Annotated in this window: 204 protein-coding genes, 3 tRNA genes and 1 pseudogene (1 of these 208 only partly in view); 137 read left to right on the plus strand and 71 right to left on the minus strand. The window is 74.5% G+C overall.

The features are described from left to right. Window positions 1-391: 391 nt before the first annotated feature. From gatC to pucL, 7 genes are all read left to right on the plus strand, one after another. On the plus strand, window positions 392-688 hold the full coding sequence (gene gatC / locus E1O70_RS10730) for an Asp-tRNA(Asn)/Glu-tRNA(Gln) amidotransferase subunit GatC (protein ID WP_021480419.1): 297 nt from the start codon (window positions 392-394) through the stop codon (window positions 686-688). A 1-nt stretch (window position 689) separates the two neighbouring features. Then, window positions 690-2,228: an Asp-tRNA(Asn)/Glu-tRNA(Gln) amidotransferase subunit GatA gene (gatA, locus tag E1O70_RS10735; RefSeq protein ID WP_061268763.1), complete on the plus strand. Its 1,539-nt coding sequence runs from the start codon at window positions 690-692 to the stop codon at window positions 2,226-2,228. Further along, entirely contained in the window at window positions 2,225-3,730 is a 1,506-nt protein-coding gene (gatB, locus tag E1O70_RS10740; protein ID WP_061268762.1) for an Asp-tRNA(Asn)/Glu-tRNA(Gln) amidotransferase subunit GatB, read from the plus strand. The genes gatA and gatB overlap by 4 nt, the downstream gene beginning before the upstream one ends. A 5-nt stretch (window positions 3,731-3,735) precedes the next feature. Next, on the plus strand, window positions 3,736-4,341 hold the full coding sequence (locus tag E1O70_RS10745; protein WP_043654210.1) for a GNAT family N-acetyltransferase: 606 nt from the start codon (window positions 3,736-3,738) through the stop codon (window positions 4,339-4,341). 272 nt (window positions 4,342-4,613) lie between these two features. Next, complete coding sequence (gene uraD / locus E1O70_RS10750; RefSeq protein WP_021480423.1) at window positions 4,614-5,111, plus strand: 2-oxo-4-hydroxy-4-carboxy-5-ureidoimidazoline decarboxylase; 498 nt, start codon at window positions 4,614-4,616, stop codon at window positions 5,109-5,111. Then, the gene (gene uraH / locus E1O70_RS10755) at window positions 5,108-5,476 is read left to right on the plus strand and encodes a hydroxyisourate hydrolase (protein ID WP_021480424.1); all 369 of its coding nucleotides are present in this window, start codon (window positions 5,108-5,110) and stop codon (window positions 5,474-5,476) included. The genes uraD and uraH overlap by 4 nt, the downstream gene beginning before the upstream one ends. A gap of 1 nt (window position 5,477) precedes the next feature. Further along, window positions 5,478-6,416: a factor-independent urate hydroxylase gene (gene pucL / locus E1O70_RS10760; RefSeq protein WP_021480425.1), complete on the plus strand. Its 939-nt coding sequence runs from the start codon at window positions 5,478-5,480 to the stop codon at window positions 6,414-6,416. 69 nt (window positions 6,417-6,485) lie between these two features. On the opposite strand, the gene E1O70_RS10765 is transcribed toward pucL, so the two are convergent. Further along, window positions 6,486-7,298: an IclR family transcriptional regulator gene (locus tag E1O70_RS10765; protein WP_061268761.1), complete on the minus strand. Its 813-nt coding sequence runs from the start codon at window positions 7,296-7,298 to the stop codon at window positions 6,486-6,488. 129 nt (window positions 7,299-7,427) lie between these two features. Here E1O70_RS10765 and E1O70_RS10770 point away from each other — a divergent pair, with 129 nt between their 5' ends. The 9 genes from E1O70_RS10770 to allB all read left to right on the plus strand — a co-directional run bounded on the left by E1O70_RS10770 (window position 7,428) and on the right by allB (window position 19,462). Then, complete coding sequence (locus tag E1O70_RS10770; RefSeq protein ID WP_061268760.1) at window positions 7,428-8,924, plus strand: NAD-dependent malic enzyme; 1,497 nt, start codon at window positions 7,428-7,430, stop codon at window positions 8,922-8,924. A gap of 44 nt (window positions 8,925-8,968) precedes the next feature. After that, window positions 8,969-10,615 (plus strand): malate synthase A, encoded by a 1,647-nt coding sequence (aceB, locus tag E1O70_RS10775; protein WP_061268759.1) that lies wholly within the window; start codon window positions 8,969-8,971, stop codon window positions 10,613-10,615. Next, complete coding sequence (locus E1O70_RS10780) at window positions 10,615-11,964, plus strand: DUF6986 family protein (protein ID WP_082774703.1); 1,350 nt, start codon at window positions 10,615-10,617, stop codon at window positions 11,962-11,964. Before aceB ends, E1O70_RS10780 begins: the two co-directional genes overlap by 1 nt. A gap of 78 nt (window positions 11,965-12,042) precedes the next feature. After that, complete coding sequence (locus tag E1O70_RS10785; RefSeq protein WP_021481128.1) at window positions 12,043-12,873, plus strand: bifunctional allantoicase/(S)-ureidoglycine aminohydrolase; 831 nt, start codon at window positions 12,043-12,045, stop codon at window positions 12,871-12,873. Window positions 12,874-13,309: 436 nt separating this feature from the next. Next, window positions 13,310-13,885 carry an Ltp family lipoprotein gene (locus E1O70_RS10790; RefSeq protein WP_061268758.1) on the plus strand — a complete coding sequence of 192 codons (576 nt, stop codon included), beginning with the start codon at window positions 13,310-13,312 and terminating at the stop codon, window positions 13,883-13,885. A 621-nt stretch (window positions 13,886-14,506) separates the two neighbouring features. Continuing rightward, the gene (locus E1O70_RS10795; protein WP_061268757.1) at window positions 14,507-15,313 is read left to right on the plus strand and encodes a hydroxypyruvate isomerase family protein; all 807 of its coding nucleotides are present in this window, start codon (window positions 14,507-14,509) and stop codon (window positions 15,311-15,313) included. Window positions 15,314-15,351: 38 nt separating this feature from the next. Beyond that, complete coding sequence (locus E1O70_RS10800) at window positions 15,352-16,236, plus strand: 2-hydroxy-3-oxopropionate reductase (protein WP_061268756.1); 885 nt, start codon at window positions 15,352-15,354, stop codon at window positions 16,234-16,236. Between the two features lie 43 nt (window positions 16,237-16,279). Further along, window positions 16,280-18,055 (plus strand): glyoxylate carboligase, encoded by a 1,776-nt coding sequence (gcl, locus tag E1O70_RS10805; RefSeq protein WP_021481125.1) that lies wholly within the window; start codon window positions 16,280-16,282, stop codon window positions 18,053-18,055. A 27-nt stretch (window positions 18,056-18,082) separates the two neighbouring features. Then, on the plus strand, window positions 18,083-19,462 hold the full coding sequence (gene allB / locus E1O70_RS10810) for an allantoinase AllB (RefSeq protein WP_082774702.1): 1,380 nt from the start codon (window positions 18,083-18,085) through the stop codon (window positions 19,460-19,462). A gap of 208 nt (window positions 19,463-19,670) precedes the next feature. Here allB and E1O70_RS10815 read toward each other — a convergent pair whose 3' ends face one another. The 3 genes from E1O70_RS10815 to E1O70_RS10825 form a co-directional block, all read right to left on the minus strand. After that, window positions 19,671-20,159: an SRPBCC family protein gene (locus E1O70_RS10815; protein WP_061268755.1), complete on the minus strand. Its 489-nt coding sequence runs from the start codon at window positions 20,157-20,159 to the stop codon at window positions 19,671-19,673. After that, window positions 20,156-20,524 carry an ArsR/SmtB family transcription factor gene (locus E1O70_RS10820; RefSeq protein WP_043654229.1) on the minus strand — a complete coding sequence of 123 codons (369 nt, stop codon included), beginning with the start codon at window positions 20,522-20,524 and terminating at the stop codon, window positions 20,156-20,158. The genes E1O70_RS10815 and E1O70_RS10820 overlap by 4 nt, the downstream gene beginning before the upstream one ends. Window positions 20,525-20,637: 113 nt before the next feature. Beyond that, window positions 20,638-22,017 (minus strand): cryptochrome/photolyase family protein, encoded by a 1,380-nt coding sequence (locus E1O70_RS10825; RefSeq protein WP_061268754.1) that lies wholly within the window; start codon window positions 22,015-22,017, stop codon window positions 20,638-20,640. 51 nt (window positions 22,018-22,068) lie between these two features. Here E1O70_RS10825 and E1O70_RS10830 point away from each other — a divergent pair, with 51 nt between their 5' ends. After that, window positions 22,069-23,700, plus strand: coding sequence for a peptide MFS transporter (locus E1O70_RS10830; RefSeq protein ID WP_082774701.1), 1,632 nt, complete (start codon window positions 22,069-22,071; stop codon window positions 23,698-23,700). 86 nt (window positions 23,701-23,786) lie between these two features. Here E1O70_RS10830 and E1O70_RS10835 read toward each other — a convergent pair whose 3' ends face one another. Next, window positions 23,787-24,371: a DoxX family protein gene (locus tag E1O70_RS10835; protein WP_061268753.1), complete on the minus strand. Its 585-nt coding sequence runs from the start codon at window positions 24,369-24,371 to the stop codon at window positions 23,787-23,789. Between the two features lie 320 nt (window positions 24,372-24,691). On the opposite strand from E1O70_RS10835, the gene ilvD (E1O70_RS10840) reads away from it, so the two are divergent. Next, window positions 24,692-26,554: a dihydroxy-acid dehydratase gene (ilvD, locus tag E1O70_RS10840; protein WP_021482360.1), complete on the plus strand. Its 1,863-nt coding sequence runs from the start codon at window positions 24,692-24,694 to the stop codon at window positions 26,552-26,554. 78 nt (window positions 26,555-26,632) lie between these two features. Here the strand turns inward: ilvD (E1O70_RS10840) and E1O70_RS10845 are convergent, their stop codons facing one another. Beyond that, window positions 26,633-27,193: a hypothetical protein gene (locus E1O70_RS10845; RefSeq protein ID WP_051028306.1), complete on the minus strand. Its 561-nt coding sequence runs from the start codon at window positions 27,191-27,193 to the stop codon at window positions 26,633-26,635. A gap of 126 nt (window positions 27,194-27,319) precedes the next feature. Here E1O70_RS10845 and ilvD (E1O70_RS10850) point away from each other — a divergent pair, with 126 nt between their 5' ends. The 3 genes from ilvD (E1O70_RS10850) to E1O70_RS10860 all read left to right on the plus strand — a co-directional run bounded on the left by ilvD (E1O70_RS10850) (window position 27,320) and on the right by E1O70_RS10860 (window position 30,674). Further along, the gene (gene ilvD / locus E1O70_RS10850; RefSeq protein WP_021482630.1) at window positions 27,320-29,038 is read left to right on the plus strand and encodes a dihydroxy-acid dehydratase; all 1,719 of its coding nucleotides are present in this window, start codon (window positions 27,320-27,322) and stop codon (window positions 29,036-29,038) included. Window positions 29,039-29,118: 80 nt separating this feature from the next. Beyond that, the gene (locus tag E1O70_RS10855; protein WP_021482629.1) at window positions 29,119-29,793 is read left to right on the plus strand and encodes a 4a-hydroxytetrahydrobiopterin dehydratase; all 675 of its coding nucleotides are present in this window, start codon (window positions 29,119-29,121) and stop codon (window positions 29,791-29,793) included. A gap of 68 nt (window positions 29,794-29,861) precedes the next feature. Continuing rightward, a complete protein-coding gene (locus tag E1O70_RS10860; RefSeq protein ID WP_061268752.1) occupies window positions 29,862-30,674 on the plus strand; it encodes a hypothetical protein in 813 nt (270 codons plus the stop codon). Window positions 30,675-30,710: 36 nt separating this feature from the next. Here the strand turns inward: E1O70_RS10860 and E1O70_RS10865 are convergent, their stop codons facing one another. Beyond that, window positions 30,711-32,051: a cytochrome P450 gene (locus tag E1O70_RS10865; RefSeq protein WP_240696670.1), complete on the minus strand. Its 1,341-nt coding sequence runs from the start codon at window positions 32,049-32,051 to the stop codon at window positions 30,711-30,713. 128 nt (window positions 32,052-32,179) lie between these two features. On the opposite strand from E1O70_RS10865, the gene E1O70_RS10870 reads away from it, so the two are divergent. From E1O70_RS10870 to E1O70_RS10915, 10 genes are all read left to right on the plus strand, one after another. After that, window positions 32,180-33,274, plus strand: coding sequence for a 3-oxoacyl-ACP synthase III family protein (locus E1O70_RS10870; protein WP_240696671.1), 1,095 nt, complete (start codon window positions 32,180-32,182; stop codon window positions 33,272-33,274). A gap of 23 nt (window positions 33,275-33,297) precedes the next feature. After that, entirely contained in the window at window positions 33,298-34,062 is a 765-nt protein-coding gene (locus E1O70_RS10875) for a glycosyltransferase family 2 protein (protein ID WP_061268750.1), read from the plus strand. Continuing rightward, on the plus strand, window positions 34,059-35,351 hold the full coding sequence (locus E1O70_RS10880; protein ID WP_240696672.1) for a cytochrome P450: 1,293 nt from the start codon (window positions 34,059-34,061) through the stop codon (window positions 35,349-35,351). The genes E1O70_RS10875 and E1O70_RS10880 overlap by 4 nt, the downstream gene beginning before the upstream one ends. After that, window positions 35,348-37,180, plus strand: coding sequence for a class I adenylate-forming enzyme family protein (locus E1O70_RS10885; RefSeq protein ID WP_061268749.1), 1,833 nt, complete (start codon window positions 35,348-35,350; stop codon window positions 37,178-37,180). The genes E1O70_RS10880 and E1O70_RS10885 overlap by 4 nt, the downstream gene beginning before the upstream one ends. Next, window positions 37,177-38,157, plus strand: a complete 981-nt coding sequence (locus tag E1O70_RS10890) for an NAD-dependent epimerase/dehydratase family protein (RefSeq protein WP_061268748.1) — start codon at window positions 37,177-37,179, stop codon at window positions 38,155-38,157. Before E1O70_RS10885 ends, E1O70_RS10890 begins: the two co-directional genes overlap by 4 nt. A 129-nt stretch (window positions 38,158-38,286) precedes the next feature. Continuing rightward, the gene (locus E1O70_RS10895; protein WP_061268747.1) at window positions 38,287-40,158 is read left to right on the plus strand and encodes an alpha-glucosidase; all 1,872 of its coding nucleotides are present in this window, start codon (window positions 38,287-38,289) and stop codon (window positions 40,156-40,158) included. Window positions 40,159-40,534: 376 nt separating this feature from the next. Then, complete coding sequence (locus E1O70_RS10900; RefSeq protein WP_061268746.1) at window positions 40,535-42,445, plus strand: acetolactate synthase large subunit; 1,911 nt, start codon at window positions 40,535-40,537, stop codon at window positions 42,443-42,445. A gap of 98 nt (window positions 42,446-42,543) precedes the next feature. Then, the gene (gene ilvN / locus E1O70_RS10905) at window positions 42,544-43,068 is read left to right on the plus strand and encodes an acetolactate synthase small subunit (RefSeq protein ID WP_061268745.1); all 525 of its coding nucleotides are present in this window, start codon (window positions 42,544-42,546) and stop codon (window positions 43,066-43,068) included. A 114-nt stretch (window positions 43,069-43,182) separates the two neighbouring features. Then, on the plus strand, window positions 43,183-44,208 hold the full coding sequence (gene ilvC / locus E1O70_RS10910) for a ketol-acid reductoisomerase (protein WP_021481959.1): 1,026 nt from the start codon (window positions 43,183-43,185) through the stop codon (window positions 44,206-44,208). Between the two features lie 289 nt (window positions 44,209-44,497). Further along, on the plus strand, window positions 44,498-45,037 hold the full coding sequence (locus E1O70_RS10915; RefSeq protein ID WP_061268744.1) for an ASCH domain-containing protein: 540 nt from the start codon (window positions 44,498-44,500) through the stop codon (window positions 45,035-45,037). A gap of 73 nt (window positions 45,038-45,110) precedes the next feature. On the opposite strand, the gene E1O70_RS10920 is transcribed toward E1O70_RS10915, so the two are convergent. After that, window positions 45,111-46,331 carry an ROK family transcriptional regulator gene (locus tag E1O70_RS10920; protein ID WP_061268743.1) on the minus strand — a complete coding sequence of 407 codons (1,221 nt, stop codon included), beginning with the start codon at window positions 46,329-46,331 and terminating at the stop codon, window positions 45,111-45,113. A gap of 132 nt (window positions 46,332-46,463) precedes the next feature. Between E1O70_RS10920 and E1O70_RS10925 the strand changes: the two genes are divergently transcribed. After that, window positions 46,464-47,507: a 3-isopropylmalate dehydrogenase gene (locus E1O70_RS10925; RefSeq protein WP_061268742.1), complete on the plus strand. Its 1,044-nt coding sequence runs from the start codon at window positions 46,464-46,466 to the stop codon at window positions 47,505-47,507. A 207-nt stretch (window positions 47,508-47,714) separates the two neighbouring features. Continuing rightward, a complete protein-coding gene (locus E1O70_RS10930; protein ID WP_061268764.1) occupies window positions 47,715-48,848 on the plus strand; it encodes a branched-chain amino acid aminotransferase in 1,134 nt (377 codons plus the stop codon). Window positions 48,849-48,942: 94 nt separating this feature from the next. Here the strand turns inward: E1O70_RS10930 and E1O70_RS10935 are convergent, their stop codons facing one another. Beyond that, entirely contained in the window at window positions 48,943-49,536 is a 594-nt protein-coding gene (locus tag E1O70_RS10935; RefSeq protein WP_051028087.1) for a hypothetical protein, read from the minus strand. A gap of 335 nt (window positions 49,537-49,871) precedes the next feature. On the opposite strand from E1O70_RS10935, the gene cimA reads away from it, so the two are divergent. From cimA to murQ, 8 genes are all read left to right on the plus strand, one after another. Then, the gene (gene cimA / locus E1O70_RS10940) at window positions 49,872-51,530 is read left to right on the plus strand and encodes a citramalate synthase (protein WP_061266866.1); all 1,659 of its coding nucleotides are present in this window, start codon (window positions 49,872-49,874) and stop codon (window positions 51,528-51,530) included. 36 nt (window positions 51,531-51,566) lie between these two features. Next, window positions 51,567-52,616, plus strand: coding sequence for a lipoate-protein ligase LplAB (locus tag E1O70_RS10945; RefSeq protein WP_061266865.1), 1,050 nt, complete (start codon window positions 51,567-51,569; stop codon window positions 52,614-52,616). Between the two features lie 302 nt (window positions 52,617-52,918). Further along, on the plus strand, window positions 52,919-54,226 hold the full coding sequence (locus E1O70_RS10950) for a sugar ABC transporter substrate-binding protein (RefSeq protein WP_061266864.1): 1,308 nt from the start codon (window positions 52,919-52,921) through the stop codon (window positions 54,224-54,226). A gap of 113 nt (window positions 54,227-54,339) precedes the next feature. Beyond that, entirely contained in the window at window positions 54,340-55,344 is a 1,005-nt protein-coding gene (locus E1O70_RS10955; protein ID WP_061266863.1) for a carbohydrate ABC transporter permease, read from the plus strand. A gap of 53 nt (window positions 55,345-55,397) precedes the next feature. Beyond that, window positions 55,398-56,234 carry a carbohydrate ABC transporter permease gene (locus E1O70_RS10960; RefSeq protein ID WP_370670903.1) on the plus strand — a complete coding sequence of 279 codons (837 nt, stop codon included), beginning with the start codon at window positions 55,398-55,400 and terminating at the stop codon, window positions 56,232-56,234. Between the two features lie 5 nt (window positions 56,235-56,239). Next, window positions 56,240-57,940 carry a glycoside hydrolase family 3 N-terminal domain-containing protein gene (locus E1O70_RS10965; RefSeq protein WP_370670902.1) on the plus strand — a complete coding sequence of 567 codons (1,701 nt, stop codon included), beginning with the start codon at window positions 56,240-56,242 and terminating at the stop codon, window positions 57,938-57,940. Beyond that, the gene (locus E1O70_RS10970; protein ID WP_082774229.1) at window positions 57,937-59,235 is read left to right on the plus strand and encodes an anhydro-N-acetylmuramic acid kinase; all 1,299 of its coding nucleotides are present in this window, start codon (window positions 57,937-57,939) and stop codon (window positions 59,233-59,235) included. Before E1O70_RS10965 ends, E1O70_RS10970 begins: the two co-directional genes overlap by 4 nt. Next, window positions 59,232-60,200 (plus strand): N-acetylmuramic acid 6-phosphate etherase, encoded by a 969-nt coding sequence (gene murQ, locus E1O70_RS10975; RefSeq protein ID WP_061266861.1) that lies wholly within the window; start codon window positions 59,232-59,234, stop codon window positions 60,198-60,200. The genes E1O70_RS10970 and murQ overlap by 4 nt, the downstream gene beginning before the upstream one ends. Before the next feature lie 102 nt (window positions 60,201-60,302). Here murQ and E1O70_RS10980 read toward each other — a convergent pair whose 3' ends face one another. Next, complete coding sequence (locus E1O70_RS10980; protein WP_061266860.1) at window positions 60,303-61,073, minus strand: YggS family pyridoxal phosphate-dependent enzyme; 771 nt, start codon at window positions 61,071-61,073, stop codon at window positions 60,303-60,305. 108 nt (window positions 61,074-61,181) lie between these two features. On the opposite strand from E1O70_RS10980, the gene E1O70_RS10985 reads away from it, so the two are divergent. Next, the gene (locus E1O70_RS10985) at window positions 61,182-61,580 is read left to right on the plus strand and encodes a YccF domain-containing protein (protein WP_061266859.1); all 399 of its coding nucleotides are present in this window, start codon (window positions 61,182-61,184) and stop codon (window positions 61,578-61,580) included. A 36-nt stretch (window positions 61,581-61,616) separates the two neighbouring features. Here the strand turns inward: E1O70_RS10985 and ybaK are convergent, their stop codons facing one another. The 3 genes from ybaK to E1O70_RS11000 form a co-directional block, all read right to left on the minus strand. After that, window positions 61,617-62,120, minus strand: a complete 504-nt coding sequence (gene ybaK, locus E1O70_RS10990) for a Cys-tRNA(Pro) deacylase (RefSeq protein ID WP_061266868.1) — start codon at window positions 62,118-62,120, stop codon at window positions 61,617-61,619. Window positions 62,121-62,162: 42 nt separating this feature from the next. Then, on the minus strand, window positions 62,163-63,347 hold the full coding sequence (locus E1O70_RS10995; protein WP_061266858.1) for a Cmx/CmrA family chloramphenicol efflux MFS transporter: 1,185 nt from the start codon (window positions 63,345-63,347) through the stop codon (window positions 62,163-62,165). A 252-nt stretch (window positions 63,348-63,599) separates the two neighbouring features. Next, window positions 63,600-64,325: a VIT1/CCC1 transporter family protein gene (locus tag E1O70_RS11000; protein ID WP_061266857.1), complete on the minus strand. Its 726-nt coding sequence runs from the start codon at window positions 64,323-64,325 to the stop codon at window positions 63,600-63,602. An 89-nt stretch (window positions 64,326-64,414) separates the two neighbouring features. Here E1O70_RS11000 and E1O70_RS11005 point away from each other — a divergent pair, with 89 nt between their 5' ends. Beyond that, window positions 64,415-64,840 (plus strand): carboxymuconolactone decarboxylase family protein, encoded by a 426-nt coding sequence (locus E1O70_RS11005; protein WP_061266856.1) that lies wholly within the window; start codon window positions 64,415-64,417, stop codon window positions 64,838-64,840. Window positions 64,841-64,867: 27 nt separating this feature from the next. On the opposite strand, the gene E1O70_RS11010 is transcribed toward E1O70_RS11005, so the two are convergent. After that, window positions 64,868-67,603, minus strand: coding sequence for a DEAD/DEAH box helicase (locus E1O70_RS11010; RefSeq protein WP_061266855.1), 2,736 nt, complete (start codon window positions 67,601-67,603; stop codon window positions 64,868-64,870). Between the two features lie 337 nt (window positions 67,604-67,940). Between E1O70_RS11010 and E1O70_RS11015 the strand changes: the two genes are divergently transcribed. Both E1O70_RS11015 and E1O70_RS11020 read left to right on the plus strand, forming a co-directional pair. After that, the gene (locus E1O70_RS11015; protein WP_061266842.1) at window positions 67,941-73,058 is read left to right on the plus strand and encodes a glycoside hydrolase domain-containing protein; all 5,118 of its coding nucleotides are present in this window, start codon (window positions 67,941-67,943) and stop codon (window positions 73,056-73,058) included. A 118-nt stretch (window positions 73,059-73,176) separates the two neighbouring features. Further along, window positions 73,177-73,773, plus strand: coding sequence for a YdeI/OmpD-associated family protein (locus E1O70_RS11020; RefSeq protein WP_061266841.1), 597 nt, complete (start codon window positions 73,177-73,179; stop codon window positions 73,771-73,773). A 30-nt stretch (window positions 73,774-73,803) separates the two neighbouring features. On the opposite strand, the gene E1O70_RS11025 is transcribed toward E1O70_RS11020, so the two are convergent. Both E1O70_RS11025 and E1O70_RS11030 read right to left on the minus strand, forming a co-directional pair. Next, entirely contained in the window at window positions 73,804-74,631 is an 828-nt protein-coding gene (locus E1O70_RS11025) for an aminoglycoside 3'-phosphotransferase (RefSeq protein ID WP_061266840.1), read from the minus strand. Between the two features lie 84 nt (window positions 74,632-74,715). Next, the gene (locus E1O70_RS11030; protein ID WP_370670901.1) at window positions 74,716-75,711 is read right to left on the minus strand and encodes a 3-methyladenine DNA glycosylase; all 996 of its coding nucleotides are present in this window, start codon (window positions 75,709-75,711) and stop codon (window positions 74,716-74,718) included. 201 nt (window positions 75,712-75,912) lie between these two features. On the opposite strand from E1O70_RS11030, the gene E1O70_RS11035 reads away from it, so the two are divergent. After that, complete coding sequence (locus E1O70_RS11035; protein WP_061266839.1) at window positions 75,913-76,962, plus strand: DUF4190 domain-containing protein; 1,050 nt, start codon at window positions 75,913-75,915, stop codon at window positions 76,960-76,962. 28 nt (window positions 76,963-76,990) lie between these two features. Then, a complete protein-coding gene (locus E1O70_RS11040) occupies window positions 76,991-77,938 on the plus strand; it encodes a hypothetical protein (RefSeq protein ID WP_061266838.1) in 948 nt (315 codons plus the stop codon). A gap of 69 nt (window positions 77,939-78,007) precedes the next feature. Here the strand turns inward: E1O70_RS11040 and E1O70_RS20735 are convergent. The 3 genes and pseudogenes from E1O70_RS20735 to E1O70_RS11055 form a co-directional block, all read right to left on the minus strand. Then, a pseudogene (locus E1O70_RS20735) lies at window positions 78,008-78,325 on the minus strand (MmcQ/YjbR family DNA-binding protein); the annotation flags it as partial. A 76-nt stretch (window positions 78,326-78,401) separates the two neighbouring features. Next, on the minus strand, window positions 78,402-79,409 hold the full coding sequence (locus tag E1O70_RS11050) for an aldo/keto reductase (protein ID WP_061266837.1): 1,008 nt from the start codon (window positions 79,407-79,409) through the stop codon (window positions 78,402-78,404). A 10-nt stretch (window positions 79,410-79,419) separates the two neighbouring features. Next, window positions 79,420-80,640: a heparan-alpha-glucosaminide N-acetyltransferase domain-containing protein gene (locus tag E1O70_RS11055; protein WP_061266836.1), complete on the minus strand. Its 1,221-nt coding sequence runs from the start codon at window positions 80,638-80,640 to the stop codon at window positions 79,420-79,422. A gap of 129 nt (window positions 80,641-80,769) precedes the next feature. Here E1O70_RS11055 and E1O70_RS11060 point away from each other — a divergent pair, with 129 nt between their 5' ends. The 6 genes from E1O70_RS11060 (at window position 80,770) to E1O70_RS11085 (ending at window position 86,077) form a co-directional block, all read left to right on the plus strand. Continuing rightward, on the plus strand, window positions 80,770-81,660 hold the full coding sequence (locus E1O70_RS11060) for a methyltransferase domain-containing protein (RefSeq protein WP_043656661.1): 891 nt from the start codon (window positions 80,770-80,772) through the stop codon (window positions 81,658-81,660). Window positions 81,661-81,691: 31 nt separating this feature from the next. Beyond that, complete coding sequence (locus E1O70_RS11065; RefSeq protein WP_061266835.1) at window positions 81,692-82,474, plus strand: fumarylacetoacetate hydrolase family protein; 783 nt, start codon at window positions 81,692-81,694, stop codon at window positions 82,472-82,474. Window positions 82,475-82,528: 54 nt separating this feature from the next. Next, window positions 82,529-82,753, plus strand: coding sequence for a hypothetical protein (locus E1O70_RS11070; protein ID WP_128957471.1), 225 nt, complete (start codon window positions 82,529-82,531; stop codon window positions 82,751-82,753). A gap of 77 nt (window positions 82,754-82,830) precedes the next feature. Beyond that, window positions 82,831-83,379, plus strand: a complete 549-nt coding sequence (locus tag E1O70_RS11075) for a hypothetical protein (RefSeq protein WP_061266833.1) — start codon at window positions 82,831-82,833, stop codon at window positions 83,377-83,379. A 410-nt stretch (window positions 83,380-83,789) separates the two neighbouring features. Continuing rightward, complete coding sequence (gene gltX / locus E1O70_RS11080) at window positions 83,790-85,292, plus strand: glutamate--tRNA ligase (protein WP_174526017.1); 1,503 nt, start codon at window positions 83,790-83,792, stop codon at window positions 85,290-85,292. Continuing rightward, on the plus strand, window positions 85,289-86,077 hold the full coding sequence (locus E1O70_RS11085; RefSeq protein ID WP_043656648.1) for an HAD family hydrolase: 789 nt from the start codon (window positions 85,289-85,291) through the stop codon (window positions 86,075-86,077). The genes gltX and E1O70_RS11085 overlap by 4 nt, the downstream gene beginning before the upstream one ends. 184 nt (window positions 86,078-86,261) lie before the next feature. Here the strand turns inward: E1O70_RS11085 and E1O70_RS11090 are convergent, their stop codons facing one another. After that, window positions 86,262-87,512, minus strand: coding sequence for a YeiH family protein (locus tag E1O70_RS11090; protein WP_082774225.1), 1,251 nt, complete (start codon window positions 87,510-87,512; stop codon window positions 86,262-86,264). A gap of 69 nt (window positions 87,513-87,581) precedes the next feature. Here E1O70_RS11090 and E1O70_RS11095 point away from each other — a divergent pair, with 69 nt between their 5' ends. Next, entirely contained in the window at window positions 87,582-88,505 is a 924-nt protein-coding gene (locus tag E1O70_RS11095) for a LysR family transcriptional regulator (protein WP_061266830.1), read from the plus strand. A 9-nt stretch (window positions 88,506-88,514) separates the two neighbouring features. Here E1O70_RS11095 and E1O70_RS11100 read toward each other — a convergent pair whose 3' ends face one another. Continuing rightward, the gene (locus tag E1O70_RS11100) at window positions 88,515-89,135 is read right to left on the minus strand and encodes a hypothetical protein (protein ID WP_128957472.1); all 621 of its coding nucleotides are present in this window, start codon (window positions 89,133-89,135) and stop codon (window positions 88,515-88,517) included. A gap of 23 nt (window positions 89,136-89,158) precedes the next feature. Beyond that, on the minus strand, window positions 89,159-89,938 hold the full coding sequence (locus E1O70_RS11105) for a class I SAM-dependent methyltransferase (protein ID WP_061266829.1): 780 nt from the start codon (window positions 89,936-89,938) through the stop codon (window positions 89,159-89,161). 202 nt (window positions 89,939-90,140) lie between these two features. Between E1O70_RS11105 and E1O70_RS11110 the strand changes: the two genes are divergently transcribed. Together E1O70_RS11110 and E1O70_RS11115 are read left to right on the plus strand one after the other, a co-directional pair. Then, window positions 90,141-90,212 (plus strand) — tRNA-Gln (locus E1O70_RS11110). A 100-nt stretch (window positions 90,213-90,312) separates the two neighbouring features. Continuing rightward, window positions 90,313-90,385: transfer RNA gene (locus tag E1O70_RS11115), tRNA-Glu, on the plus strand. Window positions 90,386-90,572: 187 nt separating this feature from the next. On the opposite strand, the gene E1O70_RS20430 is transcribed toward E1O70_RS11115, so the two are convergent. The 3 genes from E1O70_RS20430 to E1O70_RS11125 form a co-directional block, all read right to left on the minus strand. Further along, window positions 90,573-91,535 (minus strand): PH domain-containing protein, encoded by a 963-nt coding sequence (locus E1O70_RS20430; protein WP_240696673.1) that lies wholly within the window; start codon window positions 91,533-91,535, stop codon window positions 90,573-90,575. Window positions 91,536-91,537: 2 nt separating this feature from the next. Continuing rightward, window positions 91,538-91,705: a hypothetical protein gene (locus E1O70_RS19900; RefSeq protein ID WP_163187158.1), complete on the minus strand. Its 168-nt coding sequence runs from the start codon at window positions 91,703-91,705 to the stop codon at window positions 91,538-91,540. Window positions 91,706-91,881: 176 nt separating this feature from the next. Further along, window positions 91,882-92,601, minus strand: coding sequence for an IclR family transcriptional regulator (locus E1O70_RS11125; protein WP_034654517.1), 720 nt, complete (start codon window positions 92,599-92,601; stop codon window positions 91,882-91,884). Between the two features lie 161 nt (window positions 92,602-92,762). Between E1O70_RS11125 and leuC the strand changes: the two genes are divergently transcribed. Both leuC and leuD read left to right on the plus strand, forming a co-directional pair. Beyond that, window positions 92,763-94,244, plus strand: a complete 1,482-nt coding sequence (leuC, locus tag E1O70_RS11130) for a 3-isopropylmalate dehydratase large subunit (RefSeq protein WP_061266852.1) — start codon at window positions 92,763-92,765, stop codon at window positions 94,242-94,244. A gap of 57 nt (window positions 94,245-94,301) precedes the next feature. Continuing rightward, window positions 94,302-94,940 carry a 3-isopropylmalate dehydratase small subunit gene (gene leuD, locus E1O70_RS11135; protein WP_034654518.1) on the plus strand — a complete coding sequence of 213 codons (639 nt, stop codon included), beginning with the start codon at window positions 94,302-94,304 and terminating at the stop codon, window positions 94,938-94,940. Window positions 94,941-95,136: 196 nt separating this feature from the next. On the opposite strand, the gene E1O70_RS11140 is transcribed toward leuD, so the two are convergent. The 4 genes from E1O70_RS11140 to E1O70_RS11155 form a co-directional block, all read right to left on the minus strand. After that, entirely contained in the window at window positions 95,137-96,048 is a 912-nt protein-coding gene (locus tag E1O70_RS11140; protein ID WP_240696674.1) for an LLM class flavin-dependent oxidoreductase, read from the minus strand. 108 nt (window positions 96,049-96,156) lie between these two features. Next, window positions 96,157-97,464 carry a hemolysin family protein gene (locus E1O70_RS11145; protein ID WP_061266828.1) on the minus strand — a complete coding sequence of 436 codons (1,308 nt, stop codon included), beginning with the start codon at window positions 97,462-97,464 and terminating at the stop codon, window positions 96,157-96,159. 36 nt (window positions 97,465-97,500) lie between these two features. Beyond that, a complete protein-coding gene (locus E1O70_RS11150; protein ID WP_061266850.1) occupies window positions 97,501-98,484 on the minus strand; it encodes a DUF808 domain-containing protein in 984 nt (327 codons plus the stop codon). 195 nt (window positions 98,485-98,679) lie between these two features. Further along, window positions 98,680-101,184 (minus strand): leucine--tRNA ligase, encoded by a 2,505-nt coding sequence (locus E1O70_RS11155; RefSeq protein ID WP_061266827.1) that lies wholly within the window; start codon window positions 101,182-101,184, stop codon window positions 98,680-98,682. Window positions 101,185-101,563: 379 nt separating this feature from the next. Between E1O70_RS11155 and lpdA the strand changes: the two genes are divergently transcribed. Continuing rightward, complete coding sequence (gene lpdA / locus E1O70_RS11160) at window positions 101,564-102,970, plus strand: dihydrolipoyl dehydrogenase (protein ID WP_034654525.1); 1,407 nt, start codon at window positions 101,564-101,566, stop codon at window positions 102,968-102,970. 174 nt (window positions 102,971-103,144) lie between these two features. On the opposite strand, the gene E1O70_RS11165 is transcribed toward lpdA, so the two are convergent. Next, complete coding sequence (locus E1O70_RS11165; RefSeq protein ID WP_061266826.1) at window positions 103,145-103,588, minus strand: MarR family winged helix-turn-helix transcriptional regulator; 444 nt, start codon at window positions 103,586-103,588, stop codon at window positions 103,145-103,147. Beyond that, window positions 103,585-104,529, minus strand: coding sequence for an alpha/beta hydrolase family protein (locus E1O70_RS11170; protein WP_061266825.1), 945 nt, complete (start codon window positions 104,527-104,529; stop codon window positions 103,585-103,587). Before E1O70_RS11170 ends, E1O70_RS11165 begins: the two co-directional genes overlap by 4 nt. Before the next feature lie 64 nt (window positions 104,530-104,593). On the opposite strand from E1O70_RS11170, the gene E1O70_RS11175 reads away from it, so the two are divergent. The 13 genes from E1O70_RS11175 (at window position 104,594) to E1O70_RS11235 (ending at window position 117,458) form a co-directional block, all read left to right on the plus strand. Continuing rightward, a complete protein-coding gene (locus tag E1O70_RS11175) occupies window positions 104,594-106,012 on the plus strand; it encodes a hypothetical protein (protein WP_205688643.1) in 1,419 nt (472 codons plus the stop codon). A 63-nt stretch (window positions 106,013-106,075) separates the two neighbouring features. Further along, window positions 106,076-106,888: a GIY-YIG nuclease family protein gene (locus E1O70_RS11180; protein ID WP_043653637.1), complete on the plus strand. Its 813-nt coding sequence runs from the start codon at window positions 106,076-106,078 to the stop codon at window positions 106,886-106,888. 207 nt (window positions 106,889-107,095) lie between these two features. Beyond that, window positions 107,096-107,965 carry a CPBP family intramembrane glutamic endopeptidase gene (locus tag E1O70_RS11185; RefSeq protein WP_082774224.1) on the plus strand — a complete coding sequence of 290 codons (870 nt, stop codon included), beginning with the start codon at window positions 107,096-107,098 and terminating at the stop codon, window positions 107,963-107,965. Window positions 107,966-107,974: 9 nt separating this feature from the next. Beyond that, window positions 107,975-109,207, plus strand: a complete 1,233-nt coding sequence (locus tag E1O70_RS11190; RefSeq protein ID WP_082774223.1) for a sensor histidine kinase — start codon at window positions 107,975-107,977, stop codon at window positions 109,205-109,207. Then, window positions 109,204-109,905, plus strand: a complete 702-nt coding sequence (locus E1O70_RS11195; protein ID WP_061266822.1) for a response regulator — start codon at window positions 109,204-109,206, stop codon at window positions 109,903-109,905. The genes E1O70_RS11190 and E1O70_RS11195 overlap by 4 nt, the downstream gene beginning before the upstream one ends. Window positions 109,906-110,001: 96 nt before the next feature. Then, window positions 110,002-110,892, plus strand: coding sequence for an SDR family oxidoreductase (locus tag E1O70_RS11200; RefSeq protein ID WP_061266821.1), 891 nt, complete (start codon window positions 110,002-110,004; stop codon window positions 110,890-110,892). Window positions 110,893-111,006: 114 nt separating this feature from the next. Then, window positions 111,007-112,047: an adenosine deaminase gene (locus E1O70_RS11205; RefSeq protein WP_061266820.1), complete on the plus strand. Its 1,041-nt coding sequence runs from the start codon at window positions 111,007-111,009 to the stop codon at window positions 112,045-112,047. A gap of 351 nt (window positions 112,048-112,398) precedes the next feature. Beyond that, the gene (murA, locus tag E1O70_RS11210) at window positions 112,399-113,715 is read left to right on the plus strand and encodes a UDP-N-acetylglucosamine 1-carboxyvinyltransferase (RefSeq protein ID WP_061266819.1); all 1,317 of its coding nucleotides are present in this window, start codon (window positions 112,399-112,401) and stop codon (window positions 113,713-113,715) included. Between the two features lie 81 nt (window positions 113,716-113,796). Next, the gene (locus tag E1O70_RS11215) at window positions 113,797-114,090 is read left to right on the plus strand and encodes a hypothetical protein (protein WP_061266818.1); all 294 of its coding nucleotides are present in this window, start codon (window positions 113,797-113,799) and stop codon (window positions 114,088-114,090) included. 36 nt (window positions 114,091-114,126) lie between these two features. Further along, window positions 114,127-115,077, plus strand: a complete 951-nt coding sequence (locus tag E1O70_RS11220) for a sensor histidine kinase (RefSeq protein WP_061266817.1) — start codon at window positions 114,127-114,129, stop codon at window positions 115,075-115,077. Then, window positions 115,074-115,679, plus strand: coding sequence for a response regulator transcription factor (locus E1O70_RS11225; protein ID WP_061266816.1), 606 nt, complete (start codon window positions 115,074-115,076; stop codon window positions 115,677-115,679). The genes E1O70_RS11220 and E1O70_RS11225 overlap by 4 nt, the downstream gene beginning before the upstream one ends. Window positions 115,680-115,710: 31 nt before the next feature. Beyond that, window positions 115,711-116,436: a lysophospholipid acyltransferase family protein gene (locus E1O70_RS11230; RefSeq protein ID WP_061266848.1), complete on the plus strand. Its 726-nt coding sequence runs from the start codon at window positions 115,711-115,713 to the stop codon at window positions 116,434-116,436. Continuing rightward, a complete protein-coding gene (locus E1O70_RS11235) occupies window positions 116,433-117,458 on the plus strand; it encodes an NAD(P)H-dependent glycerol-3-phosphate dehydrogenase (RefSeq protein ID WP_240696676.1) in 1,026 nt (341 codons plus the stop codon). The genes E1O70_RS11230 and E1O70_RS11235 overlap by 4 nt, the downstream gene beginning before the upstream one ends. A 26-nt stretch (window positions 117,459-117,484) precedes the next feature. On the opposite strand, the gene E1O70_RS11240 is transcribed toward E1O70_RS11235, so the two are convergent. Beyond that, window positions 117,485-118,204 carry an AMIN-like domain-containing (lipo)protein gene (locus tag E1O70_RS11240; RefSeq protein WP_206153646.1) on the minus strand — a complete coding sequence of 240 codons (720 nt, stop codon included), beginning with the start codon at window positions 118,202-118,204 and terminating at the stop codon, window positions 117,485-117,487. 133 nt (window positions 118,205-118,337) lie between these two features. Here E1O70_RS11240 and E1O70_RS11245 point away from each other — a divergent pair, with 133 nt between their 5' ends. Continuing rightward, window positions 118,338-118,673, plus strand: coding sequence for a DUF6191 domain-containing protein (locus tag E1O70_RS11245; RefSeq protein WP_061266815.1), 336 nt, complete (start codon window positions 118,338-118,340; stop codon window positions 118,671-118,673). Window positions 118,674-118,737: 64 nt separating this feature from the next. Then, window positions 118,738-119,208 (plus strand): hypothetical protein, encoded by a 471-nt coding sequence (locus tag E1O70_RS11250; protein WP_128957473.1) that lies wholly within the window; start codon window positions 118,738-118,740, stop codon window positions 119,206-119,208. A 77-nt stretch (window positions 119,209-119,285) separates the two neighbouring features. Here E1O70_RS11250 and E1O70_RS11255 read toward each other — a convergent pair whose 3' ends face one another. The 4 genes from E1O70_RS11255 to E1O70_RS11270 all read right to left on the minus strand — a co-directional run bounded on the left by E1O70_RS11255 (window position 119,286) and on the right by E1O70_RS11270 (window position 124,340). Then, window positions 119,286-120,437, minus strand: a complete 1,152-nt coding sequence (locus tag E1O70_RS11255) for a trans-sulfuration enzyme family protein (protein WP_061266813.1) — start codon at window positions 120,435-120,437, stop codon at window positions 119,286-119,288. Between the two features lie 154 nt (window positions 120,438-120,591). Then, on the minus strand, window positions 120,592-121,776 hold the full coding sequence (locus tag E1O70_RS11260) for an acyl-CoA dehydrogenase family protein (RefSeq protein WP_061266812.1): 1,185 nt from the start codon (window positions 121,774-121,776) through the stop codon (window positions 120,592-120,594). A 105-nt stretch (window positions 121,777-121,881) separates the two neighbouring features. After that, window positions 121,882-122,913, minus strand: coding sequence for a hemolysin family protein (locus E1O70_RS11265; RefSeq protein ID WP_043654869.1), 1,032 nt, complete (start codon window positions 122,911-122,913; stop codon window positions 121,882-121,884). After that, window positions 122,910-124,340 (minus strand): hemolysin family protein, encoded by a 1,431-nt coding sequence (locus tag E1O70_RS11270; protein WP_082774222.1) that lies wholly within the window; start codon window positions 124,338-124,340, stop codon window positions 122,910-122,912. Before E1O70_RS11270 ends, E1O70_RS11265 begins: the two co-directional genes overlap by 4 nt. Window positions 124,341-124,570: 230 nt before the next feature. Between E1O70_RS11270 and E1O70_RS11275 the strand changes: the two genes are divergently transcribed. Further along, window positions 124,571-125,740 (plus strand): D-alanine--D-alanine ligase family protein, encoded by a 1,170-nt coding sequence (locus E1O70_RS11275; protein WP_061266811.1) that lies wholly within the window; start codon window positions 124,571-124,573, stop codon window positions 125,738-125,740. 45 nt (window positions 125,741-125,785) lie between these two features. Here the strand turns inward: E1O70_RS11275 and E1O70_RS11280 are convergent, their stop codons facing one another. After that, complete coding sequence (locus E1O70_RS11280; RefSeq protein ID WP_232322537.1) at window positions 125,786-126,337, minus strand: DUF3515 family protein; 552 nt, start codon at window positions 126,335-126,337, stop codon at window positions 125,786-125,788. A 64-nt stretch (window positions 126,338-126,401) separates the two neighbouring features. Here E1O70_RS11280 and E1O70_RS11285 point away from each other — a divergent pair, with 64 nt between their 5' ends. Next, complete coding sequence (locus E1O70_RS11285; RefSeq protein ID WP_061266810.1) at window positions 126,402-127,394, plus strand: thiamine-phosphate kinase; 993 nt, start codon at window positions 126,402-126,404, stop codon at window positions 127,392-127,394. A gap of 9 nt (window positions 127,395-127,403) precedes the next feature. On the opposite strand, the gene E1O70_RS11290 is transcribed toward E1O70_RS11285, so the two are convergent. Next, a complete protein-coding gene (locus tag E1O70_RS11290; protein ID WP_021483587.1) occupies window positions 127,404-127,919 on the minus strand; it encodes a GNAT family N-acetyltransferase in 516 nt (171 codons plus the stop codon). A gap of 147 nt (window positions 127,920-128,066) precedes the next feature. Then, window positions 128,067-128,258, minus strand: a complete 192-nt coding sequence (rpmB, locus tag E1O70_RS11295; protein ID WP_024840757.1) for a 50S ribosomal protein L28 — start codon at window positions 128,256-128,258, stop codon at window positions 128,067-128,069. A 319-nt stretch (window positions 128,259-128,577) separates the two neighbouring features. Here rpmB and E1O70_RS11300 point away from each other — a divergent pair, with 319 nt between their 5' ends. From E1O70_RS11300 to rsmD, 3 genes are read left to right on the plus strand one after another with little or no spacing between them, the layout of a single operon-like run. Beyond that, window positions 128,578-130,413: a DAK2 domain-containing protein gene (locus tag E1O70_RS11300; protein ID WP_128957474.1), complete on the plus strand. Its 1,836-nt coding sequence runs from the start codon at window positions 128,578-128,580 to the stop codon at window positions 130,411-130,413. Next, entirely contained in the window at window positions 130,410-132,668 is a 2,259-nt protein-coding gene (recG, locus tag E1O70_RS11305) for an ATP-dependent DNA helicase RecG (RefSeq protein ID WP_061266808.1), read from the plus strand. Before E1O70_RS11300 ends, recG begins: the two co-directional genes overlap by 4 nt. 36 nt (window positions 132,669-132,704) lie before the next feature. Further along, window positions 132,705-133,349, plus strand: a complete 645-nt coding sequence (gene rsmD, locus E1O70_RS11310; protein ID WP_061266807.1) for a 16S rRNA (guanine(966)-N(2))-methyltransferase RsmD — start codon at window positions 132,705-132,707, stop codon at window positions 133,347-133,349. 140 nt (window positions 133,350-133,489) lie between these two features. Here rsmD and E1O70_RS11315 read toward each other — a convergent pair whose 3' ends face one another. Continuing rightward, a complete protein-coding gene (locus E1O70_RS11315) occupies window positions 133,490-134,227 on the minus strand; it encodes a GNAT family N-acetyltransferase (protein WP_128957475.1) in 738 nt (245 codons plus the stop codon). 87 nt (window positions 134,228-134,314) lie between these two features. On the opposite strand from E1O70_RS11315, the gene coaD reads away from it, so the two are divergent. The 6 genes from coaD to mutM all read left to right on the plus strand — a co-directional run bounded on the left by coaD (window position 134,315) and on the right by mutM (window position 138,111). After that, on the plus strand, window positions 134,315-134,815 hold the full coding sequence (gene coaD / locus E1O70_RS11320; protein ID WP_031315746.1) for a pantetheine-phosphate adenylyltransferase: 501 nt from the start codon (window positions 134,315-134,317) through the stop codon (window positions 134,813-134,815). A gap of 23 nt (window positions 134,816-134,838) precedes the next feature. After that, window positions 134,839-135,423 carry an ATP synthase subunit B family protein gene (locus E1O70_RS11325; RefSeq protein ID WP_082774221.1) on the plus strand — a complete coding sequence of 195 codons (585 nt, stop codon included), beginning with the start codon at window positions 134,839-134,841 and terminating at the stop codon, window positions 135,421-135,423. 280 nt (window positions 135,424-135,703) lie between these two features. After that, window positions 135,704-136,222, plus strand: coding sequence for a YceD family protein (locus E1O70_RS11330; protein ID WP_174526019.1), 519 nt, complete (start codon window positions 135,704-135,706; stop codon window positions 136,220-136,222). A gap of 2 nt (window positions 136,223-136,224) precedes the next feature. Beyond that, a complete protein-coding gene (gene rpmF / locus E1O70_RS11335; RefSeq protein ID WP_021482203.1) occupies window positions 136,225-136,419 on the plus strand; it encodes a 50S ribosomal protein L32 in 195 nt (64 codons plus the stop codon). A 5-nt stretch (window positions 136,420-136,424) separates the two neighbouring features. After that, window positions 136,425-137,174, plus strand: a complete 750-nt coding sequence (rnc, locus tag E1O70_RS11340; protein ID WP_061266805.1) for a ribonuclease III — start codon at window positions 136,425-136,427, stop codon at window positions 137,172-137,174. Further along, window positions 137,167-138,111 (plus strand): bifunctional DNA-formamidopyrimidine glycosylase/DNA-(apurinic or apyrimidinic site) lyase, encoded by a 945-nt coding sequence (gene mutM, locus E1O70_RS11345; protein WP_061266804.1) that lies wholly within the window; start codon window positions 137,167-137,169, stop codon window positions 138,109-138,111. The genes rnc and mutM overlap by 8 nt, the downstream gene beginning before the upstream one ends. A gap of 73 nt (window positions 138,112-138,184) precedes the next feature. Here mutM and E1O70_RS11350 read toward each other — a convergent pair whose 3' ends face one another. Further along, on the minus strand, window positions 138,185-139,126 hold the full coding sequence (locus E1O70_RS11350; RefSeq protein WP_061266803.1) for an NAD(P)-dependent oxidoreductase: 942 nt from the start codon (window positions 139,124-139,126) through the stop codon (window positions 138,185-138,187). Between the two features lie 263 nt (window positions 139,127-139,389). On the opposite strand from E1O70_RS11350, the gene gadC reads away from it, so the two are divergent. The 3 genes from gadC to E1O70_RS11365 are packed head-to-tail and all read left to right on the plus strand — an operon-like array spanning window position 139,390 to window position 142,807. After that, entirely contained in the window at window positions 139,390-140,877 is a 1,488-nt protein-coding gene (gene gadC, locus E1O70_RS11355; protein ID WP_082774226.1) for a glutamate/gamma-aminobutyrate antiporter GadC, read from the plus strand. After that, the gene (locus E1O70_RS11360) at window positions 140,874-141,407 is read left to right on the plus strand and encodes a hypothetical protein (RefSeq protein ID WP_061266802.1); all 534 of its coding nucleotides are present in this window, start codon (window positions 140,874-140,876) and stop codon (window positions 141,405-141,407) included. The genes gadC and E1O70_RS11360 overlap by 4 nt, the downstream gene beginning before the upstream one ends. Then, the gene (locus E1O70_RS11365; protein ID WP_061266801.1) at window positions 141,404-142,807 is read left to right on the plus strand and encodes a dipeptidase; all 1,404 of its coding nucleotides are present in this window, start codon (window positions 141,404-141,406) and stop codon (window positions 142,805-142,807) included. The genes E1O70_RS11360 and E1O70_RS11365 overlap by 4 nt, the downstream gene beginning before the upstream one ends. 10 nt (window positions 142,808-142,817) lie before the next feature. Here E1O70_RS11365 and cydC read toward each other — a convergent pair whose 3' ends face one another. Genes cydC through E1O70_RS11385 form a run of 4 tightly spaced genes read right to left on the minus strand, consistent with a single transcriptional unit; the run spans window position 142,818 to window position 149,078 of the window. Continuing rightward, window positions 142,818-144,632, minus strand: a complete 1,815-nt coding sequence (gene cydC, locus E1O70_RS11370; protein ID WP_061266800.1) for a thiol reductant ABC exporter subunit CydC — start codon at window positions 144,630-144,632, stop codon at window positions 142,818-142,820. Continuing rightward, window positions 144,629-146,413 (minus strand): thiol reductant ABC exporter subunit CydD, encoded by a 1,785-nt coding sequence (gene cydD / locus E1O70_RS11375; protein ID WP_061266799.1) that lies wholly within the window; start codon window positions 146,411-146,413, stop codon window positions 144,629-144,631. Before cydD ends, cydC begins: the two co-directional genes overlap by 4 nt. Next, on the minus strand, window positions 146,410-147,522 hold the full coding sequence (gene cydB, locus E1O70_RS11380; RefSeq protein WP_061266798.1) for a cytochrome d ubiquinol oxidase subunit II: 1,113 nt from the start codon (window positions 147,520-147,522) through the stop codon (window positions 146,410-146,412). Before cydB ends, cydD begins: the two co-directional genes overlap by 4 nt. A 41-nt stretch (window positions 147,523-147,563) precedes the next feature. Continuing rightward, the gene (locus tag E1O70_RS11385) at window positions 147,564-149,078 is read right to left on the minus strand and encodes a cytochrome ubiquinol oxidase subunit I (RefSeq protein WP_061266797.1); all 1,515 of its coding nucleotides are present in this window, start codon (window positions 149,076-149,078) and stop codon (window positions 147,564-147,566) included. Between the two features lie 410 nt (window positions 149,079-149,488). Here E1O70_RS11385 and E1O70_RS20585 point away from each other — a divergent pair, with 410 nt between their 5' ends. Genes E1O70_RS20585 through E1O70_RS11405 form a run of 5 tightly spaced genes read left to right on the plus strand, consistent with a single transcriptional unit; the run spans window position 149,489 to window position 156,146 of the window. After that, the gene (locus E1O70_RS20585; protein WP_255181389.1) at window positions 149,489-149,611 is read left to right on the plus strand and encodes a hypothetical protein; all 123 of its coding nucleotides are present in this window, start codon (window positions 149,489-149,491) and stop codon (window positions 149,609-149,611) included. After that, window positions 149,608-153,243, plus strand: a complete 3,636-nt coding sequence (locus tag E1O70_RS11390) for an Rne/Rng family ribonuclease (RefSeq protein WP_205688644.1) — start codon at window positions 149,608-149,610, stop codon at window positions 153,241-153,243. Before E1O70_RS20585 ends, E1O70_RS11390 begins: the two co-directional genes overlap by 4 nt. Further along, window positions 153,240-153,851 (plus strand): GNAT family N-acetyltransferase, encoded by a 612-nt coding sequence (locus E1O70_RS11395; protein ID WP_240696677.1) that lies wholly within the window; start codon window positions 153,240-153,242, stop codon window positions 153,849-153,851. The genes E1O70_RS11390 and E1O70_RS11395 overlap by 4 nt, the downstream gene beginning before the upstream one ends. Before the next feature lie 52 nt (window positions 153,852-153,903). Beyond that, window positions 153,904-155,400 (plus strand): 5'-nucleotidase, encoded by a 1,497-nt coding sequence (locus E1O70_RS20125; protein ID WP_176573607.1) that lies wholly within the window; start codon window positions 153,904-153,906, stop codon window positions 155,398-155,400. Between the two features lie 20 nt (window positions 155,401-155,420). After that, the gene (locus E1O70_RS11405) at window positions 155,421-156,146 is read left to right on the plus strand and encodes a thymidine kinase (RefSeq protein WP_082774214.1); all 726 of its coding nucleotides are present in this window, start codon (window positions 155,421-155,423) and stop codon (window positions 156,144-156,146) included. Here the strand turns inward: E1O70_RS11405 and E1O70_RS11410 are convergent. Then, on the minus strand, window positions 156,089-156,721 hold the full coding sequence (locus E1O70_RS11410; RefSeq protein ID WP_061266786.1) for a protein-L-isoaspartate O-methyltransferase family protein: 633 nt from the start codon (window positions 156,719-156,721) through the stop codon (window positions 156,089-156,091). The genes E1O70_RS11405 and E1O70_RS11410 overlap by 58 nt on opposite strands. 165 nt (window positions 156,722-156,886) lie before the next feature. On the opposite strand from E1O70_RS11410, the gene E1O70_RS11415 reads away from it, so the two are divergent. The 14 genes from E1O70_RS11415 (at window position 156,887) to E1O70_RS11475 (ending at window position 167,157) form a co-directional block, all read left to right on the plus strand. Beyond that, the gene (locus E1O70_RS11415) at window positions 156,887-157,093 is read left to right on the plus strand and encodes a dodecin family protein (protein WP_021482381.1); all 207 of its coding nucleotides are present in this window, start codon (window positions 156,887-156,889) and stop codon (window positions 157,091-157,093) included. A 276-nt stretch (window positions 157,094-157,369) separates the two neighbouring features. Beyond that, on the plus strand, window positions 157,370-157,678 hold the full coding sequence (rplU, locus tag E1O70_RS11420; RefSeq protein WP_198163222.1) for a 50S ribosomal protein L21: 309 nt from the start codon (window positions 157,370-157,372) through the stop codon (window positions 157,676-157,678). Between the two features lie 86 nt (window positions 157,679-157,764). Beyond that, entirely contained in the window at window positions 157,765-158,022 is a 258-nt protein-coding gene (rpmA, locus tag E1O70_RS11425; protein ID WP_021482383.1) for a 50S ribosomal protein L27, read from the plus strand. Between the two features lie 141 nt (window positions 158,023-158,163). Further along, complete coding sequence (gene obgE / locus E1O70_RS11430) at window positions 158,164-159,684, plus strand: GTPase ObgE (RefSeq protein ID WP_061266785.1); 1,521 nt, start codon at window positions 158,164-158,166, stop codon at window positions 159,682-159,684. Window positions 159,685-159,878: 194 nt separating this feature from the next. Then, window positions 159,879-161,006 carry a glutamate 5-kinase gene (proB, locus tag E1O70_RS11435; RefSeq protein WP_082774219.1) on the plus strand — a complete coding sequence of 376 codons (1,128 nt, stop codon included), beginning with the start codon at window positions 159,879-159,881 and terminating at the stop codon, window positions 161,004-161,006. Window positions 161,007-161,059: 53 nt separating this feature from the next. Continuing rightward, a complete protein-coding gene (locus E1O70_RS11440; protein ID WP_061266783.1) occupies window positions 161,060-162,412 on the plus strand; it encodes a glutamate-5-semialdehyde dehydrogenase in 1,353 nt (450 codons plus the stop codon). A 190-nt stretch (window positions 162,413-162,602) separates the two neighbouring features. Continuing rightward, the gene (locus tag E1O70_RS19905; RefSeq protein ID WP_021483496.1) at window positions 162,603-162,758 is read left to right on the plus strand and encodes a hypothetical protein; all 156 of its coding nucleotides are present in this window, start codon (window positions 162,603-162,605) and stop codon (window positions 162,756-162,758) included. 43 nt (window positions 162,759-162,801) lie between these two features. Further along, window positions 162,802-163,407, plus strand: a complete 606-nt coding sequence (gene nadD / locus E1O70_RS11445) for a nicotinate-nucleotide adenylyltransferase (protein WP_031316993.1) — start codon at window positions 162,802-162,804, stop codon at window positions 163,405-163,407. Continuing rightward, window positions 163,400-164,449 (plus strand): hypothetical protein, encoded by a 1,050-nt coding sequence (locus tag E1O70_RS11450; protein WP_128957476.1) that lies wholly within the window; start codon window positions 163,400-163,402, stop codon window positions 164,447-164,449. Before nadD ends, E1O70_RS11450 begins: the two co-directional genes overlap by 8 nt. A gap of 25 nt (window positions 164,450-164,474) precedes the next feature. After that, window positions 164,475-164,921: a ribosome silencing factor gene (rsfS, locus tag E1O70_RS11455; protein WP_021482244.1), complete on the plus strand. Its 447-nt coding sequence runs from the start codon at window positions 164,475-164,477 to the stop codon at window positions 164,919-164,921. Then, window positions 164,918-165,598, plus strand: coding sequence for a histidine phosphatase family protein (locus tag E1O70_RS11460; protein ID WP_061266781.1), 681 nt, complete (start codon window positions 164,918-164,920; stop codon window positions 165,596-165,598). Before rsfS ends, E1O70_RS11460 begins: the two co-directional genes overlap by 4 nt. Window positions 165,599-165,666: 68 nt before the next feature. After that, a tRNA-Ala gene (locus E1O70_RS11465) sits at window positions 165,667-165,739 on the plus strand. A 184-nt stretch (window positions 165,740-165,923) separates the two neighbouring features. Beyond that, entirely contained in the window at window positions 165,924-166,379 is a 456-nt protein-coding gene (locus E1O70_RS11470) for a GNAT family N-acetyltransferase (RefSeq protein ID WP_061266780.1), read from the plus strand. A gap of 208 nt (window positions 166,380-166,587) precedes the next feature. Then, entirely contained in the window at window positions 166,588-167,157 is a 570-nt protein-coding gene (locus tag E1O70_RS11475) for a dihydrofolate reductase family protein (RefSeq protein ID WP_034651126.1), read from the plus strand. 63 nt (window positions 167,158-167,220) lie between these two features. Here the strand turns inward: E1O70_RS11475 and E1O70_RS11480 are convergent, their stop codons facing one another. After that, window positions 167,221-168,189 (minus strand): SH3 domain-containing protein, encoded by a 969-nt coding sequence (locus E1O70_RS11480; protein ID WP_061266779.1) that lies wholly within the window; start codon window positions 168,187-168,189, stop codon window positions 167,221-167,223. A gap of 171 nt (window positions 168,190-168,360) precedes the next feature. Between E1O70_RS11480 and E1O70_RS11485 the strand changes: the two genes are divergently transcribed. Next, on the plus strand, window positions 168,361-169,206 hold the full coding sequence (locus tag E1O70_RS11485; RefSeq protein ID WP_061266778.1) for an aldo/keto reductase: 846 nt from the start codon (window positions 168,361-168,363) through the stop codon (window positions 169,204-169,206). A gap of 96 nt (window positions 169,207-169,302) precedes the next feature. On the opposite strand, the gene E1O70_RS11490 is transcribed toward E1O70_RS11485, so the two are convergent. Both E1O70_RS11490 and E1O70_RS11495 read right to left on the minus strand, forming a co-directional pair. Continuing rightward, on the minus strand, window positions 169,303-169,752 hold the full coding sequence (locus E1O70_RS11490; RefSeq protein WP_034651120.1) for a ScoMcrA-related endonuclease: 450 nt from the start codon (window positions 169,750-169,752) through the stop codon (window positions 169,303-169,305). Window positions 169,753-169,843: 91 nt separating this feature from the next. Further along, window positions 169,844-170,776 carry an aldo/keto reductase gene (locus E1O70_RS11495; protein ID WP_061266777.1) on the minus strand — a complete coding sequence of 311 codons (933 nt, stop codon included), beginning with the start codon at window positions 170,774-170,776 and terminating at the stop codon, window positions 169,844-169,846. A 244-nt stretch (window positions 170,777-171,020) separates the two neighbouring features. Between E1O70_RS11495 and E1O70_RS11500 the strand changes: the two genes are divergently transcribed. Together E1O70_RS11500 and E1O70_RS11505 are read left to right on the plus strand one after the other, a co-directional pair. After that, the gene (locus E1O70_RS11500) at window positions 171,021-172,001 is read left to right on the plus strand and encodes a LysR family transcriptional regulator (protein WP_082774212.1); all 981 of its coding nucleotides are present in this window, start codon (window positions 171,021-171,023) and stop codon (window positions 171,999-172,001) included. Then, window positions 171,998-173,230: an MFS transporter gene (locus tag E1O70_RS11505; RefSeq protein ID WP_082774211.1), complete on the plus strand. Its 1,233-nt coding sequence runs from the start codon at window positions 171,998-172,000 to the stop codon at window positions 173,228-173,230. Before E1O70_RS11500 ends, E1O70_RS11505 begins: the two co-directional genes overlap by 4 nt. A 57-nt stretch (window positions 173,231-173,287) precedes the next feature. Here the strand turns inward: E1O70_RS11505 and E1O70_RS11510 are convergent, their stop codons facing one another. Beyond that, window positions 173,288-173,506, minus strand: a complete 219-nt coding sequence (locus tag E1O70_RS11510) for an SCO4848 family membrane protein (protein WP_061266776.1) — start codon at window positions 173,504-173,506, stop codon at window positions 173,288-173,290. A gap of 171 nt (window positions 173,507-173,677) precedes the next feature. Here E1O70_RS11510 and E1O70_RS11515 point away from each other — a divergent pair, with 171 nt between their 5' ends. Further along, entirely contained in the window at window positions 173,678-174,505 is an 828-nt protein-coding gene (locus tag E1O70_RS11515; protein WP_061266775.1) for a siderophore-interacting protein, read from the plus strand. A 70-nt stretch (window positions 174,506-174,575) separates the two neighbouring features. Here E1O70_RS11515 and E1O70_RS11520 read toward each other — a convergent pair whose 3' ends face one another. Both E1O70_RS11520 and E1O70_RS11525 read right to left on the minus strand, forming a co-directional pair. Continuing rightward, complete coding sequence (locus E1O70_RS11520; protein ID WP_034651111.1) at window positions 174,576-175,685, minus strand: fatty acid desaturase family protein; 1,110 nt, start codon at window positions 175,683-175,685, stop codon at window positions 174,576-174,578. 153 nt (window positions 175,686-175,838) lie between these two features. Next, complete coding sequence (locus E1O70_RS11525; RefSeq protein WP_061266774.1) at window positions 175,839-176,792, minus strand: helix-turn-helix domain-containing protein; 954 nt, start codon at window positions 176,790-176,792, stop codon at window positions 175,839-175,841. Window positions 176,793-176,882: 90 nt separating this feature from the next. Between E1O70_RS11525 and E1O70_RS11530 the strand changes: the two genes are divergently transcribed. After that, window positions 176,883-177,305: a hypothetical protein gene (locus E1O70_RS11530; RefSeq protein WP_061266773.1), complete on the plus strand. Its 423-nt coding sequence runs from the start codon at window positions 176,883-176,885 to the stop codon at window positions 177,303-177,305. A 122-nt stretch (window positions 177,306-177,427) separates the two neighbouring features. Here the strand turns inward: E1O70_RS11530 and mqo are convergent, their stop codons facing one another. The 4 genes from mqo to E1O70_RS11550 all read right to left on the minus strand — a co-directional run bounded on the left by mqo (window position 177,428) and on the right by E1O70_RS11550 (window position 181,398). Continuing rightward, window positions 177,428-178,948, minus strand: coding sequence for a malate dehydrogenase (quinone) (mqo, locus tag E1O70_RS11535; RefSeq protein ID WP_061266772.1), 1,521 nt, complete (start codon window positions 178,946-178,948; stop codon window positions 177,428-177,430). Window positions 178,949-179,198: 250 nt separating this feature from the next. After that, window positions 179,199-180,131 (minus strand): maleylpyruvate isomerase family mycothiol-dependent enzyme, encoded by a 933-nt coding sequence (locus E1O70_RS11540; RefSeq protein WP_061266771.1) that lies wholly within the window; start codon window positions 180,129-180,131, stop codon window positions 179,199-179,201. Then, entirely contained in the window at window positions 180,122-180,796 is a 675-nt protein-coding gene (locus E1O70_RS11545; RefSeq protein WP_061266770.1) for a pyridoxine/pyridoxamine 5'-phosphate oxidase, read from the minus strand. The genes E1O70_RS11540 and E1O70_RS11545 overlap by 10 nt, the downstream gene beginning before the upstream one ends. After that, on the minus strand, window positions 180,793-181,398 hold the full coding sequence (locus E1O70_RS11550; RefSeq protein WP_061266769.1) for a TetR/AcrR family transcriptional regulator: 606 nt from the start codon (window positions 181,396-181,398) through the stop codon (window positions 180,793-180,795). Before E1O70_RS11550 ends, E1O70_RS11545 begins: the two co-directional genes overlap by 4 nt. 218 nt (window positions 181,399-181,616) lie before the next feature. Between E1O70_RS11550 and bioB the strand changes: the two genes are divergently transcribed. Further along, window positions 181,617-182,690 (plus strand): biotin synthase BioB, encoded by a 1,074-nt coding sequence (gene bioB / locus E1O70_RS11555; protein WP_061266768.1) that lies wholly within the window; start codon window positions 181,617-181,619, stop codon window positions 182,688-182,690. Window positions 182,691-182,717: 27 nt separating this feature from the next. Further along, window positions 182,718-184,130, plus strand: coding sequence for an MFS transporter (locus E1O70_RS11560; RefSeq protein ID WP_061266767.1), 1,413 nt, complete (start codon window positions 182,718-182,720; stop codon window positions 184,128-184,130). 43 nt (window positions 184,131-184,173) lie between these two features. On the opposite strand, the gene E1O70_RS11565 is transcribed toward E1O70_RS11560, so the two are convergent. Beyond that, window positions 184,174-185,352 (minus strand): aminopeptidase P family protein, encoded by a 1,179-nt coding sequence (locus E1O70_RS11565; RefSeq protein WP_061266766.1) that lies wholly within the window; start codon window positions 185,350-185,352, stop codon window positions 184,174-184,176. Window positions 185,353-185,498: 146 nt separating this feature from the next. On the opposite strand from E1O70_RS11565, the gene E1O70_RS11570 reads away from it, so the two are divergent. Then, window positions 185,499-185,891, plus strand: a complete 393-nt coding sequence (locus tag E1O70_RS11570) for a cupin domain-containing protein (protein WP_034654712.1) — start codon at window positions 185,499-185,501, stop codon at window positions 185,889-185,891. Between the two features lie 80 nt (window positions 185,892-185,971). Here E1O70_RS11570 and E1O70_RS11575 read toward each other — a convergent pair whose 3' ends face one another. Next, entirely contained in the window at window positions 185,972-186,907 is a 936-nt protein-coding gene (locus E1O70_RS11575) for an NADP-dependent oxidoreductase (protein ID WP_061266765.1), read from the minus strand. A gap of 45 nt (window positions 186,908-186,952) precedes the next feature. Beyond that, window positions 186,953-187,360: a VOC family protein gene (locus E1O70_RS11580; RefSeq protein WP_034654698.1), complete on the minus strand. Its 408-nt coding sequence runs from the start codon at window positions 187,358-187,360 to the stop codon at window positions 186,953-186,955. 243 nt (window positions 187,361-187,603) lie between these two features. Here E1O70_RS11580 and E1O70_RS11585 point away from each other — a divergent pair, with 243 nt between their 5' ends. Then, on the plus strand, window positions 187,604-188,485 hold the full coding sequence (locus tag E1O70_RS11585) for an alpha/beta hydrolase (RefSeq protein WP_240696678.1): 882 nt from the start codon (window positions 187,604-187,606) through the stop codon (window positions 188,483-188,485). A gap of 19 nt (window positions 188,486-188,504) precedes the next feature. On the opposite strand, the gene E1O70_RS11590 is transcribed toward E1O70_RS11585, so the two are convergent. The 3 genes from E1O70_RS11590 to E1O70_RS11600 form a co-directional block, all read right to left on the minus strand. Beyond that, entirely contained in the window at window positions 188,505-189,722 is a 1,218-nt protein-coding gene (locus E1O70_RS11590; protein WP_061266764.1) for an amidohydrolase, read from the minus strand. Continuing rightward, window positions 189,719-190,969: a YncE family protein gene (locus E1O70_RS11595; RefSeq protein WP_174526016.1), complete on the minus strand. Its 1,251-nt coding sequence runs from the start codon at window positions 190,967-190,969 to the stop codon at window positions 189,719-189,721. The genes E1O70_RS11590 and E1O70_RS11595 overlap by 4 nt, the downstream gene beginning before the upstream one ends. A 73-nt stretch (window positions 190,970-191,042) precedes the next feature. Next, window positions 191,043-193,727, minus strand: a complete 2,685-nt coding sequence (locus E1O70_RS11600) for an ATP-dependent DNA ligase (protein ID WP_061266763.1) — start codon at window positions 193,725-193,727, stop codon at window positions 191,043-191,045. A 215-nt stretch (window positions 193,728-193,942) separates the two neighbouring features. Between E1O70_RS11600 and E1O70_RS11605 the strand changes: the two genes are divergently transcribed. After that, window positions 193,943-194,641 carry a GTP pyrophosphokinase gene (locus tag E1O70_RS11605; protein ID WP_074809919.1) on the plus strand — a complete coding sequence of 233 codons (699 nt, stop codon included), beginning with the start codon at window positions 193,943-193,945 and terminating at the stop codon, window positions 194,639-194,641. Between the two features lie 41 nt (window positions 194,642-194,682). Here E1O70_RS11605 and E1O70_RS11610 read toward each other — a convergent pair whose 3' ends face one another. Continuing rightward, window positions 194,683-194,985 carry a DUF1905 domain-containing protein gene (locus tag E1O70_RS11610; protein ID WP_061266762.1) on the minus strand — a complete coding sequence of 101 codons (303 nt, stop codon included), beginning with the start codon at window positions 194,983-194,985 and terminating at the stop codon, window positions 194,683-194,685. Window positions 194,986-195,076: 91 nt separating this feature from the next. Here E1O70_RS11610 and ku point away from each other — a divergent pair, with 91 nt between their 5' ends. Both ku and E1O70_RS11620 read left to right on the plus strand, forming a co-directional pair. Then, the gene (gene ku / locus E1O70_RS11615) at window positions 195,077-196,135 is read left to right on the plus strand and encodes a non-homologous end joining protein Ku (RefSeq protein WP_061266761.1); all 1,059 of its coding nucleotides are present in this window, start codon (window positions 195,077-195,079) and stop codon (window positions 196,133-196,135) included. A 126-nt stretch (window positions 196,136-196,261) separates the two neighbouring features. After that, window positions 196,262-196,714 (plus strand): VOC family protein, encoded by a 453-nt coding sequence (locus E1O70_RS11620; RefSeq protein ID WP_043654330.1) that lies wholly within the window; start codon window positions 196,262-196,264, stop codon window positions 196,712-196,714. A 378-nt stretch (window positions 196,715-197,092) separates the two neighbouring features. On the opposite strand, the gene E1O70_RS11625 is transcribed toward E1O70_RS11620, so the two are convergent. Continuing rightward, window positions 197,093-197,737, minus strand: coding sequence for a TetR/AcrR family transcriptional regulator (locus tag E1O70_RS11625; protein ID WP_240696679.1), 645 nt, complete (start codon window positions 197,735-197,737; stop codon window positions 197,093-197,095). A gap of 226 nt (window positions 197,738-197,963) precedes the next feature. Between E1O70_RS11625 and E1O70_RS11630 the strand changes: the two genes are divergently transcribed. The 6 genes from E1O70_RS11630 (at window position 197,964) to E1O70_RS11655 (ending at window position 205,268) form a co-directional block, all read left to right on the plus strand. Then, window positions 197,964-199,523, plus strand: coding sequence for an MFS transporter (locus E1O70_RS11630; protein WP_240696680.1), 1,560 nt, complete (start codon window positions 197,964-197,966; stop codon window positions 199,521-199,523). A 97-nt stretch (window positions 199,524-199,620) separates the two neighbouring features. Continuing rightward, window positions 199,621-201,531, plus strand: a complete 1,911-nt coding sequence (locus tag E1O70_RS11635; RefSeq protein ID WP_128957477.1) for a metallophosphoesterase family protein — start codon at window positions 199,621-199,623, stop codon at window positions 201,529-201,531. A gap of 54 nt (window positions 201,532-201,585) precedes the next feature. Next, window positions 201,586-202,290 (plus strand): YceI family protein, encoded by a 705-nt coding sequence (locus tag E1O70_RS11640; RefSeq protein WP_061266760.1) that lies wholly within the window; start codon window positions 201,586-201,588, stop codon window positions 202,288-202,290. Between the two features lie 34 nt (window positions 202,291-202,324). Further along, a complete protein-coding gene (locus E1O70_RS11645; protein ID WP_061266759.1) occupies window positions 202,325-203,053 on the plus strand; it encodes a metal-dependent transcriptional regulator in 729 nt (242 codons plus the stop codon). 115 nt (window positions 203,054-203,168) lie between these two features. Then, window positions 203,169-204,464 (plus strand): MFS transporter, encoded by a 1,296-nt coding sequence (locus E1O70_RS11650; protein WP_082774207.1) that lies wholly within the window; start codon window positions 203,169-203,171, stop codon window positions 204,462-204,464. 147 nt (window positions 204,465-204,611) lie between these two features. Further along, window positions 204,612-205,268 (plus strand): vitamin K epoxide reductase family protein, encoded by a 657-nt coding sequence (locus E1O70_RS11655; RefSeq protein ID WP_240696681.1) that lies wholly within the window; start codon window positions 204,612-204,614, stop codon window positions 205,266-205,268. Window positions 205,269-205,301: 33 nt separating this feature from the next. Here E1O70_RS11655 and E1O70_RS11660 read toward each other — a convergent pair whose 3' ends face one another. Continuing rightward, window positions 205,302-205,748 (minus strand): YbjQ family protein, encoded by a 447-nt coding sequence (locus E1O70_RS11660; RefSeq protein ID WP_051876945.1) that lies wholly within the window; start codon window positions 205,746-205,748, stop codon window positions 205,302-205,304. A 67-nt stretch (window positions 205,749-205,815) separates the two neighbouring features. Between E1O70_RS11660 and leuS the strand changes: the two genes are divergently transcribed. Then, on the plus strand, window positions 205,816-208,815 hold the full coding sequence (gene leuS / locus E1O70_RS11665) for a leucine--tRNA ligase (protein WP_370670900.1): 3,000 nt from the start codon (window positions 205,816-205,818) through the stop codon (window positions 208,813-208,815). Window positions 208,816-208,882: 67 nt separating this feature from the next. Here the strand turns inward: leuS and E1O70_RS11670 are convergent, their stop codons facing one another. Both E1O70_RS11670 and E1O70_RS11675 read right to left on the minus strand, forming a co-directional pair. Then, a complete protein-coding gene (locus tag E1O70_RS11670; protein ID WP_061266758.1) occupies window positions 208,883-209,788 on the minus strand; it encodes a hypothetical protein in 906 nt (301 codons plus the stop codon). Between the two features lie 144 nt (window positions 209,789-209,932). Next, window positions 209,933-211,813 carry a helicase HerA-like domain-containing protein gene (locus tag E1O70_RS11675; protein ID WP_061266757.1) on the minus strand — a complete coding sequence of 627 codons (1,881 nt, stop codon included), beginning with the start codon at window positions 211,811-211,813 and terminating at the stop codon, window positions 209,933-209,935. Window positions 211,814-211,897: 84 nt separating this feature from the next. On the opposite strand from E1O70_RS11675, the gene E1O70_RS11680 reads away from it, so the two are divergent. From E1O70_RS11680 to holA, 4 genes are all read left to right on the plus strand, one after another. Further along, entirely contained in the window at window positions 211,898-212,779 is an 882-nt protein-coding gene (locus tag E1O70_RS11680) for a DegV family protein (protein ID WP_061266756.1), read from the plus strand. 128 nt (window positions 212,780-212,907) lie between these two features. Then, entirely contained in the window at window positions 212,908-214,224 is a 1,317-nt protein-coding gene (locus E1O70_RS20435; RefSeq protein ID WP_061266755.1) for a helix-hairpin-helix domain-containing protein, read from the plus strand. After that, complete coding sequence (locus E1O70_RS11690; protein ID WP_061266754.1) at window positions 214,221-216,935, plus strand: ComEC/Rec2 family competence protein; 2,715 nt, start codon at window positions 214,221-214,223, stop codon at window positions 216,933-216,935. Before E1O70_RS20435 ends, E1O70_RS11690 begins: the two co-directional genes overlap by 4 nt. Before the next feature lie 204 nt (window positions 216,936-217,139). Next, complete coding sequence (gene holA / locus E1O70_RS11695; protein ID WP_061266753.1) at window positions 217,140-218,150, plus strand: DNA polymerase III subunit delta; 1,011 nt, start codon at window positions 217,140-217,142, stop codon at window positions 218,148-218,150. Between the two features lie 232 nt (window positions 218,151-218,382). Here holA and rpsT read toward each other — a convergent pair whose 3' ends face one another. The 3 genes from rpsT to E1O70_RS11710 all read right to left on the minus strand — a co-directional run bounded on the left by rpsT (window position 218,383) and on the right by E1O70_RS11710 (window position 220,216). Further along, a complete protein-coding gene (gene rpsT / locus E1O70_RS11700) occupies window positions 218,383-218,643 on the minus strand; it encodes a 30S ribosomal protein S20 (protein WP_021482133.1) in 261 nt (86 codons plus the stop codon). Window positions 218,644-218,893: 250 nt separating this feature from the next. Beyond that, window positions 218,894-219,583 (minus strand): type II toxin-antitoxin system PemK/MazF family toxin, encoded by a 690-nt coding sequence (locus E1O70_RS11705; RefSeq protein WP_061266752.1) that lies wholly within the window; start codon window positions 219,581-219,583, stop codon window positions 218,894-218,896. 54 nt (window positions 219,584-219,637) lie between these two features. After that, window positions 219,638-220,216, minus strand: a complete 579-nt coding sequence (locus E1O70_RS11710; RefSeq protein WP_061266751.1) for a type 1 glutamine amidotransferase domain-containing protein — start codon at window positions 220,214-220,216, stop codon at window positions 219,638-219,640. Window positions 220,217-220,421: 205 nt separating this feature from the next. Here E1O70_RS11710 and lepA point away from each other — a divergent pair, with 205 nt between their 5' ends. From lepA to E1O70_RS11725, 3 genes are all read left to right on the plus strand, one after another. Next, window positions 220,422-222,314: a translation elongation factor 4 gene (gene lepA / locus E1O70_RS11715; RefSeq protein ID WP_021479819.1), complete on the plus strand. Its 1,893-nt coding sequence runs from the start codon at window positions 220,422-220,424 to the stop codon at window positions 222,312-222,314. Further along, a complete protein-coding gene (gene hemW, locus E1O70_RS11720) occupies window positions 222,311-223,603 on the plus strand; it encodes a radical SAM family heme chaperone HemW (protein WP_061266750.1) in 1,293 nt (430 codons plus the stop codon). Before lepA ends, hemW begins: the two co-directional genes overlap by 4 nt. Before the next feature lie 193 nt (window positions 223,604-223,796). After that, the gene (locus E1O70_RS11725; protein ID WP_061266749.1) at window positions 223,797-224,924 is read left to right on the plus strand and encodes a DUF2189 domain-containing protein; all 1,128 of its coding nucleotides are present in this window, start codon (window positions 223,797-223,799) and stop codon (window positions 224,922-224,924) included. Window positions 224,925-225,036: 112 nt separating this feature from the next. Here E1O70_RS11725 and E1O70_RS11730 read toward each other — a convergent pair whose 3' ends face one another. Then, the gene (locus E1O70_RS11730) at window positions 225,037-225,900 is read right to left on the minus strand and encodes a DUF3097 domain-containing protein (RefSeq protein WP_043651781.1); all 864 of its coding nucleotides are present in this window, start codon (window positions 225,898-225,900) and stop codon (window positions 225,037-225,039) included. Between the two features lie 155 nt (window positions 225,901-226,055). On the opposite strand from E1O70_RS11730, the gene E1O70_RS11735 reads away from it, so the two are divergent. The 4 genes from E1O70_RS11735 to E1O70_RS11750 all read left to right on the plus strand — a co-directional run. Further along, entirely contained in the window at window positions 226,056-227,519 is a 1,464-nt protein-coding gene (locus E1O70_RS11735; protein ID WP_061266748.1) for an MFS transporter, read from the plus strand. Between the two features lie 79 nt (window positions 227,520-227,598). Beyond that, complete coding sequence (gene hrcA, locus E1O70_RS11740; RefSeq protein ID WP_061266789.1) at window positions 227,599-228,615, plus strand: heat-inducible transcriptional repressor HrcA; 1,017 nt, start codon at window positions 227,599-227,601, stop codon at window positions 228,613-228,615. A gap of 106 nt (window positions 228,616-228,721) precedes the next feature. Beyond that, a complete protein-coding gene (gene dnaJ, locus E1O70_RS11745) occupies window positions 228,722-229,846 on the plus strand; it encodes a molecular chaperone DnaJ (protein ID WP_043651775.1) in 1,125 nt (374 codons plus the stop codon). A 13-nt stretch (window positions 229,847-229,859) separates the two neighbouring features. Then, on the plus strand, window positions 229,860-229,932 hold the 5' portion of the coding sequence (locus tag E1O70_RS11750; protein WP_061266747.1) for a 16S rRNA (uracil(1498)-N(3))-methyltransferase. Its footprint extends 740 nt past the window's final position; only the first 73 of its 813 coding nucleotides appear in the window; the start codon lies at window positions 229,860-229,862; its stop codon lies off the right edge, out of view.

Genomic DNA, 229,932 nt, shown 5'->3' on the forward strand with positions numbered 1-229,932 from the left:
TGCCCTGGAGACGGGGTGGGAGAGTAGGACGCCGCCGGACAACCCTTCACCGAAGGCCCACCCCACACGGGGTGGGCTTTCGGCATTTCCGCATACCCCCACACCGCGAGACGGGGCGAACCCGTCGTGGCTGACCCTCTCGTCGGCGTCGGCGTCGGCGTCGGCGTCGGCGCTGGCCCCGGCGTCCGCCCGAGCCGTCGCGGAGCGGGGGGTGTGCCGGCGTCGGGCCGGAGCAGAGGCAGCGCCCCCGGGCGCGCACCTCGCACCACGCTTCTCCGGACGCCGGGCAGAGCGGTGTGGCTGCGCCACCGAGCGCCGGCAGACGCAGGCTGATCAGGCTGCGGGCCGGCCGGAGGCGGGCCACGGCGCGTGTCCCCACTAGAATGGGGGCATGTCCACCATCTCCCGTGACGAGGTCGCGCGCGTCGCCGCGCTGGCCCGCATCGATCTGCGACCCGAGGAGCTGGACCGGCTCTCCGGCGAGCTCGACGTGATCGTCGACGCCATCGCCAAGGTCAGCGAGGTCGCGACGCCCGACGTCCCCGCGACGAGCCACCCGATCCCGATGTCGAACGTCTTCCGTGACGACATCCCCGAGCCGCCGCTGCCCGTCGAGGACGTCCTCGCGGGCGCGCCCGCGGCGGAGGACGGCCGGTTCTCCGTACCGCAGATCCTCGGGGAGGAGTGAGATGACGGACCTGACACGGCTCTCCGCGGCCGAGCTCGCCGAAGGGCTCGAGGCGCGCGACTTCTCGAGCGTCGAGGCCACCCAGGCGCACCTCGACCGGATCGGCGCGGTCGAGGGCGCGGTCAACGCGTTCCTCCACGTCAACACCGACGATGCGCTGGCGACGGCCCGCTCGGTCGACGACCGCCGCGTCGCGGGCGAGCCGGTGCACCGGCTCGCCGGTGTGCCGATCGCGGTCAAGGACGTCGTCGTGACGAAGGGCATGCCGACGACGGCCGGCTCCAAGATCCTCGAGGGCTGGGTGCCGCCGTACGACGCGACGCTCGTCGAGAAGATCCGCGCCGCCGGGCTCCCGATCCTCGGCAAGACGAACATGGACGAGTTCGCCATGGGCTCGTCGACCGAGCACTCCGCGTACGGCAACACCCGCAACCCGTGGGACCTCGACCGGATCCCCGGCGGGTCGGGCGGCGGCTCCGCCGCGGCGGTGGCGGCGTTCGAGGCCCCGCTCGCGATCGGCACGGACACGGGCGGCTCGATCCGTCAGCCCGGGGCCGTCACCGGCACCGTCGGCGTCAAGCCGACGTACGGCGGCGTCTCCCGGTACGGGCTCATCGCGATGGCGTCCTCCCTCGACCAGGCGGGCCCCGTCACGCGCACCGTGCTCGACGCCGCGCTGCTGCACGAGCTCATCGGCGGCTACGACCCGCGCGACTCCACGTCGATCCCCGGCCGCGGGCCGGCGCTCGTCGACGCCGCGGTCCAGGGCGCCACGGGCGACCTCTCGGGCTTGCGCATCGGCGTCGTCAAGGAGCTCACGGGCGAGGGCTACCAGGAGGGCGTGAGCGCGCGCTTCGCGCAGTCGCTCGACCTCCTGCGCGGGCTCGGCGCCGAGATCGTCGAGGTCTCCTGCCCGCACTTCGAGTACGCGCTCGGCGCGTACTACCTGATCATGCCGTCGGAGGCGTCGAGCAACCTCGCGAAGTTCGACGGCATGCGCTTCGGCCTGCGCGTGGAGCCCGAGGAGGGCCCTGTGACCGCGGAGCGCGTCATGGCCGCCACGCGCGGCGCCGGCTTCGGCGACGAGGTGAAGCGCCGCATCATCCTCGGCACCTACGCGCTCTCGGCCGGCTACTACGACGCCTACTACGGCAGCGCGCAGAAGGTCCGCACGCTCATCCAGCGGGACTTCGCCGCCGCCTTCGAGCAGGCGGACGTCCTGGTCTCGCCGACGGCGCCGACCACGGCGTTCCGGTTCGGCGAGAAGCTCGACGACCCGCTCGCGATGTACCTCAACGACGTCGCGACGATCCCCGCCAACCTCGCGGGGGTCCCCGGGATGTCGGTGCCCTCGGGCCTGTCGGACGACGGCCTGCCCGTCGGGTTCCAGATCCTCGCGCCGGCCAAGGCCGACGACCGCATGTACCGGGTGGGCGCCGCGCTCGAGGCCGCCCTGGTCGGCTCGTGGGGCGGACCGCTGCTCGACCGCGCGCCCGCGCTGCCCACGGCCACGAACGCACAGGAGGGCCAGGTCGGATGACCGCCACGACCGTCGACCTCGTCGACTACGCCGACGCCACGCGCCGCTACGACCCCGTCATCGGGATCGAGGTGCACGTCGAGCTCGGCACGCTGACCAAGATGTTCTGCCCGGCAGAGGTGAGCTTCGGCGCCGAGCCGAACACCCAGGTGACCCCGGTCTCGCTCGGGCTTCCCGGTGCTCTGCCGGTCGTCAACGGCAAGGCCGTCGAGTACGCGATCCGCATCGGGCTCGCGCTCAACTGCCAGATCGCCGAGACGTGCCGGTTCGCGCGCAAGAACTACTTCTACCCGGACGTCCCGAAGAACTTCCAGACGTCCCAGTACGACGAGCCCATCGCCTACGACGGGTGGATCGACGTCGAGCTCGAGGACGGGACCGTGTTCCGCGTCGAGATCGAGCGCGCGCACATGGAGGAGGACGCCGGCAAGAACACCCACGTGGGTGGGGCGACCGGCCGCATCCACGGTGCCGAGTACTCGCTCGTCGACTACAACCGCGCCGGCATCCCGCTCGTCGAGATCGTCACGCGGCCGATCACGGGCGCGGGCGACCGCGCCCCCGAGGTCGCGCGCGCGTACGTGCAGACGCTGCGCGACATCTTCCGGGCGCTCGACGTGTCCGAGGCGCGCATGGAGCGCGGCAACGTCCGCGCCGACGTGAACCTCTCGCTGCGCCCGACACCCGAGTCGCCGCTCGGCACGCGCACCGAGACGAAGAACGTCAACTCGTTCCGCTCCGTCGAGCGGGCCGTGCGCTACGAGGTCTCGCGCCAGGCCGCCGTGCTCGACGCGGGCGGCACTGTGGTCCAGGAGACCCGGCACTGGCACGAGGACACGGGCATCACGACGTCGGGCCGCGTGAAGTCGGACGCCGAGGACTACCGGTACTTCCCGGAGCCCGACCTCGTCCCGATCGCGCCGCCGCGCGAGTGGATCGAGGAGATCCGTGCCGGGCTCCCCGAGCTGCCGGTCGCGCGCCGCCGTCGGCTCCAGGGCGAGTGGGGCTACGCCGACGCCGAGATGCGCGACGTCGTGAACGCGGGCGCGCTCGACCTCATCGAGGCCACCGTCGCCGCGGGCACCAGCCCGGCCGGAGCGCGTAAGTGGTGGATGGGCGAGCTCGCGCGCCGCGCCAAGCAGGACGAGGTGGCGCTCGAGGCGCTGCCCGTCACGCCCGCGCAGATCGCCGCGCTGCAGGGTCTCGTCGACGCGGGCCGGATCAACGACAAGCTCGCGCGCCAGGTGCTCGACGGCGTGCTCGCCGGCGAGGGGGACCCGGAGGCGGTCGTCACCGCTCGGGGCCTCGAGGTCGTCTCTGACGACGGTGCGCTGCTCGCCGCGATCGACGAGGCGCTCGCCGCGCAGCCGGACATCGTGGAGAAGGTCCGGGGCGGGAACCTCGGGCCCGTCGGCGCGATCATCGGCGCCGTGATGAAGGCGACCCGCGGCCAGGCGGACGCGGGCCGCGTGCGCGAGCTCGTCCTCGAGCGGATCGGCTGACCGCCGTGACGCGCGGACCGGTCGTCCTGGGGGAGATGGTGCGTCTGCGCCCGATCGAGGCGCGGGACGCGGACCGCATGTGGGAGTCGCTGCAGGACCCGGAGGCCAACCGGCTCACGGGGACGACGGCGACCTTCACGCGCGACCAGATCGACGAGTGGGTGGCGACCGTCAGCGACCGGGACGGCCGGTACGACTGGGCCATCACGCCGGGCGCGGTGCGTGACGGGCAGCCGGTGAGCGACGAGCTGATCGGCGAGATCGTGCTCAACGACCTCGACGAGCACGCGCGCTCGGCGAACCTGCGGCTCGCGCTGCTCCCGAACTACCGCGGGCGCGGCTACGGTCGTGAGGCCATCTTCGAGGTGCTGCGGTTCGCGTTCGACGGGTCGACCGACGTGGACGGCGTCCGGCACGAGGGACCGCGCCTGCATCGCGTGAGCCTCGACGTGCTGAGCATCAACCCCCGCGCCCGGATGCTCTACGAGTCGTTGGGCTTCCGCGAGGAGGGTCGGCTGCGCGACGTCTACCGCGACGGCGACGGGTGGGCGGACGCGACGGTCATGAGCATCCTCGAGGACGAGTTCCGGGCGGGCCTCGGCGCGTCCTGAGCCGTCCGCGGGCACGACCGCACGACCGCACGAAGGGCCCGGCAGCATCCGCTGCCGGGCCCTTCGTCGTCCACCGTGGCCGGGGTGCTCGGGGTGCTCGGGGTGCTCGGGGCGCGACGCTCGCCGCCCGACCCCTGGAGCGGCACCGTGGTTGACATCACCCGACCCAGGACGTACATTCATAAGACGGAAACAAACTTCCGAGATGTGGAATCCACTCCGAGGGTCGGGCGGTGTGCCGCCCGGCCCGGTCGTCGAGAGGGAACGCAGCGATGACGCTGGACGAGTTCAACCGGTGGTCGCCGGACGAGGCGCGGGACGCGCTCCTCGCGTGCGCCCACGTGGACCGCTGGGCCGAGGAGGTCGCGGCCGGGCGCCCGTACGCGACCGTGGAGGACGCCGCCGAGGCGGCGCTCACCGCCGCCGACCCGTGGACGGACGACGAGGTCGACTCCGCGCTGGCGCGCCACCCCCGGATCGGCGAGCGTGCCGAGGGGGAGGCCGCGGACGCGAGCATGTCGCGCTCCGAGCAGGCCGGCGTCGACACCTCCGACGACGACGTGACGCGCCGGCTCGCCGAGGGGAACCGCGCGTACGAGCAGCGGTTCGGCCACGTGTTCCTCGTCCGGGCCGCCGGGCGCAGCGCCGAGGAGATCCTCGAGCAGCTCACCGAGCGGCTGGGCAACGACGCCGAGACCGAGCGGGCGAACGCCGCCCGCAACCTGCGCGAGATCGCCGCGCTGCGGCTGAAGGGAATGCTGACGGCATGAGCACCCACGCCAGCCACATCACCACGCACGTACTCGACGCGGCCAGCGGTAGGCCCGCCGAGGGGATCACCGTCCGCCTGGAGGCGGCTCCGGAGATCGCGGAGGGGACGACGGGGCAGGGCTGGTCCCTGGTGGCGTCCTCCCGCACGAACGACGACGGTCGCGTGCCCCAGCTCGGGCCCGAGACCCTCGTCCCCGGTACGTACCGGCTCGTGTTCGACACGGCCGAGTACTTCGACCGGCGAGACACCGTGTCCTTCTACCCGGAGGTCGTCATCGTCTTCCGGGTGGCGAGCGCTGAGCAGCACTACCACGTCCCCGTCCTGCTCAGCCCGTTCGCCTACTCGACCTATCGAGGGAGCTGACATGAGCACCACCACGACTGCCGAGCAGTCGGCGGCCACGCAGAGCAGCGGGGCCATCGTCCTGGGCGACAACCAGTGGGGCAAGGCGGAGGTGCGCCTCGTGCGCGTCGACCGCTCCACGCCCCGCCACGAGATCACGGACGTCAACGTCTCCTCACAGCTGAGGGGCGGGCAGGAGGCCACGCACCGCGAGGGGGACAATTCCCGGTGCGTCGCGACGGACACGCAGAAGAACACGATCTACGCGTTCGCCCGCGACGGCGTCGGCGCGATCGAGGACTTCGCGATCCGCCTCGGGCAGCACTTCGTCGAGGACTTCGAGTGGATCGAGGGCGGGCGCTGGGAGATCGAGCAGTACTCCTGGAACCGCATCGAGACCTCGGACGGCGAGCACGACCACGCGTTCGTCCGCAACAACCAGGAGACGCGCACCACGGTCGTGCAGCGCGACGGCGACGAGGTCTTCGTCGTCTCGGGCCTCACGGACCTTGTCGTCCTCAAGTCGACGGGCTCGGAGTTCCACGGGTTCCCCCGCGACCGCTACACGACGCTCGTCGAGACGGACGACCGCATCCTCGCGACGTCGGTCACCTCGCGCTGGCGCTACACGACCACGGACGTCGACTTCGACGCGGTGTACGCGAAGGTCCGCGCGATCCAGCTCGAGGCGTTCGCGACGACGCACTCGCTCGCGCTCCAGCAGACGCTCTTCGCGATGGGCAAGGCCGTCCTGGAGGCCGTCCCGGAGATCGCGGAGATCAAGTTCTCGATGCCGAACAAGCACCACTTCCTCGTGGACCTGGCGCCGTTCGGCCTCGACAACCCGAACGAGGTCTTCTACGCGGCCGACCGCCCGTACGGTCTCATCGAGGCGACCGTCCTGCGTGAGGACGTCCCGGCCGAGCCGCGCGCCTGGGCGACCGTCACCGGGTTCTGCTGAGCCGACATGACGGACGGACGCGCCCTGCCGGGCCGCGGAGTACCCGCGGCCGGGCAGGGTGCGCCCATCTCAGGGCGCCGCGGTGATGAGCTCGCGCGTGAGCTCGCTCGCGACGCGGTGCAGCACCGGGACCGCGTGCTCGCCGAACTCGTACGTCACGCGGGCCGCGGGCCCGGAGACGGACAGCGCGGTGGGGGTCGGGGCGTCGGGCACCGCGACGGCGAAGCAGCGCACGCCGAGCTCCTGCTCGCCGTCGTCGATCGCGTACCCGCGCTCGCGGGTCGCGGCGAGCTCCGCGAGGAGCGCGTCGACGTCGGTGATCGACTGGTCCGTCGCGGGGGGCATGCCGACGCGGCCCATGATCTCGCGCACCGTCTGGTCAGGGAGCTGGGCGAGGACCGCCTTGCCGACGCCCGTGCAGTGCGTGTAGACGCGCCGTCCGACCTCGGTGAACATGCGCATCGAGTGGCTCGACGACGCCTGGGCGACGTAGACCGCCATGTCGCGGTCGATCATCGCGAGGTTCGCCGACTCGCCGAGGTCGTGGGCGAGGCGCTCCAGGTAGGGGCGCGCACCGGCGCCGAGCTGGCGGCCCGCCGACTCGCCGAGCCGGATGAGGCGCGGGCCGAGGGTGTACCGCCGCGACGGCGTCTGGCGCACGTAGCCCTGGGCGAGCAGCGTGCGCAGCAGGCGGTGGATCGTGGGCAGGGGGAGCCCCGCGTGCTGCGCGAGCTCGCTCAGGCCGGACTCCCCGCCGAAGTCGGCGAGCAGCTCGAGCAGCTCGATCGCGCGGTCCACGGACTGCACGCCCCCGGCCGGCTTCGCCGTCCGCGTGCCCGGCGCGGTCTCCGTCGGCTCCGTCGCCGCCGGTGTCTCGGCCATCTCACCATCTCCTGTCCACCAGGTGCCGCCCGACGGCGGGCGCACCTCGCCTGAGCAGTGCGGGAACCTCCCGCACTCCCTTCCGCATCACGGAAGACACGCATCAGCATACGAGAAGAAGGAACGAACATGACGTCCGAGACGAAGGCCCCGGAGACGCAGGCCGCGACGGCGAAGAACGCCGCGACCAGCCCGAGCTACTCCATCACGCTGCGCGTCGAGGCCCCCAGCGGTCACCGCACGGCGAGCGACCTCGTCGCGGCCGTGAGCGCGACGGGTGCCGCGATCACGGGCGTCGACGTCTCGGAGTCGGGCGCCGACCGCCTCGTCGTCGACATCACGGCCGACACCGTCGACGCCGCGCACGTGGAGCAGATCCGGGACGCGCTGAGCGCGCTCGACGGCCTCACCGTGCGGCACGTGAGCGACGCGACGTTCCTCATGCACCTCGGCGGCAAGCTCGAGGTCAACCCCAAGGTGCCGCTGCGCCACCGCGCCGACCTGGCCCGTGCCTACACGCCGGGCGTGGCGCGCGTGTGCCTCGCCATCGCGGAGCGGCCCGAGGACGCGCGCCGTCTGACGGTCAAGCGCAACACGGTCGCGGTCGTGACCGACGGCACCGCCGTCCTCGGCCTGGGCGACATCGGTCCCGCCGCGGCCCTCCCCGTCATGGAGGGCAAGGCCGCGCTGTTCAAGCAGTTCGCGGGCGTCGACGCCTGGCCGGTGTGCCTCGACACGACCGACACCGAGGAGATCATCCGCACGGTGAAGGCCATCGCGCCCGTGTACGGCGGGATCAACCTCGAGGACATCTCCGCGCCCCGCTGCTTCGAGATCGAGCGCCGCCTGCGCGAGGAGCTCGACATCCCCGTGTTCCACGACGACCAGCACGGCACGGCGATCGTCGTGCTCGCGGCGCTGACGAACGCGCTGCGCGTGGTGGGCAAGGCCATCGAGGACGTGCGCATCGTCGTCTCCGGTGTCGGCGCGGCGGGCAACGCGATCATCGCGCTGCTCCAGGGCCAGGGCGCGGGCAACATCGTCGCGTTCGACCGCCAGGGCGCGATCCACCCCGGCGCGAGCCTCACCGACGAGCACCGCCGCCGCCTGGCGGAGACGACCAACCCCGAGGGTTTCACGGGCACGCTGCGCGAGGGCCTGGCCGGTGCCGACGTCTTCATCGGCGTCTCGGGGCCGAACATCCTCACGGGCGACGACGTGGCCACCATGGCCGACGACGCGATCGTCTTCGCGCTGGCGAACCCCACGCCGGAGGTCGACCCGATCGCCGCGGCGCAGCACGCGACGGTCGTCGCCACGGGCCGGAGCGACTACCCGAACCAGATCAACAACGTGCTCGCCTTCCCGGGCCTCTTCCGAGGCCTGCTGGACGTCGGCGCGAGCGAGATCACCGACGAGATGCTGCGCGCCGCGGCCGTCGCGATCGCCGACGCGGTCGCGCCCGAGGAGCTCAGCGCGAGCTACATCGTCCCGAGCGTCTTCGAGCCGGCCGTCTCCGCGGCCGTCGCGCGCGCCGTCGCCGAGGTCGCGGAGCGCGACCGCGCGGGCCAGGCTCAGGAGAGCAGCACGTCGGGCTACCACGTCGGGTCGGCAGCCCGGTCCTGACGCACCCTCGTCAGCCCGGACCGCCCCGCAGAAAGGACACCACCATGACCACCACCACGGCCGTCGCCGTCCACGGACCCGCCGTCGAGCGGTCCGACGAGATCCTCACGCCGGACGCGCTCGACTTCGTCGCCGACCTGCAGCGCCGGTTCGGCGCCCGCCGCGACGAGCTGCTCGCCGCCCGGGCCGCGCGGCGCGAGCAGGTCGCCCGCACGGGTCGCCTCGACTTCCTGCCCGAGACCGCCGACGTGCGCGCGGGGGACTGGACGGTCGCCGGCGCGCCCGCCGACCTCCGGGACCGCCGCGTCGAGATCACCGGGCCCCCGACGCCCAAGATGGCGATCAACGCCCTCAACTCGGGCGCGAAGGTCTGGCTCGCCGACCTCGAGGACGCGTCGACGCCGCACTGGAGCAACGTCGTCGGGGGGCAGGTCGCCCTGCACGACGCGACGCGCCGCACGCTCGCGTTCACGTCGCCCGAGGGCAAGCAGTACGCGCTGCGCCCGGAGACCGACGGCGACCCGCTCGCCGTCATGGTCGTGCGGCCCCGTGGGTGGCACTTCGACGAGGTGCACCTCACCGTGGACGGGACGCCCGCCGTGGGCGCGCTCGTCGACTTCGGGCTGCACTTCTTCCACAACGCCGCGGAGCTCGTCGCGCGCGGCTCCGGGCCGTACTACTACCTGCCGAAGATGGAGTCGCACCTCGAGGCGCGCCTGTGGGACGAGGTCTTCACGCACGCGGAGCAGGCGCTCGGCATCCCGCACGGGACGATCCGGGCGACGGTCCTCATCGAGACGATCCCGGCCGCGTTCGAGATGGACGAGATCCTCTACGAGCTGCGCGACCACGCGTCCGGGCTCAACGCGGGCCGCTGGGACTACCTGTTCTCCGTGATCAAGTACTTCCGCGACTCCGGGCCGTCGTTCACGCTGCCCGACCGCGGGTCCATCACGATGACCGCGCCGTTCATGCGCGCGTACACCGAGCTGCTGGTGCAGACGTGCCACCGGCGCGGCGCGTTCGCGATGGGCGGCATGGCGGCCGTCATCCCGAACCGCCGCGAGCCCGAGGTCACCGCCCAGGCGTTCGAGAAGGTGCGCGCCGACAAGCAGCGCGAGGCCGGCGACGGCTTCGACGGGTCGTGGGTCGCGCACCCGGACCTCGTGCCGGTGTGCCGCGAGGTGTTCGACGGGGTGCTCGGCGAGCGACCCAACCAGCTCGACCGGCAGCGCCCCGACGTCCACGTCACCGCCGACCAGCTCCTCGACGTGGCGTCCGCGCAGGGCGACGTCACCGAGGCCGGGCTGCGCAACAACCTCTACGTGTCCGTCGCGTACGTCGCGGCGTGGCTCGCGGGCAACGGCGCGGTCGCGATCCACAACCTCATGGAGGACGCCGCGACCGCGGAGATCTCGCGCTCGCAGGTGTGGCAGTGGGTGCGCTCGGGCGCGTCGTTCACCGCGGGCGAGAGCGCGGGCACGACCGTCACCGCCGACCTGGTCCGCACGCTCCTGCGCGAGGAGACCGCGCGGCTGCGGGACGACGTCGGGCACGAGGCCTACGACGCCGGGCCGTACGACCGGGCGGCGGCGCTCGTCGAGCACATCGCGCTCAACGAGCACTACGTCGACTTCCTCACGCTGCCCGCGTACGAGGACGTCGTCGCGCACGAGCAGGACGCGTCCTGATGCCGGCCGGTCCCGAGGCGGGCTCGGTCCGCGGCTTCAGCGAGGACGGCGTCGCGGCGCTGCACGCGTCGCTCGACGGTCTGCTCGCGCCCTGGGACGCGGAGCTCGCGGCCCGCTACCCGGGCGACGACGGCTCGCGCCAGCCCGTGCACACCGTCTACGTGCCGGGCGACCGGTACACGGCCGGCCTCGCACCGGAGTGGGCGGCCCGGGCGCGCGAGGCGGTCGACGGCGCAGGCGGCGTCCGCCGGCTCGTGGACCTGCTGGGCGTCGGGGAGGGGGCCGGGGGCGACCTCGCGGACGCCGTCGCGGAGCGCGTGAGCGCGAAGCTCGCGGTCGAGGCGATCGAGGACCTCCGGATCGACTTCGAGGACGGGTTCGGCGACCGCGGCGACGCGGCGGAGGACGCCGCGGTGATCGCGGCGGCGCGCGAGCTCGTCCGGGCCGAGGCGCAGGGCACGGCGACGCCGTTCGCGGGCATCCGCATCAAGTGCCTCGAGGAGGCGACGCGCCGACGCGGCGTGCGCACCCTCGCGCTGTTCGTCGCGGAGCTCGTCGCGGGTCGCGCCGCGGCCGGCGAGGCCCGCGCCCTGCCGGAGGGGTTCGTCGTGACGCTCGCCAAGGTCACCGCGCCGCAGCAGGTCGAGGCGATGGCGCGCGCGTGCGAGCACGTCGAGGAGGCGAACGGCCTCGAACCGGGCACCCTGCGGTTCGAGGTGCAGGTCGAGACGCCGCAGGCGCTGCTCGCGGCCGACGGCACGGCGACGGTCGCCCGCCTGGTGCACGCCGCGCCGGGTCGTGTGACGGCGCTGCACTACGGCACGTACGACTACTCGGCGTCGCTCGGCATCGCGGCGGCGTACCAGTCGATGGAGCACCCCGCGGCCGACCACGCGAAGTCGGTCATGCAGCTCGCCGTCGCGGGCACGGGCGTGCGCCTGTCGGACGGGTCGACGAACGTCCTGCCCGTCGGCGACCCCCAGGCCGTCGACGCGGCGTGGCGACTGCACGGGCGGCTCGTGCGCCGCTCGCTCGAGCGCGGGTACTACCAGGGCTGGGACCTGCACCCCGCGCAGCTCCCGAGCCGGTTCGCCGCGACCTACGCGTTCTACCGCGAGGGCGCGGCGTCGGCGCTCGCGCGCCTCGCGGCGTACGTCGGGTTCGTGCCCGACGCCGGGGGCGTCCTCGACGAGCCGGCGACCGCCAAGGCGATGGCCTGGTTCCTCGGGCGCGGCGTCGACTGCGGCGCGCTCACCGAGACCGAGGTCCGCACCGCGACCGGCCTCGACCGCGCCGGGCTCGACGCGGTCCGCGTCTCCGGGCGCGCGCCGCAGCCGGTCGCGGGCTGAGCGCCCGCCCTCCCATCCTTCCCGCCGTCCGCCGTGGCACCGCCACCGGCACGGCCACGACCTCCGAGGAGCGACCCCATGACCCAGACCACCCCCTACTACACCCCGCAGGGTGGCCTGCCCGGCCAGACCGAGCTGCTCACCGACCGCGCGATCGTCACCGAGGCGTACACGGTGATCCCGCGCGGCGTGCTGCGCGACATCGTCACGAGCAACCTGCCCGGCTGGGACAAGACCCGGCTGTGGGTGCTCGCCCGGCCGATCGAGGGCTTCGCGACGACGTTCGCGCAGTACGTCATGGAGGTCTCGCCCGGCGGCGGGTCGGACCAGGGCGAGGACGAGGAGACCGTGCAGTCCGTCGTCTTCGTCACCGAGGGCACGCTCGTGCTCACGCTCGCCGGGGTCGAGCACGTGCTCGAGCCGGGCGGGTACGCGTACCTGGCGGCGGGGGAGCGGTGGGCGCTGCACAACCGCTCGGACGCCAAGGCCGCGTTCCAGTGGATCCGCAAGGTGTACGAGCCGATCCCGGGCCACACCGCGACGTCGTTCGTCACGCGCGAGCAGGACGTCGAGCCGCGCGCGATGCCGGACACGGACGGCGTGTGGGTGACGACGCGGTTCGTCGACCCCGACGACCTCGCGCACGACATGCACGTCAACATCGTGACGTTCCAGCCCGGCGGGTCCATCCCGTTCGCGGAGACGCACATCATGGAGCACGGGCTCTACGTGCTCGAGGGCAAGGCGGTCTACCGCCTCAACGGCGACTGGGTCGAGGTCCAGGAGGGCGACTTCATGTGGCTCCGCGCGTTCTGCCCGCAGGCCTGCTACGCGGGCGGCCCCAAGCCGTTCCGCTACCTGCTCTACAAGGACGTGAACCGGCAGGTCAAGCTCGACCGTCGGCGCTGACGAGACCTGACGAGGGCATGACCAGGGCCCGGCTCCGCACGCGGAGCCGGGCCCTGGTCATGCTTCGGGTGTTTTCACCCGCCGCGGCGCGAAGATCATCCGGCTCCGAACGGCTCTCGGCCTGTCGGCGGTGCCACAGTGGGGTGTAAGGCAACGGATCACGTGAACCAATGGAGTGTTCATGGCACCGCGCTACAACTCCCCGCCCAACTGGCCGCCGCCTCCTGCAGGGTGGTCACCGCCGCCAGGTTGGTCGCCTGACCCCGCATGGGGACCCGCGCCGCAGGGGTGGAGGTTCTGGGTCGAAGACACCGAGTCCGGTTCTCCCGATCCCCGAGGGGCGCTTCCCAAGGTCGGTGCCGGTGACGAGACCGCGGGAGCGGCACAGGGGAAGTCCTGGATTGCGCGGCACAAGCTCCTGACGGGAGCAGGCGGTGTGGTCCTGCTCATCGTCGCCATCGCGGCGCTGGTCGGCGGGAATGGCGGCGCAGGCGAAGATCCCGTCGTCGTCGCGACGACGCAAGATGCCGATACGGGCGAGAAGTCGGCTGACGAGATCGCTGCGGAGGAGCAAGCAGAGGCGGATCGCCTTGCCGAGGAGGAAGCTGCGGCGGCGGCGGAAGCCGAGGAGGAGCGGCTGGCGGAGGAGCAGCGACTCGCTGACGAGGCGGCTGCTGCGGAGGCAGCCGCTGCCGAAGCAGCGAGGATCGGGTCGGTCGCGCAGCAGAATGCGTACCGGTCGGCCGTGAGCTACCTCGACCTGACGGGGTTCTCGCGTTCGGGCCTCATCGGGCAGCTCGAGTTCGAGGGCTTCAGCGCAGCCGACGCCGAGTTCGCGATCGCTCGACTCGAGGCCGAAGGCGGCGTGGACTGGAACGCGGAGGCGGCCGAGAGCGCGGCGAGCTACCTGGACTTGACGTCGTTCTCGCGAGCCGGTCTCGTCGACCAGTTGCTCTTCGAGGGATTCACACAAGAGCAAGCCGAGTACGGAGTGAGTACCACGGGACTGTGACTCAAGGTCCGTCCCGACCGTTCGCCGCCATCGCGTCGTCGAGGGCCAGTCCGCACGGCGATCCTGCCTGTCGACGAACGTCCCTGCAGCGACGAGGTTTGCGCCTCTGTCGAGCCTCACGTTCTGCGCCTTCATGAAGGCCGCGCCCGCCCACTCCTCGAAGAGCAGCGCGACCGGCCCTTGACGTCCTGACCGAGAGGCAGCGCGTCTCGCCCTTCGCCATCGCGACGATGCGCGACATCTGAACGTCGCCGAGCGCGATTCGAGCCCGCACGCCCGGAAGCGGGAGCCGTCTCACGATCCCCTTCATGTGTCGTGTGAGGGCGGACGGTAGCCGCGCGCGAGCCCAAGTGGGTCACCGTCTCCCTCCACCGTTGTCCCGAGGGTCTGCACCTGAGGCTCGGGAGAGGTTCAGTCTTGCGTGCCCTCGTGAGTCTTCGCTGACGGGCTTCCCGTCGCGCCAGGTACGGGAAGGCGCCGACGCCCTGGATGTCGCGCCAAGGCTTCCCCGACGCTTGACGCTCTGCGCGAACGGCGCTTACACTTCCATACAGCAGAAGAAAAGTTCCGCAGAATGGAATCGCTACGTCGCGAGACGCGGACGGACCCAGGGAGACGACGATGAGCCCCGCACCGACGTACACCGTCAACTGCTCGATCCTGCTCACGGACCTGCCGCTGCTCGAGCGGCCGGCCGCCGCCGCGGCGGCGGGGTTCCGGGGCGTCGAGTTCTGGTGGCCGTTCGCGTCGCCCACGCCCGCCCGCGACGAGGTGGACGCGTTCGTCGGCGCGATCGAGACGGCGGGCGTGCGGCTCACGGGCCTGAACTTCGACGCCGGGAACATGCCCGGCGGCGACCGTGGCCTCGTGTCGTGGCCCGCGCGCTCGGCCGACCTGCGCGCGAACCTCGACGTCGTCACCGCGATCGGGGAGCGCACCGGCTGCCGCGCGTTCAACGCGCTCTACGGCAACCGCCAGGAGGGTGAGACGCCCGAGGCGCAGGACGAGCTCGGTGCCGAGAACCTCGCGCTCGCGGCGCGGGCCGTCGGGCGCATCGGCGGCACGGTGCTCGTCGAGCCCGTGAGCGGCGCGCCGGCCTACCCGCTGAAGACCGCGGCCGACGCGGTGCGCGTCATCGACCGGGTCGCCGCCGACCACGGCGAGACGAACCTCGGTCTCCTGTTCGACGTCTACCACCTGGCCGTCAACGGCGACGACGTCGACGCGGCCCTGTCGACCTACCGCGGCCGCATCGCGCACGTGCAGGTCGCGGACGCGCCCGGTCGTGGCGAGCCCGGCACGGGCGACCTGCCGATCGAGCGCTGGACGAAGGACCTGCGCGCCGGCGGCTACGACGGCTGGATCGGCCTCGAGTACAAGACCGCGGCCGCCGACCCGTTCGCGTGGCTCCCCGCCGCCGAGCGCTGACGCGACCCCCGACCCGAACCACCCAAGAGGAGCACACCATGGCCTCCATCGCCTTCATCGGACTCGGCATCATGGGCAGCCCCATGTCCGTCCACCTGCAGAACGCCGGGCACGACGTCGCGGGCTACAACCGCAGCCCCGAGAAGACCGCGCCGCTCGTCGAGGCGGGTGGTCGCGCGGCCGCGTCGGTCGCCGACGCGGTCTCGGGCGCCGACGTCGTCGCGATCATGGTCCCGGACTCGCCCGACGTGGAGGCGGTGCTCACCGGCGACGACGGCGTCCTCGCGAACGCGAAGCCCGGCGCGCTCGTCGTCGACTTCTCCTCGATCCGCCCGGACGTCACGGTCGCGCTCGCGCAGCAGGCGAAGGACGCGGGCCTGCGGATCGTCGACGCCCCCGTCTCGGGCGGCGAGCCGGGCGCGATCAACGCCGCGCTGTCGATCATGGTCGGCGGCACGCCCGAGGACTTCGAGGCGGCCAAGCCGTTCCTCGACATCGTCGGCAAGACGGTCGTGCACGTGGGCCCGAACGGCTCCGGCCAGACGGTCAAGGCCGCGAACCAGCTCATCGTCGCTGCGAACATCCAGGCGCTCGCCGAGGCGGTCGTCTTCCTCGAGGCCTACGGCGTCGACACCGAGGCCGCGATCGAGGTCCTGGGCGGCGGCCTCGCGGGCTCGGCGGTGCTGAACCAGAAGGCGCGCAAGATGCTCGACCGCGACTTCGGCCCCGGCTTCCGGATCGAGCTCCACCACAAGGACCTCGGCATCGTCACCGCCGCGGCCCGCGAGGCGGGCGTCGTCGCGCCGCTCGGCGGCCTCGTCGCCCAGCTCATGGCCTCCGCCCGCGCGAACGGCGACGGCGGCCTCGACCACTCCGGCCTGTTCCGCGGCGTCGAGCGCCTGTCCGGCCGCGACGGCTCCTGACTTCCCCCTGACGACGACGTCACCTCCAGCAAGGAGAGAAACCATGCCTCGTATGCGTGCGGTGGACGCCGCAGTGGCGATCCTCGAGATCGAGGGCGCGACCCAGGCGTTCGGCCTGCCCGGCGCCGCCATCAACCCCTTCTACTCCGCGATGCGCGCGCACGGCGGCATCGACCACGTGCTCGCCCGCCACGTCGAGGGCGCGTCGCACATGGCCGACGGCTACTCCCGCGCGAAGCCGGGGAACATCGGCATCTGCATCGGCACGTCGGGCCCCGCGGGCACCGACATGATCACCGGCCTCTACGCCGCGTGGGCCGACTCGATCCCGATGCTCTGCATCACGGGCCAGGCGCCGGTCGCCAAGCTCGACAAGGAGGACTTCCAGGCCGTCGACATCGCGAGCATCGCCGCTCCGGTGACGAAGATGGCCAAGACCGTCCTCGAGGCCGGGCAGGTGCCGCAGGTCTTCCAGCAGGCGTTCCACCTCATGCGCTCGGGCCGCCCGGGCCCGGTGCTCGTCGACCTGCCGATCGACGTGCAGCTCACGGAGATCGAGTTCGACCCGGCGACCTACGAGCCGCTGCCCGTGCACCGCCCGACGGCGACGCGCGCCCAGGCCGAGAAGGCGATCGACCTGCTGCTCGCGGCGGAGCGTCCCCTGCTGGTCGCGGGCGGCGGCATCGTCAACGCGGGCGGCGAGGACCTGCTCGTCGAGCTCGCCGAGACGCTCGGCGTCCCCGTGATCCCCACGCTCATGGGCTGGGGCGTCATCCCGGACGACCACGCGCTCATGGCCGGCATGGCCGGTCTCCAGACGTCGCACCGCTACGGCAACGCGAACCTGCTCGCGTCCGACTTCGTGCTCGGCATCGGCAACCGCTGGGCCAACCGCCACACGGGCGGCCTCGACACGTACCGCGCGGGCCGCACGTTCGTCCACGTCGACATCGAGCCGACGCAGATCGGTCGCGTGTTCGCGCCCGACTACGGCATCGTGTCGGACGCGAAGGCGGCCCTCGAGCTGTTCGTCGAGGTCGCGCGCGAGCGCCGCGACGCCGGCCGTGCGCGCGACTACGCGGGCTGGGCGGCCGAGTGCGCCGAGCGCAAGCGGACGCTGCAGCGCAAGACGCACTTCACCGAGATCCCCATCAAGCCGCAGCGCGTGTACGAGGAGATGAACAAGGCCTTCGGCCCCGAGACGCGCTACGTCACGACCATCGGGCTCTCGCAGATCGCCGGCGCGCAGTTCCTCCACGTGTACAAGCCGCGGCACTGGATCAACGCGGGCCAGGCCGGGCCCCTCGGCTGGACGGGGCCGGCGGCGCTCGGTGTCGCGAAGGCCGTGCCGGACGAGCCGGTCGTCGCGCTCTCGGGCGACTACGACTTCCAGTTCATGATCGAGGAGCTCGCGGTCGGCGCGCAGTTCAACCTGCCGTACGTGCACGTCGTCGTGAACAACTCCTACCTGGGCCTGATCCGCCAGGCGCAGCGGGCCTTCGACATGGACTACCACGTCCAGCTCTCGTTCGAGAACGTCAACTCGCCCGAGCTGGGCGGCTACGGCGTCGACCACGTCAAGGTGGCCGAGGGGCTGGGCTGCAAGGCGATCCGCGTGACCGACCCCGAGGGGCTCGGCGAGGCGTTCGCGAAGGCGCAGGCCATGGCGGCGGAGTTCCGCGTGCCGGTCGTGGTCGAGGTCATCCTCGAGCGCGTCACGAACATCGCCATGGGCGTCGAGATCACGGGCGTGAACGAGTTCGAGGACCTCGCGATCTCGGCCGAGGACGCCCCCACCGCCACCGCGCTGCTCGACTGAGCACGCCGCACCCAGGGAGCAGGAGACATGACGGAGGGCGCGATGGGCACGGGTGAGGTGAGCGGTCGCGGGCACGAGTACGACCTCGTCGTGCGCGGCGAGCGCGTGCTCGTCGCCGGTGGCGAGCACCCGCGCGAGGTAGGTGTCGTCGGGGGAGTGGTCCGCGCGATCGAGCCGCTCGGCGCGGGGCTCGACGGCGCGCGCGTCGTCGAGCTGGGGCCGCACCAGGTGCTGGTCCCCGGGCTCGTCGACACGCACGTGCACGTGAACGAGCCGGGGCGCACCGAGTGGGAGGGCTTCGCGTCCGCGACACGGGCCGCCGCCGCGGGCGGGGTGACGACGATCGTCGACATGCCGCTCAACTCGATCCCGCCGACGGTCGACGTCGAGGCGCTCGAGACCAAGCAGAAGGTCGCGCGCGACCAGGCGTTCGTCGACGTCGGGTTCTGGGGCGGCGCCGTGCCTGGCAACGCGGACGAGCTGCGGCCCCTGTGGGACGCGGGCGTGTTCGGGTTCAAGTGCTTCCTGCTGCACTCGGGGGTCGAGGAGTTCGGGTACCTCGAGCCCGACGAGCTGGAGGCCGACCTGCGCCTGCTCGCCGACTTCGACGGGCTCATGCTCGTGCACGCCGAGGACTCGCGCGCGATCGAGCGGGCGCCCACCCCGCACGGCGACCACTACGACACGTTCCTCGCGTCGCGCCCGCGCGGCGCGGAGAACGTCGCGATCGCCGCGGTGATCGAGGCGGCGCGCTGGACCGGGGCGCGCGCGCACGTGCTGCACCTGTCGAGCTCGGACGCGCTGCCGATGATCCGCAGCGCGAAGCGCGAGGGCGTGCGCCTCACGGTCGAGACGTGCCCGCACTACCTGGCGCTCGCGGCCGAGGAGATCCCCGACGGCGCGACGCAGTTCAAGTGCTGCCCGCCCATCCGGGAGATCGACAACCGCGAGCTGCTCTGGGAGGGGCTGCTCGACGGCACGATCGACTGCATCGTCTCGGACCACTCGCCGAGCACGCCCGACCTCAAGGAGCTCGACACGGGCGACTTCGGGACGGCGTGGGGCGGGGTGTCGTCGCTCCAGCTCGGTCTCGCGATCGTGTGGACCGAGGCGCGGACGCGCGGTGTGCCGTTCGCGCGCGTCGTCGAGTGGATGTCGGCTCGACCGGCGGCCGTCGCGGGCCTGCGGCGCAAGGGCTCGATCGCGCTCGGCTTCGACGCGGACCTCGCGGTGGTCGAGCCGGACACGGCGTTCGTCGTCGACCCGAAGGTCCTGCACCACAAGAACCCGATCACGCCGTACGCCGACCGCGCGCTCTCGGGCGCCGTCGTCGCGACGTACCTGCGGGGCGAGGAGATCACCCTCGACCGCCCCACGGGCCGCCTGCTCGCGCGCGGCGACGCGTGAGGGGCTGAGACTCCCGTGCCCGGCCGCGGGGGCCGGGCACGGGGAACCACCTGACCCGTACACGACGAGGGTCGGCACCGCTGGTGGGTGCCGCCCCTCGTCGAGCGCGAGGTAGAGCCCTGATCGCCCGAGGTAGAGCCCTGGTCGCGACCACGGCTCTACCTCGGCGGACCGGGGCTCTACCTCGGCGGGGTGGAGGGCGTGGGGGTCAGGACTGCGCGAGGAGCTCGTCGAGCTGCTCGTAGCCCTCGCGGACGCCGACCTCCATGCCGCTCGCGACGAAGCCGTCGCGGCCCTCGAACGAGTCGACGAGCGACGTCGCGGTGAGCCGGCTGCGGCCGTCGGGCAGGTCCTCGAACGCGAGGCGGTCGAGCGAGACGCCGTCGGGGAAGCCCTCGAACGTGAACGTCTGGACGATGAGCTCGTCCGGGCGCACCTCGTGGACGCTGCCGAAGAACGCGTACTCGTTGCCGTCCGGGTCGACCTGGACGTACCGGTACGCGCCGCCCGTGCGCACGTCCCAGAGCTCGTTGCGCTGGGTGAGGTAGCGCGGGCCGTTCCAGCGCGCGAAGAGCTCCGGGTCGAGGTGGGCGCGGAAGACCTTCGCCGCGGGCGCGTCGAACTCGCGCACGATGCGGACGATCGGGAGGTCCGTGGGGACGACGATCTCGGTCTCGTGGGTGCCGGTGGTGGTCATGGTGCTGCTCCTGTCGTCGGGTCGTTCTCGGTGGTGCCCGGTCGGTCGGGCAGGTCGCGCAGGACGTCGTCGAGGCGGCGGTAGCGGTCCTCGGCCTCGCGCCGGTAGCGCTCGATCCACTTCGTCATGAGGTCCAGCACCTCCGCCTCGAGGTGCACGGGGGCGCGCCGGGCGTCCGTCGTGCGGGTCACCAGGCCGGAGTCCTCGAGCACGCGCAGGTGCTTGGACACCGCCTGGACGGACATGTCGTACGGCCGGGCGAGCTCGCCGACGCTGGCGTCTCCCGACGCGAGCCGGGCCACCATGTCGCGGCGCGTGGGGTCGGCGAGCGCCGAGAACACGCGGGAGAGCGGGTCGGCCGTCACGGGACCTCCTCGTGGGGCGCCGGGGTACGGCGTCCGGTTCTTCAACTCATTGGTTGACAACGACGCTACGCCGCACCCGGCAAGTCGTCAACCCTTTGGTTGAGAAGAACGCGTCAGGCGCGCCGGGCCCGCTCGAAGTCGTCGAGCGAGACCTTCCGCTCGACGGCGTGGTCGACGATCCGCTCGGGGTACCCGGCCGGCAGCTCGCGCAGCGTCCACGGCTCGTGGACCCCCCGGCCCTCGACCTCCCGCAGCTCCGGCACCCACCGGCGCACGTACGTGCCGTCGGGGTCGAACTTCTTGCCCTGGGTGACGGGGTTGAAGATGCGGAAGTACGGCGCGGCGTCGCGGCCCGTCCCCGCGACCCACTGCCAGTTGAGCTGGTTCTGCGAGACGTCGCCGTCCGCGAGGTGCGCCATGAAGTGCTCCGCGCCGCGCTGCCACCGCACGTGCAGGTCCTTGACGAGGAACGACGCCACGACCATCCGCACGCGGTTGTGCATCCACCCCTCGCCGAGGAGCTGGCGCATCCCGGCGTCGACGAGCGGGTAGCCCGTGCGGCCCTCGGCCCACGCGGCGAGGTACGCGTCCTCGGCGGCACCCTCCGCCCACGCGTCCTCCGGGACGACGGTCCGCAACGACTGCTGCGCCGCCCCCGGGTGGTGGAACAGCACGTCCGCGTGGAACTCGCGCCAGGCGAGCTCGGAGCGGTAGGCGAGCGCGTCGTCGGACGGCGCGGAGCCGTCGTGCAGGGCGCTCCGCACGTCGGCGAGGAGCGTGCGCGGGTGCAGCTCGCCCCACTTCAGCGGCACCGACATGCCCGACGTCGCGGGCCGGTCCGGGCGGTCGCGCTCGGTCGCGTAGCCCGCGAGGTGGTCCGCGAGGAAGTTGCGCCAGCGCCGTCGCGCCGCGGCCTCGCCCGCCGCGGGGAGCCGGGCGTCGGTACCGGGGTCGGCGGGGACGCCGTCCGACCGGAGCGTGGCCCACGGCACGTCGCGCGGCCTCGGCGCCGGGTCGCGCCAGCCGTGCTCGACCCACGCGTCGCGGAACGGCGTGAAGACCTGGAACGGGGTCCCGGTGCGCGTGCGCAGGCGCCCCGGCGCGACGGCGTAGGGCGAGCCGGTGCGCACGAGGTGCGCGTCGGCGTCGGGCAGCGCCTCCTCGACCGCGACGTCGCGGGCGACGCCGTAGGGCTCGAACGACGCCGCGACGTGCACCTCGCGCGCCTCGACCTCGCGCGCGACGGCGGGCACGACGGCGCGCGGGTCGCCGTGCCGGACGACGAGCCGGCCGCCCGTCGCCTCGTCGAGCGCGGCGAGGCTGCGCGCGAGGTAGGCGCGGCGCGGGTCGCCCGCGGCGCCCCACAGGCGGGGGTCGAGCACGTAGAGCGCGACGACCTCGTCGTCCGCGCCCCGGGCGGCCTGCACCGCCGCGACGAGGGCCGGGTTGTCGGCGAGGCGGAGGTCGCGGCGGCACCACCAGAGCGTCGGCATCCGGCCACGCTAACGGTCGCAGGCGGTGCACGCCGGTGGGAGCATCGCAGGATGGGTGGCGACGACCGACGAGAGCAGGACGACGCGCGACGCCGCGCGCTCGGGCGCGAGGCGCGCACCGAGCCGGAGGCCGGGGCTCCGCCCCTCGGGCCGGGTACCGCGGCCGGAGTGGGGGCGGCCGAGGGGCCCGCCGCGGGGGCCATCGTCGGGGACCACGCGTTCTTCGGGCACCCGCGCGGGCTGCTGACGCTCTTCACCACCGAGCTGTGGGAGCGGTTCAGCTACTACGGGATGCGCGCGATCCTGCTGTTCTACCTCACGGACACCGTCGCGAACGGCGGCCTGGGCATCGGGGAGACGACGGGCCTCGCGCTCGTGTCGATCTACGGCACCAGCGTGTACCTGCTGTCCGTCGTGGGCGGCTGGCTCGCGGACCGCGTGATCGGGTCCCGGCGCTCCGTCCTGTACGGCGGCATCATCATCGCGGCCGGGCACGTGAGCCTCACGGTCCCCGGCACGGGCTTCTCCATGGTGGGCATCGCGCTCGTCGCGCTCGGCACCGGCCTGCTCAAGCCGAACGTGTCGTCGATGGTCGGCGAGCTGTACGCGCGCGACGACCCGCGCCGCGACTCGGGCTTCTCGATCTTCTACATGGGCATCAACCTCGGCTCGTTCGTCGCGCCGTTCCTCGTGGGCGCCGCGCGGGCCTGGGGCGGCTACCACGCGGGCTTCGCCGTGGCCGCGGTGGGGATGGCCGTCGCGCTCGTGTTCTTCGTCGCGGGCCGGCGCTACCTCGGCGAGGCGGGGGCGCACGTGCCCAACCCCGTCCGCCCCGAGGAGCGCGCGAAGATCGCGCGGATCTTCCTCCTCATCGCGGGCGGCGTGGTGCTCGTCGGTCTGGTCGCCGTCCTCGTCGCCGGCGGGTTCGAGATCTCGACCTTCATCGACACGATGTCCTACCTGGCGTTCCTCGCGCCGATCGCCTACTTCATCGTCATGTACCGCTCGCCGCGCGTGACGGACGCCGAGCGGCCGCGCGTCATCGCGTACATCCCGCTGTTCGTCGCGGCGATGCTCTTCTGGATGATCTTCGAGCAGGCGGCCACGACGCTCTCGGCGTTCGCGAAGGACCGCACCGACCTGACGTTCTTCGGCGTGGGCATCAGCCCCGAGTTCTTCCAGTCGGTGAACCCGTTGTCGATCATCGTCCTCGCGCCCGTGTTCGCGTGGATCTGGCTCAAGACGGGCGACCGCCCGACGACGGCCAACAAGTTCGCGATCGGCCTCGCCCTCGCATCGGTGTCGTTCCTCTTCCTCGCGGCCGCGTCGGCCGTCGTCGGCGACGGCAAGGCGCCGTCGTGGGTCCTCGTGCTCGTCTACGTGATCCAGACGCTCGGCGAGCTGTGCCTGTCGCCGGTCGGCCTCGCCGCGACGACGCTGCTCGCGCCCAAGGCGTTCCGGTCCCAGGCGATGGCCCTGTGGTTCCTCGCGCCCGCCGCCGGGCAGGCCATCACGGCGCAGGTCGTGCAGGTCACCGAGGGTGCCTCCGACACCGCGTACTTCGGCGGCATCGGCGCCATCACCCTCGTGTTCGCGCTCGCGCTGTTCGCGCTCGCGCCGTGGGTCACGCGGCACATCCGCCACGCCGACGAGCTCGAGGGCGCGCACACCGCCGGGGCCTGAGCGCGACGCCCGACGACGGAGCGGGGCCGCGACGTCGCGGCCCCGCTCCGGTCCTGCACCCGTGGGGGTGCCGGTCTCGCGGCGCGTCAGCGCAGCCAGGCCGCCCGGCGCACGAGGGGGAGGGCCGCCCAGCGACGGCCGAGGCCCCACGTGTCGCCCGCGAGCGTCGTCGCGAGGACGGCGAGGAGCAGGATCACGAGGACGTGGTCGTCGACGACCGGGTTGTTCGAACCGGCCGCGAGCGGCCACTGCGAGAGCCACAGCATCGCGAAGAGGACCGTGCCGCTCACCGCAGCGACGCGCAGGCCGATCCCGAGCAGGAGCGCGAGGCCGACGCCCAGCAGCCCGAGCATGAAGAGCCAGTCGGTGACGGGGCTCGCCATCGCGGCGAACGTGCTCGCGAGCGGGCCCTGGGCGCCGTTCTCCAGGTAGCCCTGCGTGGGCGCGCCGCCCGCGAGCCACGCGCGCTCGCGCGGGGTCGCGTACCCGAGGCCGACGAGCTTGTCGGTGAACGGCCACAGGAAGACGAGGGCCGTGCCGATCCGCGTGAGCGCGAGGGCGTGGCGGGCCGACGAGCGCGTGACGACGTCGTCCTGGGTGACGGGGTCGGTGGTGCGCGCTGCGGCTCCCGGGGTGGCGCTGGGCGGCGCGGACGTGGTGGACGTGGACATGGAGGTGCCCCCTCGGGGAGAGAAGTGGTCGGGTCGGGGCCGGCGAGGACCCACCCCGACCCGAGCGGTGTGCCGCTCCCCGTCGAGGCGTCGCGGTGGTCGTCCGGCCGTGACGTGCTCGCCCACGGTGGCAGGGGTACGGGAGGCGGTTCAACCCTTACGTCCGGATCGCGTGGACATCCCGTAGGTCCCTCGGGGCTACGTACGTAGGCCGCACGACCACGAGACGGACGCCTCGGCCGGACCGCCCCGACGAGGCGTAATGTGACCCGGCGGCCGGAGGATCGGTCGCAGCACCCCGTCGAAGGAGCTGACCCGGAATGAGCCGCCCCCTGCGCTCTCGGACGTCCACCCACGGCCGCAACATGGCCGGCGCCCGCGCCCTCTGGCGCGCGACCGGCATGGGCGCGGAGGACTTCGGCAAGCCGATCATCGCGATCGCCAACTCGTACACGCAGTTCGTCCCCGGCCACGTCCACCTCAAGGACATGGGCGACCTCGTCGCGTCCGCGATCCGCGAGGCCGGCGGCGTCTCCAAGGAGTTCAACACCATCGCCGTCGACGACGGCATCGCCATGGGCCACGGCGGCATGCTCTACTCGCTCCCGAGCCGCGACCTCATCGCCGACTCGGTCGAGTACATGGTCAACGCGCACTGCGCCGACGCCCTCGTGTGCATCTCTAACTGCGACAAGATCACGCCCGGCATGCTCAACGCCGCGCTGCGGCTCAACATCCCGGTGATCTTCGTGTCCGGCGGGCCCATGGAGGCCGGCAAGGCGGTCGTCGCCGACGGCGTCGCGAAGACCCCGCTCAACCTCGTCAACGCGATCAACTACTCGGCCGACGACGCGGTGTCCGACGCCGCGCTCGCCCAGGTCGAGGAGAACGCGTGCCCCACGTGCGGGTCGTGCTCCGGCATGTTCACCGCGAACTCGATGAACTGCCTCACCGAGGCGCTCGGCCTGTCGCTCCCCGGCAACGGCTCGACCCTCGCGACGCACGCCGCGCGCAAGGAGCTCTTCCTCGAGGCCGGCCGCACGATCGTCGGGCTCGCGAAGCGCTACTACGAGGACGAGGACGACTCCGTCGCGCCCCGCTCGATCGCGACCAAGGCCGCGTTCTCGAACGCCATGGCGCTCGACGTCGCGATGGGCGGCTCGACGAACACCGTGCTGCACATCCTCGCCGCCGCGCAGGAGGGGGGCGTCGACTTCGACCTCACCGACATCGAGCGCATCAGCCGCCAGGTTCCGTGCCTGTCCAAGGTCGCGCCGAACCACCCGAACTTCCACATGGAGGACGTGCACCGTGCCGGCGGCATCCCCGCCCTCCTGGGCGAGCTCGACCGCGCGGGCCTGCTCGACCACGACGTCACGAGCGTGCACACGCCGACGCTGCGCGAGTGGCTCGACGACTGGGACGTCCGGGGCGGCAAGGCGACCGAGCGGGCCGTCGAGCTGTTCCACGCGGCGCCCGGGGGAGTGCGCACCACGCAGGCGTTCTCGACGTCGAACCGCTGGGAGTCGCTCGACACCGACGCGGCCGAGGGCTGCATCCGCGACCTCGAGCACGCGTACACCGTCGAGGGCGGGCTCGCCGTGCTGCGCGGCAACCTCGCCGAGGACGGCGCCGTGTTCAAGACCGCCGGGGTCGACCCGGACGTCTTCCACTTCGTCGGGACGGCGCTCGTCTGCGAGTCGCAGGACGAGGCCGTCGAGAAGATCCTCACCAAGCAGGTCCAGCCCGGCCACGTCGTCGTCGTGCGCTACGAGGGGCCCGCGGGCGGCCCCGGCATGCAGGAGATGCTGTACCCGACGTCGTTCATCAAGGGCCGCGGCCTCGGCAAGGTCACCGCGCTCATCACCGACGGCCGCTTCTCCGGCGGGTCGTCGGGCATCTCCGTCGGCCACGTCTCGCCCGAGGCCGCCGCGGGCGGCGTCATCGGCCTCGTCGAGGACGGCGACGAGATCGAGATCGACGTCGACACGCGCCTCATCCGCCTCAACGTGCCGGACGACGTGCTCGCCGAGCGTCGCGCCAAGATGGAGGCGCGCGAGAACCCGTGGCAGCCGGTCGACCGCGACCGCTACGTCTCGCCCGCCCTCCAGGCCTACGCCGCCATGGCGACGTCCGCCGACCGCGGCGCCGTCCGCGACGTGTCGCTGATCAAGCGCCGCTGACCCGACGACGACGGGCCCGCACCTCCCGAGGTGCGGGCCCGTCGTCGTGCGCGGGCGCGGAGCCCCCCGCGGCGAGGGTCAGCACTCCTCCTCGGACTGCTCGGTGACGACCCACCGCGTGCCCTGCGGCACCATGACGGCGGTCCCGCAGTCGCCGCCGTCGTAGACGACGGACAGCACCGTCGCGTCGGCGCGCTCCTCGCGGACGCCGACCTCGACCTCCGGCACGTCGCCCACGGCCGCGTAGAGACCGGCGGTGGTCGTGGTCATCGACGCGCAGTCCGTGATGCCCGGCCACCCCTGTGCCGTCATCTCGGCGACCATCCGGTCGACGAGCTCCGGTGCGAGGTAGCCGCACGCGACCTCGACATCGGGCGCGCGGCTCGCGGCCAGCCACGCGCGGAACGACTCCTCGGGCGTCTCGACCTGCCCCTGGGGAGCCTCCTCGGCGCTCGCGGTCTCCGTCGCGGTCGCGGCGTCGTCGGGCGTCCCGGTCGTCGCGTCCGGTGCGGGGGCGGACGTCGCGGAGGTGGGGGAGCCGGGGCTCGTGCCCGACGGCGCGGGAGCCGCGCACGCGGCGGTCGCGGCCAGGGCGAGGACGGGCAGGACGGCTCGGACGGCTCCGGGGCGTGTGTGCACGGCCCCATGATGCCGTGCGCCTCGCACCGCGGTCGGCCCGTCTCGGGCCTGCACGGGCCGGGCGGGCCTCCGTGCCGCGGCGCGTCCCGCCGCGCCCCGCGCCGGTGCCGTTCCTAGAGTGGGGTCATGACTGGGCACACCTCGGGGTCCGACGCCGGACCCGACCTCAAGCCGCGTTCCCGCCAGGTCACCGACGGCCTGGAGGCGACGGCGTCGCGCGGCATGCTGCGCGCCGTCGGGATGGGCGACGAGGACTTCGCCAAGCCGCAGATCGGCATCGCGAGCTCGTGGAACGAGATCACGCCGTGCAACCTGTCGCTCGACCGGCTCGCGCAGGGCGCGAAGGAGGGCGTGCACGCGGGCGGCGGGTACCCGCTGCAGTTCGGGACGATCTCCGTCTCCGACGGCATCTCCATGGGCCACGAGGGGATGCACTTCTCGCTCGTGAGCCGCGACATCATCGCGGACTCGGTCGAGACGGTCGTCCAGGCGGAGCGCCTCGACGGGACGGTCCTCCTCGCCGGGTGCGACAAGTCCCTCCCGGGGATGCTCATGGCGGCAGCGCGGCTAGACCTGGCGAGCGTGTTCCTCTACGCGGGCTCGATCATGCCCGGCTGGGTCAAGCTCTCCGACGGCACGGAGAAGGACGTCACGCTCATCGACGCGTTCGAGGCGGTCGGCGCGTGCGCGCGCGGGCTCATGAGCCGCGAGGACGTGGACCGCATCGAGCGCGCCATCTGCCCCGGCGAGGGCGCGTGCGGCGGCATGTACACGGCGAACACGATGGCGTCGGTCGCGGAGGCGATGGGCATGTCGCTGCCCGGCTCGGCGGCGCCGCCGTCGGCGGACCGGCGCCGGGACGCGTTCGCGCACCGCTCGGGCGAGGCCGTCGTCAACCTGCTGCGGCTCGGCATCACAGCGCGCGACATCATGACGAAGGAGGCGTTCGAGAACGCGATCGCCGTCGTCATGGCGTTCGGCGGCTCCACCAACGCGGTGCTGCACCTGCTCGCCATCGCGCACGAGGCCGAGGTCGACCTCACGCTCGCCGACTTCGACCGCGTCGCGAGCCGCGTGCCGCACCTCGGCGACCTCAAGCCGTTCGGGCGCTACGTGATGAACGACGTCGACCGCATCGGCGGCGTGCCCGTCGTCATGAAGGCCCTGCTCGACGCCGGCCTGCTGCACGGCGACGCGCTCACCGTGACGGGCCGCACCGTCGCGGAGAACCTCGCCGAGATCGACCCGCCCGACCCGGACGGCAAGATCCTGCGTGCGCTCGACGACCCGATCCACCACACCGGGGGCATCACGATCCTGCACGGGTCGCTCGCGCCCGAGGGCGCCGTCGTGAAGTCCGCCGGGTTCGACGAGGACGTGTTCGAGGGCACCGCGCGCGTCTTCGAGCGCGAGCGCGCGGCGCTCGACGCCCTGGAGGACGGCACGATCACCGACGGGGACGTCGTCGTCATCCGGTACGAGGGGCCCAAGGGCGGCCCGGGGATGCGCGAGATGCTCGCCATCACGGGTGCGATCAAGGGCGCGGGGCTCGGCAAGACGGTCCTGCTGCTCACGGACGGCCGCTTCTCCGGCGGGACGACCGGCCTGTGCGTCGGGCACGTCGCGCCCGAGGCGGTCGACGGGGGCCCCATCGCGTTCGTGCGCGACGGCGACCCGATCCGGCTCGACGTCGCGAACAAGACGCTCGACCTGCTCGTCGACGCCGACACTCTCGCCGCGCGCCGCGACGGGTGGGCGCCGCTGCCCCCGACCTTCACGCGCGGCGTGCTGGCAAAGTACGCCAAGCTCGTCCAGTCGGCGTCGCGCGGCGCGATCCTCGAGTGACCCCGGAGCGCGCGGGCGTCGGAGGCGCGCACTAGCGTGGTGTCGCACCTCGCCGCAGCGACGCACCCCGGAGGACGGCCATGACCCAGACGGCGGACGACCGCATCACCGCGCGCCAGTTCCACGACAGCGACGGCGTCGAGGACTGGCGGTTCATCCTCAGGACGGTGCAGACGCTGTTCCGCACGGGGTCGTTCACCGCGGGGGTGGAGCTCGTCGACGCGATCGGCGAGCTCGCCGAGGCGGCGAACCACCACCCCGACGTCGACCTGCGATACGGGACGGTGACGGTCCGGCTGACCTCGCACGACGTCGGGGGCGTCAGCGCGCGCGACGTGGCCCTCGCCCGGCAGATCTCCGCGGCGGCGCGCGAGCTCGACCTCGTCGCGGACCCGACGGCGGTGCAGGACCTCGAGATCGCGATCGACACCCTCGTCGGCACGGCGGTGCAGCCGTTCTGGCGCGCGGTCCTCGGGTTCGACGAGGGCGCCCCGGAGCTGCCCGCGCCCGAGCTCCGCGACCCGAGCGGGCGCGCCCCGGCGTTCTGGTTCCAGCAGATGGACGCGCCGCGCGAGCAGCGCAACCGCATCCACGTGGACGTGACGGTCCCGCACGACGTCGCGGAGGCGCGCGTCACCGCCGCCATCGCCGCGGGCGGGCACCTCGTGTCCGACCGTCGCGCGCCCGCGTTCTGGGTCCTGGCCGACGCCGAGGGCAACGAGGCGTGCGTGTGCACCTGGCAGGCGCGCGACTGACCGGGGCCGGTGGCGTCGGGGATGAGACGAGCGCGCAGGAACCGTCCGGTCCCTGCGAGACTGGTCCCGTGAGCGCACGTCCGGAGAGATCGCCGCGCCGTCGCCGGGCCGCGTCCGCCGTCGTCCCGCTGGCCATCGTGACGGCCGCGGTCGTCGCGCTCGGCGGGTGCACTGCCGCCGGGGAGCCGGAGGTCGCTCCGGGGTCCTCCACCCCGAGCCCGACGGCCACCGAGGACGCGCTGGGCACGCGCGACGAGCCGTCGGAGGAGACGACGCCCGAGGTGGTCGACCCGCTCGCCGACCGTCCCTCCGCGCCACCCGCCCAGGCGGTGGACGCGGGAACGGTCGCCGCCGGTGCACCCGCCGCGGCGAGCGGGACGGGGAGCGCCGCCGTGACGTTCGCGCGCGACGGCGACTTCGCCGTCGTCGTGCACCTGGACTGCGGCGACTGCGCGGGGACGCGCGCGTTCATGGCACCGACGGACGTCACGCCGTACCCGGGTGCGCTCGGTGAGACGACCGGGTCGTACCTCATGGACGTCTTCGAGGACTCCGCGCCGCAGCAGTCGATCTGGCTCGAAGCGTCGGGGGAGTGGTCCCTGCGGTTCGAGAGCTGGAACGACCTGCCGCCCGTCGCAGGGCCGCAGTCGGGCACGGGACCGACCGTCCTGCGGCTCGACGGCAGCACGACGAGCGCGGAGGTGTCGTGGACGCCGGCGGGCCCCGAGGACTCGTTCCAGGGCCGATACTTCGGGGTCACGCGCGAGGCGTCGCGCATGTTCGGCGACACCGAGGCGTTCACCGAGACGTACGACCTCGCGCTTCCCGGTGTCCTCGCCGTGAAGACCGCCGGCACGTGGAGCGTGACCCCGCAGGGCTGACGCCCGGTGTACCGCTGCCGATTCCCGCCCTGCGGGTCAGGCGCGCGCGACGACCAGCTGGTCGTAGCCGGGCACGAGGACCCGGCGCTTGGCGCGGCGCGACACGACGCGCAGGGGTGCGCCGTCGTCGTACAGCGCGTGCAGGAGCGCGGCGATCTCGGCGCGGGCGAGCGCGGCGCCGAGGCACAGGTGGCGCCCCGCGCCGAACCAGAGCTGGCGCGTCTCGCGCACGTAGGGGCGGTCGGCGCGGAACGGCCCGGCCGCTGTGTTCGCCGCCCACGTGAGGATCATGACGCGCTCCCCGGCGCGCAGGGTGCGGCCCGCGACCTCGACGTCGGCCGACACGCCCCGGCCGATCACCGAGGCCGGGCTCGTCACGCGCAGACCCTCGCGCACGGCGTTCTCGACGGCGTCCGGCTCGCCGGCGGCCCGCTCGACGGGGTGGGCGCGCTCGTCGGCCAGGAGCCGGAGCAGGCGGTGCTGCTCGCCCGTGTCGATCAGGAGCGCGGTGGTGCGGGCCATGGCCGACGCCGACGTCTCGGTGCCCGCGACCATGAGCAGGCTCGCGAGCCCGGTCGTCTCCTCCAGCCCGAGGCCGAGCTCGCGGCACCGGCCGAGCAGGCGGTCGGCCGGCGCGTGCCGCCACCCGTCCGGGACGCCCTGGGTCAGCTCGGCGACGATCTCCCGCGCCGCCGCGACCTGGCCCGGCGCGAGGTACGTCGAGCCGGCGCTCCCGAGCGCGATCGACGCGAGCCGCTCGCCCGTCGCGAAGGCCGCCAGGGCGTCGTCGTCCGTCGGGGCGGCCTCCGGCGTCACGCCGGCCCCGGCGTCCGGCGCTGAGCCCGCCCCGGTGGCCGCGGGGGACGGGATGCCGAGCAGCGAGATCATCATCCGGCCGACGAGCACGCGCGCGAGCCGGCCGACGTCGACCGTCCCGCCCGCGGCGAGGGTGCGGCGCGCGTCGTCGAGCGCGAGCGACCACGCGCCGTCGACCAACGCCGCGGCGCTCGCCTCGGTGAAGAGCTCGCGCGAGCGGGTGCGCAGGTCGTGGTGGCCCGGGCCGTCGAACAGGTCGAGGACCCAGTCGCCGAGGATCTGGGCCCAGAGGTGCCCGACCCCGCCCTCGCCGACGATCGTGAAGTGCCGGTGGTCGGTGAGGATGCGGCGACCCACGGTCGGGTCGGACGTCACCCACCCGAGGCCCGGCACCCGGCGCAGCCCACCGCCCGGACGCCGCCCGGTGAGCGCGCCGCCCACGAGGAGCACGCCGGCCATCGCGGGGCGCGCGGCGGTGAGGACCTGCAGCTCCTGCCGGGTCGTGGGCAGGGCGCGACGGCGCTCGCGGGTGGGCACGGGTCCGGTCGTGGTCGCAGTCACGGGGTCAGTGTGGCGCACGGGCAGGGCCACGGGGCGGCCGCGCCGCCGTCCGGGGATGGGCACTTCACCCCATCGGAACCTGTGGACGACCGCCGTCCGAGGGGGTCTGCTTGGCTACTGTGTCGCGCGTGCCAGAGAACCCACCCCGCCCGGTAGCCCCCGGGTCCGCACCCGTGCGTCCCGCGGCGGTGATCGCCGCCGTCGGGGTCCACCTGCCCGAGCGCGTGGTCGACGTGCGCGAGGCGGAGCGCGCGCTCGCGGAGCGCAACCCGGGCGCGGCGCCGCGCGTGCCGATGGTCTCGCGCCTCACGGGCGTGCGGCAGGTCCACGTGCTCCCCGACGACTGGGACGCCTCCGACCTCGCCGTCGCGGCCGCGGAGAAGCTGCTGGCGACCCAGGGCCTCGCCCCCGACGACGTCGACCTGCTGCTCTTCGCGTCGGCGAGCCAGGACATGGTCGAGCCCGCGACGAGCCACATCGTCGCCGCGAAGCTCGGGGTCCGGGCGCCCGTCATGGACGTCAAGAACGCGTGCAACTCCGTGCTCAACGCCATCGAGGTCGCCGAGGCGCTCGTCGCGACGGGCCGGTACGGCACCGTGCTCGTCGCGTGCGGGGAGGCGCCGTCGCGCGCCGTGCGCTGGGACGTCCCCGACCGCGCGACCTACCTGCTCTCCGCCCCGGGCTACACCATGTCCGACGCCGGGGCCGCCGTCCTCGTGCGCCGCGCCACCGCGGCGGAGGCCGACGCGCGCGACGGCTCCGGCGCCCCCGCGCCCCGCGGCATCCTCGCGAGCGCGTTCGGCGCCGAGTCGACGCACTGGGACGTCGGCATGCTCCCCGGGGGCGGCACCGCGCACCCGCGCGACCTCGAGCGCACCTACTTCGAGATCGACGGGTCCCGGCTGCGGGACGCGTTCCTCGCGCTCGGGCCGGGGGTCGTCCTCGACGCGCTCGGCCGTGCGGGGCTCACGTGGGACGACGTCGCGCTCGTCGCCGTGCACCAGGTCGCCGTCGCCTACCTCGACGACGTGCACGCCGCGCTCGGTCTGCCGACCGGCCGCACGCTCGTCACCGTCGCCGACCACGGCAACGTCGCCTCCGCGACGCTCCCGCTCCAGCTCGCGACAGCGCTCGAGACGGGTCGGGTCGGGCCGGGCGACGTCGTCGTGCTCGTCGGCCTCGCGGGCGGCATCAGCATCGGCGCGACGGTGGTGCGGCTGTGAGCACCCGGCGGTTCACGCGAGGAGTGGCGAGCACGCAGCGGCTCGCCGTCGTGGTGCCCGCGCGCGACGAGGCGCACGGGATCGTCGCGACGCTGGAGGCGCTGCGCGACCAGCAGGACACGGACTTCGACCTCGTCGTCGTGGACAACGGGTCGTCGGACGGCACGGGCGACCTGGTGCGCGCGACCGCGGCGGCGTGGGGCATGACGCGGTGGCGCGTCGTCGACGAGCCGCAGAAGGGCACGGGCGCGGCGGCCGACACGGGGATGCGGGCGGCGATCGCGCAGGGCGCGACGCACCTCGCGCGCACCGACGCCGACTGCCTGCCGCTGCCCGACTGGACCCGACGCGTGCGCGCCGCGTTCGCGAGCGGGCACGATCTCGTCGCGGGACGGCTCGTGCCGCGCACCGACGACCGCCCGGTCTCGCGCGTCCAGCAGGGCGTGCTCTCCGCGGCGGTGAGCGTCGCGAGCACGTTCGGGCGCTTCCGCCCCGGCAACCAGGACCCGTCCTACCTCGGCCCCTACGTCATGGCGCCGGGCTGCAACATGGCGATCACGGCGGCGCTTTACGAGGCGGCGGGCGGGTTCCCGCGCACCGCGATCGAGGACGTCCACGAGGACCGGGCGCTCGTCAACGCGGTGCGCCGCCGCACGCGGCGGTACGGCGCGCACCGTGACGTCGTCGTGCGGGCCTCGACGCGCCGGGCGCACGCGTGGGGCCTCGTCCGCACGCTCGGCTGGTACGCCGACCACCGCTACCGGCCCGAGCTCGTGGACATCCGGTGACCGGCACGGCGCTCGCGCCCGCACCCGCCGGGCTCGCCGCGGCGATGCGCTGGGAGGAGCGGGTGCAGCGCGGGGCGCACCCGCTCGTCTACCCGGCGATCCGGGCCCTGCGGCACCGCGGCCCGGTCGTGCGCGTCCCCGGGATCGGGGTGGTCGTGTCCGACGCCGCGACGGCGCGCGCCGTGCTGCTCGACACCGAGCACTTCTCCAAGGTGGGCCCGGGGTCGCCGTCGGACCTGTGGACGCCCGTGCTCGGCCCGTCCGTGCTCCTCAACATGGAGGGCGCCGACCACGCGCGCCTGCGCCGGGCGCTGTCGGGTCTCTTTACACCCCGTGCGGTGCGCGACCTCGTCGCGGTGAGCGTGCCCGACGTCCTCGCGGGCCTCGCCCCGCGGCTGCTCGCGGGGGAGCGCGTCGACCTCGTGGCGGAGACGGCGACCATGGCCGGCACGGTCGTCTGCGCGATGACCGGGCTGCCCCCGACGGACTCCGCCGTCCGCGAGGCGATGACCGCCGCACAGTCCGTGGTCGGCCTCGTGCGCCTGCACCGGCGCAGCCTCACGCCCAGCCAGGTGCGGCACGCGCGCGCCGTCCTCGCGCGGCTGTCCGCACCGGCTCGTGACGCGTACCGCGCGGGGGACCCCGCGACCGTCCCCGGGCGCATGCGCGAGCTCGGGCTCTCGGAGGACGAGGCGCTCGGCGCCGTCGGCGCGTTCGTCCTCACGGGCACCGAGACCATCCAGTCGTTCGTGCCGCGCCTCGTGGCACTCACCGCGGACACCGGCTGGCTCGACCGGCTCCTCGCGGCCGACCCCGGCGCCGGGCCGGAGGCCGCGGTGCTGCGCGGCCGCGTCGTCGAGGAGGCGCTGCGCGTCACGGCCCCCACGCCCGCCATGCTCCGCTCCGTGCGTGCCGCCACGACCGTGGGCGACGTCCGCGTCCGCGCGGGCGACCGGGTCGTGATCGCGACGATCTCCTGCTGCAAGGACGCGGGCCCCTTCGACCCGGACGCCCCCGTCGACCCGGCGGTGCGACACCTGTGGTTCGGCGCCGGCCCGCACTTCTGTCTCGGCATGCCGCTCGCGACGGCCCAGGTCGACGCCGTCCTGGACGCCCTGCGCCCGGTCGCCGCGGCGGGTCGGAGCCTTCAGGTCACCGACCGAGCCGTCGCCCGCGGCGTGCTCATCCCGGCGTACCGCTCGCTCGTCGTGCGGGCGGTCGGCGGCGAGGTGCGCGCACCGGGCCCGGTCGCCGGATCGGCCGCGTCGTCGGCCGGGGAGGCGGCATGACCGCGCCCGACGACGTGGCCCGCCACCTGCTCGCCCCGATCCTCGCCCGCGGGGCCGCCGGGCACGCGTCCGCCGACGCGGTCGCGCTCCGGCGCTGGACGCGGCCGGGCCGCCGCGGTGCGCGCGTGCGCGAGGAGGCCTCGTACGCCGACCTCGCGCGGCGCGTCGAGGCGACCGCGACGACGCTCGCGGCCGACGGCCTCGCGCCGGGCGACCGCGCCCTGTTCTCGGTGCGGCCCCGGCCGGAGGGCGTCGTGCTCGCGTTCGGGGTGGTCCGGGCGGGCGGGACCGTCGTCTTCGTCGACCCCGGCTCGACGCCCGAGCTCTTCGCGGCACGCGTGAGCGCAGCCGGGCCGTCGCTCGCGACGACCGAGTCGCTCCTCTACGCCGCCTCGCGCGGGCCGCTGCGCCGTCTGGCGCGGTCACGGGGCCTGCTCCTGCCCGACTACGCGAGCCTCCCGCTGCGGCACGTGCACGCCGGCCCGTGGCTCCCCGGGGTGCCGCGCGGCTCGCGCGCCGCCCGCCGCCTCGCCGCGAGCCCGGTCGACCGCGCGGCGCTGCCGCCGCTCGACCCGGACCGTGAGGCGCTCACCGTCTTCACGTCCGGCACGACGGCGCAGCCGAAGGCCGTCGTGCACACGGCCGGGTCGCTGCTCGCCGGGTGCGACCTGCTGCGCGACGTGTTCGCGCTCGCGCCGGGCGACGTCGTGCACACCGACCAGATGCTGCTCGGCGTCCCGGCGCTGCTCGCGGGTGCCACGTGGTCCGTGCCGGCCGACCCGCCGAGCCGCGACATCACGACCTTCGCGCGCCAGCTCGACGGCGCCGCGGGCACGTACCTCGTGCCCGCGGACGTCACGGCGCTGCTCGACGTGATCGAGGCCGGGGCGGTCCCGGCACGCGGGCCGCGTGTCGCGCTCGTCGGCGGTGCGCCCGTGACCCGCGCGCTCCTCGAGCGCGCGACGCGCGTGCTGCCCGGCACGCGGTGGGTCGCGGTGTACGGGATGACGGAGATCCTGCCGGTCGCGGTGGTCGAGGCCCGCGAGAAGCTCGCGCACGCGGGCGACGGCGACCTCGTCGGCGCGCCGCTGCCCGGCACGGTCGCGCGGCTCGACCCGGTCGAGGACGAGGAACCCGAGGGCGGCCGGGACGCCGTCGGCGAGCCCGGCCGCGACGACGTCGGAGAGCTCGTGCTGTCCGGGCCGTCCCTCATGGCGGGCTACCTGCACGACCTCGACGCCCCCGCCCGCGGCGCGGGCGCACGGGCCGCGGAGCACCGCACCGGCGACCTCGCGCGCCGCGACGACGCGGGGCGGCTCGTCCTCGTCGGCCGCACGCGGGACATGATCATCCGGGGCACGACGAACATCTACCCCGGCCTCTACGAGCCGCGCGTCGCGGCGCTCGACGGCGTCGGCGAGGCGCTGCTCGTGGGGGTTCCCCAGGTGGACGGCGACGAGCGGGTCGCGCTCGTCGTCACCTCGGCGTCGGGAGACTCTCAGCCGGACACGGCCACCAGGCCCGATCCTCGGCCCGACGCCGGTACGGCGGTGCGCCTCGACCCGCACCACCCGCTCGTGGACCGGGTGCGCACCGCGCTGCCGGGCGTGCTCGACCACGACGCGCTGCCCGACGTCGTGCTGCTCGCCGACCGCATCCCGCTCGCCGGTCGCTCGCGCAAGCCCGACCGCGCCGCGCTCTCGCGCGCCGCCGCGCCGCTGGTGCCCGCCGCACCGCTGGAGACCGCCGCGCCGAGCGTGCCCGCCGCGCCGCTGGTGCCCGCTGAGTCGGCCGCCGTCGGCCGAGACACGCCCGGCGCCCGCGCGTGAGGGTCGTCGTCACCGGGGCGTCGGGGTTCGTCGGGGGAGCGGTCGCGCGCGGGCTGGTCGCCGACGGCCACGAGGTCTGGACGTCCTCCCGCCGCGACCCGGCGGTCGACGGCGCCCGGCACCTCGCCTGGGACCTCACCACCGGTCCGCTCGCCGACCCGCCCCCGGTGGACGCCGTCGTGCACGCGGGCGCCGCCGTGTCCGACTGGTGCGCGCTCGACGTCGCGCGCGCCACGAACGTCGCCGGGACGCTCGCGGTCCGCGACACGTTCCCCGGCGCGCGGTTCGTGCACGTCTCGTCCGGCAGCGTGTACGACCCGTATCGCCCGAGCGTCCGCGCCCGCGAGGACGAGGCGCCGGTCGCCCGGTACCTCGACGCCTACGGCACGACGAAGGCGTTGGCCGAGCGCGCCCTGGCCCGCGACGTCGCGCGCCACCCCGACCGCGGCGCTGTCGTCGTCCTGCGCCCGCACGCCGTCTACGGGCCGGGCGACTCGACGCTCCTGCCGCGCGTCGAGGCCGCCGTGCGGCGCGGGCGCCTCGTCCTGCCTGGCGGCGGGCGCGTCCTCCAGTCCCTGACGCACGTGGACACGCTGCTCGCCGCGGCGCGCGCCGCCGTCGTGCTGCCCGACGCCGCGGCCCGCGCGCCCGGCACGGGGGACGGCGCGGCCGGAGGCCCGCTCGTCGTGAACGTCGCCGACGCCGAGCCGGTGGTCCTGCGCGACGCGCTCGCCGACGCGCTGCGCCGCCGGGGTACCGCCGTGAGGGTCGTCGCCGTCCCGGTGCGCCCCGCCTGGGCGCTCGCGGGCGTGGTCGAGACGGTCGCCCGGCGGCTGCGCCGCCCTGAGCCGCCGCGCCTCACGCGGTACGCGCTGAGCCACCTCGCGATGGAACGCACCTACGACCTCACGGTCCTGCGCGACGTACTGGGCGTCGACCCGCCCCCGACGTCGTTCGCCGGGGCGCACGCGTGGTGAGCGCCGCACCGGTGCTCGCCTCGTCCTTCGACCCGGTCGTGGGGGACGTCCGCCCGGCGTGCCGGACGCGCGCCCCACGGCGCGGTCGGGCAGGGTGAGGGACGAGACCTGGAGCAGAGAGGATCGACGATGTCGCAGCACGCCCGGACCGAGGCCGAGGACGCACGCCGCGGGGGGTGGCCCGGCGCCGAGACACCGGCGGAGGCTCCCTGGTGGACGCGCTCGGTCGTCTACCAGGTGTACCCGCGCTCGTTCCAGGACACCGACGGCGACGGCATCGGGGACCTCCCAGGGATCACGCGACGCCTCGACCACCTGGAGCGGCTGGGCGTCGACGTCGTGTGGCTGTCCCCGGTGTACCGGTCGCCGCAGGCGGACAACGGCTACGACATCAGCGACTACGAGGACGTCGACCCGCTGTTCGGGTCGCTCGCGGACCTCGACGCCCTGATCGAAGGGCTGCACGCGCGCGGGATGAAGCTCGTCATGGACCTCGTCGTCAACCACACGAGCGACGAGCACCCGTGGTTCGTCGAGTCGCGCTCGTCCGCGCAGAGCCCGCGGCGCGACTGGTACTGGTGGCGCCCCGCCCGCGAGGGCATGGAGCCCGGCGCCCCGGGCGCCGAGCCGACGAACTGGCGCTCGTTCTTCGGGGGCAGCGCGTGGCGGTTCGACGAGGCCTCGGGCGAGTACTACCTGCACCTGTTCGACCCCAAGCAGCCGGACCTCAACTGGGAGAACCCCGACGTCCGCGAGGCGGTCTACTCGATGATGCGGCGGTGGCTCGACCGCGGCGTCGACGGCTTCCGCATGGACGTCATCAACCTCATCTCCAAGGACGTCGCGCCCGACGGCTCGCTGCCCGACGGCGAGGTGCACTGGGGCACGTACGGGGACGGGAGCCCGCACTACACGGACGGGCCGCGCGTGCACGAGTTCCTCGCCGAGATGCACCGCGAGGTGTTCGCGCCGTACCTCGCCCAGGGCCGGGAGATCCTCACGGTGGGGGAGACGCCGGGCGTGACGGTCGAGCACGGCGTGCGGTACACCGACCCGGACCGTCGCGAGGTCGACATGGTGTTCCAGTTCGAGCACATGGGCATCGACCACGGGGCGACCCGGTACGACCCGGTCCGGTGGGACCTCGCCGATCTCAAGGCGACCCTCGGCCGCTGGCAGGCGGGCCTCGCCCACCGGGGCTGGAACGCCCTCTACTGGGACAACCACGACCAGCCGCGCGTCGTCTCGCGGTTCGGCGACGACTCCCCGGAGCACCGCGTCGCCTCGGCGAAGGCGCTCGCCCTCCTGCTGCACCTGCACCGCGGCACGCCGTACGTCTACCAGGGCGAGGAGCTCGCCATGACGAACGCGCCGTTCACGCGGATCGAGCAGTACCAGGACGTCGAGTCGCTCGGGTACTTCCGCGAGCTCACCGGTCGCACGGGCGCCCCGCGCCTGCGGACCGACGGCGAGATGCTCGCCGTGCTCGCGCACGCGAGCCGCGACCACGCCCGCACGCCCGTGCAGTGGGACGCGAGCGCGAACGCGGGCTTCACGACGGGGACGCCGTGGCTCGAGGTCAACCCCAACCACACGACGATCAACGCGGAGGCCGCCTGGGCCGACGAGGACTCCGTGCTGCACTTCTACCGGCGGCTCGTCGCGCTGCGCCGGGAGGAGCCGGTCGTCGCGCTCGGCGACTTCCGCATGCTGCTGCCCGACCACGAGGCGGTCTACGCGTTCACGCGCGCCCTCGACGCGCCCGGGCCCGACGGCACGACCGTCCGGGACGAGCTCCTCGTGCTCGTCAACGTCGGTGGCGTCCCGCAGGACGTCCCGCCCGGGACGCTCACGGGCTGGGACGACGCGTCGGTCCTCGTGACCACGCACCCCGGGCGGGCCGACGACGGCACCCGGCCGGGCGCCGTCGGGCACCTGGAGCCGTGGGAGGGACGGGTGCTCCGGCGCACCGGGCCGCGCCCCGCACGTCCCAGTGCGTGAGACGGCCGCCTCGACACGTGACATCACCGGGACATGGGCGTACAGTCCCAGACGTGCAGACGATCCTCCTTGTAGTACTTCCTGAGCGCGCCGGCTGAGGCCACGCCACCAGGCTTCGTCAGCGCGCTCACCCCTCGTCCAGCCCGGCATCCCGGGTTCGAGGGGTTTTTTGTTGCCACCACAACGCCATCAGCACGGCAGACAGACCGCGGCAGGCCTACCCGGCCACCGCGAGCGCCGCACCCGCGAGACCCGCGAGGACCGGCACCCGCACACCGCGACCAGCACGACCGCACCACCACGGTCGGCTCCGGCTCCCGGCGGAGCGCCCCACGGGGCGCCCGCCGGGCCGAGGCCACGACACGCAGGAGACACCATGGCCCAGGGTCCCACCCCGGCACCTCCGCGACAGGGCGCCCCGGCGCCCGCCGCGGCGCCGAAGCCCGCCCCGACACCCGCGTCGGTCGCCCCGCGCGGCGACGTCCGGCGCGCAGCCACGGCTCGCCCGGCCGGCGCCTCGAACGGCGCCCCGACGGGCGAGGAGATGACGGGCGCGCAGTCGATCGTCCGCTCGCTCGAGGAGGCCGGTGCCGAGGTCGTCTTCGGCATCCCGGGTGGTGCGATCCTCCCGACGTACGACCCGCTCATGGACTCCCAGCGCCTGCGCCACATCCTCGTGCGCCACGAGCAGGGCGGCGGCCACGCGGCGCAGGGCTACGCCCACGCGACCGGCCGCGTCGGTGTCACGATGGCGACGTCGGGCCCGGGCGCGACGAACCTCGTGACCCCGATCGCCGACGCGAACATGGACTCGATCCCGCTCGTCGCGATCACGGGCCAGGTCGCCGAGTCGATGATCGGCACCGACGGCTTCCAGGAGGCGGACATCGTCGGCATCACGATGCCGATCACCAAGCACTCCTATCTGGTCACAGACCCGGACGACATCCCGCGCACCATCGCCGAGGCGTTCCACATCGCCTCGACCGGCCGCCCGGGCCCGGTGCTCGTCGACATCGCGAAGTCGGCGATGCAGTCCCGCACCACGTTCTCCTGGCCGCAGGACGTGCAGCTGCCCGGCTACCACCCGGTGACGAAGCCGCACAGCAAGCAGATCAAGGAGGCCGCGCGCCTGCTCGCGACGGCCCGCCGCCCGGTCCTGTACGTGGGCGGCGGCGTGATCCGCGCGAACGCGTCGGCCGAGCTGCGCCGCCTCGTCGACCTGTCGGGCGCGCCCGTCGTGACGACGCTCATGGCGCGCGGCGCGGTGCCCGACACGCACCCCCAGAACCTCGGCATGCCCGGCATGCACGGCACCGTGCCGGCCGTGGCGGCGCTGCAGAAGGCCGATCTCGTCGTGTCGCTCGGCGCCCGCTTCGACGACCGCGTCACCGGCGCGCTGTCGAGCTTCGCCCCGCACGCGCAGGTGGTGCACGCCGACATCGACCCCGCGGAGATCGGCAAGAACCGCGACGTGGACGTGCCGATCGTCGGCGACCTCAAGGAGGTCATCACCGACCTGCTGCCCGAGCTCGAGCGTGAGCACGAGGCCAAGGGCAAGCCGGACGTCGAGGCCTGGTGGCGCCAGATCGACGACTGGCGCGAGACGTACCCGCTCGGCTACACGGAGCCCGACGACGGCCACCTCGCCCCGCAGCACGTCATCTCCCGCCTGGGCGAGATCTCGGGCCCCGAGTCGATCTACGTCGCAGGCGTGGGGCAGCACCAGATGTGGGCGGCCCAGTTCATCCGCTACGAGCACCCGCGGACGTGGCTCAACTCCGGCGGCCTCGGCACCATGGGCTTCTCGATCCCGGCGGCCATGGGTGCGAAGGTCGGCCGCCCCGACGCCACGGTGTGGGCGATCGACGGCGACGGCTGCTTCCAGATGACCAACCAGGAGCTCGCCACCTGCACGATCAACGAGATCCCCATCAAGGTCGCGCTGATCAACAACAGCTCGCTCGGCATGGTGCGCCAGTGGCAGACGCTGTTCTACGACCAGCGCTACTCGAACACGGACCTGCACACCGGCCACGGCACGGCGCGGGTGCCCGACTTCGTCAAGCTGGCCGACGCCTACGGGTGCGAGGGCATCCGCGTCGAGTCGATGGGCGAGGTGGACGCCGCGATCAAGCGCGCGATGGAGATCGACGACCGCCCGGTCGTCATCGACTTCAACGTCTCGCGCGACGCGATGGTGTGGCCGATGGTCGCCGCCGGTGTGAGCAACGACGACATCCAGTACGCGCGGGGCATCTCGCCCGCCTGGGACCGGGAGGACTGAGCGGAATGCAGCGGAGGTTGAGGGCCGCAGCGAAGCAAGGCACTCGGCTGCAGCGCAATGCAGCCCCGATCCGACCCCTGTCCCTGGAGGACTGACCGATGTCCCGCCACACCCTCTCCGTGCTCGTCGAGAACAAGCCCGGCGTGCTGACGCGCGTCGCGGGCCTGTTCGCCCGCCGCGCCTTCAACATCCACTCCCTCGCCGTCGGCCCCACCGAGCACGAGGAGATCTCGCGCATCACCGTGGTCGTCGACGTGGAGGAGCGCCCGCTCGAGCAGGTGACGAAGCAGCTCAACAAGCTGGTCAACGTCATCAAGATCGTCGAGCTCGACTCGTCCGCGTCGGTCCAGCGCGAGCTCCTGCTCGTCAAGGTGCGTGCCGACGGCACCCACCGCACCGGCGTGCTCGAGGTCGTCAACCTGTTCCGCGCGAAGGTGGTCGACGTCGTGCCCGACGCCGTGACCATCGAGGCGACGGGCACGGGGGAGAAGCTCGACGCGCTGCTCGGGGCCCTCGAGCCCTACGGCGTGCGCGAGATCGTGAAGTCGGGGACCGTCGCCGTCGGGCGCGGGTCCCGCTCCATCACGGACCGCGCGCTGGAACGCGTCGTCCGCTCCGCCTGACCATCGCCTACCCTCGCACCGAGACCCCCGTGGGCGTCGGCGCGCACCGGTCGCCGTTCCGCGCGACACCGCAACAGACCCCTGAACCGCAACGAAGAACCGAGGAGATCCATCGTGGCTGAGCTGTTCTACGACGACGACGCCGACCTGTCCATCATCCAGAGCAAGAAGGTCGCGATCGTCGGCTACGGGAGCCAGGGCCACGCGCACGCCCAGAACCTGCGCGACTCGGGCGTCGAGGTCGTCGTCGCCCTGCGCGAGGGCTCCAAGTCCGTCGCGAAGGCCCAGGACGAGGGCTTTGAGGTCAAGTCCGTGGCGGACGCCGCCGCGTGGGCCGACCTGATCATGATCCTCGCGCCGGACCAGCACCAGCGCTCGATCTACAACGACGAGATCAAGCCGAACCTCGCCACGGGCAAGACGCTCGCGTTCGCGCACGGGTTCAACATCCGCTTCGGCTACATCGAGGCCCCCGAGGGCGTCGACGTCATCCTCGTCGCCCCGAAGGCGCCGGGTCACACGGTGCGCCGCGAGTTCGTCGCGGGCCGTGGCATCCCGGACATCATCGCCGTCGAGAAGGACGCGTCGGGCCAGGCCTGGGACGTCGCGCTGTCGTACGCGAAGGCGATCGGCGGCACGCGCGCGGGCGTCATCAAGACGACGTTCACCGAGGAGACCGAGACCGACCTGTTCGGCGAGCAGGCCGTGCTCTGCGGCGGTGTGTCGCAGCTCGTCCAGTACGGCTTCGAGACGCTGACCGAGGCCGGCTACCAGCCGGAGATCGCGTACTTCGAGGTGCTGCACGAGCTCAAGCTCATCGTCGACCTCATGTGGGAGGGCGGCATCGCCAAGCAGCGCTGGTCCGTCTCCGACACCGCCGAGTACGGCGACTACGTCTCCGGCCCGCGCGTCATCGACGCCCGCGTCAAGGAGAACATGCAGGGCGTCCTCGCCGACATCCAGTCGGGCGCGTTCGCCAAGCGCTTCATCGACGACCAGGACGCCGGCGCGCCGGAGTTCACGGCGCTCCGCGAGAAGGCCGCGCAGCACCCGATCGAGAAGGTCGGCAAGGAGCTGCGGTCGCTGTTCGCGTGGAAGCAGCAGGACGCCGACTACACCGAGGGCAGCGCCGCGCGCTGATCCTCGGCCTCTGAGCTCGGCTCACCTCTGGGGGTGGGTGACCCCTGTCGCGCGATCTACCATCCGCGGTGCTCGTTCCTCGCACCGCTCCCGCCAGGCCCACCACGATCGCGCGACAGGGGTCACCCACCCCCTTGCTGTCGGCTCACCCGGGCGCTGGCCAGCAGGCCGCCAGTCCCGGACCTGGTCGCGGCGTCCGAGAAGATGGCGGATCGTGCCGGCGCGACACGGGTGGGACGAAGGGCGGGAGACCGGGCAGATCCGATTCTCGGTGCGCCACGATAGGGGCATGACCCGAGAGACGGACGAGGGAGACCCGGTGACGGACGACGTGACGGTGGACGAGCGGGCGGCGGAGATCCTGGCGTTCTGGGAGCTGGCGCGGCCCAGCGCGGGCATGGCGCGGCTCGGTGTCGTCACGGGCACGACGGTGTCCGAGAGCGTGCCGCCCCCGGCGTGGTCGTTCGGGGACAACCCGGCGCTGGCGGACGACCTGCTCATGGCGGTGCTCACGGGGGAGAAGACGGCGACGTCGTCGGCCCTGTGGGAGTACGAGGAGACGGCCGAGGCGGTGCCGCGCGTCGGCGAGCTGTCGATCCTGCTCGACGGCGCGGGCCACCCGCGCGCGCTGATCCGCACGACGTCGGTCGAGGTGGTCGCGTTCGAGGACGTCGATGCGGACTTCGCGCACGCGGAGGGCGAGGACGACCGGTCGCTGGAGTCGTGGCGCGTCGAGCACGAGAAGTACTTCCGTCGCGTCCTGTCGCGCGAGTTCGCGCCGGACATGCCGCTGGTGTGCGAGCGGTTCGAGCTGCGCTACCCGCGCTGAGCGCGGCGAGGATGAGCGGTGGCCGGCCGTGCCACGGTCGGCCGGCCACCGCTCGCGAGGTAGGTGAAGAGGACTACCCCGGGACGGAGGGCGCGACGACCGGGTGGTCCGGTCGTCCCGCGGCGGCGAGCAGGAGGGTGCGCACGTCCTCGGCGACGACGGAGCGCGCGCCGCGCAGGACGGCGAGCTCGGGGACGGCGCTCGCGACGACCGCTCCCGTCCGCTGGTCGGTGCCGCGCAGGACGGCGGCGGTCGCCTCGGCGAGCGGCGCGCCGCACGCGACGCCCGTGGGCCCGCCGAGCACGACGGCATCGGGCTCGAGGATGGCGACGACGGGCTGGAGGACAACCGCGACGCGGAGCGCGAGGTCCTGCACGAGGTCGTGCACCGCGGTGCTGTCGCGGTGCGCGGCGAGGGCGGCGACGGCGTCGCCGTAGGAGGAGCCCTCCTCGGTGATGCCGGGGAGCCCCGCGCGGGCGCACAGCTCGACGAGGCGGAGACCGCCGACGAGGTCCTGCACGTTGACCGAGTCGTCGATGCCGGCGGCGGGCACGGGGAGGTAGCCGATCTCACCGGCGCCACCCGCGGTGCCGTGGTGCACGCGGCCCTCGAGCCACGCGCCCATGCCGATGCCCTCGCCCAGCCACAGCAGCGCGAAGCTCTCCTCGTCGCGGCCGGCGTCGCGCTCGGCGATCGCGGCGAGGTTGACGTCGTTCTCGACGTGGACGTCGATGCCGAGCACGTCCTCGAGGTGCGCGCGCAGCCCGCGGCGCGGCCAGCCGGGGAGCTCCCCGACGAGGGCGATGTCGCCGGTGCGCGGCGCGACGGCGGCCTGCACGCCGACGACCGCGGTCGCGACGCGGGAGACGGGGATGCCGGCGTCGGCGCAGGCCTCGTCGCGCGCGGCGAGGACGTCGGCGGCTGCCGAGCGCTCGGGACCGGCGGCGACGGTCGTCTCGCCGAGCGTGCGGCCGAGCGCGTCGACGACGCTGGCGCGCACCCCGGCGGGCACGACGTCGAGCGCGAGTCCCACGACGACGTCGGTCCGGGCGGCGTACTGCGTGGCCTGGGGGCCGCGCGCGCCCTGCACGGAGCCGGTGGGCTCGATGAGTCCCGACTGCTCGAGCCGTGCGACGATCTGGGAGGCGGTCGGTCGCGAGACGCCGGTGCGGTCACCGATCTGGGACCGGGTCAGCGGCCCGACGTCGAGGAGGAGCTCCAGGGCCGCGCGGTCGTTGATGGTGCGCAGGAGCCCCGGGGTGCCGGGAACCCTCGACGGTGCGGGCGCGGTCATGGTCGGTCCTTCGACGGGCTTTAGGAAAGTTTACTAATAGTGGACCGGCTGCGCGCGGAACGCAACTCGATGCCCGTCCGAGACGTGAGACCACCGTCCCGAAGGGTGGCGGCGCGGCGTAGGCTCGCCGGCATGACGCGCACCATTGATCTGGCAGTCGTGGCCGGCGACGGCATCGGGACCGAGGTCGTCGACCAGGGGCTCGCCGTGCTCGAGGCCGCCGTGGCCGGCTCGGACGTGAAGGTCTCCACGACGCCGTTCGACCTGGGTGCGCGCCGCTGGCACGCCACGGGGGAGACGCTCACCGACGCGGACCTCGACGCGATCCGCGGGCACGACGCGATCCTCCTGGGCGCGATCGGCGACCCGAGCGTCCCGTCCGGCGTCCTCGAGCGGGGCCTGCTGCTCAAGCTGCGCTTCGCGCTCGACCACTACGTCAACCTCCGCCCGGGCAAGCTGTACCCGGGCGTCACGTCGCCGCTCGCCGACCCGGGCGAGATCGACTTCGTCGTCGTCCGCGAGGGCACCGAGGGCCCGTACGTCGGCAACGGCGGCTCGCTCCGCACGGGCACGCCGCACGAGATCGCGACCGAGGTCTCCCTCAACACGGCGTTCGGCGTCGAGCGCGTCGTGCGCGACGCGTTCGCCCGCGCCCAGGCGCGTCCGCGCAAGCACCTCACGCTCGTGCACAAGCACAACGTCCTCGTGCACGCGGGCCACCTGTGGCGTCGCACGGTCGAGGCCGTCAACGCGGAGTTCCCCGACGTCACGACCGACTACCTGCACGTCGACGCCGCGACGATCTTCCTCACGACGAAGCCCTCGCGCTTCGACGTGATCGTCACCGACAACCTGTTCGGCGACATCCTCACCGACCAGGCCGCCGCGATCACGGGCGGGATCGGCCTCGCCGCGTCCGCGAACATCAACCCCGACCGCACCGCGCCGTCGATGTTCGAGCCCGTGCACGGCTCGGCACCGGACATCGCCGGGCAGGGCAAGGCCGACCCGACCGCCACGGTGCTGTCGGTCGCGCTGCTCCTCGACCACCTGGGCCTCGGCGACGAGGCGCAGCGCGTCGAGGCGGCCGTCGCCGCCGACCTCGCCGAGCGCGGGAGCCGAGTACGCTCGACGGCCGAGGTGGGCCGCGAGCTCGCCGCTCGCGTCGCCGGCTGACACGCCGTCACGGGCCCCCGGTGGGCCCGGGCACCGGTTCGCCGCAGTCCCCGCACCTCGGTTGTCATCGCCCCAGGACCGGATCCCTCCCGTTCTGACCCGGTGACGCCCCGCGTCGTCGTGCCCTCGCGCGGATCCCCGCACGAGCCGCACCGGCGTGGAAAACTAGGCGGAGACCACCCGGGTCGCCAGGTGAAAGGCCTCATGATGAGCACCCTCGCAGCGCAGCACCAGCCGTCCTCCTCGGCGGAGGACCTCGTCGCCCTGTTCGACGTCCGCCCCACGGACAGCCCGACCCCGCCCGCCGAGCGGGAGGCCGCCATCGCGGCCCCGAAGTTCGGCACCGTCTTCACGGACCACATGGCGCGGATCAGCTGGAACTCGACCGACGGGTGGGTCGACCGCCGCATCGAGAAGTACGGACCGCTCCTCCTCGACCCGGCGACCGCCGTCCTGCACTACGCGCAGGAGATCTTCGAGGGCATGAAGGCGTACCGCCACGCCGACGGCTCGGTGTGGACGTTCCGGCCCGAGGCCAACGCCGCCCGGTTCGCGCGCTCTGCGCACCGCCTCGCGCTGCCCGCGCTGTCGATGGACGACTTCGTCGGGTCGATCACCGCGCTCGTGCGCACGGACGTGGACTGGGTCCCGACGGGCGAGGAGGCGAGCCTCTACCTGCGCCCGTTCATGTACGCCTCCGAGGCCTTCCTCGGCGTGCGCCCGTCGCTCGAGGCGGAGTACCTCGTCATCGCGTCGCCCGTCGGCCCGTACTTCTCGGGCGGCGTGAAGCCCGTGTCGATCTGGGTGGACCGCGAGTACAGCCGCGCCGGCGCCGGCGGCACCGGGGACGCCAAGTGCGGCGGCAACTACGCCTCGAGCCTGCTCCCGCAGGTGGTCGCGCAGCAGCACGGGTGCGAGCAGGTGTGCTTCCTCGACTCCGCGACGCGCACCTACCTCGAGGAGCTCGGCGGCATGAACGTGTTCGTCGTCAAGGCGGACGGCTCGGTCGAGACGCCGGAGCTCAGCGGATCGATCCTCGAGGGCGTGACGCGCTCGTCGATCATCCGCCTCCTCACCGACCGCGGGCACGAGGTCGTCGAGCGCCGCATCCCGCTCACCGACGTCCTCGCCGGGATCCGGGACGGTTCCGTGACGGAGGTGTTCGCGTGCGGCACGGCCGCCGTGATCACGCCGATCGGTCGGCTCGCCGGCTCGGACTTCGACCACACGATCGGCACCGGCGAGGCGGGCTCGCTGACCATGACGATCCGCACCGAGCTCACGGACATCCAGACCGGTCGGGCCGCCGACCGCCACGGCTGGCTGCGCCGGCTCGCCTGAGCCGGTCCGCACGACGACGGGGCGCCCCTCCCGCGGGAGGGGCGCCCCGTCGTCGTGCAGCAGCCGGGTGCCGTGCGGGCCCGGGTGCTCCGGGTCAGACGACGGGCGCGGGCCGCGCCACGATCGTCCGGCCCGCGACGCCCGCGAGCAGCGACCACACCGCGACGCCGATGAGCAGGTTGATGAGCCCGGACAGCGCGGCCGCGGTGACGTCGCTCGACCACGCGAACGGCAGGACCGCGATCGCCACGACGACGAGCGCCATGATCCAGCCGAAGAACGCGCGCGGCCGGGGCGTGCTGAGGATGAGCAGGTGCAGCACCCCGGCGGCGAGCAGCGCGAGGATCGCGCCGTCGATCGCCCACGCGGCCTGGCGCGACCCCGTGGCGAACAGGTCGGGCGGCGGGACGAGGGTGATCGCGAAGATGCGCTCGAAGATGATCACGCCGAGCAGCCCGATGAGGGCGGCGACGAGCGCGGTCGCGGCGGCACCCGCCCAGAACCGTCCGGCCTCGACCGTGAGGCGCGGGTCCGCCGGGCTCACCGGGGTGCGGGGCTCGGGGAACTGGGCCTGCGGGTCCGTCGGGCGGATCGCCGGGGGCGGGGACTGCGGGGGGACCGGCGGCTGGCCGTAGCGCCGCGTCGGAGGGTTCTGCGGGTCGTACCCGCCCGGGGTCGGGTCGCTCATCGTCACTCCTCGCTCGGTCGCCGTCGCGCCGACGAGCGGCGGGCGGCTCAGTGGATGGACGCTCTGGTCCATCCTGGCGGAACCTGTGGCACCATGTGCCCTGTGACACACCTCGTCTCCCAGCTCATTATCGAGTAGCGCGCCCGGTAGCACCCACCGGACGCGCAGACCTCCCGCACCCTCGGGGGGTTTTTTTGTTGCTGGGCACCACCTCCGCCCGGCGGCACGGACGCCGGGCCCACCGCCTCACGAGGGCCCCGCCCGGCGTCGGGAGACGCACCGCAGGGGCGGGCGCAGCGACGCCCGCGACACGACGAACGGCAGGAAGAGGCACCATGACCTCGGCGACGACCCCCGTGACCGGCCCCCACGAGCCCCGGGTCTTCCACGTCTACGACACCACCCTGCGCGACGGCGCGCAGCAGGAGGGCATGAACCTCTCCGTCGCCGACAAGCTCGCCATCGCCCCGCTGCTCGACGAGCTCGGCGTCGGCTTCATCGAGGGCGGCTGGCCGGGCGCGGTGCCCAAGGACACCGAGTTCTTCCGCCGTGCGGCCAAGGAGCTCGACCTGCGCCGGGCGGTGCTCGCGGCGTTCGGCGCGACGCGCAAGGCCGGGCTGCGCGCGTGGGACGACCCGCAGGTGCGGGCGCTCGTCGACTCCGAGGCGCCGGTCGTCACGCTCGTCGCGAAGTCCGACGTCCGGCACGTCGAGCGCGCGCTGCGCACGACGCCCGACGAGGGCCTCGCCATGATCACCGACACGGTGTCCTTCCTCGTGAGCGAGGGACGCCGCGTCGTCGTCGACGCGGAGCACTTCTTCGACGGCTACCGGTACGACGCCGCGTTCACGCGCGCGGCCGTGCAGGCCGCGTTCGAGGCCGGCGCCGAGGTCGTCGCGCTGTGCGACACCAACGGCGGCATGCTCCCCACGTGGGTCGCCGAGACCGTGGCGGAGCTGCGCGACGCCGTCGGGCTCCCGCACGGACGCGACGCGCTGCCGGGGGACGCGCTGCTCGGGATGCACGCGCACAACGACTCGGGCTGCGCCGTCGCGAACACGCTCGCCGCCGTCGAGGCGGGCGCCGCGCACGTCCAGGGCACGGTGAACGGGTACGGGGAGCGCACGGGCAACGTCGACCTGCTCACGGTCGTGGCGAACCTCGAGCTCAAGCACGGGGTGCGCACGCTCACGGGCGAGGGCCTGGAGGAGGCGACGCGCATCTCGCACGCGATCAGCGAGATCACGAACATCTCCCCGTACGCGCGCCAGCCGTACGTCGGGGCGAGCGCGTTCGCGCACAAGGCCGGCCTGCACGCGAGCGCCATCAAGGTGGACCCCGACCTGTACCAGCACATCGACCCGACGGCGGTCGGCAACGACATCCGCATGCTCGTCTCGGACATGGCGGGACGGGCGTCGATCGAGCTCAAGGGTCGCGAGCTCGGGTTCGACCTGTCGGGCCAGGGCGACCTCCTCACCCGCGTGACGAACCGCGTGAAGGACGACGAGGCGCGCGGCTACACGTACGAGGCGGCCGACGCGTCGTTCGAGCTGCTGCTGCGCGAGGAGATCGCGGGGGAGCGGCCGCCGTACTTCCGGGTCGAGAGCTGGCGCACGATCGTCGAGCGCGCGGGGTCGCGCGGTACCGAGGCGACGGCGGAGGCGACCGTCAAGCTCCACGCCGGGGGTGAGCGCATCGTCTCCACGGGCGAGGGCAACGGCCCCGTCAACGCGCTCGACCACGCGCTGCGGCTCGCGCTCGGGCGCGTCTATCCCGAGATCGAGGCGTTCGAGCTCATCGACTTCAAGGTGCGCATCCTCGACACCGAGCAGGGCACGGACGCGGTCACGCGCGTCCTCATCGAGACGACCGACGGCTCGACGTCGTGGTCGACGGTCGGCGTCGGGCCGAACCTCATCGAGGCGGCGTGGGAGGCGCTCACCGACTCCGCGATCTACGGGCTCGTCCACGCGGGCGTCGAGCCGCGCTGAGCCGGAGGTGCGGGCCGTCGGGCTTAGGGTGGACGCGTGCGTGGTGAGTACAAGGTCCCCGGTGGCAAGCTCGTGGCGGTCGACGTCGAGGTGGAGGCCGGGCGGCTCGCCCGGGTCGCGGTCAGCGGCGACTTCTTCCTCGAGCCGGACGACGCGCTCGAGGACATCGACGGCGCCCTGACGGGCATGCCGGAGACGGCGACGGTCGCGCAGCTCGCGAGCGCCGTCCAGGCGGCGCTGGGCCCCGACGTGACGATGGTCGGGTTCTCGCCCGAGGCGGTCGCGATCGCGGTGCGCCGGGCGCTCGGCCACGCGACGGGCTGGGGCGACCACACGTTCGAGGTCCTGCACGAGGGGCCCGAGGAGCCGGCGATGCACCTCGCGCTCGACCAGGTGCTCACGGAGGAGCTCGACGAGGGCCGTCGCGGCCCCACGCTGCGGATCTGGGAGTGGGCGTCGGCCGCGGTGATCATCGGCTCGTTCCAGTCGCTGCGCAACGAGGTCGACCCGGAGGGTGCCGAACGGCACGGGGTGACGGTCGTGCGGCGCATCTCGGGCGGAGGCGCGATGTTCGTCGAGCCCGGCAACACGATCACCTACTCGCTGTACGTGCCGGGGTCGCTCGTCGAGGGGCTCAGCTTCGAGCGCTCGTACGCGTTCCTCGACGACTGGGTGCTGGGCGCTCTCGCCGACCTCGGCGTGGAGGCGACGTACAAGCCGCTCAACGACATCGCGTCGCCGGCCGGCAAGATCGCGGGCGCGGCCCAGAAGCGGCTGCGCGGGGGAGCGGTGCTCCACCACGTGACCATGGCGTACGACATCGACGCCGACAAGATGACCGAGGTGCTGCGCATCGGGCGCGAGAAGCTCTCGGACAAGGGGACGACGAGCGCCAACAAGCGCGTCGACCCGGTGCGCTCGCAGACGGGCATGGCGCGCGAGGACGTCATCGAGGCGTTCAAGGAGCACTTCCGCTCGCGGTACCGCACGGTCGAGGGTGCCGTCACCCCCGAGGAGCGCGAGCGCGCGCAGGAGCTCGCGCGGACGAAGTTCTCGACGCCGGAGTGGACCGCGCGCGTCCCGTGACGCGGGCGGGGCCGAGCCTGGGGCCCTGCGTGGCCGGCGCCTGAGGATGACGCCCGCCTGCAGGCCCGGCCGCCCGGCCTGAGCGGTCGCCCCGAGCCGGGCACCGCCCCGGCGATTGTTAAGAACGTGCAACATCTGCCGCCGTGGCTTCCGTTCGCGCACGCGTGGCAGTAATCTTCACGCATACGTCCACTGATGGAAGTAAGTTTCACACCCCGGGAGCCGACCGGCTGCGCGGGACCGTCAGGACACACGACCCGGCCGTTCCCCCCGACGGCCGACCAGAAAGGAAGTGTCACGGCATGCAGCGACGCAGCACGGTGGCCGTCACGGGCACCCTCGTCCTCGCGCTCGGCCTGGCCGCGTGCAGTTCCGGCGGCGGGTCTGGCTCCGAGACGACCGGTGGCGACGACGCCACCGACTTCTCGGGCGAGACCCTCACCGTCTGGATCATGGAGGGCACCAACCCCGACGCCGACGCGTTCTTCGACGAGGTGACGACCGCGTTCAAGGACGAGACGGGCGCCGACCTCCAGATCGAGTTCCAGCCGTGGGCCAGCGCCCACGACAAGTTCACGACGGCCATCGCGGGCGGCACGACGCCCGACGTCGCGGAGGTCGGCACCACCTGGACGGGCGAGTTCGCCGACGTCGGCGCGCTCGCCGACCTCTCGGACCGCATCGCGGACGCCGGCCTCGAGGACGACCTCGTCCCGGGGCTCGTCGAGTCCGCGACCCTCGACGGCGGCGTCTACGGCATGCCGTGGTACGCGGGCGTGCGCTCGGTCGTCTACCGCGCCGACCTCTTCGAGGCCGCCGGCATCGAGACCCCGACGTCGTGGGACGAGCTCGTCGCCGCGGCGGACGCGCTCAAGGCGGCGAACCCGGAGATCATCCCGTTCCCCGTCGCGGGCGACAGCCAGTACGGCGCGATGCCGTTCGTCTGGGGCGCGGGCGGTGACCTCGCGGTGAAGGACGGCGACACCTGGACGTCGGAGATCAGCTCGCCGGAGTCGGTCGAGGGCCTCGAGTTCTACACCGGTCTCGCGACCGAGCACGGCTTCTCGACGGCCGCCGCGACGACGTGGAAGGAGACGGACCTCCTCGCCGCGTTCGAGCAGGGCCAGGTCGGCATGATGATCTCCGGCAGCTGGACCCCCGGCAAGATCCTCGCCGACGTCCCGGACATGGAGGGCAAGATCGGCGCCTTCCCCATCCCCGGCCAGACCGAGGGCCTGTCCGACTCGTTCCTCGGCGGCTCGCACCTCGGCGTCTTCGAGGCCAGCGAGAAGCAGGACCTCGCGTGGAAGTTCGTCGAGATGATGACGACCGGCGAGTTCGCGCAGGCGTGGGGCGAGCAGTCCGGCTACTTCCCGGGCCAGACGTCGCTGCTCGAGAAGGTCATCGAGGAGGACGACCCGATCGTCGCGCCGTTCGCCCAGCAGATGGTGGAGGCCGGCCGCTCGGTCCCGGTCACGCCGCTCTACGGCCAGATCCAGGGCAAGAAGACGCTGGAGACGATGCTCCAGTCCGTCCTGTCGGGCAGCGCGACCGTCCAGGAGGCCGCCGACACCGCGGCCGCCGACATGGACGAGACGTTCGGTTCCTGACCTGACGCGTCCGGCCGCGGGCAGCACGCCCGCGGCCGGACGCCGCCCTCCGCCGGCGCCCCGACCGCCGACGCCCGCACCACGACCCCGCACCCCGCGACAGGACCTCTCCCATGGCAGACCTTCGAGCCGCGCCCGGCGCCTCGCCGGCCCCGGCCACCCCGGCCGACCGGCCGCCGTCGAGCACCGCGCCGACCGCCGTGCGCCGCCGCCGCACGGGCCTCGGCCACCGTTCCCCGCTGCGCCCCTGGCTGCTGCTGGCCCCGGGACTCGTCGTCCTCGGCGTCCTGCTCCTGTGGCCGCTCGTGCGCGTCGTGCTGCTCTCGCTGCAGGACTACGGCCTGCGGCAGATCGCGAGCGGCGAGTCCAACTGGATCGGGCTCCAGAACTACGCCGACCTGCTCGGCGACAGCTACCTGTGGACGACGGTCCTGCCCAACACCGTGCTGTTCGCCCTCGCGTGCGTCGTGCTCACGGTCGCGCTCGGGACCGCGGTCGCGCTGTTCCTCAACACGCTCAGCGGCTTCTGGCGGGGCGTCGGTGCGACGGCGATCATGGTCGCCTGGGCGGTCCCGGCGATCACGGGCACGTACGTGTGGGTGTGGATCTTCGACCCGCTGAACGGCCTCGTCGCCTCGGTGCTCGAGGGCGTGGGCGCGATCGAGCCCGGCACCGTCAACTGGTTCACGGAGCGCCTGTCGTTCTACGCGATCGCGACGCTCAACGTCGTGCACCACGGGTTCCCGTTCGTCGCGATCACGGTGCTCGCGGGTCTCATGACGATCCCGCACGAGCTGCACGAGGCCGCCAAGGTCGACGGCGCGACGGCGTGGCGCCGGTTCTGGGCCATCACCGCGCCCATCCTGCGCCCCGTGTTCGCGGTCGTGACGATCCTGTCGACCATCTGGGACTTCAAGGTCTTCACGCAGATCTACCTCATGCCCGGCGGCAACGGCGGGAACAAGGACGTCTTCAACCTCGGCGTGTGGTCGTACATCCAGTCGTTCGCGCAGGGCAAGTACGGCATGGGCGCGGCCATCGCGGTCCTGCTCACGCTCATCCTGCTCGGCATCACGCTCGTCTACATGCGCACCCTGTTCAAGGAGGAGGAGCTGTGAGCGCCGCCGTCGACACCCGCGCCACCCCCGGGCCCGGCGCCCGCACCGAGCAGGTGCTGCGCGCCCGCCGCCGTCGTCCCGGCGTGGCGGCGGCCAAGACCCTCGGTATCGTCGCCCTCCTCGCCTTCTCGCTCTTCCCCGCCTACTGGATGTTCTCCTCGGCGATCGACCCCGAGGCCGCCACGCGCGGCGCCCGGCTCCTGCCCGCCGGCGTCACGTGGGACAACTTCGTCACCGTGATCGACGACGGCGGGTTCGGCCACTACCTGCGCAACTCCGTGCTCGTCGCGCTCGGCACGGTGCTCGCGTCGTCGGTCGTGGCGCTGCTCGCGGCCGTCGCGGTGAGCCGGTTCCGCTTCCGGTTCCGCAAGGCGATGCTCGTGCTCATCCTCATGGTGCAGATGGTGCCGCTCGAGGCGCTCGTCATCCCGCTGTTCATCCAGATGCGCAACCTCAACATGCTCAACTCCCTCCTGGGCCTGGCGGTCGTGTACCTCGCGTTCGCGCTGCCCTTCGCGATCTGGACCCTGCGCGGCTTCGTCGCCGCGGTGCCGGTCGAGCTGGAGGAGGCGGCGTTCCTCGACGGCGCGTCCTGGGGGCGCATGTTCTGGAAGGTCCTGGTGCCGCTCGTCGCGCCCGGGGTCGTCGCGACGAGCGTCTTCTCCTTCATCACCGCGTGGAACGAGTTCATCTTCGCGCTGACGTTCCTCCAGCAGTCGAGCAAGTACACGGTGCCGATCGGGCTGCAGAAGTTCTTCGGCGAGAACACGACCGACTGGGGCGCCGTCATGGCCGCGTCGACGATCATCACACTGCCCGTGCTCGTGTTCTTCGTCCTGGTGCAGCGCAACCTGTCGTCGGGCCTCACCGCCGGGTCGGTGAAGGGATGAGCGCCGTGACGCCCCCGACCGCAGGCTCGGGCGCGGCGGAGCGCGCCGTCGACGTCGTGCGCGCCGTGAACGGCGTGCTCCTGCCCGGGTTCACCGGCACCGACGACCTGCCGACGTGGCTCGTCGACGCGGCCCGCGACGGCCTGGCCGGGGTCGTGCTGTTCGGGCACAACACGCCCGACGTCGCGACCACCGCCCGGCTGACCGCGCGCCTGCGCGGCGCGTCGCCCGACCTGCTCGTCGCGGTCGACGAGGAGGGCGGGGACGTCTCGCGGCTGGAGGCGGCGACCGGGTCGAGCCTGCCCGGCAACGCGGCGCTCGGGCTGGTCGACGACGTCGCGGTCACCGAGGAGGTGGGCGCCGCGCTCGGCCGCCTGCTCACCGCGACGGGCGTCGACCTCGACCTCGCGCCCGACCTCGACGTGAACTCCGACCCCGACAACCCCGTGATCGGCGTGCGCTCGTTCGGCGCGGACCCCGCGCTCGTCGCCCGCCACGGCGCGGCGTTCGTCCGCGGCCTGCACGCCGGCGGCGCAGGTGCGTGCGGCAAGCACTTCCCGGGCCACGGTGCGACGAACGTCGACTCGCACCTCGCGCTCCCGGTCGTGGACGCGAGCCTCGACGAGCTCCGCGCGCGCGACCTGCCGCCGTTCGTCGCGACCATCGCCCCGGGCGACGGGTCCGACGACGCGCTGCTCGACGCCGTGATGACGGCGCACGTCGTCGTCCCCGCGCTCGGCCCGCTGCCCGCGACGCTCGAGCCCGCCGTCGGCGCGCTCGTGCGCGAGCTCGGGTTCGACGGCCCGATCGTCACCGACGCGCTGGACATGGGTGCGGTCGCGACGTTCGCGGCGTCCGGCGCCCCGTCCCGCGCCGTCGGCGACGACACGGCGCCGCACGGCATCGGCGAGGTCGCGGTCCGCGCGGTCGAGGCGGGCGCCGACCTGCTGTGCCTCGGCACGACCGTCGGGCGCGACGACGAGGTCCTGTTCCGCCAGGCGCAGCGCGCGCTCGTGGACGCCGTCGCGTCCGGTCGCGTCGCGGTCGAGCGCCTGCACGCGTCCGCCGCACGCACGGCGCGCACCCTCGCCGCGGTCCGCGCGCGCCAGGCGGCGAGCGGCGTCGTCCCCTCGCCGGAGTCCGCGCACGCCGCGCTCGACGCCCTCGACCGGGTGGGCGCCCGCGTCGCGGCGCGCGCCGTCCGGTTCGCCGGCCCCGCGCCGCAGGATCCGCCCGTGACCGTGGCGCCCGACGTCGTCGACCTGCGCCTGCGGTTCGACCACGCCGCGGGCCGCACCGCGCAGCACGTCCAGCGCGCGCTCGACGACGCGTTCGGGCCCGACGTGCGGCACCTGCGCCCGGCCGACGCCGCGGCGTGGGCGCGCACGCTCGACGCCGTGCGCGCGGGCGACCGCCCGCTCGTCGTCCTCACGCGCGAGCCGCTCCCCGGCTCGGGCGAGCACGAGCGGCTCACCGATCTGCTCGCCGCGCGGCCGGACGCCGCGGTCGTGCACACCGGGTTCCCCGGCGCCGTCGACGCGTGGTTCGGCGCGGACCGCACGGTCGTGGTCACGTGCGGGACGGGGCGCGCCAACGCGCGCGCCGCCGTCGCGCTCCTGCGGGGGACCGGCGCGGCCGCGGGCACCGAGGCGGGGACACCTCGCGACGACGTGCCCGTCGGTGCGGCAGGGGAGGGGGAGCGATGATCGTCCTGGGACTGTCCTCCGGCACGTCGGTCGACGCGATCGACGCGGCCGCGGCCGACCTCACGCTCGGCGACGACGGCGTGCTGCGCATGCGGCCCCGCGGCCACACGGAGTACGCGTGGCCGCGGGCCCTGCGCGAGCGCATCCTCAAGGCGTTGCCGCCCGCCGCGGTCGACGTGGCCGAGGTGGCCCAGCTCGACACCCTCATCGGGCAGGAGCTCGGCCGCGCCGGCCGGCGCGCGATCGACGACGTCGCCGGCGGCGACGTCGACCTCGTCGCGTCCCACGGCCAGACGATCTACCACTGGGTCGTCGGGGCGCGGGCCCGCGGGACGCTCCAGCTCGGCAACGCCGCGTGGGTCGCCGAGCACGTCAAGCGCCCCGTCATCAGCGACTTCCGCGTCGCCGACGTCGCGGCCGGCGGCCACGGCGCGCCGCTCGTCAGCGTGCTCGACGCGCTCTGGCTCGGGCGTGAGGACACCGGCGCCGACGGCGCGGGCACCGGGCTCACCGCGGCCCTCAACATCGGCGGGATCGCGAACGTGTCCCTCGTGGGGCGCGTCGACGACCCGGTCACCGGCTGGGACACGGGCCCCGGCAACTGCCTGCTCGACGTCGCGGTCGCGGCCCTCACCGACGGCCGTCTCGCGTACGACAGGGACGGCGAGCTCGCCGCGCAGGGCACGGTCGACCCGGTGGCGCTCGCCGCGCTGCTCGACGACCCGTACTTCGCCGCGCCCGCCCCGAAGTCGACGGGCCGCGAGCTCTTCGACACGACGTACACGGCCCGCCGGCTCGCGTCCGTGCGCCCGGGGCTGACGGGCCCCGACCTCGTCGCGACGCTCACCGAGCTCACCGCGGTCAGCGTCGCCGACGCGCTCGCAGGCCGCGACGTGCGCCGCGTCGTCGCGTCCGGCGGGGGAGCGCGCAACCCCGTGCTCCTCGACCGGCTGCGTGCGGCGCTCGCCGAGCGCGTGCCGCACGCGTGCGACGTCGTGACGTCCGAGGCGCTCGGCCTGCCCGTCGACGCGAAGGAGGCGTACCTCTTCGCGCTCCTCGGCTTCCTGTCGGCCCACGGGCTGCCGGGCACCGCCGCCGGCGAGCACCGCCGTCGGGCGACCGGGGCGCGCCGCGCGGTCGTCCTCGGCTCGCTCACGCCGCCCACGCCGCTGCCGTGGCCCGCGGCGAGCGGCCCGGTGCGCCGTCTGGCGCTCGCCAACACCCCGCACGGCCTGCACCCGGGCCCGCGCACCCAGGGTCCGCTGCCGGACCCGACGAAGGGAACCTCCCGATGACCGACCCGACCGTCGCCACGAGCACCGCCTCGAGCCCCGACGAGTGGCAGGAGCTCGTCCGCCTCGCCTCGCCGACCGAGGAGCGCAACCCGCGCACCACCGACGTGGACCTGCTCCCCACCGCGGACGTCGTGCGGCTCATCACCGAGGAGGACGCCGGGGTCGCGGACGCCGTGCGGGCCCAGCGGGACCGCATCGCCGAGGCCGTGGACCTCGCGGTCGAGGCGCTGCGCAGCGGGGGCCGGGTGCACTACGTGGGGTCGGGGACGTCGGGCCGCCTCGGCGTGCTCGACGCCGTCGAGCTCCTGCCGACGTACGGGGTGGGCGAGGAGTGGTTCGTCGCGCACCTCGCCGGCGGCGTGGGCGCGATGATGGTGGCCGTCGAGGGCGCGGAGGACGACGTGGCGCTCGGGCGGTCCGACGTCGACGCGGTCGGGCCGCGCGACGTCGTCGTGGGCCTCGCCGCGAGCGGTCGCACCCCGTACGTGCGCGGCGCGCTCGACCTCGCGCGCGAGCGCGGCGCGCGCACCGTGCTCGTCTCGGCCAACCCCCACGCCCCGCTCGCCGCGGGGGTGGACGTCGCGATCCTCGTCGACACGGGTCCCGAGGTCGTCACGGGCTCCACGCGCATGAAGGCGGCGACCGCCCAGAAGCTCGTGCTCAACACGTTCTCGACCGCGGCGATGATCCGCCTGGGCAAGACGTACTCGAACCTCATGATCGACGTGCGCCCGACGAACCAGAAGCTGCGCGCCCGCATCGTCCGGATGCTCGTCCAGGCGACGGGCCTGCGCGCGGAGGAGTGCGAGGGCGTGCTGCGCGCGGCCGACGGCGAGGTGCACGTCGCGCTCGTCATGCTCCTCGCGGGCGTCGAGGCCGACGCCGCTCGCGACGCCCTGGCCGGCGACGGCGTGGCCGGCGTCCGCGGCGCGCTCGCGCGCCTGGGCGCCCTCCCCGCGCGCTGACGACCCCGGCGAGGGAGAGGCCAGGTACCACGAGGTAGAGCCGTGGTCGGGACCAGGCCTCGACCTCGCCCTACCAGGCCTCTGCCTCGGGCTACCGGGGCTCTACCTCGGCTGACCGGGGCTCTCCCTCGGCGGGGTGGGGCGGGGGCCGAAGACGGCGGTGCCGACGCGGACGATCGTCGCGCCCTCCGCGACCGCGAGCTCCAGGTCGCCGCTCATACCCATGGACAGCGCACGGGCGTCCGCGGTCCCGGGTGCGCCCGAGCCCACGACGGCGTCGCGCACCGCGCGCAGGCGCGCGAAGCCCGCGCGCACCACGGCCTCGTCGGGCGAGTTCGCGCCGATCGTCATGAAGCCCGCGAGGCGCAGCCCGTCGAGCGCGGCGACCGCCGTCGCGAGGGCGGGCGCGTCGTCGGGCCGCACGCCCGACTTGGACTCCTCGCCCGAGACGTTGACCTGGACCAGGACGTCGAGCACGCGGCCGTCCCGCGCGCAGCGCGCCGCGAGCGACTCGGCGAGCGCGAGCGAGTCCACGCTCTCGACGCCGGTCGCGGTGGCGAGGACCTGGTTGACCTTGTTGCGCTGGAGGTGGCCGATCATGTGGACCTCGACCCGACCCGCGGCGACGAGGTCGGCCAGGTCGGGCGCCTTCGCCACGAGCTCCTGGACGCGGTTCTCGCCGATGAGGTCCGCGCCCGCCTCGACCACCGCCCGCACCGCGTCGGCGGGCTGGGTCTTCGTCGCCACGAGCAGCCGCACGTCCGACGCCGCACGCCCGGCCGCGCGCGCGGCGTGGTCCACCCGGGTCCGCACCCGGGCGAGGTTCTGCGCGATCTGCGCGGGCAGCACGGACGACGGCTCGGCGAGGGGCATGCGGCCAGTCTAGGTCGGCCGCACGGTCCGGGATCCGGGTCGTCTCAGGGTGGTCCCCGATCCGCACGGCCGCCCGATCGGCGAGAATGGTGGGGAAAGGACGGTGCCGTGAAGACGCTGCTCAACATCATCTGGCTCGTGTTCGCCGGGCTGTGGCTCGCGCTGGGCTACGTCGTGGCGGGGGTCATCTGCTGCATCCTGATCGTGACGATCCCGTTCGGCATCGCGTCGTTCCGCATCGCGGGCTATGCGCTGTGGCCGTTCGGCCGCACGGTGGTCGACAAGCCGACGGCGGGCGCCTGGTCGACGATCGGGAACGTCATCTGGGTGCTCGTCGCGGGGATCTGGCTCGCGATCGGGCACGTCGTCACCGCGATCCCGCTCTTCGTGTCGATCATCGGCATCCCGCTCGGGATCGCCAACCTCAAGATGATCCCGGTCTCGCTCCTGCCGCTCGGCAAGGACATCGTCCCGACCGACGCGCGGTACACCTTCTACCAGCGCTGAGGTCGGCGCGGGGTCGCGCCCCCCCGCGGCGCGGTCCTACCGCGCGATCGGGGCGGCCGTGCCCGCCGTGAGGCGCAGGAGGTCCGCGGGCGACAGGCCGACGTCGAGCCCGCGGCGTCCGCCCGAGACGTAGACGGCGTCGAACGCGAGCGCGCTGTCGTCGACGAACGTGCGGTGAGGCTGCTTCTGGCCCAGCGGCGAGATCCCGCCGACGACGTAGCCCGTCGCGCGCTCGGCCGCGGCGGGCTCGGCCATGCTCGCCTTCTTGCCGCCTGCGGCCTTGGCGAGCGCCTTGAGGTCGAGCTGCCGGTCGACCGGCACGATCCCGACGACGAGCGGGCCGCCGTCGACCACGGCGAGCAGCGTCTTGAACACCTGCTCCGCGGGCACCCCGATGGCCGCGGCCGCCTCGAGCCCGAAGGACAGCTCGCTCGACGGGTCGTGCTCGTACGGGTGGAGCGTGTGGGCGACCCCCTCGCGCTCGAGGAGGGCGACCGCGGGCGTGCCGGCGTGCGCGGAGGACTTCGACTTCTTGGCCACGGCCCGATTGTGCCGCAGCGCGCGGGGGAGCGCCCGCACGGGTCATCGGGGGGCGCGGGCCGTCGTGGGGCCGGCCGCGCGACGCAGGATGGCCGCCGTCACCAGGGCGAGCGCGGTCGCCGCCACGGCGACCCACACCGGCCCACGGTCGCCGAGCCGGGTGGCGATGGTCGCTGCGGCGACGGCCGGCCCCACGGCCGCGCCGACGTTGAGCGCCGCCGTGGCGAAGGAGCCGCCCAGGGTCGGTGCGCCCGACGCCGCGCGGAGCACCTGCGCGATCAACGTGCTGCCGACCGCGAAGCCCAGGACGCCCTGCACCAGCACGAGGCAGAGCAGCACCACCGGAACGGCGGCGAAGGCGGCCAGGGCGACCCAGCCGCCCAGCAGCAGGACGCCGCCCACGGCGACCACGACCCCGGGGATGCGGTCGGACGTCCGGCCCGCGACGGTGACGCCGAGGAAGGAGCCGACCCCGAAGAGCACGAGCGCGACGGGCACCCACCACCAGCTCAGCCCGGCGACGTCGGTCACCAGCGGTGCGAGGAACGTGAGCGTCGCGAAGGTGCCGGTGTTGACCAGCGCGGCGGACACCATCGTGAGGCCGAGCGGGGGCGAGACGAGCTGTGCCAGCTCTGTCCGCAGCGACGGTGCGTCGACGGACGGCAGGGCCGCACGCTCGGGCCCGCGCGCGGGGAGGCCGCGCGCGATCCCGAGCGCGGCGGGCAGGCAGAGGACCGCGACGGCCCAGAAGGTCGACTCCCAGCCCCACGCGGCGCCGAGGAGAGCCCCGGCCGGGACGCCCGCGACCATCGCGACGGTGGTGCCCGACAGCAGCACGGCGACGGCGCGCCCCGTGCGGTCCGCGGGCACGAGCGTCGCCGCCGTGCCGAGCGCGACGGCGAGGAACCCCGCGTTGGCGAAGGCTGCCACCACCCGGACCGCGACGAGCGCCGCGAAGCTCGGGGTGACCGCGCCGACGACGTGGGCGAGGGCGAACAGCGCGACGCAGCCGAGCAGCGTCGCCCGCACCGGCAGGCGGCGGGCCGAAGCCGCCATGACCGGCGCGCCGACGACCATGCCGACGGCGAAGGCCGACGTCAGCAGGCCCGCCGTCCCCACCGGGACGTCGAGACGGGCGGCGATGTCCGGCACCAGGCCGGCGAGCATGAACTCCGAGGTGCCCATGGCGAAGACCGCCAGGGCGAGCAGGTACAGGGCACGAGGCATCGAGGGCTCCGGGGTGCGAGAGGACGAGCAGGAGGTGTCTCGTCACACCACGGTCAGCGCCCGGAGGGCGGCGTCCGGCACGGCACCCGCACGGAGCGGGGGCGGAGGGCAGCGCTGAGAGGCTCAGCGGTCCTGGGGGCTGACGGTGTGACCGAAAGCCCCCGGAGTGGATGCCTCAGGGCTCGACATGGGCCACACCCTACCCAAGTCGCCGCGCGGGCGCCGGGAGCCCCGACAGTCCCGGGCCTTCGGCTAGACGTTCACGTCGAGCAGCGAGCCGATCGCGTACGTGACGCCCATCGCGACCGCGCCGCCGACGACGGTCCTCACCGTCGCGCGGCGCGTGGGCGCGTCGCCGAGGCGTGCCGACCCCCAGCCGGTGAGGACGAGCGCGAGCACGACGGCGACGAAGGTGAGCGGGATACGGATGGCCGCCGGGGCCAGGAGGATCGCCGCGAGCGGCAGCAGGCCACCGACGGTGAACGACACGATCGACGCGACCGCGGCCTCCCACGGGCTCGTGAGCTCGTCGGGGTCGATGTGCAGCTCCGCGTCGGCGTGCGCGGCGAGCGGGTCGCGCTCGGTGAGCTGGACCGCGACCTGGCGTGCGAGGTCGGGCGTCAGGCCCTTCGCCTCGTAGATGCCGGCGAGCTCGTCGAGCTCCGCGTCCGGCATCTCCGCGAGCTCGCGGCGCTCGGTCGCCAGCAGCGCCTTCTCGGTGTCGCGCTGCGTGCTCACCGAGACGTACTCGCCCGCGGCCATGGACAGCGCGCCCGCGAGCAGCGCCGCGCCGCCCGCCGTCGCGATGACGGGGATCGACGTGCTCGTCGCCGCGACGCCCACGACGACGCCTGCCGTCGAGACGATGCCGTCGTTCGCGCCGAGCACCCCCGCCCGGAGCCGGTTGAGCCGTGAGCCCGTGCTCTCCGGGTGGTGGGGCTCGCCGGGGTGCCGACCGGTGCGCGGTGCGTCGCTCATGAGTTCACCGTAGGACGCGACCAGCGCGGCGCGACCTGGGGCGCGAGACCGTCGACCGCGACCGCCGCGCGTCCTCTACCCTGCTCCGCGTGACGCAGGGGAACTCCACGGACGACCGGTCGACGACGCGCGCGGAGCGCTACGAGCACGGGCGGGCGGTGTTCGGCGCGGTCAACGAGGCGGCGCCCGCCGCCATCGCCGAGGCGCTCGCGGACGTCTCGCCCGAGCTCGAGCACCAGATCTCGGCGTGGGCGTACGGCGAGATGTACGCGCGGCCGCACCTCGTACCGCGGGACCGCCAGCTCGTCACGCTCGGGATGCTCGCCGCGCTCGGGGGCTGCGAGGCGCAGCTCGACATCCACGTCGTCACCGCGCTGGAGGTCGGGCTGACGCCGCGCGAGATCGTCGAGGCGCTCCTGCAGTCCGCGGTGTACTGCGGGTTCCCGCGCGCGCTCAACGCGACCGCGGTCGCGAAGGACGTCTTCGCGCGGCGCGGGCTCCTGCCGGTCGAGTGAGGGCGGCGGGGCGCGGTCTCGCCCGGCCTACAGCGGCCCGACGGCGAGCACCGTCACCACGGGCTCGCCCGCCTCGTCGCTCGCCGCGAGGTCGACGCTCGCCGTGATCGCCCAGTCGTGGTCGCCCGCCGGGTCGTCGAGCACCTGCCGCACGAGCCACGTGCCCGCGGGCACGACGCCGCCGGGGGCGTGCTCCGCCGTCGGGCCCTCGTGGCCCGCGGGCAGCTCGGCGCCCGCCTCGACGACGCGGAACAGCGCCGCGGAGCGGGCCCCGGGCCCGATGCCGATCGCGTCGTCGCCCTGGTCCTCGAAGAGCGGGTCGAGCGCGTCGCCCCACGCGTCCGCGTCCCAGCCCGCGCCGCCGTCGAGCGCGCCGAGCGCGCGGTAGTCCTCACGCGCGGCGAGCTCCACGCGCTTGAACAGCGCGTTGCGCACGAGGCGGCGGAACGCGCGCGGGTTGCCTGTGACGGGACGCGACGGCGCCTCGGCCCCCGCCCCGGAGAGCGGGCCGTCGCCCACCTCGGTGTCCGCGTCGTCGTCGACCGGGTGCGCCAGGCGCTCCCACTCGTCGAGGAGCGACGAGTCGACGCCGCGCACCAGCTCGCCGAGCCACTCGACGATCTCCTGCACCTCCTCGGTGCGGTGCTCCTCGGGGACGACCTGGCGCAGCGCGCGGTAGGCGTCCGCGAGGTAGCGCAGCACCACGCCCTCCGTGCGCTCGAGCCCGTAGACGGACACGAACTCCGCGAACGTCATGGCGCGCTCGACCATGTCGCGGACCACGGACTTGGGGGAGAGCTCGGCGTCCGCGACCCACGGGTTGGACCGCTTGTACATCGCGAACGCGGGCGCGAGCAGCTCCTCGAGCGGCTTGGGCCACGTGATCTCCTCGAGCAGCGCCATGCGCTCCTCGTACTCGTACCCCTCGGCCTTCATCGCGGCGACGGCCTCGCCCTTGGCGGCGTTCTGCTGGGCGTAGAGGACCTGGCGCGGGTCGTCGAGCGTCGCCTCGATGACGGAGACGACGTCGAGCGCGTGGGTCGCGCCCTCGACGTCGAGCAGGTCCAGGGCCGCGAGCGCGAACGGCGACAGCGGCTGGTTGAGCGCGAACTCGCGCGGCAGGTCGCCGACGAGGCGCACGCTCGGGCGGTAGCCCGCAGGGCGCGACGGGTCGGGGACGCGCACGCGCTCGACGATCCCCGCGACGCGCAGCGAGCGGTAGATGCGGAACGTCTGGCGCACGTGCTCGCGGCGCTGCGACTCGGTGTCGTGGTTCGCGAGGAGAAGGTGGCGCATGGCCTCGACCGGGTCGCGGCGCGGGTCGCTCGCGTCGGCCTGGCCGCCGCGACCGTGCTGCGCGGTGCGCGCGAGGACGTTGAGCACCATGGCGTGCGTGACGGTGAAGTGGCTCGTCAGCGGCTCGGGCTCGGCGTCGCGCAGGCGCTCGAACGTCGCGTCGGTCCAGTTGACCGAGCCCTGCGGCGCCTTCTTGCGGACGATCTTCTTGAGCTTCTTCGGGTCGTCGCCCGCCTTGGCGAGCATCTTGCGGTTCTCGATGACGTGCTCGGGCGCCATGACGAGCACCTCGCCCACGGTGTCGTACCCGGCGCGGCCTGCGCGCCCCGCGATCTGGTGGAACTCGCGTGCCGTGAGGTGGCGCATGCGCTCGCCGTCGAACTTCACGAGGCTCGTGAGCAGCACGGTGCGGATCGGTACGTTGATGCCGACGCCGAGCGTGTCCGTGCCGCACACCACCTTGAGCAGACCTGCCTGCGTGAGGCGCTCGACGACGCGCCGGTACTTGGGCAGCATGCCCGCGTGGTGCACGCCGACGCCGTGGCGCAGGAACTTGCTGAGCGTCTTGCCGAACCCGGTGCCGAAGCGGAAGTCGCCGAGCTCGGCGGCGATCGCCTCCTTCTCGGACTTCGTCGCGACGTTCATCGACAGCAGGGACTGCGCGCGCTCGACCGCGTCCTTCTGCGTGAAGTGCACGACGTACACGGGCGCGCGGCGCGTGCTGACGAGCTCCTCGATGACCTCGGTGAGCGGCTCGACGACGTAGCTGAAGTGCAGGGGGACCGGCCGCTGCGCGGTGGTCACCTCGGCGACGGGCCGGCCGGTGCGCTCCTCGAGCTCCTCGACGAACCGGGTCGTGTCGCCGAGCGTCGCGGACATGAGCAGGAACTGGGTGTTCGGCAGCTCGAGCAGCGGCACCTGCCACGCCCAGCCGCGCTGCGGGTCGGCGTAGAAGTGGAACTCGTCCATGACGACCTGCGAGATCGCGTCCTCGTCGTCCGCACCGGCGTTCTCGCCGCCGCGGCGCAGCGCGATGTTCGCGAGGATCTCGGCCGTGCAGCAGATGATCGGCGCGTCGGGGTTCACGGCGGAGTCGCCCGTCGTCATGCCCACGTTCTTGGAGCCGAACGCCGCGACGAGCGCGAAGAACTTCTCGCTGACGAGCGCCTTGAGCGGCGCGGTGTAGTAGGTGCGACCGCCGCGGCCCGAGCGGTGCGCGGCGAGCGCCGCGAACTGGGCGCCCATCGCGACGAGCGACTTCCCCGACCCGGTGGGCGTCGAGAGGATGACGTGCGAGCCGGTGACCAGCTCGATGAGCGCCTCGCTCTGGTGGGGGTAGAGCTCGAGACCCTGCTCCGTCGCCCACGTGGTGAACCCCTCGTAGAGCGCGTCCGGGTCGGGGGCCTTGCCCGTCGGGGCGGGCACGTGCGCGAGGAGAGCCGGGGTGCGGCCGGTCGTGGTGGTCACGGCACGAGTCTGTCAGGTGTCGCGGAGGCGGGTCGCCGGACGGGCGCTGCGGGCGACCCGGGGGTCCGAGAAGGGGGTTGATAGCGCTGTCAACGTGTGCGAGGGTAGCCCCGGACGTGCACGGGACGCGCGTCCAGCCTCCGCGTCACCGACGACCACCGAGCCCACGCCGCCGTGGGACGGAGGGAGCACCCCGTGCGGCCACCCGCAGACCACCCGCTCGTCACCTGCCCCTGACAGGGTGGTGCGGGCCCGCCCCGGCCCCCCGCGCCATCCCACCCCCTGACCGACCCTGCCGCCCCGGCGCCCCCGCCGGCGGCCCCTGCCCGAGGACACCATGGCCCCCAGCCTGCCGACCCCCCGATCCCTGCACCCCAGACCGTCGACCCCCGGGACCGCGACCCCGGACCGCCCGCGCCGGCCCGCCCCGCGGCTGGTCGCGGGCGCGCTCGCCGTGGCGCTCGCCGTCGTCGGCCTCGCGCCCGCGACCGCCGCGAGCGCCGCCCCCGAGCCGCCGTCGGCCGACTACGCGTCCCTGGTCGACGTCTTCGTCGGCACCGAGGGTGACTACGGCAACGACATGCCGGCCGCGCAGGCGCCGAACGGCCTCGCGAAGGTCAACCCGCGCACGGCCCCGGGCCGCAACAACACCGGGTACGACTACGCGCAGTCGAAGATCTCGGGCTTCACGCACACCAACCTCGACGGGGTCGGGGGCTCCGGCGGCGGCGGTGACCTCCTCGTGGTCCCGACGTCCGGGTCGTACACGGCGCGCCCCGGCACGGGCACGTACGCGCACCCGTTCTCGCACGACGACGAGGACGCGGGCCCCGGCTTCTACTCCGTCGGGCTCGGCAACGTCGCGGGGAAGGACGGCGCGATCACCGGCGCGCCGGGCACGATCGAGGCCGAGGTCGCGGCGACCACGCGCTCGGGCGTGCACCGCTACGCGTTCCCCGCGGGCTCGACGCCGAGCCTCGTCGTGGACCTCGAGACGAACAACACGAGCCGCCGGTCGTCGTCGGTGCAGGTCGAGACGCGCGCGGACGGCACCGTGGAGCTGTACGGACAGGTCACGGGGTACTTCTACAACGCGGCCTACACGCTGTACTACACCGCGCGCACGCTGCAGCCTGCGACCGTGCAGACGTGGGGCGACGACGACAGGCTCGTCGACGCGACGTCCCAGGACGGCGTCGACACCGGCGCGATCCTCACGTTCGACCCGGCCGACGCCGAGGAGATCGGGCTTCAGGTCACACTGTCGCCGGTGAGCGTCGAGCAGGCTCGGATCGATCAGCAGGTCGAACTCGGCGACCTGTCGTTCGACGCGATCCGCGACCGCACGCGCGCGGAGTGGAACGCGACGCTCGGGCGGGTCGCGATCGACGCGTCGACGGCGACGGACCCGACGGGCGAGCTCCAGCAGCTCTTCTACACGCACCTCTACCGCATGTTCGCCATGCCGATGAACGCGACGAGCACCTCGGGCACGTATCGCGGCGTCGACGGCGCGGTGCACGCCGCGCAGGGCTTCACGTACTACGACTCGTGGGCCACGTGGGACGACTTCCGCAAGTTCTCCGTCATCGCGTACATCGACCCGGCGCTGTACCGGGACATGGTGCAGTCGCTGGTCTACCTGTTCGCGGACGCCGAGGCGACGGGGACCGGCGGCGGGCTCGGCGGGTTCGTGCACTCCGTCCCGACGGTGCGCTGGGAGCGGTCGTCGGTCGTGGTCGCGGACGCGATCGCCAAGGGCTTCGACGGGTTCGACCGCCTCGACGAGGCGTACCCGGCGCTGCAGCGCCTCGTGGGGCAGTACAGCGCGGACGAGCTCCGGCGTGGCTACGTGGCGGGCAACCCCGGGGCGTCCGTGCAGCGCGGCTACGACCAGTACGGCCTGTCCGTGATCGCGGACGAGCTCGGGCTGACCGACGAGGCCCAGACGCTGCGCGAGCAGGCGTCGTGGCCGATCGAGAAGCTCACCAAGCCGGGCGCGTGGACCGCGGCCGACGGCACGCAGGTCGGCCTCCTCACCCCGCGCGCCGCCGACGGGTCGTGGCAGAGCGCCGACTACGCGAAGTTCGAGGCCGCGAGCCTCTACCAGGGCACGCTCTGGCAGTACCACTGGTACGACGCGTACGACATGGACGCGCTCGTCGAGGCGATGGGCGGCCCCGAGGCGGCGCGCCTCGCCATGCGACACATGTTCGGTGAGCACGCGCCGGACGACGGCACGGCCATGCTCCACTCGAACGCGAACGAGATCGACCTCCAGGCGCCGTACCTGTTCAACTACACGGGCGAGCCGAGCCTCACGCAGAAGTGGGCGCGCGCGATCTACACGAAGGAGACCTGGAACCGGTACATCGCGACGGGCTCCTCGAGCGCCGTCCCGAGCGGAGGCGGCGAGTTCACGCCGCCCGTGAAGACGAAGGTCTACCGGCTCGACCCACGCGGGATGCTCCCCACGATGGACAACGACGCGGGCACGATGTCGACGATGTTCGTCGCCGCGGCCGTCGGCCTGTTCCCGGTGACCGCGGGCTCGTCCCAGTTCCAGGTCGGGTCGCCGTTCTTCGACTCGACGACCATCACGTACGACGACGGCAGCGCCTTCACGGTCACGGCCGACGGCGTCTCGGAGGACGCGTTCTACGTCCAGTCCGCGACGCTCGACGGCGCGACGTTCGGCAACACGTGGGTCGACTACGCGACCGTGGTCGGGGGCGCGGACCTCGCGTTCCGCATGGGCGAGCAGCCGAGCGACTGGGGCACGGACACCGCGCCCGCGTTCTCGATGAGCACCGCGACCGACGAGCCGGCCGAGGGACCGCGCGTCAGCGCCGACCCGACCACCGTGCAGACCCGCGACGGCGGCGCGCTCGACGCGACCGTGACGCTCACGCTCGACGGCGCCCGCCTCGCCGCGCCCGCCGGCACGGACCTCGTCACGAGCGGGACGGCGAGCGTCGTCGGGCTGCCCGACGGCGTCACGGCGGCGGTGACGGTCGCGTCACCGACCGCGCTGACCGTCTCCCTGACGGGGACGGCGTCCGCCGACGCGCGCTTCTTCGTGCACCTGCGCGACGCCGCGCTCGCCGACGGCGTCGCCGCGGCGTCGCTCCAGGGACAGGGCATCTCGGTGCGCTCGCCCCTGCGGTTGTCCGTGGCGTCCGCCGAGCGCGACGCGCTCGCCGCGCTCGTCGACGACGCCGTGCTCGTGCGGCACGGGAACTACTCCTCGGTGACGTTCGACCGGTTCTCCACCGCGCTGACGACGGCGCAGGAGGCCCTCGGTGACGAGGCCGCGACGAGCATCGCGCTGCGGTTCGCGGCCGACCGGCTCGGTGCGGCGGCCGACGCGCTCGACCTCACGGGCGGCGGCTACCGCACGCTCGAGGCCGAGCAGTCCGAGGCGTGGTCGGGCGGCGAGCTGAAGAACGAGGCGAACAGCTCGTCCGGCAACCTCGGCGGCGTGCGCTCCGGGTCGTGGGTGCAGTACCGCGACATGACCTTCGAGACCGCCGCCGGGGACACCCCGCCGCGCTTCCTCACGGTCCGGTACGACACGAGCTTCGCCCCGACGGACACGCCGAGCACCGTGCGCGTGCACGCGGGCGACGTGAGCGGCCCCGTGGTCGCGACCGTCGACCTGAAGGGCACGAGCGGCTGGGGCAGGTATGCCGAGGTGACGGCGGAGCTCGGCGACGTGCAGGCGCTCGTCGACGCGCAGGTCGTCACGTTCGAGCTGCTCGCGCCGTCCGGGCGGAGCTGGGTCGGCAACTTCGACTGGTTCCGGTTCAGCGCCGAGGACCCGGCTGCCCCAGGTCAGCCGGGCGAGTCACCGACGGTGACGATCGAGGCCGAGGACTGGACCGCGAGCTCCGGTCGCGGGCTCAAGAAGGAGTCCTCGACGTGGACGAGCGGTCCGGTGACGAACGTCGGCGGCACCGCGGACGGCGACTGGATCGCCTACGGCGAGGTCGACCTCGGTGAGCTCCCGCTCGGCGAGCTGTCGGTCCACTACGTGCACAACGCGAACCGCTCCGGGAAGAACTCGGCCCTGTCGGTGTACCTCGACGCGTTCGACCCGGAGAACCCGGGGGAGCCGTTCGTCACCGTGCCGCTGCCGACGACCGGGTCGAGCTGGACCGCGGACGGGACCGCGACCGTCGTCCTGCCCGAGACGGTGCAGGGGACGCACGAGGTGTTCGTGCGCCTCTCGACCGAGCCGTACGCCGACCACCCGTTCGTCGCGAACCTCGACAGCCTGACGTTCGCGCCGGGCGGCCCGACGTCGGTCGTCGTCGAGTCCGAGGCCTGGACGTCGAACTCCGGCCGCGGGCTGAAGAACGAGAGCTCGACGTGGACGAGCGGTCCGGTGACGAACGTCGGCGGCACCGCGGACGGCGACTGGCTCGCCTACGGCGAGATCGACCTCGGCTCCGCCGCGCTCGACCGGCTCTCGATCCACTACGTGCACAACTCCAACCGGTCCGGGCGGAACTCCGCGCTGTCGGTGTATCTCGACGCGTTCGACCCGGCGAACCCGGGCGAGCCGTTCGTCACCGTCCCGCTGGCGAACACCGGGTCGAGCTGGACGACGGACGGGACCGCCGTCGTCGACCTGCCGAGCACGGTGCGCGGCAAGCACCAGGTGTGGGTGCGCCTGTCCACCGAGGCGTACGCCGACCACCCGTACGTCGCGAACCTCGACAGCATGCGGTTCTTCACCGACGCGTACGACGTCGAGGCTCCCTCCACGGATACCGCGGCGCTCGCCGCGTCCGTCGAGGACGCCGAGGCGTTCGAGGCGGAGATCGCGCGGTACGGCCGGATCGACGCGCGCGTCTTCACGCGCGAGCTCGCGGCGGCACGGTCCGTGCTCGCCGACGCCGGCGCCACCCAGGCGCAGGCCGACGAGAGGGCCCGGCGCCTCGGCCTGGCGACCGACCAGCTCGTGCCCGCCGAGCGCCGTCGGCTCGAGAACCTCGTGGCGAGCGCCGAGGCCCTGACCGACGAGGGGTACAGCCCCGAGTCCTGGCAGGCCTTCCGCACGGCTCTCGCCGCGGCGACCGGGACGCTCGACGACGCGGCGGCGTCCGACGTGGCGCTGCACGACGCGCGGCTCGCGCTCCAGGGCGCCGTCGACGCCCTGGAGGAGCCGGCCGACGTCGTGCTCGTCGAGGTCGAGGTCAGCCCGCGCTGCCTCGCCGGCAAGCCCTACGTCGCGGTCCGCGCGGTGAACGTCTCCGACGCGGCCGTCGACGTCGAGCTGGCGTCGTCGCTCGGGACGAGGTCGTTCACCGGCGTCGCGCCGGGGGCGAGCGCGTACCAGTCGTTCGCCGCGCGGTCCGCGACGGGCGACCTGGACGTCACCGTCACGGCGACGGGGGCGGACGGGACGCAGACCGTCGACCAGGTCGTCACCGTCCCGTCCTGCTCCTGACCGCAGGACGCACGACCGACCCGGGAGGCGCTGACGGGGCGCCTCCCGGGCCGGCACCCTGGCGCCTCCGCGGCGGACCGGGCACGCTGGTGCCCCGACCGACGACGGAGGCGCCACCGTGACCGAGGAGTACCAGGGCCGGCCCGCGTTCCACGCGCAGACCCCCGCGGAGTGGCGGGCATGGCTCGCCGCGCACCACGACGACCCCGAGCCCGGGGTCTGGCTCCTCACGTGGCGCCGCGAGAGCGGGCGGCCGACGTTCGGGTACGAGCCGTGGATCGAGGAGGCGCTGTCCTACGGGTGGATCGACGGGCAGGCCGCGACCGTCGACCAGGACCGGCACGCGCTGTGGTTCACGCGCCGCCGTCCCGGCTCCCGGTGGACGCGCCTCAGCAAGGAGCGGGTGGCGCGCGTCGAGGCGGACGGGCGCCTGACGGACGCGGGGCGCGCCGTCGTGGAAGCGGCCCGGGCGGACGGGTCCTGGACCCGGCACGACGACGCGGAGGCGCTCGTCGTCCCCGACGACCTCGCCGCGGCGCTCGGCGAGCGGCCCGACGCGCGGGCCCGCTTCGACGCCTTCACGCCCGGCGTGCGGCGCTCGATCCTCGGCTGGATCGTCGAGGCGAAGCGGCCCGACACCCGGGCCCGCCGGATCGCGGAGACCGCCGCGCTCGCCGAGCAGGGCGTCGCCGCCCACCAGCCGCATCGGCGCTGACCGCGTCCGCGGCGGCACCACGCCCCGCCGTCAGGACAGGTCCCAGAGCAGCCGGTAGTACGCGATGCGCTCCGGGTCGGGGTCGACGCCGTAGCCCGCGTAGACGTGGCCGTCGTACCCGGGGCCGTAGTTCCACTCCGTGCTCCACGCCGCGACGGCGAGGTCCGCCCAGCGGTCCGCGACCCCGAGCGACCCGAGGTCGACGTGCGCGGCGAACGTGCCGTCGTCGTGCAGGAGCGTGTTCGGCACGCACGCGTCCCCGTGGCACACGACGAGGCGGTCGACCGGGGGAGCGTCGTCGAGCCGGGCGCGCGCCTCGGCGACGGCCAGACCGCGATGCTCGGGGAACCACTCGTCGGGGCCGTGCCCGCGCGCGAGGCGGTCGTCGGCCTGCGCCACGCGCTGCGCGACGGACCAGGTGAAGGGGCACGACGCGACCGGGAGCGCCTCGTGGAGCGCGCGCAGCCCGCGGCCGATCGCGGCCGCCGCGACCGCCGGGTCGCCCGCCCAGCGCGCCTCGACCGCCGACCGCCCCGAGACGGCTTGCGTCACGAGCCACGAGCCGTCGTCGTCCGCGCCCTGGTCGAGCACGCGCGGCACCGGGGTCCGGTCGCCGACCCACGCGAGCCGCTCGGCCTCCGCGGCCAGGTCGATCTCCGGGACGCCCGCCGGGACCCACTTCGCGTACCGGACCGGTCGCCCGGCCTCGCCGCCGCGGGGGTCGAGGCGGAACGTCAGCCCGCCGACGGTGTTGCGCCAGACCGGGGTGACGACGTCGTCCCCCGCGAGCGCGCGGACGACGGCGGGGACGGCCACGGGTCCGGTCGGGATCTCGGCGATGGTCTCGGCGCGGCTCACGCGGGCGATCCTCGCACGCGGTCCGTCCGCCGGTCACGGCCATTCCCGGCGCGACGTCGGCCCGGTGCGCCGGTCGTCGGTGCGTCAGCGGGGAGGGCGGGCGGCCGCGTCGCCGTCCGGCGGGAGCAGCGCGTCGCACACGGCGACGAGCCGCTCGCGCAGCGCCGTCCCGCGGGCGGCGAAGGCGCGCTGGTGCCGCACGTACTCGGCCTTGCCCTCGGGCGTCTCGATCGCGACCGGCTCCAGCCCGTACGACGACACGTCGTAGGGCGACGCCTGCATGTCGACGACGCGGACGTCGCGCGCGAGCTCGAACGCGTCGAGCACGACGTCGCCGGGGACGGCCGGCGTGAGCTTGAGCGCCCACTTGTAGAGGTCCATCGTCGCGTGCAGGCACCCGGGCTGCTCCAGGGCGGGCTGCGTCTCGCGCGTGGGCCGCAGGCGGTTGAGCGGCCCCGCCTCGGGCGTGAAGAAGCGGAACGCGTCGAAGTGGGAGCACTGCACGGGGTGGTCCTCGACGACCCGGTCGGTCCCGTCGTGCCCGAGCCGCAGGGGGAGCGGGTGGCGGTGGTCGCGGCCGGCCGCCTTGTCGCGGTAGACCATGGCCCACTCGTGGAGCCCGAAGCAGCCGAACCGCCCCGGGCGAGACGCCGTCGCCGTGAGCAGACCGCGCAGGTACCGCACGGTGTCGCCACGGTCGGCGAGGAACGCGTCGGTGTCGAGCGTCAGGCCCTCGGTCGTGCGGCGGTACCAGCGCCAGCCGGCGCGGTCGGTGGACGGGTCGGGGGCATCGTCGCCGCCCGGTGCCGCACCGCTCGCGGCGGTGGGCGGGGGAGCCAGCACGACGCCCGGCCCCGGGTGCCAGCGCCGGAGCTGGGCCGGGCGCGTGGGGTAGTAGGTGAAGAGGAAGTCCTCGATCGCGTGCTTCTGCCCGAGCGGCTTGCGGTGCCGCCACCCGGCCGTGAGCGCGTCCGCGCGCTCGGCGTGGGCGCGCTCACGCTCCGCCCACTCCGCGGCAGGCAGCACGACGGGGCCGACGACGGACGTCGCCCGGGGGGTCGTGGTGACGGTCGCAGGCACGTACCCAGGGTACGAGAGCCCGTGGGCGCGCCGCCGCGGCGGACTTTCACCCGCCGTGCGGTTTTCCCGATGTGGGCGCGACCGGGAAGAATGGTCGTGAACGTGCTGTGAAGACCCGGCGCGTCAGGCCGGCCGGCCGCGCGTCGGCCGTCCACCCCGACCCGAACGACCGAACTCGCGGCGAGGCCGCGGAGGAGCACCATGTCGCAGCCGCCCACGGCACCGCAGGACCCCTACCAGTTCGACCCCTACCGGCCGCAGGACTCGGACCCGGCGCGGCAGGAGCACGGACAGGGGCAGGACCCGTGGGCGCCGCAGGGGGAGCCGCAGCCGTACGGCTCGCCCGACGCCGCGTCCGGCGCGCCCGGGTACGGCGGCACGCCGGAGCAGGCGCCCTACGGCGACCCGGGCTACGCGCCCTACGGCGCGGACCCGCAGACGGCGTACGGACAGCCGGGCTACGGCGGGCCCGCAGGGGACCCGGCCCAGGGGTACGCGCAGCCATACCCGGCCGCCGGGGCGCAGCAGCCGTACGGCCAGCCCTACGGCGACCCCGCCCAGCAGCCCTACGGGAGCCCGTTCGGGAACGGCTACGCCCCGTACGCCGCGCCCGTGTCGACGACCGGGACGATGGCGATCGTCGGGTTCGTGCTCGCGATCCTCGGCTTCCTGGGCAGCTGGATCCCGTTCGTCAACATCTTCGCCGCAGTCATGGGCATCGCGGGCGTGGTGCTCGGCTTCGTCGGGCTGTCGCAGGCGAAGCGGGGCCGGTCGGGCAAGGGCTTCTCCATCGCGGCGATCGTGCTGGGCGTCGTGTCCGTGCTCGTGACGATCCTCGTGTGGGTCCTCTTCGTCATCGCGGCGAACGAGGCCTCGTCGCAGTACGAGCAGTCGCTGGCGGAGATCCAGGAGGACTCCGACCGTGCGCTCGGCGAGTCGACGGACGAGATCCTCGCGAACGACCTCGAGGTCGCGATCGGCACGTTCGAGGGCACCGCCGACGAGTTCGGCTGGGTGGAGTCCGCGCTGCCGGTCACGCTGACCAACACCTCCGACGAGCCGCTGACGTTCGACCTCGACATCGACGCCGTCGCGGCCGACGGCACGGTCGTCGAGTCCGACTTCGCCTACACCGACGAGCTCGCGCCGGGCGAGTCGACGACCGTCGAGGCCTTCGACTTCATCGACTCCGAGAACCTGGAGGCCATGAAGACGGCGACCTTCGAGGTCACCCGCGTGAGCGCGTACTGACCGGCGCACGGGACCGAGGGACGGACCGGTGAGCACGAGCGACCCCAGGACCCCGCCCGACGACGCGGCGCCCGCACCCGTGTGGGGCACGGCGCCCGGTACGGCGGGGGAGCGCGATCCCGCGCCCTCGGCGCCGGACCCTGTGCAGGCCAGCGCGCCTGCGGACGGCGGCGAACGCCCGGCCCCGGGCGACCCCGAGCCCGGACCGGCCGCGCAGCCCGCGCGCGCCCGGCCGCCGGGTACGGGCGTCCTCGTCACGGCGTGCCTCGGCGTCCTGCTCGTCGGGGCCGTCCTCGTCACCGAGGCCATGACGGCGCGCTGGGGCTGGGCGCACGTGGGCTGGCTCTACCCGGTCGCCGGGGCCGTCGTGCTGACGGTCGGCGCCGTCGCCTGGCGTCGGGGCACGCGCGGCGTGCCCGGGGCGACGCGCGCGCTCGTCGCGCTGCTCGCGGGGACGGTCGTCGTCACGACCTGGGTGGCGGTCGACCTCGTGCCCGCGTCCGGTCCCGGCTACGGCGTCGGCAGCTCGCTGCGCGGGTACCCGCTCGGCGGCGGGTCCGACGACGGCCCGGAGATCACGGCCGTGTCCGACCGCGTCTGGTTCGGCGACTCGGTCCGGTACGCCGACGGACTCGTCGTCGCGGTCTCGGCGCCGCAGGCGTACACGCCGAGCGAGCACGCGGCGGTGCGCGACGGCGACCCGCCGGACTCCGTGCGTGTCCGGGTGCGCCTGACGAACGGCACGGGCCGCGCCGTCGACCCCGGGAGCATCGACGTGCAGCCGGTGTCGGGCGGCCTCGTGGCCCGCCGGGTGTACGACTACGCGCCGGACGTCCTGCTCGAGCGTCCCGACCTCGTGGCGCGGGGGTCGAGCGGCGAGTGGGATCTCGTGTACGCCGTCCAGGACCCGGAGGACGTCACGGTGGCGCTGGAGCCGACGTGGGCGAACTACGCGGTGGCCGTCTTCTCCTGGTGACGCCTCTCCCGACGTGCGCCGCAGGTACTCCTGCGCGAGGCGGTGCGGGGCGCGGGCGAGCCACGCGTCCTGCACGAGCTCCTCGAGCTCCGGCACAGGGACCCGGTCGAGCCGCGCGAGCACGATCGGGTACCCGTCGAAGTGGCTCGTCGTGAAGAACGTGCCGGGGTCGTCCTGGATCAGCGCGGCCTTCTCGCCCTCGTCCGCGACGCGCAGCGCGACGGGCGGCTCCGCCGGGGCTGCGGCGCCCAGCTCGTCGAGGTCGCGCGGGCGCAGGGGGCGCTCCCACACGAAGAGCTTGCCGTGCACCGTCCACCGTCGTGCGTCCTTGAGCGCCGTGCCCGGCAGCACCGCCACGACCCGTCCGACGTCCTCCCACGAGGCCATGCCCCCACGGTAGGCAGCCGGTCGCGGTCGGGCCACACGACCGGCCGCCAGGCCGGCAGGAGCGCGGTGGGGCGGGTCAGAAGGGCGCGACCTTCCCGAGCGGCGGGAAGATGTCGTCGAGCTCGGCGAGGTCCTCGTCCGTGGGCCGCCACGCGCCCGCGGCGGCGTTCTGCCGCACCTGCTCGGGCTTCGTCGCACCCGCGATGACGCTCGACACCTGGGGTCGGGAGAGCAGCCACCCGAACGCGACCTGCACCTCGGTGATGCCGCGCACCTGGCAGAACGCGCCGAGCCGCGCGAGCGCCTCCCAGGGCGCGGACTCGAGCAGGTGCGGCTTGGTGCGCACGAGCCGGCCGTCGTCGGGCCGCGCGCCGTGCGCGTACTTGCCGGTGAGGAGGCCGTTCGCGAGCGGGAAGTACGGCAGGACGCCGAGCCCGTACGCCGCCGCGGCGGGCAGCACCTCGAGCTCGGCCGCGCGGTCGACGAGGTTGTACTGGTTCTGCGCGGACACGAACCGCACGGTGCCCGCCGCGCGCGCGACGAACTCCGCCTCCGCGATCTGCCACCCCGCCCGGTTCGAGTGCCCCACGTAGAGGACCTTGCCCGCGCGCACGAGGTCGTCGAGCGCCGCGAGCGTCTCGTCGATCGGCGTCCGCGGGTCGGGGGCGTGGAACTGGTAGAGGTCGATGCGGTCGGTGCCGAGGCGCCGCAGCGAGTCCTCGACCGCCCGCACGACGTAGCGGCGCGAGCCGCGCGCGTCGAAGTCCGCCCCCGCGACCCCGCGCATCGACAGGCCGAACTTCGTCGCCACCACGACGTCGTCGCGCCGCGACCCGAGCGCCTGGCCGAGGAGCTCCTCGCTCAGACCCGGACGGCCGCCGTACGTGTCGGCCGTGTCGAAGAAGGTCACGCCCGCGTCGAGCGCGGCGTCGACGACGGCGCGCGTGCCTTCCAGGGTCTCCGTCGCCGTCGTGGGGCGCCCGAAGTTGTTGCACCCCAGCCCGACGGCGGACACCGCCAGGCCGGACCGGCCGAGACGGCGCAGGGCGGGGCGGGGGGCGGTGTCGTCGCTCGTGGTGGTCATGCGGCCGACCCTACGTCGGCCCGCGCGACGACGTGACGGCGGAGGCGCGCGCCGCGACGGACGCGACGAGCCGTTCCAGCGGGCCGCGGCCGAACGCCCAGCGCCAGAGGGTCGCGACCACCAGCGTCGCGAGCACGAGCGCGAGGAGCGGCCCGTTCGTCGTCTGCTCGTACGCCGCGTCGCCCCACGCCCACAGGACGACGATCTGGGCCGAGTAGACCGTGAGCGCCATGGCGCCGACCGCGGCGACGGGGGCGAGCACCCAGCGACCGACCCGGCCCGCGAACATGCACAGCCCGAGCACCGCGACGGCGAACCCGCCCGACCCCACGACCTCGGGGAGGGTGTCCGTGTGCGGGCCCGCGAGCCAGAGGTACGCGCTCGTCGGCCACGGTTCCGCCCACCCGAGCGGCTCCGGCCGGTACGCGCTCGACCACACCGCGGCCGCGTCCTCCACGGCCTGCGCCCCGCCGAGCGGACCCGTGAGCACCGCCGAGACGCCGTACCCGAGCCCGGCCGCCAGCAGACCGCCACCGACCAGCGCGACGCGCGTCGTCCTCGCGCCGAGGTCGGACCGCCCGATCGCGATCCCGACGAGCACGTACGCCATCCACACCACCGCCGGGTAGTGCCCCGAGACGAGGAAGTCGGTGAGCGCGCCCGACCCGTCGTCGGGCAGGTGGAGCCCGGCGCGCGCGAGCACCTCCGGGAGCCACAGGGCGAGCACCGGACCGACGACGGCGACCACGCCCGCGAGGACCAGGAGGTCCCGGCGCCGCCAGCGCAGGAACGGCAGCGCGAGCACGAAGTAGGCGGCGTAGAAGCCGAGGATGAGCAGCACGCGTGTGCCGAGCAGGTCCAGCAGCCCGGCCAGGGCGAGCAGGAGCACCGCGCGCACGAGGACGCGGGTGCGGTTCTGGAGCGCGGGCAGCCCGTCGAGCGGGGTGCGCCCGCCCGAGACGAGGGCGAGCGACACCCCGGCCACGAGCGCGAAGAGCACCGACGAGCGCCCGTGCGACAGCGAGAGCCAGCCGGAGACCTCGCCGAAGTCGTCCGTCGTGAAGCCCACGTGCGCCGCGAACATCCCGAGGACCGCGACCCCGCGCGCGACGTCGAGCCCCGTGACGCGGCCCGGCCCGCCGAGCAGGAGCGCGGCGTGGCGCCGCGCGAAGCCGGCGGAGGGGCGAGCGGGGTCGCCCGGGGCGGAGGTCGTGCCGGTCGCGGCCGTCATGGGGGGATTGTCCGCGCGCGGGCGCGCTCCCACCCCGCCGCCACGCCGGAGACGAGCCGCGCGGCGACCGCGCGCCCAGAGTGTGAGAACGGGGTCGAGAACGCCGCACCCGCGGCCTACGGTGCGGGTATGACGCACACCCCCCACGGCGCCGACGAGGCCGCCGAGCACCACGCCGACGCCCCCACCGGGGCAGGCAGCGACCCCGCGCAGGAGTCCGAGTCGTACACCCACGGCCACCACGAGTCCGTGCTGCGCTCGCACCGCTGGCGCACGGCCGAGAACTCGGCCGGCTTCCTCCTGCCGCACCTGCGCCCCGGCATGAGCCTCCTCGACGTCGGCTGCGGCCCGGCCACGGTCACCGTCGACCTCGCCGACCGCGTCGGGGACGGGCGGGTCGTCGGCGTCGACGCGTCCGAGGCCGTCCTCGACAGCGCGCGCGAGCTCGCCGCCCAGCGCGGCACCGCGAACATCTCGTTCCAGCACGCGAACGCCTACGAGCTGCCGTTCGCCGACGGCACGTTCGACGTCGTCTACGCGCACCAGCTCCTGCAGCACCTGTCCGACCCGATCGGCGCGCTGCGCGAGATGCGACGCGTCACGAAGCCGGGCGGGCTCGTCGCCGTGCGCGACGCCGACTACGCCGCCATGACCTGGTATCCCGAGTCGCCAGGTCTCACCGAGTGGAACACGCTCTACCACGAGGTCACGCACGCCTACGGGTACGAGGCCGACGCCGGCCGTCGCCTCTTCTCCTGGGTGCAGGACGCCGGGTTCCCGCTCGACGGGATCGAGCCCAGCGCGAGCACCTGGTGCTACGCCACCCCCGCCGACCGCACGTGGTGGGGCGGGCTCTGGGCCGAGCGCTGCGTCGCGTCGAACTTCGCCGTCCAGGCGAAGGAGTCGGCGCTCGCGGACGACGTCGCGCTCGAGCAGCTCGCGCAGGACTGGCTGCGCTGGGCCGAGGAGCCGGCGGGCTGGTTCGCCGTCCTCAACGGCGAGGTCCTCGCCCGCGCGTGATCGTGCGGGCGTGGCCGGATAGCCTGGGCCCGTGCGCATCGCGAGATTCACCACCGGAGACGACCCCCGCTACGCCCTCGTCCAGCAGGAGGGGGACCGCACGTACCTCGCGGTCCTCACGGGCGACCCGCTCTACATGCCCGTCACGCCGACGGGCGAGCGCGTCGAGCTGGGCGACGGCGTCCGGCTCCTCGCGCCGGTGATCCCGCGCTCCAAGGTGGTCGCCGTAGGCCGCAACTACGCGGACCACGCGAAGGAGATGGGCAACGACGTCCCGACGAGCCCGCTGCTGTTCCTCAAGCCGAACACGTCGGTCGTCGGCCCGGACGACCCGATCGTCCTGCCCGACTTCTCGCAGGAGGTCTCGTACGAGGCCGAGCTCGCGGTCGTCATCGGTCGCCTCGCGAAGGACGTGTCGCCCGAGGCCGCGCCGGCGTACGTGCTCGGGTACACGGTCGCGAACGACGTCACCGCGCGCGACGCGCAGCGCACCGACGGCCAGTGGGCGCGCGCCAAGGGCTTCGACTCCGCGTGCCCCCTCGGGCCGTGGATCGACACTGACCTCGACCCCGAGGACGTCGGCGTCCGCAGCCGCGTCAACGGCGAGGTCAAGCAGGACGGCCGCACGAGCGACATGATCTTCGACATCCCGTTCCTCGTGTCGTACGTCTCCGCAGCGATGACCCTGCTGCCCGGCGACGTCATCCTCACCGGCACGCCCGCCGGCGTCGGGCTGATCGACGTCGGCGACCGCGTCGAGTGCGAGGTCGAGGAGCTGGGCGTCCTGAGCAACCCGGTCGTCCGGCGGGCCTGAGGGATGGTCCCGGGGCCGTTCCGGACGGTCGTCCGGTGGGCGACGGCCGGCGCGGTGGTGCCGAGCCTCCTGCTCGCGCTGTGGGGGTCGGCCGTCGCCCTCGCCGGCGGTACCGGGTTCACCGACGCGCTGGGCGCCACGATGCTCGGCCTCCTCGTGGTGGCGCCCAGCGGAGCCGCCGCGGGGCTTCTCCTGGGCGTCGTGCACGTCGTCGTGCGGTCTCGTCGGCGGCCCCCGGCTCGCACAGTCGCCGCGGGCGCGGTCGCCGAGAGCCACTGATGGTGAGACATCGGCCGGGGCGCGCCGTCGCGCGGTGGGCGGCCTGGGGCGCGGCGGTCCCGTGCATTGTCGTTGTCGTGCTCGTGATCCTCGCGGTAGTCGCCGGCGGCGTCCCTGCCGGGGAAGCCCTGTCCTACGGCATCGTCCTCGCGATCGTCGGCGTCCCGGTCTGTGCACTCGCGGGCGCAGCGCTCGGCGGACTGGTCGTCCTCGTGCGCACGCGGTCGCTGGGCAGTCCTGTCGCTCGCGTGGGCAGCGGTGGGCGAGCCCTGCGCACTGACGGCGGTCCCAACGGCTGCGCGGCGTCGACCCCGTCGCTCCTCACGTCCGACGAGGTCCTGGCGATCCCCGGCGTCGCCTCCGTCGAAGTCACGCGCGTCGGACCGGGGCTCGAGGACCTGTATGTGCGGTTCGACGACGATCCCGACGGGGAGCGCGACGTCACCGTCCTGCACCACACCGCGGTGGGCAGCGCACTCGCGCTGCTCGGTACGGCGAGGCTCGAGCTCGGTGAGACAGACCTCCGACTGCTCCTGGAGTCGGTCGGTGCTCGCCGGTCTCGCGTCGAGAAGGGCAATCGGATCGTCGTCTGGCACGCGTCGGGCGACGAACAGGTCTTCGTCTGATGGGGACTTCCGGCAAGGACGGTGTCCACGCGACTATCCGACACGGGAGGAGACGCGGGCCGCTCTGCGCGGGCTCGTGGACCAGTCGCGCTCGCGCGACGAGGTGAGCGACTGGGCGTGGGAGTACCTCGCCCAGGACTCGCACCGATTCGACGAGTGCATCCAAGAAGCTCTCGACCGCCTCGCCGGGTGCCGAGCCACTCCCACTCGGGGTGACCGGCGACTACACCGTCGACGACTTCCGCGACTGGCTCCACGACTTCGAACGTTGCGTGACCGGTCGAACCCTCCGCGACTCCGTCCCGCTGCCTGTGCCCGCTGCGGACCCGGCCACGCGCGACTGAGACGACGACCGGGGCGACGCCGGACGCCCGGGCGGGGGGCGGCGTCGGGCAACTAGGCTGGGAGCCGTGATCCCCGCACCTGGTTCCTCGCCCGTCCGCGTCCGCTTCTGCCCGTCCCCGACCGGGACGCCGCACGTCGGGCTCATCCGCACCGCGCTGTTCAACTGGGCCTACGCGCGGCACACGGGCGGCACGTTCGTGTTCCGCATCGAGGACACCGACGCCGCGCGCGACAGCGAGGAGAGCTACCAGCAGCTCCTCGACGCGCTGCGCTGGCTCGGGCTCGACTGGGACGAGGGCGTCGAGGTCGGCGGCCCGCACGAGCCGTACCGGCAGTCGCAGCGCGCGGACATCTACCAGGACGTCATCGCGCGGCTCGTCGAGGGCGGGTACGTCTACGAGTCGTTCTCGACCCCGGAGGAGTCCGACGCGCGCAACGCCGCCGCGGGGCTCAAGACGAAGGGCTACGACAACTTCGACCGCACCCTCACGGACGAGCAGAAGGCCGCCTTCCGCGCCGAGGGCCGTGAGCCGGTGCTGCGCCTGCGGATGCCGGACGAGGACATCACCTTCACCGACGTGGTGCGCGGGGAGATCACGTTCAAGGCGGGCTCGGTCCCGGACTACGCGCTCGTGCGCGCGAACGGGCAGCCGCTCTACACGCTCGTGAACCCCGTCGACGACGCGCTCATGGGCATCACGCACGTGCTGCGCGGCGAGGACCTGCTGTCCTCGACGCCGCGCCAGATCGCGCTGTACCGGGCGCTGCTGGAGATCGGCGTCGCGCACGTCATGCCGGAGTTCGGCCACCTCCCGTACGTCATGGGGGAGGGCAACAAGAAGCTCTCCAAGCGCGACCCCGAGTCGAACCTGTTCCTGCACCGCGAGCGCGGTTTCACGCCCGAGGGCCTGCTCAACTACCTCGCGCTGCTCGGCTGGTCGATCTCGCCGGACCACGACATCTTCACGGTCACCGAGATGGTCGAGGCCTTCGACGTGCACGACGTGCTGCCGAACCCAGCGCGCTTCGACCTCAAGAAGGCCGAGGCGATCAACGCGACGCACGTGCGGATGCTCGCGGCGGAGGACTTCCGCGACCGCCTCGTCCCGTACCTGCACGCGGGCGGGCTCGTGCCGGCGGACTCGTTCGCCGACCTGTCGCCCCGCAACCAGGAGATCCTCACGGCAGCCGCGCCGCTCGTCCAGGAGCGCATGGTGCTGCTGGGCGAGTCGGTCGGGATGCTGGGCTTCCTCTTCACGGCCGACGACGCGCTCACGGTCGAGGACGACGCGCGCGGCGCCCTGCGCGACGACGCGAAGGACATCCTCGCCGCGGCGATCGCCGCGCTCGACGTGCTGCAGGACGACGAGTTCGTCACCGCCGCCATCGAGGAGCGCCTGCGCGACGCGATCGTCGAGGGCATGGGCGTCAAGCCGCGGTTCGCGTTCACGCCGCTGCGCGTCGCGCTCACGGGCCGCCGCGTCTCGCCGCCGCTGTTCGAGTCGATGGAGCTGCTCGGCAAGGGCTCGACGCTGGAGCGCCTCGTGCGCCTGCGGGACGCGCTGTGACCGACGCCGCGGCCTCGGCGGCCGCGCCCCTCGAGGGTGTCCTGTTCGACGTCGACGACACGCTCGTCGACACGCGCGCCGCCTTCGCCGAGGCCATCGCCGCCGCGTCGCGGGTGTGGTTGCCGCACCTGCCCGAGGAGCGCTACGACGACGTCCTCGCGCTGTGGCGCGCCGACCCCAACGGGCACTACCGCGCGTACACGCGCGGCGAGGTCGACTTCGACGCCCAGCGCATGGCGCGCGCCAACGAGCTCCAGGCGGCGTTCGGCGGCGAGCTGCTCGACGACGCGGCGTACGTCGACTGGAAGGACCTCTTCTGGGGCACGTTCGAGGCGTCGTGGACGGCGTTCGCCGACTCCCGTGGGGTGCTCGACGCGCTCGCAGGGGCCGGGGTGCGCGTCGGCTCGCTGACGAACGCGCGCGTCGAGCTCCAGACCCGCAAGCTCGCGGCCGCGGGCCTGGCCGACGTGCCGCTGCTCGTCGGGGTGGACACGCTCGGCTTCGGCAAGCCCGACCCGCGCGTGTTCGCCGAGGCGTGCCGTCGTCTCGGCACCGACCCGGCCCGCACGGCGTACGTCGGCGACGAGCTCGACGTCGACGCGCGCGGCGCGCTCGCCGCGGGCCTCGTCGGGGTGTGGCTCGACCGCCCCGGCACGCGCCGCGGCGGCCCGCACCCGGAGGATCCGGCGTCGGCCCGCGCGTCGGGCGTGCACGTCGTCCACGGCCTCGACGACCTCCCCGCGACGCTCGGCGTCGCGGCGGCGCAGACCCCCGCGCCGAGGTAACCCCCGGCCCTGCGAGGCGCAGCCCCCGCCCCGCGAGGTAGAGCCCCGGTCCCGCGAGGTCGAGCCCTGGTTCCGCGAGGTAGAGCCCTGGTCATGACCAGGGATCTACCTCGGCGTACCGGGCCTCTACCCCGGCCTACCGGGGCGTTCCCCGGGAGACCCGGGGCTCTCGCCCGTGGGGCGGTCAGGCGAGGAGCAGGACGCCCACGAGGGCCGTCGCGGTGACGAGCACCGCGGACAGCGCACCCAGCACGAGCGACCGCCGCCCGGTGCGCACGAGCGTGGGCACGTCCACGCCGAGCCCGAGGGCGAACATCGCCGCGACGAACGCGAGCGTCGAGGCCGTGACGAGGACGGCGAGCACCGGCGCGGGCACGACCCCGAGGCTGCGGAGCGCCACCGCCGCCACGAACCCGACGACGAACCACGGCACCGGGGCGACGCGTCGCCTCCTGGCCCCGGCACCTGCGCCGCGGGATTCGCCGTCGTCCGCCGCGGACGACGACGTGGCGTCCGACGCCCCGAGCGTGCTCGTGGTCGCGAGCGCCGACGCCGCGCGTCGGGCCCCGCGGGCCACGACGACCCCGGCGACGGCGACGAGCGGCGCGAGGAGGGCCACGCGCGCGAGCTTCGCGACCGTCGCGGTGGCGAGCGCCGGCGCGGAGATCGTCCCGGCCGCGGTGACGACCTGCGCGACCTCCTGGACGCTCGCGCCGATCCAGAGCCCGGCCCGGTCGTCGGTGAGCCCGAGCAGCCCTGCGAGCCAGGGCAGCACGACGATCGCGAGGGTGCCGTAGACGGTGACGAGCGCGAGCGCGGTGGCGACGCCGTCGTCGTCCTCGCGCACCTCGTCGGGGGTGCGACCCGGCCGGTCCACGACGCCCTGCATCGCGGAGATCGCGGCCGCCCCGCACACGGAGAAGCCGGTCGCGACGAGCAGTGTCGTCACGCGCGGCACGCGCAGCACGCGGCCGAGCGCGAGCGTGCCCGCGAAGGTGACGGCGAGCGTCGTCGTGACGACGACGAGCCCGCGCCAGCCCAGCCCCAGCACCTCCGGGAGGGAGAGCTGGAAGCCGAGCAGCACGACGCCCACCCGGAGCACGACGCGCGACGTCCACGCGACGCCGGGACGCGTCGCGGCGACCGTCGCTCCGCCCCTCCGGGTCGTCGCGAGCCGGCCGAGCACCGGGGCGACGAGCGCGCCCAGGACGAGCGCGACGACGAGCGGGGACACCGTGGGGACGAGGCGCGCGCCCGCGAGCACGAGGAGCGTCGCCGCGCCGACGAGGAGGAGCCCGGGGACGAGCGCGCGCGGTCCGCGCGGTGCGTCGGGGCGCTGGTCAGGTGCGGGCGCCGGGGGAGCGGCCGTGGCCACCGGGGCGCCTCGGGTCGCGAGGGCCTCCGCGCGCGTCGAGGGGGGTGCAGGGTGGTTCATGCTTCCAGCGTGCTGCGGCCGGTGCGGCGGCAGAAGAGCGACTTCCCTCGCGAGGCATAGAGTGGGCCTATGGCCACGACCGCCCGCGACAGGACGTCCCTCTCCGCGCTCGAGCTGCTCGTCGCGACCGACTCGCACGGGTCGATCAGCGCGGCGGCCCGCGCGCTCGGCGTCGCCCAGCCCACGGCGTCGGCGGGCCTGCGCGCGCTCGAGCGCCGCCTCGGCCTCGACCTCCTCGAGCGCACGACGCGCGGGTCCCGGCTCACCGAGACCGGCCGCGCGACGGCGGCGTGGGCGCGCGAGGTGATCGAGGCCTCCGACCGCTTCGAGACCTCCGTCGCGGCGCTGCGCGACGCCCCGGCCGCCCGGGTGCGGGTCGCGGCGAGCCTCACCGTCGCGGAGTACCTGGCGCCGCGCTGGCTCGCGCGGCTCGCGCTCGAGGGGGCGCCGGGCGGCGGGGCTCCCGACGTCGAGCTCGTCGTCCGCAACTCGCGCGAGGTGACCGACCTGGTCCTCGACGGCGGCGTGGAGCTCGGGTTCGTCGAGAGTGCGACGCTGCGGCGCGGGCTGCGCAGCCGCACCGTCGCGCACGACCGGCTCGTCGTCGTCGTCGGCCCGGCGCATCCCTGGGCGCGTCGCAGCGCCGTGCGCGTCGACGAGCTGCTGTCCGGGGGGCTCGTCGTGCGCGAGCGCGGCTCGGGCACGCGCGAGACGCTCGAGCGCGGCCTCGCGACGCTCGGCGAGCGGCTGCCGGACCACCTGCCCTACCTCGGCTCCACCGCGGCGCTGAAGACGGCCGTGCAGCACGGCGGGGCGGTCGCCGTGCTGTCGAGCCTCGCCGTCGCCGACGACGTCGCACGGGGCGCCCTCGTGCGGGTCGCGGTGCCGGGGCTCGAGCTCGACCGCCGGCTGCGGATGGTCTGGAAGGACGGCACGGCGCTCTCCTCGGCCGCGCGCCGCATCGCGGCGGCCGCGGCCGCGTCGTCGGCCTGACGGGCCGGCTCAGCCCGGCGCGTCCGCGCGCACGCTCGCGTCCCAGCGCCAGCGCGTGCGCCGCGGCCGACCCGGGAGCTCGCCCCGGCCGGTCGCCCAGAGGAGCACGGCGTCGGGGTCCTCGTCCGGACCCGTCTCGACGTCGGGGAACAGGCGCGCCAGGGCGCGGGCCGCCAGCCCCGGGGGGAACGGGGTGGGTGCGTGCGTGAGCCCGAGCAGGACGTCGTGGCCGTGCACGAGGACCTCGACGACCCCCATCGCCGCGAAGCCGTCGGCGTCCGAGACCCCGTACGGGTGGAAGGCGCGCGCGTCCGCGGGCCGCGTCTCGGCGAGCGTCGCGAGCAGCTCCCCGCCGCCGACGAGCGCCTCGACGAGTCCCGCCGTCCCGGCTGCGCGGTCGACGTGGGCGATCTCGCCCTCGCCCCGCGGGCCGACGAGCGGCACGTACGCGAGCGCGGGGAGCGCCGCGAGCTGGAGCGCGTAGGCGAGGAGGTCGTCCACGACGTGCTCCGCCGTCGTCCAGCACGACCAGCGGACCGGGCCGGCCTGCGCGTCGAACGCGGACACGGGCTGGCCCACGAGGCGGTCGGCGAGCCATCGGACGGCCACCCGGACGTCGTCGCCGGTCATCGTGCCGCGTCCGCCCGCGCCGCTCATGCCGCGCCCGGTGCGTCGGGGCGCACGTCCGCGCGCCAGCACTGGGCGAGGTAGGGGAGGTCCACCTCGGTGCGGCCGGCGAGGTCGGGGTGGGTCGCGACGAGCCGGTCGATCTCCTCCAGCAGCTCCTCGCGCCGCGCGGGTGGGAGGGTCAGGAGGTAGCTGCGCGACGCGGCGAGCGGGCGCAGCGAGGACGTGAGGACCCGGTCGGCCCACGGCACCGTGCGGTGCTCCGGCGTCGTGAAGAGGTGCTCGGAGAGCGCGGGCTCGCGGTAGCTGTGCTCGAGCGTGTCGCCCCGGTGGATGATCTCGGTGAACCTGCCCACCCAGTCCACCGAGCTGTCCCGGACGTTCCACACGATGCCGAGCCGGCCGCCGGGCCGCAGCACGCGCGCGATCTCCGGCTGGGCCGCGGGGGAGAACCAGTGCCACGCCTGGGCGACCAGCACCGCGTCGACGCTCGAGTCCGGCAGCGGGACGGCCTCGGCCGATCCCGGGAGCGCCTCGGCGCCGGGCACGGTCTCGGCGAGGCGGTCGCGCATCGCGTCGGACGGCTCGACGGCGACGACGTCGAGGCCGCGTGCGACGAGCCGCTCCGTGAGCTTCCCGGTGCCGGCGGCGAGGTCGAGGACGCGGTGGGCGCCGTCGGGCACGAGCCAGTCGACGGCCGCGTCCGGGTAGGACGGCCGGGTGGAGGCGTACTGCGCGGCACCGTGCTCGAACGACGCGGCCCGGTCGGCGCGCGAACCGGGGTCGAGGGAGTCTCCAGGGCTCATGCCCTGACGGTGCCAGACGGCGGCCGTGCCCGTCGACCGCAGGACGCGCGCGTCGCCGGGCCGCTCGGGCGCGCGCAGCGCATTTGGTCCGCGTCGGCATGTCCGGTAATGTTCTCGGCCGGTGGGACCTCCACGGGAGGGAGCCAGGGGACGGGTCTATGACTCGTCGTCACGGCTTCCCGACGCGGATCGGTTACCCCCTTGGGGTATGGTGTAATTGGCAGCACGAGTGATTCTGGTTCACTTAGTCTAGGTTCGAGTCCTGGTACCCCAGCGAAGAGCTCCGGCTCTGGATCGAGCGGTCAAGACCGCGAGAAACATGAGGTAGAGTTCTCACCGGAGAAACGGACCGGAAACGGTACGAAGCTCCACAGGCCCCCATCGTCTAGCGGCCTAGGACGTCGCCCTCTCACGGCGGTAACACGGGTTCAAATCCCGTTGGGGGTACAGAAGAAGGCCCGGTCACCATCACGGTGACCGGGCCTTCGTCGTTTCTTCCGTGCGCCCGTTGGCCGCTCGTCGATCGATGGCGGGCCTGGCCGGTGTTGAGTGTGACGCACGTCGCGTGGCGTGCGAGACCCCGCGGAGGTCGGCCTCGGAGCCTTTGCTACCGGGTGGTGGGTGGTGCGGCCGGTCAGGGGGCGCCGTCGCGCCCGGGGCCGGGCTCGTACGGCTTCGGGATGGGCGTCGACGACGGCCGCGGGGGCGTGACCGGCACGTACGTCGCGCGGTGCTCGCCGGAGACCGTCCAGCCCTGCTCGTCCTCGCCGGGCCCCGCCGGCGGGCCGTCGGGACGCGCGGCGTCCCGCGCCGCGTGAGCGTCGCCGGTCACGGGGATCGGCTGGGTGGGCCCGCTCGACGCGCCGGCGGACCGGCCGGGCACGACGACGACCCGCGGGTCCGACGGGAGCGGTGCCGGGGGAGGCGGGGTCGTGGCGGCCGGGCTGCGTCCGTCCCACGCGGGCGCGGGCTCGACCGGAAGCGGCTCGGCAGGCTGCGGCGGGCGCGGCGCGGGCGGCGGCACGGTCGCGGGCAGCGCACCCCCCGTCGTCGCGGCGGCCCCGCCCGGGCCGGTCGGCGCTCCGCCCGGGCGGACGCCCGGGATGAACAGCGTGTCGCACAGCAGGCGGTAGGTCCGATCCGGGTGCGCGACCCAGTCGATCTGGCGCAGCGCCTGGTCCTGCCCGGCGGACTCGAGCAGGAACTGGCCGTAGCCCAGCACGCGCCCGACGAGCGAGCGCCCGTAGTTCATGTCCGTCACCTTGGTCAGCGGCATCATCGCCACCTTGTGCGTGATGAGGCCGTAGAGCAGGAGCAGGCGCTTGTCCGTGGCGACGAACCACTCGTTGCGCCACTCGAAGACCTTCCACACCAGGCGGGCGGCGAGGATCAGCCACAGCCACCACAGCACGAGCACGCCGTCGCCGACCGCGGGGCCGGCCTGCACCACGAGCCAGGCGATCGCGACCGCCCCCGCGACGGTGGTCGCGACGGGCTCGAGGAGCATCCCCCAGTGGTGGCGCGTCGCGATGACGACCCGCTCGCCGTTGAGCACGTAGCGGTCCAGGATCCTGCTGCGAGGTCCGCCGCGGGCCACGGTCAGTCCAGGAGCGAGCTGAAGAACTGGCCGATCGAGCGGAACGCCCCGACGATCACGTCCCAGATGCCCTCGACGATGTCGGCCGCGCGGTCCGGGCTCGTGACGATCGCGTACACGGCGAAGATCACGAGGACCCAGATCAGGGCGGCCTTCAGCTTCGGGTGCATCGGAACTCCTCGTGTCTCGGGATCGGACGGTCAGCGGTCGCCCCCGCGACCGCTGCGCTGTCCGGGCGTCGGGCACGCACAGCATGGCAGCAGCCGGGGACATTTTGACAGGGCGCGTCCCGTTTGCGGCCCGCGGCACGCCGACGCCGGCCCGGTGCGGGCCGGCGTCGGCGTCCTCACTCGCCGGCGCGGCGCAGCACCTCGGTGAGGCGGTTCGCGGCGGCGACGACCGAGCCGGAGTGCAGCCGCCCGGGCTGGCGGCTCAGTCGCTCGACCGGGCCCGAGATGGAGACGGCGGCCACGACCCGGCCCGACGGGCCGCGCACGGGCGCGGAGACCGACGCGACGCCGAGCTCGCGCTCGGAGACGGACTGGGCCCACCCGCGGCGTCGGACGCCGGAGAGGATCGTGGCGGTGAAGACGGCCTCGCGCAGCCCGCGGTGCAGCCGGTCCGGCTCCTCCCACGCGAGCAGGACCTGGGCGGCGGAGCCCGCGTTCATGGTGAGCGTCGCGCCGACGGGGATCGAGTCGCGCAGGCCGACGGGGCGCTCGGCGGCCGCGACGCAGATGCGGTGGTCGCCCTGGCGGCGGTAGAGCTGGGCGCTCTCGCCCGTGTGGTCGCGCAGCGCCGTCAGCACGGGGTTCGCGGCGGCGAGCAGGCGGTCTTCGCCGGCCGCCGTCGCGAGCTCGTTGAGCCGGGGGCCGAGGACGAACCGGCCCTGCATGTCGCGCGCGACCATGCGGTGGTGCTCGAGGGCGACGGCGAGGCGGTGCGCCGTCGGGCGGGCCAGGCCCGTGGCCGTGACGAGCTGGGCGAGGGTGGCAGGTCCGGACTCCAGGGCGCCCAGGACGGAGGCCGCCTTGTCCAGCACTCCGACTCCGCTAGTATTGTCCATAGGTCGATATTGACGTCTCACGCACTGAGATGCAAGTCCGGCACGGATGTTCCACCCGCTGGACGTCTTCCCCGGCAGGATGCCGGACGGCGGACCATCGACCCAGGCGGCTCTCCGTACCCCCCAGGAGGACCGTGACAGACGACGAGGAGATGAGCTACATGGCCGGCACGCTGGCGGAGAAGGTCTGGGACGCGCACCTGGTGCGACGAGGCGCCGACGGGTCGCCCGACCTCCTCTACATCGACCTCCACCTCGTGCACGAGGTCACCAGCCCCCAGGCGTTCGAGGGGCTGCGCCTCGCGGGCCGCCCGGTCCGCCGCCCCGACCTCACCATCGCGACCGAGGACCACAACACCCCGACGCTCGACATCGACCTGCCGATCGCGGACCTCACGAGCCGCACGCAGATCGACACGCTGCGCAACAACGCGCGCGAGTTCGGCGTCCGCATCCACTCGCTCGGCGACGCCGACCAGGGGATCGTGCACCAGGTCGGGCCGCAGCTCGGCCTCACCATGCCCGGCCTGACGGTCGTGTGCGGCGACTCGCACACCTCGACGCACGGCGCGTTCGGTGCGCTCGCGTTCGGCATCGGCACGTCCGAGGTCGAGCACGTGCTCGCCACGCAGACGCTCCCGCTCGCCCCGTTCAAGACCATGGCGATCAACGTCGACGGCGAGCTGCCGCCCGGCGCCACGAGCAAGGACATCATCCTCGCGATCATCGCCAAGATCGGGACCGGCGGCGGCCAGGGCTACGTCCTGGAGTACCGCGGCGAGGCCATCCGCAAGCTCTCCATGGAGGCGCGGATGACGATCTGCAACATGTCGATCGAGGCGGGCGCGCGCGCCGGCATGATCGCCCCGGACGACACCACGTTCGAGTATCTCAAGGGCCGCCCGCACGCGCCCGAGGGCGCGGACTGGGACGCGGCCGTCGAGTACTGGCGCACGCTGCGCTCCGACGACGACGCCGTGTTCGACACCGAGGTCACGCTCCGCGCGTCCGACCTCGAGCCCTTCGTCACGTGGGGCACCAACCCCGGCCAGGGCCTGCCCATCTCCGCGACCGTGCCCGTCCCCGAGCAGATCGCGGACGAGAACGAGCGCGTCGCCGCCGAGCGTGCGATCGAGTACATGGGCCTCACGCCCGGCCAGCCGCTGCGCGAGATCCCCGTCGACACCGTGTTCATCGGGTCGTGCACCAACGGCCGCATCGAGGACCTGCGCTCGGTCGCGAAGGTCGTGCAGGGCAAGAAGAAGGCCGACGGCGTCCGGGTTCTCGTCGTCCCGGCGTCCGCGCGCGTGCGCCTCCAGGCCGAGGCCGAGGGTCTCGACCAGATCTTCCTCGACTTCGGCGCGGAGTGGCGCAACGCCGGCTGCTCGATGTGCCTCGGCATGAACCCCGACCAGCTCCAGCCGGGCGAGCGCGCCGCCTCGACGTCGAACCGCAACTTCGAGGGGCGCCAGGGCAAGGGCGGCCGCACCCACCTCGTGTCGCCGCTCGTGGCCGCGGCCACGGCGCTGCGGGGCACGCTCTCCTCGCTGAGCGACCTCGACCTGCCCGAGGGCACCGACATCACGTCGTTCGACGGCACGCCGCTCGCGCCGCTCGACCCGCGCGTCCTCGTGCAGGTCTGAGCCACCCGCGCCGCGCTGCCCCACTCGTCGCCCCGAAGACCCGAAGAGGTTCCTGCCATGGAGAAGTTCACGACCCACACCGGCGTCGGCGTCCCGCTGCGCCGCAGCAACGTCGACACCGACCAGATCATCCCCGCCGTCTACCTCAAGCGCGTGACGCGCACCGGGTTCGAGGACGCGCTGTTCGCCGCCTGGCGCGGCGACCCCACGTTCGTCCTCAACCAGGACGCCTACCGTGCGGGCTCCGTGCTCGTCGCCGGGCCCGACTTCGGTACCGGCTCGTCGCGCGAGCACGCCGTCTGGGCGCTCAAGGACTACGGCTTCCGCGTCGTCCTCGCGTCGCGCTTCGCCGACATCTTCCGCGGTAACTCCGGCAAGCAGGGCCTCGTCGCGGGCATCGTCGCGCAGGAGGACGTCGAGCTGCTCTGGAAGATCCTCGAGACCAACCCGGGCACCGAGGTGACGGTCGACCTCGTCGCCCGCACCGCGTCGGCGCTCGACGTCACCGTGCCGTTCCAGATCGACGACTACACGCGCTGGCGTCTCATGGAGGGCCTCGACGACATCGGCCTCACGCTCCAGCACGAGGACGAGATCTCCGCGTTCGAGGCGACGCGCGCGTCGTGGCGCCCGAAGACGCTGCCGGCGAAGACGCTGCCCAAGGTCGAGATCGAGGCGGCGCGGCCCGTCGGCTAACGGTTCTGCGACGCGGGGCCGGGGGCGGGCTCTGGGGTGGTGACGACGGGTCTACCATCCGCAGGGCTCGTCCCTCGCCCTGCTCCCGCCAGGCCCGCCACGACCCGTCGTCACCACCCCAGAGCCCGCCCGTGATCGTGTCGCCGACACGTCGCGCGGCCGAGCCCGTGCGTGCGTCGCCTCGCCCCGTCCCTGCTCAGGGACGGGGCGGGCCCGCATGGATCGCGGCGAGCAGCGACTCCGGGGTCGCGGTCTCGGGGTTCCAGCGGGACTCGACCCACCAGGTCGCTCCGGCGTCGGCGAGGCCGGCGAGCTGGTCGGCCGCCGCGGAGCGGTCCGCCGGGAGCTCGCCCTGCACGACGACGTCGAACGGCCGGGCCGCTTCGAGGCCCAGCTCGGCGCGACGCGTGGTGAGCCAGCCGACGAGGGCGGAGACGTCGTCGGGCGTGGGCACGTCGAAGCCGCGGTCGCCGCGGAGCTGGAGCACGATCCCGTCGGCGCGCAGGGTGCGGTCGAGCGAGCGCACCGGCGGGCGCTCGGCGTCCCACACGCCGACCGGCCACACCGGCACGTGGTGGCCGACGACGGCGCGCTCGACCGGGCGCGGCAGGAACTGCATCTCCCCGGTCCGCACGTGGGTTCCCTCGAAGGTGAACCGCTCGCCGGTCCACGCGCGGTCGAGGTAGGCGAGCGCGTCGTCGAGCAGCTCGGCGCGCTCGCGCAGCGACTGCGGCTGACCCGGCACGGCGGAGAAGCCGCCGTCGTCGAGCACGCCCACGCCGACCGGCAGCACGAGGCGACCGCTCGACAGGTGGTCGACGGTCAGCGCCTGGCGCACGACCTCCCACGGCTTGCGGCGGGGGAGCGCGAAGACCATCGCCCCCAGCGTGATCCGCTCGGTCCGGACCGCCGCCGCGGCGAGCACCGCCCAGGGGTCGAACGTGTCGACCGGCATGGACAGCAGGCTCAGCCCGTCCCACGAGAAGAACCCGTCCCAGCCGGCGTCCTCCGCCCCGACCGCCATCTCCAGCACCTGGGCGGCGGAGCCGAAGCTCCCGACCACCCCGACCTTGATCCCCGACCGTGTCCCCGTCGTCGCTGCGCTCATCCACCCGACGCTACGCGGCCCCACCCACACCGCTGAGTGCAGGAAAAAGTCGCGTCCGAGGTGCCGGGACGCGACTGTTTCCCGCACTCAGCGTCGTGCGCTCAGCGGTCAGGGGAGCGGGACGACGTCCACGCGCACGATGCGCCGCCCCGCGACGTCGGTCACCGTGAGCCGGTAGCCGTCCGCGTCGACGTGGTCGCCCACGAGGGCGAGGCGCCCGAGCTGCGCCAGGACGAAGCCGGCGACGGTCTCGTACGGGCCGTCGGGCAGCTCGACGCCCGTGCGGCGCGCGAACTCCTCGATCGTCTGTCCGGCGTCCACGCTCGTGGTCGCGCCGTGCTCGCGAGCGGGCGACGGCTCGTCGGCGTCGTACTCGTCACGGATGTCGCCCACGAGCTCCTCGACGAGGTCCTCGAGCGTGACGATCCCGTCGGTGCCGCCGTACTCGTCGACGACGACGGCGATGTGCACGCCCTCGCGCCGCATCTGCGACATCGCGGGCAGCACGGTGTTCGTCGCGGGCAGCGCGAGGATGGGCCGCACGACGTCGCGCACGGTGAGGGCGCGCCCCGTCGCCGGGTCCGTCGGCGGGTGGTCGGGGCAGTCCCGGCCGAGCAGGTCGCGCACGTGGAGGAAGCCGACGACGTCGTCGAAGTCGTCGCCCGTCACCGGGTAGCGCGAGTACGGGCCCGCCGCGACCGTCTCGGCGGCGTCCGCGAGGGGGGTGTCGGCCGCGAGGAACGCGACCTCGCCGCGCGGCGTCATCGCCTCGGCGAGCGAGCGGTCACCCGCCGCGAACACGTCGTCGAGGATGCGGCGCTCGTCCTCGGGCAGCGACTCGTGCGCGAGCACGATCTCGCGCAGCTCCTCCTCGCTCATCTCCTCGCTGCGCGCCGAGGGGTCGCCGCCGAGCAGCCGCACGACGCCGTCGGTCGAGCGCGACAGCAGCCAGATGACGGGCCGCATGAGGGTCGCGAAGCGGTCCAGGGGAGGGGCGACGACGAGCGCGACGCCCGCCGAGCGCTGGAGCGCGATGCGCTTGGGCACGAGCTCGCCGAGCACCAGGGAGAGGTAGGCGATGACGAGCGTGAGCCCCACGAGCGCGACGGTGTCCGCGAGCCCGCTCGACAGGCCCAGGTCCTCGAGCGCGGGCGCGAGGTCCGGCGCGAGCGTCGACGCGCCGTACGCGGCCGAGAAGAAGCCCGCCACGGTGACGCCGATCTGCACCGCCGCGAGGAAGCGGTTGGGGTCGCGCGCGACCGCCGCGACCCGCGCGCCGCGCGCCGACTGCTTCTCGATGCGGGCGACCTGGCTCTCGCGCAGCGAGACGAGCGCGATCTCGGTCCCGGCGAAGACGCCGCCGACGAGGATGAAGAGCAGGACGAGGCCGATGTTGGTCCAGGTGCCGGAGTCCATGCCTCATCCAACCAGGCCGCTCGGCCCGGCGTGGGCTCAGCCGGCTGTCGCGGGGCCGTCCGGCGTGGTCGGCTCGGTCGTGGCGGGCTCGCCGTGCTTGCGGCGCGGGATCAGGTGCGCCACGAGGACCACGACGCCGCCGACCACGATCCCGACGACGGCGGAGCACGCCGTGTTGACGAGCCAGCCGAGGAACCCGCCCACGCCCGCGACGCCGGTCACGGCGTGCTCGAGGTGGTGCACGACGTCGTACGGGCCGTGCCAGCCGAGGTCGTACGTGCCCTGGAGCAGGATGTGGCCGCCCACCCAGAGCATCGCGACGATCCCGACGATCGAGATGACGGACATGACCTTCGGCATCGCGCTCACGAGCCCGCGCCCGAACGACTGGACCCAGGGCGTGTCGCGCTTCGCGAGGTGCAGGCCGATGTCGTCCATCTTCACGATGAGCGCCACGACCCCGTAGACGAGGACCGTGATGAGGATCGCGACGATCACGAGGATGATCAGACGCGACCAGAAGTTCTCCGAGGCGACCTCGTTGAGCGCGATGACCATGATCTCCGCGCTGAGGATGAAGTCGGTGCGGACCGCGCTCGACACCACCGAGTCCTCGTCGACCGCCTTCTTCTCGGTCTTCGTCTCGACCTCGGCGTGGTGCCGCCCCGAGACGAGCTCCCACACCTTCTCGGCGCCCTCGAACGCGAGGTACGTGCCGCCGAGCATGAGCAGCGGCGTGAGCAGGTCGGGAAGGAACTGGCTCAGGAGCAGGATCGCCGGGAGGATGAACAGCAGCTTGTTGCGCAGCGACCCGGTCGCGATCCGCTTGACGACGGGCAGCTCGCGCTTGGCGGCCAGGCCCTCGACGTAGCGGGGCGTGACGGCGGTGTCGTCGATGACGACGCCCGTCGCCTTCGCGCTCGCACGCCCGGCGGCCGCGCCGACGTCGTCGATCGAGGCGGCCGCGAGCTTGGCGAACGCGGCGATGTCGTCCAGGAGGGCAGCGAGTCCGAAGGCCATGGGTGGGTGCTCCGTGCGCCGGCCCGTGTCGCCGCGCACGGGCCCGCTGGTCGAGTGGACGCGGCCGCAGCATCGTAGCGACTCCGCCCCCACCACGCGTCGCAGGACCGCACCCGCCGGCACCGGGGCGCCGAGCACGGGACCGGCGACCGGATCGAGGCGATTCCGGTCGCCCACCCCGTGCTCGGCGGCGGCTCACGTGACTGCCGGGTCGTCCGTGGAGGGGCGGGTCACCACGTTCACCAGGTGCGGCGGGCGGACGACGACGCGCACGACGTGCCGCCCGGCCGTCGCCCGGGCGGCACCCGCGGTCGCGAGCGCGAGGTCGTGCAGCGTCCGCTCGTCGACGTCCGCGGCCACCCGCACCCGGTCGCGCACCTTCCCGTCGACCTGGACGGCCGCCACGACCTCGTCGACGACGAGCAGCGCCGGGTCGACGGTCGGCCAGTCGGCCTCGGTCACCGACGGCTCGCGCCCGAGGCGGTGCCACGCCTCCTCCGCCGTGTGCGGCGCGACCAGGCTCAGCAGCACGACGGCGGCCTCGACGGCCTCGCGCACGGCGGCGGCGTGCGCGCCGGCCTTTTCGTCGGACGCCGGCCCGGTGTCGGTGGCGCGCCGCGCGGCGCTCGCGAGCTCCATGACGCGCGCGACGACGACGTTGAACCGGCTCCGGTCGAGCAGGTCCTCCGCCTCGTGCACGGTCCGGTGCGTGGCCCGGCGCAGCGCGTGAGCCCGCGACCCGGGCACGACGGCGCCCAGCACCTCGGGGCCGGTCGCCCGCGGCCCGGCGGCCGGTCCGACGGCGTCCGCGAGCCGCAGCACGCGCGCGCAGAACCGCCGCATCGCGCTCGCGTCGACGTCGGCCCAGTCGACGTCGTCCTCCGGCGGCCCCGCGAACACCAGGGCGAGGCGGACCGCGTCGGCACCGTGCCGGTCGAGCTGCTCGCCGAGGTCGACGCCGTTCCCGAGCGACTTGCTCATGGCCCGCCCGCCGTTGCGCACCTGACCCTGGTTGAGCAGGGTCGCGAAGGGCTCGACGACGTCCACCCAGCCCTCGTCGTGCAGGAACTTCGTGACGAACCGGCTGTACAGCAGGTGCAGGATCGCGTGCTCGACGCCGCCCACGTACTGCGCCGCGGGCATCCACCGACGCGCGTCCTCGGGGCGGAACGGGACGTCGTCGGGCGGGCCGTCGTCGCCCGGCGAGCAGTACCGCAGGAAGTACCACGACGAGTCGACGAACGTGTCGAGCGTGTCCGGGTCGCGCTCGGCGTCGGCGCCGCACCGGGGGCACGGCACGCGCCGCCACGCCTCGGCGGCGGGGGCGGCCAGCGGCGAGCGGCCCCGAGGGAGGAGGTCGTCGCCGGCCAGGTCGGGGAGCCGGACGGGCAGGTCGTCGTCCGGGACGGGCACGACGCCGCACCCCGGGCAGTGCACGACCGGGACGGGTGCGCCCCAGTAGCGCTGCCGCGAGACCAGCCAGTCGCGCAGCCGGTACGACGTCGCACGCTCGCCCGTGCCGTCGTCCTCCAGGCGGGCGATCGCCTCCTCCACGCCCGGCCACGTCTCGCCCGACCCCGTCGGCAGGCCGTGGGCGGCGGCGAAGCGCGCGTCGCGGTCGTCGTGCGCGGGCACGCCCATGACCGCTCCCGTCCCGTAGTGGGGCAGCACATGGTCGGCGGCCCAGACCGGCAGCCGCTCGTCGCTGCCGGGGCGGCGGACCCAGGCGCCCAGGAACGTCCCGGCGCTCGGGCGCTGCGCGCTCGTCCGCTCGATCTCCCCGGACGCCAGCGCGGTCTCCCGGTGCCGGGCGAGCGCCTCCGCGCGCTCCGGTGCGCACAGTGCCGCAGCGAGCGGCCCGTCCGGCGCGACCGCGACGAACGTCGCGCCGGGCAGGGTGTCGGGACGCGTCGTGAAGACCTCGACGTGCTCGGGCCGCGAGGCGGCCCCGGGCGCGGCGCTCGCGGGGGCGAGGGGGGCGTCGTCGGGCACGACGGGGAAGCGCACGCGCGCCCCGGCGCTGCGCCCGATCCAGTTCCGCTGCATCGTCAGCACGCGTGCGGGCCACGCGTCCTCGAGCGCCTCCATGTCGTCGAGCAGGCGGTCCGCGTACGCGGTGACGCGCACGAACCACTGCGTGAGCTCGCGGTGCACGACGGCGGCCCCGCACCGCTCGCACCGACCGCCCACGACCTGCTCGTTCGCGAGCACGGTCCGGTCGACCGGGCACCAGTTCACCGACGCCGTCGCGCGGTAGGCGAGGCCGCGCTCCAGCAGCCGCAGGAACAGCCACTGCGTCCATCGGTAGTACTCCGGTCGGTGGGTCTCCAGGCGGCGCGACCAGTCGAACGACACCCCGTACCGGCGCGCGGTGGCGGCCTGCGTCGCGATGTTCGTCTCGGTGAAGACGGCGGGGTTCTCGCCGCGGCGGATCGCCGCGTTCTCGGCGGGCAGCCCGAACGAGTCCCAGCCGATCGGGTTGAGGACGTCGTACCCGCGCAGGCGCCAGTACCGCGCGACGACGTCCTCCAGCGCGAACACCTCGGCATGACCCATGTGCAGGTCGCCCGAAGGGTAGGGAAACATCGTCAGCAGGTACCTGCGGGGGCGCGAGCCGTCGTCGCGCGCGCGGAACGTGCCGTGCTCGGCCCAGTACTGCTGCCAGCGGTCCTCGATCTCTCGCGACGACGCGCCGAGCATGCGGCTGTCGCCCGAGCTCGGCTCGACATGGTCGACACCCGCATGGTCGGCGGGGACGATCGGGACAGTGGGGACAGAAGGGTGGGGTGGGGGTGCGGCGTGCATCGGGAGGGCTCCTCGAGAGGTGGGCTCGTCGTCGGGCACTCGCCGTGCGGCCCCTCGGGGACGCGCAGGCACCGCCGCGCTGAGCGTGCCCGCCCGGCGGGCTCAGCGCGGCCGACGAAGGAGGAGCCGCAGGTGTCGCATCCCGGCCATCGTCGCCCGGGCGCCGACGCGCGGTCAACACCGGGACGGCCCAGGACCGGGGCGGGGCCGGGTGTGGCGGACGTCGCGCACGCGGGCGCGCCACGGCCGATGCTGCGCCAGTAGGCTTGAGGCCATGGCATCCCACTACGACGTCGTCGTCCTCGGTGCAGGTCCCGGTGGTTACGTGGCCGCGATCCGTGCAGCCCAGCTGGGCCTGTCGGTCGCGGTCGTGGAGGAGAAGTACTGGGGTGGGGTGTGCCTCAACGTGGGCTGCATCCCGTCCAAGGCGCTCCTGCGCAACGCCGAGCTCGCGCACATCTTCCAGCACGACGCGAAGACCTTCGGCATCTCCGGAGAGGTCAGCTTCGACTTCGGCGCGGCGTTCGACCGCTCGCGCACCGTCGCGGAGGGGCGCGTCAAGGGCGTGCACTTCCTCATGAAGAAGAACAAGATCACCGAGTACGACGGCCGCGGCACGTTCCGCGACGCGCACACGCTCGACGTGAAGCTCGCCGACGGCTCGACCGACCAGGTGACGTTCGACAACGTCATCATCGCGACCGGCTCGAAGGTACGCCTGCTCCCGGGCGTCGAGCTGTCCGAGAACGTCGTCACGTACGAGAAGCAGATCCTCACGCGCGACCTGCCCCGCTCCATCGCCATCGTCGGCGCGGGCGCGATCGGCATGGAGTTCGCCTACGTCCTCAAGAACTACGGCGTGGACGTGACGATCATCGAGTTCCTCGACCGCGCGCTGCCCAACGAGGACGCCGACGTGTCGAAGGAGATCGCCAAGCAGTACAAGAAGCTCGGTGTCAACCTGCTCACCTCGACCGCCGTCCAGACGGTCAAGGACAACGGCGCCGACGGCGTCACCGTCAGCTACAAGGGCGTCAAGGACGACAAGCCGGGCGAGCTCGTCGTCGACAAGGTCCTCATGGCCGTCGGCTTCGCGCCCAACGTCGAGGGCTTCGGCCTGGAGAACACCGGCGTCCAGCTCACCGAGCGCGGCGCCATCGCGATCGACGACGTCATGCGCACCAACGTCGAGCACATCTACGCGATCGGCGACGTCACCGCGAAGCTCATGCTCGCGCACGTCGCGGAGGCGCAGGGTGTCGTCGCGGCGGAGACCATCGGCGGCGCCGAGACGCTCACGCTCGGCGACTACCGCATGATGCCGCGCGCGACGTTCTGCCAGCCGCAGGTCGCGAGCTTCGGCCTCACCGAGCAGCAGGCGCGCGACGAGGGCTACCAGGTCAAGGTCGCGACCTTCCCGTTCATGGCGAACGGCAAGGCGCACGGCCTCGGCGACCCGGTCGGCTTCGTCAAGCTCATCTCCGACGAGACCTACGGCGAGCTCCTCGGCGGCCACCTCATCGGCCCCGACGTCTCCGAGATGCTGCCCGAGCTCACGCTCGCGCAGAAGTGGGACCTCACGGTCAACGAGGTGGCGCGCAACGTGCACACCCACCCGACGCTGTCCGAGGCCGTCCAGGAGTCGATCCACGGCCTCGCGGGGCACATGATCAACTTCTGACCCGTCAGACGCGGTCGCCCGCGCGGGCGACCACCCGAGCCGAGGCCCGGACCTGCTTGTCTCAGGTCCGGGCCTCGTGCTGTCCGGCGGGCGTGCGTGCGCCTGGGGACGAACGTGCCCCCGCGCGCCCTCGCCGGGGAGGCGGACGGTCCGCCGGGCGACCCGCCGGTGCCGCTAGGCGAGCGTCCGCGTCACGTGCTCGAGCCAGCGGGCGACGGTGACCAGCTCGTCGGGGGTGAAGCCCTCGGTGAGGCGGTCGTTCAGCTCGGCGAGCGCGGCGCGCACGTCGTCGAGCGCCGCGGTGCCGGTGGGCGTGAGGTCCAGGCGGACGGTGCGCCGGTCGTCGGGGTCGGGGCGACGGCGCACGAGGTCCGCGCGCTCCATGCGGGCGAGCAGGCCGCTGGTGCCGGCGGGAGAGGCATGCAGCGCGGCCGTCACCTCGCCGATCGTCGCGCCGGGGTGGGCGGCGAGGTGCAGCAGCACGCCGGCGGCGGCGGCCCCGAGCCCCGGGCCGCCGTCCCCGGTCGTGCGCGCGCTGCCGCGGCGCGCGATCCAGCGCCGCATCTGGCGCTCCGCCGCGGTGGTGAGGAACACCAGCCGCGGCGGGCGGCCCGTCATCGTCGCGGCTTCCTGGCGGGGAAGTGGACGTTCCCGTCCTGCTGCGACGGGGCGGCCGCGGCGCGGGCGTCGAGCCAGGCGAGGAGGTCGGGCCAGAGCGTGTCGCGCAGGCCGCGGCGGAAGAAGCCCAGGTGGCCGATCGCCTCCACGCCGCCGTCGGCGGGGCTCCAGGTGCGGCGCTCGACGTGGGCGGCCGTGAGGCGGTCGGTGATCGCGTCGATCTGCGCGGGGGTGGCCCACGGGTCGTCGGTGAACCCGACGGCGAGGACGTCGCCCGTGACGCGTGCCGCGTCCGCGGCGGCGCGCATGGTCGGGTCGTCGAAGAAGTAGCCCGGCATGGTCGACCAGCGACTCCACTCGAGCATCGCGGCGGCGGGCATGTCCTCCCCGAGGCTCAGACGACGGCCGGGGACGTGGCCGAGCACCCGGGCCGTCGCGGGGCCGAGCGCCCGCAGGATCAGTCGGACGCGCGCTCGCTCGGCGCGGTCGGGGATCGCGGACGTCGCGGCGACGTGGGACGCGACCGTGACGAACCCGGCCAGGCCCCGTGAGCCCTTGCCGAGCGCGAGCGCGTGCCCGCCGATGCTGTGCCCGACGGCGAGCTGGGGCACGTCGCCGAACCGCGGGCGGGCCCACGCGGCGACCGCGGGGACGTCGTCGGCCATCCAGTCGCGCATGCGCAGGCCGCGGTGGTCGCGGGGGCTGCCGGACCGGCCCGTGCCGCGGTAGTCGTAGGTGACGGCGACATACCCATGAGTGGCGAGGAACTCCGCGAACCCCGTGTACAGACGCTCGGGGACCGCCGTCGCGGGGTGGATCACCACGACACCGCGGGGCGACTCCTCGGCGGGCCCGCGCACCGTGCCGACGACCCAGCCGCCCGCCGGAATCTGGATCCGCAGCTCCTCGGAGCCCACTGTCGCCGGCTCGTCATTTCGCATGCGAAGTACCCTAGCGGGCTGCGCGACCGCGATCGTGGTCGAGCGGCCCGAGGAGGGTTCGTGTGTGGCACTCTTCGGTCGTGAATCGGAGCGCGAGCTCGCGGGCGATCCTGTCCTTCGCGAGGCTCTACGCTTCGGGCAGCGGATGGGAGGAGTTCTCGTGGGCGCCGAGCTCGAGCTGGTCAGTGATGGCAGTGGTCTCGCAATGATCGGCGAGGAAGGAGCGATCAAGCAGTTCATGCTCGACCTCAATCTCGTCGCCTCGGATTCGCGGTCTCTCGCTTACGTGACCGCGGAGGGAGCTCGTGCCGCCAGCGGCCTCGCCGGCTTGGCCCTCCAAGCCGGTGGACAGCTCGCCGCCGAGTCGGGACGCTGGCTCAAGCTCACCGAGAGGTCTGCGGCGAAGGTTCGCGAGTTTGGCCTGCAGGCGACCAAAGACAATCCGGCGGTCAGCCACGCGATGATCGGCAAGCCGGGCGACGTGCAGTCCTGGATCCAGGTGGTCAACTCGCCGGCTTCGTTGCTCACGAATCCGGCAGCGCTTGCCTCGATCGGGACGATGATGGCTCAGCGCGAGATGCAGCGGTCGATCGACGAGCTCAGGGAGTACCTCGAACAGATCGACAAGAAGATCGACGACATCCTCCGTGCGCAGAAGGACGCGGTCCTGGCCGAGATGATCGGGGTTTCCCTGCTGATCGACGACGCGATCACGGTCCGAGACGAGGTCGGCCGCGTCTCGGAGGTCACCTGGTCGAAGGTCCAGGGCGGAGCGGCTACCATCGCCACGACTCAGGCCTACGCGGTGCGCCGCCTCGATGCGCTGGCCGCCAAGCTTGAGGCCGAGAGCGACCTGGGAGCCTTGGTCAAGGCCACGCACCAAGCCCAGTCTTCCGTCGAGGAATGGCTGGCGGTGATCGCCCGTTCGTTCCAGCTGCAGGACTCGCTCAGCGTCCTCGAACTCGACCGTGTCGCCGACGCGCGTCCCGACGAGCTCGACCGGCATCGTGTCGGGCTGCGCCTGGCCCGCCAGAAGCGGTTGGAGGTCATCGGTACCGCGTGCGGTCAGCTCGTCGCTCGCATGAACGAGGCGTCGCGCAGGGCCAACCACAAGGTGCTCTTCAACCCGTTCGCGTCGCCGAAGGTCGTCAACGCCAGCAACGAGGTCGTCGTGGCCGTCCTCGAACTCGAGAAGCGCCTCGACCTGATGACGGAGACCGAGACCGCCGAAGCTCGCCGTTGGCTCACTGCCGTCGGTGATACCCGGAACCAGGCAGTGGTCTCCGGGCAGGAGGCGTTCGATGCCGCGCGACGGCGGAGCGTCGAGGCTCTCGAAAAGACCAGCGAGCTGCGGGTGAGGGCCGTCAACGTGGGCACGGACAGCGTCGTCCGTGCGAGCGAGGCCACCAGCAGACTCTTCGGGGGCCTCGCCGACCGAGCCCGTCGACGGCAAGACGCTAGTGACGAATCGAGAGCCGATTGAGTAGTCGAGCGGCGCAGAGCGCGCCATCTGCCATCCTCACCGCGCTCCTGAAGTTGTGCACCGATGTCGCTGACGCTTGAACCGATCCTGCGCAGCGGGCGCATCGACCCTGCGGAGGCCCTCGTGATTCGGCACGCCTTCGTCAAGGAGCACGAGGACACTGGCCTGCCGGGCATCCACGCGGACTCGACCGATGACGAGATCTTGGCGTACACACGCCGGCAGTCGGCGTCGCCGCGGATCTTCCCGGCTGCTCCTCCGGGCATCTGGGTCGTGTTCGTCCGCGAGGGTGGAGACCGGGCGCGTCTGTGGTCGGTGCTGGAGAACCGCGGCGAAATCTCGAACGACGGGGCCCTGCGTACGTTCGACCTGGTCGAGACCGAGCGGCTCGCGGACCTGAGGCACCGGCTGGTGATCGGTTGGCGGTCGCCGCGCACATGGAAGCTCAACGGCCCTACCGCGGCGGGATACCCGGTCATGGAGATTGCCGACGCGCGGCCCGTGCCGTTCCCGGGGTTCGACCGGCTCGTGCTGGACCATTCGCAGCTGCAGGCCGTGATGCGCGAGCACCGCTATGCCGCCTGGCGCACAGCTTTGGCCTCCGTCGTCGGTGTCTACCTGATCACCGACACCCGTGACGGTCGGCACTACGTGGGCAAGGCTGACGGTGCAGAGAGCATCCGGCAGCGCTGGGCGGCGTACGCGACCAACGGCCACGGTGGCAACGTCGAGCTGCGCACCGTCGACCCGACCGGCTTCCGTTTCTCGCTGCTGCGGGTGTTCGACCCGTCGACACCGACGCGGGTGATCGACGAGGCCGAGAGTCACTTCAAGGTCGCCCTGGACTCGCGGAGACACGGCCTGAACCGCAACTGATTCGAGCGCGTGGCGTAGCGGTCGTGGCGCCGCGGCTGCCCGTGGGCCGGCAGCCCGGGTCGTCACGGACCGAGTCTGCGGCGGCCCCGGTCCCCCGTGAGAGCTACCCCGACTGCTCACCCCGGGGTGATTCGCGGGAGCACCCGACTTCCTAGCGTTGCCGGTGATCGCCCGACCGGGCGGTCACGCACAGCGACGGAGGCCCGCATGAGCACGACGACCACGACACCTCACCCCCGTGCCGGGGAGGGCTCCGGAGGCGGTCCGGTGGCCCGCTTCGTGCAGCACCCCCTGGTGTGGATGATCGCCGGCACGATCGGCGTCGGCCTCGTCGGGCGCCTGACCGCGTCGGCGGAACCGTTCCTGCTCCTCCCCGTGCTGGGCGCCGCGCTCGCGGTCGTCGTCTACCGGGTGGTCATGCGGTTCCTCGCCCGACGCCGCACGCCCGAGATCGCGGGCCGCCGCGCCGTGCCGGAGGCCCTGCTGGGCGCGGCGCTCGGGCTGGGCTTCGTGGCGGTGTCCGCGGCCGTCGTCACGGCCCTCGGCGGCTACACGTTCCGGGTCGCCGACGTCGACCTCCTCGCGGTGGTGGCCCCGATCCTCGCGGTCACCGTCGGGGCCGCCGTCGTCGAGGAGCTCGTGTTCCGCGGCCTCGCGCTCCAGGCCCTCGAGCGCCTGCTCGGCAGCTGGGTGGCGCTGGCGGTGACGGCGGGGTTGTTCGGCCTGACGCACCTCTTCAACCCGGGCGCCACCCCGTGGAGCGCGCTGGCGATCGCGATCGAGGCCGGAGGACTGCTCGGCGCGGCGTTCCTGTGGCGCCGCAACCTCTGGTTCGTCATCGGCCTGCACCTCGCCTGGAACGCCGCCGTCGCGCTGCTCGGCATCCCCGTCTCGGGTCACGCCGCACCGGGTCTGCTGGTCGCGGACGTCTCCGGGCCGAGCGTGCTGACGGGTGGGGCCTTCGGCATCGAGGGCTCGCTGGTGACCGTGACGCTCGGCGCGCTGCTCGCCGTCCCCCTGCTCGTGCTCGCGCGACGCCGCGGCCGGCTGGTCCCGGCGCACCGCCGTCGCCCGTAGGCTCGGGCCGTGCCCGCCCACCCCGTCCTCGACCGGGCCGCACGCACCGGTCCGACGTCCCGGCGGTGGCGAGCGAGCCGACAGGACGCCGGGGACGCCGCGCTCGCGGTCGCCCTCGCGGCGCTCGGGTTCGTCCCGACGCTCACGACGATCGGCGTCGAGCTCGGCGACCTGCCCGAGCGGCCGACGGACGGCCTGTCCGTGGCGCTCCTCCTCGCGCAGTGCCTGCCCCTCGCGTTCCGGCGTCGCGGTCCCGGGGCGTGCCTCGCCGTCGTCGGCGCCGCGTTCGCCGTGGACCAGGTCCTGTCGTACCCGCCGACGTTCGCGAGCGTCGGCCTCTACGTCGCGCTGTACAGCGCCGGGGCTCACCTGGAGCGGTCCCGGCGGACGGCCGCCGTCCTCGCGACCGCGGGCTACGTCGGCCTCGCCGGCACGCTCGTCGGGCTCGGCTCACCGAACCGGGTGCCGGTGTTCCTCGCGTTCTTCCTCGTCCTGGTGGTGATCTGGCTCGCCGGGACGGCGGTGCGTCGTCGACGGGCCGAGGAGGTCGAGCGTCGTCGGCTCGCCGCGGACGTCGCGACGTCCCAGGAACGAGCCCGGATCGCGCGCGAGCTGCACGACGTGGTGACGCACCACGTCACGGCGATGGTCGTCCAGGCCGACGCCGCGCAGTACCTCCTGGCCGCCGCCCCCGAGCGCGCGGCCGAAGGGCTCGTCGCGATCAGCGGCACCGGGCGACGCGCCCTGACCGAGCTCCGGTACCTCCTGGGCGTGCTCGAGGCGACGGGCGAGTCGGCGTCCGAGGGTCGGGGCCCCACCCTGGGTCGGGTGGGCGATCTCGTCGAGCAGGCCCGCCGGTCCGGCCAGCCCGTGGAGTGGGTCGGGGAGGACGGAGCGCGCGACCTGCCCGACGCCGTCGGGCTGGCCGCGTACCGGGCCGTCCAGGAGGGACTCACCAACGCCCTCAAGCACGCCCCCGGGCGGCCGACCACCGTCCGCCTGCGGCACGGTGCCGAGCGCGTCGAGGTCGAGGTGACCACCGCGGGGCCTGCGGCGGCGGGCACGCCGGTGCCGCTCCGGCCCGACGCCGCGCAGGCGGCGCCCCCGGCCGGACGCGGGCTCGCCGGCCTGCGCGAGCGCGTCCGCGTCCTCGACGGTGCGCTGGACGCCGGCCCGACGCCGGACGGCGGCTTCCGCCTGCGCGTCCGGATCCCCACCGTCCCGACCAGGAGCAGCCCATGACCCTCCCGACGCCGGGGTCGCGAACCCCGATCCGCGTGCTGGTGTGCGAGGACCAGGAGCTGGTCCGCGTCGGCTACGTGACGATCTTCTCCGCCCAGGCCGACATGGAGGTCGTCGGTCAGGCGGAGGACGGGCACGCAGCCGTCGAGGCCGCGCGACGGCTGCGGCCCGACGTCGTGGTCATGGACATCCGGATGCCCGTGCTCGACGGCATCGAGGCGACCCGCCGCATCGCCGGCCCCGACGTGGAGACGCCGACCAAGGTGCTCGTGGTGACCACGTTCAACGTCGACGAGTACGTCTACGAGACGCTGCGCGCCGGGGCGAGCGGGTTCCTGCTCAAGGACGCCCCGCCCGCAGAGCTGGTCGACGGCGTCCGCACGGTCGCCCGCGGCGAGTCCCTGCTGGCGCCGTCCGTGACTCGTGCCCTGATCGGCCGCTACGCCGAGCGCGTGCGACCGTCCGACACGACCCGCCGCGCGCGGGACGAGGTCGTGCGCGCCCTGACGCCGCGCGAGCGAGTGGTGCTCGAGCAGCTCGCGGCCGGGCTCTCCAACGCGGAGATCGCGCGCGAGCTCGTCATCACCCCGGAGACCGTCAAGACGTACGTGTCACGGATCCTCGCGAAGCTCGGCCTGCGCGACAGGGTGCAGGCCGTCGTGCTCGCGTACCGCGTGGGTCTGGTCGCAGCGGACTAGGGCGCGCGTCGTCGGCGCACGGGACGGGCGCGCTGCGAGCGCGCGCGGACGCCCCCATGCTGGACGTTCCGCCGAACGACGACAGGGGAGTTGCTCATGTCCGACCAGACCACGCCGCAGGACCCCACGACGCAGCAGCCGCAGCCGGAGCAGCCCGCGGACCAGCTCCAGCCGCCGGGACGCACGGGCGACATGTCGCAGGAGCCGGACCACGGGGAGACCACCTACCGGGGGTCCGGCCGGCTCGACGGGAAGCGGGCGCTGATCACCGGCGGCGACTCGGGCATCGGCCGGGCGGTCGCGATCGCGTTCGCGCGCGAGGGCGCGGACGTCGCGATCTCGTACCTCCCGGAAGAGGAGGAGGACGCCCGCACGACGGCCCGGTGGATCGAGGACGCGGGCCGCACGGCCGTGCTGCTGCCGGGCGACATCCGCGACGAGGCGTTCTGCCGGCAGCTCGTCGCGGACGCCGTCGCGGGCCTCGGCGGGCTCGACGTGCTTGTGAACAACGCCGCGTACCAGATGGCGCAGGACGAGGGACTGCGGGGGATCACGACCGAGCAGCTCGACCGGGTCCTCAAGACGAACGTCTACGCGCTGTTCTGGATCACGCAGGCGGCGCTCGACCACCTGCCCAGCGGCGGCGCGATCATCAACACGACCTCCGTCCAGGCGTTCGACCCGAGCCCTCCGCTGCTCGACTACGCCAGCACCAAGGCGGCGATCCTCAACTTCACCAAGGGGCTGGCGCAGCAGCTCGCGCCCGAGGGCATCCGCGTCAACGCCGTGGCGCCCGGGCCGATCTGGACGCCGCTCATCCCGGCCACGATGCCGGAGGAGAAGGTCGAGCAGTTCGGTGCCGACACGCCGCTCGGCCGCGCCGGGCAGCCGGCCGAGCTCGCGCCGGCGTACGTGTTCTTCGCCTCGCAGGAGTCGAGCTACATCACCGGTGACCGCATCGGCGTGACCGGAGGTCGGCTGCTCTGACGGGTTCTCCCGTCCCCCGGCGCGCACGAGGCGGCGGCCACCCACCCGGGTGCGCCGCCGTCGTCGTGCACGGGAGAAGATGGTCCCGGGGGACACCGACCGAGAAGGAGACCCATGCCCGCGCCCACGACGCCCACCCGCGAGTTCGTCACCGGCCTGCCGAAGGCCGAGCTGCACCTGCACCTGGAGGGCACGCTCGAGCCCGACCTCAAGCTGCGCCTCGCGCAGCGCAACGGCATCGACATCGGCCAGTCGACGGTCGAGGAGGTGCGCGCGACGTACGCGTTCGACTCCCTGACGAGCTTCCTCGCCGTGTACTACCCGGCGATGGAGGTGCTGCAGACCGCGGACGACTTCTACGAGCTCGCCGACGCCTACCTCGCCCGCGCGGCGGCGGACGGCGTGAAGCACGCCGAGATGTTCTTCGACCCGCAGGCGCACACGTCGCGCGGCGTGCCGTTCGAGGCGGTCGTGACCGGGTACCACCGCGCCGCGGCCGAGGCGCCGAGCAAGCACGGCATCGACGCGCACCTCATCCTGTGCTTCCTGCGCGACCACTCCGCGCAGAGCGCGGCCGAGACGCTCGAGGCGTCGGTGCCGTTCCGCGACAAGATCCTGGGCGTCGGGCTCGACTCCGACGAGCGCGACAACCCGCCGCAGAAGTTCGCGGACGTGTTCGCGCGCGCCCGCGAGCTCGGGTACCGGCTGACGATGCACTGCGACATCGACCAGGTCGGCAGCATCGACAACATCCGGACCGTGCTCGACGAGATCGGCGTGGACCGGGTGGACCACGGCACGAACGTCGTGGAGGACCCGGCGCTCGTCGACGTCGTGCGCGAGCGCGGGCTGGGCCTCACGACGTGCCCGATCTCGAACTCGTTCGTCACCGACGACATGAAGGCGACCGAGATCGCCGGCCTGCTGCGCTCGGGCGTGCGCGTCACCGTGAACTCCGACGACCCGGCGTACTTCGGCGGCTACGTCGCGGAGAACTACGTCGCGCTCGCGGAGGCGGCGGGCCTCACGACGCAGGAGGTCGTGCAGCTCGCGAGGAACTCGTTCGAGGCGTCGTGGCTCGGCGACTCGCAGCGCGCGGCCTACCTCGCCGAGATCGAACGGTACGTCGCGGCGTTCGACGCGACCGCCGTCTGACCCGGCTACGCACCCCGCCGAGGTAGAGCCCCGGTCCGCCGAGGTAGAGGCGTGGTCGTGACCACGGCTCTACCTCGCGGGACCGGGGCTCTACCTCGCGCGATCGAGGCTCTGTCTCGCGGTTCTGGGCGCTCGTCCCGCGCGGACGTACCGGGGAGTAACGTGTCGGGGACGGCCGCCGCCGTCCGTTCGGCGGCGAGCACCCCCGCAGGGGGTGAATAATCTCCGGGTGCCGCACGTTGGCACGCACGGGACCCGCGCGCGCGGAACGGCCGTCCGCGGCCCCGCACGCGGGCCCCTGCCCGCAGGGGCACCACGACCACCGGCTTGGCGAGAGGGCGACCAGAGCTCATGAAGGATGTGCTGTACGTCGACGGCGGGACCCCGCTGGACGGGACGATCACCGTGCGCGGCGCGAAGAACTTCGTGTCGAAGGCGATGGTGGCGTCGTTGCTGGGGGAGTCGCCGAGCGTGCTGCGCAACGTGCCGCAGATCCGCGACGTCGGCGTCGTGACGGGGCTGCTGGAGCTGCACGGCGTCACCGTGAAGTCCGACCCGGACGCAGGGATCCTCGACCTGGACCCGTCGAACGTCGAGTCGGCGCACGTCGCGGACATCGACGCGCACGCGGGCTCGAGCCGCATCCCCATCCTGTTCTGCGGCCCGCTGCTGCACCGTCTCGGTGAGGCGTTCATCCCGGACCTGGGCGGCTGCCGGATCGGCGACCGGCCGATCAACTACCACCTGGACATCCTGCGCCAGTTCGGCGCGGTGGTGGACAAGCGGGAGAACGGCATCCACATCCGTGCCCCGCGTCGCCTCCAGGGCACGAAGATCGCGCTGCCGTACCCGTCGGTGGGCGCGACCGAGCAGCTCCTGCTGACGGCCGTGCGCGCCGAGGGCATCACGGAGCTCGCGAACGCCGCGATCGAGCCCGAGATCATGGACCTCATCGCGGTGCTCCAGAAGATGGGCGCGATCATCTCGGTCGACACCGACCGCGTGATCCGCATCGAGGGCGTCGACCGCCTCGACGGCTACACGCACACCGCGCTCGGCGACCGCATCGAGGCGGCCTCGTGGGCGTCGGCCGCGCTGGCGACGGGCGGCGACATCACCGTCAAGGGCGCGACGCAGCCCGAGATGATGATGTTCCTCAACACGTTCCGGAAGGTCGGCGGCCGGTTCGACGTCCAGGACGACGGCATCCGGTTCTGGCACCCGGGCGGCGACCTGTCGCCGATCGTGCTCGAGACGGACGTGCACCCGGGCTTCATGACGGACTGGCAGCAGCCGCTCGTCGTGGCGCTCACCCAGGCCAAGGGGCTGTCGATCGTGCACGAGACGGTCTACGAGAACCGCTTCGGCTTCACGGACGCGCTGCGCGGCATGGGCGCGACCATCCAGGTCTACAAGGAGTGCCTGGGCGGGCGCGACTGCCGGTTCGGGCAGCGCAACTTCCACCACTCCGCGGTCATCTCGGGCCCGACGCCGCTCGCCGCTGCCGACATCGAGGTGCCCGACCTGCGCGGCGGCTTCTCCCACCTCATCGCCGCGCTCGCCGCGAAGGGCACGTCGACCGTGCGCGGCATCAGCCTCATCGACCGCGGCTACGAGAACTTCCAGGACAAGCTGGTCGCGCTCGGCGCGGACGTCCGCCGGGACTGAGCCGTCCACGGGTGCCCGGGGCACCCACCTCATGACGACTGTCACGGCCTCGCACGCGGTCCGCGTGCGAGGCTGGTCGTCGTGATCACCCGACCGCGCACGTTCCTCGACGTGTGGAGCCGGCGGACCGGCCCCGAACGGTTCGACTCCTACACCCGATGGTCGCTCTACTTCCTCTCGGGGACCGAGCCCCTCATCGCGCTCGCCCTCATCGGGAGCGACCCGACGTTCGACCCGTCGGTGACGCGGTTCTGGCTGGCGCTCGTCCTCGTGCACACGGTCGTCTGCATCCTCGTGCTGCGCGCCGGGATCGGGCACTTCCTCGGCGGACGCCGCGTCCACCCGGTGCTGCTCGCCCTCCTCGGGGTCCTCTAGATCGCGGTCGCCGCGCTCGCCGTCGGCACCTTCCCCGTGGACGGGGTCGACGACGTCGCCGCGAGCAGTCGCTACTACGGGCTGCTCCTGGGCCTCGGCTACGGGGTGCTGGCGCTCGTCCCCCTGCTCACGTTCCGGCGGGTCGCCCTCGTCGCGCTGGTCCTCGCCGTCGTCACCGGGTGCTCCGTGTGGATGGGCACCGGGCCCGTGACGGCGCGGACGGCGGGCATCGCGGTGGGCCTCGGCCTCTCGGCCCTGGTCATGCTGCTCGGCGTCTTCGGCTCGTACCGCGCCTCGGTCTGGATGCTCGGCGTCGTGTGGGAGCAGGAGCGCACGCGCGTGCTCCACGCCCGCCTCGCCGTCGCCGAGGAGCGGCTGCGGTTCTCGCGCGACCTGCACGACGTCTTCGGGCGCACCCTGTCCGTGGTCGCCGTGAAGAGCGAGCTCGCGGCGGAGCTCGCGGCCCGCGGCCGCCCCGGCGCCGAGGAGCAGATGCTCGAGGTCCGTCGCATCGCGCAGGACGCGCTGCGCGAGGTGCGCGCCGTCGTCGCGGGCTACCGCACGGCCGACCTCGGCGCCGAGCTGGCCGGGGCGCGGTCCGTCCTGCGGTCCGCCGGGATCGAGACGACCGTGCACGGCGACGAGACCCCCGTGGGCGAGGACGCGCAGGAGGCGCTCGCGTGGGCGGTCCGGGAGGCCGTGACGAACGTCGTGCGGCACTCGACCGCGCGCACGTGCACCATCACGGTCCACCGCGACGGGGCGTCGAGCGTCGTGGAGGTCGTCAACGACGGCGTCCCGACGGCGCCGCGCACCGGCGGCGGGTCGGGCCTCGTCGGGCTCCGCGAACGCCTGGAGGGCGCCGGCGGTCGCCTCGAGACGTGGGTCGACGACGGCCGCTTCGGGCTCGTGGCCCGCGTGCCCGACGCCGCCCGTCCCCACCGCGCGTCCCCGTCCCCGCTCCCCGAGAGGACCACCCCGGCGTGATCCGCATCCTGCTCGCCGACGACGAGAACCTCATCCGCGACGCCGTCGCGTCGCTCCTCGCGCTCGAGGACGACCTCGAGGTCGTGGCGCAGGCGGCGTCCGGCCCCGAGGCCGTCGCGGCCGCGCTCAAGCTCCGGCCCGACGTCGCCGTGCTCGACCTCCAGATGCCGGGCCTCGACGGCGTCGAGGTCGCGCAGCGGCTCGCCGGCGAGCTGCCGTCGTGCGGCGTCGTCATCGTCACGAGCCACGGTCGCCCGGGCTACCTCAAGCGCGCGCTCGAGGCGGGCGCGCGGGGCTTCCTGCCGAAGACCGTCTCGGCGCGCGTCCTCGCGGACGTCGTGCGCCAGGTGCGCGACGGCGGCCGGTACGTGGACCCGGAGCTCGCCGCGGAGGCGATCGCCGCGGGCGCGAGCCCGCTCACGCCGCGCGAGGCCGACGTGCTCGAGCTCGCGGCCGACGGCGCCCCCGTCGAGGAGATCGCGACGCGCGCCCACCTCGCGCCCGGCACGGTGCGCAACTACCTCTCGTCCGCAGCGGCCAAGCTGGGCGCCGCGAACCGGCACGAGGCCGCGCACGCCGCGCGACGGCACGGCTGGATCTGAGGGCGGGCTCCGCCCGGTAGGCTCGGTGACCGTGCCGAGCCAGCCCCAGACCCCGCGCGCGTACAAGACTCTGGCGTTCGTGCTGCGCCCGATCCTGTTCGCGATCACCCGACGCGACTGGCGGGGTGCCGAGAACCTGCCCGACGGCGGGTTCATCGCCGCGGCGAACCACGTCACCGAGGTCGACCCGGTGACGCTCGCCCACTTCCTCTACGACCAGGGCCGTGCCCCCAAGATCACGGCGAAGGCGTCGCTCTGGAAGGTGCCCGTGCTCGGCGGTCTCCTCACCCGCACCGGGATGATCCCCGTGCACCGCGGCACCGCGGGCGCCGCGCAGTCGCTCGTGGACTCCACCGCGCGGCTCCACGAGGGCGAGTGCGTCGTGTTCTTCCCCGAGGGCACGCTCACGCGCGACCCGGACGGCTGGCCCATGGTGGGCAAGACCGGCGTCGCGCGCCTCGCGCTCGCGAGCCGGGCGCCCGTCGTCCCCATCGCCCAGTGGGGCGCGCACCGGCTCCTCGCGCCGTACGGCAAGGTGTTCAAGCCGATCCCGCCCAAGCAGGTCGCGGTGCACGCGGGCCCGCCCGTCGACCTCTCCGACCTCTACGACCGCCCGCAGGACACCGCGACGCTGCGCGAGGCGACCGAGCGCATCATGGCCGCGATCACGAGCCAGCTCGAGGAGATCCGCGGCGAGAAGGCGCCCGCCGTGCGGTTCGACCTGCGCCGTCGGCCCGGGACGGAGGACCGCGCGTGAGCGCTGAGCGGATCGTCGCCGCCGTCCTCGGGTCCGGCAGCTGGGGCACCACGTTCGCCGCCGTCCTGGCCGACGCCGGGTGCGAGGTGCGCCTCTGGGGCCGCGACGCCGAGGTCGCCGAGCAGGTGAACGCCTCGCGCCGCAACGAGAAGCGGCTGCCGGGCATCGACCTCCCCGACGGGATCCGCGCCACGACCGACGCGGCCGAGGCGCTCGCGGGCGCCGGGCTCGTCGTCGTCGCGGTGCCCTCCCAGGTCGCGCGCGAGACGCTCAACGAGCTCCGCCCGCACGTGGCGCCCGACGTCGTCGCGGTGTCCCTCATGAAGGGCGTCGAGCTGAGCACCGACCGGCGCATGAGCGAGGTCGTCGCGGAGTCGCTCGGCCTGGCTCCCGAGCGCGTCGCCGTCGTCTCGGGGCCGAACCTCGCGCGCGAGATCGCGCACCGGCAGCCGACGGCGACCGTCGTGTCGTGCGCCGACGACGACGTGGCACGCTACGTGGCGCGCGCGTGCTCGTCGTCGTACTTCCGCCCGTACACCAATCGGGACGTGGTCGGCGTCGAGCTGTGCGGCGCGGTGAAGAACGTCATCGCGCTCGCCGTGGGCATCGCCCAGGGCCGCGGGTTCGGCTACAACACGACCGCCACCGTCATCACGCGCGGCCTGGTCGAGATCACGCGCCTCGGGCTCGCGCTCGGGGCGGACGCGGAGACGTTCCCCGGGCTCGCGGGGATGGGCGACCTCGTCGCGACGTGCTCGTCGCCGCTCTCGCGCAACCACACGCTCGGCAAGCACATCGGCCAGGGCCTGAGCCTCGACGACGCGATCGCCGCGACCGGCGGCACGGCGGAGGGCGTGAAGTCGTGCCGCTCGGTGCTCGAGCTCGCGCGCAAGGTCGGTGTCGACATGCCCATCACGGCCGGGGTCGTCGCGGTGCTCCACGAGGGCATGCCCGTCGACGAGATGGCGCGCGGCCTGCTGTCGCGGCCGCAGAAGGCCGAGGGCGTCTCGGCGGAGCGCTGAGGCCCTCGGCCTGACGAGTGGGGCCGTCAGCCGTCGTCGCGGACGTCGACGACGACGCGGGTCGGGTCCTCGAGCGAGAACACCCGGAACGGGCGCCGCTCGTCGTCGACCCCGACGAACGCCTGCGTGTACCCCTCGAACACGCCGCGCAGCAGCACCTCCTCGACCTCGCCGTCGTCCCCGGCCCGGACGGGGTTGGGGCCCGCGTACTCCTCGACCCCGGTGTCCATGGGGTACCCCGAGCCGGAGATCATGACCTGCAGGTAGGCGTCGCCGTCGACCGCGACGACGTCACCCTTGCCGTCGTCCGTCGGCTGGTCCACGTACTCGACCCGCCACCCGGGCGTCCCCGTGCCGCCGAGCTCGAAGACGACCCGGTCGAACCCGTCGTGGTGCCCGACCCGGACGTCCGTCACCGTGAGCGCGGCGTCCGCGGACGGGTCCTGCGTGTCCGGCTCGGTGTTCGCGGGGAACGGCAGCGGTGCCTCCGTCGCGTCGTCCGACGGCGTGGACGCGCCGTCGGACGGCTCGGCGCCGGGCTCCGGGGTGGTGCTCGGGGAGTCGGTGGGGCTGGGCGACGCGCTCGTCGCGGTGCTCGACGGCGAGGGCGACTCGTCCGACCCGCCCGGGCTGCACGCCGCGAGGGCGAGGACGAGGACCGCGCCTGCGACGGCGGCCGGTCCTCCGGGCACCGCGCGGCCCGTCGGTCGTGCCTGCCGCGTCCGCACCGCTCGTCGTGTCGTCATGCCGTCGATCCTAGAAAGCCCAGGTCACGCGCGCGCGGCGGGTGGGCCACGGTCCGGCGACGGTCGTGTCACAGCCCGGTCTCGGGGACCGCGCACCCTGTCCTGACGAGGTGGCTGCCGCTACCCTCGGGGGATGCTGCAGGGGATCGGTGGTGCGTCCTTCGCGGTCGCGCTCACGGGAATGGTGGTCGTGGGAATCGTCCGCTTCGCGTCCGGGGCGGAGGCGCGTGCCCGGCGCTCCGAGGGCGCGGGCGAGAGCGCGTCGTCCGGCATGTTCGGCGAGATCGTCGAGATCTTCCAGCCCAGCCGGACGCACCTCACCGAGGAGAAAGAACGTCAGCGGCTCGACATCGTCCAGCGTCCGGCGGAGGGCCGGCCGTTCGACGTCGACCTGGACGGCGGGGTCTTCTACGTCCCTCGGGAGCAGTCCCGCCGCGGCTCCCCGGCACCCGAGCCCGACGCGGGCTAGGGTGCGGTGACCCACAGGTGGTGGTGCGCGGGCCGTGGCGGCCTGCGCGGAGAGGATCCAGGGCGTGCGTGACGAGCATCTGTTCGGTATCCGCCTGCACCCGGTGGCAGCGAGGGCCGACCTCGACCCCGGGGCCCGCGAGATCGGCGTCGTCCACGACGGAGAGCTTCTGGTCGTGGAGCACGAGGACGGGTCGACCTGGGTGCGGGACGTCGCGACGGGCGACTCGTCCCCCCTCAACCGCGACCGCGCGGCGACCGAGGGGTTCCTGGAGGCGTTCGCGGAGTACCTGAGATCTGGGCAGCCCGCCCCCGGACCGACGACGATGACGGCCGAGCAGGCCGCGGAGCGTCTGCGTGCCTTCCGTGCGGGGGAGATCCGCCCGCCCTCCCGTCCGTCCGGGCGCAGGGCTCCCTCGCACCGGGCACGGCTGCGGACGCTCCGCACGAGGCTGCGGGCCATCGACCGCGCCGCGACCGGGCCGGACTCCTGGTGGAGCGGTCCCCTCGAGGAGGCGGAGAACGACCTGCTCTGAGGGGTCGCAGCGTGCGTTGCGGAGCCGGACCGACGCACCCGCCGCCGCGGCACCGCGCGGCCGGGCGGTGGCGCGCGTCAGCCGACCGCGCTGCGCAGCGCCCGGTCCAGGTCGCGCCAGAGGTCCTCGACGTCCTCGACGCCCACCGAGAGCCGCAGCAGGTCCTCCGGGACCGTGCGCGACTCGGTCGCGAACCGGCGTCGGCGCTCGAGGCTCGACTCGACGCCGCCGAGGCTCGTCGCGGGTACCCACAGCCGGACCGCCGCGACGACGGCGTCCGCGCCCGCGGCACCACCCCGCGGGCGCATCCCGAGGATCGAGCCGTACCCGGTCATGAGGCGCGTCGCGCGCTCGTGCCCCGGGTCGTCGGGCAGGCTCGGGTGCCGCACCTCGACGACGTCGGGGTGCTCGGCGAGCCGGCGCGCGAGCTCCGCCGCGTTCTGCTGGGAGCGCTCGACGCGCAGGGCGAGCGTGCGCAGGCCGCGCAGCGCGAGCCACACCTCGAACGGCCCGGGGATCGAGCCGTGGAGCGTGCGGTAGGCACGCAGCGCGGCTGTGAGCTCCGGCGTGCGCGCGACGGCCGCCCCCAGCACGACGTCGGAGTGCCCGGCGAGGTACTTCGTCACCGAGTGCACGACGACGTCCGCGCCGTGCGCGAGGGGCTGCTGGCCGAGCGGCGTCGCGAACGTGTTGTCGACCGCGGACAGGACCCCGCGCTCGCGCGCCGCCGCGAGCAGGGCGGGCAGGTCGGCGACCTCGAGCATGGGGTTCGTCGGGGACTCGACGAGGAGGAGCGACGCGCCGTCGAGGGCCGCGACGACCTGGTCGGTGTCGGCGACGTCGACGCGCACGACCTCGACGCCGGCCCGTGCCGCGAGGTCGTCCGCGAAGCCGAGCGACACCTGATAGGCGTGGCGGGGCAGCACGACCTTCCCGCCCGCGGGCACGGCCGAGAACACCGCGGCGATCGCCGCCATCCCGGAGCCGAACACCACGCCGGGGTGCTCCGCGCCCTCGAGCGCGGCGAGCGCCTCCTCGAACGGGTGCCACGTCTCGGTGTCCATCCGCGTGTACAGGAGCTCGCCCGGCTGCTGGACGCCCTGCGACACGTACGTCGAGGACAGCACGATCGGGGGGTTCACGGGCGCGCCCTGCGACCGCTCGGGGCGTCCCGCGGCGACGGCGACGGTCGCGGGGGACAGGGCGTCGGGGACGTGCGGGTCGCTCATGGCGGCAGCGTACGCCCGGCCGCCCGACGAGTGCCCCGGGCGACCACCCCCTGACCGGGCGACCAGGCGATCACGGTCGGCCGAGCAGGTCGTCCTGGTGCGTCGTGCGGCCGGGGCGAGCCAGGACCACCTGCTCGGCGGCCGGTGGTCCGCGTCAGGGGAGGGGGCCCAGGAGCGACTGCGCGACGGTCGAGTGGGCGGACTCGTCGTCGGACGGGTGGAAGATCCCGGCGAGGACGTCGCGGTAGAGGCGGCCGAGCTCGTTGCCGGCGAAGTAGCTGGAGCCGCCCGCGACCCGCACCATCTGGTCGACGACGGTCTTCGCCGTCTCCGTCGCGCGCACCTTGAGCCCTGCGGTCGCGCGGAACCAGCCCGCGCCGCGGTCGACGAGGGCGTCGAGCTCGGCCGCGACGGTGTCGATCTGCGGCCAGACGGCGTCGAGCGCGAGCGCGGCGTCGGCGAGGCGCCAGCGGACGTCCGGGTCCTCCGAGAGCGGTGCGCCGTCGTTCTTCATCGAGGTGCGACGGCGGGCCGCGGCGACGCCGAGCTCGAGCGCACGGTCCGCGACGCCCGTGTAGACCGACGCGAGCAGCGTCTCGAACGTCGTGAAGATCCCGACGACGAGGGGGTCCAGCGTCGGGCCCGGCGGAAGCCGCCGGACGACGCGCTCGACGGGGGCGAACGCGCCGTCGAGCACCGTGGAGCGCGACTGCGACGCGCGCATGCCCATCGTGTCCCAGTCGTCGAGCACCTGTACCCCGGCGTCGCGCGACACGAACGCGTGCACGAGACGCGGGGCGTCGCGCGACTGGGTATCGAGCCCCAGCACCCCGAGCCGCGTCCACGCGGGCGAGTTCGAGGTGAAGATCTTGCGGCCGTGGAACGTGTACCCACCCCGCTCGTCGGGACGGGCCTCGGTGCGCGAGCCCAGCAGCACGAGGTCGTTGCCGCCCTCGGAGTAGCCGAAGCCGAAGACCTCGCCGCGGCCGGCCTCCTCGAGCAGCCAGTCGAGCGACGCGTCACCGCGCAGGTGGAGGTAGCGCGCGACGCCCGTCCACACGTGGTGCATGTTCACGGCGAGCGCCGTCGCGGGGGCGGCACCCGCGAGCCGCGCCTGCTCGTGCGCCAGCTCGCGCAGGGTGAGGCCCGCGCCGCCGAACGACTCCGGCACGAGCGCGCGCAGGTAGCCGGCCTCGGTGAGTGCGGCGAGGTCCTCGGTGAAGAAGGCGTTGTCGCGGTCGTAGCCCGCGGCCCGGCCGCGGATCTGCTCCAGCAGCTCGTCGGAGAGCAGCGTGCGCGGCGTGGGGAACGGGGCGGGGGACGGGACGGGCGTGGGCATGGCCTGCCTTCGGTCTCGGGACGGACGGTGGGGGTGGACGGGGAAGGGCCCCGGCGACGTGCGTCGCCGGGGCCCCTCCACCGTACGGCGGCCGGTGGCCGGCCGTCAGCCCACGAGGACGGGTACCGGGTCCTCCGGGTGGGGGAGGATGCGGCGCAGGACGTCCGCGAGCGTCACGACGCCGACGAACCGCTCGCCGTCCATGACGACCGCGAGCTGCTCGCTCGACTCGCGCATGCGCGCGAGCGCGGCGTGCACCGTGGTGCCGGACTCCAGGACGAACCCGGGGCGCGCGAGCTCCTTGGCGAGCCGGTCGTCCGGCTCGAGGAGCGTGTCGCGCACGTGCACGACCTTCGGGACCACGCTCCCGTTCTGGACGAGGATGCGCAGGTGGCCCGAGCGGGCCGACGCGCGTCGCACGTCGGCCGCGGTCGCGTCGGCGGGGACCGACGTGGGCCGGCTCCCGGCCGGCACGAGCGCGTCGACCGTGAGGGTCTCGAGCTCGATCACGCCCGAGATCTGCGCCCGGTACGACGCCTCGAGCGCGCCGACGTTCGCCGAGTGCTCGACCAGGTGCCGCAGGGTCGCGGCGTCCTGCCCGCCACCCTCGACGTTCTCCACCGGCTCGACGCCCACGGCCCGCACGCAGCGGTTCGCGAGCTCGTTGAGCCAGCGCAGGAGCGGGCGGAACGCCCACATGAACCCGCGCATCGGCAGCGCGAGGAGCGTGGCAGACCGCTCGGGGTGGGCGATGGCCCACGACTTCGGTGCCATCTCGCCGACGACGAGGTGCAGGAACGTCACGACGATCAGCGCGAGCACGAAGCCCGCGACGTCGGCGGCCCACAGGGGCGCGCCCCACGTCTCGAAGACGGGCGTGAGCCAGTGGTGGACGGCGGGCTTGGTGATGGCACCGAGCGCGAGCGTGCACGCGGTGATGCCGAGCTGGGCGCCGGCCATGAGGAGCGTGAGCTCGTTCGAGCTGCGCAGCGCGGCGCGCGCGGCGCGGCTCGTGGGCGCGGCGTCCTCGAGGCGGTGCCTCTTGGCACCGAGGAGCGCGAACTCCACGGCGACGAAGAACGCGCTGAGCGCGATGATCGCGACGGTCGCCGTGACGACGACCCAGGGGTTGCTCATCGGGTCTCCTCCGCGGCGTCGGTCGGGTGCGCTGCCTCGCGCGCGGTCGGGTGCCCGACGACGTCGACGGGTACGTCGCCACGCCGCTCGACGAGCCGGACGCGCACGAGACGCGGCACGTGCCGCTCGACCGACAGGACGTCGACGAGGAGGGCGCGGTGCACCGGCTCGTCGTGCACGAGGTCGGCCGGGTCGTCCGGGAGCGGCACCTCGATCTGGTCGCCCGCGCGCGGCAGGGCACCGTGCTGGGCGATGAGGAGCCCCGAGACCGTCTCGTGGTCGCCGCGGGGCAGGTCGTGCCCGAGGGCGCGCTCCGCCTCGTCGACGTGGACGTCGCCGCCCATGACCCACACGCCGTCCTCCTCGGCCGTGACCGTGGCGGGCTGCTCGGGGTCGTGCTCGTCGGTGATCTCGCCGACGAGCTCCTCGGCGAGGTCCTCGACGGTCAGCACGCCGGTGAAGCCGCCGTACTCGTCGATGACGCACGCGAGCTGGTTGCGCGTGGAGTTGAGCTGCGCGAGGGCGTCCGGGAGCGTCATGGCCGTCGGCAGCACCACGGCCTGGCGCATGAGCGCCGTGACGGGGGCGTCCGCGGGCAGGTCGGTCGCGAGGACGTCGGCGAGCTGGACGACGCCGAGCGGCTGGTCCGTGTCGTCGACCACCGGGTAGCGCGTGTGGGCGCGGGCCATGAGCTCGCGCACCTCGGCGACGGTCGCCTCGGGCCGGACGGTCCCCACGCGCGAGCGCGGGATCATCGCGTGCTCGACGTCGCGCTGCGGGAAGTCCAGCACGCGGTCGAGGAGCACGGACAGCTCGTCGGTCAGGTTCCCGCTCTCGCGCGAGTCGGCCACGATGTGCTCGAGGTCGCGCGCGGTCGCGGTGTTGTCGACGTCGTGGACGGGCTCGATCCTGAGCATCCGCAGCAGCGCGTTGGACGCCTTGTCGAACACCGCGATGAGCCAGCCGAACACCGTGAGGTACGCCGACGTCGAGCGCGCCAGACCCTTCGCGAGCGGCTCGGGCCGCGCGATGGCGAGGTTCTTGGGGAACAGCTCGCCGAAGAGCATCTGGATGATCGTCGACAGCACGAGCGCCAGGACGGTGCCCACCGCGACCCCGACACCCGTCGGGACGCCGACGCCGCCGAGCATGGTGCCGAGCGACTGCCCGATGAGGGGCTCGGCCACGTAGCCGACGAGCAGGCCCGTCACCGTGATGCCGAGCTGCGCGCCGGACAGGACGAAGGAGGTGCGCCGGGTCACGGCGAGCGCGCGCCGGGCCGACTCGTCGCCGGCCTCCGCCTTGGCCCCCAGCCGGGAGCGGTCGACGGTCATGTAGGCGAACTCCTGCGCGACGAAGTAGGCCGTCGCCGCCGTGATCGCGAGGACCACGAGGAGCCCGAGGAGGAGGGAGAGGAAGGTCGTCATCGTGCCCGCACCGCCCTGCGGTCGACGGGGACGCGTGGGTGCGTCCGCTCGCTGCCGGGGCCGGTGCGGCCGGGACTATGGTCGGGGTCGTCGGCCGCGGGGGCCTCGAGAGTCGTGTCTTCCACGGCACTCCCAACGCCGGAGACTCCCGGATCGTTCCCGGGATCTCGCCGAGATCTCGCACCGGCGCGCGTCCGCGCGCGAGCAGGCGTCCGGTAGGGTCGTCGGCGATGTCCAGCCAGAGCCCCGACCGGTCCGTGCCGTCCACCGACGAGCACCCCACCGGCGCCCCCCGCAAGCCCCGCGTCCTCGTGCTGTTCGGCGGGCGCTCGGGCGAGCACGCCATCTCCGCCGCGACCGCCGCGGGCGTCCTGCGCGCCATCGACCGGTCGCGCTACGACGTCGTCCCCGTCGGGATCACGCCGTCGGGCGAGTGGGTCCTCGCGGCCGACGAGCCGTCGCGCTGGGAGATCACGGCAGGCCGGCTGCCGCAGGTCGAGCCGACGGGCGAGGAGGTCATCCTCCCGCTGTCGACCGGGCGCCGGGACCTGCGCGTGCTCACACCCGGCGAGGTGCCGCGCGTGCTCGGCGAGGTGGACGTCGTCTTCCCGCTCCTGCACGGCCCCTACGGCGAGGACGGCACCCTCCAGGGCATGCTCGAGCTCTCCGACGTGCGCTACGTGGGCGCGGGCGTCCTCGCCTCGGCGGTCGGCATGGACAAGCACTTCATGAAGCTCGTGCTCGCGGGCGAGGGCCTGCCGATCGCGCCGTACACCGTCGTCAAGCCGGGAGCGTTCGAGCGCGACCCGGAGACGGTGACGCAGGCGGTGGCCGCGCTCGGCCTGCCCGTCTTCGTCAAGCCCGCGCGCGCCGGGTCGAGCCTCGGCATCTCCAAGGTCGACGACCTCGCCGACCTGCCCGCGGCGATCGCGGCAGCGCAGGAGCACGACCCGAAGGTCGTCGTCGAGGCGGGCGTCGTCGGTCGCGAGATCGAGTGCGCCGTCCTCGGCGGGCGCGGGGGAGCGCGGCCGCGCGCGTCCCTGCCGGGGGAGATCGTCGTCACGGGCGAGCAGCACGACTTCTACGACTTCGAGGCCAAGTACCTCGACGAGGCCGGGGTCGAGCTGTCGTGCCCGGCGGACCTCCCGGAGCACCTCGTCGAGCGCGTGCGCGAGATCGCCGTGCGCACGTTCGAGGCGGTCGGCGCGGAGGGCCTCTCGCGCGTCGACGTGTTCGTCACGCCCGACGAGCGGGTCGTCGTCAACGAGATCAACACCATGCCGGGCTTCACGCCGTTCTCGATGTACCCGCGCATGTGGGAGAAGTCGGGGCTCAGCTACCCCGACCTCATCGACGAGCTCGTCGCGCTCGCGCTCGAGCGGCCCACCGGCCTGCGCTGACCGCGCGGGCGGCGGGCCGGAGGCAGGCCCGGGACGGGCAGCGGCTCAGCCGACGTCGCCCACCCCGACGCACGCGCGCGTCTGCGGGACCTCCATGACGGCGCGGCCCAGGTCCGCGATGAACGACGTCGAGTGCCCCTCCGTCACGGCGGGCGGGACGACGACCTGCACCGCGGGGTCGCGCCCGTAGGTGGTGAACGTCCACGTGCCCTCGTCCTCGACGACGAGCCAGTCGACGCTGCCCCCCTCGGACACGACGCTCTGGCACGCCGTCGTCGTGGGCCCGGGCACCTCGACGCCGCACCGCAGCGTCACCGCGGCGCCCGGCTCGCCCCAGGCGGCCGTGGCCTGGCTCGTCGTGCCGACCTTCGGTAGGTCCTCGCCCAGCGAGTCGGGCAGCGCGAGCACGACGTCCGCGCACAGCGGGTTCTGGGCGTCGTCCGCCACGGGGACGCCGATGCGCGGCGCGCAGGCGGCGGTCGCGGCCACGACGCCCAGGAGCGCGGGGACGGCCAGGGCGCGGACGAGCCGGCGCCGGGACGGCCGGGACGACCCGGGGCGGGCGGAGGGGGAGCGGGGAGGGACGACGTCGAGCACGCGACCACCGTAGCGGCCCGCGACGGGTGCCCGTGACCGCCCGGGCGGCGACTAGGGTGGCCGCGTGAGCGAGACGCCCCTGCTGGTCCGCGACGTGCCCGAGGAGGCGCTCCTCGCCCGGATCTTCCCCCTGCTGCCCACGGCCCCCTCGACGCTCGTCGGGCCGGGGGACGACTGCGCGGTCGTCGCCGCGCCCGACGGCCGCTACGTCGTGTCCACCGACGTCCTCGTCGAGGACCGGCACTTCCGCCGGCGCTGGTCGACGGGCTACGACGTCGGCCGCCGCGCCGCCGTGCAGAACCTCGCCGACGTCGTATCCATGGGCGCGCGCCCCGCGGCGCTCGTCGTCTCGCTCGTCATGCCGGGCGACCTGCCGGTCGACTGGGTCACCGGGTTCGCGCGCGGGCTGGCCGACGCGTGCACCCCGCTCGGTGCCGCGGTCGTGGGCGGCGACCTGTCCGGAGGGGACCAGGTCGTGGTCGCCGTGACTGTCCACGGGGACCTGGAGGGTCGCGAGCCGGTGCTGCGGGGCGGGGCCCGGGCGGGTGACGTCGTCGCGCTCGCGGGGACGCTCGGGCGGTCCGCCGCGGGTCTCGCGCTGCTCGACGCCGGTCGCGCGGACGTCGACGACGCGCTCGTCGCCGCCTACCTGCGTCCCGACCCGCCGCTCGCCGCGGGCCCGGTCGCGGCCGACGCCGGGGCCACGGCGATGATGGACGTCTCGGACGGCCTGCTGCGGGACGCGGGGCGGGTCGCGCGGGCCAGCGGCGTCGTCGTGGACCTGGACCCGGGCGCGCTCGACGCCGACCGTGCCCGGCTGCGGGACGCGGGCGCCGCGCTCGCGGGCGAGGGCGACGGGGCGGAGCTCGTCGACGGGTGGGTCCTGTCCGGGGGAGAGGACCACGGTCTGCTCGCCACGTTCCCCGCGGCGGCACCGCTCCCGGCCGGGTTCCGGCGGCTCGGCACGGTGCGTCCCGCGGGCGACGACGGCGCGGGCGTGCGCCTGGACGGCGCGGTGCCGCGCCGGTCGTCGGGGTGGGACCACTTCCGCGCCTGAGCGCGGGGGTCAGCTCCGGCGGTAGCGGACGGCGGTGAGGTCCTTGCCGCCGATGTCGTCGCGGCGCTCGACCCCGTCCGGGCTGAACCCGTGCCGACGGTAGAACCGGCGCGCACGCTCGGCGTCCTCGAGGACCCAGAGCGTGACGGTGGTGCCGGGGCCCACCTCGCCGAGCATGGTGCGCATGAGGTCGCGCGCGACACCGCGGCCCCAGGACTCGGGGTCGAGGTAGATGGCGTAGATCTCGAGGTCCCCGGGCTCGGCATCCTCGTCGCGACCCGGGCCGAGGGTGGCGAAGCCGATGGTGCGGCCGTCGGCGTCGGCGAGCCACGTGCGCGCCCCGGCGGTGCCGAGGCTCTGGACCCAGTGCTTCTCACGCTGGTCGTGGTCGAGGGAGGCGAGGTACTCGTCCGGCACGATGCCGGCGTACGCGCCGCGCCACGACGCGATGTGCACGGCCGCGATGGCGCGCGCGTCCGCGGGGCCGGCCGGGCGGATCGTTACCTCGCTCAGTTCCGTCACCATGAACAAAGACTGCCACCCGGGCGGGGATACACCAAGCCCGTTTGTCCGGATCCTCAGGAGGTCTTCGGAGCTCGGGCGTCCGGGGCCGCAGACGACGAGAGCGCCCGCCGGGGACCGGCGGGCGCTCTCGTGGAGGAGTCGCGCGACTCAGGCGGGGCGGGTGACCTTGCCGGCCTTGAGGCACGAGGTGCACACGTTGAGGCGCTTGGGCGTCCCCGCGACCACGGCGCGCACGCGCTGGATGTTCGGGTTCCAGCGGCGCTTCGTGCGGATGTGGGAGTGCGAGATGCTGTGCCCGAAGCCCGGGCCCTTGCCGCAGACGTCGCAGTTGGCAGCCACGGTTTCTCCTGATCGTCGTGCACGTCGCGCACGCAGCGGCGACGTCCTGAATGGTCTGTAGGGTGTCCGGCCCGGTGTTCCTCGGCGGCTCCTCGACGACGTCGAGGGCGCGCGAAGCACCCGGGCAACCTCGTCAGGGTAGCCGATCCGAGGCCCTCAGCTCAAACCGGGTCCGCGTCGCACGGATCACGTCGGACCCGGGGCGGCTCGCCCCACGACCGGGGGCCGGGTTGACTACCGTGGTCCCGACGACCGCCGGGTCGTCCGACCCGCCGCGCGCGGCCGGGCCGTCCCCCAGCGTACGAGGAGCCGTCCCGACGTGAGCCCAGGAGCCGACGTGGTCGACGCCGCCGTCGTCGTCGCGTGGGGTCGTGGTGGTGTCCACGCCCTCGCCCAGGCGCGCGCGTCGCTCGACCGCGTGAACGTCTTCCCCGTGGCCGACGCGGACACCGGCACGAACATGTACCTCACGCTGCTCGACGCCGTGCGGGCGCTGCCCGCGGGCACGGCGGACACCGCGGGCTCAGCGGGCGGGGCGGGCGACGTCCTCGTGCGTCTCGCGCGCGGGGCGCTCGTCGGCGCGCGCGGCAACTCCGGCGTCATCCTCAGCGAGTACCTGCGCGGGCTCGCGCTCGAGCTCGCCGAGCACCGGACGGTCTCGGGGGCGGCGCTCGCCGTCGGCCTGGACCGCGCCGCGCGCAAGGCCCGGGGCGCCGTCGCACGCCCGGCGCCGGGCACGATCCTCACCGCGGCGGACGCGGCGGCCCGCGCGGCCGCGGACGTGGTCACGGACGGCGACCCCTCGCCCGGTGCCGTCGCCGCGGCGGCGCGGGACGGCGCCCGCGCGGCGGCGCTGCGCAGCACCGACGAGCTCGACGCGCTAGCACGGGCACAGGTGCTCGACGCCGGGGCCCTCGGCCTCGTGCTCGTGCTCGGCGCGCTCGTCGCGGCGCTCGACGAGCGGACCGGCGGATCGGGCCGCACGCAGATCGACGAGCCGGGCCGCGGGCTCGTCGACGCGCGCCTCGACGAGCCCGGCGCGGTACCGGGGACCCCCGCGCCGGTCGTGTCGGAGGTGCTGGGCATGATGTCCGGCATGACGCCGGTCACCGGGTCGTCCCCGGGGGCGGCGTCGGGGACCGAGGCCGCGCACGAGGGGGGCGAGTTCGAGGTGATGTACGTGGTCGACCTGCCGGGCGGTGCCCTCCGCGACGCCGCGGGCGCGTCGACGGGACCGGGGGAGCGGCTGCGGTCCGACCTGTCCCGGATCGGGGACTCCGTCGTGGTCGTCGGCGGCGCGGGCGAGGACGGGTCGGGGCTCTGGCAGGCGCACGTCCACACCGACGACCCGATGGCCGCGGTCGTCGCCGGGCGGGCGGTGCTCGCCGACGCCCAGGGCCGCGCCTCGCGGGAGGGAGCAGGAGCGCTCGTCGCGCTGCGGCAGGTCCGCGTGCGCCACCTGCCGGGCGCGCACGGGCACGGTCACCGAGCGCAAGCGGGCGGCACCACGGCGGACCGTGCCCCGTCCGACGAGCCGGGGCTCGTCGCGGTGACCAGTGCACCAGGGCTCGTCGCGGACCTCGCGCGCGCGGGCGCCGTCGTGCTCCTGCGCGACGAGCCCGGTGCGCCCGACCTCGCGGCGCTGCACCGCGTCGCCGTCGACGCGCGCGCGGCGCACGTCGTGGTGCTGCCCGGCGGCGACCTCTCCGAGCAGGACGTCGCGACGCTCCGCGCAGCCCTGCGCGAGGACGGCGTCGAGTCGCTCGAGGTGCTCCCGGCCCCGACGGACCTGCACGTGACGGTCGCGCTCGCCGCCGCCCAGCTGGTCGACGGCCCCGGACGCGTGGACGCCGTGCGGTCCGCGCTCGCCACGGTGCGCACCTCCCGGGCGTCGGCGGCCGGGACGGACGGCCCCGAGGTCGCGCGCCGGCTCGTCGGGCTGCTGGAGAGCCTGCTCGAGCGTCCCGCCGAGGTCGTCACGGTCCTCGCGGACGACGACGTCCCCCTCCCGGCGCTCGACGCGCTCGCCCCCGCGGCCGCCCGGTCCGGGGCCGAGCTCGTGCTCCTGCGCTCGGGCCGGGACGGCGGCACCGTCGCGCTCGCCGTGGAGGGCGCCGTCGTCCACCACGGCACGGACGAGGTGGTGGGCGCATGACGGACCGGCTGGCCGAGCCGCTGACCCGCGCCGTCGGGACGCGCAGCGCGGGGCCGCTCGCGAAGCTCGGCCTCGAGACGGTGGGCGACCTGCTGCGCCACTACCCGCGCCGCTACGGTGATCCCGGCCGGCTCACGGACCTCGGTGGGCTCGCCCTCGGCGAGCACGTGACGATCGTCGCCCAGGTCCGCAGCGCGACCGTCCGGCGCATGCGCAACCGCGCGGGCGCCATCCTCGAGGCGATCGTGACGGACGGCCCGCAGCAGCTCTCCCTCACGTTCTTCGCCAAGAGCCCCAACGTGCTGCGCTACCACGAGCAGCGGCTCGCGCCGGGGCGGCACGGCCTGTTCACGGGCGTCGTCGGCCTCTACCGGGGCACGCGCCAGCTCACGCACCCCGACTACAAGATCATCGGCATGGACGACGACGCCGAGGACGCCGAGAGCGCCGTCCTCGAGGCGAGCAGGCCCATCCCCATCTACCCCGCGAGCGGGAGCATCCCGAGCTGGAAGATCCAGCCCGCCGTGCGGACCGTCCTCGACCCGCTGCGCGAGGAGGACGTCCCCGACCCGCTGCCCGACGCCGTCCGCGAGAGGCGCGGGCTCGGTACCCGGCTCGAGGCGCTGCGCGACGTCCACGAGCCGTACGACGAGAAGCAGTGGCGGCGCGGTCGCGACCGGCTGCGGTACGAGGAGGCGTTCGTCCTCCAGGCCGCGCTCGCGCAGCGGCGCGCGCGGGCCGCCGCCGAGCCCGCGACCGCCCGCCCGCCCCGGCCGGAGGGCGAGCCGGGCATCCTCGCGGACTTCGACGCGGCGCTGCCGTTCACGCTCACGCAGGGACAGCGCGAGGTGGGCCGGGAGATCGCCGCCGACCTCGCGCTCGCGCGCCCCATGCAGCGGCTCCTCCAGGGCGAGGTCGGCTCTGGCAAGACCGTCGTCGCGCTGCGCGCGATGCTCCAGGTGATCGACGCCGGCGGCCAGGCGGCGCTCCTCGCGCCCACCGAGGTGCTCGCCGCGCAGCACGCGCGGACCCTGCGGGCGCTCCTCGGGCCGCTCGCCGAGGGCGGGTTCCTCGGGGGCGGCGAGCACGGGACGCGCGTCGCGCTCCTCACCGGGTCGCTCGGTGCCGCCGCGCGCAAGGAGGCCCTGCTCGACGCCGCGAGCGGCGCGGCGGGGATCGTCGTGGGCACGCACGCGCTGCTCTCCGAGAACGTGCAGTTCGCCGACCTCGGGCTCGTGGTCGTCGACGAGCAGCACCGGTTCGGCGTCGAGCAGCGCGACGCGCTGCGAGCGAAGGCGCGCACCTCCCCGCACCTGCTGGTCATGACGGCGACGCCGATCCCGCGCACTGTCGCGATGACCGTGTTCGGCGACCTCGAGACGTCGTCGCTCACGGAGATCCCCGCCGGGCGGTCGGGCATCACGACGCACGTCGTGCCCGCCGGGAACCCCACCTGGATGGAGCGGACGTGGGCACGCGTGCGCGAGGAGGTCGACGCCGGCCACCGCGCGTACGTGGTGTGCGCCCGCATCCACCCGGACGAGCCGGACGCCGACGCGGGCGGGACGGGGGACGACGACTTCGACGACGTCCCGGACTTCCTGCTCGACCCCGAGGCGCCCGACGCCGTCGAGCGGCCGCCGCTGCGCGCCGTGCTGGAGGTCGCGGAGGAGCTGCGCGCCCACCCGCGGCTCGCCGGGCTGACGGTCGGCGTGCTGCACGGCCAGATGCCGCCTGCCGAGAAGGACGCCGTGATGGCCGACTTCGCGTCGGGAGCCGTCCAGGTGCTCGTCTCCACGACGGTCGTCGAGGTCGGCGTCGACGTCCCGGAGGCCACGGCGATGGTCGTGCTCGACGCGGACCGGTTCGGCATCTCCCAGCTCCACCAGCTCCGCGGACGCGTCGGCCGCGGGTCGGCCGCCGGGCTGTGCCTGCTCGTGTCGACCGCGCAGCCGGGCACGCCCGCCGCGACGCGCGTCGAGACGCTCGCGCGCACGACGGACGGGTTCGAGCTCGCCACCGTCGACCTCGAGCTGCGCAGCGAGGGCGACGTCCTGGGTGCCGCCCAGTCGGGGCGTGCGAGCTCCCTGCGGCTCCTGCGCGTCGTCAAGGACGCGGACGTCATCGAGACCGCGCGGGCGGACGCGGCAGAGGTCGTCGCGCAGGACCCGGACCTCGCGGACCACCCGGCGCTCGCTGCCGCGATCCGCGAGCAGCTCGACCCCGAGCGCGAGGAGTTCCTCGAGCGTGCGTGACGGCGGGGCGCCGCGGCGTCTGCGTAGGGTGGGCGCGTGACGAGGATCGTGGCGGGAACAGTCGGTGGGCGCACGCTGCAGGTCCCGCCCCGCGGCACGCGACCGACGAGCGAGCGCGTGCGGGAGGCGATCTTCTCCCGGCTCGAGCACCTCGGCGTGGTCGACGACGCGCGCGTCCTCGACCTCTACGCGGGCTCCGGCGCGCTCGGCCTCGAGGCGGCGAGCCGCGGCGCGGCCGACGTCACGCTCGTCGACTCCGCGCGGGTCGCGGCCGACGTCGCACGACGCAACGTCGCCGCCCTCGGCCTGTCGAACGTGCACGTCGTCGCGCAGCCGGCCGAGGCGTTCGTCGCGGGCGTGGCGGCGGCCGCGGCGCAGCGGTCGGCGGCCGGGGACGCGGCCGGAGCGGCCGGTGCGTCGTCCCGGGGGCGTGCGGGCCACGGCCCCTTCCACCTCGTGCTCGTGGACCCGCCCTACGACGTGACGGCCGAGGCGCTCGAGCGCGTCCTCGCGCACCTCGCCGTGCCCGGCGTGCTGGACCCGGCCGCCGTCGTCGTCGTCGAGCGCTCGACGCGCACGCCCGAGCCGACGTGGCCCGCCGGCTGGGAGCTCGTCGCGCACAAGGACTACGGCGAGACCGCGGTGTTCTTCGTCGGCCCGCAGCTCCCCGACGACGCATAGCCCGCCGCCCACCCGTATCCGGCCCCACGTCCCCGTCGACAAGGTGGTTCTGGCTCGTCCGGGTCGGTTGACGCACCCAGACCGCCTGCTCGGCCTGCCGGGACTGCCTGGTCGGTGGGGGCGTCCGCGGGACCGGGGGGTCAGGCAGTCGGGGCTCGGGTCTCGGCCGGGGAGAGGGTGCCGACGGGCACGGTCGCGAGGGCGGCGGGGTCGTCCGGGTCGACGAGGCGGACGCTGTCCCCGCCCGCGGCGTCGAGCAGGCGGCGGGTCGCGGCGTCGTCGGCGACCGTGCCCTCGCTCTCGCGGAGGTTCTCCGCGAGGAACGCGCGCAGCGGCGCGGCCGGGACGTCGTCCTCGGCGGCGTGCGGGCCGAGGGGGAACGACACGAGGAGGAGCGCGGGCACGCGCTCGCCACCCGGGCCGTCGCCGGGCTGGAAGTAGGGGAGCGCCAGGACGCGCGCCCCGAGGCGCGCGTAGAACCGGAGCCGCGCGACCGGGTCGCCGTGGGCCTCGCTGCCCGTGTGGTGCGCGGGGTGCTCGACCTCGCCCACGACGACGAGCGGGTCGAGCGCGCGCCAGTCGTCGAGCGCCGTGGTGACGAGACGACGGCCCACGCCGCCGCCGCGGCGTCCGCGGGCGATCGCGAGGTAGAGCACGAGGAGGACGCGCGCGTCGGCGAACCACTCGCCGACCACGCCGGCGACGACGCGGCCCTCCTCGACGACGCCGAGGCTGCGCAGCCGCCCGCTCGCGTGGGCGTCGAGCAGCTCCTGCTCGTCGACGAGCTCGGCCGGCGGGAACGACGGCACGAGGACGTCGCGGTGCAGCGAGCGCAGCAGTGCGGGGTCGGTGAGCGGGACGACGGCGGGGGTGGTCACGTCGACCATCGTCGCGCCCGACGACGGTCGGCGCGCGCCCGGCCGCGCCGCCCGGGTCCAGCGGCCCCCGTGTACTACCGTGACGAGGTGACCACAGCCGTCTGTCCCGGGTCGTTCGACCCGATCACCCTGGGCCACCTCGACATCGTCCGCCGTGCGCGCGCCCTCTTCGACGAGGTCGTCGTCGGCGTCGCGCGGAACGCGTCGAAGTCGGCGCTCCTGAGCGTCGACGAGCGCGTGGACCTCGCGCGGTCCGCGGTGCGGGACGCGGGGCTGGACGGCGTCCGGGTCGAGGTCGTGCCGGGGCTGCTCGTCGACTTCTGCCGCGACGTCGGTGCGACGGCGGTGGTCAAGGGCCTGCGCGGCGGCGCCGACTTCGACGCGGAGCTGCCGATGGCGCTCATGAACCGGCACCTCGCGGGGGTCGAGACGGTGTTCGTCGCGGGCGACGCCGCGCTCCTGCACGTCGCGTCGTCGCTCGTGAAGGACATCGCGCGGTACGGGGGACCGGTGGACGACCTCGTCCCGCCGGGGGTGGGCGACGCCGTCCGGGCGGCGCTGGCACGGACGCAGGGGACCAGCAGGTGAGCACGACGGGAAGGACCGGGTACGTGAGCGAGCAGCAGGACCGACGGCCGACGCACGACGACCGCGCGGGCGAGGAGGCGCAGGTCGGGTTGAACGCGATCCTCGACGACCTCACGCACCTCGTCGAGTCGGCGCGCACGATGCCGATGTCCGCGTCGGTGCTGGTGCACAAGGGCGACGCCCTCGCGCTCCTGGACGAGCTGCGGGGCGCGCTGCCGGAGCAGCTCTCGCACGCGGACGAGGTGCTCGCGCAGGCGGACGCCGTGCTCGAGGACGCGCACCGGCAGGCGGAGGAGATCCTCACGACGGCGCGCGCCCGGGCGATCGAGCTCGTGCAGACGGAGCAGGTGGTGGTCCAGGCGGAGGCGCGCGCCCGCGACATCGTCGACGAGGCGCAGGAGGCGGCGGCCGTGCTGCAGCGCGACGCCGACGACTACTGCGACCGGCGGCTCGCGGACTTCGAGGTGGACCTCGGCAAGCTCCTCGCGCAGGTCCAGGCCGGCCGGGCGAAGCTCGCGGACCGGCTCGGCGACCGCTTCGGCGACGCCGACGAGTCGCCGTTCCCGGCGACGATGCGCGAGCGCGGCGGGGAGCGCGCGGCCCGCTGACGGGCGTGCCGGTCGCCGGGCCCGACCACCGTCGTGGTCGGCGCCGCGAAGGTGGCGACCACGGCGTCCGGTGACGTAAGATCGATGTTTGGCTCGTCGCGTTACGCGTCGACCCGTGCCTGGCAGCCGCCGTCGAGTGGTCGCCGGCCCCCGACCATCGTTGACCACCGTCCGCGGGCGCCCACGCCTGCGGGCTCCGATCCTGGAGCGCACCATCACCGCCGAGAAGACGTCGCCGCTCGTGCTCGACACGCACGAGCTCGGTCGGCGACCCGGGAGCATGCTGACGGTCCGCCGGACCGTCCCCGCGCCGGCCGACCTCGGGACCGCCGTCATCGGCATCCCCGAGGGCAGCGAGCTCGAGCTCGACCTGCGTCTCGAGGCCGTCATGGAGGGCGTGCTCGTCTCCGGGACGGTGACGGGGCGCGCGGTCGGGGAGTGCGTGCGCTGCCTCGACACGGTGCACGAGGACGTCTCGGTCGAGCTCGGCGAGCTGTTCGCCTACCCGGAGCGCGCGAAGGCCGCCGAGGAGTCGGGCAACGACCTGGAGGACGCCGAGGACGTCTACGAGCTGGACGGCGACCTCGCGGACATCGAGCCCGCGCTACGGGATTCGGTCGTCACTGCACTACCATTCAGTCCGGTGTGCCGAGCGGACTGCCCGGGGCTGTGCTCCGAGTGCGGTGCGCGCCTGGCGGACGACCCGGGCCACACCCACGAACTTGTCGACCCTCGCTGGTCGGCGCTGGAGAGCATGTTCGACACCTCGAACGTGTCCGACGAGACGAAAGAGAGCTAGCCGTGGCTGTTCCGAAGCGCAAGATGTCGCGCAGCAACACCCGTGCGCGTCGTTCGCAGTGGAAGACGACCGCCGCGAACCTCACCACCTGCCCGCAGTGCAAGGGCGACAAGCTGTCGCACGCGGCGTGCCCGACGTGCGGTACCTACAAGGGCCGCCAGTACGCCGAGGCGCTGCGCACCGAGCACGCAGGCTGAGGCGCGTGGCACCGGCTGCACCGGCATCCGGTCTTCTCGAGAAGCTCGGGGTCCATCTGGACCCCGAGCTTCTCGTGCTTGCGCTCACGCACCGGTCGTTCGCGCACGAGAACGGCGGCATCCCCACGAACGAGCGTCTCGAGTTCCTCGGTGACACCGTCCTGGGCCTCGTCGTCACGGAGACCCTCTACCGCCGCCACCCCGACCTGTCCGAGGGCGAGCTCGCCAAGATGCGGGCCGCGACCGTCTCGCAGAAGTCGCTCGCCGCGATCGCGCGCCGGCTCGGCCTGGGGCAGTACGTGCTGCTCGGCAAGGGCGAGATCCGCACGCGCGGCAACGACAAGGACTCGATCCTCTCCGACACGGTCGAGGCGATCATCGGCGCGGTCTACCTGAGCCACGGCCTGGAGCCCGCCCGCGGGCTCGTGCTCGGGCTCGTCGAGCCGACGCTGTCGGCGGCGGCCGGTCTGGGCGCCGGGCTCGACTGGAAGACGTCGCTCCAGGAGGCCGCGGCCACGGCCGGGCTGAGCGCGCCGTCGTACTCGAGCGACGCCGTCGGCCCGGACCACGCGCGGGTCTTCACGTCGTACGTGCACCTCGACGGCCGCCTCTACGGCACGGGCAGCGGGACGGCGAAGAAGTACGCCGAGCAGGAGGCCGCGGAGCGCGCGTACCGCGCGCTCGCGGCGGAGCAGGCCGAGCGCGAGGCGGCGTCCGCGGCCTCGCCGGTCGCCGCCGAGGACGCCGGTGCCTGAGCTGCCCGAGGTCGAGACCGTCCGTGACGGTCTCGCCCGCCACGTCGTGGGCGCCCGCGTCGTCGACGTGGAGGTGCTGCGCGACTACAGCGTGCGGCGCCACGAGGGCGGGCCGGCGGGCTTCCGCGACGAGCTGCTCGGCCAGCGGCTCGGCGCCGCGGTGCGCCGCGGCAAGTTCCTCTGGCTCCCGCTCGAGCCCGCCGCCGGGTCCGTCGACGGCCCCGCCGCCGCCCTGCTGGCCCACCTCGGGATGTCGGGCCAGCTCCTCGTCCGCTCCGGCGTCGCGCTCGCCGACCGCTCGCCGCACCTGCGGGTGCGCGTGGTGCTCGAGCACGACGACCGCACCGCCTACGGTGCGCAGGCGCTCGACTTCGTCGACCAGCGCACGTTCGGGCACCTGTCCGTCCAGGACCTCGTCCCGACGCCCGACGGAGCCCCCGGCGGCCTCGGCTCCGACCTCGCCGCGGTCCCGGCGCCGGTCGCGCACATCGGCCGGGACCTGCTCGACCCGTCGCTGCGGCGCGCCGATGTCGTGGACGCGATCCGGCGTCGTCGGACGGGCGTCAAGCGCGCGCTGCTCGACCAGACCGTCGTGTCCGGGGTCGGCAACATCTACGCGGACGAGGCGCTGTGGCGCGCCCGGCTGCACTACGCCCGCGCGACGGACACGCTGCGCCGTCCCGAGGCGCACCGCCTGCTCGACGCGGCGGCCGAGGTCATGACCGAGGCCCTCGCGCAGGGCGGCACGAGCTTCGACGCGCTGTACGTCAACGTGAACGGGCAGTCCGGCTACTTCTCGCGGTCGCTCGCCGTGTACGGGCAGGAGGGCGAGCCGTGCCCCCGGTGCGGCACGCCCGTCCGGCGCGACGAGTTCATGAACCGGTCGTCGTACACGTGCCCGCGGTGCCAGCCGCGCCCCCGCAACGGCCGCTGGTAGACCCCGGAAGCGTCCCCGCTGAGTGCAGGAAAAAGTCGCGTCCGGGCCCACCCGACGCGACGATGCCATGCACTCAGCGGGGGACGACGTTGCGGAGCTCGCGGCCCGCGCGGAGCGCGTCGAGGTTGGCGTTGACGAGCTCGGACGCGCGCTGGGGCCGGTTGCCCGCGACGTGCGGCGTGAGGACCAGGCGCGGCGCGTCCCACAGGGGCGACTCCGTGGGCAGGGGCTCGGACCCGGTGACGTCGAGCGCGGCGCCGCCGAGGCGCCCGTCGTGCAGCGCGGCGACGAGCGCGTCCTCGTCGACCGTGGCGCCGCGGCCGACGTTGACGAAGACCGCGTGGTCGGGGAGCTGGTCGATCCGCGCGGCGTCGAATGCGTGCCGCGTCGTGTCGAGGGCGGGCAGGAGCGAGACGAGCACGTCGGTCGAGGCGAGCACGTCGGGGAGGTCGTCGTCGGTCACGACGGGGAAGCCGTGCCGCTCGCCGCGGCGGCTCGCGACGCCCGTCACGTCGGCGCCGAGCGCCGCGAGCAGCGGCGCGAGCCGGGCGGCGATCGAGCCGAAGCCCCACACGGTCACGCGTGCGCCGTCGAGCGTGTAGCGCGCGGCCGTCGCCGGGTCCGCCTGCGCCTGGTTCACCGCGGTGTCCCACCGGTGCTCGCGCTGCGCCGCCCCGAGCACGTCGAGTCGGCGCACGGCGGCGAGGACCAGCGCGAGCGCGTGCTCCGCGACGGGGCCGTCGTGCAGGGACCGGCCGGAGGTGATCGTCACGTCCGGCCCGAACCCGGCGGCGAGCACGGCGTCGGGGCCTGCGGCGAGCGTCTGGACCCAGCGCAGGCGCGGGAGCCGCGCCGCGGCGTCGGCGAGGTTCTCCGCGGAGCCGCCCCACACCACGAGCACCTCGGCGTCGGCGTCCTCGGGGCGGAACGGGGCCGCGGCGTCGTACACGACGACCTCGTCGTCCGGGCCCGCGTGCACGTCGAGGGCGATGGTGCCGGGCACGAGGATCTTCACCGCTGCTCCTTGAGGTCGTCCGTGTCGTCGTCACGGCCCTCGCGCTGCGCGGGACGGGCCGCCTCGCGAACGTATCACCGCGCCCGCGCCGCCCCGAGACGGTTCGGCGCTGGTGCGGCGCCCGGTCCGCGACCCGGCCGTGCCCCGGACGACTCCCCAGGCGCGACCTGCGTCGCGGCGATATGTTCGCGGTGTTCCGACGACGCGCCGTCCGCGCGCCGTCCCGGTCGGCCCCGGCGGGGTCGCGGCTTCGGGGGTGGGGGATGGGCTCGTCCACGGGCGCGCCGACGCACGCTGAGGTGCGCGCGGCGATCACGGCACGGACACCGAAGAACTACATCACGTGGCTCACGCTCGCGTTCATGATCACGTCGTCGGTCGCGAGCCTGCGCGCCGCGCCGACCATGGCGGTCTACGGCCTCGCGGCCGTGTTCCTCTACGTGGTCCCGGCGCTCGTGTTCCTGCTCCCGACGTCGCTCGTGTCGGCCGAGCTGGCGTCGGGGTGGTCGGGCGGCGTGTACCGCTGGGTCGCGGACGGCGTGTCGAAGCCGCTCGGGTTCCTCGCGATCTGGTGCCAGTTCGCGATGACGATCTTCTACTACCCGAGCCTGCTCGGGTACGTCGCGAGCACGTTCGCCTACGTCATCAACCCGAGCCTCGCGAGCAACGGGCTCTACGTGGCGATCGTCATCGTCGTGCTCTTCTGGACGGGCGTGTGGCTCTCCTCCCAGGGCACCAAGACGGTCGCGGGGCTGTCGAGCTGGGGCCTCGTCATCGGGACGCTCGTCCCGGCCGCGATCCTCGTCGTGCTCGGCGTCGTCTTCCTGGCCCAGGGCAACCCGTCGGCCGCGCCGATGGACGCGCAGCACCTGCTGCCGGCCTGGACCGGGCTCGCGTCGCTGGTGCTCATCGTCAACAACTTCCTGTCGTACGCGGGCATGGAGATGAACGCGGTGCACGTGACGAGCCTGCGCAGGCCGGCGACGGAGTTCCCGCGGTCGATGTTCCTGGCGATCGGGCTCGTCCTCGTGATCTTCATCCTCCCGGCCGTCGCGATCAGCTGGGTGATCCCCGCCGACCAGCTCAGCCTGACCGCCGGGGTGATGCAGGCGTTCGACGCGTTCTTCGCCAACTTCGGCGTGAGCTGGCTGACGCCGATCCTCGGCCTCATGCTCATCGCGGCGTCGCTCGGCGGCATGCTCACCTGGCTCGCCGGGCCGTCGAAGGGCCTGCTCACGGTCGCGCGCGAGGAGGGCTACCTGCCGCCGTTCCTGCAGCGGCTCAACAAGCACGGCGTGCAGCAGAACATCCTCGTCACGCAGGGTGTCATCACGACCGGCATCGCGCTCCTGTACGCCTTCATCCCCGACGTCTCGAGCGCCTACTGGATCCTGTCCGTCATCACGACGCAGGTGTATCTCGTCATGTACCTGCTGCTGTTCGTCGCGGCGGTGCGGCTGCGCCGTCGGGCACCCGACCACCCGCGCGGCTACCGCGCGCCCGCGCTGACGCTCCTGTGCGTCGTCGGGTTCTGCGCCTCGGTGGCCGCGATGATCATCGGGTTCGTGCCGCCCGCGCAGTTCTCCAGCGGGAACGTGGGCGTCTACGTGCTGATCGTCGGTGGCGGCCTCGGGATCATCGGCATCCTCGTCCCGGCGCTCTTCTACCTGCTGCGCAAGCCGTCCTGGAAGGACCCCGAGGCCGCGGCGCTCGCGGCGGCGGACGAGGCGGGGGAGGGGGACGCGGCATGACCACGACCCGCCCCTCCCACGTCCCCGAGCACGAGCCCGAGCCGGTCTCGTCGAAACGGTGGGTCACGTACACCGCCGCCGCGCTGCTCCTCGTCGCCCTCGGCGCCGTCATGCTGATCATGTTCGACAACGTGCGGTCGAACCGCGACGCGCGCGAGGCCGAGCAGAAGGCGGCCGAGCTGCACGAGCAGTTCGCCGCGATCGGGATCACCGCCTTCAGCGAGGAGACGATCGCCGACGTCCTCGGCGACGACGGCGGCGGCTTCTGCGCCGACCCGGCCGCCCTCGTCGAGGCGACCGCCAACCTCGGCGCGGCGAACGGGGCCGCCGGCCCCGGCCTGCGGCCCTCCGTGCTCGACGAGCGCCGGCTCGCCGGCGACCGGCTCGTCATCGAGGTCTACTGCCCCGACCAGCTCGCCGCGTTCGACGCGTACGTGGACTCGCTCGACCTCGACCCCGGCCGCACCACCGAGCAGGGCGGCGAGGGCACCGACGCCACCACCGGAACCACGACCGAGGAGGACGCGTGAGCCAGCCGAGCACCGGAGCACGACCCGACGCCACCGGGCACGTCGAGGAGGTGCGGGCCGCCGTGCAGGGCCTCCTGCCGCGCGCGCTCGACGACCTGCGCACGCTCGTCGCCATCCCGTCCGTCGCCGACGAGCGCCTCTACCCCCGCGCCGAGTGCGAGCGCGCCGCCCGCTGGGTGGCCGACGCGTTCCGCGCGGAGGGGATCGACACGCGCCTGGAGGTCACGCCCGACGGGTCGCAGGTCGTCCTGGGCCACCGTCCCGGGCCCGACGGCGCGCCGACCGTCCTGCTCTACGCGCACTACGACGTCCAGCCGCACCTCGACGACGCGGCGTGGACCAGCCCGCCCTTCGAGCTCACCGAGCGCGACGGTCGCCTCTACGGGCGCGGCGCCGCGGACTGCAAGGGGAACGTCGTCACGCACCTCACCGCGCTGCGGGCCCTGCGCGCGCTCGGCGGCGACGACCTCCCCGTCGGGGTCCGGCTCGTCGTCGAGGGCTCCGAGGAGCAGGGCACGGGCGGCCTCGACCGGTGGGTCGAGGCGAACCCCGGGGCGCTCGCGGCCGACGCGATGCTCGTCCAGGACACCGGCAACGCCGAGCTCGGCCTCCCGACGCTGACCGTCACCCTGCGCGGCGCGGCGAACGTCGTCGTGCACGTCGAGGCGCTCGAGGGCGAGATCCACTCCGGCATGTTCGGCGGCGCCGCGCCCGACGCGCTCGCGGCTCTCGTCGCGATCCTCGCGAGCCTGCGCGACGAGCACGGCGACACGACCATCGACGGCGTGCCGCCCGCCGTCGCGCACGGCACGTGGGACGGCGTCGCGTACGACGAGGACCAGTTCCGCCGCGACGCGGGCGTGCTCGACGGCGTCGGGCTCGTCGGGACCGGCAGCGTCGCCGACCGGCTGTGGGCGCGGCCCGTCGTGACGATCCTCGGGATCGACGCGCCGAGCGTCGTCGGCTCCGCGGCCGCGATCCAGCCGCGCGCTTCGGCGCGGCTCAACCTGCGCGTACCGCCCGGCGCCGACGCCCAGGACCTGCAGGACAAGCTCGTCGCGCACCTCGAGGCCCACGCGCCCTGGGGGGTGCGCGTTCGGGTCGAGCGCGACGCCGTCGGGCAGCCGTTCGCGGCGCGCACGAGCGGGCACGTGTTCGACACGCTCACGGGGGCGCTCGCGGACGCGTACGGGCGCGAGACGGTCACCGCGGGCCAGGGCGGCTCGATCCCGCTGTGCAACGTGCTCGCCGGCCAGTACCCGGACGCGGAGATCGTGCTCCTCGGCGTCGAGGAGCCCGCGTGCCTCATCCACGCGCCGAACGAGTCGGTCGCGCCCAGCGAGATCGAGAACCTCGCGGTCGGCGAGGCGCTGTTCCTCACGCGCCTCGGCGAGGGCTGACGTCGCGGGCTCACCGCACCGCGGGGGCCTCCTGGTCGAGCGCCCAGCGGTAGGCGGGGAGCCCGAGCAGCTCGGCGTGCGTCCCGCGCGCGACGACGCGCGCGGGGGCGCCGTCCGGCGCGCCGTCGGGGACCCCGAGCAGCAGCACCTCGTCGACCGCCTCCAGCGCGCTCAGCCGGTGCGTCGCGAGGACGACGCCGCGCCGGTCCTGCGCGGCGCGCGTCGTCGCGACGAGGTGCCGCACGAGCGCGTCGGCACTCGCGGCGTCGAGGTGCTCCGCGGGCTCGTCGAGCAGCAGCAGCGGCGCGGGGGACAGGAGCGCGCGCGCCACGAGCAGACGGCGGCGCTCGCCGCCCGAGACCGTGGTGGCGTCGGGGCCGAGCAGCGTCTCCAGACCGTCGGGCAGCGCGGCGAGCCACGGGTCGAGGCCGACGGCCCGCAGGGCGGCCTCGGCCTCCTCGGTCGTGACGTCGCCGCGCGCGACGCGCAGGTTCTCCAGCACGGTCGTGTCGAACACGTGCCCGTCCTCCGCGACGAGCACGACGTGGTGCGCCACGTCCTCGCGCGCGAGGTCGGCCGTCGGGACGCCGTCGAGGAGCACGCGCCCCGCGACCCCCGGGACGAGCCCGGCGGCGGTCGCGAGCAGCGTCGTCTTGCCGACGCCCGACGGCCCGACGACGGCGACCGCACGGCCCGGCGTGAGCGCCAGGTCGACGCCCTCGACGACGGTGCGTCCGGTGCCCGGCCAGCCGGCCGCGACGTCGTCGAGCACGAGGGACGTGCGCGGGTCGGGGGCGCGGCCCGACTCGCCGGGGGCGGGGGTCGGCGCGCGGCCGGCCGCGGGCGTCGGCCCGTCGAGGAGCCCGACGACGCGCGCGGCGGCCTGCCGCGAGCGGTGGAGCTGGACGGCGGCTGCGGGCAGCGTGTTCGCCGCCTCGAACACCGCGAGGGGCGTGAGGACGATGACGGACAGCTCGACGGGCGCGAGCGTGCCGGCGGTGACGGCCGGGATGCCGAGCAGGAGCGACGCGAGCACCGCGAGGCCGACGGCGAGCGCGGCGATCCCGGCCGCGACCCCGGCGGGGCGGGCGCCGTCGTCGGTCACGCGGGCCAGCGCCCGGTCGGTCGCGCGCAGGTCGTCCAGGCGCGTGCCGAGGCGCCCGGACACGGCGAGCGGCCCGGACTCCTCGAGGATCTCTAGCGTCGTGGCGGTCATCGCCGCGCGCGTCGTGGCGCCGCGCGCCTCGACCTCGCGCGCCGACCGGGCGGAGAGCCACGGTGCGACGACGGCGGCGAGCAGGAGGCACAGCGCGAGCGCTACCCCGGCCGCGGGCAGGAAGGCGCCCACGAGCACGACGGACCCCACCGACACGGCGAGCGCGACCCCGGCGGGTACGAACGCGCGCACGACCACGTCACCGACCGCGTCGACGTCCGCGCCGACGCGCGCGAGCAGGTCGCCCCGCCGCAGCCCCACGAGCGCGGCGGGCGAGCCCTGCGCCAGCGCGGTGTAGAGCTTGGCGCGCAGGGACGCCATGCCGCGCAGCGCGACGTCGTGCGACGCGAGCCGCTCCAGGTACCGGAAGACGCCGCGCGAGATCCCGAACGCGCGCACGCCGACGACCGCGACGGACAGCGTGAGGACCGGCGGCATCTGCGAGGCGCGCGCGATGAGCCACGCCGCGGCGGCCGCGAGGCCGACGGCGCTCCCGAGCGAGAGCGTGCCGAGCACGACCGCCCACACGACGCGGCGCCAGCGCACGTCGAGCAGCCCGACCGCCCGCCACAGCGGGTCGGCGGCGAGGCGGGCACGAGGTCCGGTCACGGGACGCTCCCCTCGGGGGTCGTGGAGGTGGCGGCGCCGACCGCCACGGCGGTGTCCCAGGGGTCGGCCGGGTCGACGCCCGGGCTCGCCGGGGACGGCTCGAGCCGTGCGGAGCGGACCTCGACGACGTCGTCCGCCGCGCGCACGAGCGAGGCACGGTGCGCGACCACGACGACGGTGCGCCCCTGGTCGCGGAACGCGCGCACGGCGTCGAGCACGACCTGCTCGCCGCGCGCGTCCAGGTGGGCGGTCGGCTCGTCGAGCACGACGAGCGGGACGCGCGCCGGGTCGCCGAGCAGCGCCGCGGCGAGCGCGACGCGCTGCCGCTGGCCGACGCTCAGCCCGACACCGCCGCGCCCGACCTCGGTGTCCCAGCCCGCGGGCAGCGTGGCGAGCACCGTGTCGAGGCCGGCGGTGCGCGCCGCGCGGTCGAGGTCGGCGTCGGTGACGTCCAGGCCGCCGGCGACGACGTCGCGCAGCCGCCCCGGCGCGAGCACGGGGCGCTGGGGGAGCCACGCGACCTGGGGCCAGTACGTCTGGGGGTCGACGTCGGCCAGGTCGAGCCGGGCGCCGTCGGGCGCGGTGAGGGTCGCGGTGCCGCGGTCGGGCCGCACGAGGCCGAGCAGGACCATCGCCGTCGTCGTCTTGCCCGCGCCGCTCGGCCCGGTGAGGGCCACGACGCGGCCGCTCGAGGTCCCGAGCCGGAGCTCAAGGTCGAGGTCGGCGGGCGCGAGCACGTCGCGGTCCCCGGCCCGCACGCTCACGCCGCGCAGGGCGAGCGTCGTCCCGGCGAGCGCGGGCGCGGGCGCGGTGCCCGGCGCGGGCGCGTCCTCGTCGAGGACGGCGAACGCCTGCTCGGCCGCGGCGATGCCGTCGGTCGAGGCGTGGAAGTGCAGGCCGACCTGGCGCAGCGGGAGGTAGACCTCGGGCGCGAGCACGAGCACGGCGAGCGCCGGCTCGAGCTCCATGCCGCCGTGCACGAGGCGCAGGCCGACGCCCACGGCCACGACCGCGACGGACAGCGTCGTGAGGAGCTCGAGCACCATGCCGGAGAGGAACGCGACGCGCAGCGTGCCCATCGTGGCGCGGCGGTTGGCCTCGCCGAGCGCGCGCACGCGCCGCTCGGGGCCGCGCGCGCGACCGAACGCGAGGAGCGTCGGCAGGCCGGCGAGCAGGTCGAGCACCTGCGCGCCGAGCCGCTGCATGACGACGAGGCGCCGCTCCGACGTCCCCGCGGTGAGGCGCCCGACGAGCGTCATGAAGATCGGGACGAGGGGGATGGTCACGGCGATGATCACGGCCGAGACCCAGTCCAGGCCCAGCACGACGGCGAGCGTCGCGGGCGTGACGGTGGCGGCGAGCAGGAGCTGGGGCAGGTACCGCACCATGTAGGGCTCGAGCTGGTCGAGCCCGCGCGTCGCGAGCGTCGCGACCTCGGGGCCGCGCCCCGAGGCCAGCCACCGCGGGCCGAGCGCCACGGCATGCGTGACGACCTGCTCGCGCAGCTCGGCGACGGTGCGCGTCGCGGCACGCAGCGCGAAGCGCTCCTGCGCCCACGAGGTGCCGGCGCGCGCGGCGACGACGGCGGCGAGCAGCCCGACCCGCGGCCCCAGGTCGGCCAGGTCGGCCGTCCCCTGGACGGCCGGTGCGAGGACCGACGCGAGGACGAGGGCCTGGGCGACGACCAGGGCCGCCGTGGCGAACCCGAGCACCGCCGTCAGGACGACGTACCCTCGCGCGGCCCGCGCGTGGCGCAGGAGCCGCGGGTCGAGCGGCTTCACGAGCCGGTGCCCCCGCCGTCGGTCAGGCCGCGGCCGGTCGAGCCGCCCGAGGACGCCCCGCCGAACGCCGCCTCGCGGACCTTCTTGAGCGACAGGCCGGCGGGCGCGGGGATGTCCTTCGTCGACAGGCGGCGGCGGAACACCCAGTACGTCCACGACTGGTAGGCGATGACGAGCGGCGTGAGGATCACGGCGACCCACGTCATCACGGTGAGCGTGTAGTCGGTCGACGACGCGTTGTGCACCGTCAGCGAGTTCGCCGGGTCGACGGCGGGCATCACGTCGGGGTACATCGAGCCGAAGATCAGCACGACGGCGGCGACGATCGTGAGGGCCGACGCCGTGAACGCGCGTCCCTCGGAGCCCTTGCGGTTCGCGAGGAGCGTCGTCACGAGCCCGGCCGCGGCGAGCACGACGGCGGCCCACGTCCAGGGCACCGAGTACGCGACCTGGGCCCAGACGGCCCAGCCGCCGGCGAGCACGAGCGCGGCCACGCCGAAGACCGAGGCGTGCTGACGGGCGCGGGCGCGGATCTCGCCGTCGGTCTTGAGCGCGACGAAGACCGAGCCGTGCAGCAGGAACAGGCTCAGCGTGACGAGACCGCCGAGGAGCGCGAACGGCGACAGGAGCGAGAAGAAGCCGCCGACGAACTGGTGGTCGGCGTCGAGCTGCACGCCGCGCACGAGGTTGGCGAACGCGACGCCCCACAGCACGGCGGGGACCCACGACCCGACCTGGATCGCGACGTCGCAGCGGCGCGCCCAGCCTTCGTCGCGGATCTTGCCGCGGTACTCGAACGCGACGCCGCGCACGATGAGCGCGACGAGGATGAGCAGGAGCGGCAGGTAGAAGCCGGAGAAGAGGGTCGCGTACCACTCGGGGAATGCGGCGAACGTCGCGCCGCCCGCGGTGAGCAGCCACACCTCGTTCCCGTCCCAGACGGGGCCGATGGTGTTGATGAGGACGCGGCGCTCCTTCTCACGGTGCTCCTTGTCACCGCGCGGGAGGATCGACAGCAGCATGCCGACCCCGAAGTCGAAGCCCTCGAGCACGAGGTAGCCGGTCCACAGGACCGCGATGAGCACGAACCAGACGACGGCGAGATCCACGGTGTCTCCTGAGTTTTCTGGGCGGGTTCAGGCGCGTCGGGTCAGTACGCGAAGGACAGCGGACGGTCGGCGGACTCGGAGTCCTCGTCCGGCGGCTCCTGGGCCTCCGGGGACTCGTCGCGGACCGTGAGCGGGACGCCCTCGATCGCGTAGCGCCGCATGAGCGTGAACCAGACCGCGGCCAGCGCCCCGTAGACGAGCGTGAAGACGATCATCGAGGTCAGCACCACGCCGGGGCTCACCACGGTGGACACGCCACGCTCGGTGAGCAGCCGGATCTGGTCGATGCCCGTCGGGTTCGGCGCGACGACCCAGGGCTGGCGGCCCATCTCCGTGAAGATCCAGCCGAACGAGTTCGCGAGGAACGGCATGGGGATGGCGATGAGGCCGACGCGCGCGAACCACTTGTTGTCGGTGACCCGGCCCTTGCGGGTGAGCCACAGCGCCATGAGCGCGAGGAGCACGGAGCCGGCGGCCATGCCGATCATGAGCCGGAAGGACCAGTAGGTCATCGCGAGGTTCGGCGTGTACGTGACGGGGTCGCCGGAGGCGGTGACGTCCCCGTAGCGCTCGGTCATCTGCTCCTGGACGTCCTCGACGCCGGGCAGGTAGCTCTCCGGCCCGGAGAAGTGGCCCGTGCCGAGGTAGGACGCGAGGCCGGGGATCTCGATGAGGTGCCGGACGTTCTCGCACGAGTTCGACAGGTCGCCGATCGTGAGGATGGAGAACGCGGCACCCTCGGAGCCCTGGCAGAGCGCCTCGGCCGACGACATCTTGCCGGGCTGCTGCTCGTACATGATCTTGCCCTGGATGTCGCCGGAGACGGCGACGCCGAGCCCGCCGACGAGCATGGCGATGACGCCGAGCGTGACGGCCGGGCGGTAGACGTCGCGCGCGAGCTCGACGTTCTCCGCCTTGCGGGTGCGCACGAGACGGACCATCCACCAGGCCGCGATGCCCGTGACGAACGTGCCCGCGGTGAGGAAGGTCGCCGTGATCTGGTGCGGGAACGCGGCCCACAGGGTGTTGTTCGTGAGGACGGCGCCGATGTCGTTCATCTCGGCGCGCCCGGTCTCGGGGTTGAAGATCGCGCCGACCGGGTGCTGCATCCACGAGTTCGCGGCGAGGATGAAGAACGCGGAGAGGTTGGTCGCGATCGCGACGGCCCAGATGCACGCGAGGTGCACCTTCTTGTTGAGGCGGTCCCACCCGAAGATCCACAGGCCGAGGAACGTCGACTCGATGAAGAACGCGGCGAGCGCCTCCATGGCGAGCGGCGCGCCGAACACGTCGCCGACGAAGCGCGAGTACTCGCTCCAGTTCATGCCGAACTGGAACTCCTGCACGATGCCGGTGACGACGCCGAGCGCGAAGTTGATGAGCAGCAGCTTGCCGAAGAACTTCGTCAGGCGCAGCCAGCGCTCGTTGCCGGTGCGGACCCACGCCGTCTGCATGATCGCGACGAGGGGCGACAGGCCGATCGTCAGCGGGACGAAGATGAAGTGGTAGACGGTCGTGATGGCGAACTGCCACCGCGCCAGGGCTAGGGCATCCACGTGCGCTCCTCGGGGGGCCCGACCGGGTCGGGGAAGTGACGGCGGAGTATCGGGAGGTGCCGCCGGGCGGGGGCCGGTGAGAGACGGCCCGGGTCCGGCGCTAGGTCCCAATCTGCCGCATCCGAGGGCCGGGAGATGACGCGAAGTACTGAAAACACGCCGCTTGTGACTATGTTCACAAGGTCCCGGGACGTTGGTCCCGGCTTGGCGGGACCGGCGGCCCGGGGCGCGGTGCGTGTCGCCCGGGTTCGTCCGCACCCCTGTGCGATACTGGGCGGAGCCGGGCGGGCTCCGCATCGCTCACCCGGCGAGCACGAGATCGCGGCACCAGCGGACCGCGGCAGTCGGCGCGCCGACCGGGGCGAAGGGCCCGGTGGCAGGCGCCCGCGCCGCGCACGCGGACCGCGGCCGTGACCGACGACTTCCGTCGCCGGACGACGCGCTCCGGTGCGCTCGTCCCGAGCGACGACCGACCGCCCGACGGGCCGCACGGTGCGGGGCGGTCCCTGTGGCAGCAGGAGCACGACGCGTGACGCTCGACAGCACCTCCGACAGCACCCCCTCAGAGTCGACGGCGGACGCCGCCGCGGACCGGGCCGAGAGCCCGACGACCCCGGCGCGCAAGCCCGCCCGCCGGCGCGCGACGCGCAGCGCGGCACCGCCGCAGACTCCCCCCGCGGTGACGGCTGCTTCCGACGTCGCCGCGCCCGCGGCCACCGCGGACGCGACCCCGGCGCCCGAGGCGCCCGCGACCGCACCCGTGGCCGAGGCCACGACCCCGCCCGCGCGCCGCTCGCGTCGCGCGACCCGCACCACGCCGTCCGTCGCCGCTCCGGCGGCCGACGCGGCTCCCGCTGCGTCCGCCCCGGCCGACGTCCCGGCAGACGCGAGCCCCGCGGCCGCCGACGCCGCGGCGGAGCCGGTGGTGGCAGAGCCCGCCCCGCGAGCCCGCGCGACGCGCCGCGCCCAGGGTGGCGGCAAGAAGGCGAAGGCCCCGGCAGGCGACGCGCCGCTCGACGTCCTCTCCGAGTTCGGCCTCAGCGCACCGCCCGCCGCCGAGCAGGCCCCCGCCCCCGCCGCGGCGGTGGCGCCCGACGCCGACGCCCTGCTGGGAGCCGCCGACGCCCCGCGTCGCGCGAAGCGCACCCGGGCGACGCGTACGACCGCGCAGGCTCCGGCCGTCGAGGCCGCGCCGGTCGCCGAGCCGGACGCCCCGTCCGCTGACACCGCGCCGTCCGGCACGCCGACGACGGCCGAGCCCGTCGAGACGCCCGCCGCGAAGAAGCCCGCGCGCCGCTCGCGCCGCGCGACCTCCGCGGCAGCGGCCCCGGCCGCCGAGACCGCGGCCCCGACCGCCGAGGCTGCTGCCCCGGCGGTGGCCGACGCGCCGTCCGCCGACGAGCCGACGCCCGCCGAGTCGGAGGCGCCGGCGTCCGCGGAGCCCGCGAAGAAGCCGGCGCGCCGCTCGCGCCGCGCCACCTCGAAGCCCGCCGCCGAGGCGGCACCGGAGGCGACCGCCGCGGCCGAGAGCCCGGCCGCGCCCGAGGCCCCGGCCGCTCCCGCGTCGTCGGCCCCGGCCGGCGGCCCGGCGTCGCCCGCCGCGACGGGAGCGGGGACCAGCACCCCGCGCCTCGCGACGACCGCCCTGCTGTTCCAGGCGCCCGACCCCGCCGCCGCGCCGCGCCGTCCGCGTCGCGCGCAGAGCCCGGCCGGGCCGCCGCGCCACGTCGAGCCCGCCGCCCCGGCACCCGCGGCGACGGAGCCGGTCGCCACGACGGAGCCGGTCGCCACGACGGAGCCGACGGCGACGCCCGAGCCCACCACCGGGACCCGCGGCCGTCGCGGCCGGAGGGCGTCGGGGCCCGCGTCCCGCACGGCCGAGCTGCGCACGGCCGAGTCGCGCACGTCCGAGTCGCAGACGGCTGAGCCGTCGACCCCCGTCGAGGAGCCCGCCGCCGCCGAGCTCGTCCTCACGGGCGAGGACGCGGCCGCGGTCGAGGAGATCGAGGCCATCGAGTCCGAGCTCGTCGCCGAGGGCGTCGAGGTGCCCGAGGACGCGTTCGGGCCGGAGGACTTCGTCGAGCTCGACGAGGCGGAGGAGCCCGACGAGCAGCCTGCGGCCGACGACGCCGACTCCGACTCCGACGCCGGCCCGCGCCGCCGCCGCCGTCGTGGTGGCCGCGGGCGTCGTGGTCGCCCGGACGGGGGACGTGACCAGGACCGCGACGAGGACGAGGACGACGCCACGCCGTCGGCGCAGGACGACGAGCCGGCCGACGCGGCCGCGCCGGCCGACGCCGAGCAGACCGACCACGAGGCCGGGGACGAGCAGGGCGAGGACGAGGCGGGCGGCAGCCGCCGCCGTCGCCGCCGCCGCCGCGGGAGCCGGGGCGAGGGCGAGACGACCACGACGCGCTCCCGCCCGCGCGAGCGCAGCCTGGCCGACGAGGTCACCGCACTCAAGGGCTCCACGCGGCTCGAGGCGAAGCGCCAGCGCCGCCGCGAGGGCCGCGACGCGGGTCGTCGTCGCCAGATCATCACCGAGGCAGAGTTCCTCGCGCGCCGCGAGTCGGTCGAGCGGTCGATGGTCGTGCGCGAGCGCGGCGGCCGCACGCAGATCGCCGTGCTCGAGGACGGCGTGCTCGTCGAGCACTACGTCTCGCAGCAGTCGCAGGCGTCGATGGCGGGCAACGTGTACCTGGGCCGTGTCCAGAACGTGCTGCCCAGCATGGAGGCCGCGTTCATCGACGTCGGCAAGGGCCGCAACGCCGTCCTGTACGCGGGCGAGGTGAACTGGGACGCGGCCGGGCTCGAGGGCCAGCCGCGCCGCATCGAGCAGGCGCTCAAGTCGGGCGACTCCGTGCTCGTGCAGGTCACCAAGGACCCGATCGGGCACAAGGGCGCACGCCTCACGTCGCAGATCACGCTCGCGGGCCGCTACCTCGTGTTCGTCCCCGGCGGTGGCATGACCGGCATCAGCCGCAAGCTCCCCGACACCGAGCGCAACCGCCTGAAGAAGATCCTCAAGGAGGTCGTGCCCGACGGCGCGGGCGTCATCGTGCGCACCGCCGCCGAGGGCGCGAGCGAGGAGGAGCTGCGCGCCGACGTCGAGCGCCTGCGCGGCCAGTGGGAGGCCATCGAGAAGAAGTCGAAGAGCGCGTCGGCACCCGCCCTGCTCCAGGGCGAGCCGGACCTCGCGATCCGCGTCGTCCGCGACATCTTCAACGACGACTTCAGCTCGCTCGTCGTCGAGGGCGACGGGGCGTGGTCGGAGATCTCGACGTACGTCGAGGAGCTCGCGCCCGACCTGCGCGAGCGCGTCTCGAAGTGGACGGGCACGCAGGACGTCTTCACGGTGCACCGCGTCGACGAGCAGCTCGCCAAGGGCATGGACCGCAAGGTCTGGCTGCCCTCGGGCGGGTCGCTCGTCATCGACCGCACCGAGGCGATGACCGTCGTCGACGTCAACACCGGCAAGTTCACCGGCTCGGGCGGCACGCTCGAGGAGACGGTGACGCGCAACAACCTCGAGGCGGCCGAGGAGATCGTCCGCCAGCTCCGGCTGCGCGACATCGGCGGCATCATCGTCATCGACTTCATCGACATGGTGCTCGAGTCGAACCGCGACCTCGTGCTGCGCCGCCTCGTCGAGTGCCTGGGCCGGGACCGGACCAAGCACCAGGTCGCGGAGGTCACGTCGCTGGGCCTCGTCCAGATGACGCGCAAGCGCGTGGGCCAGGGCCTCGTCGAGGCGTTCAGCGAGACGTGCGAGCACTGCCACGGGCGCGGGTTCATCGTGCACACCGACCCGATCGAGAAGTCGGGCGGCAACCGCGGCGGCCACGACCACGGCAACCACGGCAACGGCAACGGGAACGCCGGGGGCAACGGGGGCGGCGCCGCCGCCGACGAGCCCGCCGAGGGCGGCCGCTCGCGGTCGCGCCGCAAGCGCGGTTCCGGCTCGGGCGCCTCGGCGCCGAAGGACACCGGGATCACCCTCCCGCAGCCCGCCGTCCCGGTCCTGCCGGAGGTCACGTCGGAGGCGCGGGCCGCGGTCAAGGCCACGCTCGCGACGATCGCGGCCGCCGCGGCGCACGCCCACGAGCACGACGGCGCGGACGACGCGCCGGCTGCCGACACCTCGGCGGAGCCGGGCACGGAGTGATCGATCGCGCACCCGGCGGCGTGCCCCTGTACGCCGCCGGGTCGCGCCCCCGTCTGCGCGGGTGGCGCGCGGACGACCTCGCGGCGTACCGCGAGTGGCTGCGTCCGGAGCACGAGTGGCACCGCTGGGACGGCCCGTACTACCCCGTGCCCGACGACGCCGCGTCCGACGCGGCGGTCGCACGCCTCGCGCTCGCGGCGGCCGCGCAGGCCGCCCGCCCCGACGGTCTCGACGACGACGGCCTCCCGCCGCGCCGCGTCGTGGTCGCCGACGAGGAGGACCGGCTGGTCGGGACGTGCTCCTGGTACTGGGAGTCGGCCGAGACGCAGTGGGCGCGGGTCGGGATCGGCCTCTACGACCCCGCGGTGCGCGGGCGGGGCCTGGGCCGCGACGCGCTCGGAGCCTGGATCGGCTACCTGTTCTCCGTGACCGGGTGGGTCCGTCTGGACCTCGCGACGTGGTCCGGGAACGACGCGATGCTCCGCGCCGGCCGGGCGCTCGGCCTCGTGGAGGAGGCGCGGTTCCGCGACGCCCGCGCCGTCGACGGCGTGCGGTACGACGCCGTCGTCCTCGGCGTGCTGCGCCGGGAGTGGCTCGCCCGGTCCTGAGCCGTTCGCGGGCGTCTTCGTGCACGTCACCCGTACCTGGCATCATGCGCGCATGGGTTACGACCTCTCGGGCCGCCTCGTCGTCGGCGTCGCCTCGTCCGCACTGTTCGACCTCACCGAGTCCGACCGCGTGTTCCGCACGCAGGGGGAGGCCGCGTACCGCGACTTCCAGGAGCGCCACCGCGACGACGCGCTGGCCCCCGGCGTCGCCTTCGGGTTCGTGCGCCGCCTGCTCGCGCTCAACGACCTCGCGCCCTCCGCCGACGACCCGCTCGTCGAGGTCATCGTCATGTCCCGCAACTCCCCGGAGACCGGCCTGCGCGTCATGCGCTCGGTGCGGCACCACGACCTCGACATCACGCGCGCCGTCTTCCGCCAGGGGCGCAGCCCGCACGAGTTCATCCGTCCCCTGCACGTGGACCTCTTCCTCTCGGCCGACGAGCGCTCGGTGCGCGACGCCGTCGACCTGGGCCTGCCCGCGGGGTACGTGCTCGACCCGACGTTCGCCGACGAGGAGGGAGACGAGCTGCGCATCGCGTTCGACTTCGACGGCGTCCTCGCCGACGACTCCTCGGAGCGCCGCTACCAGGACGGTGGGCTCGCGTCGTTCCGCGAGCACGAGGTGCTCAACGCCGACGTGCCGCTCGGCCGGGGGCCGCTGCGCGAGCTCCTCGTCGGTATCCACCGCGTGCAGGTGGTCGAGCGTGAGCGGCACGCGACGGACCCGTCCTACCGGCCGCGCGTGCACGTCTCGCTCGTCACGGCCCGCTCGGCCCCGGCGCACGAGCGCGCGGTCGCGACGCTCTCCTCGTGGGGCGTGACGGTCGACGACGCGTTCTTCCTCGGGGGCGTGGACAAGGGCGGCGTGCTCGAGGTGCTGCGGCCGCACATCTTCTTCGACGACCAGCGCGCCGTGGTCGAGGCGGCGCGCCGGGTCGCGCCGTCGGTCCACGTTCCGTACGGCGAGCTGAACCGCGGCGTCCTGCCGGCCGACCCGGCCCTCGACGCACGGTCGACGCGCGCGGCCGACGTCGCGGCGCCCGCGCCCGGTCGCCGCGAGGCGGCCACCCCGCCCGCGCCCGGTGCGTCGGCGGAGCGCGACGCGGACGACGAGCGGCCGGCGCACGATCCGGCGGGGGAGCGGCCGACGCCCGACCCGGCGGGCGAGCGCACCGCGGAGGACGGCCGTGCGTCGGGCACCGGGACGCGCGAGCTCCCGCTCGTCCGGTCCGTCCCGGGGATCGGCGGGCCCGGGCTCGCCGGGATCGCGGCGGGGGTGCCGGCCGAGCCGACGCCCGCGCCCGAGGGGGAGAAGACGGCACCCGCTCCCGACGCCCCGGCCGACGCCGCCTCCCCGGCGGCGTCCGGCGACGAGCATGCCGACGCACCGACCGGCACGGCGAGCCCTGCCTCGTCCGGCACGACGCTCCTCAGCCGCCGGGACGCCCGGCCCGGCGCCCCGGACCGCGTCTCCGTCCTCGGCCCCGCCGGGGAGCCGAAGCCGCTGCCCGTCCGGCCGTCGTCGAACGGCGGCGCGCGCCACCACTGAGCCGGTGGTTCACTGCTCGCATGAGCGACGCGGCACGCCCGGGCGCCCCCGGGACCGTTCCCGGGGGCGCTGACGCAGGGCCCCCGGCGGCCCGCTCCGGCGGGCGCGTCGAGGTCGTGTGCGGCCCGATGTTCGCCGGCAAGACGGAGGAGCTCCTGCGCCGGGTCCGGCGCGCGGAGGTCGCCGGGCGGCGCGTCGAGGTGGTCGGGCACGTCCTCGACACCCGGCGCGGCACCGGCACGGTGAGCTCGCACTCGGGTCTCGCGATCCCCTCGCGCACCGCCCGCGACGCGCACGACCTCGAGCGGATCGTCCGCGCCGCCGGGCCGCTCGACCTCGTCGCCGTCGACGAGGCGCACTTCTTCGGGCCGGAGCTCGTCGACGTCGTCCAGCGGCTCGCCGACGACGGGCTCGTCGTGGTCGTCGCCGGGCTCGACGTCACGTTCGACGCGCGGCCCTTCGAGCCCCTGCCCACGCTCGCGGCGCTCGCCGAGCGCGTCGACAAGCTCACGGCGGTGTGCGCGGTGTGCGGCGAGGACGCCGCGTTCCACGTGCGCGCCGTCCGGGAGCCGGGGCCCGACGGCCGCGGGGCGGGCGACCCGCTCGCGCCGGTCGCCGCGCACGTGGGCGGCGCCGAGAGCTACGGGGCGCGCTGCCGGGTGCACCTGCCAGGAGCCCCGTGGCGCCGTCAGGACGGCGGCTCGGCCGGTTCCGCCGGGTCCTCGACGAGCGGGACGAACGAGTAGGACCCGTGCTCGCTCACCCGCACCCCGTCCGGGGCGTCGGGGTCGCGCACGACGACGAGCATCGTGTGCCGCACGGGGACGACCAGGCGCCCGCCGGGCACGAGCTGGTCGACGAGGGCGCGGGGGAGGGTCTCGGCGGCGGCGGACACGAGCACCCGGTCGTACTGCTCGCCCGGCGTGCCGAGGACGCCGGGCGTCGCGAGGACGAGGCGTGCCCACGGCGCGCGCACCGCGGCGAGGTTGTCCGCGCCCCACGCGGCGAGGTCGGCGTGGCGCTCGATACCCAGCACGCGCCCGGTCGGTCCGACGAGCCGTGCGAGCAGCGCCGTCGTCCAGCCCGACCCGGCGCCGACGTCGAGCACCCGGGCGCCCGGGACGACGTCGAGCAGGCGCAGCATCGCGGCGACCGTCGACGGCTGCGAGCTGGTCTGACCGTGGCCGATGGCGAGCGGCCGGTCCTGCGCGGCCCAGCGCCGATGCGCGCGGGGGAGGAAGCCGCGGCGGTCGACCGTGCGCATCGCCGCGGCGACGGCGTCGTCCCGGCGCTCGGCGTCGGGCGGGTCCGCGGGGCGCATGCGACCACCTCCACGGCCAGCGTAGGCACGGTGGTTGGCCCGCGCGCCCGGGTTGGCAGGGGGCCCCGAGCGGGAGGCGCCCCGGTGGCGCGGCCACGGGGACGGCGGGATGCTCGACGGGTGCGCGGGCGCATCGGGGCGCCCGCCCTGGACCGGGGAGCCGGCATGAGCGGAACGGTGGCACGGATCACGCACATCAGCGCGCGGTCGGACACGAGCTTCGAGGACGCCGTGCGGATCGGCGTCGAGCGCGCCGCGAGCACGCTGCGCAACGTCTCGGGCGCGTGGGTCAAGGAGCAGAAGGTCGACGTGGCCGACGGCCGCATCACGGCCTGGCAGGTCGTGCTGGAGGTCACGTTCGTCCTCGAGTAGGGTCGGCCGACGATCTCGTCGCGCGGAGGCGCCGCCGTCCGCGCTCCTCGGCGCGAGGCCTGGTCCGCGCCCCGGAGCGGTCGCCCGCGCCGGGGTCGGCGCGCGCCATTTGACCAGGACGCCCTGCGGTCCGTAATCTTGGACGTCGGCGCGCCCAGGCGCGCCGGTCCCGTGTGCCCACGGACGACTCGCACTCGCACGCCGCGGCGTGGTCGGAGTCTCCAAGACGAACTCGCCGTGACGAGCACGCCAAGACTAGGAGAGATGAGCAGCAACGTGGTGTACGCGATCGTCAAGGCCGGTGGCCGTCAGGAGAAGGTTTCCGTCGGCGACATCCTCGTGGTGGACCGGGTGTCCGCCAAGGCCGGTGAGTCCCTCGAGCTGCCCGCTCTCCTGCTGGTGGACGGGGAGAAGGTGACCACCGACGCGGCGAAGCTCGCGAAGGTCAAGGTCACCGCCGAGGTCGTGCGGGACGAGAAGGGTCCGAAGATCACGATCCTGCGGTACAAGAACAAGACCGGTTACCGCCGTCGCCAGGGTCACCGTCAGCAGCTGACCCGCCTCAAGGTCACCGGCATCAAGTGATCTCGCCCGGCGCGAGCTAGCGGCCCCGAGCCGCGCCGCGCCGACGGCACCCTCCCTCAGCAGACCAGCACGAAAGCAGGTTCGTCATGGCACACAAGAAGGGCGCGAGCTCCTCGCGCAACGGTCGCGACTCGAACGCCCAGCGCCTCGGCGTGAAGCGCTTCGGCGGGCAGGTCGTCAAGTCGGGCGAGATCATCGTCCGCCAGCGCGGCACCCACTTCCACCCCGGTGAGAACGTCGGCCGCGGCAAGGACGACACGCTGTTCGCCCTGGCCGCCGGCGCGGTCCAGTTCGGCACCCGTCGCGGCCGCAAGGTCGTCGACATCGTCTCCGCCGAGGGCTGAGCGACAGCCACAGAGGCTTCGAGCAGGAGGGGCGCACCGACGCGGTGCGCCCCTCCTGCCGTTTCCGGCGCCCGTCCCCACGGGCGGCACCACCCGCCGCGACCGCGGCACCGCACGACCCACCTCTGAGAGGATCCCTCCATGGCCAGCTTCGTCGACCGTGTCGTCCTGCACGTCTCCGGCGGCGACGGGGGGAACGGGTGCGCCTCGGTCCGGCGCGAGAAGTTCAAGCCGCTCGCCGGCCCCGACGGCGGCAACGGCGGTGACGGCGGCACCGTCCGCCTCGTCGTCGACTCCCAGACCACGACGCTCCTCGAGTACCACCACTCGCCGCACCGCCACGCGACGTCGGGCACCCAGGGCATGGGCGACGACCGCGACGGCGCCAACGGCGAGGACCTCGTCCTGCGCGTCCCGGACGGCACGGTCGTCAAGTCGCCCGACGGCACGGTGCTCGCCGACCTCGTCGGCGAGGGCGCCGAGTACGTCGTGGCCGAGGGCGGCCGGGGCGGTCTCGGCAACGCGGCGCTCTCGTCCCCGCGCCGCAAGGCGCCGGGCTTCGCCCTGCTCGGCGAGCCGGGCGAGGAGCGGGACGTCGTCCTCGAGCTGAAGACCATCGCGGACGTCGCGCTCGTCGGGTACCCGAGCGCGGGCAAGTCGTCGCTCGTCGCCGCCATCTCCGCGGCGCGGCCCAAGATCGCCGACTACCCGTTCACGACGCTCGTGCCCAACCTGGGCGTCGTGCAGGCCGGGTCGGCGCGCTTCACCGTCGCGGACGTCCCTGGCCTCATCCCGGGCGCGAGCGAGGGCAAGGGCCTCGGCCTGGAGTTCCTGCGCCACATCGAGCGCACCGCGGTGATCGTGCACGTGCTCGACTGCGCGACGCTCGAGCCCGGCCGGGACCCGATCAGCGACCTCGACGTCATCGAGGCCGAGCTCGCGGCCTACGCGCAGGACCTCGAGATCGAGGGCGGGCGGGTGCCGCTCACCGAGCGTCCGCGCCTCGTCGTCCTCAACAAGATCGACGTCCCTGAGGCTCGCGACCTGGCCGAGCTCGTCAAGCCCGACCTCGAGGCTCGCGGCCTGCGGGTGTTCGAGATCTCGACCGCGAGCCACGAGGGCCTGCGCCCGCTGACGTACGCGCTCGCCGAGCTCGTGGAGAAGGCGCGCGCCGAGGCGCCCGCCCCCGAGCCGACGCGCGTCGTGCTGCGGCCGCGCGCGGTCGACGAGGCCGGGTTCACGGTCAAGCGCAAGGGCGGGGCGACCGACTACTGGTTCGAGGTGCGCGGCGCCAAGCCGGAGCGCTGGGTCCGCCAGACGGACTTCTCCAACGACGAGGCCGTGGGCTACCTCGCGGACCGCCTCGCGCGTCTGGGCGTCGAGGACAAGCTGTTCGAGGCGGGCGCCGTCGCGGGCGACGAGGTGCGCATCGGCACCGACGTCAACGCGGTCGTCTTCGACTGGGAGCCGACGCTCATGTCGGGCTCCGAGCTGCTCGGCGGCCCGCGCGGCTCCGACAACCGCCTCGACGAGAGCCTGCGCCCGACCCGCTCGGAGAAGCGGCGCGAGCACCACGAGCGCATGGACGCCAAGGCGGAGGCGCGGCGCGAGCTGTGGACCGAGCGCCAGGCCGGCACCTGGACGGACCCCGAGTCCGACTGACCTGGAGTCCGACCGACCCGGAGTCGTCCGCGCCGACGAGGGCCCGGTTCCCCGTGGGGGACCGGGCCCTCGGCCGTGCCCGGGTCGTCCTCGGCGCGGCCCGGGAGCGGGTCGGTCCCGGGCGCAGGCGTCCTGGTCCGTGAAATCGTGCGCGGCGGCGGCCCTCCGGCGGCGATGATGGGCGCGTGAACGCGCTGTCCTCCCGCTCCGAGATCGCCTCCGCCCGTCGCGTGGTCGTGAAGATCGGCTCGTCGTCGCTCACGGGCGCCGACGGCCACCTCGACCTCGCGGCCCTGCGGGCGCTCGTCGACGTCCTCGCGGCCCGACGCGCGAACGGCGGCCAGGTCGTGCTGGTCACGTCCGGCGCCATCGCCGCCGGCATCGGCCCCCTCGGCCTCGCGACCCGACCGCGCGACCTCGCGACGGCGCAGGCCGCGGCGTCGGTCGGGCAGGGCATGCTCGTCGCCCGGTACGCCGAGGCGTTCGCGGCGCACGGGCTGCGCGTCGGGCAGGTGCTCCTCACCGCGGAGGACACGGTGCGTCGCGGGCACTACCGCAACGCCCAGCGCTCGCTCGAGCGCCTGCTCGACCTCGGCGTCGTGCCCGTCGTCAACGAGAACGACGCCGTCGCGACCGACGAGATCCGCTTCGGCGACAACGACCGTCTCGCCGCGCTCGTCTCCCACCTCGTGCGGGCCGACGCCATGGTCCTGCTCACGGACGTCGACGGCCTGTACGACGGCCCGCCGTCGCGCCCGGGCACGCGGAGGATCGCCGAGGTGCGCTCGCCGGCCGACATCGAGGGCGTCGAGGTGACGGGACGGGGGAGCGCGGTCGGCACGGGCGGCATGCTCACCAAGCTCGAGTCGGTCTCCATCGCGACCGGCACGGGCATCCCCGTGGTGCTCACCAAGGCGCAGCACGCCGCCGCGGCGCTCGCCGGCGAGCCGGTCGGGACCTGGTTCGCCGCGACGGGCAGGCGGACGACGCGCCGTCGGCTCTGGCTCGCGCACGCTGCGCGCACGCGCGGCCGCCTCGTGCTCGACGACGGCGCGGTGCGGGCCGTGCAGGGCGGGCGCGCCTCGCTGCTGCCCGCCGGGGTCACCGCGGTCGAGGGCGAGTTCGACGCCGGCGACCCGGTCGAGCTCGTGGCGTCCGACGGGCGCGTGGTCGCCCGGGGTCTGGTCGCGTTCGAGTCACGCGACATCCCGGACCTCCTCGGCCGGTCGACCACGGAGCTGCGGGCCGAGCTCGGCGAGGGCTACGACCGCGAGGTCGTGCACCGCGACGACCTCGTCCTCGTGCGGCGGCGCGCGCGCTGACCGCGGGCCGGACGGCGCTCCCGGCGCGACGGCCGCCGACGTAGGCTCGGACCATGACCACCACCGAGGACGCGCCCGTCGTCGCGGGCGCCGCCGAGCCCGGGACCGCCGGTCCCGCCGCAGCCGCGACCGACGCTCCGACCGACGTCGCGGCGGCCGTCGAGAGCGTCGCGCGCCGCGCCAAGGTCGCGTCGCGCACCCTGGCGACCGCGACCCGCGCCACGAAGGACGCCGCGCTCCTCGCGCTCGCCGACGCGCTCGTCGCGGCGACCGACGAGATCGTGGCCGCGAACGCCGTCGACCTGGAGCGTGAGCGCGCGAACGGCATGAGCGAGGGGCTGCTCGACCGGCTCGCGCTCGACGCGCCGCGCGTCGCCGCGATCGCCGACGCGCTGCGCGCGCTCGCGGGCCTGCCCGACCCGGTGGGGGAGGTCGTGCGCGGCTCGACGCTGCCGAACGGCCTGCGCCTGCGCCAGCTGCGCGTGCCCATGGGCGTCGTCGGCATGATCTACGAGGCGCGCCCCAACGTGACGGTCGACGCCGCGGGCCTCGCGCTCAAGAGCGGCAACGCGGTGATCCTGCGCGGAGGGTCCGCGGCGGCGAGCTCCAACGAGGTGATCGTCGGCGTGCTGGCCCGTGCGCTCGAGGCGCAAGGGCTGCCCGGCGACCTCGTGCAGTCGATCGACCGGCACGGGCGCCCGGGGGCCGTCGCGCTCATGCACGCGCGCGGGCTCGTCGACGTCCTCGTCCCGCGCGGCGGGGCGGACCTCATCCGCACCGTCGTGCGCGAGTCGACCGTCCCCGTCATCGAGACCGGGGTCGGCAACGTCCACGTGTACGTCGACGCGAGCGCGGACCGGGCCATGGCGCTCGAGATCCTCCTCAACGCCAAGACGCAGCGCGTGGGCGTCTGCAACGCCGCGGAGACGCTCCTCGTCCACGCGGACGCCGCACCCGAGTTCCTCCCGGCCGCGCTCGCCGCGCTCACCGAGGCGGGCGTCGTCGTGCACGGCGACGACCGCACGGCCGGCCTCGCGCCCGCGGGCACCGACGTGCTCGCGGCCACGGACGAGGACTGGGCGACCGAGTACCTCGCGCCCGAGATCGCCGTGCGCGTCGTCGACGACCTCGACGCCGCGATCGAGCACGTGCGGACCTGGACGTCGGGCCACACCGAGGCGATCGTCACGCGCGACCTCGCGGCGTCGGAGCGATTCGTCGCCGAGCTCGACTCCGCCGCCATCATGGTCAACGCCTCGACCCGCTTCACCGACGGCGGCCAGTTCGGCCTCGGGGCGGAGATCGGCATCTCGACCCAGAAGCTCCACGCGCGCGGCCCCATGGGCCTCGCGGAGCTCACGACGACGAAGTGGGTCGTGCACGGGGACGGCCACGTCCGCCCCTGACGCACGGCCCCCGGCGGGTACCTGATACCCGCCGGACGAGGTCCCCGGACGGTCGTGAGAGACTGGTCGGCGACCGGCGCCCGTCCGGTCCGCCGTCGGGCCGGTCCCGGCGGGAGTACCGTTCCATCGCACCACCCCGGCCCGCGGCACGTGCCCGTCCGGCCCGGGGACGACCTTCGAGGAGGACGTCGTGATCTCTGCCGTCGTGCTGGCCGCCGAGGAAGGCGCCGAGGCCGCGTCGCACCTGCCCATCCCGCCGCTCGCCTACGGGCTGCTCGGGTTCGGCGGGCTCGTGGCCCTGCTGCTCGTGACCTACGCGTTCCGCAGCGTCGGCACGCGGCACTGACCCGCCCCGGACGACGGAAGCGCCCGCGACCGATGACGCGTCGATGAGCCCGCGCCGACCCCGCCTGGGGGTGATGGGTGGCACGTTCGACCCCATCCACCACGGCCACCTGGTCGCCGCGAGCGAGGCCGCGGCGCGGTTCGACCTCGACGAGGTCGTCTTCGTCCCCACGGGCAAGCCGTCGTTCAAGCAGCACCAGACCGTCAGCCCGGCCGAGCACCGCTACCTCATGACCGTCATCGCGACCGCGTCGAACCCGCGGTTCACGGTGAGCCGTGTGGACGTGGACCGGCCCGGGCTGACCTACACGGTCGACACGCTGCGCGACCTGCGGGCCGCGCGACCGGACGCCGAGCTGTTCTTCATCACGGGTGCGGACGCCGTCGAGCAGATCCTCACCTGGAAGGATGCCGACGAGCTCTGGAAGATGGCACACTTCGTGGCTGTCTCCCGCCCGGGTCACCAGCTGAGCGTCGAGGGCCTGCCTCCGGGCGTGGTCACGACGCTCGAGGTCCCCGCCCTCGCGATCTCGTCGACGGACTGCCGTCGGCGCGCGGAGGCCGGGCAGCCGGTGTGGTACCTGGTTCCGGACGGCGTGGTCCAGTACATCGCCAAGCACGGTTTGTATCGAGGTCAGCACGATGAGTGACAACGGCAGCAACATGCAGCCCGTCCGCCCGCTCACCCGGCGCGAGATGCGCGAGCGCGAGCAGGCGGCCGCCGCCGAGCGGTCCGCGCAGAGCGCCGCGCCCCCGCCTGCCCCGGCACCGGGTGCGGGCGGCTGGCAGCAGCCGGCGCGCCCGGCCGCGCCGTCCGGCCCGCCGCCGTCGCGCCGCACCCTGCGCGAGACGACCGGCCCGGCGGAGCACCCGGCACAGCCCTCGGTCGTTCGACCCCCGGCCGCATCGGGCGGCATGCGCGGCCTGGACGAGACCGGCCGCCTCACGCCGGTCCAGGAGACGGCCGAGCGCGTCGCGATCCGCCCCCCGGCCCCGACGCCCGTCGTGCCCACGCGCACGTCCTCGCGTCCGCCCGCCGCGACCCCGCGGCCCCCGGTGCCGGGTGCGTCCGGCCCCGTGCGCCCCGCGACGCCGTCGGCTCCGGTCGGCGGTCTCGCCGCGGGCGCGGGCCCCGCGCGTCCCGAGGCGACGCAGCCTCCGCGCCTCTCGGCGTTCGCGGCCCCGCCCACCAGCACTGCCCCGCCCGGCACGCCCGCGCCGGCACCGGCAACGTCCCCGTGGGCGGGCACGCGCGCCCCCGCTCCCGAGCGCGCGCCCGCCCCGGCACCGCCCGCCGAGGCAGGCGGCGCGGCCCTGCCGTGGTCCGCGATCACGGCAGGCTCCGCGCCCGAGCCCGCGAGCGCGGACCGCGAGCAGTCGTCGCCCTTCGGCGGCGTGCGGGAGTCCGCACCTGCTCCAGCCGGCGGTTCGGACGAGCTCTTCCCCCGCGTGCGCGGTCGTGCCGCCGAGCCCGAGGAGTCGGACGACGACGACCTCGAGGACGAGCGGCGCGGCCCGTCGTACACGTGGCTGCACTACCTGATCCTCGTCGCCGTCGCGTTCGTCCTCGGCCTGCTCGTCTGGACGCTCGTGTCCCGCGACGACCCGGGCCTGGCCGTGGAGGACGCGAGCGCCTCGGCCGCCGCCGTGCGGACGTGGGACGACCCCGGCACCCTCGACACCGGCCGCTGACCGGCCGCACCACGAACGGAGACACGTGACCGCCACCGACCGAGCCCTCGAGCTCGCCGTCATCGCCGCCCGGGCGGCGTCCGACCGCAAGGCCGAGGAGATCATCGCGCTCGACGTGAGCGAGCAGCTCGTCCTGACCGACGTGTTCCTCATCGCCTCGGGGTCGAGCGAGCGCCAGGTCTCGGCGATCGTCGACGCCGTCGAGGAGGCCATGCACAAGGCCGGGTCCAAGCCGATCCGCCGCGAGGGCAAGCAGGAGGCCCGCTGGGTCCTGCTCGACTTCGGCGACGTCGTCGTGCACGTGCAGCACGCCGAGGACCGCGTGTACTACGCGCTGGAGCGGCTGTGGAAGGACTGCCCGGTCGTCGAGCTGCCGGAGGACGCGCGCGGCGGCGACGGCACGGCCGACGACACCGACGACACCACGCGCGGCGACGGCGCCATCCGCCTCTCGGGGGAGCCCCTGGCGTGACCGCCGGCACGCTCGTCCTCCTGCGTCACGGTCGCACCGCGTACAACGCGTCGATGCGCCTCCAGGGGCAGGTCGACATCCCGCTCGACGCCGTCGGGCGGTGGCAGGCGGAGCAGGGCGCGAAGGCCCTCGCGAGCGCGCACCGCGCGACGCGCGTCGTCGCGTCCGACCTCGTGCGCGCCGCCGACACCGCGCGCGCGTACGCGGCGGCGATCGGCGCGGACGTCGCGTACGACCCCCGGCTGCGCGAGCGCGGCTTCGGGGAGTGGGAGGGCCTCACGGGCCCGGAGATCGCCGAGCGCTGGCCCGAGGAGTACGCGGCGTGGCGCCAGGGCGAGGAGCCCGTGCGCGCGGGCGCGGAGTCCAAGGCCGACGTCGCGGCGCGCCTCGTCGCGTCCGTGACCGAGCACGTGGAGTCCCTGGAGCGGGACGACACGCTCGTCGTCGTCTCGCACGGCGCCGCGATCACGCTCGCGGTCACCGCGCTGCTCGGCCTGGACCCGGAGGGCTGGCGCGGGATCTCCGGGCTGCACAACGTCCACTGGTCCCACCTGCACCGCTCGGCGCCCGCCGCGACGCCCGCGTGGCGCCTCGTGGCGCACAACGTCGGGGCCGGGTTCCCGCTCGACGAGTGGAACGCGGGACCGGATTGGAATCTGGAGCCAGTTTCTGCGTAGACTAGCGACGCTCCGCAGGACGGGAAACCGGCCGGAGGAGTGCACGACCTGGATCTTCACGGATCCACGGGGCTGTGGCGCAGCTGGTAGCGCACCTGCATGGCATGCAGGGGGTCAGGGGTTCGAGTCCCCTCAGCTCCACCGAAACACCAGGTCGTCGGCCATCTCGGAGTCCTTCTCGAAGGGCGTCAGAGGTGGCCTTTCGGCTTTCTGGCGACAGCCAGAGGCGCGAGCGTGTCTCTGCGCCTCCGTCACCCCGACCTCCCACTCCACGGTGTGCTGCCAGAGCGTTGCGGCACGCGTGAGACCTGGGAAGAATGCGGCGATGCCTGAGAGCCAGCGTTTGCTCGTCCGACCCGCCCAGCCGGGGGACGCCGATCAGGTCTGGCCGCTGGCTCGCGACTTCGCGACGTCGTTTACCCCAGAACGCGCGGCGTTCGACCGGACGTGGCAGAGCCTCGCCGAGACGCCCGGCACGCTGGTCGTCGTCGCCGAGGCGGGCAGCAGGGTCGTGGGCTACCTCTTGGCCAGCTGTCACCTGACCTTCCTGGCCAACGGTCCGGTCGCCTGGGTCGAGGAGGTGATGGTCCACGAGGCTCACCGCCGGTCCGGTGTCGGCCGAGAGCTGATGGGCTGCACCGAGGACTGGGCCCGGGAGCAGGGTGCCGCCTACCTCGCACTCGCCAGTCGTCGCGCGGGGTCCTTCTACCGTGCGCTCGGCTACGAGGATTCGGCCGTCTTCTTCAGGAAGAACCTGGAAGAGGCCTGCGGCGCCGGCTGAGGGCCGCTCGTCGGCCGATGGAGGGTAGCGGCGAGGTTTGGCCCGAACGCCGTCGGCCGACCGGTGGGGATCGTCCTGGCGCGGACTTCGTGATCCACGTTGCTCGTGCGCCGGGGCGCGGGTCTTGGCGCGGCCAGCCGCGCCTGCCACGCTGGTGCGGTGCGACGGCGCTCCGCCCGTCGCGCGGGTACCCGGGGGAGGGCACGCGATGAGGCCACTGCGCTACGCGATCAACGTCACGCTCGACGGCTGCTGCCACCACGAGGCGGGACTGCCGCCCGACGAGGAGTCGATGCGGTTCTGGACCGAGGAGACGGAGCGCGCGGACGCGCTGCTGTTCGGGCGGGTCACCTACCAGATGATGGAGGCGGCGTGGCGCCGTCCGGCGTCGGGCGCGTGGCCGGACTGGATGGGGGAGCGCGACGTCCCGTTCGCCGAGGCGATCGACGGGGCGAGGAAGCACGTGGTGTCGAGCACGCTGCGCGAGGTCGACTGGAACGCCGAGCTCGTCGAGGGCGACCTGGGGGACGCGGTGCGGCGGCTCAAGGAGCAGCCGGGCGGGCCGCTGTTCGTCGGCGGCGTGACGCTGCCGCTCGCGCTCGCGGACCTCGGGCTGATCGACGAGTACGCGTTCCTCGTGCAGCCGGTCCTGGCGGGGCACGGGCCGACGCTGCTGTCGGGGTTGCGCGAGCGCATCACGCTCGAGCTGGTGGACCGGCAGGAGCTGCGCTCGGGCGCCGTCGCGGTGCGGTACCGGCCCGTGACGGCCGTGCCGTGAGCCGGGACGACGACGCCCGGCGCGGCAGGTGCCGGCCGGGCGTGCGTGCGAGGGGGAGCGGGACTACGACGTGCTGACGTGCACGTGGTCGTAGTGGTTCGCGGTCGCGCCGCCGCGGTCCTCCATGCCGGACCACGCGCTCGCCGGGTCGCCGGCCATCCAGATCTTCTGCTGGTAGATGAGGTACGTGATGCCGAGCGAGCCCGCGTTGGCCTGCAGGTAGCGCGCGATGTCCCAGCCGGTCTCGCCGCTGATCATGATGTCGACGGCGCGGCCCGTGCCGTGGTCGCCGTCGTCGCCGGGGCGGATGCCGCCGAAGGTGGTGACCTGGGGGAAGTTGGCGCACACGGAGCGGTAGACGGCGCGCGCGTTGGCGCGCAGCGACGACTCGATCCCGGTGCTGACCGAGCACGCGGCGTCCGAGACGCCGCCGGCGCTCGACCCCCCGACCGCGGCGGCGGCGACCTGGGGCGCCTCGGGCTGCGACTGCGCGAGGAAGCTCGACTTGATCCACGCGGCCGCGCCGTCCCAGACGATCTGGCTCCAGTCGCCCTCGGTGACGCCCGTGACGTCGACGGCGGCGCCGAACTCGGTGGTCGCGACGCGCTCGGCGTCCGGGGACGGCGCGGAGCGCACGTTGACGGCCTCGGTGGTCCAGAGCTGGCCGGTCACGGGCGGCAGGGGCGGGGGCGTCGGGGCGGCCTGGGCGGCCGGCACGACGGCGATCTCCGCCGCGGTCTCGACGACCGGGGGCTCCTGGGGCGCCGTGGGCGGCGCGACGCGCTCGGACGAGCGGCTGGCGGCTCCCGTGCCGCGCTCCACGCTCGCGCCGGCGGTGGGGTCGACGCTCAGCGGAGCGAGGTCGGGGTTGCCCTCCGCAGGCTGGGGGCCCGCGCCCACGGCACCCGCGCCGAGCAGCGTGACGAGCGCCAGCGCGGGGAGCTTGAGCGACCGGACCGGCAGCGTCGGCAGGGCCGGGAGCCGGAAGGAGCGCGCGGTGGCGGGGGCTGCGCTGTGGCGGCCTCGGGACATGGTGCGCTCCGGTTCTTCGTGGGTAGGACGCGCCAATGTAACCAAACCGTGATCTGAGAAGTCCAGTCGGACATTCCGCGCAGCGTTCCCGTTCGACTCATGAGCGGCAGCGCTGAGTCGTATGCGCCGCAGTCGTTGGACGGGCGGAAGGCGGGTTCCTACGCTGGAAGCATGACCGTTCCCTCCGTACCGACCGTGACGCTCAACTCCGGTCACACCATCCCGCAGCTCGGCTTCGGCGTCTTCCTCGTGCCGCCGGACGAGGCCGAGAAGGCCGTGAGCGAGGCCCTCGAGGTCGGCTACCGCCACATCGACACCGCGGCGATCTACCGCAACGAGGAGGGCGTCGGCGCTGCCATCGCGAAGAGCGGCATCCCCCGCGACGAGCTCTTCGTCACCACGAAGCTCTGGAACGACCGCCAGTCGGGCGAGCAGCCGCACGACGCGATCCGCGAGAGCCTCGACAAGCTCGGCCTCGACCACGTCGACCTGTACCTCACGCACTGGCCCGCGCCCGAGCAGGACCAGTACACGAACGCGTGGGCGAAGCTCGTCGAGATCCGCGACGCGGGCCTCGCGCGCTCGATCGGCGTCTCCAACCACCTGCCCGAGCACCTCGACCGGATCGTCGCGGACACGGGCGTCGTGCCCGCCGTCGACCAGATCGAGCTGCACCCGGCCTACCAGCAGCGCGACGTGCTCGCCTGGGCCGACGCGAACGGCACGAAGATCGAGGCCTGGGGTCCGCTCGGCCAGGGCAAGTACCCGCTCTTCGAGAAGCAGGCCGTCGTCGACGCCGCGGCCGCCCACGGCGTGACGCCCGCCCAGGCGGTGCTGCGCTGGCACCTGCAGCGCGGCTTCATCGTCTTCCCGAAGTCGTCGCGCAAGGAGCGCATGGTGGAGAACCTCGACCTCTTCGGGTTCGAGCTCACCGCCGACGAGGTCGCCGCGATCGACGCCCTCGACACGGGTGACGGCTCGGGCCGCGTGAGCGCCCACCCGTCCGAGGTCAACTGACCCGGTCGCCCGCGGCCTCCCGCGAGGCAGCACGCACGACGAGGGGCGCCGTCCGACCGGACGGCGCCCCTCGTCGTGCGCTGGTGGAGAGGCGGCTCAGCCGCACTCGTCGCAGATGCCCGTCGCAGGCAGGACCGTGAAGCACGTGGGGCACACGGCCGGCGGCTTCTCGGGCTCCGCGGAGCGGGCGGTCGTGCGGCGCGGCGTGCGCGTCGCGGGCGCGGCCTTCGCCGTGGCCCGACGCGCGGGTGCGGGGGCCGCCGCGGGGGCGGCACCGGGCACGTCGAACCCGCGCTTGCGCAGCAGGTCCGCGACGCCGACGGGGCTGCTGCGGAACTCCTCGGCGGTCGCGACGCGGCCGGTCGCGTACCGGTGCGCGACGCCGAGGATCGCCTGCGCGTCGTAGACGCGGTCCTCGTGGACGAGCGGGGTGCCGGGGGACGCGGTGAACCCGTAGACCCCGAGGAACGCGTCCCGGCCCCGGTCGTCCCAGTCCGCGAGGGCCTGGAGGATGTGCTGCCGGGTCACTGCCGAGAAGGTTGCCACGGCACGAGCCTAGACCGCCCCGCGGGACCCCTCGGACGACGAGCGCGTGACCTTCCGCACGCGCTCGTGCGGGGCCTTGGACGCCCGCGGATCAGGGCACGGTGTACCCCGCGGCGCGGAACATCTCGTACCACTCCGCACGGGTGAGCGGGACCTCCGAACCGAGCGCGGCGCCGGCGACCCGGTCGGGGCTCGTCGTGCCGAGAACGACCTGCGTCCGCGCCGGGTGGCGCGTGATCCACGCGGTCGCGATCGCGATGGGCGGCACGTCGTACCGGGCGGCGAGGCGGTCGATCACGTCGTTGAGCTCGGGGTACTTCTCGGACCCCAGGAACACGCCCGTGAAGAACCCTGCCTGGAACGGAGACCAGGCTTGGATCGTGATGTCGTGGAGACGGCAGTAGTCGAGGATGCCCTCGTCGCGACTGATCGACTGGTCGAGGGCCTGCATGTTCGCGGCGACGCCCTGCGCGACGAGCGGGGCGTGCGTGACGGAGAGCTGGAGCTGGTTCGCGACGATCGGCTGCTCGACGTACCGGCGCAGCAGCTCGATCTGGCCCGGCGTGTGGTTCGAGACCCCGAACGCCCGCACCTTGCCCGCGGCGTGCAGGTCGGAGAACGCGCGCGCGACCTCCTCGGGCTCGACGAGGGCGTCGGGGCGGTGCAGCAGCAGGATGTCGAGGTAGTCGGTGCGCAGGGCCTCGAGCGAGCCCTCGACGGACGCGACGAGGTGCTCGTACGAGAAGTCGAAGTAGGGGCCCTCGGGCACGATGCCGGCCTTGGACTGGATGACCCACTCCGCGCGCTCGGCGGGGGAGAGGTCGAGCGCCTCGGCGAAGCGACGCTCGCAGCCGTGGAGCTCGGAGCCGTACACGTCGGCGTGGTCGAGGAACGTGATGCCGGCGTCCCGTGCGGTGCGCACGAGGGTGCGGACCTCGTCGTCGGTCTTGTCCTGGATGCGCATGAGGCCGAGCACGACGTCCGGGACGACGATGTCGGTGCCGGTCAGGGTGAAGGTCTTCATCGGTGGAGCTCCTTCGCAGGGTGGGCGGGTCGGGTGCGCGACGTCGGTGTCTGGGATCCGAGAGTGCGCTGCCCCAGGGGGCGTTCCCACGGGTCGGGGGTAGGAAGGGACGTCGTCCGCCCGGGGGCGGGGGTGCCGGACGACCCGAGCGAGCCCGGTCGGGCCGCGGCTGCTCGAGCCTAGGAAGCGATAACCTAGAAGTCCAACAACTAGTATTTGTCAAATAGAGAACTGTGAGTGGTCAATGGATCTTCGTCAGATGGAGTACCTCGTCGCGCTCGCGGACGAACGCCAGTTCACCCGCGCCGCCCAGCTCGTCGGCGTCTCGCAGTCGGGGCTCTCCGCCGCGGTCCGCAGCCTGGAGGAGGAGCTCGGCGCGAGCCTGTTCACGCGGACGACGCGGCGCGTCGAGCCCACCGAGGCCGGTCTCGCGCTGCTCCCGCACGCACGCTCCATGCTCGCGCAGGCGGCCGCCGCTCGCGACGCGGTCGTGCGGGCGACGCGCGCGCTGTCCGGCTCGCTGCGCGTCGGCTCGGAGCAGTGCCTGGGCGTCCTCGACGTGACCGCCCTGCTCGAGCGCTTCCACCGCCGCTACCCGCAGGTGGAGATCCACTTCGCGCAGGCGGGCTCGCACGACCTCCTCGCGCGCGTCCGCGAGGGCGACCTCGACGTCGCGTTCGTCGCGACCACCGAGCACCTGGGGCCGCTGTCCCAGACGGTCCTGGGCAGCGAGCCGCTCGTGCTCGTGTGCGCGCCCGAGCACCCGCTCGCCGGGAGGGGCCGGGTCGAGTGGTCCGACCTCTCGGGCCAGGAGTTCGTCGACTTCGACCCCTCGTGGGGCGCGCGGCCGGTCAACGACGCGACGTGCGCCGCGCACGGCGTCCACCGGCGCGTGCGGTGCTCGGTCAACGACGTGCACACGCTCCTCGAGCTCGTCGACCGGGGGCTCGGCATCGCGCTCGTGCCGCGCCACGTCGCGGGCAAGCCGGAGGCCGAGCGCCTCGTCACGCTCGCGCTGCCGGAGGGCGGTGCGCCGAGCTGGGTCGTCTCCGTCGTCACGGGGCGCTGGGACCGCGGCGCCTCGGCCGCGCCGCAGCTCCTGGAGCTCCTCGCCGACGCCCCCGCGTGCCGCGGCGTCGAGGTCGCCCGGACGGGCGCCGCGGCGTCGCGCACGGGTGTCGAGGTGCCGAGCGCTGCCGTCGAGGCCGTGGCGGAGGCCCGGTGACCGCCCCCGCGGGCACCGACGCACCGCTCTTCCCGCTGCGCAGCGTCGTCCTCGGCGCGTTCCTCCCCACGCTCGTCCTCGAGATCGGCGTGGGGGCCATGCTGCCGGTCGTCGCCGTCACGGCCACGGGCCGGGGCGCGAGCCTCACGGTCGCCGGGCTCGTCGCCGCGCTCGTGCCGATCGGCAAGATCCTCTTCGACCTGCCCGCCGGGGCGCTCGCCCAGCGCCTCGGCGACCGTGCGGCCATGCTGCTCGCCGGGGGCGTCGCGGCGGTCGCCTTCGCGACGATCGCGCTCACCCCCAGTCTGTGGGGCCTCGCGGCGGGAGTCCTCGCGCTCGGTGCGTCGACCGCCGTCTTCAACCTCGCCCGGCAGGCGTACCTCACCGAGATCACGCCCCCGCTGCGCCGGGCCCGCGTCCTGTCGACGCTCGCGGGCGTGCACCGGATCGGGCTGTTCCTCGGCCCGTTCGCGGGCGCGGCGGTCATCGCCGCGACGGACGTGCGCGGCGCCTACTGGCTCGGGACGGGCGCCGCCCTCACCGCGGTGGTGGTGCTCGCCGTCGTGCGGCCGGACCCCGCGGAGGCCGGGCGTGCTCGACTGCGCGGCGCGCGGGCCGTGCCGCGGGTCGGCATCGCCCGCGTGGCGCGCGACCACCGCCACCTGTTCGCGACGCTCGGCGTGGCGATCCTCCTGGTCAGCGCGGTCCGTGGGGCCCGGCAGACCGTCATCCCCCTGTGGGGCGAGCACCTGGGGCTCGACGCCGAGGTGACGTCGCTGATCTTCGGCGTCTCCGGTGCGCTCGACATGCTGCTCTTCTACCCGGCGGGCAAGGTCATGGACCGGTTCGGGCGCCTGTGGGTCGCCGTGCCGTCCATGCTCACGATGGCCGTCGGTCTCGCGGTGCTGCCGCTCGCGCACACCGCCCCCGCGCTCGCGGTCGTCGCGGCCGTGCTCGGGGTCGGGAACGGCATGGGCTCGGGCATCGTCATGACGCTCGGCGCCGACGTCGCGCCCACGGACGTGCGCCCGACCTTCCTCAGCGCGTGGCGCCTGTTCCAGGACACCGGTGACGCCCTCGGCCCGCTCGTGCTGTCGGCCGGTGCGGCGCTGGGGTCGCTCGCCGCGGGCGTCTGGGCGACGGCGGCGCTCGGCGCCTGCTCCGCGGCCGCGCTCGCGCGGTGGGTGCCTCGGCACTCGCCGCTCGCGAACCTCGTCCGACGCCGCTAGTCCGCGCCGCGCTCGGGCGCGGGTGGGGCGTCGGGCCGGGCCGCGCGACGGCCCGGCTCAGACGAGCGTGAGGACGCCCAGCACCCCGACGGCGAGGGCGAGCGCGAGCGAGACGGCGATGAGCACGACGTGCACGGTGAGGAAGCGCGTCGCGCGGCCGTCGGCGTCGCGCGAGCGGGGGTCCTTGGCGATGCGCTGGAGGAAGCGCGGCCAGATGAGCAGGTTCCAGGCGGCCGTGACGAGCAGGACCACGGACCAGACGACGGGGATCTCCACGTCCCGAGCATGCCAGGAGGCGTCGGGTGCCTCGGGCGGGGCGGCCGCGGGCAGCGTGTGGGATCCAGCACATCGACGCAGGCGTGAGGTGAGGCTAACCTCTCTCGTGGTCGACGCGCTCGCGGGGCCGCCGTTCCGCCCGGGGAGCCGGGCGTCGCAGAGGAGCCGCCGGTGTCCGTCAAGACCGTCAAGCCCCAGGACGCGCACGTCGTCACGCTGAGCGTCGTCGGGCGCGAGCGGGTCAGTCCGAACGTCGTGCGGGTCACGCTCGGGGGAGACGAGCTGGACCTCTTCACCCCGCTGGGGTTCGACCAGTGGTTCCGGCTCTTCCTCCCGCGCGAGGACCAGGACGCGCTGCGGCTGCCGACCCGCGCGTCGGGCCTCTGGTACGTCCAGTACCTCGCCACGCCGAAGGCGCGCCGCCCGTGGGTGCGGAACTACACCGTGCGCGCCGTGCGCCCGGGCCTGCGCGAGCTGGACGTGGACTTCGTCGTGCACGGCGACGCGGGGCCCGCGTCCTCGTTCGCGCTGTCCGCCGAGCCGGGGGACCGCGTGGGCCTGCTCGACCAGGGGATCGGCTACCACCCGCGCGTCCCGCACGACTGGACGCTCCTCGTCGCCGACGAGACCGGGCTGCCCGCGGTCGCGGGGATCTGCGAGTCCCTGCCCGACGACGCGCGCGGCCTCGCGGTGGTCGAGGTCCCCGAGGCGGCGGACGCCCAGGAGTTCCGCGTGCCCGCGGGCGTCGAGCTGCGCTGGCTGGCGCGCGACGGCGCACGGCCCGCGGGCGGCGGCGACCACGACCTGCTGCCGGGTCGTCTCGCGCTCGACGCCGTACGGTCGGCCGACCTGCCCGCCGGTCCCGGCTACGCGTACGCGGTCGGGGAGTCGGCGCTCGCCACGGGCGTGCGTCGCCACCTGGTCAACGACCGGGGCGTGCCGAAGGCGCACGTCGACTTCGTCGGGTACTGGCGCCACGGGCACGCGGCGTCCGCCTGACGCGCCCCGCGCGCGTCGTCGGGCGCGGGGCGTCGTGCAGCGGGTCGTCGTGCCGCAGGGGGAGGGTCGGTCAGACCCGGCGGAGCTGGCGGAACATCGGGCAGTCGAACGGGTCGCGCGCCGAGAGCCCCACGCGGTTGAGGTACCGGACGACGATCGCGTAGGACTGCACGAGGCTCGTCTCCGTGTACGGCAGGCCGAGGTGCGCGCAGTGCTCGCGCACGATCTCGCGGGCCCGCGCGAGGTGCGGGCGCGGCATGCTCGGGAACAGGTGGTGCTCGATCTGGAAGTTGAGCCCGCCCATGAGGATGTTCATCCACCACCCGCCGCGGATGTTCCGCGAGGTGAGGACCTGCTTGGACAGGAAGTCGATCTTGCTGTCGGCGGGGATGATCGCCATGCCCTTGTGGTTGGGGGCGAACGACGCCCCCATGTAGACGCCGAAGACGGCGAGCTGGACGCCCAGGAAGGCGGCTGCGAGGCCGAGCGGCAGGAACCAGACGACCGCCCCGACGTAGAGCGACAGGCGCAGCGTGATGGTGACGATCTCGATGACGCGCGTGCGGACGTCGCCGCGCGCGCGGCCGCCGGCGAGGAGCGAGCGGAACGCCTGCACGTGCAGGTTCACGCCCTCGAGCGTGAGGAGCGGGAAGAACAGCCAGCCCTGGTAGCGGTTGATGACCGCCCGGAAGCCCTTCGCGACCTCCGCGTCCTCCTCGAGGAACACGACGACGTCGGGCGCGATGTCCGGGTCCTTGCCGCGGCGGTTCGGGTTCGCGTGGTGGCGCGTGTGCTTGTTCATCCACCACGAGTGGCTGATGCCGACGACGCCGTTGGCCAGCACCTTCCCGAGGCGGTCGTTCGCCGGGCCGGACGCGAAGACCTGGCGGTGCGACGCCTCGTGCGCGACGAACGCGAACTGGGTGAGGATCAGGCCCAGCGCCCCGGCGACGAGGAGCTGGAACCACGAGTCGCCCAGGAGGACGAACCCGGCGACAGCGCCGCCGAGCGCGAGCGTGAGGACCCCGAGGGTCCACAGGTAGTAGGCGTGCGTGCGGTGGAGCAGGCCCGCGTCGCGCACCGTGCGCGACAGTGCGCTGTAGGTGCTGGTGACGGCACCGGGCTCGTCGGTCCGAGGGCGGGTGGCCCGGAAGCCCGGGCGCACTGCGGCAGAGGTCATGTGTCCTCGCAGGGGTGTCGGTGTCGACTTCCCAGCCGCGGAGGTGAGCAGGTGCTCGTCGTGCAGATGACCCCACCCTACGGGACCGTAGGTTGCGCGCGCGAGGGGGCCGGGTGAAGGAGTCGCGAAGGAGCGACACCTCCTCCGGAGGGGTCAGGCGGCGAACCGGAAGGTCTGGCGGTACTCCGTCGGCGTGATCCCGACCGCCCGCCGGAAGTGGTGGCGCAGGAGCGCGGCCGACCCGAAACCGCTGCGGCGCGCGACCTCCTCCAGGTCCAGCGAGGACTCCTCGAGCAGCGACTGCGCGTGCGCGACGCGTTGCGACGTCAGCCACGCGAGCGGGGTCGTGCCGGTCTGCGCGACGAACGCGCGCGCGAAGGTGCGCTCGGAGGTGTGGGCCCGGCGGGCGAGGTCGCGCACGGTGAGCGGCTCGTCGAGGTGGTCGGTCATCCACTCCAGCAGCTCCCCGAACGAGTCCTCCTCGCACTCGGGCACCGGGCGCTCGATGAACTGGCGCTGCCCGCCGTCGCGCTGGGGCGGCACGACCATGCGCCGGGCGATGGTGTTCGCCACCCGGGCCCCGAGATCGCGGCGCACGAGGTGCAGGCACGCGTCGATGCCCGCCGCCGTTCCGGCGCTCGTGATGAGGTTGCCGTCGTCGACGAAGAGCACGTCGGGGTCGATGTCGAGGCTCGGGTAACGACGGCGCAGCTCGTCGGCGTGCATCCAGTGCGTCGTCACCCGCCGTCCCTCGATGACGCCCGCGGCCGCGAGCACGAACACGCCCGAGCACACGCTGAGCAGCAGGGCGCCGCGGTCGGACGCGCGGCGGACGGCGTCGAGCACCGCGGGCGGGTAGTCGGTCCCGATGCGGATCGCCGGCACGACGACCAGGTCCGCGTCGTCCGTCGCGGAGAGGTCGTGGTCGGGCACGACGTGCGCGCCCACCGACGTGCGGACGGGACGGCCCGCGACCGGGCCGCACACGCGGAAGTCGAACGACGGGACGCCGTCGTCGCTGCGGTCGAGGCCGAAGACCTCGCACACGACGCCGAACTCGAACGGGGCCAGGCCGTCGCACACGACGGCCGCGACGGATCGCACCATGCTCGGCACGCTACGCCGCTGGCAGGATCTTGTCGAGAGGTGTCAGTGCTGCCACTCGTGGCGCGGGTCGTGCGCCGCGAGGGTGGAGCCATGGACATCTTCTGGGGTGTGGTGGCTCTTCTCCTCGTCGTCGGCCCGACGGTCGCGGCCCTCGCGGTCCGCCGCGAGGACCCGGCCCGTCCGTGGTTCCCCGCCGGGTCCGACGGCGCGTGGCCCGACGGCGCCGCGTGGGACGCGCGCGGGGACCGGTCGGTGCACGGCGAGCGCTGGGACCGCGACGCGCAGCGGCTGGACGCCGACCTGCGCGCCGCGGCGTCGCGACCGGCTGAGCCGGCCGCCGTCGTCGACCCGCACGAGGTCGCGGCCGAGCTCGTGCTGCGGCGCGTCGTGCCGAACCCGGCCGTGCGCGACGGCGTGCGCGCCGCTCCTGCCGTGCCGGGCGGGCGCCCCGGGGCGAACGTGCCCGCCGCGCCGCGGCGGCCGGGGACCCGGGGCACGCCGCTCGCGCGCTGAGCCCTCGCGTGCGGAACTGCCCGGCCACGCGCCGCTCGACCGCGTGCGGCGTCTCCGGACGCACGAACGGCCCGGACCTCGTGGAGGTCCGGGCCGTTCGCGGGGGAGCGGTGTCGCTCGGGTCAGGCGCGCGAGCCGACCGCGTCGACGTCCGCGTCGCCCGTGAGCTGGTCGAGGCCCTCGAGCTCGTGCGCCTCCCACGGGGCGTGGCCGAGGCTCGGGATCATCGTCGCGAGCTCCGGGCGCCACTTGGTGAAGCGGGCGGGGAAGCAGCGCTCGAGCAGGTCGATCATCGCGGGGACGGCCGTCGAGGCACCCGGCGAGGCGCCGAGCAGGCCGGCGATCGAGCCGTCGGACGCCGCGATGACCTCGGTGCCGAACTCGAGGACGCCCTTGCCGTCCTTGTCCTTCTTGATCACCTGGACGCGCTGGCCCGCGGTGATGGTCTCCCAGTGCTTGGGGTGCGCGGTGGGCATGAAGCCCTGGAGCGCGGTGAACTTGGTCTCCGGGCTCGCGAGGAGCTGGCCCACCAGGTACTGGGTGAGGTCGAGGTTCTTCAGGCCCGCGCCGACCATCGAGCCGAGGTTGTGCAGGCGCAGCGACGTGAAGAGCCCGAGGTACTTGCCCTTCTTGAGGTACTTGGGGCTGAACCCGGCGTAGGGGCCGAACATCAGGTACGTCTTGCCGTCGACGACGCGCGTGTCCAGGTGCGGGACCGACATGGGCGGCGAGCCGACGTCGGCCTTGCCGTAGACCTTCGCCTGGTGCTGGGCGACGAGCTCCGGGTCGTCCGTGCGGAGGAACTCACCGCTGATCGGGAAGCCGCCGTAGCCCTTCGCCTCCGGGATGCCGGCCGCCTGGAGCAGCGGCAGCGCGCCGCCGCCGGCGCCCACGAACACGAACCGGGCCTCGACGGTCGAGCGGCGCTTCGGGGCGTTCCACGAGCGGTCCTTGACCGTCAGGCGCCAGCGGCCGTCCTTCGTCTTCCTGAGGTTCTTCACCTCGTGCTCGAGGTAGAGCTGCGTGCCCTCCGAGACGAGGTAGTCGACGAGCTGCTCGGTGAGGGCGCCGAAGTCGACGTCCGTCCCGCTCGTCGCGCGCGTGGCCGCGACCGGCTCGTCGCCGTCGCGCTCGGCGACCAGGAGCGGGGCCCACTCGGCGATGACCGCCGGGTCGTCCGTGAACTCGAGCTCGCTGAACAGCGGGTGGCGGCGCAGCGTCTCGAAGCGGCGACGCAGGTAGTCGACGTTCTCCGCGCCGCGCACGAAGGTCATGTGGGGGGTGCGGGAGATGAAGCTCGCGGGCTGCGGCAGCGCGCCCGTCGTGAGCAGGTGGTGCCAGAACTCGCGCGACACCTCGAACTGCTCGTTGATCTTCACCGCCTTGGTGATGTCGATCGAGCCGTCCGGCTTCTCCGGCGTGTAGTTCAGCTCGCACAGGGCGGCGTGACCCGTCCCGGCGTTGTTCCACGGGTTCGACGACTCCTGCGCCACGGCGTCCAGGCGCTCGTAGATGCGCACCTTCCAGGTGGGCTCCAAGACCTTCAGGAGTGCCCCGAGCGTGGCGCTCATGATGCCACCGCCGATGAGGGCTACGTCGATCTGGTCTGCGCTGCTTGCGGGGTTGCTCGCTCGACTCGACACATCTCGATCCTACGCTTGTGAAAGAGTGCACTAACTGTGCGGTGCGTCACGGGCGTGCGTCACACTTTCGCGGGACCTCGGTCCCGAGCCGGGCAGGTCGGACGTCGCGTACCGCGCGATCCGGCCGGGTCCGAGCCGTCTTCCCGCGAGGTAGAGCCGTGGTCTCGCGAGGTAGAGCCGTGGTCCGCGTGCGCCAGCCGACCACGCCTCTACCTGGCGGACCAGGGCTCTACCTCGGCCGACCGGGGCTCTACCTCGCGGGGGTGGGGTTCTCCTGCGGCGGGGAGTACGGGGACGGCCAGGGGCCGATCTCGGGGAGGCTCACGGGCTCGCCCGCGAGGCGGGCGGTGGGCTCGGCGCCGGGGGTGCGGCCCGCGAGCCAGGCGGCGACGTCGGTGAGGCGGCCGTGGACGACGACGGCGCCCCGGCCGGGCGCGGACGCGGGCGCAGGCGAGGCCGCGGCCCCGGAGGTGGGCTCGGCTTCGGACGCGGGCTCAGGTCCGGCAGCCACGCGGAGGCCGCCCGGTCCGACGCGAAGGGCGCCCGGTCCGACGCGGAGAGCGCCCGGTCCGACGTGGACGCCGCCGGGGACCACGACGAGGTCTCCGGGTTCCCCGTCGAGCGCGACCACGACGTCGTCCGCGAGCCGGACCCCGAGGAAGTCGAGGAGGTGCAGCCCGAGCGCGGGAGGCCAGGAGTCGAGACCGACGCCCGCGTCGAGGTCGACCGCGTGGATCCGCACCTCGCGCCACCAGGCCACGAGCGCGTCCGCGACCGTGCCGTCGCGGTACGTCACCGGCGCGGACCACCCGGGGGACCCGGCGGCGGGCCACGCGGCGTCGAGGCGGTCGGCCAGCGCATCGAGTGCCGCGACGTGCTGCGCGACGGAGCGCAGCGCGCCCGTCCGGATGCCGTCCTCGCGCCCGGCCGCGCCGCCGTCGTACACCTCGACGAGCTCGCCGCGCGCGGCGCGCTCGGCCTGCCGCGCCATGGCCTCGCCGATGGCGGTGACGTGCGCGAGCACGTGGCTGCGCGACCACCCGGGCAGGGCCGACGGCGCGTCGAGCCCGGCGGCGTCGAGCCCGCGCGCCGCGTCGGTCACCGCGTCGAGGGCGGCGCGCGCGTCGCGCCGGACCTCCTCGACGTCGGGCGGGGTGAGGGCGGGGGCGTCGGTCAGGGCCACAGCAGCTCCTTCGTCCAGGTGGTCGGCGCGCCGGACGCCGCGGTGTAGCGCAGGCGGGTCTGGCCCGCGCCCGACGACGCCCAGAACTCCACGCTCGTCGGCTCGAGCGCGTACGCGGTCCAGGCGTCGAGGACGAGCCCGGGCTCCGCCCGCACGCGGTCGAGGGCGGCGTCCCATGCCTCGCGGTAGGCGGCGCGGGACGCGAGCGGGGCGCTCTGCGACCCGGCGAGGGCGGTCGCGCGGGAGAAGTCGGACCGGTCCAGGAAGTCGGCGGCGGACGTCTCGGCGTCCAGCGGCACGACGGGTCCCCGCACGCGGACCTGCCGACCGTGCTCGCGCCAGAAGAACGTCAGGGCGGCGTTCGGGTTCTGCGCGAGCGCGACGCCCTTGGGGGAGTCGGCGCGCGTCGCGAAGACCCACCCGTCGCCGTCGACGTCCTTGAGGATGAGGGTCCGGGCGTCCACGCGGCCGCTCGCGTCGGCGGTCGAGAGGGTGGCGGCGTGCGGTGCGGGCAGCCCGGCGTCGATCGCGTCGTCGAGCCAGCGGACGAAGAGCGTGCCCGGGTCGTCGGGTGCGGCGTCGACGTCGAGACCGGGGAGGTCGGGGCCGAAGACGGGCAGGGCGCGCAGGCGCTCGCGCAGGGTCGGGCGGTCGGCGTCGGTCATGCGTCCTCCGAGGCGCTCGGGAGCGGGTCGAGCAGGGCGACGAAGCCCCGCGCGGCGGCGGACATCGCGTCCGGGTCGTCGAGGGCGCGCGCGAGGACGTACCCGCCCTGCACGACGGCGACGGCGGCGTGCGCGCGGTCGCGCGCCGCGTCGTCGGGCAGCCCGCCCTCGACGAGGACGGCGGCGGCCAGGTCGACGAGCCCGCGGAAGTAGGCGCGCACCTCAGCGGCGAGCGCGGCGTCGTCCATGACGGCCTGGTCGCTCACGAGGCGCCCGACCTTGCAGCCGGCCAGCGCGGGCCGCGGGCGTTCGAGATAGCGGACGAGGCGCTCGACGGCGGAGCCCTGCGCGCCCAGGTCGCGGCGCGCGGCGTCGAGGCCCGCGGTCGTCGTGGCGTGCACGGCCGCGGCGGCGAGGTCGTGCTTCGTGGGGAAGTGGTGGTAGAGGCTGCCCTGCCCGACGCCGCTCGCGGCGAGGACCTGGCGCGGGCTCGTCGCGCCGACGCCCTGGGCCCAGAAGAGCTCCTGCGCGGCGGCGACGAGGCGGTCCCGGTTCGAGCCGGGTGCGTCCGCGCGCGGCTCGGGGCGCGTTCCGGTGTGCATGTCCGCAGCCTAGCGCCTGGCCATACCTACCGCTAGGTATGGTGGCGCCCGCCCCGACGGTCCGGGCGGCACGGCCCGCGCCTGGAGGATCGCGACGGCCGGGCCGCACCCGCCTTGTGGACCGCCACCAACGCGTCGTCGGGCTCCCCGGTCGGCGGAACGCGACGCTGGAGAGACCGTGCACGGGCGCGCGCGGCGCGCGTCGCCACGATCGACCCATGGACCACGACCTCGCCGCGTTGCTCGACGACCTCCTCTCCGCCACGACGCGCGAGGAGGCGCCCTCCGCGGACAGCCTCCTCGCCGTCCTCGCGACCGACGACGACGACCTCCTGGACGTCGTCGCCGCGGCGGCCCGGGTCCGACGCCGGTGGTTCGGCCGGCGCGTGAAGCTCGCCTACCTCGTCAACCTCAAGTCCGGGCTGTGCCCCGAGGACTGCACCTACTGCTCCCAGCGGCTCGGGTCCGCGGCGGAGATCCTGCGGTACACGTGGCTCCGTGCGCCCGAGGCGCTCGGAGCGGCGCGCGCGGGGATCGACGCCGGGGCGTCGCGCGTGTGCCTCGTGGCGAGCGGGCGCGGCCCCACGGAGCGCGACGTGACCCGCGTCTGCGGGGTCGTGGCCCGGATCGTCGAGGAACACCCCGGCGTCGAGGTCTGCGCGTGCCTCGGGCTGCTGTCCGACGGCCAGGCCGAGCGCCTGCGCGACGCGGGCGCCCACGCCTACAACCACAACCTCAACGCGTCGGAGGACGCCTACCCCGAGATCTGCACGACCCACGACCACGCGGACCGCGTCGCGACCGTCCGGCGCGTCCAGGGCGCCGGGCTGTCGGCCTGCTCGGGGCTCATCGCGGGGGCGGGGGAGACCCCCGAGCAGCTCGTCGACGTGCTCCTGGAGCTGCGGGCGCTCGACCCGGACTCCGCCCCGGTCAACTTCCTCGTGCCCTTCGAGGGGACGCCGCTCGCCGGCCGGCACGAGCTCACGCCGCAACGGTGCCTGCGGATCCTCGCCGCCGCGCGGTTCGCGCTGCCCCGGGCCGAGCTGCGCCTGGGCGCCGGGCGGGAGCTCCACCTGCGAGCCCTCCAGCCGCTCGCCCTGCACGTGGCCAGCTCGCTCTTCCTCGGCGACTACCTCACGGCGGAGGGGCAGGACGCCGCCGCGGACCTCGCGATGATCGCCGATGCCGGCCTCGAGGTCGAGGAGGTGCCCGGACCCGCCGGGCGGACGGCGTCGTCGCGCGTCGTTCCGCGCCGCCGCGGGGCGGGGACGGACGTCGCTCCCAACGCCTGATCGCCGCGACCGTCGTAGCGTGAGGGCGTGACGGTGCAGCAGCGGGTGCTGGTGGTCGCGGTCCTCGCGTCGTTCGTGTCGTTCCTGGACGGCTCGGTGGTCAACGTCGCGCTGCCCGCGATCTCCGCCGAGCTCACCACCGGGCCCGTCACGGGTCTCGCGCTGCAGCAGTGGGTCGTCGACGCCTACATGATCACGCTCGGCGCGCTCATCCTCCTGGCCGGGTCGCTGTCGGACGTCCACGGGCGACGCCGCATCATGGCGATCGGGCTCGTCGGGTTCGCCGTGACGTCCGTCGCGTGCGCGCTCGCGCCCGACGGCCTCGTCCTCGTCGTCGCGCGCGGCCTCCAGGGCGTCGCGGGCGCCCTGCTCGTGCCCAGCTCGCTCGCCATGATCATCTCCACGTTCGACGGTGAGCGGCAGGCCCGCGCGATCGGCTCCTGGACCGCGTGGACCAGCACCGCGTCGCTCGTCGGGCCGCTGCTCGGCGGCATCCTCATCGACGCGATCTCGTGGCGGTGGGTCTTCTGGATCAACGTGCTCCCCGTCGCCGTCACGCTGTGGCTGCTGCGCGGCATCCCGCGGTCCGCGGCGGAGGAGCCGGGCGCCGCGGCCGGTCCGGGCGGACGACGGCGCATCGACACGCTCGGGGCGACGCTCGCCGCCGTCGGGCTCGCGGGGACGGTGTTCGCGCTCATCGAGCAGGGACGCTTCGGGTGGTCGAGCCCGGTGGTGTGGGGACCGTTCGCCGTCGGGGTCGTGTGCCTCGCCGCGTTCGTGGGGTGGGAGCGCCGCGCCCCGGACCCGATGCTGCCGCCGCGCCTGTTCCGGGTGCGCAACTTCGCGTGGGGCAACCTCGCGACCGCGGCGATCTACGGCGCGCTGTACTTCGGCGGGTTCGTCGTCACGCTCTTCCTCCAGCAGGTCGGCGGGTACAGCGCGACCGCCGCCGGGCTCGCCCAGCTCCCCGTCACGCTCGTGCTCCTCGCCCTGTCGACGCGGTTCGGGGCGCTCGCGGGCCGCTACGGCCCGCGCCTGTTCATGACGCTCGGCCCGATCGTCGGCGGGGCCGGCTACCTGCTCCTGCTCACGACGACCGACGACGCCGTGTACGTCACCCAGGTCCTGCCGGGCCTCGTGCTCTTCGGCCTGGGCCTCGCGATGACGGTCGCGCCGCTGACGTCGGCGATCCTCGGCTCGATCCCGGCGGCCGACGCCGGCATCGGCTCCGCGGTGAACAACGCGGTGTCGCGCGTCGCGGGGCTCGTCGTCATCGCGTTCGCGGGGGTGATCGTCGGCGGCGTGCTCGACCTCGACGGCTTCCACCGCTCGCTCCTCGTCACGGCGGGCCTGCTCGTCCTCGGCGGCGTGCTCAGCTGGGTCGGCATCCGCAACGACCGTGTGCGCGCCACCGGCGCCGGAGGGGCCCAGAGCGGCTGAGGCGGAGCGCCGGCTCGAGGTCCCGCGCCCGCCGTGCCGACGGCTATCGCACCGTCTGCAGGTCGTGGGTCGAGGTGTTGAGGCGGCGTGCGCCGTCGGGCACGTCCGGCGGGAACGCGACGACGATGTCCTCGATCCGGACGCCGAAGCGGCCGGGCAGGTACACGCCCGGCTCGACGGAGAAGCACATGCCGGGCTCGATCGGGCGGTCCTCGCCCTCCACCATGTACGGCGGCTCGTGCGTCGTCGTGCCGATGCCGTGGCCGGTGCGGTGCACGAACTGCTCGCCGTAGCCCGCGTCGACGATGACGGCGCGCGCGGCGCGGTCGACGTCCTGGCACGTCGCGCCCGGGCGCACCGCGTCGACCCCGGCCTGCTGCGCGCGCCGGACGACGTCGTAGACCTCGCGCTGCTGGCCCGCGAGGGCGTCGTCCGTGCCGCCCGCGACCAGCACCGTCCGCGAGGTGTCCGACCCGTACCCGTCGCGCAGCCCGCCGAAGTCGAGCACGACGAGGTCGCCGGGCTCGATGACGCGGTCGCCCGCGTCGTGGTGCGGGTCGGCGCCGTTCGGGCCGGAGCACACGAGCGTGAAGTCGACCTGCTCGTGCCCGTGCTCGCGGAGGAACCGGTCGAGGTCGGCCGCGACGTCCCGCTCGCGCCGGCCCGCGAACGCGACGCCCAGGACGTCCGCGAACGCGGCGTCGGCGGCCGCTCCCGCCGCGGCGAGGCGCTCCACCTCCGCGGCGTCCTTGACGGCCCGCAGCGTCGGGACGGCGTCGGAGAACGCGGTGAGGCTGGCGCCGGGCAGCGCGCGCTGTAGCCCGAGCACGTGCAGCGCCCACGTGGCGTCCGAGACGGCGTAGGTGCCGTCCGCGGCGAGGAGCCGCGCCGCGGCGTCGTGCTCGTCGTCGCCGTCGCGCCACGTCACGACGTCCAGGCCGTCCGCGCCCGGGGCGGAGGCCAGGTCGCCCCGCTCCAGCAGCGGCACGACGACGGACGCGCCGCCGGTCGTCCCGGTCCCCTCGGCGGGGATCGTGAGCAGCGTCAGCCGCTCCGTCTCCGGCGGCGCGTACCCGGTGAAGTACGCGAGGTCGGGGCCGGGCGAGACGAGCAGCCCCGTGAGACCGGCCTCGCGCGCGTGCGCGGCCGCGCGCTCGCGACGCGCGGCGTAGACCTCGGGACCGAACGCGGCCCCCGGACGTGCGGCATCGGTGCTCGACATGAGCCCAGCGTGGCACCGCTCGCCGCCGAGATCGACCCGAGCGGCCCGACGGCGGTCCTCCGCGGGTCCGCTCGGGCGGCCGGGTCCGTCCCGGTCGTCGCGGGTTGGGCGGTCCGGCTCGGGTCCGGGAGTGGCAGGCTGCTCGCATGACCGACGTGCGCAACCTCCTCGCGGCCCTCGACACGTTCGACGGGCACTGGCAGCCGCACCGCGTGGCGAGCCTCAACGACGCCGACGTCAAGGTGGTGAAGGTGCTGGGCGAGTTCGTCTGGCACACGCACCCCGAGACCGACGAGCTGTTCCTCGTGCTCGACGGCGAGCTGACGATCGACCTGCGCGACGGCGGCGTCGAGCGCGCGGTCGTGCTGGGCCCGCACGACCTGTTCGTGGTGCCGCGGGGCGTCGAGCACCGGCCGCGTGCCGCCGTCGAGACCTCCGCGGTGCTCGTCGAGCGGCAGGGGACGGTCAACACGGGCGACGCGGGCGGCGACCTCACGTCGCCGCTGCGGGAGCTGCCGGGCGAACCGCCCACCGCCTGACGGCCCGCCCGACCGGCCCGGACGTGCCGGACCGGCCCGCGGCGGGTCGATCGGGCGCCGCCGGGGCCGGTCTCGGAGGGTCAGACCCGCACGACGACCTTGCCGCGCACGTGCCCGGACTGGCTCGCGCGGTGCGCGTCGGCGGCGTCGGCGAGGTCGAAGACCTCCGCGACCTCCGGGCGCAGCAGGCCCTCGTCGCCGAGCCGAGCGAGCTCGGCGAGGTCGGTCGCGTCGGGGCGCACCCACACGTAGTGCCCGCCCAGCTCGTCGCGTGCCCGCGCGTCCGTGATCGAGGCGACCGTGCCGCCGTCGCGCAGCACCTGCGGGACCGAGTCGAGCGCGTCGCCGCCCACGTAGTCGAGGACCACGTCCACGCCCTCCGGCGCGAGCGCCCGGACCCGCTCCGCGAGCCCGTCGCCGTACGTCACCGGCTCCGCGCCGAGCGAGCGCAGGAAGTCGTGGTTGCGCTCCGACGCCGTCCCGAGGACGCGCGCCCCGAGCGCCTTCGCGATCTGGACGGCGAACGACCCGACGCCGCCGGCGGCGGCGTGCACGAGCACCGTCTGGCCCGCGGCGAGCCCGGTGCGTCGGATGGTCTGGTACGCCGTCAGCCCCGCGAGGGGCACCGCCGCCGCCTCCTCGAACGACCACGCCGCCGGCTTGCGCGCGAGCGTCCGGACGGGCGCCGCGACGAGCTCGGCGAACGTGCCGCCCGAGACCCCGCCGCCCACGACGTCCTTGCGCACGTACCCGTACACCTCGTCGCCGACCTGGAGCTCGGGGGTGTCCAGGCCCACGCGCTCGACCACGCCCGCGACGTCCCAGCCCGGGACGACAGGGAACGCGACATCCATGATCTGGTCGAGGTACCCCTCGCGGACCTTCCAGTCCACCGGGTTCACGCTCGCGGCGCGCACGCGCACGAGGACGGAGTCGGGGCCGACCTTGGGGGTCGGGAGGTCGGTCGTCTCGAGGACGTCGGGGCCGCCGTAGCGGGAGTAGGTGATGGCTCGCATACGGGCGGCAACCCCGCGGGCGCCCGACGGATTCCCGCGGTGCGGTCAGCCCTCGAACGCGGTGGGGTCCATGTGAAGGACCTCCCACTGGTGCCCGTCGAGGTCGGCGAAGCTCCGCGAGTACATGAAGCCGCCCTCCTCCTGGGGGTCCTTGACCGCCGTCGCACCGGCGGCGAACGCGGCGTCGGCGAGCCGGTCGACCTCGGCGCGGGAGCCGACGCTCAGGGCGTTGATGACCTCGGTCGTGGCGGTCGCGTCGGCGATCGCCTTGTTCGTGAACCGCTGCGCGAACTCCGCGGTGAGGAGCATCACGTAGATCGTGTCGCTGAGCACGATCGAGGACGCGTTCTCGTCCGTGAACTGCTCGTTCACCGTGTACCCCAGCGCGGTGTAGAACGCCTTGGCGGCGTCGAGGTCCTGGACGGGCAGGTTGACGAAGATCTGGGTGCTCACGGGGTCCTCCGGTGTCGCGGGCGCCTGGCCCGAGGGGTGTCGCGGGATAGACGCACCCGAGCCCGGAAACTCATCGACGCGGGAGGCCAGAGAGTCTGTCGCCCGGCGCCCGGGAACGGTAGCGTCCGACGGAGGGCTCCGCGCACAGTTCTCGAAGGACAGGTCGGCGGGGTGCCGGCCGGGGGGACGCGACGTGGCGTCCCCGCTCTTCTCCACCGCCACCGAGCCCGAGAGGAACCCGCCATGACCGACACCGACCGCACCGAGCACCCTCCCGAGAACCTCGCCGAGGCGTCTGCCGCCGGGCCTCCTGCCCGGCGCCCCGACACCGTCGTGCTCGTGCACGGCCTCTGGATGACCCCTCGGAGCTGGCAGGGGTGGGTCGCGCACTACGAGCAGCAGGGACTCACCGTCCTGGCGCCCGGCTACCCCGGTTTCGAGATCGAGGTCGAGGGGCTCCGGGAGAACCCGCAGCTCATCGCCGACCTCACCGTCCCGGAGACCCTGGACCACCTGGCCTCCGTCATCGAGGCGCTCGACGCGCCGCCGATCATCATGGGCCACTCGTTCGGGGGCACGCTCACCCAGCCCCTGCTCGCGCGGGGTCTCGGTGCCGCGGGCGTCGTGATCGACTCGGCGCCCACCGAGGGCGTGCGCGTCAGCCCGGTGTCCCAGGCGCGCTCCCTCTTCCCGGCGCTCCGCAACCCCGCGAACCGGCACCGCGCCGTCGGCGTCACGCCCGAGGAGTTCCACTACGCGTTCACGAACACGCTCAGCGAGGAGGCGTCGCGCGAGGTGTGGGAGCGGTACGCGATCCCCGCTCCCGGCCACTGGGTGTGGGAGTACGGCCTCGTCGCCAACTTCAAGCCCGGGCACCAGGACACGTGGGTCGACTACTCCGCGGACCGGGCGCCCCTGCTCTTCGTCGCGGGGGAGCAGGACCACATCATGCCGCCGGCCGTGAACCGTTCGAACGCCAAGCACTGGGAGGCCTCGCCCGCGCTCACGGAGTACTACGAGTTCGCGGGCCGCGACCACTGGACGTGCGCGGCGCCCGGGTGGGAGGCGGTCGCGGACCACGCGCTCGACTGGGCCCTGGCGCACGCGAGGGCGCCGCGCGCCTGACGGCTCGGGGCCCGCGACGTCAGACGAGCACGTCGCCGTCGCGGGCCACGACCCGGCCGCCCGCGACGACGAGCGCGCGGCGCGGGGCGCGCACGACGGCGTCGGGCACGTTCTCCGCGTCGACGAGCACCACGTCCGCGGGCGCGCCGACGACGAGGTCGTGGACGTCGCGGCCGACGAAGCGCGCGGCGTCGGACGTCGCGACGCGCGCCGCGGTGACGAGCTCCTCGTCGTACCGGAAGCGCGAGAGGCGGGCGAGCTGGGTCGTCAGCGCGAGGAGGTCGCCCGTCCCGTAGGGGGACCACAGGTCGCGGATGCCGTCCGTGCCGAGCCCGACGGCGACGCCCGCCGCGCGCAGCGCGTGCACGGGCAGGGGAGCGGCGCCGATCGGCGCGACCGTGGTCATGGTGATGCCGGCCTCGCCCATCGCGGCGACGAGGTCCGCCTGGCGCGACGCCGGGACGTCGCCGACCGCGAAGCCGTGCGCCACGTTGACCTTGCCCTGGAGGCCGGCGCGCAGGGTGCGGTCGATCATGAGCTCGACCTGGAACGCGCCGAGGTCCCCGCCGTCGTGGAGGTGCACGTCGATCCCGACGCCGCGGCGCTCGGCGATCGCGAACAGCCCGTCGAGCTGGCCGACGGGGTCGCGGTCGATCGACGCCGGGTCGAGGCCGCCGACGTGCTCGGCGCCCGCGGCGGCGGCCGCGTCGAGCAGGTCGAGCACCCCGGGCCGGCGCAGCACGCCGTCCTGCGGGAACGCGACGATCTCGGCGTGCACGGCGCCGTTCAGCGCGGCGAGCGCCTCGCGCACGACCTCGATGCCGCGCAGCCCCAGGCCGAGGTCGACGTCGACGTGGGTGCGGATCGCCGTCGTGCCGTGCCGCACGAACTCGCGCAGCACCGTGAGCGTCACGTCGACGCCCGGGATGCCGAGCTCGTCGCGGTGCGCGCGCTCGTGCGCGATGCGGCCCTGCGTCGTCGCCTCGCCGCCGTAGCTCACCCAGGGCCGGCCCCACCAGCTCTTGTCGACGTGCGCGTGGGCGTTGACGAGGCCCGGGAGCGCGAGCAGGCCGCGGCCGTCGACCACGCCGGCCTCCGGCGCCGTGCCGGCTGCCGGGTCGTGCGGCGTCACCGCGGCGATGCGGCCGTCCGCGACGTGCAGGTCGACCGGCTCGCCGCCCCAGGGGCGGACGTCGCGCAGGACGGTGACGGTCTCGGGGGTGCGGGCGGTGGTCATGCGGCGGGTCCTTCCGGCAGCGGGACGACGACCTGGGGCCGTCCGGGGATCTGGATCTCGTACGTGTCGAGCGTGCCGAGGTCGACGACGGTCGCGCCGTCCCACGCCTCGGCCTGCGTGTACCCGCCGGCGAGCACGGCGCTCGGGCGCCCCGTCGCGGGGTCGGTCCACGTCGTCACGGTCTCGTGGCGGCGAGTGAGCGAGGTGACCTGCTCCGCGCCGGTCGCCGGGTCGAGCACCGTCACGTTCGGCCCGCCCGTGGCGTTGCCGAACGGGCCGTTGCCCACGACGACGACGCGGCCGTCGGGCGCGCGGGCGACGCCGTGCTGGTGGCTGTCCGCCGCCGAGGCGACGGTCGTCGTCGTGCCGGTGGCCGGGTCGAGGCGGACCAGCACGCGGCCCTGGTAGGGCAGCAGGAGCGAGCCGTCGTCGTCGAGCACCGCGTAGTGCGGCTTCTCGAACGACGCGAGCCCGCCGTCCGTGCCGAACGGCGCGACCTCGATCCGCCGGGCCTCGAACGTCGTGGTGTCGACGACGTGCACGGAGAACGTGTCGTGGTCGACGGTGTAGACCTCGCCGCCGTCGGCGGCGACGAGCACGTCGAACGGTCGCAGCCCCACGGGGGTGCTCGCGACGACCTCGCGCGACGCGACGTCGATCGTCTCGAGCGTCGACGAGTCGCCGCGGTGGACGGCGACGTGGACGCGGGCGCCGTCGGGCGAGACGGCGATGCCCATGCCGCCGCGGCGGTACTCGCCGAACGCGACGCGCGCGGGCGCGTCCCGGTAGGGGAGGAGGTCGACCCGCTCGCGCGTCGCGAGGTCCACGACGGCGACGCCCTGGGCCGTCGAGACGTAGGCGCGCATCGTCGGGGCGTGCACGGCGACGCCCCACGGCGCGGCCCCGACCTCGATGCGGTCGACGACGGCGCTGCCCTCCCGGATCGTCGGGTCGACGACCGCGAGACCGTCGGACTCCGCCTCGGTCGCGAGCAGGAACCGCGGGGTCTCGACGGCGGGGACGGCGTCGGGCGCGGGGGTCGTCGGGCCGTCCGCGGGCGTCGTCGCCGGAGTCTGCGGCGAGGTGGCCGGGCTCGGCGGCGCAGCGGGCGCGGCGTCGTCGCCCGCCCCGCCGGGCGTGCACGCGGCGAGGACGGCGACACCGAGCGCCGCGGCCCACGCCACCACGCGGCGCGGCCGACGGTTCCCGGGCCGGTCGGTGCGGCGCGAGAGGGGAGGGGCAGCCATGGCCAAATGGTATACCAATCGTGCGAGCGCGCCGCGGGCGCGATGCGGCGACCGACCGAGGACCGCGGCCGGGTCAGCCCTCGAACGTCGCGGGCGCCTCCAGCACGACGTCGTCCGGCGACTTGTCCCGGCGCCATCCCTTCCACACGGGGTGGCGCAGCTTGCCGAACGGGACGTCGTCCCCGTCGCCCTCCCCGGCGCCCGTCCACTCGGCGTAGACGACCTCCGCGACCCGCCGCGGCGATACCCAGTGCGCGTCGCGCGCGTCCTCGCGCGGCACGCCCACCGCGGGCGGCGTCGTGCGACCGATCCGGTCGAGCTCGGCGACCAGGTCACGCCGCTCGGCGTCCGTGAAGCCCGACCCGACCCGGCCCACGTAGACGAGGCGGCCGTCGTCGGGCACGGCGAGCAGCAGGGACCCGACGAGGTGCGTCCGCTCGCCGTGGCCCGGCCGCCACCCGACCACGACGACCTCCTGCGACTGCGCGTGCTTGAGCTTCAGCCACAGCGCCGAGCGGCGGCCCGACGAGTACGTCCCGTCGCGCCGCTTCGCGACCACGCCCTCGAGCCCGAGCCGCCTCGACGTCTCCATCGCGGCCTCCAGGTCCCCGTCGAACACGGGCGGCACGTGCACCGGGGCGACGGCGTCGCGCAGCACGTCCTCCAGCACCTCGCGCCGCTCGTCGTACGGGCGCTTCGCGAGCGACCGCCCGCCGGTCTCCAGGACGTCGAACACCATGAGGTCGACCGTGACCCGCCGTCGCGCCGCGGCGACGTCCCCCGGCTTGGCGATGTTCGCGCGCTGCTGGAGACGCCGGAAGCTCGGCCGCCCCCGCGCGTCGAGCGCGACGATCTCCCCGTCCAGCACCACCGGCAGCGCCTCGGCCGGGACCTGCTCCGCGAGCGCCTGCAGCTCCGGGTACGTCACCGACATGTCCTTGCCCGAGCGGCTCACGAGCCGCACGCGCCCCTCGGCCACGTGCGCGAGCGTCCGGAACCCGTCCCACTTCATCTCGAACGCCCACGCGTCGCCGTCGTGCAGGTCGCCCGCCGACGCGGGCGACGCGAGCATCGGTCGCCAGTCCGTCCGAGCCGGCCGCGGCTCCGGCGTGTCGTCGTGGTCGGGCGAGGACGCGCCCCGAGCCGACCGCGAAGCCGGGGGTGGGGAGGAGGTGCCGGGTCGTGGCGGGTCTGGCGGGAGCGGCGAGGGACGAGCCGCGGATGGTAGACCCGGCGCCTCCTCCCCACCCCCGGCGCCCCGACCCCGCGCGCTCTCGCCCGGACGGCTCGGCCTCGGCGCCATGAGGTGGATCAGCCAGTTGTCCTCGTCGCGGCCGTCGCGGCCGCCCGTGTGGATGAGCGCGAGGCGGCGCGTGCCGTGCTGCTCGCCGTGGAGCGTGACGATGACCTCCTCGCCGTCGCGCCACTTCTCGAGCTCGTACGTGCCGGCGTCCCAGATGACCACCTCGCCGGCGCCGTACTCGCCCTTCGGGATCGTGCCCTCGAACGAGCCGTAGGCGAGCGGGTGGTCCTCGGTCTGGACGGCGAGGTGGTTCTTCTTCGGGTCGGTCGGCTCGCCGCGCGGGAGCGCCCAGCTCACGAGGACGCCGTCGTGCTCCAGCCGGAAGTCCCAGTGCAGGCGGCGGGCGTGGTGCTCCTGGATGACGAAGCTGTTGCCCGCGCTCGGCGGCGGCGCCTCGTCCGGGACGGGCTCGGGCGTGCGCCCGGCGTCGCGCATGGAGCGGTACCGGTGCAGGCGGTCGGGCCGCTCGTCGTCCGTCCCGCCGTCCGCGGTTCCGCTGCCCGACGCCGCACCCCCCTTGCGCTCGAACGTCGCCATGCGCGCGGGCGTGGGCTCGAGCGCGGAGAGGTGTCCCTGCGTGAGCGCGGCGAGCGGGTCGCCCAGGGTGCGCACGCGCTCGACGACCTCGTCGAGGTCCAGGTGGCGCAGGTCCGGGTCGTCGAGCTCCTCCCAGGTGCGGGGCGCGGCGACGGTGGGGTGCTCCCGCCCGCGCAGCGAGTAGGGCGCGATCGTCGTCTTGTTGCCGTTGTTCTGGCTCCAGTCCACGAGCACCTTGCCGCCGCGCAGCGACTTCTTCATGTCGCTCACGACGAGGTCGGGGTGCTCGGCCTCCAGGTAGCGGGCGAGCTCGTGCGCGACGGCGGAGACGGCCGCCGCGTCCTGCTTGCCGTCGAGCGCGGCGTACAGGTGGATGCCCTTGGACCCGCTCGTCACGGGCAGGGGTTCGAGGCCCATGCCCTGGAGGATCTGCCGCGCCTGGCGTGCGACCTCCGCGCACTCGGCCAGCCCGGCCCCCGGGCCGGGGTCGAGGTCGAGGACGAGGCGGTCGGGGTCGAGGTGCGCCCCGGTGCGGCCGAACTGCCACTGCGGCACGTGGAGCTCGAGCGACGCCGTCTGGCCGAGCCACGTGAGGGTCGCGAGGTCGTTCACCAGCACGTAGTCGTTGGCGCTGCTCTTGTGCTGGATGCGCCGCGTGCGCACCCAGGACGGGACGCCCTGGCCCGCGTTCTTCTGGAAGAACACCTGGCCGTCGACGCCGTCGGGCCACCGCTTGCGCGTCGCGGGCCGGTTGGCGCAGTGGGGGAGCATGACGTCGGCGACGGCCGCGAGGTACGCGAGGACGTCGGCCTTCGTCGTGCCGGTGGCGGGGTAGAGGACCTTGTCCAGGTTGGTGAGCCGCAGGCGGTGACCACCGACGTTCACCGTCTCGCCCGCCCGGCTGGATGTGGTGGCCATGGGCCCATCGTGGCGCGGGCCCGACGGCGTCGCCCGCCGTGGCGGGAACTTCTCGGCGCCCTCGACCGTGGACACTGGGTGGGGCTGTCCGACCGGCCGGGGAGCCCGCCCGGGGTCGATGCCGGACCGAGAGGATCACCGTGACGCACCTGACGACCGACGACGTACCGCTCCCCGCGGAGATCGGTCCCCGCGTCCGCGAGTTCCGTCGCCTGATGATGAACTACAAGTTCGGCATCGACGAGGTGATGACGAAGATCACCGTGCTCCGCGACGAGTTCCGGCACGTGCACGACGACAACCCGATCGAGCACCTGGGCTCGCGCCTGAAGTCGCTCGAGTCGATCGTCGCGAAGGCGCGGCGCAAGGGGATCCCGCTCACCCCGGAGGGCGTGCGGGAGAACATGTTCGACGTCGCGGGCGTCCGGGTCACGTGCGCGTTCGTCTCCGACATCTACCGCGTGCGCGACCTGCTCGTGGGCCAGCGCGACCTCACGGTCCTGGAGGAGCGCGACTACATCGCGCACCCGAAGGGCAACGGCTACAAGAGCCTGCACCTCATCGTCCAGGTGCCGGTGTTCCTCTCCGACCGGGTCGAGGACGTCGTCGTCGAGATCCAGCTCCGCACGATCGCCATGGACTTCTGGGCGAGCCTGGAGCACAAGATCTACTACAAGTACCAGCGGGACGTGCCTCAGCACCTGACGGACGCGCTCAAGCTCGCGGCGGACGTCGCCGCGACCCTCGACACGACGATGGAGCGCATCCACGACGAGGTCCGCAGCCTCGACGGCGTGCCGGAGCCGGTCGAGAACACCGACGAGCTCGCCACGCCGCGCGAGGTGATGGAGAGCTTCATGCGGACGGCGCAGGTCGCCGACGAGGCGTTCCACGAACGCCGCCACGACGGCTGAGGCGACGCTCCCGCGCGGGCCGCGCGACGACGTCGGGCCGCTCAGACCAGCGTCTCGACGCCGATCCGCACCCGGTCGCCGACGTCGACGCCCTCGGCGCGGCGGACCGCGGCCTTGATCGGCACGACGAACGTCATGCGCTGCGCGTCGGGGAACACCGACGTGGACCAGCGCTGCGCCCCGAGCGTCACCTCGACCTTGACCGAGCCGAACCCCGCGGGCGGCAGCGGCAGCTCCGCGATCTCGTCGCTCACGTCCTCCGGGAGCGCGGCGAACACCCAGCTGTCGGTGCGCGCCTCCCACCGCCACAGCTCGGCCTCGAACTCGAACCTCGTCCCCGCCACCCGTCCATGGTGCCGCGGGCCACCCACACGCGGGTGCCGACGTCGCGCCGTATCCCTCGCGGGCGGGCGCCGGTGACGCCACCATGGACGGATGAGGGCCATCTGGAAGGGCGCCATCACGTTCGGCCTCGTCAACGTGCCGGTCAAGGTGTACTCCGCGACGGAGGACCACGACGTCCCGCTGCACCAGGTCCACGACAAGGACGGCGGCCGCATCCGCTACCGGCGCGTGTGCGAGATCGACGGCGAGGTCGTGCCGTACGAGCACATCGACAAGGCGTACGACGACGGCGAGCGCACCGTCGTGCTGACGAGCGAGGACTTCGCCGCGCTCCCCGCCGAGCGCAGCCGCGAGATCGAGGTCGTGGAGTTCGTGCCGAGCGAGCAGATCGACCCGCTCCTGCTCGACCGCAGCTACTACCTGGAGCCCGACTCGAAGTCCAACAAGGCGTACGTGCTCATGCGGCGCACGCTCGAGGAGACCGACCGGACGGCGATCGTGAAGTTCGCGCTCCGCCAGCGCACGCGGCTCGCGGCGCTGCGCGTGCGGGACGACGTGCTCGTGCTCCAGACGCTGCTGTGGGCCGACGAGGTGCGCGAGGCCGCGTTCCCCTCGCTCGACGACGAGGCGAGGGTGACCGACAAGGAGCTCGCCATGTCGGCGCAGCTCGTCGCGAGCTTCGAGGCGGACTTCACGCCGGAGGAGTACGAGGACGACTACCAGGCGCAGCTCCGCCAGCTCATCGAGGCCAAGCTCGAGCAGGGCGACGCGCTCGACACCGCCGAGACCTTCGGCGAGCAGCCGGAGGAGAGCGAGGGCGCGGAGGTCATCGACCTCATGGAGGCGCTGCGCAAGTCGGTCGCGTCGTCCAAGAGCTCGCGCGCGAGCGGGGGGAAGGCCTCAGGTTCAGGCTCAGGTTCACGGTCCGGGTCGGGCTCCGGGTCGACCGGGAAGTCCGGTTCCGGCCGCGCGAGCTCGTCGTCGGGCAAGGGGTCGAGCGGTTCCCGGTCGACGAGCGCGAGCAAGAGCTCGGGCACGAAGGAGAAGGCGGCGTCGAAGCCGGCCGCGAAGAAGAGCACGAGCCGCGCCGCCTCCACGAAGGAGAAGTCCACCACCTCGAAGACGACCCGGAAGAAGGCGTCCGCCTAGCACCGGGCGGCGGGCGGGCGCGCACCGCGCGATCCCGGGCGGGTGCGATGAGTTCCGCGCCCGGCGCCCGTCGGAACGGGTGGGCGGTCGACCGGCCGCCCGCGAGGCCCTGCGAAGGAGACGACGATGCGTGCGATCGTGCCGAGCCTGTGGTTCGACGGCAACCTCGAGGAGGCCATCACGTTCTACTCGAGCGTCTTCCCCGACGCGAAGGTGGGCGACGTGTTCCGCCAGCCCGACGGCACCGCCGTGTCGGCGGACTTCGAGCTCGCCGGCCAGCGGTTCGACGCCATCAACGGCGGTCCGCAGTTCCCCTTCACCGAGGCGGTGTCGTTCGTCGTCGAGTGCGAGTCCCAGGACGAGGTCGACGAGTACTGGGCGGCGCTCACCGACGGTGGCCAGGAGTCGCAGTGCGGCTGGCTCAAGGACCGGTTCGGGCTGTCGTGGCAGGTCGTGCCGCTCGAGTTCCTCGCGATGCTGCAGGACCCCGACCCGGCGCGCGTGCAGCGCGTCGTCGACGTGATGATGACGCAGTCCAAGCTCGACCTGGTGCCGTTGCGCGCCGCCTACGAGGGCTGAGCCGGCGCGGAGAGGCCGAACCCGCCAGGTCCAGGCGGTGACGTGCCTGTACCCGAGCGCCTGCTCGCGCGGGACCGACGAGCATCTCGGCGAGGGCGAGGAAGTGACGGACGATCCCGTGCTGTCCGTGCTCGAGGACGAGCGACGTCGCCTCGGTGTGGTGCACGCCGGAAGGGTTGGACGCAGCGATCACGACGTTCGCGTCGGCGACGATCACTCGTCCCAGCCCGCCCGGACGTCGTCGAGGTAGTCGGCCGCCGCGTAGTGCTCCGAGACCGTCGTGAGCGCCGCCACCGCCCGGCGATGCTCGGCCTCGGCGACGTCGTCCTCGTGCTCGAGGGTTTGGGCGTCGGGGCTCCGAGGTGCTCGTCGGCACGGTCAGGATCTCTGGCGTTGCGCCGCCCCGCCCGGGCGTCGCAGCGCGACGAGCTCGCCGATGAGGCCGAGGAGGTCGTCCACGTCGTCGCCGGGGCGGGGACCGCGGAAGGCGAGGTCCTCGCCCGGAGTGCCGTCGCCGTCGTCCCCCTCGTCGCCGCCCGTGACGCGGCCGAGCACGTCGCTGCTCAGCGCGGCGTGCGCGTAGAGGCCGTCGCTGAGCAGGACGATCGCGTGGGCGACGACGGGGTCGCCGACCTCGTCGAGCACGGCGCGGGTCCACGCGTCGTGCGCGCCGTCGAGCGCAGCACGGGAGCGCGGGTACGACCCCTGCGCGAGCCGGGACACGGCGAGGTAGACGAGCTCGAACTCCGTGTCGACGAGCGTCGAGGTGCGGATGAGGTAGTCGACGGCCCCCGCGGGGGCGGCGCGCATGGCCTCCACGTCGGCGGCGGTGAGCTCCCGGAGGTGCTCGGTGAGGCCGTCGGCGAGCGCGTCCTTGGAGCCGAAGTGGTAGAGCAGCCCGCCCTTGGACACCCCGGCGCGCTCGGCGACCGCCTCGAGCGTGGCGGCGCGCTCGCCCTGCTCGACGAGCAGGGACGCGAACGCCCGCAGGACCTTGGCGCGAGCAGCGGGGGGCGGCGGCATGGCACCGAGGGTAGTCGGCCCGTGCGGACCCGCAGGCCGGTGAACCGCGAGCCCGCGGCCGGTGCGGGGGCGCCGGTCGGGGGGAGGCGGCGCGGTGCGCAGCGTCACAGGCGCGGGTGGGATGACGGTGGCGTGTCTCGTCGTTACTATACCGTCTGGACGGTCTGGAAGTTCGGCGCCACCGCGTCGCCCCGGCCGCCCGGAAGACGTGGAAGGACCCCTCGCCGTGACGACCCCCGTGACGACGACCCCGACCGGGACCACCGCCCAGCACGAGCCCGCGACGCGTGGACCCGCGCGCGGCGCCGCCGGCCGCTGGTTCGCGCTCGCCGTGCTCATGCTCCCGGTGCTGCTCGTGTCGGTCGACAACACCGTGCTCAGCTTCGCGCTGCCCCAGATCTCCGAGTCGCTGCGCCCCACCGGGACGCAGCTGCTGTGGATCATCGACATCTACCCGCTCGTGCTCGCCGGCCTGCTCGTGCCGATGGGCTCGTTCGCCGACCGCGTCGGCCGCCGTCGGCTGCTCCTCACCGGTGCGGTGGGCTTCGCCGCCGTCTCCGTGGTCGCGGCCTACGCGCCCAGCGCCGGAGCGCTCGTCGCGTCGCGCGCCGCGCTCGGCTTCTTCGGCGCCATGCTCATGCCGTCGACGCTCTCGATCCTGCGCAACGTCTTCACCGACCGCGAGGAGCGCCGGCTCGCCATCGCCGTCTGGGCCGCCGGGTTCGCGGCCGGGTCCGCGCTCGGGCCGATCGTCGGCGGCTTCCTCCTCGAGCACTTCTGGTGGGGCTCGGTCTTCCTCCTCGCCGTCCCGGTGCTCGTGCTGCTGCTCGCGCTCGCGCCGTTCTTCGTGCCCGAGTCGCGCGACCCCGCGCCGGGCCGGATCGACGTCCTGTCGATCGTGCTCGTCATGGCGACCATGACCCCGGTCGTCTACGGCATCAAGACCTTCGCGAAGTCCGGCCCGAGCGTGGTCGCGCTCGCGAGCGTCGCCGTCGGGCTCGCCGCGGGCGTGCTGTTCGTGCGCCGTCAGCTCCACCGGTCCGACCCCATGATCGACGTGCGCCTCTTCACGCGCGGTGCCTTCAGCGGCGCGGTGCTCGTCAACCTGCTGTCCGTGTTCTCGCTCGTCGGCTTCCTGTTCTTCGTGTCGCAGGACGTCCAGCTCGTGCTCGGGCTCGGCCCGATGCAGGCGGGCGTCGCGCTCCTGCCGGGGCTGGTCGTCATGATCGTCGCCGGGCTCGGCGTCGTCCGGGTGGTGCGGCGCGTGCGCCCGGCGCACGTCGTCGCCGTCGCGCTGCTGTTCTCCGCGACGGGCTACGCGATCGTCGCCGCGGGCGCCGGGCAGAGCACGCTCGCGCTGCTCATGGTGGCGTTCGTCGTGCTCTCCCTCGGCGTGGGCGCGGCCGAGACCGTGTCGAACGACCTCATCGTGTCGTCCGTCCCCGCCGCGAAGGCGGGTGCCGCGTCCGCGATCTCCGAGACCGCGTACGAGGTGGGGGCCGTGCTCGGCACGGCGGTCCTGGGGAGCATCCTCACGGCGTCGTACCACGCGAACGTCGTCGTCCCGCAGGGCGTCCCCGCGGCCGACGCCGTCGCCGCGGCCGAGACGCTCGGCGGCGCGACCCAGGTCGCCTCGACCCTGCCCGCCGGGCAGGCGCAGGCGCTGCTCGACTCCGCGCACGCCGCGTTCGGCAGCGGCGTCGGCACGACGTCGCTCATCGGCGTGGTGCTCATGCTCGTCGCCGCGGGCGTGGCGCTCGTCACGCTGCGGGGCGCGAAGTCCTGACGACGCGCTGCCCCGCGCGCCCCGCCGCACCCTCGCGGCGGGGCGCGCGGCGCTCGCGGTTGGCGACGAGAGCCGCGATCCGCGAGGCTGTGCGGTGATGAGCCGTCCGCACCGCACCCCGCCCCGCTGGGTCCGCTGGACCCTCGGCATCCTGCTCGCCCTCGTGCCGTGCGTCGTGTGGGGGGTCACGACGGCGACGGCCGAGCGCAGCCTCGGTCCGCACGAGGCGCTGTACGAGGTCACGACGAACGGCCTCGTCACCGTCGACCTCGGCCCGCTCGGGACGATCCAGATCGACTCGCCGCTGCCGCTCGGCCTGGGCGCCGACGTCACGGTCGAGGAGATCCCCGCCGACCTCACGGCCGTCGGGCAGGCGGACACGCTGGAGGGCCTGTCCCAGGACCTCGAGGACTACCTCCGCTTCTTCGGCGGCCCGCAGGAGACGATCGGCTCCGTCGCGCGCGCCCTCGTCGTCGACGCGCTGCGCCGCACGGGGTTCGCGATCCTCGTCGTCGCGGCCGCCGGTGCGGGTCTCTACCTCCTGCTCGGCCCGCCGCGCCGACGCGAGCTCAGCGAGCGGGTCGCGCCGCGCACGTACGAGATCACGGCGGGCGTCGTGCTCGTCTCGCTCGTCGGGGCGTCGCTCGTCGCGAGCGACCCGGGCACGACGGCCGGGCCGTCCCAGCGCGCGTCGGCGGTGTTCGACGGGACCCCGCTCGAGGGCGCGCGCATCACCGGCCGGCTCGCGGGCGTCGTCGACACCTACGGCGCGATGCTCATCGACCTCTACCGCGAGAACGAGGACTTCTACGCGCGCGCGGACGCCCACCTCGTCGCGGCCTGGGACCGGCGCGACCGGATCCAGCGCCTCACCGCGCCGCGTCCCGCCGCGGCGGGCACGTCCGACGACCGGGCCTCCGACGAGCCGTCCGACGGCGCGTCCTCCGACGCCCCCGACGCGACGGGCGACGCCCCGGACGCGACGGAGGGGACGACGTCGGGCACGGACGACGGGACCGACACGGGAGCCGACGAGCCCGGCGCGCCCGACGACGGCTTCGACGCCGAGACCGACAGCGAGGCCGACACCGAGTCGGGCGACGAGCCGACGTCGCGGCCCGCCCCCGCGGCGGAGGAGGACCTCGTCACGCTCCTCGTGGTGAGCGACCTGCACTGCAACACCGGCATGGCCCCGCTCATCCGGACCGCGGTGGAGCGGTCGGGGGCGTCGGTCGTCCTCAACGCCGGCGACACCACGATGAACGGCACGGCCGTCGAGTCGTTCTGCGTCGACTCGTTCGCCTCCGCGGTGCCGAAGGGCGTGACGATGGTCGTCGCCGACGGCAACCACGACAGCGTCGAGACCTCGGCGCAGGAGCGCGCGAACGGCCAGACCGTCCTGGACGGCAAGGTCGTCGAGGTCGAGGGGATCCGCATCCTCGGCGACCGCGACCCGCTCGAGACGCGGCTCGGGCTCGGCAGCCAGCCGCCCCGCGAGGAGACGCCGGAGGAGTACGCGGCCCGGCTGACCGAGGTCGCGTGCGCCGAGCAGGCGGACGGCGACCCGATCGACCTCCTCCTCATCCACACGCCCCGCATGGGGAACGAGGCGATCGACTCCGGCTGCGTCCCGAACCAGGTCTCCGGGCACATGCACACCCGGTCCGGTCCGGAGCGGACGGGCGGGGGCGTCCGGTACGTCAGCGGGAGCACCGCGGGCGCGGTCAAGGACCAGCTCCGCATCGGCCCGCTCAAGGGCACCGCGGAGATGACGGTGCTGCGCTTCGACCCCGAGCGGCGGCGCATCGTCGACTGGCAGCTCGTGCAGATCGGGACGGACGAGTCCGCGAAGGTCTGGCCGCGGATCGCGTGGCCCACGCCGTCGGGCGAGCCGGTCGTCGGGGAGCCCGACGAGGACGGCACCGAGGTCGGCACCGAGAGCGACGTGCCCGACGGCGAGGCGCCCGTCGACGCCCCGGCCGGGGGTGAACCCGCGGGCGAGGGTTGAGCCGCTGCGCGTCGGTGCTCGCCGCGCGCTGCGCGGCACGGCAGGATGGGGCGTATGAGCAGGTCGACGCGCTGGATCGTCGTGTCGGTGGTCCTCGCGCTCGTCGTGGTGCTCCTCGCCCCGTTCGTGTACTCGGAGGTGCAGGAGGGCCGCACCCCGCCCCCGCTGGGTCTGCAGTCGCCGGGGGAGGAGACGGCGTCCGCGGCCCCGGCCGCGCCCGGTCCCTTCGACGTGGACGGCGAGTGGGTCGTCGCGCCGGGCTCCGAGGCGGGCTTCCGCGCGGACGTCCTCGACGTCCCGGCGGACGAGGCGGTGCTCCTCGGCACCACGCCGGACGTCACCGGCACGCTGCGCGTCGCGGACGGCGAGCTGCAGACCGCGACGGTGACCGTCGCGACGACCGCGCTCCGGACCGGGTCGTCCGTGGCGGACCGCCAGCTCCAGCAGGCGCTCGAGACGGACCTGTACCCGACCACGCTCTTCTCGCTCACGTCGCCGCTCGACGTGAGCGAGCTCACGGCCACCGACGAGACGGTCCGGCTCCAGGCCGCGGGCGCGCTGACGATCCGCGACGAGACCCAGGCCGTGACGGTCGCGCTCGACGTGCAGCGGTCGGGCCAGGGGGTGCTCGCGACCGGGGCGATCGGCGTGCGCTTCTCCGACTTCGGCATCGCGGTGCCGCCCGACGCGCCCGTGCAGGTGCGCGACGAGGGGACGGTCGAGGTGCGGCTCGAGCTCGTCCGGTCCGCGACCCCCTGAGCCCCCGCCGGACGCCGTGACCTAGGGTGGTCGGGTGGACCACCCGACCGACCTGACGCCCGTCGCCCAGGACTACCTCAAGGTCGTCTGGGCCGCCCAGGAGTGGGCGGACGAGCGCGTGACGACGAAGCTCCTCGCCGAGCGCATCGGCGTCGGGGCCTCGACCGTCTCCGAGACGGTCCGGCGGCTCAGCGCCCAGGGTCTGCTCGAGCACGCGCCGTACGGCGCGATCACGCTCACCGAGCGCGGCCGCAGCCTCGCGCTCGCGATGGTGCGCCGCCACCGGCTCCTCGAGACGTACCTCGTGTCCGAGCTCGGCTACGGGTGGGACGAGGTCCACGACGAGGCGGAGGTGCTCGAGCACGCGGTCTCCGACCTGCTCATCGAGCGCATCGACGCGCGCCTCGGGCACCCCACGCGCGACCCGCACGGCGACCCGATCCCCGGCGCCGACGGGACCGTCGTCCGCCCGCCCGCGGTCCCGCTCGCGGAGCTCGTCGTCGGCGACCGCGGCACGGTGGTGCGGATCTCCGACGCCGACCCCGACGTGCTGCGCTACCTCGCCGAGATCGGCGTCGGCCTCGACACGGGCGTCGAGGTCCGCGAGCGCCGCGAGTACGCGGGCATCCTCTCGGTCGTCTGGTCGCCGCCGGCGGAGGGCGTCGAGCCGGTGCCGGAAGGCCGCCCGGCGGCGCCCGCCCAGCTCGGTCTGCGCGCGGCGGACCACGTGTGGGTCGTGCGCGCCGAGCCCGTCTCCGCCTAGACTGGTCGCCTGCCCTTCTTCTCGTCGCCGATGTCGCCGACCGGGCTCGAATCGATTCGACAACTCCGCTCCGAGCCGCTCGCCCGACCATCCCGACCGACGCACGAGGACACTCATGACCGACGCCACCCCGTCCGCACCGCCGTCGGACGCCCCTGAGCCGCGCGACGCCGGCTGCTTGCGCGACGCCGGCCGCCCGCGCGGCGCCGGGCCCGCGCTGCTCGCGCTCGCGATGGGCGGCTTCACCATCGGGACGACCGAGTTCGCGACCATGGGGCTCCTGTCCGACATCGCGACCGACCTCGGCACGTCCATCCCGACCGCCGGCCACGCGATCACGGCCTACGCCGTCGGGGTCGTCGTCGGTGCGCCGCTGCTCACCGTCGCCGCGGCACGCGTGCCGCGCAAGACGCTCCTCCTCGCGCTCATGGCGTTCTACACGCTCGGGAACCTCTTCTCCGCCACGGCGGGGAGCATCGAGACCCTCGTCGCCGGGCGCTTCCTCGCCGGGCTGCCGCACGGCGCGTTCTTCGGCGTCGGGGCGGCGGTGGGCGCGGCCGTCGCGGGTCCGGGCCGCCGGGGCCGCGCCGTCGCGACGATGATGGCGGGCCTGACGATCGCGAACGTCGTCGGTGTCCCTCTCTCCACGTTCGCCGGGCAGCAGCTCGGCTGGCGGGCCGCGTTCGTCGTGGTCGGGGCGCTCGGGCTCGTGACGCTCCTGGCGCTGTGGCGGCTGATCCCCGCCGGGGCGGGCAACGAGGACACGAGCGTGCGGCGCGAGCTCGGCGCCCTGCGCAACGGCCCGCTGTGGACGGGGTTCGTCGGCGCCGCGATCGGGTTCGGCGGCATGTTCGCCGTGTACTCCTACGTCGAGCCGACCGTCACGCGCGTCACCGGGCTCGCGTCCGGCGCGGTGCCGCTCGTGCTCGCGATCTTCGGCGTCGGCATGACCGTCGGGACGGTGCTCGGCGGCCGGCTCGCCGACCGCTCGGTGATGCGCACCGTGTACCTCGGGTTCGTGTCGACCGGGGCGATGCTCGCCCTCTTCGCGCTCACCGGGCAGCACCCCGTCCCGGCCGTGCTGTCGCTGTTCCTCCTCGGCGTCACGTCGCAGATCCTCGGCCTGTCGCTCCAGACGCGGCTCATGGACCTGTCGCCGTCGGCGCCGTCGCTCGGTGCGGCGCTGTGCCACTCCGCGCTCAACGTCGGCAACGCCAACGGGGCGTTCCTCGGCGGGCTCGTCATCGCCGCCGGCTGGGGCTACCTCGCGCCCGCCTGGACGGGCGTCGTGCTCACCGTGGCCGGCCTCACCATCATCCTCGTCGCCGGTCGCCGCCCCGCGGGCGTCGTGGTCGCCACGCTGCCCGACGACGCGCACGCGCCGTCGGCGGCCGTCGCGCCGCCGCGGTAGCCCGGCGACCGACCGAGGTGGCGCCCGTGCGGTGGTCCGGTGTCTCCCAGCCAGGTCCCAGCGGGGCGCGGTAGGTTGTGCCGTGCGCGCACCGCCGTGCGCGCCGTCACGTCCGGCGGGAGCCGGTGACCCACGAGGAGCGTCCCCGTGAGCAAGAGCGCCACCGCCGGTGCGAACGTGTCCGCCGGGCCCGACGACGAGCTGCTGCCCGCGTCCGGCCCCCGCCCGATCAGGCCGCGCACGATGGGCTGGCTGCTCGTCGTGCTGGGCGCGATCGGCCTCGCCGGCTCGGCGGCGCTCGCGATCGAGAAGTACCTCAAGCTCGCCGACCCGGGTCACGTCGCCTCGTGCAGCGTCAACGCCCTGCTCGACTGTGGCGACGCGATGGACTCGTGGCAGGGCGCGCTCCTGGGCTTCCCCAACCCATTGCTCGGGATCGCGGCGTTCCCCGTGGTGATCACCACGGGCGTGGTCCTGCTGGCGGGCGCCCGCCTGCCGCGCTGGTACTGGCTCGCACTCCTCGGCGGGACGACGCTCGGCATGGGCCTGATCGTCTTCCTCATGTGGACGACGATGTACGCGATCTCCGCGATGTGCCCCTACTGCATGGTCGTGTGGTTCGCCATGATCCCGCTGTTCTGGTACCAGGTGGTCCACGCCGTGCAGGAGGGCTACCTGCCCGCGGGCGAGGGCGTGCGCCGCACCCTCGTCCGCAACCGGAACCTGTTCCTGGCGATCGCCTACGTCGCGCTCGTCGCGTGGATCGTGCTGGTCAAGGGCCCGATCATCGTCTCGCTGTTCTGACCGGCGCCGCCGCGCCGGTGGTGCCGTGTCGCGTCAGCGCCAGGCCGGCTGGTCCGGCGCGGCGTCCTGCGGGTAGCCGTGGCCGCCCGGCTGCGGGGGAGCGGACGGCCCACCCTGGGCCTGGTGGGCGGACTGCGCCGTCGCGCCGGGCTGGCCCGCGGCGAGCGGGCTGACGACGACGGCCGTGCCGTACGCGCACACCTCCGAGAACGACGCCGCGATCTCGCCCGTGTCGAAGCGCATCCCGACGACGGCGTTGGCCCCGCGGCGCTGCGCCTCCTGCACCATGCGGTGCATGACCTCCTGGCGCGACTCGTAGACGAGCTGCGTGTACTCCTTGACCTCTCCGCCCCCGATCGAGCGGAAGGACGCGACGAAGTTCGCCCCGAGGTTGGCGCTGCGCACGGTCATGCCCATGACCTCGCCGAGCACCGCGTCGATACGGTAGCCGGGCACGTCGTTGGTCGTCACGATGATCACGCCGCACATCCTCGCACGGGCCGGACGGCCGCCGTCGGGCCGTGCGACGGCCGGTAAACTCGGCCGGGTGACCACGCCTGACACGACCTCGATCCCGCACGCCCCGGACGTCCCCGCCGCGGGCGGCCCCGCCCACCGCTACACGCCGGCGCTCGCGGAGCAGATCGAGCTCAAGTGGCAGGAGCTCTGGGAGCAGCGCGGCACGTTCTGGGCCGCGAACCCCACGGGCGACCTGACGGACGGCGAGGGCGACGGCCCCGAGGGCGCGAGCCCGTACTTCATCATGGACATGTTCCCGTACCCGTCGGGCGCGGGCCTGCACGTGGGGCACCCCCTGGGGTACATCGCGACGGACGTCGTGGGCCGGTTCCGGCGCATGCGCGGCGAGAACGTGCTGCACGCCCTCGGCTACGACGCGTTCGGCCTGCCCGCCGAGCAGTACGCGGTGCAGACGGGTCAGCACCCGCGCGTGACCACCGAGGCGAACATCGCCAACATGCGCCGGCAGCTGCGCCGCCTCGGGCTCGCGCACGACTCGCGCCGCACGTTCGCGACGATCGACCCCGAGTACGTGCGCTGGACGCAGTGGATCTTCCTGCAGATCTTCGACTCCTGGTACGACCCCGAGGCCCTGCGCCCCGACGGTGGTCGTGGCCGCGCGCGCCGCATCGCCGAGCTCGAGGCCGAGCTCGCGTCCGGTGCCCGGCCGGTGCCGGGCGGCGTCGAGGGCGTCGAGGAGGGGGCCGACTGGGCGACCCTCACGCCCCAGCAGCGCCGCGCCGTCGTCGACGCGCAGCGCCTCGCGTACGTGGACGAGTCGCCCGTGAACTGGGCCCCCGGCCTGGGCACGGTCCTCGCGAACGAGGAGGTCACCGCTGACGGCCGCTCGGAGCGCGGGAACTTCCCCGTGTTCCAGCGCAGCCTGCGCCAGTGGAAGATGCGCATCACCGCGTACGCCGACCGCCTCGCGGACGACCTGGACCTCATCGACTGGCCCGAGAAGGTCACGGCGATGCAGCGCAACTGGATCGGTCGCAGCGAGGGCGCGCTCGTGCGGTTCGCCGTGCTCGGCACGCCCGACGGGGTGAACGACGCCGCGGCGGAGTCCGGCGCGGAGGTCGAGGTCTTCACGACGCGCCCCGACACGCTGTTCGGCGCGACGTTCATGGTCGTCTCGCCCGAGCACCCGCTGCTCGACGAGGTCCCGGCGCACTGGCCGGACGGCACGTCGAGCGCGTGGACGGGCGGGCACCGCTCGCCGGTCGAGGCCGTCGCGGCGTACCGCCGCGAGGCCGCCGCGAAGACCGCTGTCGAGCGCCAGGCCGACGCCGGCAAGAAGACGGGCGTGTTCACGGGGCACCTCGCGGTGAACCCCGTGAACGGCCAGGCGATCCCGGTCTTCACCGCCGACTACGTGCTCATGGGCTACGGCACGGGCGCGATCATGGCCGTCCCCGGCGGCGACGAGCGCGACTTCGCGTTCGCCGAGGCGTTCGGGCTGCCGGTCGTGCGCACGGTCGAGCCCGCGGACGGGCTGCCGGAGGACTTCACGGGCCCGTACACGGGCGACGGCGTGGTCGTCGGCTCGGCGAACGACGAGATCTCGCTCGACGGGCTCGACGTGCCCGAGGCGAAGCGCCGCATCACCGAGTGGCTCGTGGGCAAGGGCATCGGCGAGGGCACGACGACGTACCGCCTGCGCGACTGGCTGTTCAGCCGCCAGCGCTACTGGGGCGAGCCGTTCCCCATCGTCTGGGACGAGAACGACCAGCCCGTCGCGATCCCCGACGCGCTCCTGCCCGTCGACCTGCCGGACGTCCCCGACTACGCGCCCCGCACGTTCGACGCGGACGACGCCGACTCGTCGCCCGAGGCGCCCCTGGGCCGCAACGACGAGTGGGTCAACGTCACGCTCGACCTCGGCGACGGGCCGAAGCAGTACCGCCGCGACACGAACACGATGCCCAACTGGGCCGGGTCGTGCTGGTACTACCTCCGCTACCTCGACCCGCAGTGGGACGGCGGCGACCAGGACACGGTCGTCGACCCCGAGCTCGAGCGCTACTGGATGGGCCCGGAGCACAACCCGAGCGCGGGCCGCGCCGGGGGCGTGGACCTGTATGTCGGCGGTGTCGAGCACGCCGTGCTGCACCTGCTCTACGCGCGGTTCTGGCACAAGGTCCTCTACGACCTGGGTCACGTGTCGAGCGTCGAGCCGTTCCACAAGCTGTTCAACCAGGGCTACGTCCAGGCGTACGCCTTCACCGACGCGCGCGGCCAGTACGTGCCCGCCACCGAGGTCACGGAGGAGCCCGCGCCCGACGGCTCGGGCGAGGTCGTGTACCGCTGGAACGGCGAGGTCGTGCAGCGCGAGTACGGGAAGATGGGCAAGTCGCTCAAGAACGTCGTCACGCCCGACGAGATGTACGCCGAGTACGGCGCCGACACGTTCCGCGTGTACGAGATGTCGATGGGCCCGCTCGACCTGTCGCGCCCGTGGGAGACGCGCGCCGTCGTCGGGTCGCAGCGGTTCCTGCAGCGCCTGTGGCGCAACGTCGTCTCCGAGGAGACGGGCGAGGTGACGGTCGTCGACGAGCCGGCGTCGCCCGAGACGCTGCGCGCCGTGCACCGGGCGATCGCCGACGTCCGCGTCGAGATGGAGCACATGCGCCCCAACACGGCCATCGCGAAGCTCATCACGCTGAACAACCACCTCACGGCGCTCGACCGCGTGCCGCGCGAGGCCGTCGAGCCGCTCGTGCTCATGACCGCGCCCGTCGCGCCGCACATCGCGGAGGAGCTGTGGGAGCGCCTGGGCCACGAGCGCTCGCTCGCGCACGAGCCCTTCCCGACGGCGGACGAGCGCTACCTCGTCGAGGACACCGTGACGTGCATCGTGCAGGTCAAGGGCAAGGTCCGCGGCCGGCTCGAGGTGCCGCCGTCGATCTCGGAGGAGGACCTCACGGCCGCCGCGCTCGCCGAGCCGAACGTCGTGCGCGCGATCGACGGCGCCGAGGTCCGCAAGGTGATCGTCCGCGCCCCGAAGCTGGTCAACATCGTCGTCTGACGACCCGACTCGCTGAGTGCATGAAATCGTCGCGTGCCGGGCGCTCGGACGCGACGATTTCATGCACTCACGGGTAGCCCGGTGCCAGACGGCGTCGTCGCGCCTCGCGGACCCGGCGCACCAGGCGCTCGGGGAAGCGGAGCACGTCGTCGGCCGTCGCCGTGACGATGATCCAGCCGGCGTCCTCGAGCCGCTGGCGCCGCTCGACGTCCCGTCGCCACGTCGCGGGGTCGGTCCGGTGCACGTCGCCGTCGTACTCGATCGCGATGCGCAGCCGCGGGTAGGAGAGGTCGGGGAGAGCGAGGAAGCGGCCGGCGTCGTCGCGTGCCGGGACGTTCACGTGCGGGCACGGCAGACCGGCCTGGACCAGGAGGAGCCGGGTGCGCGTCTCCATGCTGGAGTCCGTCCCCGGCCGGACGAGGTCGATCGCCTCACGGCACCGCGCGATGCCGCGCATCTTGAACGTCGCGTCCGTCAGTCTCCGGAGCTCTCGGACGGTCGTCGCCGGGGCGTACCGCCGCGTCATCGCGTCCGCGAGCACGACGACGTCGTCCGGCGGCAGGGTGTGCGCGAGGTGGAGCCAGGTCTGGGCCGCGGACGTGACGAGGAGCCCGTGGGCGGTGGTCAGGGTCAGGGCGGACTGACCGCAGTAGTGCGCGACGACGTTCGACCGCTGGGGGCGTTGCCGTCGCTGCGGCGCGACGACGTGGACGCGGTCGTCGTCGGTCAGGCGCCAGGGAACCTCGACACCGAGCAGACGCAGCGCGGTGACGTGGCTGAACGCGGTGCCTGCCGGGAGGACGCGGGCCGCGGCGGTGCAGAGGTCGACGACGGACCTGAGGCTCCCGCGCGGGACGCGCACCCCGGCGAACGGAGCCTCGAACGAAGGGCTGCGCAGCGACGCCGGCGTCATGCCGAACGTCTGCGCCGTGCGCGTGCGGAAGGGGCCGGACGGGCTGGAGACGGTCACCATGCGCACCGAGCGTGCCCGCGCCGCCGCGGAGAGGAAACCGGCGCGCGCGAAGCTGTGGACAGCCCCGCCGTGAGTGCATGAAACAGTCGCGCTGAACCGGTTGCGGCGCGACTGTTTCATGCACTCAGCGGGAGGGGTGGGGGGTCAGCGGCGGCGGGTGCCGAAGATGGTGCGGGTGAGCTCGCGCCCGAGCTGGGTGCCCGCCGAGCGGAGGAACGAGTCGAGCGGGCTCGACGACCGCGACCGGGAGGACCCGGACGAGCGCGAGCGCCCCGTCGCGGCCTCGCGCTCGAGCTTCGCCCGCATCTTCTCCAGCTCGGCCTGCTCCTTCTTCGCCGCACGCTCGGCCTCCTGGGCGGCCTGCTTCGCCGCCTTCTCCTGCGCGGCCGCCTCGGCCTCGGCCGCGTCGGCGGCGGCGCGTGCCGCCGCCTGCTCCTGGACGCGCACCTGGAGGAGCTCGAACGCGGACTCGGCGTCGACGGCGGTGCCGTACCGGGCCGTCGCGGGCGAGGCCGCCACGATGCCGTCGAGCACGGACGCCGGGGCGGGGTCCATCGACGACTGCGGCGCACGGACCCGTGTCCACGCCACCGGGGCGGGCGCGCCCTTCTCGGTGAGCACCGTGACGACGGCCTCGCCCGTCCCGAGCGACTGCAGCAGCCGTTCGAGGTCGTACGGCGACGTGGGGTAGGTGCGCACCGCCGCTCGCAGGGCCGCGGCGTCGTCCGGCGTGAAAGCGCGCAGCGCGTGCTGGACGCGGTTCCCGAGCTGCGCGAGCACGTCGGCGGGGACGTCCTTCGGGCTCTGCGTCACGAAGAACACGCCGACGCCCTTGGACCGCACGAGGCGCACCGTCTGCACCACCTGCTGGAGGAACTCCTTCGACGCGCCGGTGAACAGCAGGTGCGCCTCGTCGAAGAAGAACACGAGCCGCGGCTTCTCGACGTCGCCCACCTCGGGCAGCTCCTGGAAGAGGTCGGCGAGCAGCCACATGAGGAAGGTCGAGAACAGCGCCGGACGGTCCTGCACCGCGGGGAGCTCGAGCGCCGAGACGACGCCCCGCCCGTCGGGCGTCGTGCGCAGCAGCTCCGACGTCGCGAACGCCGGCTCGCCGAAGAACACGTCCGCGCCCTGCGCCTGGAGCGCGACGATCTCGCGCAGGATCACGCCGGCCGTCGCGCCCGACACGCCGCCGATGCCCCGGAGCTCGGCCTTGCCCTCGTCGGACGTCAGGTACGCGATGGTGGCCTGGAGGTCCTTGAGGTCCAGCAGCGCGAGGCCCTGCGCGTCGGCCCAGTGGAAGATGAGCCCGAGGCTCGACTCCTGCGTCTCGTTGAGGCCGAGCACCTTGGCGAGCAGGAGCGGGCCGAAGTCCGCGACCGTCGTCCGGATCGGCACCCCGGTGCCGAGGCCGCCGAGCGAGTACACCTCGACGGGGTACGCCGTCGGGCTCCACTCCTGGCCGATCGACGCCGCGCGCTCCACGATCTTCGCGGACGACGTGCCCGGCACGGCGAGCCCCGACAGGTCGCCCTTGACGTCGGCGAGGAACACGGGGACGCCCGCCGCAGACAGGCCCTCCGCCATGCCCTGGAGCGTCTTCGTCTTGCCGGTGCCCGTCGCGCCCGCCACGAGCCCGTGCCGGTTGAGCATCGAGAGCGCGAACCCGACCTGGACGTCGGCGCGGGGGGACGGGTCGCCGCCCTCCGTACCCTCCAGCAGCGCGCCGAGCGGGAGCGTGCCGCCGGCGTACGCGTAGCCCGCCGCGACCTGCGCGGCGTACCCGCCCGCGGGGGACGCCGCGTCCGGGGCGGGGTCGGTCGGCTCCGGCAGGGGCGGTGCGTCCGTCGCCGCCGTGCCGGCCGGGGAGGCCTCGCCCGAGGGAGCCCCGGCGGCCGCCTCGGCGGCTTCGAGCGCCGCCCGGGCCGCCGCGGCACGCGCCTCGGCTGCTTCTGCGGCGGCCTGCGCGGCGGCGGCGCGCAGGGCGGCGAGCTCGGACGGGGACGGTGGGGCGTCGTCGGCCATGCTCGGATCGTAGGGTCGGGGCAGCGGGGGCGCAGCCGGGCCGGGATGCGCAGGGCGGCGAGCACGCCGTAAGGTGGCGCGGCCATGACCGACCACCGCGTGCACGTCGTCACCGACTCCACGGCCTCCCTGCCCGCCGGGCCCGACGAGCGGCTGCGCGCCGTCCCCCTGCACGTGGTCGTCGACGACGAGTCGTACCTGGAGGGCGTCGGCCTCACCGCCGAGGACGTCGCGGCGCACCTCCAGGCCGGCCACCGGGTGACCACCTCGCAGCCGACGCCACGGGCGTTCGGCGAGGCGTATGCCGCGGCAGCTGCCGCGGGCGCACGGGAGATCGTCTCCGTCCACCTCTCGGGGGCGCTGTCGGGCACGGTGCACGCGGCGGCGCTCGCGGCCGCGGACGCGCCGGTCCCCGTGCGCGTCGTGGACTCGCGGACCGTCGCGATGGGGCTCGGATTCGCCGCGCGCGAGGCCGCGGCGGCAGCGGCTGCCGGAGCCGGGACGGACGTGGTCGCGCGGCGGGCGATCGAGGTCGCCGACGCGAGCCGTGCCGTCTTCCTCGTCGACTCGCTCGACCACCTGCGCCGCGGCGGCCGTCTCAGCGCGGCCTCGGCCGCGCTCGGGACGGTGCTCGGTGTCCGCCCGCTGCTGGCGGTGCGTGACGGCAGGATCGACGTCGTGCAGAAGGTCCGGACCCGGTCCGCCGCCGTCGAGCGGCTCACGACGGTCGCCGTGGAGTCCGCGGGTCGCCGCGCGCGGCCCGCGCTCGCGGTCCACCACGTCGGGGACGACGACGGCGCCGACCGGCTCGCCGTGGCGCTCACCGAACGCACCGGTCTTGACGTCGTCGTGACGCCGGTGAGCGCAGTGCTCGGGGCGCACGTCGGCCCGGGCGTGCTCGCCGTCGTGGTCGCGGACCTTGCCGACCGCGGCTCCGGGGTGGGAGACCTCTCGACGACGACCTGACGACCTGAGGTGCTGACGGCGCGGACCGCAGGTACGTGGCCGTGCACAGCCGGGCATCCCGTCGTCCCCTCCACAGCCCGGCCCGAGGGGCCGGCAGTGCGCGGCGACCCCGCCCTAGCGTCCACGGCGTGAGCACACCTCGGCACGAGCCCCGCCAGCACGCCCGCCCCGGCCGCGACCCCGGGAGCGACGGCGCCGTCGTCCGGCAACGCCTGCGGGCGGTCGCCGGCTCCGGGCGGCCTTCCCTGGCCTGGCACCCGGCGACCGCCGCGCTGCCCCGGGTCGAGCCGCCGGAGACGAGCCCGGTGCGAGGCGAGCGGTGGTCGTGGGAGCCGCGCGAGGCGGTGGGCGTCCCTGCGCCGGACGTCCCTGCGCCGGACGTCGTCCCGTCCTGGCACCGGCGTCCCGGAGCGTCGAGCGACCCCGGGTCGTCGTCCGGCGCCGACGGCTGGCTGCCGTCGCGGCCGGAGCCGGAGGAGCGTGCGCCGTCCGTGCCGTCTCTGCCGTCCCGGCCGTCCGGGGTGCCGGAGGCTGGCGAGGCCGTCGGTCCCGCCGCCCCCCGGGAGACGGCGCGGTCCGACGACGAGGCGCCCGCCGCCACCGTGGACGGAGAGGCGGACGGAGAGGTGGATGGCCTGCGGCGGCGCGCGGCGCAGACGGCGGCGAGCGCGTACACGGCAGCGCACGGGCACCCGACGGCGCACTCCGGGTTCGGCGACCTCGCCGAGGAGGGCGGCAGGCGGTGGGCGCTGCGGCCGCGGACCGCGGTCACCGCGCTCGTCGTGGTGCTGTTCGTCGCGGTCGGCGTCGCCGTGCTGCGGGCGCCGGCCGGGGGCGTCGAGCCCGTGGCGCGCGTGGACGCCCCCGCCGCGGCAACGGCGGCCGGTGACGGCGCCCCGGCCGGTTCGGACGCGCCGCCCGCCGCGGCGGGTGGTGCCGCCGCCGACGGCGAGGGGGAGGCCGCTCCCGGTCCTGGCGCAGCAGCGGCGGGGACACCGGACGGGGTCGTCGTGCACGTCGTCGGGCAGGTGGCGGCGCCGGGCCTGGTGACCGTCGCGACGGACGCCCGCGTCGCCGACGCGCTCGACGCGGCCGGGGGAGCGACGCCCGACGCCGACCTCGCCGCGCTCAACCTCGCGCGCACCGTGACCGACGGCGAGCAGATCCACGTCCCCCGCCCCGGGGAGGCGGTCGCCGCACCACCGCCCGCCTCCCCGGGGGCAGCCGCCACCGGTGGCGGGGGCGCGGGTGGGGCGGTCGTCGACCTCAACGCCGCCGACGCCGCCGCCCTCGACACGCTGCCCGGCATCGGTCCCGTGCTCGCCGAGCGCATCGTCGCGTGGCGCGACGAGAACGGGCCGTTCACCGCGGTCGACGAGCTCGGCGAGGTCAGCGGCATCGGCCCTGCCGTGCTCGAGGACGTGCGCGACCTCGTGCGCGTGTGACCGACCTCCGGCTCGTCCCCGCGGCGCTCGCGGCCTGGGCCACCGCGTTCGTCGCCGTCGGTGCGTCGGCAGCGGACACGCTGCACGCGGCGCGTGCCACGGCCGTCGCGCTGTGCTGCGTGCTCGTCGCCGGCCTCGTCGCCCTGCGTCGCGGGGCGACCTTCCCCGGGCCCGACGCGGGCCTCGGCGGGGGCGTCGTGACCGTGCCCTCCGGCCCGGCGACCGGAGCGGGCCCCTGTCGGTCGGGCGGACCGCGGCTCGGCGCACCCGTCCGGCCACGGGCCGGTCGGCCGGTCGGGCCGCGGGCCGGGTCGTCGGTCGGCGTGCGCGTGCTCGGGCAGGTGGCGCTCGTCCTCGCGTGCGTGGCCGCTGTCCTCCTCTCGGGCGGGGTCCAGCTCGCCGCGCGGGCTCCGCTCGCCTCGCTGGCCGACGAGCGCGCGACGGCGACCCTCGCCGGGACGGTGCGCTCCGCCGTCGAGCCGCGGACCGACCCGTGGTCGGGGTCGGCCGACCGGCACGAGGTGCGGGTGGCGGTCGACCAGGTCACCGCACGCGGCGCGACCGTCCCGGCGGCGGGGCCCGTCGTCGTGTCGGGGCGCGGCGACGGGTGGACCGACCTCGCGTACGGGGCGGCCGTCGTGGTCACCGGCCGGCTCGACGTGCAGGGGGACCGGACTTTCCTGCGCACGGACGGCGCGCCACGCGTCGTCGACGACCCCGGGCGGTTCCTCCGGGGCGTGCACGCCATGCGGCAGGGCCTGCTCGACGTGACGGACGGGCTCAGCCCGCAGGCTCGCGGGCTCGTGCCGGGGGTGGCCGTGGGAGACACCTCGCGGCTGGACCCCGAGCTCGACGAGGCGATGCGCACCACGTCGCTGACGCACGTCACGGCCGTGTCCGGCGGCCACTTCGTCATCGTCGTCGCGTGCGTCGCGGCGCTGTGCGTCGTGCTGCGCGCGCCGCGAGCCGTCCGCGTCGTCGTCACGGGCGCGGCGATGGTCGGGTTCGTCGCGCTGGTCCACCCGGAGCCGAGCGTGCTGCGGGCGGCGGCGATGGGGGTGGTCGGCGTGCTCGGCATCGCGCTCGGGCGACCGTCCCGCGCGGTGGCGGCGCTCGGGGCCGCGGTGGTCGTGCTCCTGGTCGTCGACCCGTGGCTGGCGCGGTCGTACGGCTTCGTCCTCTCCGTCGCTGCGACGGCCGGGCTGGCCCTGCTCACGGCGCCGATCGCCCGCCGGCTGGCACCGTGGTGCGGACGGACCGCTGCGCACGTCCTCGCCGTCCCGGTGGCAGCGCAGGCGGCGTGCGCCCCGATCGTCGTTCTGCTCGACCCGAGCGTGAGCACGTGGTCCGTCCCGGCGAACCTCCTGGCCGCACCGGCGCTCGGTCCGGCGACGGTGCTCGGCGTCCTCGCGACGCTCGTCGCGCCGTGGTGGCCCGGTGCCGCGACCGCGCTCGCCTGGACGGCGGGGCTCTTCACGGGCTGGATCGCGGGCGTCGCCCAGGTCTTCGCGGCCGCGCCCGGCGCGCGGGTGCCTTGGCCGGGAGGTGTCGGAGGAGCCGCGCTGCTCGCCGCGCTGACTGCCGTCGGGCTCGCCGTGGTCCTCCGCTCGCGCGCCCTGCAGGACGCGGGGGAGCGCCGCATGCTGCGTCGCGCGACGTCGCCGTCCCTGCGGGTGCGCCTCGCCGGGGAGTGGCGTCGCGCCACCTGGTCGTCACGCCTCGGCGCCGGGCCGTTCGGACGGGCCGACGGCGCGCACCCCGCCCCCGCTCCGCGGGCGAGAGCCCGGTCCCGTGCGCGCCTCGCGGCCGTGGTCGTCGTGGTCCTGGCGGTGCCCGTCCTGCTCGTCGTGGTGTTCCGGCCGCTCGGTGTGACCGCGGGGCCGGTCCCCGCGGACTGGGCGGTCGTGGCGTGCGACGTCGGGCAGGGCGACGCGCTCGTCGTGCGCTCGGGCCCGCGCGCCGCGGTGGTCGTCGACGTCGGCCCCGCGGGCCCCGCGGCAGGGTCGTGCCTCGACGACCTCGGGGTCGAGCGGGTCGACCTGCTCGTCCTCAGCCACTTCCACGCGGACCACGTCGGCGGCCTGGAGGCGGTGCTCCGCGGCCGGGAGGTCGAGCGCGCGCTCGTGAGCCCGACGGCGGAGCCCGCGGCGCAGGCCGAGCGCGTGCTCGGGGACCTCGCGGACGCGGGCGTCCCGGTACAGGTCGCGCGGCCCGGGGAGACGGTCGCGGCGGGCTCAGTCGGCGCTGCGGGCGCTGGGGGCACCGCGGGCGTTGCGGGTGCCGGGGGATCCGGCGAGAGTGTCGGCGACGGCGCCTCGTGGGAGGTGCTGCAGGCCGGACCGGGTGACGCGAACGACGCGAGCGTGGCGCTCCTCGTCCGGGTGGCGGGACTGGACGTCGTCGCGCTGGGCGACCTGGAGGACGCGGGGCAGGCGGCGCTCGCGCGGACCCTGGGCGAGCGGGGCACGGGACCGGTCGACGTCGTCAAGGTCGCGCACCACGGCTCGGCCACCCAGTCCGACCGGCTCGCGCAGGTCCTGGCACCGACGGTGGCGCTCGTCAGCTCGGGCGAGAACACCTACGGCCACCCCACCGACCGGGCGCTCGACCTTCACCGCGGGGTGGGCGCCACGGTGCTCCGGACCGACGCGTGCGGCACCGTGGCGCTCGTCGTGCGCGACGACGTCCTCTCCGCCGCGGGATGCGGGTGACCGCGCCCGAGCGTGCCCCCGCACGGGCACCCGGGCACCCGAGCGGCCGAGCACCCGGTGCCCCGGTGCCCCGGTGGCAGGGCGCCCCTGACGCCCGGGTGTCGTCGGTGCGGCGTCGCCGGAACTCCTGCGAGAGTCGCGGACCGCAGCCTCGGGGCGCGTCGGCCGGCACCGCCGGTGGGCGGCTCGTGGCAGGCTTGGGCCATGCCCGCGCCGACCCGCACCGCCCGTCCGTCCGCCGGCCCGTCCCTCGCGTGGGACGACGTCCGGCTCGCGCCCGTGGTGCTCGTCCAGGGGCCCGAGTCGCTCCTCGCGGAGCGTGCCGTCGACGCGATCGTCGACCTGGCGCGCGAGCGCGACCCCGAGGTCGAGAAGGTGACGATCCAGGCCGCGACGTACCAGGCCGGGATGCTCACGGTGGCGGCGAGCCCGTCGCTGTTCGGCGAGGCGAAGGTGGTCGTCGTCGAGGGCGCCGAGTCCGCGACGGACGCGCTCGTCGCCGACGTCGTGGACTACGTGCCGGTCGCCGACCCGGCGACGACGGTCGTCGTCGTGCACGGGGGCGGCGTGCGCGGCAAGCGCATGCTCGACGCGATCAAGGGCAGCGGCGCCCCGGTCGTCGCGGTCGAGGCGATCAAGAAGGACTCCGACAAGGTGGCGTTCGTCAACGCCGAGTTCCGCAGGGCGCGTCGACGCATCGACGCGTCGGGCGTGCGGGCTCTCGTCGAGGCACTCGGCAACGACCTGCGGGAGCTGGCGGCCGCCTGCAGCCAGCTCGTCACGGACACCGACGGCACCGTGAGCGAGGCCGTGGTGGACCGGTACTACGGCGGCCGGGTCGAGGCGACCGGGTTCCGGGTCGCGGACGCCGCGGTCGCCGGGAACGCGGGGGAGGCCGTGGCGCTCCTGCGGCACGCGCTCGCGACGGGCGCGGACCCGGTGCCGCTCGTCGCGGCCCTGGCGATGAAGCTCCGCGCCCTCGCGAAGGTCGGCGCGATGCGTGGCCGTGGCGGGGTGGCGGCCAAGGACCTGGGGCTCGCGCCCTGGCAGGTCGACCGCGCGCGCCGCGAGCTCGCGGGCTGGACCCCGGAGGGGCTCGCGACCGCGATCAGCGCCGTCGCGCAGGCCGACGCCGAGGTCAAGGGCGCGGGGCGTGACCCGGTGTTCGCCGTCGAGCGGGCCGTGCTGACGATCGCGCGGGCCCACGGCCGCTGACCAGGCAGCCGCCCGCCCGGGCCCCGGGCTCGGGGTCCGGGCTCGGCACGGCGTCGACGGCGGCGGGCTCCGACCGGGCACCCGGCCCGGCGCGGCGCCGACGGCCAAGACCGGTCGCCCGACACCGGACGCACGAGAGGCGCCGACCCGTGCGGGTCGGCGCCCCTCGTGGGAAACCTGTGCGAGCGTCGCGACGATCAGCGTGTCACGACACCGCGGGCGAACCGTGCGCTCAGAGAGCGTTGACGGACTTCGCGATGGCCGACTTGCGGTTCGCGGCCTGGTTCGCGTGGATGACGCCCTTCGAGACGGCCTTGTCGAGCTTGCGCGACGCCGCCTGGAGCGCGGTGGTCGCCGCCTCCTTGTCGCCCGCGGCGACGGCCTCGCGCACGCGGCGCACGTACGTCTTGAGCTCGGACTTGACTGCCTTGTTGCGCAGACGAGCCTTCTCGTTCGTGCGGATGCGCTTGATCTGGGACTTGATGTTGGCCACGTGTGGACTTTCTGGTTCTGTTCGCCGGAGCGAGCGGATAGGTCGTAGAGGGCGACTCCAGCTCCGGGACTGGGGTGGGGAACCCGTGGAGAGGTGCTGGAGCTGTGCCCGCCGACCTGGGCGGACACGCAGCCATCAAGACTACCAGCGGTCCGGTCGTGACCCTAATCGTCGCGCGCGGCCGGAGCGCGGGCGTCGTGCGGCCCCGCCCGAGGCGTCGAGGCCGGCGCGAGGAGCGGGGACCACCGCCTCAGCGGTGCCGCGAGATCCCCTCGACCACGCGGTCGAAGACGTCGCGCCCGACGACGGCACCCTCGCGGCGCACCGCGGCCGGGTCGACGCGCACCACGCGGTCCAGCCGGACCTCGCTGTCGCGTCCCTTCGCGTCCCACGGGCCCGACCCGATGTCGAGCCAGTACCGCCCCCAGCGCGCCTCGTCCCGGGCGTCGCGCGAGTGGTCCTTGCTCGTGAGCATCACGCCGAGGAGCCACGCGCCGTCCGACCCGACGAGCAGCACGGGCCGATCCTTGCCCTGCGAGTGGTCCTCCTCGAGCGGGACCCACGTCCAGACGATCTCGCCGGGGTCCGGGTCGCCGTCGGGCCGCGGCGCGTACTGCGCACGCACCGCCCCTTCGAAGTCGCCCGGGTAAGCCCCGGCGGCGGCGCCCCGACCGCCCGTCGTCCCGGCCGGGACCGGTCGCCCGCCCGCCGCGGGGCGGGGTCGAGGACCGGGTGCAGCACCGGGACGCGGGCCGGGCCGCGGCGACGGCGTGCGGTCGGCGGGGCCGCGGCCCGACGGCGTCCGCTCGCGCCCCGGGGCCCGCGTCGCCGCGGTGCGCTGGCTCGCGCCGCCTTGCCCCGCGCCCTGCGAGCGCGTGAGCCCGGAGACCACGGCGCGCGCCGCGTCGGTCAGAAGTCCCAGCCATCGGTTGCGTGCCACGCGCGCACCCTACCGGGCGGACGCGCGTCCGCCCGGCTGCCAGAACGGTGCACGTCACCCGGCCAGGACGGCGTCCACCTCGCGCAGGAAGTCGTCGAGGTCGCCGGGGTCGCGCGACGTGACGAGCGTGTACCCCTCGTCGTCGCGCACGACGGACCGGTCGACCCAGGCGCCGCCCGCGTTGAGCACGTCCGTCTCGAGCGACGCGTAGCTCGTGAGGGTCTTGCCCTCGACGGCGGCCGCCTCGACGAGCGCCCACGGGCCGTGGCAGATCGCCGCGACCGGCTTGCCGGCGGCGGTGAACGCGCGCACGAGACTCACGGCGTCGTCCTGGAGGCGCAGCGCGTCGGCGTTGATCGTCCCGCCCGGCACGAGCAGCAGGTCGTACCCGGCGGGGTCGGCGTCGGCGAGCGTGAGGTTCGGGGTCACGGTGCGGCCGGGGTCCTTGTCTCCCACGAGGGTCTGCACGTCGTCGGCGGACGTGGCCGCGACGTCGACCTCCACCCCCTCGCCGCGCAGGTGCTCGAGCGGGACCACGAGCTCGTCCTGCTCGACGCCGTAGTTGGTCACGATCGCGAGCACGCGGCGACCGCCGGTGCGGTCGGAGGTGCGGTGCTCGGTGTCCTGGGCCATGGGCGTTCCTCTCGTCGCCGGTCGGCCCGGTGCGGCCGGCCGGTCCTCCACGCTAGGTCGGCTCGCGGTGCCCCGCAGGGCGGGCGGGTGCCCGACGCCGGACGTGGGACAATGGTCGTTCCCGCCCGCCCGAGAGCGACCGTCGGCGCGCCGCCCCCGAGCGCGCGGCCCCGACCCGCACGCCACTCCCAGGAGCGCACCCGCGTTGTCCCCGATCCCCAGTGCCCAGCTGAGCACCCGCATCCAGCCCGCGGCCACGCCGCCCGAGCTGATCCGGAACTTCTGCATCATCGCGCACATCGACCACGGCAAGTCGACCCTGGCCGACCGCATGCTGCAGCTCACCGGTGTCGTCGAGCCGCGCGCCATGCGTGCGCAGTACCTCGACCGCATGGACATCGAGCGCGAGCGCGGCATCACGATCAAGTCGCAGGCGGTCCGCATGCCGTGGGCCGTCGTGGCGGACGGCGTGGAGACGCCGCACGCGCTCAACATGATCGACACCCCGGGGCACGTCGACTTCACGTACGAGGTCTCGCGGTCGCTCGCGGCGTGCGAGGGGGCGGTGCTGCTCGTCGACGCGGCGCAGGGCATCGAGGCGCAGACCCTCGCGAACCTGTACCTCGCGATGGAGAACGAGCTCGAGATCATCCCCGTGCTCAACAAGATCGACCTCCCGGCGGCCCAGCCCGAGAAGTACGCGGAGGAGCTCGCGAACCTCGTGGGCGGCGACCCGGACGACGTGCTCAAGGTCTCCGGCAAGACGGGCGCCGGCGTCGAGGCGCTGCTCGACCGCATCGTCGAGCGCGTGCCCGCGCCGGTCGGCGACGCCGACGCCCCCGCGCGCGCCATGATCTTCGACTCGGTCTACGACACCTACCGCGGCGTCGTGACGTACGTGCGCGTCGTCGACGGCAACCTCAACCCGCGCGAGCGCATCGTCATGATGTCGACGCGCGCGACGCACGAGCTGCTCGAGATCGGCGTCATCTCGCCGGAGCCGATCGTCACGAAGGGCCTCGGCGTCGGCGAGGTCGGCTACCTCATCACGGGCGTGAAGGACGTGCGCCAGTCGAAGGTCGGCGACACGGTGACGAACGCGGCCAAGCCCGCCGCGGACGCGCTCGGCGGCTACTCGGACCCGAAGCCCATGGTCTTCTCGGGCCTGTACCCGATCGACGGGACCGACTACCCGGTCCTGCGCGACGCGCTCGACAAGCTCAAGCTCAACGACGCCGCGCTCAACTACGAGCCGGAGACGTCGGTCGCGCTCGGATTCGGCTTCCGCGTCGGGTTCCTCGGCCTGCTGCACCTGGAGATCGTGCGCGAGCGCCTCGAGCGCGAGTTCGACCTCGACCTCATCTCGACCGCGCCGAACGTCGTCTACGACGTGACGCTCGAGGACGGGACGCTCGTCAACGTGACGAACCCGTCGGAGTTCCCGGGCGGCAAGATCAAGCAGGTCAGCGAGCCGGTCGTGCGCGCGACGATCCTCGCGCCGAGCGAGTTCGTGGGCACCGTGATGGGGCTGTGCAACGACCGCCGCGGCCAGATGCTCGGCATGGACTACCTGTCCGAGGACCGCGTCGAGCTGCGCTTCACGCTCCCGCTCGCCGAGATCGTGTTCGACTTCTTCGACCAGCTCAAGTCCCGCACGCGCGGCTACGCCTCGCTCGACTACGAGCCGTCGGGGGACCAGGTCGCCGACCTCGTCAAGGTCGACATCCTGCTCCAGGGCGAGCAGGTGGACGCGTTCAGCGCGATCGTGCACAAGGACAAGGCGTACGACTACGGCGTCATGATGACGGCGAAGCTCAAGGAGATCATCCCGCGCCAGCAGTTCGAGGTGCCGATCCAGGCGGCCGTCGGTGCGCGCGTCATCGCGCGCGAGACGGTGCGCGCGATGCGCAAGGACGTCCTCGCGAAGTGCTACGGCGGTGACATCAGCCGCAAGCGCAAGCTGCTCGAGAAGCAGAAGGAGGGCAAGAAGCGCATGAAGAACATCGGGTCGGTCGAGGTCCCGAAGGACGCCTTCATCGCCGCGCTCTCCTCCGACGCCGCGGGCGGCAAGGACGCCAAGGACAAGTCGAAGAAGTGAGCCCGGCGCTGCCCGAGGGCGAGCCGGTCCCGCCCGACGGCTCGCTGCCCTCCTGGGTCGCGAGCGGCGCGGGCGGCACCGTGCCCGCGACCCGCGGGTTCGGGGTCTACCTGCACGTCCCGTTCTGCTCGGTGCGGTGCGGGTACTGCGACTTCAACACGTACACGGCGTCCGAGCTCGGCGGGGGCGCGAGCCAGGCCTCGTACGCGAGCACGGCGCTGCGCGAGATCGACCTCGCCGCGCGCGTGCTGCACGACGCCGGGCTGCCCGAGCGGCCCGTGTCGACCGTCTTCGTCGGCGGCGGCACGCCCACGCTCCTGCCTGCCGGGGACCTCGTCCGCCTGCTCGGTGGCGTGCGCGACGCGTGGGGGCTCGCCCCCGACGCCGAGGTGACGACGGAGGCGAACCCGGACTCGGTGACGCCCGAGTCGCTCGCCGAGCTCGCGGCCGCCGGGTTCACGCGCGTGTCGTTCGGCATGCAGTCCGCCGTGCCGCACGTGCTCGCGACGCTCGAGCGCACGCACGACCCGCGCCGCATCCCGGACGTCGTGCGCTGGGCGCGCGACGCCGGTCTCCAGGTCTCGCTCGACCTCATCTACGGCACGCCGGGGGAGAGCCTCGACGACTGGCGAGCGAGCCTCGAGGCTGCGCTCGCGACCGGCGTCGACCACGTGTCCGCGTACGCGCTCGTCGTGGAGGCGGGGACGAAGATGGCCGCCCAGGTGCGGCGCGGGGAGGTCGCGCTCCCGAGCGAGGACGACCAGGCCACGAAGTACGAGCTCGCCGACGAGCTGCTCACGGCGGCCGGCCTCACCTGGTACGAGGTGAGCAACTGGGCCCGTACCGACGCCGACCGTTGCCGCCACAACCTCGCGTACTGGCGCGGCGACGACTGGTGGGGGATCGGGCCCGGTGCGCACTCCTACGTCGCGGCGACCGGCGCCGCGCCCGCAGGGGCGTCGCCCGAGGACGCCCGCGTCGGCGTGCGGTGGTGGAACGTCAAGCACCCGCGCCGGTACGCGGCGCTGCTCGAGGCGGGCACGAGCCCCGCGGCGGGGCGCGAGCTCCTCACGCGCACGGAGGGCCGGCTCGAGCGGGCGATGCTCGGCGTGCGGCTGCGCGAGGGTCTCGACCTCGCGGTCCTCTCCCCGGCGGGACGCCACGCCGTCGCCGGGCTCGTCGCGAACGGGCTGCTCGACGGCCGCGCAGCGGTCGCCGGTCGTGCCGTGCTCACCCTGCGGGGGCGGCTGCTCGCGGACACGGTCGTCCGGACGATCACGGACGAGTGACGTCGGCCCGGGTCCACCGCGACCCGGGCGCGCCCCGCGGGGACGAGGCCCCTCGGCGGCACCATCCTGCCCGCCGCCGTGCGACGGCCGCGGTGCTCGCCGCGCGGTCCGGGCCGGGAACCGCCAAGGTGGACCCAGCACGTCGACGGAGCGTGCAGCCCGCAGCACGTGACGACGAGGAACGAGGTGCACGATGACCGACCCCACGAACCCGGGCGGCGAGCCGCCCCGCGACGACGAGCACACCCCCGCCGACGGCGCGGGCGGCCCGCGACCGGACGCCACGCCACCGTCCAGTCCCGGACCCGACCGGCCCGACGCCGCCCCGTCCGGCGGCGACGTCCCGCCCGCCTCGCCGTACGGCCCGGGCGGGGGAGCGCCGCACGACCCGGCCGCACCGCCGTCGGGCCCGCCCGCGTACGGCGCACCGGGTGCCTACGGCGCGCCGACCGGTGCGCCGGACGGCGCGGCCGGGGGACCGGGTACGCCCCCGCCGGGCGCGTACCCGCCCCCGTCCGGTGCGTACCCGCCGCCCGCCGGCGGATACCCGCCGCCCGCCGGCGGATACCCGCCCCCCGCCGGGGGGTACCCGCCGCCGCCCGGGTCGTACCCGGGTGCCGCCGGAGGGTACGGGGGCCAGCCCGGCTACGCGGGCCCGGCGTTCGGCGTCGGCGACGCGATCTCCTACGGGTGGCGCCGCGTCACGTCGAACCTGGGGCCGTGGATCCTCGTCGCGCTGATCTTCCTCGCCGTGAACATCGCGTGGAGCTGGATCACGGGCGGGTTCGACCAGTTCCAGGACCAGTTCGACTACTCCGACACGAACTTCGCGGCCCTCGGCGGCCTCACCTTCACGAGCGTGCTGCTCGGGATCGTCGGCACCGCCATCGGCTACCTCATCACCGCGTTCTTCACGCGCGGCGCGCTCGACGAGGTGGACGGGCGTCGACCCGACGTCGCCGCGTTCTTCCGCATCGGGAACGTGCTCAACGTGCTGCTCGCGGCGCTCATCGTCGGCGTCCTGTCCGGCATCGGGCTCGTCCTGTGCGTCCTGCCCGGGCTCGCGATGCTGCTGTTCTCGGCGTTCGTGTACTACGTCGCGCTCGACCAGGGCGTCGACGCGATCACGGCGATCCGCACGAGCTTCTCGCTCGTCGCGAAGAACTTCGGGCAGGTGTTCCTGCTCCTGCTCGCCCTCGTCGGGATCAACATCCTCGGCGCGATCCCGTGCGGGCTCGGGCTCTTCGTGACGATCCCGCTGAGCTACGTCGCCGTCGGCTACGCCTACCGCCGTCTCACGGGCGGCGTGCCGGCCGCCTGACACCCGGCCGACGCTGTCGCCGTGCCCCGGTACCGCCCGTCGGTACCGGGGCGCGGTGCGTCACGAGCGCGGTACCTCACGCGCGGGGTGCGTCCCGCGCGCCCGCGACCGGTCAGGGCGCGGTGACGAAGTCGATGAGCTCCTCGACGCGCCCGAGCAGCGACGGCTCCAGGTCGGCGTAGGTGCGGACCGTGCCGAGGATGCGCTGCCACGCGCGGCCGACGTCCTCCGCGGTCTGCGCCGGCCAGCCGAGCTCGCGCAGGATCCCACGCTTCCACTCGGTGCCGCGCTCGATCACGGGCCACCGCTCGAGGCCGATCCGGGCCGGCTTCACCGCCTGCCAGACGTCGACGTACGGGTGCCCGAGCACGAGCACCGTGCCCGCGGGCGACCGCCGCAGCGCCTCGTCGGCGATCCGCCGCTCCTTGCTGCCGGGCACGAGGTGGTCCACGAGCACGCCCACGCGACGCTGCGGCGTCGGGCCGAAGTCGGCGAGCGCCGCCGCGAGGTCGTCGACGCCGTGCAGCGGCTCGACGACGACCCCCTCCACGCGCAGGTCGTCGCCCCACACCTTCTCGACGAGCTCGGCGTCGTGCTTGCCCTCGACCCAGATGCGGCTCCCGCGCGCGACGCGCGCCCGCTGCCCGACGACGGCCCGCGAGCCCGAGGCCGTGCGCGTCGGCGCGGCGGGGGCGCGGGAGGTGACGGGCGGGGTGAGCTCGACGGGCGCGCCGTCGACCCAGAAGCCCGGCCCGAGCGGGAACGTGCGGGTCCGGCCCGCGCGGTCCTCGAGCACGACGACGTGCATCCCGCCCGACTTCTCGACCCGGACGACGGCCCCGACCCACCCGGTCTGCACCTCCTCGACGACGAGGCCGCGCTCCGCGGGCTGCGGGCGCGACACGGGCCGCGGGCGGTGGTGGGTGGGGGCGGGCGTGCCGCCGAGGACGTCGGAGCCGTAGCGGTCGAAGGACACGGCGTCACCCTAGGCCAGCGTCCGCCGCTCACCACCGAGATCGCCCCGTGCGTCGCGGGATCGGCCTCCCGCGGGGAGGTCCCGGGCGCCCGGGCCGGCCGCGCACGGCGGCTCCCGGCGCGCGCGCCCCCGGGGCGGGGTGGTACCACGGACCGATGAGCCAGCAGCTCGCGGAGCCGGACCCGAACCGCTGGCGCGTGCTGCCGGTCTGCCTCGCGGTGGGCTTCATCACGACTCTCGACGTGTCGATCGTCAACGTGGCCCTGCCGTCGATCGAGTCGTCGCTCGACGCGGGCCCGACCCAGCTCCAGCTCGTCGTCGCCGGCTACACGCTCGCGTTCGGGCTCGCGCTGGTGCCCGCCGGGCGCCTGGGCGACGCGGGCGCACGACGACCGCTCTTCATCGCGGGCCTCCTGGGCTTCGCGCTCATGAGCCTCGCGTCCGGGCTCGCGCCGACCGACACGTGGCTCGGCGTCGCGCGGCTGCTCCAGGGCGTGAGCGCGGGCGTCCTCAACCCGCAGGTCGTCGGTCTCATCCAGCAGCAGTTCCGCGGGTACGAGCGCGGGCGTGCGTTCGGCATGTTCGGCGCGACCATCGGCGTCTCGACGGCGCTCGGGCCCCTGCTGGGCGGGCTCATCATCGCCGCGGCGGGCCCGGAGACGGGGTGGCGGTGGGTGTTCCTCGTGAACATCCCCGTCGTCGCCGTGCTCCTGCCCTTCGCGTGGCGCCTCGTGCCCGGGCCACCGCGCACCGGCTCGGGCGCGGCGCGCGGGCCGCGCCGGCTCGACCTCGTCGGGCTGGGTCTGCTCGGCGCCGCGACCCTCGGCGTGATGATGCCGTTCGTCACGACGACGGGCCGCGGCGACGACGCGTCGCGCTGGTGGTGGCTCGTGCCGGCCGCGGCCGCCGTGGCGGCCGCCGTCGGGTGGGAGCGGCGCTACCAGCGGCGCACGGGCGAGGCCGTGCTCGACCCCCAGGTCGTGGGGCTCGGGTCCTTCCGCAACGGCGCGCTGCTCGGCCTCGCGTACTTCGCCGGGTTCACGGGCATCTTCCTCGTCGTCACGCTCTACCTCCAGGACGAGCTGGGGTACACGCCGCTCCAGGCGGGGCTCGTCGGCACGCCGTTCGCGGTCGCGTCGGGCGTGTCGGCGTGGTTCTCGGGCCGCTGGGTCGCGCGCTGGGGCCGCGAGCTCGTCGTCGGCGGCGTCGTGCTCGTGCTCGTCGGCGTGGTCGCGGCGGAGGTCGTCGTGCGCACGCTCGGGGACGACCCGGGCGCCGTCGGCCCGGCGCTCGCGGTCGCGCTGCTCGTCGCGGGCGCGGGCAGCGGCACGGTCATCGCGCCGAACCAGACGCTCACGCTGTCCGAGGTGCCGGTGAGCCGGGCCGGGGTGGCGGGCAGCATGCTGCAGCTCGGTCAGCGCATCGGGTCGGCCGTCGGGATCTCCGTGGTCCTGTCCGTCTACTACGGCGGGCTCGCGAGCGGCGACTCGGCCGCGGACGCGACCGGGCGCGCGCTCCTGGTGACGATCGGCCTCGTCGCGGTCGCGCTCGTCGTCGGCCTCCTCGACCTGCGTTCGCGACGAGCGGAGGACCGCCGGACGGGCCGCGCGGACGCGTAGGATTGGCACTCGGAGGTCGAGAGTGCCGACGCCCGCACGCCCGCCCGGGCGGCGACGGTGCGGCACGCGGGAGGTGGACGTGAGCGAGGAGCGCCGGCTCGAGGTGCTGCGGGCCATCGTCGAGGACTACGTCCTCACGCGCGAGCCCGTGGGTTCGCGCGTGCTCACCGAGCGCCACAGCCTCGGCGTCTCGCCCGCCACGATCCGCAACGACATGGCGGCTCTCGAAGACGCCGGGTACATCGCGCAGCCGCACACGTCCGCGGGCCGGATCCCGACGGACAAGGGCTACCGGCTCTTCGTGGACCGCCTCTCGGGCGTCAAGCCGCTGTCCGCGCCGGAGAAGCGCGCCATCGAGACCTTCCTGTCCGAGGGCGTGGACCTCGACGACGTCATCGCGCGCGCCGGGCGCCTTCTCGCCCAGCTCACCGGCCAGGTCGCCGTCGTGCAGTACCCCTCGCTGAGCCGGTCGGGCCTGCGCCACCTCGAGCTCGTGCCCGTCGGCGAGTCGCGCCTCCTGGTCGTCATCATCACGGACACGGGCCGCGTCGAGCAGCGCACGCTCGAGGTCGCGAGCGTGCCGGACGAGGGGACCCTCGTCGAGGTGCGCGCACGGCTCAACGCCGCGGCCGCGGGCAAGCGCCTCACGGACCTCGCGCCCGGTCTCGCCGCCGTGACCGAGAGCTTCCACCCCGACGACGCCCCGCTCGTCCGCGCGGTGGGCGACCTCGTCGCCCAGACGCTCGCGGAGGAGAGCGAGGAGCGCCTCGTCCTCGCGGGCACGGCCAACCTCGCGCGCGCGGGCATGCGGTTCGAGCACGCGCTGCGCCCCGTCCTCGAGGCGCTCGAGGAGCAGGTCGTCCTGCTCGGGCTGCTCACCGAGATGGCCGCCGAGTCGGGCGTGAGCGTCCGGATCGGTCGCGAGACCCAGCTCGAGGGCCTCGCGGAGACCTCCGTCGTGACGACCGGTTACGGTAACGACGGTGACACGGTCGCGCTCGTCGGCTCGATCGGGCCGACCCGCATGGACTACCCCGGCACCATCGCGGCGGTGCGCGCGGTCGCGCGCTACCTGTCACGGGTGCTCGGCACGTGAGCCCCGCGGTCTCCCCGCCCGCGGCGGGCCCGCTCGACGACCACCCCCGACCCCTCCCGACCGGCCGCGCGCCGGCCTCACGACCCGCACCAGCAGAGAGTGACGTGTGAGCGACTACTACGAGATCCTCGGCGTGGCCCGTGACGCCAGCCAGGACCAGATCAAGAAGGCGTACCGCAAGCTCGCGCGCGAGCTGCACCCGGACGTCGCGGGCGAGGAGGCGGGCGACCGCTTCAAGGACGTCGCGCGCGCCTACGAGGTGCTGTCCAACCCGGAGAAGCGCCAGCAGTACGACCTCGGCGTCGACCCCAGCGCCCCCGGCGGCGGGGGCGGCGGCCCCATGGGCGGCGGGTTCGGCTTCCAGGACATCTTCGAGACGTTCTTCGGCGGTGCCCAGGCGCAGCAGGGGCCGATCCCGCGCGCCCGCCGCGGCCAGGACGCGCTCGTGCGGCTCGACATCGACCTCTCCGAGGCGACGTTCGGCGCGCAGCGCGAGCTCCAGGTCGACACGGCGGTCGTGTGCGGCACGTGCGGCGGCACCTGCTGCCGCCCGGGCACCTCGCCCCGCACGTGCGAGGTGTGCCACGGCCGCGGCACGGTCCAGCGCGTCGCGCGCTCGTTCCTCGGCCAGGTCATGACGAGCGCGCCGTGCGCCGCGTGCCAGGGCTTCGGCACCGTCATCCCGGAGCCGTGCGCGGAGTGCTCGGGCGAGGGCCGCGTGCGCAGCCGCCGCAGCATCACGGTCAACGTCCCGGCGGGCGTCGACACGGGCACGCGCATCAAGCTCACCGCGCAGGGCGAGGTCGGCCCGGCCGGCGGCCCCGCGGGCGACCTGTACGTCGAGATCCGCGAGCGCAACCACGACACGTTCGTGCGCCGCGGCGACGACCTGCACTGCACCCTCCAGGTGCCCATGACGGCGGCCGCCCTCGGCACCGTGCTCGAGCTGGAGACGCTCGACGGGCTCCAGGAGATCGACCTGCGCCCCGGCACGCAGCCGAACCAGATCGTCACGCTGAAGAACCTCGGCGTCGGGCACCTGCACGGCAGCGGGCGCGGCGACCTCAACGTCCACATCGAGGTCCAGGTGCCGACGGCCCTCGACCCCGAGCAGGAGCAGCTCCTGCGCTCGCTCGCCGCGCTGCGCGGCGAGGAGCGGCCCGAGCCCCGGCTCGCCGCCGCGCACCCGGGCGTGTTCTCGCGCCTGCGCGACAAGCTCTCCGGCCGCTGAGCGGGGCGCGGGCATGAGTGCTCCGGTGTTCCTCGCCGAGACGGGGACCGACGGCGTCGCGCCCGGCGACCGCTACGTGCTCGACG

Source organism: Cellulosimicrobium funkei (assembly GCF_004519295.1).
Classification (GTDB): domain Bacteria; phylum Actinomycetota; class Actinomycetes; order Actinomycetales; family Cellulomonadaceae; genus Cellulosimicrobium; species Cellulosimicrobium funkei.

Coding starts and splice junctions, on each gene's coding strand:
- gatC (WP_021480419.1), top strand. CDS start 392: ATGTCCACCATCTCCCGTGACGAGGTCGCGCGCGTCGCCGCGCTGGCC.
- gatA (WP_061268763.1), top strand. CDS start 690: ATGACGGACCTGACACGGCTCTCCGCGGCCGAGCTCGCCGAAGGGCTC.
- gatB (WP_061268762.1), top strand. CDS start 2,225: ATGACCGCCACGACCGTCGACCTCGTCGACTACGCCGACGCCACGCGC.
- uraD (WP_021480423.1), top strand. CDS start 4,614: ATGACGCTGGACGAGTTCAACCGGTGGTCGCCGGACGAGGCGCGGGAC.
- uraH (WP_021480424.1), top strand. CDS start 5,108: ATGAGCACCCACGCCAGCCACATCACCACGCACGTACTCGACGCGGCC.
- pucL (WP_021480425.1), top strand. CDS start 5,478: ATGAGCACCACCACGACTGCCGAGCAGTCGGCGGCCACGCAGAGCAGC.
- E1O70_RS10765 (WP_061268761.1), bottom strand. CDS start 7,298: ATGGCCGAGACACCGGCGGCGACGGAGCCGACGGAGACCGCGCCGGGC.
- E1O70_RS10770 (WP_061268760.1), top strand. CDS start 7,428: ATGACGTCCGAGACGAAGGCCCCGGAGACGCAGGCCGCGACGGCGAAG.
- aceB (WP_061268759.1), top strand. CDS start 8,969: ATGACCACCACCACGGCCGTCGCCGTCCACGGACCCGCCGTCGAGCGG.
- E1O70_RS10780 (WP_082774703.1), top strand. CDS start 10,615: ATGCCGGCCGGTCCCGAGGCGGGCTCGGTCCGCGGCTTCAGCGAGGAC.
- E1O70_RS10785 (WP_021481128.1), top strand. CDS start 12,043: ATGACCCAGACCACCCCCTACTACACCCCGCAGGGTGGCCTGCCCGGC.
- E1O70_RS10795 (WP_061268757.1), top strand. CDS start 14,507: ATGAGCCCCGCACCGACGTACACCGTCAACTGCTCGATCCTGCTCACG.
- E1O70_RS10800 (WP_061268756.1), top strand. CDS start 15,352: ATGGCCTCCATCGCCTTCATCGGACTCGGCATCATGGGCAGCCCCATG.
- gcl (WP_021481125.1), top strand. CDS start 16,280: ATGCCTCGTATGCGTGCGGTGGACGCCGCAGTGGCGATCCTCGAGATC.
- allB (WP_082774702.1), top strand. CDS start 18,083: ATGACGGAGGGCGCGATGGGCACGGGTGAGGTGAGCGGTCGCGGGCAC.
- E1O70_RS10815 (WP_061268755.1), bottom strand. CDS start 20,159: ATGACCACCACCGGCACCCACGAGACCGAGATCGTCGTCCCCACGGAC.
- E1O70_RS10825 (WP_061268754.1), bottom strand. CDS start 22,017: ATGCCGACGCTCTGGTGGTGCCGCCGCGACCTCCGCCTCGCCGACAAC.
- E1O70_RS10830 (WP_082774701.1), top strand. CDS start 22,069: ATGGGTGGCGACGACCGACGAGAGCAGGACGACGCGCGACGCCGCGCG.
- E1O70_RS10835 (WP_061268753.1), bottom strand. CDS start 24,371: ATGTCCACGTCCACCACGTCCGCGCCGCCCAGCGCCACCCCGGGAGCC.
- ilvD (WP_021482360.1), top strand. CDS start 24,692: ATGAGCCGCCCCCTGCGCTCTCGGACGTCCACCCACGGCCGCAACATG.
- ilvD (WP_021482630.1), top strand. CDS start 27,320: ATGACTGGGCACACCTCGGGGTCCGACGCCGGACCCGACCTCAAGCCG.
- E1O70_RS10855 (WP_021482629.1), top strand. CDS start 29,119: ATGACCCAGACGGCGGACGACCGCATCACCGCGCGCCAGTTCCACGAC.
- E1O70_RS10885 (WP_061268749.1), top strand. CDS start 35,348: ATGACCGCGCCCGACGACGTGGCCCGCCACCTGCTCGCCCCGATCCTC.
- E1O70_RS10895 (WP_061268747.1), top strand. CDS start 38,287: ATGTCGCAGCACGCCCGGACCGAGGCCGAGGACGCACGCCGCGGGGGG.
- E1O70_RS10900 (WP_061268746.1), top strand. CDS start 40,535: ATGGCCCAGGGTCCCACCCCGGCACCTCCGCGACAGGGCGCCCCGGCG.
- ilvN (WP_061268745.1), top strand. CDS start 42,544: ATGTCCCGCCACACCCTCTCCGTGCTCGTCGAGAACAAGCCCGGCGTG.
- E1O70_RS10915 (WP_061268744.1), top strand. CDS start 44,498: ATGACCCGAGAGACGGACGAGGGAGACCCGGTGACGGACGACGTGACG.
- E1O70_RS10920 (WP_061268743.1), bottom strand. CDS start 46,331: ATGACCGCGCCCGCACCGTCGAGGGTTCCCGGCACCCCGGGGCTCCTG.
- E1O70_RS10925 (WP_061268742.1), top strand. CDS start 46,464: ATGACGCGCACCATTGATCTGGCAGTCGTGGCCGGCGACGGCATCGGG.
- E1O70_RS10930 (WP_061268764.1), top strand. CDS start 47,715: ATGAGCACCCTCGCAGCGCAGCACCAGCCGTCCTCCTCGGCGGAGGAC.
- E1O70_RS10935 (WP_051028087.1), bottom strand. CDS start 49,536: ATGAGCGACCCGACCCCGGGCGGGTACGACCCGCAGAACCCTCCGACG.
- cimA (WP_061266866.1), top strand. CDS start 49,872: ATGACCTCGGCGACGACCCCCGTGACCGGCCCCCACGAGCCCCGGGTC.
- E1O70_RS10950 (WP_061266864.1), top strand. CDS start 52,919: ATGCAGCGACGCAGCACGGTGGCCGTCACGGGCACCCTCGTCCTCGCG.
- E1O70_RS10955 (WP_061266863.1), top strand. CDS start 54,340: ATGGCAGACCTTCGAGCCGCGCCCGGCGCCTCGCCGGCCCCGGCCACC.
- E1O70_RS10970 (WP_082774229.1), top strand. CDS start 57,937: ATGATCGTCCTGGGACTGTCCTCCGGCACGTCGGTCGACGCGATCGAC.
- murQ (WP_061266861.1), top strand. CDS start 59,232: ATGACCGACCCGACCGTCGCCACGAGCACCGCCTCGAGCCCCGACGAG.
- E1O70_RS10980 (WP_061266860.1), bottom strand. CDS start 61,073: ATGCCCCTCGCCGAGCCGTCGTCCGTGCTGCCCGCGCAGATCGCGCAG.
- E1O70_RS10995 (WP_061266858.1), bottom strand. CDS start 63,347: ATGCCTCGTGCCCTGTACCTGCTCGCCCTGGCGGTCTTCGCCATGGGC.
- E1O70_RS11000 (WP_061266857.1), bottom strand. CDS start 64,325: ATGAGCGACGCACCGCGCACCGGTCGGCACCCCGGCGAGCCCCACCAC.
- E1O70_RS11015 (WP_061266842.1), top strand. CDS start 67,941: ATGGCCCCCAGCCTGCCGACCCCCCGATCCCTGCACCCCAGACCGTCG.
- E1O70_RS11035 (WP_061266839.1), top strand. CDS start 75,913: ATGTCGCAGCCGCCCACGGCACCGCAGGACCCCTACCAGTTCGACCCC.
- E1O70_RS11050 (WP_061266837.1), bottom strand. CDS start 79,409: ATGACCACCACGAGCGACGACACCGCCCCCCGCCCCGCCCTGCGCCGT.
- E1O70_RS11055 (WP_061266836.1), bottom strand. CDS start 80,640: ATGACGGCCGCGACCGGCACGACCTCCGCCCCGGGCGACCCCGCTCGC.
- E1O70_RS11060 (WP_043656661.1), top strand. CDS start 80,770: ATGACGCACACCCCCCACGGCGCCGACGAGGCCGCCGAGCACCACGCC.
- E1O70_RS11090 (WP_082774225.1), bottom strand. CDS start 87,512: ATGAACCACCCTGCACCCCCCTCGACGCGCGCGGAGGCCCTCGCGACC.
- E1O70_RS11095 (WP_061266830.1), top strand. CDS start 87,582: ATGGCCACGACCGCCCGCGACAGGACGTCCCTCTCCGCGCTCGAGCTG.
- E1O70_RS11100 (WP_128957472.1), bottom strand. CDS start 89,135: ATGACCGGCGACGACGTCCGGGTGGCCGTCCGATGGCTCGCCGACCGC.
- E1O70_RS11105 (WP_061266829.1), bottom strand. CDS start 89,938: ATGAGCCCTGGAGACTCCCTCGACCCCGGTTCGCGCGCCGACCGGGCC.
- E1O70_RS19900 (WP_163187158.1), bottom strand. CDS start 91,705: ATGCACCCGAAGCTGAAGGCCGCCCTGATCTGGGTCCTCGTGATCTTC.
- E1O70_RS11125 (WP_034654517.1), bottom strand. CDS start 92,601: ATGGACAATACTAGCGGAGTCGGAGTGCTGGACAAGGCGGCCTCCGTC.
- leuC (WP_061266852.1), top strand. CDS start 92,763: ATGGCCGGCACGCTGGCGGAGAAGGTCTGGGACGCGCACCTGGTGCGA.
- leuD (WP_034654518.1), top strand. CDS start 94,302: ATGGAGAAGTTCACGACCCACACCGGCGTCGGCGTCCCGCTGCGCCGC.
- E1O70_RS11140 (WP_240696674.1), bottom strand. CDS start 96,048: ATGAGCGCAGCGACGACGGGGACACGGTCGGGGATCAAGGTCGGGGTG.
- E1O70_RS11145 (WP_061266828.1), bottom strand. CDS start 97,464: ATGGACTCCGGCACCTGGACCAACATCGGCCTCGTCCTGCTCTTCATC.
- E1O70_RS11150 (WP_061266850.1), bottom strand. CDS start 98,484: ATGGCCTTCGGACTCGCTGCCCTCCTGGACGACATCGCCGCGTTCGCC.
- E1O70_RS11155 (WP_061266827.1), bottom strand. CDS start 101,184: ATGCTCGGCGCGTCGTCGCGAGAGATCGAGGACCGCTGGCAGCAGTAC.
- lpdA (WP_034654525.1), top strand. CDS start 101,564: ATGGCATCCCACTACGACGTCGTCGTCCTCGGTGCAGGTCCCGGTGGT.
- E1O70_RS11165 (WP_061266826.1), bottom strand. CDS start 103,588: ATGACGGGCCGCCCGCCGCGGCTGGTGTTCCTCACCACCGCGGCGGAG.
- E1O70_RS11170 (WP_061266825.1), bottom strand. CDS start 104,529: ATGCGAAATGACGAGCCGGCGACAGTGGGCTCCGAGGAGCTGCGGATC.
- E1O70_RS11180 (WP_043653637.1), top strand. CDS start 106,076: ATGTCGCTGACGCTTGAACCGATCCTGCGCAGCGGGCGCATCGACCCT.
- E1O70_RS11185 (WP_082774224.1), top strand. CDS start 107,096: ATGAGCACGACGACCACGACACCTCACCCCCGTGCCGGGGAGGGCTCC.
- E1O70_RS11195 (WP_061266822.1), top strand. CDS start 109,204: ATGACCCTCCCGACGCCGGGGTCGCGAACCCCGATCCGCGTGCTGGTG.
- E1O70_RS11200 (WP_061266821.1), top strand. CDS start 110,002: ATGTCCGACCAGACCACGCCGCAGGACCCCACGACGCAGCAGCCGCAG.
- E1O70_RS11205 (WP_061266820.1), top strand. CDS start 111,007: ATGCCCGCGCCCACGACGCCCACCCGCGAGTTCGTCACCGGCCTGCCG.
- murA (WP_061266819.1), top strand. CDS start 112,399: ATGAAGGATGTGCTGTACGTCGACGGCGGGACCCCGCTGGACGGGACG.
- E1O70_RS11240 (WP_206153646.1), bottom strand. CDS start 118,204: ATGACGACACGACGAGCGGTGCGGACGCGGCAGGCACGACCGACGGGC.
- E1O70_RS11245 (WP_061266815.1), top strand. CDS start 118,338: ATGCTGCAGGGGATCGGTGGTGCGTCCTTCGCGGTCGCGCTCACGGGA.
- E1O70_RS11255 (WP_061266813.1), bottom strand. CDS start 120,437: ATGAGCGACCCGCACGTCCCCGACGCCCTGTCCCCCGCGACCGTCGCC.
- E1O70_RS11260 (WP_061266812.1), bottom strand. CDS start 121,776: ATGCCCACGCCCGTCCCGTCCCCCGCCCCGTTCCCCACGCCGCGCACG.
- E1O70_RS11265 (WP_043654869.1), bottom strand. CDS start 122,913: ATGAGCAACCCCTGGGTCGTCGTCACGGCGACCGTCGCGATCATCGCG.
- E1O70_RS11270 (WP_082774222.1), bottom strand. CDS start 124,340: ATGACGACCTTCCTCTCCCTCCTCCTCGGGCTCCTCGTGGTCCTCGCG.
- E1O70_RS11275 (WP_061266811.1), top strand. CDS start 124,571: ATGTCCAGCCAGAGCCCCGACCGGTCCGTGCCGTCCACCGACGAGCAC.
- E1O70_RS11290 (WP_021483587.1), bottom strand. CDS start 127,919: ATGGTGACGGAACTGAGCGAGGTAACGATCCGCCCGGCCGGCCCCGCG.
- recG (WP_061266808.1), top strand. CDS start 130,410: ATGACGGACCGGCTGGCCGAGCCGCTGACCCGCGCCGTCGGGACGCGC.
- E1O70_RS11330 (WP_174526019.1), top strand. CDS start 135,704: ATGCTGACGGTCCGCCGGACCGTCCCCGCGCCGGCCGACCTCGGGACC.
- gadC (WP_082774226.1), top strand. CDS start 139,390: ATGGGCTCGTCCACGGGCGCGCCGACGCACGCTGAGGTGCGCGCGGCG.
- E1O70_RS11360 (WP_061266802.1), top strand. CDS start 140,874: ATGACCACGACCCGCCCCTCCCACGTCCCCGAGCACGAGCCCGAGCCG.
- E1O70_RS20125 (WP_176573607.1), top strand. CDS start 153,904: ATGGGTTACGACCTCTCGGGCCGCCTCGTCGTCGGCGTCGCCTCGTCC.
- E1O70_RS11405 (WP_082774214.1), top strand. CDS start 155,421: ATGAGCGACGCGGCACGCCCGGGCGCCCCCGGGACCGTTCCCGGGGGC.
- E1O70_RS11410 (WP_061266786.1), bottom strand. CDS start 156,721: ATGCGCCCCGCGGACCCGCCCGACGCCGAGCGCCGGGACGACGCCGTC.
- E1O70_RS11415 (WP_021482381.1), top strand. CDS start 156,887: ATGAGCGGAACGGTGGCACGGATCACGCACATCAGCGCGCGGTCGGAC.
- rpmA (WP_021482383.1), top strand. CDS start 157,765: ATGGCACACAAGAAGGGCGCGAGCTCCTCGCGCAACGGTCGCGACTCG.
- obgE (WP_061266785.1), top strand. CDS start 158,164: ATGGCCAGCTTCGTCGACCGTGTCGTCCTGCACGTCTCCGGCGGCGAC.
- E1O70_RS11440 (WP_061266783.1), top strand. CDS start 161,060: ATGACCACCACCGAGGACGCGCCCGTCGTCGCGGGCGCCGCCGAGCCC.
- nadD (WP_031316993.1), top strand. CDS start 162,802: ATGAGCCCGCGCCGACCCCGCCTGGGGGTGATGGGTGGCACGTTCGAC.
- E1O70_RS11450 (WP_128957476.1), top strand. CDS start 163,400: ATGAGTGACAACGGCAGCAACATGCAGCCCGTCCGCCCGCTCACCCGG.
- E1O70_RS11470 (WP_061266780.1), top strand. CDS start 165,924: ATGCCTGAGAGCCAGCGTTTGCTCGTCCGACCCGCCCAGCCGGGGGAC.
- E1O70_RS11475 (WP_034651126.1), top strand. CDS start 166,588: ATGAGGCCACTGCGCTACGCGATCAACGTCACGCTCGACGGCTGCTGC.
- E1O70_RS11480 (WP_061266779.1), bottom strand. CDS start 168,189: ATGTCCCGAGGCCGCCACAGCGCAGCCCCCGCCACCGCGCGCTCCTTC.
- E1O70_RS11485 (WP_061266778.1), top strand. CDS start 168,361: ATGACCGTTCCCTCCGTACCGACCGTGACGCTCAACTCCGGTCACACC.
- E1O70_RS11495 (WP_061266777.1), bottom strand. CDS start 170,776: ATGAAGACCTTCACCCTGACCGGCACCGACATCGTCGTCCCGGACGTC.
- E1O70_RS11500 (WP_082774212.1), top strand. CDS start 171,021: ATGGATCTTCGTCAGATGGAGTACCTCGTCGCGCTCGCGGACGAACGC.
- E1O70_RS11520 (WP_034651111.1), bottom strand. CDS start 175,685: ATGACCTCTGCCGCAGTGCGCCCGGGCTTCCGGGCCACCCGCCCTCGG.
- E1O70_RS11525 (WP_061266774.1), bottom strand. CDS start 176,792: ATGGTGCGATCCGTCGCGGCCGTCGTGTGCGACGGCCTGGCCCCGTTC.
- E1O70_RS11530 (WP_061266773.1), top strand. CDS start 176,883: ATGGACATCTTCTGGGGTGTGGTGGCTCTTCTCCTCGTCGTCGGCCCG.
- E1O70_RS11545 (WP_061266770.1), bottom strand. CDS start 180,796: ATGACCGACGCCGACCGCCCGACCCTGCGCGAGCGCCTGCGCGCCCTG.
- E1O70_RS11550 (WP_061266769.1), bottom strand. CDS start 181,398: ATGCACACCGGAACGCGCCCCGAGCCGCGCGCGGACGCACCCGGCTCG.
- bioB (WP_061266768.1), top strand. CDS start 181,617: ATGGACCACGACCTCGCCGCGTTGCTCGACGACCTCCTCTCCGCCACG.
- E1O70_RS11565 (WP_061266766.1), bottom strand. CDS start 185,352: ATGTCGAGCACCGATGCCGCACGTCCGGGGGCCGCGTTCGGTCCCGAG.
- E1O70_RS11570 (WP_034654712.1), top strand. CDS start 185,499: ATGACCGACGTGCGCAACCTCCTCGCGGCCCTCGACACGTTCGACGGG.
- E1O70_RS11575 (WP_061266765.1), bottom strand. CDS start 186,907: ATGCGAGCCATCACCTACTCCCGCTACGGCGGCCCCGACGTCCTCGAG.
- E1O70_RS11585 (WP_240696678.1), top strand. CDS start 187,604: ATGACCGACACCGACCGCACCGAGCACCCTCCCGAGAACCTCGCCGAG.
- E1O70_RS11590 (WP_061266764.1), bottom strand. CDS start 189,722: ATGACCACCGCCCGCACCCCCGAGACCGTCACCGTCCTGCGCGACGTC.
- E1O70_RS11595 (WP_174526016.1), bottom strand. CDS start 190,969: ATGGCTGCCCCTCCCCTCTCGCGCCGCACCGACCGGCCCGGGAACCGT.
- E1O70_RS11600 (WP_061266763.1), bottom strand. CDS start 193,727: ATGGCCACCACATCCAGCCGGGCGGGCGAGACGGTGAACGTCGGTGGT.
- E1O70_RS11605 (WP_074809919.1), top strand. CDS start 193,943: ATGATGAACTACAAGTTCGGCATCGACGAGGTGATGACGAAGATCACC.
- ku (WP_061266761.1), top strand. CDS start 195,077: ATGAGGGCCATCTGGAAGGGCGCCATCACGTTCGGCCTCGTCAACGTG.
- E1O70_RS11620 (WP_043654330.1), top strand. CDS start 196,262: ATGCGTGCGATCGTGCCGAGCCTGTGGTTCGACGGCAACCTCGAGGAG.
- E1O70_RS11625 (WP_240696679.1), bottom strand. CDS start 197,737: ATGCCGCCGCCCCCCGCTGCTCGCGCCAAGGTCCTGCGGGCGTTCGCG.
- E1O70_RS11635 (WP_128957477.1), top strand. CDS start 199,621: ATGAGCCGTCCGCACCGCACCCCGCCCCGCTGGGTCCGCTGGACCCTC.
- E1O70_RS11640 (WP_061266760.1), top strand. CDS start 201,586: ATGAGCAGGTCGACGCGCTGGATCGTCGTGTCGGTGGTCCTCGCGCTC.
- E1O70_RS11650 (WP_082774207.1), top strand. CDS start 203,169: ATGACCGACGCCACCCCGTCCGCACCGCCGTCGGACGCCCCTGAGCCG.
- E1O70_RS11670 (WP_061266758.1), bottom strand. CDS start 209,788: ATGGTGACCGTCTCCAGCCCGTCCGGCCCCTTCCGCACGCGCACGGCG.
- E1O70_RS11675 (WP_061266757.1), bottom strand. CDS start 211,813: ATGGCCGACGACGCCCCACCGTCCCCGTCCGAGCTCGCCGCCCTGCGC.
- E1O70_RS11680 (WP_061266756.1), top strand. CDS start 211,898: ATGACCGACCACCGCGTGCACGTCGTCACCGACTCCACGGCCTCCCTG.
- holA (WP_061266753.1), top strand. CDS start 217,140: ATGCCCGCGCCGACCCGCACCGCCCGTCCGTCCGCCGGCCCGTCCCTC.
- E1O70_RS11710 (WP_061266751.1), bottom strand. CDS start 220,216: ATGGCCCAGGACACCGAGCACCGCACCTCCGACCGCACCGGCGGTCGC.
- E1O70_RS11725 (WP_061266749.1), top strand. CDS start 223,797: ATGACCGACCCCACGAACCCGGGCGGCGAGCCGCCCCGCGACGACGAG.
- E1O70_RS11735 (WP_061266748.1), top strand. CDS start 226,056: ATGAGCCAGCAGCTCGCGGAGCCGGACCCGAACCGCTGGCGCGTGCTG.